The 230,686-nt window shown below is 75.0% G+C and carries 204 protein-coding genes, 3 tRNA genes, 2 pseudogenes and 1 riboswitch (2 of these 210 running past the window's edge); of the genes and pseudogenes, 76 read left to right on the top strand and 133 right to left on the bottom strand.

From position 1 onward, the window contains the following. On the top strand, positions 1-750 hold the 3' portion of the coding sequence (locus KG103_RS04610; protein WP_207342302.1) for a hypothetical protein. The gene continues 489 nt to the left of window position 1, outside the view; 750 of the gene's 1,239 nt are visible here — the last part of the coding sequence; its start codon lies off the left edge, out of view; its stop codon occupies positions 748-750. After that, complete coding sequence (locus KG103_RS04605; RefSeq protein ID WP_207342303.1) at positions 747-1,454, top strand: acyltransferase; 708 nt, start codon at positions 747-749, stop codon at positions 1,452-1,454. Before KG103_RS04610 ends, KG103_RS04605 begins: the two co-directional genes overlap by 4 nt. Positions 1,455-1,533: 79 nt before the next feature. Here KG103_RS04605 and KG103_RS04600 read toward each other — a convergent pair whose 3' ends face one another. The 6 genes from KG103_RS04600 to glmU form a co-directional block, all read right to left on the bottom strand. Next, the gene (locus KG103_RS04600) at positions 1,534-3,672 is read right to left on the bottom strand and encodes an endo-1,3-alpha-glucanase family glycosylhydrolase (RefSeq protein WP_207342304.1); all 2,139 of its coding nucleotides are present in this window, start codon (positions 3,670-3,672) and stop codon (positions 1,534-1,536) included. Positions 3,673-3,873: 201 nt separating this feature from the next. After that, positions 3,874-5,400, bottom strand: a complete 1,527-nt coding sequence (locus KG103_RS04595) for a sugar transferase (protein WP_207342305.1) — start codon at positions 5,398-5,400, stop codon at positions 3,874-3,876. 170 nt (positions 5,401-5,570) lie between these two features. Further along, positions 5,571-6,191 (bottom strand): aminoacyl-tRNA hydrolase, encoded by a 621-nt coding sequence (gene pth / locus KG103_RS04590; protein ID WP_207342306.1) that lies wholly within the window; start codon positions 6,189-6,191, stop codon positions 5,571-5,573. Positions 6,192-6,280: 89 nt separating this feature from the next. Beyond that, the gene (locus KG103_RS04585; protein WP_207342307.1) at positions 6,281-6,904 is read right to left on the bottom strand and encodes a 50S ribosomal protein L25/general stress protein Ctc; all 624 of its coding nucleotides are present in this window, start codon (positions 6,902-6,904) and stop codon (positions 6,281-6,283) included. A 283-nt stretch (positions 6,905-7,187) separates the two neighbouring features. Then, on the bottom strand, positions 7,188-8,171 hold the full coding sequence (locus KG103_RS04580) for a ribose-phosphate diphosphokinase (RefSeq protein ID WP_207342308.1): 984 nt from the start codon (positions 8,169-8,171) through the stop codon (positions 7,188-7,190). Next, the gene (gene glmU / locus KG103_RS04575; RefSeq protein WP_207342309.1) at positions 8,168-9,838 is read right to left on the bottom strand and encodes a bifunctional UDP-N-acetylglucosamine diphosphorylase/glucosamine-1-phosphate N-acetyltransferase GlmU; all 1,671 of its coding nucleotides are present in this window, start codon (positions 9,836-9,838) and stop codon (positions 8,168-8,170) included. The genes KG103_RS04580 and glmU overlap by 4 nt, the downstream gene beginning before the upstream one ends. A 245-nt stretch (positions 9,839-10,083) precedes the next feature. Between glmU and KG103_RS04570 the strand changes: the two genes are divergently transcribed. From KG103_RS04570 to KG103_RS04555, 4 genes are all read left to right on the top strand, one after another. Continuing rightward, positions 10,084-10,710 (top strand): TIGR00645 family protein, encoded by a 627-nt coding sequence (locus KG103_RS04570; protein WP_207342310.1) that lies wholly within the window; start codon positions 10,084-10,086, stop codon positions 10,708-10,710. Between the two features lie 82 nt (positions 10,711-10,792). Beyond that, a complete protein-coding gene (locus tag KG103_RS04565; RefSeq protein ID WP_207342311.1) occupies positions 10,793-12,034 on the top strand; it encodes an MFS transporter in 1,242 nt (413 codons plus the stop codon). 161 nt (positions 12,035-12,195) lie between these two features. Further along, on the top strand, positions 12,196-13,824 hold the full coding sequence (locus tag KG103_RS04560; protein ID WP_207342312.1) for a hypothetical protein: 1,629 nt from the start codon (positions 12,196-12,198) through the stop codon (positions 13,822-13,824). A gap of 214 nt (positions 13,825-14,038) precedes the next feature. Beyond that, positions 14,039-16,996, top strand: a complete 2,958-nt coding sequence (locus KG103_RS04555) for a glycoside hydrolase family 2 TIM barrel-domain containing protein (protein ID WP_207342313.1) — start codon at positions 14,039-14,041, stop codon at positions 16,994-16,996. A gap of 85 nt (positions 16,997-17,081) precedes the next feature. On the opposite strand, the gene KG103_RS04550 is transcribed toward KG103_RS04555, so the two are convergent. The 6 genes from KG103_RS04550 to KG103_RS04525 form a co-directional block, all read right to left on the bottom strand. Beyond that, positions 17,082-18,320 carry an ROK family transcriptional regulator gene (locus KG103_RS04550; protein WP_207342314.1) on the bottom strand — a complete coding sequence of 413 codons (1,239 nt, stop codon included), beginning with the start codon at positions 18,318-18,320 and terminating at the stop codon, positions 17,082-17,084. Further along, complete coding sequence (locus KG103_RS04545; RefSeq protein ID WP_207342315.1) at positions 18,311-20,950, bottom strand: beta-galactosidase; 2,640 nt, start codon at positions 20,948-20,950, stop codon at positions 18,311-18,313. Before KG103_RS04545 ends, KG103_RS04550 begins: the two co-directional genes overlap by 10 nt. After that, positions 20,947-21,873 carry a carbohydrate ABC transporter permease gene (locus tag KG103_RS04540; RefSeq protein ID WP_207342316.1) on the bottom strand — a complete coding sequence of 309 codons (927 nt, stop codon included), beginning with the start codon at positions 21,871-21,873 and terminating at the stop codon, positions 20,947-20,949. The genes KG103_RS04545 and KG103_RS04540 overlap by 4 nt, the downstream gene beginning before the upstream one ends. After that, positions 21,873-22,847: a carbohydrate ABC transporter permease gene (locus tag KG103_RS04535; RefSeq protein ID WP_207342317.1), complete on the bottom strand. Its 975-nt coding sequence runs from the start codon at positions 22,845-22,847 to the stop codon at positions 21,873-21,875. The genes KG103_RS04540 and KG103_RS04535 overlap by 1 nt, the downstream gene beginning before the upstream one ends. Continuing rightward, entirely contained in the window at positions 22,847-24,118 is a 1,272-nt protein-coding gene (locus tag KG103_RS04530; protein WP_249670804.1) for an ABC transporter substrate-binding protein, read from the bottom strand. Before KG103_RS04530 ends, KG103_RS04535 begins: the two co-directional genes overlap by 1 nt. Before the next feature lie 203 nt (positions 24,119-24,321). Further along, positions 24,322-24,393: transfer RNA gene (locus KG103_RS04525), tRNA-Gln, on the bottom strand. A 93-nt stretch (positions 24,394-24,486) separates the two neighbouring features. Here KG103_RS04525 and KG103_RS04520 point away from each other — a divergent pair. Further along, positions 24,487-25,125, top strand: a complete 639-nt coding sequence (locus KG103_RS04520; protein ID WP_372434923.1) for a TetR/AcrR family transcriptional regulator — start codon at positions 24,487-24,489, stop codon at positions 25,123-25,125. A gap of 44 nt (positions 25,126-25,169) precedes the next feature. Then, positions 25,170-25,688 (top strand): MarR family winged helix-turn-helix transcriptional regulator, encoded by a 519-nt coding sequence (locus KG103_RS04515; RefSeq protein WP_207342319.1) that lies wholly within the window; start codon positions 25,170-25,172, stop codon positions 25,686-25,688. Between the two features lie 30 nt (positions 25,689-25,718). On the opposite strand, the gene KG103_RS04510 is transcribed toward KG103_RS04515, so the two are convergent. The 16 genes and pseudogenes from KG103_RS04510 to KG103_RS04440 all read right to left on the bottom strand — a co-directional run bounded on the left by KG103_RS04510 (position 25,719) and on the right by KG103_RS04440 (position 42,844). Next, positions 25,719-26,114, bottom strand: a complete 396-nt coding sequence (locus tag KG103_RS04510; RefSeq protein WP_242635791.1) for an ArsR/SmtB family transcription factor — start codon at positions 26,112-26,114, stop codon at positions 25,719-25,721. Positions 26,115-26,182: 68 nt separating this feature from the next. Next, positions 26,183-27,562 carry an ABC-F family ATP-binding cassette domain-containing protein gene (locus KG103_RS04505; RefSeq protein WP_372434924.1) on the bottom strand — a complete coding sequence of 460 codons (1,380 nt, stop codon included), beginning with the start codon at positions 27,560-27,562 and terminating at the stop codon, positions 26,183-26,185. A gap of 9 nt (positions 27,563-27,571) precedes the next feature. Continuing rightward, positions 27,572-28,054: pseudogene (locus KG103_RS19160) on the bottom strand (ATP-binding cassette domain-containing protein); the annotation flags it as partial. 105 nt (positions 28,055-28,159) lie between these two features. Continuing rightward, on the bottom strand, positions 28,160-29,275 hold the full coding sequence (locus KG103_RS04500) for an ABC transporter permease (RefSeq protein ID WP_207342321.1): 1,116 nt from the start codon (positions 29,273-29,275) through the stop codon (positions 28,160-28,162). Continuing rightward, positions 29,272-30,183: an ABC transporter ATP-binding protein gene (locus KG103_RS04495; protein ID WP_207342322.1), complete on the bottom strand. Its 912-nt coding sequence runs from the start codon at positions 30,181-30,183 to the stop codon at positions 29,272-29,274. The genes KG103_RS04500 and KG103_RS04495 overlap by 4 nt, the downstream gene beginning before the upstream one ends. A 125-nt stretch (positions 30,184-30,308) precedes the next feature. Beyond that, positions 30,309-30,968: a response regulator gene (locus tag KG103_RS04490; RefSeq protein WP_207342323.1), complete on the bottom strand. Its 660-nt coding sequence runs from the start codon at positions 30,966-30,968 to the stop codon at positions 30,309-30,311. 42 nt (positions 30,969-31,010) lie between these two features. Next, the gene (locus KG103_RS04485) at positions 31,011-32,426 is read right to left on the bottom strand and encodes a sensor histidine kinase (protein WP_249670803.1); all 1,416 of its coding nucleotides are present in this window, start codon (positions 32,424-32,426) and stop codon (positions 31,011-31,013) included. 2 nt (positions 32,427-32,428) lie between these two features. Continuing rightward, positions 32,429-33,364, bottom strand: a complete 936-nt coding sequence (locus tag KG103_RS04480) for a 4-(cytidine 5'-diphospho)-2-C-methyl-D-erythritol kinase (protein ID WP_207342383.1) — start codon at positions 33,362-33,364, stop codon at positions 32,429-32,431. Then, entirely contained in the window at positions 33,364-34,323 is a 960-nt protein-coding gene (gene rsmA / locus KG103_RS04475; RefSeq protein ID WP_207342324.1) for a 16S rRNA (adenine(1518)-N(6)/adenine(1519)-N(6))-dimethyltransferase RsmA, read from the bottom strand. The genes KG103_RS04480 and rsmA overlap by 1 nt, the downstream gene beginning before the upstream one ends. 117 nt (positions 34,324-34,440) lie before the next feature. Then, positions 34,441-35,706: a resuscitation-promoting factor gene (locus KG103_RS04470; protein ID WP_249670802.1), complete on the bottom strand. Its 1,266-nt coding sequence runs from the start codon at positions 35,704-35,706 to the stop codon at positions 34,441-34,443. A gap of 253 nt (positions 35,707-35,959) precedes the next feature. Further along, the gene (locus KG103_RS04465) at positions 35,960-37,156 is read right to left on the bottom strand and encodes an aggregation-promoting factor C-terminal-like domain-containing protein (RefSeq protein ID WP_207342325.1); all 1,197 of its coding nucleotides are present in this window, start codon (positions 37,154-37,156) and stop codon (positions 35,960-35,962) included. Between the two features lie 148 nt (positions 37,157-37,304). Then, positions 37,305-38,255, bottom strand: a complete 951-nt coding sequence (locus KG103_RS04460; RefSeq protein WP_207342326.1) for a TatD family hydrolase — start codon at positions 38,253-38,255, stop codon at positions 37,305-37,307. 3 nt (positions 38,256-38,258) lie between these two features. Further along, positions 38,259-40,046 carry a methionine--tRNA ligase gene (metG, locus tag KG103_RS04455; protein ID WP_207342327.1) on the bottom strand — a complete coding sequence of 596 codons (1,788 nt, stop codon included), beginning with the start codon at positions 40,044-40,046 and terminating at the stop codon, positions 38,259-38,261. A 10-nt stretch (positions 40,047-40,056) separates the two neighbouring features. Further along, positions 40,057-41,217 (bottom strand): PH domain-containing protein, encoded by a 1,161-nt coding sequence (locus KG103_RS04450; RefSeq protein WP_207342328.1) that lies wholly within the window; start codon positions 41,215-41,217, stop codon positions 40,057-40,059. A 19-nt stretch (positions 41,218-41,236) separates the two neighbouring features. Beyond that, positions 41,237-41,404, bottom strand: a complete 168-nt coding sequence (locus tag KG103_RS04445) for a hypothetical protein (protein WP_207342329.1) — start codon at positions 41,402-41,404, stop codon at positions 41,237-41,239. A gap of 177 nt (positions 41,405-41,581) precedes the next feature. Beyond that, on the bottom strand, positions 41,582-42,844 hold the full coding sequence (locus tag KG103_RS04440; protein WP_207342330.1) for a PQQ-dependent sugar dehydrogenase: 1,263 nt from the start codon (positions 42,842-42,844) through the stop codon (positions 41,582-41,584). A 69-nt stretch (positions 42,845-42,913) separates the two neighbouring features. Between KG103_RS04440 and KG103_RS04435 the strand changes: the two genes are divergently transcribed. Then, positions 42,914-43,507: an isochorismatase family protein gene (locus tag KG103_RS04435; RefSeq protein WP_207342331.1), complete on the top strand. Its 594-nt coding sequence runs from the start codon at positions 42,914-42,916 to the stop codon at positions 43,505-43,507. A gap of 57 nt (positions 43,508-43,564) precedes the next feature. On the opposite strand, the gene rsmI is transcribed toward KG103_RS04435, so the two are convergent. Beyond that, positions 43,565-44,413 carry a 16S rRNA (cytidine(1402)-2'-O)-methyltransferase gene (rsmI, locus tag KG103_RS04430; protein ID WP_207800822.1) on the bottom strand — a complete coding sequence of 283 codons (849 nt, stop codon included), beginning with the start codon at positions 44,411-44,413 and terminating at the stop codon, positions 43,565-43,567. A 193-nt stretch (positions 44,414-44,606) separates the two neighbouring features. Between rsmI and KG103_RS04425 the strand changes: the two genes are divergently transcribed. Then, positions 44,607-46,466, top strand: a complete 1,860-nt coding sequence (locus tag KG103_RS04425) for a phospholipid carrier-dependent glycosyltransferase (RefSeq protein ID WP_207342333.1) — start codon at positions 44,607-44,609, stop codon at positions 46,464-46,466. A gap of 6 nt (positions 46,467-46,472) precedes the next feature. Here the strand turns inward: KG103_RS04425 and KG103_RS04420 are convergent, their stop codons facing one another. Further along, positions 46,473-47,942, bottom strand: a complete 1,470-nt coding sequence (locus KG103_RS04420) for a family 20 glycosylhydrolase (RefSeq protein WP_207342334.1) — start codon at positions 47,940-47,942, stop codon at positions 46,473-46,475. Positions 47,943-48,140: 198 nt separating this feature from the next. Between KG103_RS04420 and KG103_RS04415 the strand changes: the two genes are divergently transcribed. Continuing rightward, on the top strand, positions 48,141-48,407 hold the full coding sequence (locus KG103_RS04415; protein ID WP_207342335.1) for a GlsB/YeaQ/YmgE family stress response membrane protein: 267 nt from the start codon (positions 48,141-48,143) through the stop codon (positions 48,405-48,407). Between the two features lie 104 nt (positions 48,408-48,511). On the opposite strand, the gene KG103_RS04410 is transcribed toward KG103_RS04415, so the two are convergent. After that, on the bottom strand, positions 48,512-49,903 hold the full coding sequence (locus KG103_RS04410) for a UTP--glucose-1-phosphate uridylyltransferase (protein ID WP_207342336.1): 1,392 nt from the start codon (positions 49,901-49,903) through the stop codon (positions 48,512-48,514). 73 nt (positions 49,904-49,976) lie between these two features. Continuing rightward, complete coding sequence (locus KG103_RS04405; RefSeq protein WP_207342337.1) at positions 49,977-50,255, bottom strand: hypothetical protein; 279 nt, start codon at positions 50,253-50,255, stop codon at positions 49,977-49,979. Between the two features lie 166 nt (positions 50,256-50,421). On the opposite strand from KG103_RS04405, the gene KG103_RS04400 reads away from it, so the two are divergent. Next, positions 50,422-51,507 (top strand): glycoside hydrolase family 6 protein, encoded by a 1,086-nt coding sequence (locus KG103_RS04400; RefSeq protein ID WP_207342338.1) that lies wholly within the window; start codon positions 50,422-50,424, stop codon positions 51,505-51,507. Positions 51,508-51,564: 57 nt separating this feature from the next. Here KG103_RS04400 and KG103_RS04395 read toward each other — a convergent pair. The 4 genes from KG103_RS04395 to KG103_RS04380 form a co-directional block, all read right to left on the bottom strand. Further along, positions 51,565-51,637 (bottom strand) — tRNA-Ala (locus KG103_RS04395). Between the two features lie 121 nt (positions 51,638-51,758). Next, positions 51,759-52,898 carry a hypothetical protein gene (locus KG103_RS04390; protein WP_207342339.1) on the bottom strand — a complete coding sequence of 380 codons (1,140 nt, stop codon included), beginning with the start codon at positions 52,896-52,898 and terminating at the stop codon, positions 51,759-51,761. Between the two features lie 80 nt (positions 52,899-52,978). After that, a complete protein-coding gene (locus KG103_RS04385; protein WP_207342340.1) occupies positions 52,979-53,590 on the bottom strand; it encodes a GNAT family N-acetyltransferase in 612 nt (203 codons plus the stop codon). Between the two features lie 4 nt (positions 53,591-53,594). After that, a complete protein-coding gene (locus KG103_RS04380) occupies positions 53,595-54,839 on the bottom strand; it encodes a molybdopterin molybdotransferase MoeA (protein WP_207342341.1) in 1,245 nt (414 codons plus the stop codon). A 122-nt stretch (positions 54,840-54,961) separates the two neighbouring features. On the opposite strand from KG103_RS04380, the gene KG103_RS04375 reads away from it, so the two are divergent. Next, the gene (locus KG103_RS04375; protein ID WP_207342342.1) at positions 54,962-55,654 is read left to right on the top strand and encodes a 5-formyltetrahydrofolate cyclo-ligase; all 693 of its coding nucleotides are present in this window, start codon (positions 54,962-54,964) and stop codon (positions 55,652-55,654) included. Positions 55,655-55,684: 30 nt separating this feature from the next. Here the strand turns inward: KG103_RS04375 and KG103_RS04370 are convergent, their stop codons facing one another. Further along, on the bottom strand, positions 55,685-58,270 hold the full coding sequence (locus KG103_RS04370) for a penicillin acylase family protein (RefSeq protein ID WP_207342343.1): 2,586 nt from the start codon (positions 58,268-58,270) through the stop codon (positions 55,685-55,687). A 111-nt stretch (positions 58,271-58,381) separates the two neighbouring features. On the opposite strand from KG103_RS04370, the pseudogene KG103_RS19115 reads away from it, so the two are divergent. After that, positions 58,382-58,654, top strand: a pseudogene (locus KG103_RS19115) (FmdB family zinc ribbon protein); the annotation flags it as partial. 14 nt (positions 58,655-58,668) lie between these two features. Here KG103_RS19115 and KG103_RS19110 read toward each other — a convergent pair. Continuing rightward, entirely contained in the window at positions 58,669-58,968 is a 300-nt protein-coding gene (locus KG103_RS19110) for a hypothetical protein (RefSeq protein WP_307860979.1), read from the bottom strand. Positions 58,969-59,085: 117 nt separating this feature from the next. Here KG103_RS19110 and KG103_RS04360 point away from each other — a divergent pair, with 117 nt between their 5' ends. Together KG103_RS04360 and mscL are read left to right on the top strand one after the other, a co-directional pair. Further along, the gene (locus KG103_RS04360; RefSeq protein WP_207342345.1) at positions 59,086-59,772 is read left to right on the top strand and encodes an SAF domain-containing protein; all 687 of its coding nucleotides are present in this window, start codon (positions 59,086-59,088) and stop codon (positions 59,770-59,772) included. 45 nt (positions 59,773-59,817) lie between these two features. After that, entirely contained in the window at positions 59,818-60,429 is a 612-nt protein-coding gene (mscL, locus tag KG103_RS04355) for a large conductance mechanosensitive channel protein MscL (protein WP_207342346.1), read from the top strand. 176 nt (positions 60,430-60,605) lie between these two features. Here mscL and KG103_RS04350 read toward each other — a convergent pair whose 3' ends face one another. Both KG103_RS04350 and KG103_RS04345 read right to left on the bottom strand, forming a co-directional pair. Continuing rightward, positions 60,606-60,944 (bottom strand): hypothetical protein, encoded by a 339-nt coding sequence (locus KG103_RS04350; protein ID WP_207342347.1) that lies wholly within the window; start codon positions 60,942-60,944, stop codon positions 60,606-60,608. A gap of 83 nt (positions 60,945-61,027) precedes the next feature. Further along, the gene (locus tag KG103_RS04345; RefSeq protein WP_207342348.1) at positions 61,028-65,479 is read right to left on the bottom strand and encodes a hypothetical protein; all 4,452 of its coding nucleotides are present in this window, start codon (positions 65,477-65,479) and stop codon (positions 61,028-61,030) included. A 411-nt stretch (positions 65,480-65,890) separates the two neighbouring features. Here KG103_RS04345 and KG103_RS04340 point away from each other — a divergent pair, with 411 nt between their 5' ends. After that, positions 65,891-67,192 (top strand): MFS transporter, encoded by a 1,302-nt coding sequence (locus KG103_RS04340; protein WP_207342349.1) that lies wholly within the window; start codon positions 65,891-65,893, stop codon positions 67,190-67,192. Between the two features lie 116 nt (positions 67,193-67,308). After that, complete coding sequence (locus KG103_RS04335) at positions 67,309-67,533, top strand: hypothetical protein (RefSeq protein WP_089800740.1); 225 nt, start codon at positions 67,309-67,311, stop codon at positions 67,531-67,533. An 85-nt stretch (positions 67,534-67,618) separates the two neighbouring features. On the opposite strand, the gene KG103_RS19010 is transcribed toward KG103_RS04335, so the two are convergent. The 3 genes from KG103_RS19010 to KG103_RS04325 all read right to left on the bottom strand — a co-directional run bounded on the left by KG103_RS19010 (position 67,619) and on the right by KG103_RS04325 (position 70,197). Further along, positions 67,619-67,741 (bottom strand): hypothetical protein, encoded by a 123-nt coding sequence (locus KG103_RS19010; RefSeq protein ID WP_256439603.1) that lies wholly within the window; start codon positions 67,739-67,741, stop codon positions 67,619-67,621. A 165-nt stretch (positions 67,742-67,906) separates the two neighbouring features. After that, entirely contained in the window at positions 67,907-69,202 is a 1,296-nt protein-coding gene (locus tag KG103_RS04330; protein WP_207342350.1) for a helix-turn-helix domain-containing protein, read from the bottom strand. A gap of 53 nt (positions 69,203-69,255) precedes the next feature. Further along, positions 69,256-70,197, bottom strand: a complete 942-nt coding sequence (locus tag KG103_RS04325; RefSeq protein ID WP_207342351.1) for a CPBP family intramembrane glutamic endopeptidase — start codon at positions 70,195-70,197, stop codon at positions 69,256-69,258. A 148-nt stretch (positions 70,198-70,345) separates the two neighbouring features. Between KG103_RS04325 and KG103_RS04320 the strand changes: the two genes are divergently transcribed. From KG103_RS04320 to KG103_RS04305, 4 genes are all read left to right on the top strand, one after another. Next, entirely contained in the window at positions 70,346-70,735 is a 390-nt protein-coding gene (locus tag KG103_RS04320; RefSeq protein WP_207342352.1) for a hypothetical protein, read from the top strand. Between the two features lie 73 nt (positions 70,736-70,808). Next, the gene (locus KG103_RS04315; protein WP_249670801.1) at positions 70,809-72,083 is read left to right on the top strand and encodes a sensor histidine kinase; all 1,275 of its coding nucleotides are present in this window, start codon (positions 70,809-70,811) and stop codon (positions 72,081-72,083) included. A 106-nt stretch (positions 72,084-72,189) separates the two neighbouring features. Beyond that, the gene (locus KG103_RS04310) at positions 72,190-72,885 is read left to right on the top strand and encodes a response regulator (RefSeq protein WP_207342353.1); all 696 of its coding nucleotides are present in this window, start codon (positions 72,190-72,192) and stop codon (positions 72,883-72,885) included. A gap of 2 nt (positions 72,886-72,887) precedes the next feature. Then, entirely contained in the window at positions 72,888-74,171 is a 1,284-nt protein-coding gene (locus KG103_RS04305) for a sensor histidine kinase (RefSeq protein ID WP_249670800.1), read from the top strand. 75 nt (positions 74,172-74,246) lie between these two features. On the opposite strand, the gene KG103_RS04300 is transcribed toward KG103_RS04305, so the two are convergent. Continuing rightward, the gene (locus KG103_RS04300; protein WP_207342354.1) at positions 74,247-75,911 is read right to left on the bottom strand and encodes a GH39 family glycosyl hydrolase; all 1,665 of its coding nucleotides are present in this window, start codon (positions 75,909-75,911) and stop codon (positions 74,247-74,249) included. A gap of 218 nt (positions 75,912-76,129) precedes the next feature. Between KG103_RS04300 and KG103_RS04295 the strand changes: the two genes are divergently transcribed. Continuing rightward, on the top strand, positions 76,130-77,287 hold the full coding sequence (locus tag KG103_RS04295; protein WP_207342355.1) for a YihY/virulence factor BrkB family protein: 1,158 nt from the start codon (positions 76,130-76,132) through the stop codon (positions 77,285-77,287). A gap of 75 nt (positions 77,288-77,362) precedes the next feature. Here the strand turns inward: KG103_RS04295 and ligD are convergent, their stop codons facing one another. Together ligD and KG103_RS19005 are read right to left on the bottom strand one after the other, a co-directional pair. Then, entirely contained in the window at positions 77,363-78,952 is a 1,590-nt protein-coding gene (gene ligD / locus KG103_RS04290; RefSeq protein WP_256439608.1) for a non-homologous end-joining DNA ligase LigD, read from the bottom strand. Between the two features lie 34 nt (positions 78,953-78,986). Beyond that, a complete protein-coding gene (locus KG103_RS19005) occupies positions 78,987-79,118 on the bottom strand; it encodes a hypothetical protein (RefSeq protein ID WP_256439602.1) in 132 nt (43 codons plus the stop codon). A 211-nt stretch (positions 79,119-79,329) separates the two neighbouring features. On the opposite strand from KG103_RS19005, the gene KG103_RS04285 reads away from it, so the two are divergent. The 3 genes from KG103_RS04285 (at position 79,330) to KG103_RS04275 (ending at position 83,462) form a co-directional block, all read left to right on the top strand. Then, the gene (locus KG103_RS04285; protein ID WP_207342357.1) at positions 79,330-79,494 is read left to right on the top strand and encodes a hypothetical protein; all 165 of its coding nucleotides are present in this window, start codon (positions 79,330-79,332) and stop codon (positions 79,492-79,494) included. Positions 79,495-79,612: 118 nt separating this feature from the next. Next, entirely contained in the window at positions 79,613-81,481 is a 1,869-nt protein-coding gene (locus KG103_RS04280; RefSeq protein ID WP_207342358.1) for a glycoside hydrolase family 15 protein, read from the top strand. Between the two features lie 130 nt (positions 81,482-81,611). Further along, positions 81,612-83,462 carry a glycoside hydrolase family 15 protein gene (locus KG103_RS04275; RefSeq protein ID WP_207342359.1) on the top strand — a complete coding sequence of 617 codons (1,851 nt, stop codon included), beginning with the start codon at positions 81,612-81,614 and terminating at the stop codon, positions 83,460-83,462. Here KG103_RS04275 and KG103_RS04270 read toward each other — a convergent pair. Continuing rightward, the gene (locus KG103_RS04270; protein WP_207342360.1) at positions 83,459-85,159 is read right to left on the bottom strand and encodes a CocE/NonD family hydrolase; all 1,701 of its coding nucleotides are present in this window, start codon (positions 85,157-85,159) and stop codon (positions 83,459-83,461) included. The genes KG103_RS04275 and KG103_RS04270 overlap by 4 nt on opposite strands. A 139-nt stretch (positions 85,160-85,298) precedes the next feature. Between KG103_RS04270 and KG103_RS04265 the strand changes: the two genes are divergently transcribed. The 5 genes from KG103_RS04265 (at position 85,299) to KG103_RS04245 (ending at position 90,335) form a co-directional block, all read left to right on the top strand. Next, entirely contained in the window at positions 85,299-86,213 is a 915-nt protein-coding gene (locus tag KG103_RS04265; RefSeq protein ID WP_249670799.1) for a nuclease-related domain-containing protein, read from the top strand. Between the two features lie 364 nt (positions 86,214-86,577). Then, a complete protein-coding gene (locus tag KG103_RS04260) occupies positions 86,578-88,008 on the top strand; it encodes an FAD-dependent monooxygenase (RefSeq protein ID WP_207342388.1) in 1,431 nt (476 codons plus the stop codon). 118 nt (positions 88,009-88,126) lie between these two features. Next, entirely contained in the window at positions 88,127-88,504 is a 378-nt protein-coding gene (locus KG103_RS04255) for a YciI family protein (protein ID WP_207342389.1), read from the top strand. Further along, positions 88,501-89,715 (top strand): RNA polymerase sigma factor, encoded by a 1,215-nt coding sequence (locus KG103_RS04250; RefSeq protein ID WP_207342361.1) that lies wholly within the window; start codon positions 88,501-88,503, stop codon positions 89,713-89,715. The genes KG103_RS04255 and KG103_RS04250 overlap by 4 nt, the downstream gene beginning before the upstream one ends. A gap of 62 nt (positions 89,716-89,777) precedes the next feature. After that, complete coding sequence (locus KG103_RS04245; protein WP_207342362.1) at positions 89,778-90,335, top strand: DUF427 domain-containing protein; 558 nt, start codon at positions 89,778-89,780, stop codon at positions 90,333-90,335. Between the two features lie 42 nt (positions 90,336-90,377). On the opposite strand, the gene KG103_RS04240 is transcribed toward KG103_RS04245, so the two are convergent. Continuing rightward, positions 90,378-91,253 carry a L,D-transpeptidase gene (locus KG103_RS04240; protein WP_207342363.1) on the bottom strand — a complete coding sequence of 292 codons (876 nt, stop codon included), beginning with the start codon at positions 91,251-91,253 and terminating at the stop codon, positions 90,378-90,380. Between the two features lie 131 nt (positions 91,254-91,384). On the opposite strand from KG103_RS04240, the gene KG103_RS04235 reads away from it, so the two are divergent. Further along, complete coding sequence (locus KG103_RS04235; RefSeq protein ID WP_207342364.1) at positions 91,385-93,187, top strand: thiamine pyrophosphate-requiring protein; 1,803 nt, start codon at positions 91,385-91,387, stop codon at positions 93,185-93,187. Positions 93,188-93,259: 72 nt separating this feature from the next. Here KG103_RS04235 and KG103_RS04230 read toward each other — a convergent pair whose 3' ends face one another. Continuing rightward, entirely contained in the window at positions 93,260-93,679 is a 420-nt protein-coding gene (locus KG103_RS04230) for a PIN domain-containing protein (RefSeq protein WP_207342365.1), read from the bottom strand. A 39-nt stretch (positions 93,680-93,718) separates the two neighbouring features. On the opposite strand from KG103_RS04230, the gene KG103_RS04225 reads away from it, so the two are divergent. Continuing rightward, complete coding sequence (locus tag KG103_RS04225) at positions 93,719-93,916, top strand: hypothetical protein (protein WP_207342366.1); 198 nt, start codon at positions 93,719-93,721, stop codon at positions 93,914-93,916. A 41-nt stretch (positions 93,917-93,957) separates the two neighbouring features. Here the strand turns inward: KG103_RS04225 and KG103_RS04220 are convergent, their stop codons facing one another. From KG103_RS04220 to KG103_RS04195, 6 genes are all read right to left on the bottom strand, one after another. Next, positions 93,958-95,073 (bottom strand): fatty acid desaturase family protein, encoded by a 1,116-nt coding sequence (locus KG103_RS04220; RefSeq protein WP_242635793.1) that lies wholly within the window; start codon positions 95,071-95,073, stop codon positions 93,958-93,960. A 194-nt stretch (positions 95,074-95,267) separates the two neighbouring features. After that, on the bottom strand, positions 95,268-95,825 hold the full coding sequence (locus KG103_RS04215) for a DUF4334 domain-containing protein (protein ID WP_207342367.1): 558 nt from the start codon (positions 95,823-95,825) through the stop codon (positions 95,268-95,270). Between the two features lie 21 nt (positions 95,826-95,846). After that, on the bottom strand, positions 95,847-96,389 hold the full coding sequence (locus KG103_RS04210) for a MarR family winged helix-turn-helix transcriptional regulator (RefSeq protein ID WP_207342368.1): 543 nt from the start codon (positions 96,387-96,389) through the stop codon (positions 95,847-95,849). A 206-nt stretch (positions 96,390-96,595) separates the two neighbouring features. After that, a complete protein-coding gene (locus tag KG103_RS04205) occupies positions 96,596-98,764 on the bottom strand; it encodes a DEAD/DEAH box helicase (protein WP_207342369.1) in 2,169 nt (722 codons plus the stop codon). 507 nt (positions 98,765-99,271) lie between these two features. Next, positions 99,272-101,209: an endo-1,4-beta-xylanase gene (locus KG103_RS04200; protein ID WP_207342370.1), complete on the bottom strand. Its 1,938-nt coding sequence runs from the start codon at positions 101,207-101,209 to the stop codon at positions 99,272-99,274. A gap of 308 nt (positions 101,210-101,517) precedes the next feature. After that, on the bottom strand, positions 101,518-102,837 hold the full coding sequence (locus KG103_RS04195; RefSeq protein WP_249670798.1) for a GmrSD restriction endonuclease domain-containing protein: 1,320 nt from the start codon (positions 102,835-102,837) through the stop codon (positions 101,518-101,520). Positions 102,838-102,997: 160 nt separating this feature from the next. On the opposite strand from KG103_RS04195, the gene KG103_RS04190 reads away from it, so the two are divergent. After that, positions 102,998-103,528 carry a barstar family protein gene (locus KG103_RS04190; protein WP_207342372.1) on the top strand — a complete coding sequence of 177 codons (531 nt, stop codon included), beginning with the start codon at positions 102,998-103,000 and terminating at the stop codon, positions 103,526-103,528. A gap of 239 nt (positions 103,529-103,767) precedes the next feature. Here KG103_RS04190 and KG103_RS04185 read toward each other — a convergent pair whose 3' ends face one another. From KG103_RS04185 to KG103_RS04160, 6 genes are all read right to left on the bottom strand, one after another. After that, on the bottom strand, positions 103,768-104,040 hold the full coding sequence (locus KG103_RS04185) for a hypothetical protein (protein ID WP_207342373.1): 273 nt from the start codon (positions 104,038-104,040) through the stop codon (positions 103,768-103,770). Positions 104,041-104,210: 170 nt separating this feature from the next. Beyond that, positions 104,211-104,283: transfer RNA gene (locus KG103_RS04180), tRNA-Arg, on the bottom strand. Between the two features lie 186 nt (positions 104,284-104,469). Beyond that, entirely contained in the window at positions 104,470-105,555 is a 1,086-nt protein-coding gene (locus KG103_RS04175) for a hypothetical protein (RefSeq protein ID WP_207342374.1), read from the bottom strand. A gap of 27 nt (positions 105,556-105,582) precedes the next feature. Then, the gene (locus KG103_RS04170; protein WP_207342375.1) at positions 105,583-108,465 is read right to left on the bottom strand and encodes a hypothetical protein; all 2,883 of its coding nucleotides are present in this window, start codon (positions 108,463-108,465) and stop codon (positions 105,583-105,585) included. A 265-nt stretch (positions 108,466-108,730) separates the two neighbouring features. Continuing rightward, positions 108,731-108,994 carry a hypothetical protein gene (locus tag KG103_RS04165; protein WP_207342376.1) on the bottom strand — a complete coding sequence of 88 codons (264 nt, stop codon included), beginning with the start codon at positions 108,992-108,994 and terminating at the stop codon, positions 108,731-108,733. An 86-nt stretch (positions 108,995-109,080) separates the two neighbouring features. Beyond that, positions 109,081-110,322, bottom strand: a complete 1,242-nt coding sequence (locus KG103_RS04160) for an alpha-amylase family protein (protein WP_249670797.1) — start codon at positions 110,320-110,322, stop codon at positions 109,081-109,083. 301 nt (positions 110,323-110,623) lie between these two features. On the opposite strand from KG103_RS04160, the gene KG103_RS04155 reads away from it, so the two are divergent. After that, on the top strand, positions 110,624-112,450 hold the full coding sequence (locus tag KG103_RS04155; RefSeq protein WP_249670796.1) for a BCCT family transporter: 1,827 nt from the start codon (positions 110,624-110,626) through the stop codon (positions 112,448-112,450). Positions 112,451-112,574: 124 nt separating this feature from the next. Beyond that, positions 112,575-112,958: a DivIVA domain-containing protein gene (locus tag KG103_RS04150; protein ID WP_207342378.1), complete on the top strand. Its 384-nt coding sequence runs from the start codon at positions 112,575-112,577 to the stop codon at positions 112,956-112,958. 83 nt (positions 112,959-113,041) lie between these two features. Here the strand turns inward: KG103_RS04150 and KG103_RS04145 are convergent, their stop codons facing one another. Together KG103_RS04145 and KG103_RS04140 are read right to left on the bottom strand one after the other, a co-directional pair. Further along, positions 113,042-113,713: an AIM24 family protein gene (locus KG103_RS04145; protein WP_207340589.1), complete on the bottom strand. Its 672-nt coding sequence runs from the start codon at positions 113,711-113,713 to the stop codon at positions 113,042-113,044. A gap of 134 nt (positions 113,714-113,847) precedes the next feature. Then, on the bottom strand, positions 113,848-114,255 hold the full coding sequence (locus tag KG103_RS04140) for a transferase (RefSeq protein ID WP_242635795.1): 408 nt from the start codon (positions 114,253-114,255) through the stop codon (positions 113,848-113,850). 213 nt (positions 114,256-114,468) lie between these two features. Here KG103_RS04140 and KG103_RS04135 point away from each other — a divergent pair, with 213 nt between their 5' ends. Then, positions 114,469-115,008 carry an OsmC family protein gene (locus tag KG103_RS04135; protein WP_243656362.1) on the top strand — a complete coding sequence of 180 codons (540 nt, stop codon included), beginning with the start codon at positions 114,469-114,471 and terminating at the stop codon, positions 115,006-115,008. A 3-nt stretch (positions 115,009-115,011) separates the two neighbouring features. Next, positions 115,012-115,830: a hypothetical protein gene (locus tag KG103_RS04130; RefSeq protein WP_207340587.1), complete on the top strand. Its 819-nt coding sequence runs from the start codon at positions 115,012-115,014 to the stop codon at positions 115,828-115,830. A gap of 106 nt (positions 115,831-115,936) precedes the next feature. Here KG103_RS04130 and KG103_RS04125 read toward each other — a convergent pair whose 3' ends face one another. Then, complete coding sequence (locus tag KG103_RS04125; protein WP_207340586.1) at positions 115,937-116,929, bottom strand: aldo/keto reductase; 993 nt, start codon at positions 116,927-116,929, stop codon at positions 115,937-115,939. 33 nt (positions 116,930-116,962) lie between these two features. On the opposite strand from KG103_RS04125, the gene KG103_RS04120 reads away from it, so the two are divergent. The 3 genes from KG103_RS04120 to rocD all read left to right on the top strand — a co-directional run bounded on the left by KG103_RS04120 (position 116,963) and on the right by rocD (position 119,633). Further along, positions 116,963-117,451: an SRPBCC family protein gene (locus KG103_RS04120; RefSeq protein WP_207340585.1), complete on the top strand. Its 489-nt coding sequence runs from the start codon at positions 116,963-116,965 to the stop codon at positions 117,449-117,451. Positions 117,452-117,582: 131 nt separating this feature from the next. Next, the gene (gene ddaH / locus KG103_RS04115) at positions 117,583-118,410 is read left to right on the top strand and encodes a dimethylargininase (protein ID WP_207340584.1); all 828 of its coding nucleotides are present in this window, start codon (positions 117,583-117,585) and stop codon (positions 118,408-118,410) included. Then, entirely contained in the window at positions 118,407-119,633 is a 1,227-nt protein-coding gene (gene rocD, locus KG103_RS04110) for an ornithine--oxo-acid transaminase (protein ID WP_207340583.1), read from the top strand. The genes ddaH and rocD overlap by 4 nt, the downstream gene beginning before the upstream one ends. Positions 119,634-119,655: 22 nt before the next feature. Here the strand turns inward: rocD and KG103_RS04105 are convergent, their stop codons facing one another. From KG103_RS04105 to KG103_RS04085, 5 genes are all read right to left on the bottom strand, one after another. Next, positions 119,656-121,116, bottom strand: coding sequence for a CAP domain-containing protein (locus KG103_RS04105; protein ID WP_207340582.1), 1,461 nt, complete (start codon positions 121,114-121,116; stop codon positions 119,656-119,658). Positions 121,117-121,278: 162 nt separating this feature from the next. Further along, a complete protein-coding gene (locus tag KG103_RS04100) occupies positions 121,279-122,211 on the bottom strand; it encodes a universal stress protein (RefSeq protein WP_207340581.1) in 933 nt (310 codons plus the stop codon). A 189-nt stretch (positions 122,212-122,400) separates the two neighbouring features. Then, positions 122,401-122,940, bottom strand: coding sequence for an HNH endonuclease (locus KG103_RS04095; protein ID WP_207800810.1), 540 nt, complete (start codon positions 122,938-122,940; stop codon positions 122,401-122,403). A 205-nt stretch (positions 122,941-123,145) separates the two neighbouring features. Further along, positions 123,146-123,928 (bottom strand): C40 family peptidase, encoded by a 783-nt coding sequence (locus KG103_RS04090; RefSeq protein ID WP_207340579.1) that lies wholly within the window; start codon positions 123,926-123,928, stop codon positions 123,146-123,148. 3 nt (positions 123,929-123,931) lie between these two features. After that, a riboswitch (cyclic di-AMP (ydaO/yuaA leader) is annotated at positions 123,932-124,156 on the bottom strand. A gap of 298 nt (positions 124,157-124,454) precedes the next feature. Then, the gene (locus tag KG103_RS04085) at positions 124,455-125,144 is read right to left on the bottom strand and encodes a metal-dependent transcriptional regulator (protein WP_207340578.1); all 690 of its coding nucleotides are present in this window, start codon (positions 125,142-125,144) and stop codon (positions 124,455-124,457) included. A 126-nt stretch (positions 125,145-125,270) separates the two neighbouring features. On the opposite strand from KG103_RS04085, the gene serC reads away from it, so the two are divergent. After that, positions 125,271-126,407, top strand: coding sequence for a phosphoserine transaminase (gene serC / locus KG103_RS04080; protein ID WP_249670795.1), 1,137 nt, complete (start codon positions 125,271-125,273; stop codon positions 126,405-126,407). A 95-nt stretch (positions 126,408-126,502) separates the two neighbouring features. Here serC and KG103_RS04075 read toward each other — a convergent pair whose 3' ends face one another. The 6 genes from KG103_RS04075 to KG103_RS04050 all read right to left on the bottom strand — a co-directional run bounded on the left by KG103_RS04075 (position 126,503) and on the right by KG103_RS04050 (position 132,172). Further along, entirely contained in the window at positions 126,503-127,207 is a 705-nt protein-coding gene (locus tag KG103_RS04075) for an LPXTG cell wall anchor domain-containing protein (protein WP_207340577.1), read from the bottom strand. 151 nt (positions 127,208-127,358) lie between these two features. Next, positions 127,359-127,694, bottom strand: a complete 336-nt coding sequence (locus tag KG103_RS04070) for an ArsR/SmtB family transcription factor (RefSeq protein WP_207340576.1) — start codon at positions 127,692-127,694, stop codon at positions 127,359-127,361. Further along, positions 127,691-128,161, bottom strand: coding sequence for an SRPBCC domain-containing protein (locus KG103_RS04065; protein ID WP_207340575.1), 471 nt, complete (start codon positions 128,159-128,161; stop codon positions 127,691-127,693). The genes KG103_RS04070 and KG103_RS04065 overlap by 4 nt, the downstream gene beginning before the upstream one ends. 161 nt (positions 128,162-128,322) lie before the next feature. Then, on the bottom strand, positions 128,323-130,203 hold the full coding sequence (locus KG103_RS04060; protein WP_207340574.1) for a DUF4012 domain-containing protein: 1,881 nt from the start codon (positions 130,201-130,203) through the stop codon (positions 128,323-128,325). A 95-nt stretch (positions 130,204-130,298) separates the two neighbouring features. Further along, positions 130,299-131,699, bottom strand: a complete 1,401-nt coding sequence (locus KG103_RS04055) for an MFS transporter (protein ID WP_207340573.1) — start codon at positions 131,697-131,699, stop codon at positions 130,299-130,301. Continuing rightward, positions 131,696-132,172 (bottom strand): MarR family winged helix-turn-helix transcriptional regulator, encoded by a 477-nt coding sequence (locus KG103_RS04050; protein ID WP_249670794.1) that lies wholly within the window; start codon positions 132,170-132,172, stop codon positions 131,696-131,698. Before KG103_RS04050 ends, KG103_RS04055 begins: the two co-directional genes overlap by 4 nt. Before the next feature lie 102 nt (positions 132,173-132,274). Between KG103_RS04050 and KG103_RS04045 the strand changes: the two genes are divergently transcribed. Beyond that, positions 132,275-133,573: an EAL domain-containing protein gene (locus KG103_RS04045; protein ID WP_207340572.1), complete on the top strand. Its 1,299-nt coding sequence runs from the start codon at positions 132,275-132,277 to the stop codon at positions 133,571-133,573. Then, positions 133,570-134,073, top strand: coding sequence for a VanZ family protein (locus tag KG103_RS04040; RefSeq protein WP_249670793.1), 504 nt, complete (start codon positions 133,570-133,572; stop codon positions 134,071-134,073). Before KG103_RS04045 ends, KG103_RS04040 begins: the two co-directional genes overlap by 4 nt. Before the next feature lie 5 nt (positions 134,074-134,078). Here the strand turns inward: KG103_RS04040 and KG103_RS04035 are convergent, their stop codons facing one another. Further along, a complete protein-coding gene (locus KG103_RS04035; protein ID WP_207340571.1) occupies positions 134,079-135,569 on the bottom strand; it encodes an NCS2 family permease in 1,491 nt (496 codons plus the stop codon). A gap of 237 nt (positions 135,570-135,806) precedes the next feature. Between KG103_RS04035 and KG103_RS04030 the strand changes: the two genes are divergently transcribed. The 9 genes from KG103_RS04030 (at position 135,807) to KG103_RS03990 (ending at position 149,171) form a co-directional block, all read left to right on the top strand. Then, on the top strand, positions 135,807-137,036 hold the full coding sequence (locus KG103_RS04030; protein ID WP_207340570.1) for a glycosyltransferase family 4 protein: 1,230 nt from the start codon (positions 135,807-135,809) through the stop codon (positions 137,034-137,036). Then, positions 137,033-138,742 carry a glycosyltransferase family 4 protein gene (locus KG103_RS04025; protein WP_207340569.1) on the top strand — a complete coding sequence of 570 codons (1,710 nt, stop codon included), beginning with the start codon at positions 137,033-137,035 and terminating at the stop codon, positions 138,740-138,742. Before KG103_RS04030 ends, KG103_RS04025 begins: the two co-directional genes overlap by 4 nt. Then, positions 138,739-139,728: an ABC transporter permease gene (locus tag KG103_RS04020; protein WP_249670792.1), complete on the top strand. Its 990-nt coding sequence runs from the start codon at positions 138,739-138,741 to the stop codon at positions 139,726-139,728. Before KG103_RS04025 ends, KG103_RS04020 begins: the two co-directional genes overlap by 4 nt. A 55-nt stretch (positions 139,729-139,783) precedes the next feature. Beyond that, positions 139,784-140,650 (top strand): ABC transporter ATP-binding protein, encoded by an 867-nt coding sequence (locus KG103_RS04015; RefSeq protein WP_249670785.1) that lies wholly within the window; start codon positions 139,784-139,786, stop codon positions 140,648-140,650. 26 nt (positions 140,651-140,676) lie between these two features. Beyond that, on the top strand, positions 140,677-141,822 hold the full coding sequence (wecB, locus tag KG103_RS04010) for a non-hydrolyzing UDP-N-acetylglucosamine 2-epimerase (protein WP_207340567.1): 1,146 nt from the start codon (positions 140,677-140,679) through the stop codon (positions 141,820-141,822). Continuing rightward, positions 141,819-142,601: a DUF6270 domain-containing protein gene (locus KG103_RS04005; protein ID WP_243656361.1), complete on the top strand. Its 783-nt coding sequence runs from the start codon at positions 141,819-141,821 to the stop codon at positions 142,599-142,601. The genes wecB and KG103_RS04005 overlap by 4 nt, the downstream gene beginning before the upstream one ends. Positions 142,602-142,609: 8 nt before the next feature. Next, the gene (locus tag KG103_RS04000) at positions 142,610-144,559 is read left to right on the top strand and encodes a glycosyltransferase (RefSeq protein ID WP_213319984.1); all 1,950 of its coding nucleotides are present in this window, start codon (positions 142,610-142,612) and stop codon (positions 144,557-144,559) included. 10 nt (positions 144,560-144,569) lie between these two features. After that, positions 144,570-147,365 carry a heparinase II/III domain-containing protein gene (locus KG103_RS03995; RefSeq protein WP_213319981.1) on the top strand — a complete coding sequence of 932 codons (2,796 nt, stop codon included), beginning with the start codon at positions 144,570-144,572 and terminating at the stop codon, positions 147,363-147,365. Positions 147,366-147,488: 123 nt separating this feature from the next. Beyond that, positions 147,489-149,171 (top strand): hypothetical protein, encoded by a 1,683-nt coding sequence (locus tag KG103_RS03990; RefSeq protein ID WP_207340563.1) that lies wholly within the window; start codon positions 147,489-147,491, stop codon positions 149,169-149,171. Here KG103_RS03990 and KG103_RS03985 read toward each other — a convergent pair. From KG103_RS03985 to KG103_RS18780, 6 genes are all read right to left on the bottom strand, one after another. Next, the gene (locus KG103_RS03985) at positions 149,149-150,369 is read right to left on the bottom strand and encodes a phenylacetate--CoA ligase family protein (RefSeq protein WP_207340562.1); all 1,221 of its coding nucleotides are present in this window, start codon (positions 150,367-150,369) and stop codon (positions 149,149-149,151) included. The two genes, KG103_RS03990 and KG103_RS03985, sit on opposite strands and share 23 nt — an antisense overlap. Continuing rightward, positions 150,366-152,039, bottom strand: a complete 1,674-nt coding sequence (locus tag KG103_RS03980; RefSeq protein ID WP_207340561.1) for a heparinase II/III domain-containing protein — start codon at positions 152,037-152,039, stop codon at positions 150,366-150,368. Before KG103_RS03980 ends, KG103_RS03985 begins: the two co-directional genes overlap by 4 nt. Before the next feature lie 151 nt (positions 152,040-152,190). After that, a complete protein-coding gene (wecC, locus tag KG103_RS03975) occupies positions 152,191-153,462 on the bottom strand; it encodes a UDP-N-acetyl-D-mannosamine dehydrogenase (protein ID WP_207340560.1) in 1,272 nt (423 codons plus the stop codon). A gap of 11 nt (positions 153,463-153,473) precedes the next feature. Continuing rightward, positions 153,474-155,360 carry a CgeB family protein gene (locus KG103_RS03970; RefSeq protein ID WP_249670783.1) on the bottom strand — a complete coding sequence of 629 codons (1,887 nt, stop codon included), beginning with the start codon at positions 155,358-155,360 and terminating at the stop codon, positions 153,474-153,476. 153 nt (positions 155,361-155,513) lie between these two features. Beyond that, on the bottom strand, positions 155,514-156,494 hold the full coding sequence (locus KG103_RS03965; protein WP_207340559.1) for an LCP family protein: 981 nt from the start codon (positions 156,492-156,494) through the stop codon (positions 155,514-155,516). Beyond that, positions 156,491-157,561 carry an LCP family protein gene (locus tag KG103_RS18780; RefSeq protein WP_249670781.1) on the bottom strand — a complete coding sequence of 357 codons (1,071 nt, stop codon included), beginning with the start codon at positions 157,559-157,561 and terminating at the stop codon, positions 156,491-156,493. Before KG103_RS18780 ends, KG103_RS03965 begins: the two co-directional genes overlap by 4 nt. A gap of 141 nt (positions 157,562-157,702) precedes the next feature. On the opposite strand from KG103_RS18780, the gene KG103_RS18775 reads away from it, so the two are divergent. The 3 genes from KG103_RS18775 (at position 157,703) to KG103_RS03950 (ending at position 159,631) form a co-directional block, all read left to right on the top strand. Next, complete coding sequence (locus KG103_RS18775; RefSeq protein WP_243656360.1) at positions 157,703-158,656, top strand: hypothetical protein; 954 nt, start codon at positions 157,703-157,705, stop codon at positions 158,654-158,656. 107 nt (positions 158,657-158,763) lie between these two features. Next, the gene (locus KG103_RS03955; protein ID WP_207340827.1) at positions 158,764-159,255 is read left to right on the top strand and encodes a YdcF family protein; all 492 of its coding nucleotides are present in this window, start codon (positions 158,764-158,766) and stop codon (positions 159,253-159,255) included. 58 nt (positions 159,256-159,313) lie between these two features. Then, complete coding sequence (locus KG103_RS03950; protein ID WP_207340557.1) at positions 159,314-159,631, top strand: DUF2530 domain-containing protein; 318 nt, start codon at positions 159,314-159,316, stop codon at positions 159,629-159,631. 62 nt (positions 159,632-159,693) lie between these two features. Here the strand turns inward: KG103_RS03950 and KG103_RS03945 are convergent, their stop codons facing one another. The 4 genes from KG103_RS03945 to KG103_RS03930 are packed head-to-tail and all read right to left on the bottom strand — an operon-like array spanning position 159,694 to position 165,042. Continuing rightward, positions 159,694-160,458 carry a CAP domain-containing protein gene (locus KG103_RS03945; protein WP_207340556.1) on the bottom strand — a complete coding sequence of 255 codons (765 nt, stop codon included), beginning with the start codon at positions 160,456-160,458 and terminating at the stop codon, positions 159,694-159,696. Between the two features lie 56 nt (positions 160,459-160,514). Further along, on the bottom strand, positions 160,515-163,562 hold the full coding sequence (locus tag KG103_RS03940; RefSeq protein WP_207340555.1) for a sacsin N-terminal ATP-binding-like domain-containing protein: 3,048 nt from the start codon (positions 163,560-163,562) through the stop codon (positions 160,515-160,517). Further along, positions 163,559-164,656 (bottom strand): DUF3027 domain-containing protein, encoded by a 1,098-nt coding sequence (locus KG103_RS03935; RefSeq protein ID WP_207340554.1) that lies wholly within the window; start codon positions 164,654-164,656, stop codon positions 163,559-163,561. The genes KG103_RS03940 and KG103_RS03935 overlap by 4 nt, the downstream gene beginning before the upstream one ends. Positions 164,657-164,658: 2 nt before the next feature. After that, positions 164,659-165,042, bottom strand: a complete 384-nt coding sequence (locus KG103_RS03930) for a cold-shock protein (protein ID WP_207340553.1) — start codon at positions 165,040-165,042, stop codon at positions 164,659-164,661. 189 nt (positions 165,043-165,231) lie between these two features. Between KG103_RS03930 and KG103_RS03925 the strand changes: the two genes are divergently transcribed. Beyond that, the gene (locus KG103_RS03925) at positions 165,232-166,971 is read left to right on the top strand and encodes a hypothetical protein (protein ID WP_207340552.1); all 1,740 of its coding nucleotides are present in this window, start codon (positions 165,232-165,234) and stop codon (positions 166,969-166,971) included. 34 nt (positions 166,972-167,005) lie between these two features. Next, the gene (locus KG103_RS03920) at positions 167,006-167,344 is read left to right on the top strand and encodes a TraR/DksA family transcriptional regulator (protein ID WP_207340551.1); all 339 of its coding nucleotides are present in this window, start codon (positions 167,006-167,008) and stop codon (positions 167,342-167,344) included. A 4-nt stretch (positions 167,345-167,348) separates the two neighbouring features. On the opposite strand, the gene KG103_RS03915 is transcribed toward KG103_RS03920, so the two are convergent. Further along, positions 167,349-168,596 carry a M20 metallopeptidase family protein gene (locus KG103_RS03915; RefSeq protein WP_207340550.1) on the bottom strand — a complete coding sequence of 416 codons (1,248 nt, stop codon included), beginning with the start codon at positions 168,594-168,596 and terminating at the stop codon, positions 167,349-167,351. Between the two features lie 129 nt (positions 168,597-168,725). On the opposite strand from KG103_RS03915, the gene KG103_RS03910 reads away from it, so the two are divergent. The 5 genes from KG103_RS03910 to KG103_RS03890 all read left to right on the top strand — a co-directional run bounded on the left by KG103_RS03910 (position 168,726) and on the right by KG103_RS03890 (position 177,048). Further along, positions 168,726-171,059 (top strand): helicase-associated domain-containing protein, encoded by a 2,334-nt coding sequence (locus KG103_RS03910; protein WP_207340549.1) that lies wholly within the window; start codon positions 168,726-168,728, stop codon positions 171,057-171,059. A 35-nt stretch (positions 171,060-171,094) separates the two neighbouring features. After that, entirely contained in the window at positions 171,095-172,741 is a 1,647-nt protein-coding gene (locus KG103_RS03905) for a DNA repair helicase XPB (RefSeq protein ID WP_207340548.1), read from the top strand. A 244-nt stretch (positions 172,742-172,985) separates the two neighbouring features. Next, the gene (locus KG103_RS03900) at positions 172,986-174,026 is read left to right on the top strand and encodes a GNAT family N-acetyltransferase (protein WP_207340547.1); all 1,041 of its coding nucleotides are present in this window, start codon (positions 172,986-172,988) and stop codon (positions 174,024-174,026) included. Between the two features lie 78 nt (positions 174,027-174,104). Then, positions 174,105-176,171, top strand: coding sequence for a TPM domain-containing protein (locus KG103_RS03895; protein ID WP_207340546.1), 2,067 nt, complete (start codon positions 174,105-174,107; stop codon positions 176,169-176,171). A 97-nt stretch (positions 176,172-176,268) separates the two neighbouring features. Then, positions 176,269-177,048: a PspA/IM30 family protein gene (locus tag KG103_RS03890; protein WP_207340545.1), complete on the top strand. Its 780-nt coding sequence runs from the start codon at positions 176,269-176,271 to the stop codon at positions 177,046-177,048. An 84-nt stretch (positions 177,049-177,132) separates the two neighbouring features. Here KG103_RS03890 and KG103_RS03885 read toward each other — a convergent pair whose 3' ends face one another. Further along, positions 177,133-177,915 carry a type 1 glutamine amidotransferase gene (locus tag KG103_RS03885; protein ID WP_249670779.1) on the bottom strand — a complete coding sequence of 261 codons (783 nt, stop codon included), beginning with the start codon at positions 177,913-177,915 and terminating at the stop codon, positions 177,133-177,135. Positions 177,916-178,105: 190 nt separating this feature from the next. Between KG103_RS03885 and KG103_RS03880 the strand changes: the two genes are divergently transcribed. The 3 genes from KG103_RS03880 (at position 178,106) to KG103_RS03870 (ending at position 181,389) form a co-directional block, all read left to right on the top strand. Next, positions 178,106-178,834, top strand: a complete 729-nt coding sequence (locus KG103_RS03880) for a response regulator transcription factor (RefSeq protein WP_207340544.1) — start codon at positions 178,106-178,108, stop codon at positions 178,832-178,834. After that, positions 178,831-180,510: a sensor histidine kinase gene (locus tag KG103_RS03875; RefSeq protein ID WP_249670770.1), complete on the top strand. Its 1,680-nt coding sequence runs from the start codon at positions 178,831-178,833 to the stop codon at positions 180,508-180,510. Before KG103_RS03880 ends, KG103_RS03875 begins: the two co-directional genes overlap by 4 nt. 84 nt (positions 180,511-180,594) lie before the next feature. After that, on the top strand, positions 180,595-181,389 hold the full coding sequence (locus KG103_RS03870; protein ID WP_207340543.1) for an HD domain-containing protein: 795 nt from the start codon (positions 180,595-180,597) through the stop codon (positions 181,387-181,389). Between the two features lie 76 nt (positions 181,390-181,465). Here KG103_RS03870 and KG103_RS03865 read toward each other — a convergent pair whose 3' ends face one another. Further along, positions 181,466-181,756: a WXG100 family type VII secretion target gene (locus tag KG103_RS03865; RefSeq protein WP_207340542.1), complete on the bottom strand. Its 291-nt coding sequence runs from the start codon at positions 181,754-181,756 to the stop codon at positions 181,466-181,468. Between the two features lie 165 nt (positions 181,757-181,921). On the opposite strand from KG103_RS03865, the gene KG103_RS03860 reads away from it, so the two are divergent. After that, complete coding sequence (locus tag KG103_RS03860; protein WP_207340541.1) at positions 181,922-182,191, top strand: DUF4031 domain-containing protein; 270 nt, start codon at positions 181,922-181,924, stop codon at positions 182,189-182,191. Between the two features lie 88 nt (positions 182,192-182,279). On the opposite strand, the gene KG103_RS03855 is transcribed toward KG103_RS03860, so the two are convergent. Continuing rightward, complete coding sequence (locus KG103_RS03855; protein ID WP_207340540.1) at positions 182,280-183,257, bottom strand: energy-coupling factor ABC transporter permease; 978 nt, start codon at positions 183,255-183,257, stop codon at positions 182,280-182,282. Positions 183,258-183,317: 60 nt separating this feature from the next. Beyond that, entirely contained in the window at positions 183,318-187,025 is a 3,708-nt protein-coding gene (gene uca / locus KG103_RS03850) for an urea carboxylase (RefSeq protein WP_207340539.1), read from the bottom strand. Between the two features lie 279 nt (positions 187,026-187,304). Between uca and KG103_RS03845 the strand changes: the two genes are divergently transcribed. After that, positions 187,305-187,763 carry a hypothetical protein gene (locus tag KG103_RS03845; RefSeq protein WP_207340538.1) on the top strand — a complete coding sequence of 153 codons (459 nt, stop codon included), beginning with the start codon at positions 187,305-187,307 and terminating at the stop codon, positions 187,761-187,763. A gap of 10 nt (positions 187,764-187,773) precedes the next feature. Here the strand turns inward: KG103_RS03845 and KG103_RS03840 are convergent, their stop codons facing one another. The 6 genes from KG103_RS03840 to urtA all read right to left on the bottom strand — a co-directional run bounded on the left by KG103_RS03840 (position 187,774) and on the right by urtA (position 193,652). Continuing rightward, complete coding sequence (locus tag KG103_RS03840; protein ID WP_207340537.1) at positions 187,774-188,496, bottom strand: GntR family transcriptional regulator; 723 nt, start codon at positions 188,494-188,496, stop codon at positions 187,774-187,776. 84 nt (positions 188,497-188,580) lie between these two features. Beyond that, positions 188,581-189,273, bottom strand: a complete 693-nt coding sequence (gene urtE, locus KG103_RS03835; RefSeq protein WP_207340536.1) for an urea ABC transporter ATP-binding subunit UrtE — start codon at positions 189,271-189,273, stop codon at positions 188,581-188,583. Continuing rightward, the gene (gene urtD, locus KG103_RS03830) at positions 189,273-190,172 is read right to left on the bottom strand and encodes an urea ABC transporter ATP-binding protein UrtD (protein WP_207340535.1); all 900 of its coding nucleotides are present in this window, start codon (positions 190,170-190,172) and stop codon (positions 189,273-189,275) included. Before urtD ends, urtE begins: the two co-directional genes overlap by 1 nt. Next, complete coding sequence (gene urtC, locus KG103_RS03825; protein WP_207340534.1) at positions 190,169-191,371, bottom strand: urea ABC transporter permease subunit UrtC; 1,203 nt, start codon at positions 191,369-191,371, stop codon at positions 190,169-190,171. The genes urtD and urtC overlap by 4 nt, the downstream gene beginning before the upstream one ends. Then, a complete protein-coding gene (gene urtB / locus KG103_RS03820) occupies positions 191,368-192,252 on the bottom strand; it encodes an urea ABC transporter permease subunit UrtB (RefSeq protein WP_207340533.1) in 885 nt (294 codons plus the stop codon). The genes urtC and urtB overlap by 4 nt, the downstream gene beginning before the upstream one ends. A 113-nt stretch (positions 192,253-192,365) precedes the next feature. After that, the gene (gene urtA, locus KG103_RS03815; protein ID WP_207340532.1) at positions 192,366-193,652 is read right to left on the bottom strand and encodes an urea ABC transporter substrate-binding protein; all 1,287 of its coding nucleotides are present in this window, start codon (positions 193,650-193,652) and stop codon (positions 192,366-192,368) included. A gap of 381 nt (positions 193,653-194,033) precedes the next feature. Here urtA and KG103_RS03810 point away from each other — a divergent pair, with 381 nt between their 5' ends. From KG103_RS03810 to KG103_RS03780, 8 genes are all read left to right on the top strand, one after another. Continuing rightward, the gene (locus KG103_RS03810) at positions 194,034-194,336 is read left to right on the top strand and encodes an urease subunit gamma (protein WP_207340531.1); all 303 of its coding nucleotides are present in this window, start codon (positions 194,034-194,036) and stop codon (positions 194,334-194,336) included. Positions 194,337-194,370: 34 nt separating this feature from the next. Continuing rightward, complete coding sequence (gene ureB / locus KG103_RS18770; protein WP_207378751.1) at positions 194,371-194,709, top strand: urease subunit beta; 339 nt, start codon at positions 194,371-194,373, stop codon at positions 194,707-194,709. After that, on the top strand, positions 194,710-196,413 hold the full coding sequence (locus tag KG103_RS03805; RefSeq protein WP_207378752.1) for an urease subunit alpha: 1,704 nt from the start codon (positions 194,710-194,712) through the stop codon (positions 196,411-196,413). 11 nt (positions 196,414-196,424) lie between these two features. Next, positions 196,425-197,177: an urease accessory protein UreF gene (locus KG103_RS03800; RefSeq protein ID WP_249670768.1), complete on the top strand. Its 753-nt coding sequence runs from the start codon at positions 196,425-196,427 to the stop codon at positions 197,175-197,177. After that, positions 197,170-197,949, top strand: a complete 780-nt coding sequence (gene ureG / locus KG103_RS03795; protein ID WP_207340530.1) for an urease accessory protein UreG — start codon at positions 197,170-197,172, stop codon at positions 197,947-197,949. The genes KG103_RS03800 and ureG overlap by 8 nt, the downstream gene beginning before the upstream one ends. Positions 197,950-197,954: 5 nt before the next feature. Then, complete coding sequence (locus KG103_RS03790) at positions 197,955-198,761, top strand: urease accessory protein UreD (protein ID WP_207340529.1); 807 nt, start codon at positions 197,955-197,957, stop codon at positions 198,759-198,761. A gap of 103 nt (positions 198,762-198,864) precedes the next feature. Next, positions 198,865-199,665: an urease accessory protein UreD gene (locus tag KG103_RS03785; RefSeq protein WP_207340528.1), complete on the top strand. Its 801-nt coding sequence runs from the start codon at positions 198,865-198,867 to the stop codon at positions 199,663-199,665. Between the two features lie 116 nt (positions 199,666-199,781). Then, positions 199,782-201,014: a pyridoxal phosphate-dependent aminotransferase gene (locus KG103_RS03780; RefSeq protein ID WP_207340527.1), complete on the top strand. Its 1,233-nt coding sequence runs from the start codon at positions 199,782-199,784 to the stop codon at positions 201,012-201,014. A gap of 39 nt (positions 201,015-201,053) precedes the next feature. Here the strand turns inward: KG103_RS03780 and KG103_RS03775 are convergent, their stop codons facing one another. The 36 genes from KG103_RS03775 to KG103_RS03600 form a co-directional block, all read right to left on the bottom strand. Beyond that, entirely contained in the window at positions 201,054-201,545 is a 492-nt protein-coding gene (locus tag KG103_RS03775) for a hypothetical protein (RefSeq protein ID WP_207340526.1), read from the bottom strand. After that, a complete protein-coding gene (locus KG103_RS03770; RefSeq protein ID WP_207340525.1) occupies positions 201,542-201,904 on the bottom strand; it encodes a response regulator in 363 nt (120 codons plus the stop codon). The genes KG103_RS03775 and KG103_RS03770 overlap by 4 nt, the downstream gene beginning before the upstream one ends. A 43-nt stretch (positions 201,905-201,947) precedes the next feature. Next, complete coding sequence (locus KG103_RS03765; RefSeq protein ID WP_249670766.1) at positions 201,948-202,400, bottom strand: chemotaxis protein CheX; 453 nt, start codon at positions 202,398-202,400, stop codon at positions 201,948-201,950. After that, positions 202,397-202,780: a response regulator gene (locus KG103_RS03760; RefSeq protein WP_207340524.1), complete on the bottom strand. Its 384-nt coding sequence runs from the start codon at positions 202,778-202,780 to the stop codon at positions 202,397-202,399. The genes KG103_RS03765 and KG103_RS03760 overlap by 4 nt, the downstream gene beginning before the upstream one ends. Beyond that, positions 202,777-203,616, bottom strand: a complete 840-nt coding sequence (locus KG103_RS03755) for a CheR family methyltransferase (RefSeq protein WP_207340523.1) — start codon at positions 203,614-203,616, stop codon at positions 202,777-202,779. Before KG103_RS03755 ends, KG103_RS03760 begins: the two co-directional genes overlap by 4 nt. Then, entirely contained in the window at positions 203,613-204,713 is a 1,101-nt protein-coding gene (gene cheB / locus KG103_RS03750) for a chemotaxis-specific protein-glutamate methyltransferase CheB (RefSeq protein ID WP_207340522.1), read from the bottom strand. The genes KG103_RS03755 and cheB overlap by 4 nt, the downstream gene beginning before the upstream one ends. A 51-nt stretch (positions 204,714-204,764) precedes the next feature. Next, positions 204,765-206,390 (bottom strand): methyl-accepting chemotaxis protein, encoded by a 1,626-nt coding sequence (locus tag KG103_RS03745; RefSeq protein WP_207340521.1) that lies wholly within the window; start codon positions 206,388-206,390, stop codon positions 204,765-204,767. Beyond that, positions 206,390-206,836, bottom strand: coding sequence for a chemotaxis protein CheW (locus KG103_RS03740; protein WP_207340520.1), 447 nt, complete (start codon positions 206,834-206,836; stop codon positions 206,390-206,392). The genes KG103_RS03745 and KG103_RS03740 overlap by 1 nt, the downstream gene beginning before the upstream one ends. Continuing rightward, entirely contained in the window at positions 206,833-209,127 is a 2,295-nt protein-coding gene (locus KG103_RS03735; protein ID WP_207340519.1) for a chemotaxis protein CheW, read from the bottom strand. Before KG103_RS03735 ends, KG103_RS03740 begins: the two co-directional genes overlap by 4 nt. 124 nt (positions 209,128-209,251) lie before the next feature. Beyond that, positions 209,252-209,512 (bottom strand): carbon storage regulator CsrA, encoded by a 261-nt coding sequence (gene csrA / locus KG103_RS03730; RefSeq protein WP_207340518.1) that lies wholly within the window; start codon positions 209,510-209,512, stop codon positions 209,252-209,254. Between the two features lie 45 nt (positions 209,513-209,557). Further along, a complete protein-coding gene (locus tag KG103_RS03725; RefSeq protein WP_207340517.1) occupies positions 209,558-210,622 on the bottom strand; it encodes a hypothetical protein in 1,065 nt (354 codons plus the stop codon). Then, on the bottom strand, positions 210,600-212,660 hold the full coding sequence (locus tag KG103_RS03720; RefSeq protein WP_207340516.1) for a flagellar biosynthesis protein FlhA: 2,061 nt from the start codon (positions 212,658-212,660) through the stop codon (positions 210,600-210,602). Before KG103_RS03720 ends, KG103_RS03725 begins: the two co-directional genes overlap by 23 nt. A 2-nt stretch (positions 212,661-212,662) precedes the next feature. Beyond that, positions 212,663-213,802, bottom strand: a complete 1,140-nt coding sequence (locus KG103_RS03715) for an EscU/YscU/HrcU family type III secretion system export apparatus switch protein (RefSeq protein WP_207340515.1) — start codon at positions 213,800-213,802, stop codon at positions 212,663-212,665. Continuing rightward, entirely contained in the window at positions 213,799-214,566 is a 768-nt protein-coding gene (locus tag KG103_RS03710) for a flagellar biosynthetic protein FliR (protein WP_207340514.1), read from the bottom strand. The genes KG103_RS03715 and KG103_RS03710 overlap by 4 nt, the downstream gene beginning before the upstream one ends. Before the next feature lie 7 nt (positions 214,567-214,573). Then, positions 214,574-214,846 (bottom strand): flagellar biosynthesis protein FliQ, encoded by a 273-nt coding sequence (fliQ, locus tag KG103_RS03705; protein WP_207340513.1) that lies wholly within the window; start codon positions 214,844-214,846, stop codon positions 214,574-214,576. Then, positions 214,846-215,691 (bottom strand): flagellar type III secretion system pore protein FliP, encoded by an 846-nt coding sequence (fliP, locus tag KG103_RS03700; protein ID WP_207340512.1) that lies wholly within the window; start codon positions 215,689-215,691, stop codon positions 214,846-214,848. Before fliP ends, fliQ begins: the two co-directional genes overlap by 1 nt. Continuing rightward, positions 215,688-216,098, bottom strand: coding sequence for a flagellar biosynthetic protein FliO (locus KG103_RS03695; RefSeq protein WP_207340511.1), 411 nt, complete (start codon positions 216,096-216,098; stop codon positions 215,688-215,690). Before KG103_RS03695 ends, fliP begins: the two co-directional genes overlap by 4 nt. Then, a complete protein-coding gene (gene fliN / locus KG103_RS03690; protein WP_207340510.1) occupies positions 216,098-216,796 on the bottom strand; it encodes a flagellar motor switch protein FliN in 699 nt (232 codons plus the stop codon). Before fliN ends, KG103_RS03695 begins: the two co-directional genes overlap by 1 nt. Continuing rightward, on the bottom strand, positions 216,793-217,749 hold the full coding sequence (locus KG103_RS03685) for a flagellar motor switch protein FliM (protein ID WP_249670764.1): 957 nt from the start codon (positions 217,747-217,749) through the stop codon (positions 216,793-216,795). The genes fliN and KG103_RS03685 overlap by 4 nt, the downstream gene beginning before the upstream one ends. Positions 217,750-217,948: 199 nt before the next feature. Further along, the gene (locus KG103_RS03680) at positions 217,949-218,461 is read right to left on the bottom strand and encodes a flagellar basal body-associated FliL family protein (protein ID WP_207340509.1); all 513 of its coding nucleotides are present in this window, start codon (positions 218,459-218,461) and stop codon (positions 217,949-217,951) included. Positions 218,462-218,494: 33 nt separating this feature from the next. Further along, the gene (locus KG103_RS03675; protein WP_207340508.1) at positions 218,495-219,385 is read right to left on the bottom strand and encodes a flagellar motor protein MotB; all 891 of its coding nucleotides are present in this window, start codon (positions 219,383-219,385) and stop codon (positions 218,495-218,497) included. After that, a complete protein-coding gene (locus KG103_RS03670; RefSeq protein ID WP_207340507.1) occupies positions 219,382-220,161 on the bottom strand; it encodes a motility protein A in 780 nt (259 codons plus the stop codon). Before KG103_RS03670 ends, KG103_RS03675 begins: the two co-directional genes overlap by 4 nt. Continuing rightward, on the bottom strand, positions 220,161-220,445 hold the full coding sequence (locus tag KG103_RS03665) for a flagellar FlbD family protein (protein ID WP_249670762.1): 285 nt from the start codon (positions 220,443-220,445) through the stop codon (positions 220,161-220,163). Before KG103_RS03665 ends, KG103_RS03670 begins: the two co-directional genes overlap by 1 nt. 155 nt (positions 220,446-220,600) lie before the next feature. Beyond that, on the bottom strand, positions 220,601-221,212 hold the full coding sequence (locus KG103_RS03660; RefSeq protein ID WP_207340505.1) for a M15 family metallopeptidase: 612 nt from the start codon (positions 221,210-221,212) through the stop codon (positions 220,601-220,603). After that, positions 221,212-222,390 (bottom strand): flagellar hook protein FlgE, encoded by a 1,179-nt coding sequence (locus KG103_RS03655; RefSeq protein ID WP_207340504.1) that lies wholly within the window; start codon positions 222,388-222,390, stop codon positions 221,212-221,214. Before KG103_RS03655 ends, KG103_RS03660 begins: the two co-directional genes overlap by 1 nt. A gap of 26 nt (positions 222,391-222,416) precedes the next feature. Beyond that, positions 222,417-222,947 (bottom strand): flagellar hook assembly protein FlgD, encoded by a 531-nt coding sequence (locus KG103_RS03650; RefSeq protein ID WP_207340503.1) that lies wholly within the window; start codon positions 222,945-222,947, stop codon positions 222,417-222,419. Positions 222,948-222,960: 13 nt separating this feature from the next. Further along, entirely contained in the window at positions 222,961-224,286 is a 1,326-nt protein-coding gene (locus tag KG103_RS03645) for a flagellar hook-length control protein FliK (protein WP_207340502.1), read from the bottom strand. After that, positions 224,283-224,720 (bottom strand): flagellar export protein FliJ, encoded by a 438-nt coding sequence (locus tag KG103_RS03640; protein ID WP_207340501.1) that lies wholly within the window; start codon positions 224,718-224,720, stop codon positions 224,283-224,285. Before KG103_RS03640 ends, KG103_RS03645 begins: the two co-directional genes overlap by 4 nt. After that, complete coding sequence (locus tag KG103_RS03635; RefSeq protein WP_207340500.1) at positions 224,717-226,054, bottom strand: FliI/YscN family ATPase; 1,338 nt, start codon at positions 226,052-226,054, stop codon at positions 224,717-224,719. Before KG103_RS03635 ends, KG103_RS03640 begins: the two co-directional genes overlap by 4 nt. Next, a complete protein-coding gene (locus KG103_RS03630) occupies positions 226,051-226,689 on the bottom strand; it encodes a FliH/SctL family protein (RefSeq protein WP_207340499.1) in 639 nt (212 codons plus the stop codon). Before KG103_RS03630 ends, KG103_RS03635 begins: the two co-directional genes overlap by 4 nt. Then, a complete protein-coding gene (fliG, locus tag KG103_RS03625) occupies positions 226,682-227,680 on the bottom strand; it encodes a flagellar motor switch protein FliG (RefSeq protein WP_207340498.1) in 999 nt (332 codons plus the stop codon). The genes KG103_RS03630 and fliG overlap by 8 nt, the downstream gene beginning before the upstream one ends. Then, the gene (gene fliF / locus KG103_RS03620; RefSeq protein ID WP_207340497.1) at positions 227,677-229,263 is read right to left on the bottom strand and encodes a flagellar basal-body MS-ring/collar protein FliF; all 1,587 of its coding nucleotides are present in this window, start codon (positions 229,261-229,263) and stop codon (positions 227,677-227,679) included. Before fliF ends, fliG begins: the two co-directional genes overlap by 4 nt. Then, positions 229,263-229,571 carry a flagellar hook-basal body complex protein FliE gene (gene fliE / locus KG103_RS03615; RefSeq protein WP_207340496.1) on the bottom strand — a complete coding sequence of 103 codons (309 nt, stop codon included), beginning with the start codon at positions 229,569-229,571 and terminating at the stop codon, positions 229,263-229,265. The genes fliF and fliE overlap by 1 nt, the downstream gene beginning before the upstream one ends. After that, positions 229,571-229,963 (bottom strand): flagellar basal body rod protein FlgC, encoded by a 393-nt coding sequence (locus KG103_RS03610; protein ID WP_207340495.1) that lies wholly within the window; start codon positions 229,961-229,963, stop codon positions 229,571-229,573. The genes fliE and KG103_RS03610 overlap by 1 nt, the downstream gene beginning before the upstream one ends. Then, entirely contained in the window at positions 229,963-230,304 is a 342-nt protein-coding gene (locus KG103_RS03605) for a flagellar basal body rod protein FlgB (RefSeq protein WP_207340793.1), read from the bottom strand. Before KG103_RS03605 ends, KG103_RS03610 begins: the two co-directional genes overlap by 1 nt. A gap of 216 nt (positions 230,305-230,520) precedes the next feature. Next, on the bottom strand, positions 230,521-230,686 hold the final stretch of the coding sequence (locus KG103_RS03600; protein ID WP_207340494.1) for a hypothetical protein. 173 nt of this gene lie beyond the right edge of the window; only the last 166 of its 339 coding nucleotides appear in the window; the start codon falls outside the window, past its right edge; its stop codon occupies positions 230,521-230,523.

Here is a 230,686-nt window from a genome sequence, read left to right as displayed (position 1 = left end):
ATCGGCGCGCAGGCCGGCGGGATCCTCGTCGGCGTGCTCACCTCGACGCTCTACGTCACCGTGCGCACACGGTCCGCCGGGCCGACGCCGCCGCGGCGCCCGGTCCGCCGGGTGGTCGCCGGTCAGCGGCACGGCGTCGCGACCACCGTCCTCAGCGCGGCGTACGGCGCGGCCCCGGTGCTGCTGGTCAGCCTCGTCAGCCCGGCGGCGCTGCCGGTCTACGCGCTCGTCGACAAGCTGCAGCGCCAGGTGTACGTCGCCGCGACGCCCGTGATCGTCGTGCTGCAGGGGTGGGTGGCCCGCGCGTCCGGCCGCGCGGTGCGCACGCGGATCCGACGCTCCCACGTGCTCGTGCTGGCGGCCACGACGACCGGCGGCGCACTGGTGACCCTGCTGCACGAGCAGGTGTTCGGCTGGTTCGGCGCGGGCGAGGTCGAGGTCCCGGTCGAGGTGGTGGCGCTCGGCGCCCTGTGGCTCCTGCTCAACCTGCAGGAGTCCGTCGCCGCACGGGTGGCCCTCGTCCCGCTCGGGCGCATCGACCTCGTCGCGCGGGCCACCGCGATCGGGACGGCCGTCGGGCTCACGGCCGTCGCGGTCCTGGCCCTCGTCTGGGGTGCGGTCGGTGCGCTCGTCGGCATCTGCCTGGGGCTCGTCCTGCGCCTCGCCCTCTGCCTGCACGGGGCCCGCGCGGGCGCCGCACCCTCGGACCGGCCCGCGCCGGTCGCCGTCCACCAGGAGGTCACCACATGAGCCGGCTCCTGCACCTCGCCCGGGCTGTCGTGTGGCTGGCGCCCGCGGGCCGTGCCAAGAACGGCCTGCTGCGCACCCTGGGGCACCGGGTCCACCCGGACGCCGTCGCCCGCGCGAGCCTGGTGTGGAAGGTCGACGCGCTGACGCTCGGCGCCGGTGCCCGCCTGGGTCGCCACAACCTGCTGCGCGACCTGCGCGAGGTCGTGGTCGAGGAGGGCGCGTCGATCGGCCGGATGAACGTCATCACGGCGCACCCGGCGTTCGCGCGGAACCCGGGCAGCGGGCGGCTGCACGTGGCCCCCCACGGCAAGATCACCAGCCGCCACAGCATCGACTGCTCCGCCGCGGTGACCATCGGGGCCTACTCCTCGATCGCGGGACGGTCCTCCACGCTCATGACCCACTCCGTGGACCTCGCGATCGACGCGCAGCGCGCGCTGCCGATCACGATCGGCGAGCGGTCGTTCGTCGGGACGCACGCGGTGGTGCTGGGCGGTGCGTCCCTGCCCGCGCGCTCGGTGCTCGGCGCGGGCGGCCTGCTGCTGCCCGGTCTGCCGGACGACAAGCCGGGCGGCCTCTTCGCCGGCGTCCCGGCGCGGCGCCGCGCCGACGTGACCGGCCGCTGGTTCGAGCGCACCGGCACGCACACCCGGCGGATCGTGCGGGTGGACGAGCGGGGCGACGAGACGGTCGAGGAGTTCTGACGCGGCGGTCCGCGCGTCCCGGGACGCGCGGACCGCCGTGCGTCACCGCCGGACCGGACAGCCGGGGCGCTCGGTCGCGTCAGCCACGGCTCGAGGCCGCGACGTACTGCAGATCCTGCACGAGCGGTGACGAGACCACCGTGAACGGCGACGTGACCCGCGCGATGGTGGCTCCGCTGCGCGTCGCGGAGGCCGACACGGACCCGAGCGCGAGCGGGAAGGTGCGGGCGTCGACCCCGGCGGGTGCGGTGTACGTGTGCGTCGCGCTGCCGATCCGCACGGTCACGGCCGCCGGCGCCGTGAGGAACGTCTGGACCTCCACGGTGTCGCGCGGCTTGGTCGACGTGGTGCCGCCGGACATGAGCTCCATGAGGTCGTGGCTCAGCTGCGGCTTCGCGTCGACGGGCTGCATGCGGTGGGTGAGATACACCGCGTCCCCCGTGACCGCCGGAGCGCGACCCTGCTTGAACTGGGTTCCGTAGTACCCGCTCACGTCCAGGAAGACGTTGCCGTGGTGCACCGAGGGCGCGAACACCGTGTTCTCGCTGTAGTCGTTCCACGCGACGAGCTGCACCATGTCCGCGCCGTCCTCGATGGCCCGCTGCCAGCTGGCACGCAGCGTCTCGAGGTTCGCCGCCTCCTGGAACACCCCCTGCATGGGCCGCGAGTCCTGCACGGAGATCGGCGCGAGCCACTGGTCGCCCAGCGCATGGGCCTGCGCGGCGAAGTTGCGCCCGGCCAGGATGTTGCCGGGGTTGCGGGTGCCCCAGACGCCCTGCGCGTAGGTGATCGGCGCGAACGCCTCCATGTTGTCCACGGCGTTGAGGAACGTCGGCATGAACGCCGCGTCCACCCCGTGGTCGGTGCGCAGCTTCGTGAGCACCTCGCGCCACCAGTCGGCCGACTTCGCCTCCGCCTTGAACGCGGAGATCACGGGACGACCGTCGGGCAGGCGGTACGCCGCCGGCTTGGCGACGTACTCGGCGAACTTGGCGGTGATGAGGTCGATGTCGGCCTTGCCGGCGGACGTCGTCATGTCGAGCTGCGGGATGACCACGAACCCGCGACCGTCGGCGTGGGCGGCGTCGGCCATGCGCACGGCCCGCTCCCAGTGGAAGTTCTCCAGGTTGAGCAGGTCGACGATGAACCCGTCGATGCCGGCGTCGGCCGCCTGGTCGATCTCGGTGCGGGCGTCCTTCATCTTCCAGTCACCGGACAGCGGTGACCGCTCGACGGGCCGGTCGCGCAGCAGGCCGCCGTACTCGCGGTGCGCGCCGCCCTCGCCGTCGGGCGCGAGGTAGTTGCGGGCGTAGTAGTCGCGGGACGGGTCGTCGTTGTCCAGCGAGATCGGGTACGGCGTGAAGTAGTGGGCGAACACCTTCGCCTGTCCGGTGCCGGCCACCTCGTACGGCAGCCGGGTGCTCTGCGGCGGTGTGACCGGGGCGGCCGTGGGCGACGGCGCCGCGGACGCCGTGGGCGTCGGGCGCACGGTCGGGGTGGTCGTGGGGCGGGGCGTGCTGCTGGGCCGGGGCGTCGCGCTCGCGGACGGGCGGGGCGTCGCGGAGGTGCGCGTCGGCGTGGGTACGGGGGTGGCCGTGGAGCCGCCCGTCGTCCACGTGAGGACGAGCCGGGGCCCCTTGCTCCCCAGCTTGTCGAGCCGGACGCCCGAGGCCCGCACCTCGTACAGCACCTCGAACGACGTCGCGCCCCCGGCGACGATGCCGGAGGGGTCCAGGCGTGCCGACATCGTCGCCCCGGGGACGGCCGTCACAGGGGTGTTGAGCGCTGCGCCGCGGGCCGCGGGCCGGTTGGCGGACGTCACGGCCGAGGCCCGCCAGCCGGACGGCACGCTGCGCACGGCGAGACCGGGGGTCCGGGTGGCGCTGGTGCGGACCGACAGCCGCAGCTCGGCGTTCGTCACGGTGGCCCCGGCCGGCACCGCCGACGTGTCGAACGTGAGGTACGTCCGGTAGACCGACGACGTCGAGACGAGGAGGTCGTACGCCGCGTAGCTGGTGCGGGGGGACGCCGACGACGTGAACGTCGCCTGGGTCGGCGCCAGGGTGACGGAACCGGAGTCGGCAGCGGACGCGTCGTCCGCCCGCGAGAACGAGACCAGGACCACCATCGCCGCCAGCAGCATGGCCGCCCAGCGGCGGAGCGGGGAGCCGGCGACGGGGGCGGCGTGCCGCCCTGCCCGTGAACTCGTTTCACCCATACGACGACATGATGGTCCAATTCACCCGGTCGCTCCCCCTCGCGGGTGAAGTGTGACGTACGTCACGATGAACGTTCGACCGCTTTCCGCGCGCTGACCGGCACCGATCTCCGGGGGTTGCCCGTCGACCCGCCGTCCGGCATCTGGACAGACGACCGCACCGGCACCCTCGTCCCCGAGTGCCGGTGCGGTGGGGCGCCGTCAGTACGCGCCGGAGCTGCGCAGGACCGCCCGGGCGGTCTTCCACAGGATCATGAGGTCCATGGCGACCGACCAGTTGTCGACGTAGCGCAGGTCCAGCCGCACGGACTCGTCCCAGTCCAGGTCGGAGCGCCCGCTCACCTGCCAGAGCCCGGTCAGCCCGGGCTTGACGTGCAGCCGGCGGTGGACCTGGTCCTGGTAGGCCTGCACCTCGTGCTCGAGCGGCGGGCGCGGGCCGACCATCGACATGTCGCCGCACACGACGTTCCAGAGCTGGGGCAGCTCGTCCAGGGAGTACCGGCGCAGCCAGCGGCCCACCGGTGTCACCCGCGGGTCGTGCCGCATCTTGAAGAGCACGCCCGCGCCCTCGTTGCGCGAGCGCAGCTCACCCAGGCGGGCGTCGGCGTCGACGTACATCGTCCGCAGCTTCCACATGGTGAAGTGGCGCCCGTCGATCCCCACGCGTGTCTGGTGGAAGAACGCGGGCCCCGGGGAGGTGAGCCGCACGACCGCCGCCGCCACCAGGACGACCGGGAGCGCGACCAGGCCTGCGAGCAGCGCCAGCGTGACGTCCAGCACGGTCTTGGCGACCGTCCGCCTGCGGGGCGCCCCGACCTCCACCTCGAGCAGCGAGAGCCCCGCCGTCGCACGGACCGCGAGCCGCGGGCCGGCGACCTCGACGAGGTCCGGCACCACGACGAGGTGGGCCCCGGCACGACCGAGCGCCCAGCTCAGCCGACGCAGCGCCTCGCCCCGCAGGTGACCGGCGCCCACCACGACGACGTCCGCGGCGTGGTCCACCACGACCTGCACGACGTCGGCCGTGGCGCCGAGCACCGGGACGTCGGCGGCCGGGGCGGAGTCGAGGTCGGACACGCAGACCCCGATCACCTCGTAGCCGTGGTGCGGGGCGGCGTGCAGGTCGGCCGCGACGCGCCGCGCCGTCGCGACGTCCCCGATGACGACCGTGCGCATCATCGCCTGACCCGCGAACCGCCACCGGTGCACCCGCCGCCGGCCCGCGTGCCTCACGACCGCGACCACGCCGACGGTCAGCGGGACACCCAGCAGGACGGTCTCGCGCGGCACGGGGAGGTCCAGCAGCCACGACAGCGCCACGAGGGTGGCCGCGACACCGGCACCCGCACGCAGCACGGCCTGGAACTCGGTGGGTCCGTCCCCGACACGGTCACGGTCGTACCCGCGGAACGCGCCCACGAGGGCGACGAACAGCAGCGCCCCGAGCAGGCTGGCCAGCACCGCCCGCGGCCCGTCGGCCGACCGCGCCAGCAGGGCGTAGGCCACCCCCGCGGCGACGATGGCGTCGAGCGCGCACATGAACCGCACGTAGTGGGCACCCACCGCGCGCCAGCTCTCGGCCAGCAGGCCGCCGTCGGAGTTGACCGGCGTCACCCGCCGCTCGAACGGCTGCGCGGAGGCCCAGGACCGGCGGGGCTCGCGGGCCGTCCCGCGCCGGTCACGTTCGTCGGTGGTCCGCCACGCGTGCTCGTCAGCCGTCAGTGTCATGGCGTCCCCCGGGCTCAGCGCGTGTCTGCAGTACCCAGGAGGTTATATGCCGGGTTCGCGCTGTTACGGGTGATGCGTCCGATTTCACCCGTTTCACATGCGGTTGTCACCCACCGGCGGACGGCGGTCCGGTGAACATCCGGTGAACGCGCCCGCACCCGGCGACACCCTCAGGAGCGGGTGTGGAACCGCAGCTGGGCGGCCTCCAGACCGTCGAGGACGACAGCCTCCACGGCGTCCGCGGCGCGGTCGACCAGCCACGGCAGGTCCTTCTTCTCGGCCCCCGAGAAGTCCTTGAGCACGAAGTCGGCGGGGTCCTGCCGGCCGGGCGGGCGGCCGACGCCGACCCGCACCCGCACGTACTCCTTGGAGCCCAGCGCCTTGGTGGTGTCGCGGAGCCCGTTGTGGCCGCCCTCGCCCCCGCCACGCTTGAGACGCACGTCCGCGAACGGGATGTCGAGCTCGTCGTGCACCATGACCACCCGCTCGACGGGTACGTCGTGGTACCGCGCGAGCGCCGCCACCGGGCCGCCGGAGACGTTCATGTAGGTCGTGGGCTTGGCCAGCACCACCCGGGGCCCCGGGGCCCCACCCGGCAGCGTGCCCAGGCGGACGTCCGCCGTCACGGCCTGCGGCCGGCGGCCGAGCAGACCGGCGCTGCGGGACCCGAACGACGCACCCGTGCGCCGCGCGAGCTCGTCCAGCACCATCTGGCCGACGTTGTGCCGGTTGCCGGCGTACTGCGGGCCGGGGTTGCCGAGGCCGACGACGAGCCAGGGTCCGTCGCTCACGGGGAGGTCTCCTCCGGGGTCGGGGGTGCGGGGGCACGGCGACGCCCGGCACCGTGGACGGTACCGGGCGTCGCGGGGAGCGTGGTCGCTCAGCCCTCGTTGTCGGCGGCCGAGGCGGCCGACTGCTGCGCGGCGAGGTCGGCGACGGCCGCGTCGGCGGCGACGTCGGCGGCGGACGCCTGCGGGGTGCTGATGGTGACGACCGTGATCTCGGGGTCGGTGACGAGCGTGGCACCCTCGGGCAGGACGACGTCGCCCGCGGTGACCGTGGCGCCGTCGGCGAGGCCCTCGATGGAGACCTCGATGCCCTGCGGCAGGTGCGTGGCCTCGGCCTCGAGCGACAGGTTCTGCGTCTCGACGACGTGGATGGTGCCGGGGGCCGACTCGCCGACCACGTGGACCGGGACGTCGACGGCGACCTTCTCGCCCTTCTTCACGATGAGGAGGTCGACGTGCTCGATGACCTGGCGCACGACGTCCCGCTGGACGTCCTTGACGATCGCGAGCGTGGTCTTGCCGTCGAGCTCGATCGAGTACAGGGCGTTCGAGTGCTTGAGCGCGAGCATCGTGTCGTGGCCCGGCAGGGCGACGTGCATCGGCTGCGTGCCGTGGCCGTAGAGCACCGCGGGGACCTGGTTGGCGCGGCGCAGACGGCGCGCGGCGCCCTTGCCGAACTCGGTGCGGGGGGTGGCGGCGAGCTTGATCTCGGACACGTGTGCTCCTCAGCGTGGGGTGGCGCCGCGGTGGTGCGCGGGCGCGGGTCTTCGTGGTTCGGCCCCGGGGGGAAGCCCCTCGGGTGGTTCGGGCGCGGGGCCCGGTGGCCTCGACGCGGGACGCAGGACGGGCACGCGGAGGCGACCACCCAGTCGATCACGGAGCCGGATGGGCCCGCGGGGATGGTGCTTCCCGCTCGACCGTCCGTCGTCCCTCGCCGAGGCAACCTGACGATCCTACCGGACGACCGTGCGTGCCGGTCGACCGTCGGCGCCGGACGTCTCAGGCGTTGCCGTCGAACAGCGACGTCACCGAGCCGTCGTCGAACACCTCACGGATCGCGCGGGCGAGCAGCGGGGCGATCGACAGCACGGTGAGCTGCGGGAACCGGCGCTCCTCGGCGACGGGCAGCGTGTCCGTGATGATGACCTCACGGGCACCGCACCGCTGGAGCCGCTCGACCGCGGGGTCGGACAGCACGCCGTGCGTCGCCGCGACGATGACGTCCTTGGCGCCGGCCTCGAGGACGACCCGCACGGCGCCGGCGATCGTGCCGGCGGTGTCGATGAGGTCGTCGACGATGACGCAGCTCTTGCCCTCGACGTCACCGACGACACGGTTGGCGACGGCCTTGTTGGGGCTGCGGATGTCGCGCGTCTTGTGGACGAAGGCCAGCGGTCCGCCACCGAGCTTCGCCGCCCACTGCTCGGCGACGCGGATGCGGCCGGCGTCGGGCGACACGACCGTGACGTTCGACGTGTCGACGCGCGTGCGCACGTACTCGACGAGGATCGGCTGGGCCCACAGGTGGTCGACCGGGCCGTCGAAGAAGCCCTGCGTCTGCGCCGCGTGCAGGTCGACGCTCATGATGCGGTCGGCCCCGGCCGTGCGGAACAGGTCGGCCATGAGGCGGGCCGAGATCGGCTCGCGCCCGCGGTGCTTCTTGTCCTGACGGGCGTACGGGTAGAACGGCGCGATGACGGTGATGGTCTTGGCCGACGCGCGCTTCATCGCGTCGATCATGAGCAGCTGCTCCATGACCCACTGGTTGATGGGCGAGCAGTGCGACTGCAGGATGAACGCGTCCGCGCCGCGCACGGACTCGCCGAACCGCACGTAGATCTCACCGTTGGCGAAGTCGTACGCGGTGGTCGGCAGCAGCTCGATCCCCAGCGCGTCCGCCACGTCCTGCGCGAGCTCGGGGTGGGCCCGGCCGGAGGCCAGGACCAGTCGCTTCTCCCCGTCGTGGCTGATGATGCCGGTCATCGCTGCTGCCCGTCCTCGGTCGTGGTGCTGCCCGCGGGGGTGTCCGCGGGGTCGTCGAGCTGCGCCGGCTGGCCGGGCAGATGAGGCGGCGGCGTCACGGGGATCGACGCGGTGGCCGCGCGTTCCAGCTCCGCGCGCGCCTGGGGCGAGAGCCCGGCGACGTCGCGCGTGCCGCGGGCCCGCGCGGCGGCCTCGGCGGCGGGCGTGCCGGCGCGCGAGCGGGCGACCCAGCCCTCGATGTTGCGCTGGGAGCCGGCGCTGACGGCCAGCGCGCCGGGCGGCACGTCGCGGCGCACCACGGTGCCCGCGCCGGTGTACGCGCCGTCGCCGACGACGACGGGCGCGACGAACATGTTGTCCGAGCCGGTGCGCGCGAACGAGCCGATGACGGTCCGGTGCTTGTTGACGCCGTCGTAGTTGACGGTGACGGACGCGGCGCCGATGTTCGAGTGCTCACCGATCGTCGCGTCGCCCACGTAGGACAGGTGCGGGATCTTGGACCCCGTGCCGATCTGCGCGTTCTTCGTCTCGACGAACGTGCCGATCTTGCCCTCGGCGCCCAGCTCGGTGCCCGGGCGCAGGTAGGCGAACGGGCCGACGGTCGCGCCCTCGCCGATCACGGACAGGGACCCGTGCGTGCGCACCACCGTCGCGCGGGGTCCGACCTCGCAGTCGGTCAGCGTGGTGTCGGGCCCGACGGTGGCGCCCTCGCCGACCGTCGTCGCGCCGTGCAGCTGGGTGCCCGGCAGCAGCGTGACGTCCCGCGCGAGGTCGACGTCGACGTCGACCCACGTCGTCATCGGGTCGACGACCGTGACACCCTCGCGCATCCAGTCCTCGAGGATGCGGCGGTTGAGCTCGGCCCGCAGGGCGGCGAGCTGCACGCGGTCGTTGACGCCCTCGACGCTCAGCGGGTCGTCGGTGCGCAGCGCGCGCACGTGGCCGCCGGCGGCCCGCGCGATCGCGAGCACGTCCGTCAGGTACACCTCGCCCTGGGCGTTGTCCCGTCCCAGGCGGGCCAGCGCGGAGCGCAGCACCGCGGCGTCGAACACGTAGACCGACGTGTTGATCTCGGTGATCGCCCGCTGGGCGTCGTCCGCGTCCTTCTCCTCGACGATCCCCAGCACGTCGCCCGTGCCCGGCTCGCGCAGGATCCGTCCGTAGCCCGTCGGGTCCGGGACCTCGGTGGTGAGCACGGTCACCGCGTTGTCGTCGGCGGCGTGCGCGGCGAGCAGCTCGCGCAGCGTGCCGGCGTCCAGCAGCGGCACGTCCCCGGCGATCACGACGACGGCGCCGGTGAGCACGGTGTCGGCGGCGGCGCCACCGATGTCGTGACCCGCCGCGGCAGCGGCGGCCGCGGCGGCCTGCGCGGCGGCGTCGAGCGCGGTCATGGCGACCTGGACGGCGCGGCCGGTGCCGGGGATGTCGTCCTGGTCGACGAGCAGCGCGTCGGGGTCCACGTCGAGGACGTGCGCGGCGACGCGCTCGCGCTCGTGCCGGACGACGACGGCCACCCGGTCGGGCTCGAGGGCCCGCGCCGCGGCGAGCGCGTGGCCGACCATGCTCCGACCTGCGATGGGGTGCAGCACCTTCGGCGTCGAGGAGCGCATGCGGGTGCCCTCACCCGCTGCGAGGACGACGACGGCGGCTGGACGGGGGACGGTCACCAGTGGGTGCTCCTCGCGGGTCTGCCCGGGTGGGCGGGAACGTCTGCCGTGACAGGACTCTACCGCCGACCCACCGGCGCCCGGCACGGTCCGGGGTCCCCCCCCCGGGGCCGTCGCGGGCCCACCACCTGCGACGTCCGGCCACCCCGTGTGGGAGAGGTCACCCGGTCGCGCGGGAACGGGGTGCCACGCCCACGCGTTCAGTGCGCGCCGGGACCCCGGCCCCCGTACCGACAAGGAGCACCGTGACGTCGTCGCAGCCGGCCGTCGAGACCGTCCCGCCCACCGACCCCACCCAGCCCGTCGAGGTGGTCGAGCCGACCCGGCCGTACGCGCGGTCGGTCTCGTCGCTGATCTTCTTCTCGCGCTGGCTGCAGCTGCCGCTGTACCTCGGGCTGATCGCGGCGCAGGTCGTGTACGTGTGGCAGTTCCTCAAGGAGCTGTGGCACCTCGTCGACTTCGCGGTCTTCGGTCACAAGATCGAGGCGATGGCGGACTTCGGCACCGAGGCCACGACGATGCTCATCGTCCTGGGGCTGGTCGACGTCGTGATGATCTCGAACCTGCTGATCATGGTGATCATCGGCGGGTACGAGACGTTCGTGTCCCGCATGCGCCTCGACGGGCACCCGGACCAGCCGGAGTGGCTCAGCCACGTCAACGCCAACGTGCTGAAGACGAAGCTCGCCATGTCGATCATCGGCATCTCCTCGATCCACCTGCTGCGCACGTTCATCGAGTCGTCGGTGGGGCACGTGACGGGCGAGACGATGATGTGGCAGACCCTCATCCACCTCGCGTTCGTCGCCTCCGCGCTCGCGCTCGCGTGGATCGACCGGATGTCGCAGGGCACGACGCGCCCCGCACACTGACCCCGCACGGCGCGGGGCCCGGCCCCGGGGCGCGTGCCACAGTGACCGCGCCCCGCCCGCCCCGCGCCACCGAGGACGCCCCTTGTCGACGACGACGCCCAGCTACACGACCACCCGCCACTCCGCGCACGTCGCGTACGTGGTGCAGGCCGTCGTCAACAACCTCGCGCCGCTGCTGTTCGTCGTCTTCCACACCGCGCTCGACGTGCCGGTCGCGCAGCTCGGGGCGCTCGCGGCCCTGAACTTCGGTGTGCAGCTGCTGACGGACCTCGTCGCGGTGCGGGTCGTCGACCGCATCGGGTACCGCCGTCCGATGGTCGCCGCGCACGCGCTGGCGGCGCTCGGGCTCGTCCTGCTCGCGGTGCTGCCGTTCGTGCTGCCCGCGCCGTTCGTGGGGCTGTGCGTCGCGGTCGTCGTCTACGGGATCGGCGGCGGACTGCTCGAGGTGCTGGTGTCGCCGGTGGTCGAGCACCTGCCGCAGCCGGAGGAGGCCAAGGCCGCGGGCATGGCGTTCGCGCACTCCTTCTACTGCTGGGGGCAGCTCGCCGTCGTCGTGCTGAGCACGGCGCTGCTCGCCGTCGTCGGCTCGGACCTGTGGCCGCTGCTGCCCGTGCTGTGGGCCGTGGTGCCGCTGGTCAACCTGGTCGTGCTGCTGCGGGTGCCCATGCCGCCGACCGTGCCCGACGAGCACCGCACGAGCCTGCGCTCGCTGTTCGGCACGCCGCTGTTCCTCGCGGCCCTCGTGCTCATGGCCACGGGCGGCGCCGCCGAGCTGACCATGGCGCAGTGGTCGTCGTTCTTCGCCGAGCAGGGCACCGGGGTGCCCAAGGAGGTCGGGGACCTGCTGGGGCCCGGCCTGTTCGCGCTGCTCATGGGTCTGGGTCGCGTCGCGTACGGGCTGTGGGGGCAGGGCGTGCCGCTGCGTCCGCTGCTGGCGGCGTCGGGCGTCGCGACGGCGGTCTGCTACGTGGTCGCGGCCACCGCCGCCGTGCCGGTCGTGAGCCTGGTGGCGTGCGCCCTGTGCGGGCTGACCACGGCCCTGCTGTGGCCGGGCACGTTCTCGCTGACGTCCGCCCGGTTCCCGCTCGGGGGCGCCGCGATGTTCGCGGTGCTCGCGCTCGCCGGGGACGCCGGCGGCACGTTCGGCCCGCTGGGCGTCGGGCTGTTCGCGGACCTCGCCGCCGGGCCCCTGGCGGGGATCGCCGCGGCGCTGCCGCCGGACACGGGCACGGGCCTGCGGGTCGGCATGCTGCTGAGCGCGGCGGTGCCGGCGGTGTTCGCCCTGACGGTCCTCGCCTCGGGGCGCGAGCGCACCGCGGCCTGATCCCGACCGGCTCGTCCGGAATGCTTGACCCTGGGCGAAGCGCCTGGTTACGGTCGTGCTAAATCGGTTCAGCACGCTGAACCGGTGCACGGGGGGCCGCGCAGCCGACGAGGGCTGCCGCCGGGGGCGGTCGCCTCGACCAGGTCGAAGGAGACACCGGTATGAGGAGACCTCTGCGCACGGGCACGGCGCGCGCCAGGACCCGGGCCGCGGCTGCGGCCGCCGTGGCGGCGCTCGTCGCGGCCACCGTCGCCGTGGCGGCGCCCGCGAGCGCCGTCCCCGCCACCCCCGCCGCGCCCGGGGCCGGCGTCCTGTCCGTCACACCCGTCACCGAGGTCGGGTCCTACGGGCAGCAGGTCACGCACGTGGTGGTCGAGTACGGCGACGCGGTCGACGCCGCGCGCCTGACCCCCGGGGACTTCGCGGTCGCGGACTCGGTGTACAACTTCCGGTTCCACGGCGTCGAGCGCCTGCCGGAGCTCGTGGACCGGCCGGTCGCCGACGTGTGGACGACGGACGACCCGGCGCGCCTGCTCGACGAGGACCGGCCGGCGGCGCCGGGCCGGTTCGTCGTGCTGGAGCTCGTGGACTCCCCCGACGGCGGCTGGACGGTCGTCGTCTCGCTGTGCCCGACATTCCTGTGCTCCGTGCGCGTCAACCCCGACCAGCTCACCCAGGTGACCCAGCTCGGCGACGTGCACGCCACCGACGGCACGCTGCTGGCCGGCGGGGACCCCGCGACGGCCCACCGGACCACGGCGGAGCCGATCGACCGCGAGGTGGACCAGTTCGTGCTGCGGACGTTCGCGTCGAGCACCGGTGACGTCGAGTACGCCTACCGCCTGCCCGACGGCTACGACCCGGCACGTGCCTACCCGCTGGTCGTCGCGCTGCCCGGTCACGGCATGGGCTTCGACGGGCAGAACCTGGGCGTGCAGCTCGCCTCCGACATGCTCACGACCGCGTGGTTCCAGGAGTCGTGGACCGGCACCGACGAGGACGTCATCGTGCTGGCGCCGCAGAACCGCCGGGTCGACAAGGTGACCGAGGGCGCCCAGGCGGTCGAGCTGGTCGAGGCGTTCCTGGCGGAGCACGCCGTGGACCGGGACCGCGTGTACGCCACGTCGGTCTCCTACGGCTCGCAGCTGCTGTGGGAGATGTTCTCCGAGCGTCCCGACCTCTTCGCCGGCGGGCTGCTGACGGGCGGGTTCCCCGCGGACGCGGACGAGCTGCCCCGCATCGCGCAGGCCGAGGTCCCGCTGTGGATCACCCACGGCACGAACGACCACCTGCTGCCGGTGGCGAACGCGCGGGCGTCGTACGACGGGCTGGTGGCCGCCCACCGTGCGCTGGGCCGCACCGAGACCCGGATCACCGAGCTGGTGCGCTGGACGGAGTACGGCGACGAGGCGTTCACGCTGCCGGACCACCACCTGGCGTCGGCGCCCACGTACGAGGACGCCACGATCCTGCAGTGGCTGCTGGCGCAGGAGAAGCGGCCGCAGGCGGCGTTCCGCCTCGAGGTGGCCACGCAGTGCCACGCCCACCGCGCGGTGCCCACGGTCACCGTCACCAACGACGGTGACCAGCGGCTGCGCGCCGCCGTGAGCGCCGGGGACTCGCGCCACACGCTGACGGTCCCCGCGGGCAAGGACCGGTTCCACCGGTTCACGCACCGCGCCGCGCAGCTGCCGGCCGGGACCGTGACGGTGACGGTGGAGACCGTGGTGGACGGGGTGGACGTCACGGACACCCGCACGGTGGCGCACGACGCGCTGACCTGCCGGTGAGGTCCGCGGTGGCGGCCCCGGGCGGGGTCGCCACCGCGCCGCCGCCGCAGGGCGGTGCCGTCGCGGTGCGGCGGCACGTCACCCGGCGGCGACACGCGCCGTTCGGGGGTCGCCACAGCCGGTCCGCGGCGCCCGTCCTTTAATCTGACCGTCGATGGAACTACCGTCGACCTCCCGCCCGGCACGGGAGGTCCGCACGTCGACGAGGACAGGCATGACGACCCATCCCACGCACGAGTCCCTGCTGCCCCCCACCGGCGTGCGCGCCCCACGGTTCGCGGCACCGACCACCGACGCCCCGCACGTCCCCCTCGACGGCGACTGGCGCTTCCGCCTGTTCCCCACGGCGGACACCGGGGTCGACCCCGGCGACCCCGGCGAGGACTGGGGCACCGTGCCCGTGCCCGGCCACTGGCAGCTGGCCGGCGCCCCCGACGCCTGGCCGCACGGCCGGCCCGCCTACACCAACGTCCTGTACCCCATCCCGGTCGACCCCCCGCGGGTCCCGCGCGACAACCCCACCGGTGAGTACCGGCGCACGGTGACCGTGCCGGACGCCTGGCGCGACGGCGGGCGGGTCGTGCTGCGCTTCGAGGGCGTCGACTCCTGGTTCGAGGTCGCCGTGAACGGGCGGGTGCTGGCGCAGTCGCACGGCTCGCGCCTGCCCACCGAGGTGGACGTGACCGACGCGGTGCACGCGGGCGAGAACCTGCTCGCCGTGCGGGTGACCCAGTGGTCGGCGCAGACCTACGTCGAGGACCAGGACCAGTGGTGGCTCTCGGGGATCTTCCGCGACGTCACGCTGCTGCACCGCCCGGACGACGGCATCGAGCACGTGACCCTGCACGCCGCGTACGACCACACCACCGGCGAGGGCGTGCTGCGGGTCGACGTCGAGCCGGCGCGTCCCGACGCGCTCGTCGAGGTGCCCGCCCTGGGGCTGCGCGCGCGTCCCGGCGAGGAGACCCGCGCCCCCGTCGAGCCCTGGAGCGCCGAGTCGCCGCGCCTGTACGACGTCGTCGTCCGCACGCCGGGCGAGACGGTGACCCTGCGCGCCGGCTTCCGGACGGTCGCCGTCGTCGACGGGGTGCTCACGCTCAACGGCGCCCCGCTCGTGCTGCGCGGGGTCAACCGGCACGAGTTCGCGCCCACCGACGGCCGCGCCGTGACGCGGGAGACCATGCTCGCCGACGTGCTGGCCATGAAGCGGCACCACGTCAACGCCGTGCGGACCAGCCACTACCCGCCGCACCCGCACTTCCTCGACCTGTGCGACGAGCACGGCCTGTACGTCGTCGACGAGAACGACCTCGAGACGCACGGGTTCGAGCTGCTCGGCTGGCGCGACAACCCCACGGACGACCCGCGCTGGGAGCCGCTGCTGGTGGACCGCGTGACGCGGATGGTGCGCCGCGACGCCCACCACCCCGCCGTCGTCATGTGGTCGCTGGGCAACGAGGCGGGGGTCGGGTGCAACGTCGCCGCCATGGCCGCGGCCGTGCGCACCCTCGACCCGACGCGCCCCGTGCACTACGAGGGCGACCGGACCTGCGAGCACGCCGACGTGTACTCGCGGATGTACCCGACCAGCCAGGAGGTCGCCCTCATCGCCCGGGGCCTGGAGGACCCCCTGCCCGACGCCGCGCTCGACACCCGGCGCCGGGCCATGCCGTTCGTGCTGTGCGAGTACGCGCACGCGATGGGCAACGGCCCCGGCGGCCTGACCGGGTACCTCGACCTCGTCGACGACCACCCGCGCCTGGCCGGTGGGTTCGTGTGGGAGTGGTTCGACCACGGCATCGCCACGCGCACCCCCGACGGCGAGCCCTACTACGGCTACGGCGGCGACTTCGGTGAGGAGCTGCACGACGGCACCTTCATCGCCGACGGACTGCTGCTGCCGGACCGCACGCCGTCGCCCGGGCTGCTCGAGCTGGCCGCCGCGTACGCACCCGTGCGGGTCCGCGCGGGTGCGCAGCCCGGGACGCTCGAGCTGCGCAACCGGTACGCGTTCACGTCGACCGCGCACGCACGCCTGGTGTGGACGCTCGTCGCGGACGGCGACGTCGTCGCCGAGGGTGAGGTCGACCGCGTCCTGGCCCCCGACGAGCGGGTCGAGGTCCGCCTCGCCGACGTGCTCGGCGACCGCCTCGACGACCTGCTGGCCGCGACCGACCCGACCACCGCCGTGTGGTGGGTCCTGCGCGCCGTCCCGCGGGACGCCGGCGCGGACGTCCCCGCCCACCTGGGCCTCGGCGCGGGCCAGGTGCTGGTGCGGCCGCCTGCCGCACCGCCGCGCGCGACGGGGTCCGTGGTGACCGTGGGCGGCGTCCGCCGCGTGGGCCCGGTCGAGCTCGACGCGACGGGCCGGCCGGTGCGCATCGGCGGGACCGCGGTGCGGCTCGCACGCGTCGACGCGTGGCGCGCCCCGACCGACAACGACCGCATCCGCTCCTGGTACGACCCGGTCGGCGACGCGGAGGCCTGGGAGCGGGCGGGCCTGTCCCGCCTGCACGAGCGTGTCGACGACGTGGCCGACGTGGCCGGTGCCGTCGTCGTGACGTCGCGGGTCGCGGGTGCCGCGACCGACTGCGGGCTGCGCGTGCGCACGACGTGGCGCACGGTGGACGAGCGCACCGCGGACCTGGTGGTCGAGCTGACGCCCGAGGGCCGCTGGCCTGGCACGGTGGCGCGGCTGGGGTGGCTGCTGGCCCTGGAGCAGCCGGACGCCGGCGACGTCCGGGTCGACTGGACCGGGCTCGGCCCGGACGAGTCGTACGCCGACTCGCGGCTGGCGGCGCTCGCCGGCCGGTGGCAGCACACGGTCGACGCGCTGCAGACGCGCTACACGCACCCGCAGGAGAACGGTGCACGCCGCGGCGTCACGCGCGCGGTGCTGCACCTGGCCGGTGGTCCGCTCACGCTCACCGCTGGCGAGGTGCGCGTCGCCGACCGCGCGGTGCCCGGGCTCGAGCTCACCGCACGTCCCTGGTCGGACCGGGCCCTGGCCGACGCCCGCCACCCGCACGAGCTGGTGCCCGACGGTGCGCTGTGGCTGCACCTGGACGCGGTGCAGCACGGCCTCGGCTCGGCGGCGTGCGGTCCCGGCGTGGAGCCGGACGCGGCGGCCCGGCCCACCACCGCGACGCTGCAGGTGCGCCTGCAGGTCTGAGGCCCGGTACGGCCGCGGGTCGACGCAGCGGGCGCACCGGCGCACACGCGCCGGTGCGCCCGCGCGGTCGGGTCGTCCGCCCGCGTCAGAGGGCGATCGGCACGCGGGTGGTGAGCAGACCGACGTCCCCGAGGAACCGCTCCAGCGCGAGGGTCGCCATGCCGATGGCCGCCGAGTTGCCGCGGACGGTGGAGATGCCGACGGTGTGGTCGGTCGTGGTGCCGCGCGGCGCCTGCGCACGTACCTGCGCCACGGTGCCCGGCAGCAGGTGCTCACCCAGGGCCCACGCGGTCCACCCCGTGAGCATGACGAGCTCGGGGTTGATGACCGCCACCAGGTCCGCGATCGCGGAGCCCAGGTAGTCGGCCGTCCGTTCCACCGTGCGCACGGCCGCCGGGTCCGGGTCGGCGGCGTCGAGCGCCGCGGCCAGGCCGGCGATGAAGTCGCTCTGCTGCTGCGTCCCGGTCAGCGGGTGGTCCGGGGCGGTCTCGCGCAGCGTCTGCTGGATCCCCGGCGCCCCCACGTACGCCTCGACGCACCCGCGGCGTCCGCACCGGCAGCCGCGCCCCTCGTGCACCAGCAGGGTGTGACCCCACTCCCCGGCGGAGTTGGTGGCGCCCCGCAGCACGGCACCGTCGAGCACGATGCCGGCACCCACGCCGGTCCCGAGGTTGACGGTCACCAGGCTGTCGACGCCGCGCCCGGCGCCGAGCCACAGCTCGGCGGTCGCGATCGCCTTGAGGGGGTTCTCCACGACGATCGGGGCGTCGAGACGGCCGCGCAGCAGGTCCAGGACGCCGACGCCGCGCCAGTGCCACGCGGGCACGACCACGGACATCGCCCCGTCGCGCCCCTGCACCAGCCCCGGCAGCGCGACGCCCACACCCAGCAGGTCGGACCTGTCGCGGCCGGCCTCGCGCAGCGCCGCGTCGAGCGAGCGGAGCACGCCGCCCACGACGTGCTCGGGCGACTCCACGCGCTCGTCGAGCGGGACGTCGGCGCGCGCGAGCTCGGTGAGGGCGGCATCGAACACGTGCGTCGAGACGTACGTCTCGGCGACGTCGACGCCCGCGAGGATGCCCCGCGCGCCGCGGATCGCCAGCGTGGTCGTGGGCCGGCCCACACCGCTCGCCGAGACCCCGGTCTCCGCGACCAGCCCCTCCGCCAGCAGCTCGGACACGACCGTGGCGACCGTGGCGAGGCTCAGCCCCGTGGTCCGCGCCAGCCCGTTGCGGGTCGCGCCGCCCTCGGCGAGCAGCGCGTGCAGCACGTCGAGGCGCGACTCGCTGCGGATGTCACGCGACGAGCGCTTCCTCACGGCCATGCGGTCCCCCCGGTCGGCTGCACGAGCACCGCACCCAGCTCGGGCGCCTCGGCTCCGACGGTCCCGCGGACCATCAGCCGGATGATCCCAGAGTTCCAGGCACCGGGCAGCCAGAGCCGACCAGGATCACCCCCGGTGAACCGCGGGCTCGCCGGGTCCCCGAGCCACACGCGGCCCAGCAGCTCACCGTGCGCGTACGCCGCGACGCGCACGTGCGTGCCGGCGAACCGCAGCGAGCAGCCACCGGGCGGCACGTCCACGTCGAGCCACAGCTCCTCGCCGGGCGCCGGGCGCAGCGGCAGGTCCACAGGCTCCGCGGGCGCCGTCCGGCCCGCGAGCGCGACCAGGTCGCGGTCCGGCTGCGGCTCGACCTGCCACCCCTCGACCGGGGCCAGCCGCAGCAGGGTCGCACCGCCCAGGACGCCGGGCACGTGGGGCACGGTGACCGCCACGTCGCGGCCCGCCCCGGGTGCCAGGTGCAGCCACGGGTCGTGCGGCGTCACCAGGTGGTCGGCGCCGTCCACGGTGACCGTGACCGGCGCCCCGAGCCCGGGCAGGTGCAGCGCGTGGTGGTGCGTGCCGTCGACGTCCAGCCCGCGCCGGTACGTGACGGGCGCGCCCACCCGCGTGCTGCTCCACCCGCCGAGCGGGCGCAACGGCGCGGGGGTGCCGGCCCACTGGGCACCGGGCTCGACGGTCCACAGCGCGTGCACGTCGGACCGCCCCGTCACGGACCACACCCGGCCCAGCCCGCGCAGCGAGCCCATGGCCAGGCCCGGCAGCCGGGCGTCGTCGAAGTTGGGGTGGCCCCACGTCTCCGCGGTCGCGGTCAGGGTGCTCGCCCCGGCCACGGGGACGACGACGGTGGCGCCGAACCCGGCGATCGTGGGCAGCGGGCGGCCGTCCACGGCGAGGTCGACGAGGTCGCCGGCACCCTCGAGGAGCAGCTCGTCGGCGCCCGTCACGTCGGCCGCGTAGTGCGTGCGGCCGCGGTGCACGCCGACCTCCTCGGAGGCCGGTGCCGTGCGGTGCTCCCGGGTCGTCCCGTCCCGCGTCGGCAGCGCGGGCCGCCGCGCCGCGGTCAGCCGGACGGGCTCCGCCGCGGGGGTGCCGGCGGGGGCCGTGACCGGGCCGTCCGGGCCCGGGACGTCGACGGGGTGGTGCACGACCACCTGCCACCGCAGGTGCTCGCCGGGCGGGACGCCGTCATCGGACGGCGGTGCGTCGACGACGACGCGCACGGGCGACCCCGGGCGCGGTGCGGGCAGGTCGACGAGCGTGGGGGCGCCGCCGGGTGCCGCCAGCGCCACGGTCCCGGGCACGGCGGCGGCGAGCTCCACGCCGTCGGGGCCGGCACCGACCAGGTCGCCGGTGGCCAGCACGAGCGTGCCGTGCCCGCCGAAGCCCTCGAGCGGCAGGTCACGCAGGACCAGCGCGCAGGCGTGCCCCGGCACCGTGAGCGGCACGGCGGGCAGGGCGTCCGTCGCCGCGAGCTCGAACGTCGCGTCCTCGTCACCGAGGTTGGGCACGCCCAGCAGCGTGCCGCCGCCGTCGAGCACGACGCGCGACGGCGACGCAGCGGTCGGCGCCGTGCCGGTGTACGCGCCGTCGGCCGCACCCGGCACCCCGCGCGCCAGGCGCGGGCCGAGGGTGCGGGTCACCGCGGTGAGGACGCGCGCCTCGACGGTCTGCGGGCGGGGCTCCCCGGTCGGCGACAGGTACCCGCCGAAGTCGTAGTCGTGGGTCATGAACCCGCCGGGGTCGCCCCAGTTGCCCACCGACGGCGTGAACCCGAAGTCGTACCCCGAGGCCTGCAGGTACGGGGCCAGCACCTTGGCGCCGCTGACCAGCAGCCGGCGCAGCGTCACGTGCGCGCGGTTGGTCTCCGTGACCAGCAGCGGCTCGTCCCGGGCAGCGAGGAGGTCGGCGTAGCGCCGCACCTCCGGCTCGACGAACGGCGAGCGGTCGTCCGGGTAGAAGTTGAACGCCGGGGTCACCCCGGGCACCCCGCCGGTGGCCCCGACGAGGTCGCCCTGGCCCGCGCACGCCACGAGCGGGACCTCGACGCCGTGCCGCACCGCCATGTCCCGCAGCGCGCCGACGTAGGCCGCGCGGTCCGCGGTGTCGAAGAAGTCGAGCTCGTTCTCGAGCTGGACCGCCACGACGGGTCCACCCCGGCCGTGCTGCCGCTGCACCAGCAGCGGCAGCACGCGGTCGAACCAGCGCTCGACGTGCGCCAGGTACCGGGGCTCGGCCTGGCGCAGCGCCAGGCCGTCCTCGAGCGGCAGCCACGCGGGCAGCGCACCGCCGTCCCACTCCGAGCAGATGTACGGCCCCGGCCGGGCCAGCACGCCGAGGCCCGCGGCGTGCGCGAGGTCGAGGAACTCCCCGACGTCGCGACGCCCGGTGAAGTCCCACTCGCCCGGCGCGAGCTCGTGGAAGTTCCACGGCACGTACACGTCGACGAGCGTGTAGCCGGTCGCGCGCACCGCGGCCAGGCGTGCCGCCCACTCCTCCCGCGGGATGCGGAAGTAGAACAGCGACGCGCACGCGAGCACCTGCTCCCGGCCGTCGAGCACCAGCCCGCCGGGCCCGAGCCGCACCGTGCCGTCCTGGAGGGTCGTCGTCACTTCACACCCGCGCTTCCGCCGGAGAGGTTCATCTCGTACAGGTACTTCTGGCCGGCGTAGTAGACGGCGATCATCGGCACGGTCAGCAGGATCGAGCCGACCATCACCAGGTTCCACGGCGGCAGCTGCATCGCGTTGCTCGTCGAGGTCATGAACTGCAGGCCGAGGGCCAGCGGCATCATGTCCTCCTGGTTGAGGTAGATGAGCGGGCCCATGAAGTCGCCCCAGGCCGCGGTCAGCGTGAAGATCGCGATCGCGGTGAGGATCGGCCACATCATCGGCAGGACGATCCGGCGGTAGATGCCGAAGTAGCCCAGACCGTCGACCTGCGCGGCCTCGTCGAGCTCGCCCGACACCCGGGAGACGAACTGCCGCACCAGGAACACGTTGAACGCGTTGGAGAAGAAGTTCGGCACGATGAGCGGCAGGAACGTGTTGACCCAGCCGAGCTCCTTGAACAGCAGGAACTGCGGGATCATCGTGATCTGCGCGGGGATCATCATCGTGGCGAGCACGACCATGAACATGACGTTCTTGCCCGGGGCACGCAGCCGCGCGAAGGCGTAGCCCACGAGCGAGGACGACAGCACCTGCCCCACGGCGGCCAGCGTCGCGATGATGACGGAGTTGAGCACGAACCGGCCCACGGGCAGGCCCGTCGCGGTGAACACCGACGCGAAGTTCGACCACTCGAACTCCGTCGGGATGATCGTGAACATGTTCGTCGCGCTCGTCGCGTCGCTGGCCAGCGCGATCGAGACCATGAGCACGAACGGCACGAAGAACATGGCGGAGACGACGAGCAGCACCGCGTACGTCGCGGGTGAGGCCCGGAACGCCTTGAGGGTGCGCGCGTTCGTCTGCTCGCTGCGCGGTCCGGCGGCCAGCGGCGGTGCCTGCGTGATCGGCGTGGCGACAGCCATCACCGCACCTCCGTCTCGTAGAAGACCCATCGTCGGGACGTGCGGAACGCGACGACCGTGAACGCGATGATGACGAGGAACAGCAGCCAGGCGATGGCCGACGCGTAGCCGAACCGGTAGAACCCGAAGGCCTCGCGGAAGAGCAGCGGCACCATCATCATGCTGGCGTTGTCCGGCCCCCCCGAGGTCAGGATGTACACCTGCCCGAAGATCTGGAACGCCCCGATCAGGCCCATGACCAGGTTGAAGAAGATGATCGGCGTGATCTGCGGGAAGGTGATCGACCAGAACTGGCGCACCGACCCGGCGCCGTCGATCTCCGCGGCCTCGTAGAACTCCCGCGGGACCCCGTTCATCGCCGACAGCAGCAGGACGGTGGCCCCGCCCGCACCCCACGCGGAGAGCACGACGAGCGCCGGCTTCACCCAGGTCGGGTCCAGCAGCCAGCTCGGGCCGGTCAGCCCGAGCACCCCGAGCAGGTCGTTCAGCGGCCCGGACGGCGCGAGCACCATCTTGAAGACCATCGCGGTGGCGACCAGCGGCACCAGCGTGGGCAGGTAGATGAGCGTGCGGAAGAGCTTGCGACCGCGGATCCGCTTGTTGAGCAGGTTGGCCAGCCACACCCCGATCGCCAGGCCCAGCGGCACCGAGACGAGCGCGTAGAAGAACGTGTTGCCCAGGGCCTTCCAGAAGACCGGGTCACCGGTCAGCGCCGTCGTGTAGTTCTCGAACCCGACGAACGTCGGCGGGGTGAAGGAGTCCCACTCGGTGAGCGAGATGGCGATCGAGGCGACCATCGGGCCCAGCAGGAACCCGACGAACCCGATGAGCCACGGGGAGATGAACAGCCAGAACCAGCGCGCCTCGACCTTGCGCCGCCGGGTGAGCTTCTGGCGAGGCGCCCTGCGCCCCTCGGCACGGTGCGGGCGGGTCGCCCGCACCGTGCCGAGGGCCTCGCCGAGGTCGACGGCCATCAGCGCGCCGGCTTGATGACGGTCTCGAGCTTCTTCTGGATCACGTCGAGCTGGGCCTTGGCGTCGCCACCCTCGTTCCAGAACGTCCCGAGGTTGTCGTCGAAGGCGGCCTGCATCTGGTTCCACTCGGGGATGAGCGGGGAGGTGAAGACGAAGGCGGAGGACGCGCCGAACGCGGACATGTCGACCTCGCGGGTGGCCCACTCCGGCTTGAGGAACTCCTCCGAACCCTGCACCTCGAGGTTGGCGGGCACGTCCTGGGCGTTCTTGATGATGACCTGCTGCGCCTCGGCGTCCGTGAGGAAGTCGATGGCCGCGAACGCCTGCTCGGCGTGCTTGCTGTCGCGGGAGATCGCCAGGCCGGAGCCGAACGCGGACACGGCCTGCTCGTCGCCCTGCCACAGGGGCGCGATGTCCCACTCGAAGTCGGCCTCGAGCAGGGAGTTGATCGCCCAGAAGCCGGTCGTGTTCATCGCGACCTTCTGGGCCGCGAACGCCGGGTCGCCGCCCATGTCGGGGCCCATGTCCGCGTACTCGGCGGCGGTGGGCACGACGTGGTGCACGTGCGTGAGGTCGTTGGCCCACTGCAGGGCCTCGACGACCTCGGGCGAGTTGGCGGCGGGCAGGCCGTCCTCGTCGATGATCCGGCCGCCGTTCTGGTAGGCGAAGGACCACCACTGCGCCCACCAGCCCGCCCCGGCGTAGCCCCACTGCTCGCCGGGGATCGTGAGCTGCTCCATCGCCGCCTGCGCGTCCTCCCACGTCCACTCGGCGCTGGGGTACTCGACGCCCGCGGCGTCGAACATGTCCTTGTTGTAGTAGACGATCATGGCGCCGGAACGGTCGGGCACGGCGTAGACGCTGCCGTCGTAGGAGTACAGCGTGCCGACGGGGCCGAACCGCTCCTCGAGGTCGAGCCCCGCGTCCGCCGCCAGGTCGTCGAGCGGGAGGATCTGCTTCTTCGAGGAGTAGACGTTCACGCCCTCGGCGACCTGCATGATGTCGGGTCCGTCGCCGCCGGCGATCATCGTCTGGACCTTCTGCTCGTACTGCTCGCCGGGGATCAGCTGGAGCTTGATGGAGATCTCGTCCTGCGAGGCCTCGAACAGGTCGATGCGCTCCTGGTACGACTTCTTGTCGACGTCGCCGCCCCACACCGTCATCGTGAGGGTCACAGGCCCGTCCGCCGCCGCGTCGCCCCCGCCGCTGCCGCACGCCGCCAGCGCGAGAGTGCTCAGTGCGGCGATGGCCGCCGTCCCGGTGCGCCTCACGCGTGATCCCGTGGTGCCCATGAGTGTCCGCCTCTCTGCGGTCGCCCGGTGCGGACCCCGTCGTCCGAGCACCGTCGCGAAACTGTGGCGGTAAATATAACCATTGGAGTAATGCCCTGGCGATCACCCTCACGGGGGGATCCGGGAGGGTCGGGGCCGGCCGAGGTCGCCGGGGCCGGCAGCCGCAGCCGCCGACGAGCGTGCTCCGCCCCCAGGATTCGAACCTGGACCGCAAGGCTCCAAAGGCCTGCATGCTGCCGTTACACCAGGGCGGACCGGCGTCCCAGTCTGCCAGCCCGCGGGAGCGGCGCCGCGCAGGCGGCGGGCACCTCGGCCGTCCCGGCGCCCCGCACGGCACAATGGGGCCCATGGCCTCCGACCCCAAGCGGTCCCGCGCGCGCATGACCGGCGTCGAACGGCGCGCGCAGCTGCTGGACGTGTCGCGCACCCTGTTCGCGGAGAAGGGCTTCGACAACACGTCGGTGGAGGAGATCGCGGCCCGCGCCGGGGTGTCCAAGCCGGTCGTCTACGAGCACTTCGGGGGCAAGGAAGGCGTGTACGCGGTCGTCGTCGACCGCGAGATCCAGGCCCTGACCGGTGCGCTCACCGGGGCGCTCGAGGGCGGCGGCCACCCGCGTGCCCTGCTCGAGCGGACGACCCTGGCCCTGCTGTCGTACATCGAGACGTCGGAGGCGGGGTTCCGCATCCTCGTCCGCGACTCCCCCGTCGCGCAGGCCACCGGCACGTTCTCCTCGCTCATCGGCGACGTCGCCACGCAGGTGGAGCACCTGCTGGCCAACGAGTTCCGCAAGCGCGGGCTCGACGCGCGCACCGCGCCCATCTACGCGCAGATGCTGGTGGGGATGGTCGCGCTCACCGGCCAGTGGTGGCTCGACGCGCGCAGCCCGCGCAAGGCCGAGGTCGCGGCGCACCTGGTCAACCTGGCGTGGAACGGCCTGGAGGCGCTCGAGCGGCACCCGCAGCTCGACAAGCCGCCCGCCCCGTAGCCCGTCCGCACGCCCGGTGTCTTGACGTCGACTAATCTCGGACCATGGCCGACAGCGACACCGCAGGGCCGCCCCGCGACGAGGTCGACCGCATCGTCCTCGCGTGGCAGCGCGAGCGACCCGACCTGGACGTCCGGCCCCTGACCGTGCTGTCCCGGGTGAGCCGCCTCGCGCGGCACCTCGACCTCGCGCGACGCGGCGCGTTCGCGCGGCACGGCCTGGAGACGTGGGAGTTCGACGTGCTCGCGGCGCTGCGCCGCGCCGGCGAGCCGTACCGGCTGTCCCCCGGCGCGCTGCTGACGCAGACCCTCGTGACCAGCGGGACCATGACCAACCGCATCGACCGGCTCGCGGAGCAGGGTCTGGTCGAGCGCCAGCCGTCCCCCGACGACCGGCGCGGGGTCCTGGTCACCCTCACCCCGGCGGGCCTGCAGCGCGTCGACGAGGCGTTCGCGGACCTGCTGGACGTCGAGCGGGGCCTCATCGGGGAGCTCCCGGAGGAGGACCGCGAGCGCCTCGCCGCGCTGCTGCGCGACGTCCTCACCCTGTTCGACGCGTCCTGAGCCCGCCGCGCACCGACGGCCTCCGCGCGGTCAGTCGCGGTGCCCGCGCTGGGACAGGCGGTCGAGGGCACGCTCGGCGTGCAGCCGGTGCCGGTCGAGCCAGGTGCGCGCCGTGAGCGTGCCGTCCGGGGTCAGCCGGTACGTGCGCACGCGGCCGACCTTCCGGGACACCACCACGCCCGCCCGCTCCAGGACCGCGAGGTGCTGGACCACGGCCGGCATCGACATCGCGAACGGCTCGGCGAGCGCGGACACCGACGCCGCCTCCCGCGCGAGCCGCTCGACGATGGCCCGGCGGGTCGCGTCGGACAACGCGTGGAACAGCCTGTCCAGCTCGGCGTCGGGCGAGGGCTGCGGCATCTCGATCGGCCGCATGTAGGAGCGCTCCGTCGCCGTCCCGTTCGTCAGCTCACCGTTCGTCGACATGTCACCACCCGTCCTCGCTCCGGCCCGGTCGTCTCCATCCTGCGGAGGAACGCCGCGCCGCGCCACGGCTAGCCCGCAGTCTCGGCGGCGTCGAGCCATGCGGCCTCGAGCTCGTCGCGCTCCGCGGCCAGCGTCCGCAGCTCCGCGTCGAGCGCCAGCACGGCCGTGTGGTCGGTCGCCTGCTCGGCCATGCGGCGGTGCAGGTCCGCCTCCAGCGCGGAGATGCGCTCCAGCCGGCGCTCGATGCGCTGCACCTCCTTGCGGGCGGCCCGCACCTCCGCCGCGGACGGGGCCGGCGGCCCGTCGACGGCGCCGGCCGACGGGGCCGCGGCACCACCGGCGCCGGACGCGCCGGGGGCGACCCCGGCCGCCGCGCGCGCCATCGCCCCGCCGACGCCACCGGTCGCCCGGGCGTCGGCGGCGCCGGCGGCGAGCGCCACCCCGCGCAGCTGCAGGTACTCCTCGACGCCGCCGGGCAGGTCCCGCAGGTGCCCGTCACCGAGCAGCGCCACCTGCCGGTCGCAGACCCGCTCGAGCAGGTAGCGGTCGTGCGAGACGACGACCAGCGTGCCGGGCCAGCCGTCGAGCAGGTCCTCGACCGCGGCCAGCGTGTCGGTGTCGAGGTCGTTGGTGGGCTCGTCGAGCAGCAGCACGTTGGGCTCGGCCACCAGCAGCCGCAGCAGCTGCAGCCGGCGGCGCTCCCCGCCCGACAGCTCCCGCACGAGGGTGCGGGCGCGCTCGCGCGTGAACCCGAGCTTCTCGACCAGCTGGGCCGCGGTCAGCTCCTTGCCACCGACGACGACGGTGCGCTTCTCGCGCTCGACGGCCTCGACGACGGTCAGGTCCGCGACCTCGTCGAGGTCCTCGACGTCCTGGCGCAGCTCGGCCACGCGCACGGTCTTGCCCCGGCGCACCCGTCCCGCGGTGGGGACGACCTGCCCCGTGAGCAGCCGCAGCATGGTCGTCTTGCCGGCCCCGTTGACGCCGACGACCCCGTACCGGTCCCCCGGGCCGAGCCGCCACGTGACGTCGTCGAGCAGCACGCGCCCGTCGGGCAGCGTGTAGGTGACGTCCTCGAGGTCGAGCACGTCCTTGCCGAGCCGGGCGGTGGCGGTGCGCGCCAGCGCGAGGGAGTCGCGCGGCGGCGGCTCGTCGGCGATGAGCGCGGTGGCGGCGTCGATCCGGAACTTCGGCTTGGACGTCCGTGCGGGGGCGCCGCGGCGCAGCCACGCCAGCTCCTTGCGCAGCAGGTTCTGCCGCTTCGACTCGACCGTCGCGGCCTGCTGCGCGCGCTCGGCGCGCGCCAGCACGTAGGCGGCGTACCCGCCCTCGTACTGGTCGACGACCCCGTCGTGCACCTCCCAGGTCCGGGTGCAGACCGCATCGAGGAACCACCGGTCGTGGGTCACGACGACCAGGGCACCGCCGCCGCGCGCGTACCGGTCCACGAGGTACCCCGCCAGCCACGCGACGCCCTCGACGTCGAGGTGGTTGGTGGGCTCGTCGAGCACGAGCACCTCGTCGTCGCGGACCAGCAGCGCCGCGAGCGCGACGCGGCGCCGCTGGCCGCCGGACAGCTTCGCCAGCGGGGCGTCGAGGTCGACGTCCGCGAGCAGGCCGCTGTGGACGGCGCGGACGCGGGCGTCGGACGCCCACTCGTGCGCGTCGGCGGAGCCGTGGACGGCGTCGAGCACCGTGCCGGGGCCCAGGTCGTCGCGCTGGTCGAGCAGGGCGACCCGGGTGCCGCCGGCGCGGGTGACGCGGCCGGTGTCGGGCTCCTGACGACCGGCGAGCACGCGCAGGAGCGTGGACTTGCCGGCGCCGTTGGGTCCGACGACGCCGATGCGCTGGCCGTCGTCGACCCCGAGGCTGACGCCGTCGAGGAGGGTGCGGGTACCGAGGGTGAGGTGGACGCGATCGGCGCCGAGAAGGTGGGGCATGAGGATCTCAGCGTGCCAGGTACCCCGCCGACCTGTCGAAGAGACCGCGGGTGCCCCCCTCGCGTCCCTCCGGGAGGTCGAGGCCGCGCCGCGCCGTCACGACCGTCAGTCCGAGCCCGACCCGGCCAGCACCTCGCGGACCCGCACGCGCCCGCCCATCCGCAGCACCGACCGCTCGTAGATCCGCGCGGCGACCGCGATCACGGCGAGGCACGACACCACCAGCACCGCCAGCGACAGCAGCGGCTCCCACCACGCCGCCTCGCCGAGGAACAGCCGCACCGGCATCCCCACCGGCGCGCTGAACGGGACGTACGACATCACGGTCATCACCGTGGCGTTGTCGTTGAAGAACACCACGAGGAGGTACGGCAGCATCGTCAGCCACATGGCCGGCTGCAGCACCACACCCGTGTCCTCGACGCGCGACACCAGCGACGCGCTCGCCGCGTAGACCGCCGCCAGCAGCACGAACCCGATCGCGAAGAACACCACGAACCACACCAGCGGCGTGCCGAGCATGGTGAGCAGGTCGTCCTGGCCGGTCACGACGAGGGCGAGGACCGAGACCGCCGCGATCGCCGCCGTCTGCCCCAGCGCGAGCACCGAGTTGCCGAGGATCTTCCCGGCCAGCAGCGCGCGGGCCGGGACCGCCGACAGCAGGAGCTCGACCGTGCGCGTCTGCTTCTCCGTCACGGTGTTCTGCGCGATCGTCGAGCCGAAGCCGATCGCCGACATCATGAACACCAGACCGAACGCGAAGGTCACGATGTACCGGACGCCGCCCTCGGCCGCGGCCGGGTCGAGCAGCTCGACGTCCGGCTCGACCGTCAGGGCGCCCAGGAGCACCTGTGGCGCCGAGCTCATCGCGACCACGTCGACGCCCAGCGGGCCGTCGCCCGGGACCACGGCGGCGTCCACGTCACCGGCGCGCACCGCCTCGACGGCGGCGGCGCGGTCCGCGACGTCGCGCACCTCCAGGCCCTCCGTCGTCGGCACCTGCCCCGCGACGGACGAGACGACGGCCACCGGCACGTCGTCCCCCGTCCGCCCCGAGAACACCGAGCTCAGGATGATCGCCGCGAGCACCCCCACCAGCAGGATCGCCGTGGAGATGAGGAACGACTTGGTCCGGACCTGCGACGTGATCTCCCGCTCGGCGACCAGCAGCGTGGCCCGACCCAGGGACGGCGGGGTCGGCGCGGGGGGACGGGTGCTCATCGGGCCACCTCTTCCAGCTCGGGCTCGTCGGCCACGACGTCGCGGAAGATCTCCGAGAGCGTCGGCCGCAGGGGGGTGAACGCGCGCACCGGACCGCGCGCCAGGGCGGACGTCAGCACCTGCTGGGCGACGTCCTCCGGGGCCTCGAAGACGGCCGAGCCGCCCGCGAGCTCGTCGACGCGCACCTGCGGCACGTCGCGCAGCCAGCCCATGTCGCCCTCGGCGACGATCTCGTGACGCGCCGTGCCGAACCGCCGCCGCAGGTCGTCGCGCGTGCCGGCGGCACGCACCCGGCCGCCGGCGATGATGACGAGGTCGTCGCACAGCCGCTCGACCACGTCGAGCTGGTGCGAGGAGAACAGCACGGGCACGCCCTGCGCGGCCCGCTCGGCGAGGACGCCCTGCACGACCTCCACGGCCATGGGGTCCAGGCCGGAGAACGGCTCGTCCAGCACCAGCACGTCGGGGTCGTGCACGAGCGCCGCGGCGACCTGCGCCCGCTGCTGGTTGCCCAGCGACAGGCTCTCGACCGGGTCCTTGGCCCGGGCCGACAGGCCCAGCCGCTCGACGAGGGCCTCGGCACGCTGGGTGGCACCCGACCTGTCGAACCCGTGCAGCCGCGCCAGGTAGGTGAGGTGCTCGACGAGCTGCATCTTGGGGTACAGGCCGCGCTCCTCGGGCATGTAGCCGAACCGGGCGCGCTGCGCACCGGCCACCGGCGTGCCGTCGATCGTCACGGTCCCCGCGTGCGGCGCCAGGACCCCGAGGATGATGCGCATCGTCGTCGTCTTGCCCGCACCGTTGCCGCCGACGAACCCGGTGAGCCGCCCTTGCCCGACCGTGAAGCTCACGTCGTCGAGCACGAGCCGGTCACCGAACGACCGGCTGATCCCGCGCAGCTCGAGCATCGTCCCTCCCTGCCGTTGCCGCGTCCGGGCCTCCCGGACGTCTGCCACCACGGTAGGCAGGGCACCGCCCCCGGCGGATCGGGCGCTGGGCCGATCCTGCGTCTCCGTCCCGGGACGGAGACGGCTCAGCCGGTCAGGCCGTGCTCGTGGGCGTAGACGACCGCCTGGACGCGGTCGCGCAGGCCCAGCTTGGCCAGCAGGTTGGACACGTGGGTCTTGACCGTGGCGCGGCTGACCACGAGGTCGGCGGCGATCTCGTCGTTGTTGAGCCCTCGGGCGACGAGCGCGAGGACCTCCTGCTCCCGTTCCGTGAGGGGCACGACGGGCTGCGCGGCGGGGCGCGTCGGAGCACGCTCGCTCACCGCGCGGGCGATGACCGCGCGCGTGACCTCGGGCGACAGCAGACCCTCACCGGCGGCCGCGCTGAGCACGGCCTCCGTGAGCTGCTCCGGGCGGGACGTCTTGAGCAGGTAGCCCACCGCACCGGCGTGCAGCGCCTCGACCAGGTAGTCGTCACGGTTGAAGGTCGTGAGGACCACCACCGCCGCCGTCAGCGCCTCGTCCGCGACGATGCGCCGCGTGGCCTCCAGCCCGTCCATGTCCGGCATCTGCACGTCCATGCACACGACGTCCGGCCGCGTCGCGCGCACGACGTCCAGGGCCTGCGCACCGGTGCTCGCCTCGCCGACGACCTCGATGGCGGGGTGCGCCGACAGGATCGTGCCGATCCCGGCACGCAGCAGGGCCTGGTCGTCCACGAGCACCACACGCACGGGCGTCGTCATCGCTGTCCTCCGTCGTCCGTGCCGCGACGCGCGCCGCGGTCCTCAGTCATCGTCCCGGGCCCGCGCCACGGCGACCGCCGCCAGCGGCAGGCGCACCCGCACCACGAACCCGCCGGACCGTCGCCGGCTCGCCTCGAACGTCCCGCCGTCGGCGACCGCGCGCTCCCGCATCCCGATCAGGCCCAGCCCCGTCGACGGCGCGGACGCGGCACGGCCACCCCCGCCGTCGTCGGACACCTCCAGCTCGACCTCCTCGGCCAGCCACCGCAGACGGACCTCCGCCCGGACGTCCGGTCCGGCGTGCTTGCGCACGTTGGTCAGGGCCTCCTGCGCGATGCGGTAGAGGTTGAGCGAGGCCAGCGGTGTGAGGCGTCGAGGCTCCCCGACCACCTGGTAGCCGACGTGCGTGCCGGCGGCCCGCACGCGCTCCACCAGGTCGGGCAGGGCGTCGACGTCCAGCGACCCGGTGGGCTCGTCGGGCGCCGGGGTCGCGGGCGCGCGCGTCACCGCCGTCGCCGCCACCCCGCCGTCGCGCAGCATGCCGAGGATGCCGTGCAGCTCGCGCACCGCGTCCCGCGCGGACTCCTCGACGTGCCCCAGGGCCACCGCTGCCCGGTCGGGGTCGCCGCCGAGCAGCATGCGGGCAGCGGCGGCCTGCACGCCCATGAGGGACACGTGGTGGGCGACGGCGTCGTGCAGCTCGCGCGCCAGCCGCAACCGCTCCAGCGTGACCGCCTGCTCCTCGGCACGGCGGCGCTCGAGCACCAGCAGGTGCGTGCGCCACGCGGTGCGCGCCCGTTCGCGCGCCGAGCGCCAGGCGTGCTCACCGAAGAACCAGGCCCCCGCGAAGTACAGGACGTTGGTCAGCAGCTGCAGCAGGGTGAAGGCCACGAACGGCGAGAACGCCCCGGCCTGGTCCGGCAGGTCGTCGGCCATCGACGGGTCCGTGGCCGCCATGAACAGGGCCACGAGCAGCCAGACGATCATCGCGACCACGACGACGGCGCGGACCAGGGCGGCGCGTCGGCGGTCCGCCTCCCACGCACCCACGGTGTACATGGCGCAGAACAGCGCGATGTTCGAGATCAGCGTCTCGGGCACCGACAGCGACTGCGCCGTGATGAACGCGGTGGCGACCACCAGCAGCACCGCCGCGGGCCACCGGCGGCGCACGGCGAGCGGCACCGTGGTGGCCGCGAGCAGCAGCGCCGACACCCAGCCGGGCGCGGGCTCGGTGAACATGCCGGAGACCTGCACGAGCACCATGGCGAGCAGCGCCCCGAGGTAGAGGCCGCCGGCGAGCATCACGTCCCAGCGCAGCGCGTCGGCGTCCGGCGCCGGGCGCACCCACCCGCGCTCGTCGGGGTCGACCGCCGGCCGCGCCGCCAGACCCGTCGACGGGTCGGTCGGCACGCGCGCCGGCTCGGTGGTCGCGCGCGTCGGCAGGTCGTGCGCCACGGTCACTCCCCCGGCACCACCCGGGCGCCGGCCACGGGGCCGGTCGCGGTGAGCACACGGTCGGCCACGCCCGACGCGGTGAACGCGGCCGCGACCGCCAGCGCGTGCTGCCGGTTGCGGGCCAGCGCCGCCACCGTGGGCCCGGACCCGGAGACCACCACACCGAGGGCACCGGCGTCGGTCGCGACCGCCAGCGGCTCGGTGAGGCCCGGGTCGAGCTCGATCGCGGCACTCTCCAGGTCGTTGTGCAGCGCAGCACCGAGCGCCGCCGCGTCGCCCGCGCGCAGCGCCTGCATGAGCGGCACGTCCTGCTCGTCGTCCGGGGGGACGGCGGTCTCGCCGTGCAGGTCGTCGAAGGCGTCGTAGACGGCGGCGGTCGACAGGCCACGGTCCTGCACCGCGAACGCCCAGTGGAACTCCCCGCGGCTGAGCGCGGGCGTCAGCAGGTGTCCCCGCCCCTGGCCGACCGCGGTGTGGCCCAGCAGCGAGAAGGGCACGTCGGACCCCAGCCCGGCCGCGAGCTCGAGCAGGTCGTCACGGGACAGCCCCGCGTTCCACAGCGCGTCGCACGCCACGAGCGCGGCCGCCGCGTCGGCGGAGCCGCCCGCCATGCCGCCGGCCACGGGCACGCCCTTGACCAGGTGCAGGTGGACGGCCTCGTCGATGCCGGCGCGCTCGGCCACCGCACGGGCCGCGCGCAGGGCCAGGTTGGACGCGTCGGTGGGCACGGCCTCGGCCTGCGCCCCGCTGACGCTCAGCCCGAAGGCGTCGGCGGGCGTCGCGACGACCTCCTCGTACAGGGAGACCGCCTGGAACACCGTGGACACGGGGTGGTAGCCGTCGGCGGCGAGGGGGCCCACGCGCAGCGAGAGGTTGACCTTGCCGGGGGCGCGCACGCGCACGGCACGCTCGGGCAGGTCGTCCCGGGGGGTCGGCATCACGGTGCCACTGTGCCAGGTCGGGGCTGCGCGGGCTGCGCGGATGCCAGCGCCTCGGCGATCCGGGCGAAGCCCACGACGTCCACCTGCTCGCCGCGCGCCTGCGGGTCCAGACCCGCGGCCCGCACGGCCGCCTCCGCCGCGGCCGACGACCCCGCGAGCCCCGCGAGCGCGGAGCGCAGCATCTTGCGCCGCTGCGCGAAGGCCGCGTCGACGACCGCGAACACGTCCTGGCGCGCGACGGTGGCGGGCGGCGGCTCGCGCCGGTCGAGGCGCACCAGCGCCGAGTCCACGTGCGGCGCCGGCCAGAAGACGGCACGCCCCACGGTCGCGGTGCGTCGTGCGGACGCGTACCAGGCGACCTTGGCCGACGGCACGCCGTAGGTGCGGCTGCCCGGCGGGGCGGCGAGCCGGTCGGCGACCTCGGCCTGCACCATGACCAGACCCCGCTGCAGCGAGTCGAACCGCTCGAGGAACGTCAGCAGCACGGGCACCGACACGTTGTACGGCAGGTTGGCGACCAGCGCGGTGGGCGGCGGCCCGGGCAGCGCGGTCACGGTCAGCGCGTCCTGCGTGACGACGGTCAGGCGCGCCCGCCCGTCGGGGTCGCGGAGCACGACCGTCCGGGCGTCGGGCGTCTCGTCGGCCGCCGCCGGGTCGACGGCGAGGCCGGGGACGTGGGCGGCCACCGTCTGCGGCAGCAGCGCCGCGAGCACGGGGTCGATCTCGACGGCCACGACGTCGGCGCCGGCCTCGAGCAGCCCGAGCGTGAGGGAGCCCAGGCCCGGGCCGATCTCCACGACGCGCTCGCCCGCGGCCACGTCGGCCTGGCGCACGATCTTGCGGACCGTGCCCGCGTCGAGGACGAAGTTCTGCCCGAGGGTCTTGGTGGGCCGCACACCGGCACGCTGCGCGAGCGCCCGGATCTCCGCAGGCCCGAGCAGGGTGATCGCCGACATGGCCCCCGAGCCTACGTGGCGCGGCCCTGCCGACGGACCGCCGACCGGTCCGGCGGTGCAGACGGCGACGGACCGCCACCCGCGGTCACGGGGTGGCGGTCCGTCGTCAGGCGACCGTCAGCTGAACAGGTTCTTGCCGCAGTGCGGCCACTGCCCGGCGCCGGCACGGTTGTAGAGCATCTTGGCGCGGGCGGTCTGCTCCTCGGCCGAGGCCTGCGAGGGCAGCCCGGAGCCGCCGACGGCCTGCCACGTGGCGACCGAGAACTGGTACAGCCCGTGGTACTTGCCGGTCGGCGAGACCGCGTCGACCCGGCCACCCGACTCGCAGCGGGCGAGCGCCGCCCAGTTGAGCGAGTCGGCGCTGCCGCCGGCCGTGATGGGGCCGGGCGCCGGGGACGAGCCCGACGACGACGGGGCGGACGGACGCGGGGCCGGGGGCGCGACCGGGCGCGCCTTGGTGCCGACGCGGACGACCTCCTCGACGGGCGGCTGCGTGACGTCGCTCAGCGCGACGCGCCCCGACTCCACGCCGTCGACCGTCGTGACGCGCTCGACGATCGAGCGGACGCCCGGCACACCGGCCTGGGCGACGACCTTCTCGCCCGTGTAGCGCGTCGGGTCCTCCTCCGTGCGCGAGGTGAAGGGCACCTCGGACTGCGTGGTGACGTCCTGCTCCGCGACGCGCTGCACGACGACCTGGACGACGTCCTGCTCGCCCTGCTGCACGGTGACGCGGTCGAGCGGCTGCAGGCTCACGTCCAGGTCCGTCAGCGCATCGTTGACCGTGGCGTCCGCGTCCGGCACGGGGTGCACGGCCCCGTCGACCAGGACCTCGGCCTCGTCCCCGAGCGCCAGCTCCATCGGCAGGTCGGTGCGCTGGGCGGACCGGGAGGCGAGCAGCGCCACCGAGTCGGCCCGCGCCGCGAGCGTGTCGAGCGCCTCGTCGGCGGTGAGCGCGGTGGTCCAGACGACCTCCGGCGTGCCGTTGAGGGCGACGAGGATCGCGGACGCCGTCCGCACGACGATCTCCGTGCCGTCCGTCAGGGCGCCGCTGTGCGAGACGGTGTCACGCTGACCGAGCTCGATGCCGTGGTCCTCGAGCAGCCCTTCCACCGAGCCGGCGAACGTCGAGACGCGGGTGACCTCGCCGTCGACGTCGAGCGCGACGGTCTTGTGCGCCTGCGCGTACGCGGTGCCACCTGCGGCGACGACGAGAGCGGCGGTGCCGGCGGCCACGAGGGGCCAGCGACGGCGGCGGCGGTGGTTCTCGGGTGCGGCGTCCTGCGGGGCGTCGGGGGTCGCGGCGTGGGCCGCGGGCGGGGTGTTACCGGTGGGGCGGGCGAAGAACTGCACGAGGCTCCAGGCGTCGTCGATCCCGGGCACGGGGAGAGGCGCAGCGCTCGGCGACGGCGGGCGTCGGGAGCGGCCGCACGACGGAGGGTCCCCGATCCGGCGGTCACGGCGACCTCGGTGGGCCACCGTCGTCACGTCCGGACGGGGGTCACCCGTCCGAGCAATAGCGACACGCGACCGTAACGGAATTGTGACCCCGGGTCCAACCCGCAGCGACGGTGACGCGGGTCACACCGCCCGCGCGCAGGGGTGCGCGCAAGGGTGCCCGGCGTGCGGCAGAAGGTCAGTACCAGCCCTTGGCCTGCGAGTGCGCCCACGCGCCGCAGGGGTTGCCGTACCGCCCGGCGATGTACCCCAGACCCCACGAGATCTGCGTCGCCGGGTTGGTCCGCCAGTCCGCGCCGGCGGAGGCCATCTTGGACCCCGGCAGCGACTGCGGGATGCCGTACGCCCCGGACGACCGGTTCTCGGCGTTCCAGCGCCAGCCGCTCTCCTTGTTCCACAGCGACAGCAGGCAGGCGAACTGGTCGTCGCCCCAGCCGCGCGCGGCGGCCATCTCCTTGCCCATCGCCTGGGCCGTGCCCGGCTCGACCGCCACGGTCGCGGGGTCGGGCAGCTCGGCGGTACCCACCCGGACCACCTGGTGCACCGGCGCGACCGTCTCGACCGACGCGAGCACGGAGCGCCCCACGACCACGCCGCCGACCACGTCGAGCGAGTACGTCGTCGTGCGCTGCCCCGCCCGACCGGCGTTCTTGACGACCTTGTTGCCCTTGACGAGCGTCGGGTCCTCGATCTCCTGGACCTCGAACGGCACCGCCTCGGTCACGGTCTCCCCCGAGGTGACGGCACGCGTCACCAGCACGACGAGCCCGTCGACGGCGGCCGCGTCGAGCGGGACCGACACCTGGTCGGCCTCCTCGAGCACGAGGCCGATCTCGCGGAGCGCGTCGCGCACCGTGGACCCGCTCGTCACCCCGTCGATCACCTGCCCGTCGACCACCAGGTGCACGGTCTTCTGCGTGGAGACCCGCAGCACGTCCCGGCCGACCGTGGCGGAGCGGGACGCCGACAGCCGCACGCCCTCGCGCAGCCCGAGCTCCTCGACCGCCTCGCCGACCGTCAGGGCGGTGGTCCACACGCTCTGCGGACGCCCGTCGACCTCGACGTCGATCTCGCGCCCGTGCCGCACCACGACCTGGCCGGTGCGCCCGACCGCCTGGTCGAGGCCCGGGGCGACGAGGTCGCCGTCGGCCACCTCGATGTCGCCCGCGGCCAGCACGTCGGCGACCGTCCGGCCGAACGTCCGCACGTTCACCTCGGTGCCGTCCACGTCGACCGTGACGTCCTTGTGCATCGCCGCGAACGCGCTGGTGCCGCCCGCGACGAGCGCGAGCACGACGGCCTGCGCGGCGGTGCGTGCGGCCCGGTCGCGCGCACGGGCGGCGCGGCGGCCCGGCACCTGCGGGTGACCGGTCACGGTGTCCTTCGGGTCGGCGGGAGGGACGCTGCCCTGAAGTTCTTCGGCACCTCGCCGTGCGACCTTGACGGGTCGCACCCGGGGCGCCGCACAGACCGTAACCGATCCGTGACCCCCGCGACCAGCGGTGGCGCGCTGCCCGCGCGGGTCACCACTCCCCGTAGACCGCCGTCGCCACCGCGCTGACCTGCGCACACACGTCCGTGACGGGGCGTCCGGTCACCTCCGCGACCGTCCGGACAGTGCCCGGCAGCAGGTACGGCGCGTTGGGACGCCCCCGGTAGGGGTGAACGGTGAGGTACGGCGCGTCCGTCTCGACCAGCACCAGGGAGGCGGGCAGCACCCGCAGGGCCGCGCGCAGGTCCTCGTTCGCCGGGAACGACACCGGACCCGCGAACGAGCAGAACCAGCCCTCCTGCGCGCACACCCGCGCCAGGTCGGGACCGCCGGAGAAGCAGTGGAACACCGTGCGCTCCGGGGCGCCGTCGCGGCGCAGTACGTCGACCACCTCGTCGTGCGCGTCCCGGTCGTGGATCTGCAGCGCCAGCCCCAGCTCCTTGGCCAGCGCGACGTGCGCCCGGAACGCGTCGCGCTGCACCGCCCGCCCGCGGTCGCCGGCCCGGAAGAAGTCCAGGCCCGTCTCGCCGATCGCGCGGACACGCGAGTTGTCCCGCGCCACGGCGGCGACCGCCGCGAGCGCGTCGTCCAGCGGCACGTCGTGCCGGGGCTGCGGGTCGGGGTCCAGCCCGTCCGGCGCGACCTCGCGGACCCCGGCGTGCAGGACCGCCTCGTTGGGGTGGATCGCGACGGCGCCCAGCAGCGCCGGGTGCTCCCGCACCACCGCGTCGGTCCAGGCGACGGCCTCCAGGTCGCACCCGACCTGCACCATGCGCGTGACCCCGACCTCCGCCGCGCGCGCGAGGTGCGCGGCGAGGTCCGGGTGCTCCGCGGCGCCGGGACGTGCGACGGCGTCCGCGGGGTGCCAGCCCTCGGCCCGCCACCCGACGACCGACTCCAGGTGCGTGTGGTCGTCGACGACGGGTGACGGCAGCGGCTCCGGCGACGGGGGCCAGCCCGTCTCCCGCTTCCTGCGTGCCATGCCTCAGCCCTGCCGCAGGCGCTCGAGCTCCTCCTCGACGATCGCGTCGTCGAGCTTGGTGAAGACCGGCGTCGGCTTGTCGACCTTGGTCCCGGGCACGATCGCCTTCGGCTGCCACGTCCCGCGGACCGCCGTGTAGTCGCCCGTGATGACCGGGTAGTGCCGGGCGTCGTCGTCGAGGTCGGTGACCTCCTCGATGCGCGGCTGCGGCGAGAACGTGCCCGTGCCGCCCAGCGCCTCGTGCACCGCCTGCGCGCTGTGCGGCAGGAAGGGTGCGAGCAGCGTGTTGAGGTCGCTGACCGCCTGGGTCGTGGTGTGCAGCACCGTGGCGAGGCGGTCCGGGTCCGTCTTGAGCTTCCACGGCTCAGTCTCCGAGACGTACCGGTTGGCCTCGCCGACCACGCGCATGACCTCCTGCAGCGCCTGCCGCTGGCGGTGCGCGCCGACGAGCTCGCCGACGCGGCCGAAGGCGGTGGTGACCTCGGCGACGAGGGCCTCGTCCACCGGCTGCCGGTGCCCGGGCGTCGGGATCTCGCCGAAGTTCTTGTGGACCATGCTCGCGGTGCGGTTGACCAGGTTGCCCCAGCCCGCGACGAGCTCGTCGTTGGTGCGGCGCTTGAACTCCGCCCACGTGAAGTCGACGTCCTGCGTCTCCGGCCCGGCGACCGAGATGTAGTAGCGCAGCGCGTCCGGCTGGTAGCGCGCGAGCATGTCGCGGACCAGGATGACGCGGCCGCGCGACGTCGAGAACTGCTTGCCCTCGACGTTGAGGAACTCGCTCGACACGACCTCGGTCGGGAGGTTCAGCGAGCCGTAGGCGCCGGGCGCACCGCCGCGCGCGCCCTTGCCGTCGTAGCCCAGCAGCTCGGCCGGCCAGATCTGGGAGTGGAACGTGATGTTGTCCTTGCCCATGAAGTAGTACGACAGGGCCTCGGGGTCGTTCCACCACTGCCGCCACGCGTCCGGGTCGCCGCTGCGGCGCGCCCACTCGATCGACGCCGACAGGTACCCGATGACGGCGTCGAACCACACGTACAGGCGCTTGGTCGGGTTGTCCTCCCAGCCCTCCAGCGGCACGGGGATGCCCCAGTCGATGTCACGCGTCATGGCGCGCGGGCGCACGTCGTCGAGCAGGTTCAGCGAGAACTTCAGGACGTTGGGACGCCACGCGGTGCGCGTGCGCAGCCAGTCGCCCAGCGCGTCGACGAACGCCGGCAGGTCGAGGAAGAAGTGGTTCGACTCGACGAACCTCGGCGTCTCCCCGTTGATCTTGCTCGTCGGGTTGATCAGCTCGATCGCGTCGAGCTGGTTGCCGCAGTTGTCGCACTGGTCGCCGCGCGCGCCGTCGTACCCGCAGATGGGGCAGGTGCCCTCGATGTAGCGGTCGGGCAGCGTGCGGCCCGTCGACGGGCTGACCGCACCCATCGTGGTCCGCTCGACCATGTAGCCGTTCTTGTGGACGGTGCGGAACATCTCCTGCACCACGGCGTAGTGGTTGCGCGTCGTGGTGCGCGTGAACAGGTCGTACGACAGACCGAGCTGCGTGAGGTCCTCGACGATGACGCGGTTGTAGCGGTCCGCGAGCTCCTGGGCGCTGACGCCCTCCTTGTCGGCCTGCACGAGGATCGGCGTGCCGTGCTCGTCGGTGCCCGAGACCATCAGCACGTCGTGCCCCGCCATGCGCATGTACCGGCTGAAGACGTCCGAGGGGATGCCGAAGCCGGCGACGTGACCGATGTGGCGGGGGCCGTTCGCGTAGGGCCACGCGACGGCCGACAGGATGCGGGACATGGCCACGATCCTAGGTGCGACCGCCCTCGGGGTTGCCCTCGATATCCGGTGCGGGTCCCGCCGCGGGCGGCTGCGGGGTCGGTGAGGGGTGCGCGCCGGCGTCGTCGGACCACTCACGCCGGCCGAGGTCGACGAACGTCCCCGTGGGCTCGGACACGTCCCAGGCCCGCTGCTGGGCCTCCTCCTCGTCCAGCCGCAGCGCCTCCTCGCCGGCGATCGCCTCGGCCTCGATCGAGGTGCCGTCCGCGGCGGCCTCCGCGAGCGTCGGCGGCAGGCGACGGGCCGGCTCCGCGTCCTCCGGCGACGTGACGTCCGGGTCGTCCGTCTCGTCGGGCGTGCGCAGGCGCAGCGGCTGGGTGTCGTCGGGCTCGAACAGGGCCTCCCGCGACGGCCACACGACGACCGGCTCGACCCAGCGCTCCGGCGCTCCCGCCTCCCGGCCGCCCGCCGGCGGGACGTGCGGTGCGGCGGGCCGCGCCCCGGGACGCGGCCCGGGACCCGACCGTGCCTCCGCGGAGGCGTCCGCCAGGGCGACCCCGCCCTCGGCAGCCGGCACGCGGCGCGCCGGCGGCACGGCGGGAGGTCTGCCCACGGGGCGCCGGCGGGCGGGCGGGACCGGTCCCCCGTCGTCCTCACCGTCGGACGCGGGCGCCGTCACGGGGGTGAAGATCAGCGCGCACAGGTCGCGGTAGGTCGCGTCCGGGCGCGCCACCCACCCGATCTGCCGCAGCGCCTGGTCCTGCCCCGCGGACTCGAGCAGGAACTGCCCGTACCCCAGCATCTGGCCCAGCACGGACCGCGAGTAGCGCATGTCCGTGACCTTCATCAACGGCATCATGCCGATCTGGTGGGTGACCAGGCCGGTCAGCAGCAGCATCCGCTTGTCGGTGGCGACGAACCACTCCACGCGCCACACCAGCAGGTACCAGCCGAACCGCACCAGGGCCGCCAGCCACAGCCACCACACCACGAGGGCGCCGTCACCGAACGAGGACTGCAGCACCGCGGTCAGCCAGCCGCACACCGCGAACACCGCCAGCGTCGTCGCCGCCGGCTCGAGCAGCTTGGCCCAGTGCCGTCGCGTCGCGAGCACGACCCGCTCCCCCGGCAGCACGTAGCGCCGCAGCAGGCGGTGCGACATGACGATGCGCGTCGCGTGGTCGGCCGTCACGTCGTCACCCCCCGGGCCGTCAGGACGACAGGTTGTCGAAGAACCGGGCGAACCCGGAGAACGCGCTGTACACGAAGTCCCAGATCGAGCGCACCACGTCCGCCGCCTGCTCGGGGTTCGTCACCACCGCGTAGAGCAGGAAGATCACGACGATCCAGATGAGGATGCTCTTGGCCCTCGCCGGCATGGTGGGCTCCTCCGTGTCGCTCGTCGCTGGGGGTCACCGCCGCCGTCGTCGTCCGGTCGGTCGCCGGCGACGCGGGTGCAGCCACCGGACGGCGCACACAGTACCGATCGGGACGTTCCGCCCGAACAGCACACGCCGGGACACGCCGGACTCTTCGCCGTCTCTCATGTGCGGACGTCAGCCGACCGTGACGCGCAGGACCCGGTCGTCGCCGGCGGCGGGGTCCCCGCGGCCGTCCGTGTTGCCGGTCAGCACCCACAGCGAGCCGTCCGGCGCGACCTCGACGGCGCGCAGCCGGCCGTGCTCGTCGGCCAGCAGCGGCTGCGGGTCCCCCACACCCGCCGCGTCCGCCGCCGGGTCGGCGAGGGACGCGGCGTCGAGGGGGCGCAGCGGCACCCGCCAGAGCGTGCGTCCGCGCAGGCCGGCGACGTACACACCCTCGTCGGTCACCGCGATCCCGGACGGTGAGGCGTCCGCCGTCGCCCACACCGCCACCGGGTCGGCGAACCCTCGCGCCGCACCGCCGCGACCCTCCACGGTCGGCCAGCCGTGGTCGGCTCCCGCGCGCAGCACGTTGAGCTCGTCCCAGGTGTCCTGACCGAGCTCGGAGGCGAACGCGCGCCCGTCCGGCGCCCACGCGATGCCCTGGACGTTGCGGTGCCCGCGCGTCCACACCGGCGAGGACGGGTCCGGGTTGCCCGGGGCCGGTGCGCCGTCGGCGGTCACCCGCAGCACCTTGCCGCCCAGGCTGTCCGGGTCCGGGGCGAGCCCGGTCTCGTACGTGTCCCCGGTCGTGACGTACAGGTGCCCGTCCGGCCCGAAGGCCAGCCGCCCACCGTTGTGGTTGCGCCCGCGGGGGATCCCCTCGACCACCACGCGCGCCGGCCCGAGCACCGTGCCGTCGAGCGTCGCCCGCAGGACCCGGTTGTCCTGCGAGGACGTCAGGTACACGACCACGTCGACGGGTCCGCCCGCCGACCCCGGGACGACCGCGACACCCAGCAGGCCGCCCTCCCCCTGCGCCACGGTCGCGTCCGCGATCGCGTCGGCCCCCGGGCCCGTCACGTCCGTGACCGTCCCGTCCGCCCCCACAAGGACGAGGCGCGCCGCGTCCCGCAGCGTCACCAGTCCCCGGCCGTCGGGGAGGAACGCCAGGCCCCACGGCACGTCCAGGCCCGTGGCGACGTCCTGGACCGACGTGACCGCGACCGTCGGGACGTCACGGACCAGGGCGGACGCCTCCGGGGGCGCCGCGGACGGCGAGGCGGGCGACGACGGCGACGCGGCGGCGGACGGGACGGTGGCCGGGACGGTGGGTGCGGGCGGCGGCCCCCCGGTGCAGCCCGCGAGCGCGAGGGCGAGGGGCAGCGCCGCGGCGACGGCCGGGCCCGCAGCGGGTCGCCCCGGGCCGCGTCGCCGCACCGCACCGCCCGCGTCCATCGCCCCACTGTGCCGGGCGGCGCCGCGTCGTGCAGCGCGTCGGGCCCGTCAGGGGTGAGGATGGCGCCCATGAGTGACGTGACAGGGGCCCCGCGACGCGCACTGGTCGTCGTCGACGTGCAGCCGACCTTCTGCGAGGGCGGGGCGCTGGCGGTGGCCGGTGGCGACGCCGTCGCCCGGGCGATCGCCGACTACGCGGCCGCGCACCGGGACCGGTACGACCTGGTCGTGACGACGCAGGACTGGCACGTCGACCCGGGCACGCACTTCTCGGCGACGCCCGACTACGTCGACACCTGGCCGCCGCACGCCGTGGCCGGCACCCCCGAGGCCGAGCTGCACCCCGCACTGGCGGACCTGCGCCCCGACGTCAGCGTGCGCAAGGGCGAGTACGCGGCGGCGTACTCCGGGTTCGAGGGCGTCGACGCCGACGGCCGCCTGCTGGCCACCGTGCTGCAGGAGGCGGGGGTGGGCGACGTCGACGTGGTGGGCATCGCCGAGTCGCACTGCGTGCGGGCGACCGCGCTCGACGCGCTGGGCCTCGGCCTGCGCACCCGCGTGCTGACGGACCTCACCGTCCCGGTGACCCCGGAGCAGGGTGCGGCCGCGCGCGCGGCGATGGCGGCCGCGGGTGCCGAGCTCGTGGAGTCCGGCCTCCTCTGACGTCGGCGGGCCGCGGCACCGGGGTCCGGCGTCGCGCTCGGGCGCCCGGATCCCGCGTCAGGGGGTCCGGGAGGCGAGTGCCGCCGCGTAGAGGTCCCGCTTGGGCACGCCCGTCGCCTCGGCGACCTCCGCGACGACGGTCTTGAGCCGCTCCCCGCCGTCCACGCGCGCCAGCACCTCCGGCACCAGCTCCTCGACGCCACGGGGACCACCCTGCGGCGCGCCCCCGACGACCAGCACGACCTCGCCGCGCACGTCGCCGGCGTGCGCCCAGGCCGCGAGCTCGGCCAGCGGACCGCGACGCACCTCCTCGTACGTCTTGGTCAGCTCGCGGCACACGGCGCCCGGCCGCTCGGGACCGAACGCCTCGACCAGCGCGTCGAGCGCCTCGGCCACCCGGTGGGGCGCCTCGAAGAGCACGATCGTGCGGCGCTCGCCGGCCAGGGCCGCCAGGGCGCGCGCCCTGTCCCCGGCGCGACGCGGCAGGAAGCCCTCGAAGCAGAACCGGTCGGTCGGCAGGCCGGACAGCGCGAGCGCCGCGAGGACGGCGCTGGGCCCGGGTGCCACCGTGACCGGCAGCCCGGCGGCGACCGCGGCCTGCACGGCCCGGAAGCCCGGGTCCGACACCGTCGGCATGCCCGCGTCCGTGACGACCAGGACGGTGCCGCCCGCCGCGACGACGTCGAGCAGCTCGTCGGACCGCCCCGACTCGTTGTGCTCGTGGTGGCTGACGACCCGCCCGCCGATGCTCACCCCGAGGCGCGCGGCCAGCGCACGGGTGCGGCGCGTGTCCTCCGCGGCCACGACGTCGGCCTCGGCCAGCAGGCGCCGCAGCCGCACCGACGCGTCCTCGGCGTCCCCGATGGGCGTGGCCGCGAGGACGAGCGCGCCCTGCCCGGGTCGCAGCGAGCGGGCGGGGGCGACGGGCGGGCCGTCGGTGGTCGGCTCGTCCGCGGTCGGCTCGTCCGCGGTCGGCTCGTCCGCGGCGGCGGGGTGGGGCGTGGGTGCGGCGGCGGGCGACGGGGTCACCGGACCAGCCTGCCACCACGGCCGGGGGACGCCCGGAACGCCCCGGTCCGGGTACCTCTACGATGGCCCGGTGCCGACCGACGACGACGACACCGCACGCGCGCCCCGGGCCCGGGCAGCGGCCCCGCACGCCGCCGCCGCGGACACGCTGCCCCCCGCGTCGGTGACCGACCCGGACCCCGACGCGCCGGACGGCACACCCGCACCGACCACCGGGCACGAGCCGGGGACGACGACCGCGGCCGAGCCCGCGACCGTCCCCGACCCGACCGGTACCGACCCCACCGGCGACGACCCCGGGACGGCGGCGCCCGCGGACGTCGAGCCGAACGAGCCGCGGCTGCTGCGTCGCCTGCTCGGGGCGGACACGCTCGCCCTGGACGCGACTCCCCGTGCGCGCCTGCACGGCTGGCTGTGGGCGCTGGGCGTCACCGCCCTCGCCGGCTTCCTGCGGCTGTGGGACCTGGGCCGCCCCCACCGCCTCGTCTTCGACGAGACGTACTACGTCAAGGACGCGTACTCGCTGCTCGTCCACGGCTACGAGGCCACGTGGGTCGCGGACTCCAACCCGCAGTTCGAGGCCGGCGACACGAGCGTGCTCAACGCCGACCCGGCGTACGTCGTCCACCCGCCCGTCGGCAAGTGGATGATCGCGCTCGGCATCCAGCTGGGCGGCGGCGTCGAGAGCTCCGTGGCATGGCGGCTGGCGGCGGCGGTCTGCGGGACGCTCGCGGTGCTGATGATCGCCCGCATCGCGCGGCGCCTGTTCGCGTCGACCGCGCTGGGCACGGTCGCCGGCCTCTTCCTCGCGCTCGACGGCCAGGCGATCGTCCAGTCACGCATCAGCCTGCTGGACCCGTTCCTCATGTTCTTCGCGCTCGCCGCGTTCGGCTGCCTGCTGCTGGACCGGGAGCAGGCCCGTCGGCGCCTGGCCGTGCGCACGGCCGCGATCCTCGACGGCGGCGGCCCGCTGCGCTGGGGACCCGGTCTCGGCTGGCGCTGGTGGCGCCTGGCGGCCGGCGTGCTGCTGGGCCTGGCGATCGGCACCAAGTGGTCCGGGCTGTACTTCCTCGCCGTGTTCGGCCTGCTCACCGTCCTGTGGGACGCCACGGCACGCCGCAGCGCGGGGGTGCGGCCCTGGGTGCGCGCGACGCTGGTCAAGGACGCCGTCGTCGCGTTCCTCGTCATGGTCCCCACGGCCGCCGCGACGTACCTCGCGTCGTGGGCGGGCTGGTTCGCCACCGACAACGGGTGGAACCGCCACTGGGCGGAGGCGAACCCGGGCCAGGGGGTGCAGTGGCTGCCCCCGGCGCTGCGCTCGCTGCTCGCCTACCACCAGGACATGTGGCGGTACCACACCACCCTGGAGACCCCCCACGGCTACGCGGCCGGACCGCTGGGCTGGATCGTGCAGTGGCGGCCCACGTCGTTCTGGTACCCCACCGAGGTGTCCGGCCTGACCGGTGAGGCCGCGGAGCAGGCGTGCGGTGCGGCGACCTGCTCGCAGGCGATCGTGTCCGTCGGCAACCCGGTCATCTGGTGGGCCGGGGCGGCCGCGGTCCTCGTCGCGCTGTTCTGGCTGGTGCGCTACCGCGACTGGCGCGCCGGGGCGGTGCTGTCCGGGCTGGTCGCCGGCTGGCTGCCGTGGTTCGCCTACATGCACCGCACGATCTTCACGTTCTACAGCGTCGCGTTCGTGCCGTGGGTGGTGCTCACGCTCGTGTACGTCCTGGGGCTCCTGGTCGGCCCTCAGGTCGAGCCCGACGGCAGCGCGCGGGAGGTCCGCGCACGGCGCTGGACGATCGCCGCCGTCGGGGTGTTCGTCGCGGTGGTCGTGGGCGTCGGGCTCTTCTTCTACCCGGTCTGGTCGGCCTGGGTCATCCCGTGGGAGCAGTGGCACATGCGGATGTGGCTGCCCACCTGGATCTGACGGGCGTCAGTCGTCCCAGGTGCCCTGCGGGGTGCGGTGCCACGCCAGGCCGGTGCGGTCCCAGTGCCGGCCGTGCGCCCGCAGCCGCCGCACCAGGTCGTCGTGGTCGCGGTGCTCGGGCGCGCTCCACGCGACCTCGGCGACGGCAGCGAGCCGCGGCAGCAGCATCGTCGTCAGGTCGTCCAGGGTCCGCAGCGTCTCGGTCCAGAGCGCGGCCTCGACGCCGACCACCGCCTCGGGCGGCAGCCCTTCCACCAGCTCCGCGGGCTCCCACTCGTAGGCGTCACGCAGCTCGACGAACCCGGCCCACTCCTGACCGAGCGGGAACCCGGGCCCGTACCGCATGTCCAGGTAGACCCGCGGCGCCGGTGAGAGCAGGATCCGCGCCCCGGCACGCGCGGCCGCGACGAACGGCTCGGCGTCACCCCGGGTGTCCCAGTACTGCACGACCGTCCCGGCCGGCAGGTCCGGCACGTGCGCCACCTCCTGCCACCCGACCACGCGCTTGCCGTGGGCGGTCACCGCCGCGGACGCCGCGCGCACCAGGCGCGCGTACTCGTCCGGTTCCATCGTCAGGACCTCGTCGCCGCCGATGTGCACGTGGCTGCCGGGGGTCATCTCCGCCAGGTCACCGAAGACGTCGACGAGGAACTCGTGCGTGGCCGGCAGGTCGTCGTGCAGCCGGGAGAAGCCGACGTCGGTGCCCAGGTACTCCGCGGCGGGCTGCCCGTCCGGGTTGAGCTCGCCGTACGCGTGCAGCGCGGCGTTGACGTGACCGGGCACGTCGATCTCGGGGACCACGCGGATGGCACGCGCCCGGGCGTACGCCAGGATCTCGTCCCAGTCCGCCGCCGAGTAGTGACCGCCCGGGTCGCCGCCCACCGAGTGCGCGCTGGAGCGCCGGACCAGCTCGGGTCGCGACGGCATGTCCAGGCGCCACGCCTGGTCGTCGGTCAGGTGCAGGTGCAGCACGTTGAGCTTGTAGTGGCCCATGAGCCCCATGACGACCTTGAGGTCCGCCACGCTCACGAAGTGCCGCGCCACGTCCAACGACAGGCCGCGCCACGGGTAGCGCGGCGCGTCCTCGATGTGGACGGCCCCGACCTCGACACCCCCGTCGGGACGCTCGCGCAGCAGCTGGCGCAGCGTCACCACCGCGTGCACGAGGCCGTCGGTGGTCCGCGCCTCCAGCCGCACCCGCCCGTCGCCCACGACGACGCGGTAGGTCTCCGGCCCCGGCGGCAGGTCCGTCACGAGCCGCATGCGCACGACCCCCGGCGCGTCGGGCCCGGCGTGGCGGATCTCCACGGCCCGGCCGCTGACGCGGCCCAGCAGGTCCGCGGTCAGCACGGCGACGGGCACCAGCTGCTCGTCGGCGTCGACGACGACGGTCGTGGAACCCGTGATGACGTACGGCCGGCGGGCCGAGGGCCGGACGACGAGCGGTGCGGGCACCACCGTGATCGGGTCGGACACGGCACTCCTCCGGGACGGCGGACGGGACCCCCGCTCGAACCTACCCGTCACGACGGCGTCGGTGCCCGTTTCGCGCCGGATGCGACCGGACCGGGCGGACCCGGCGCGACGGAACGCCCGTTCGGGAGGCGGATTCGTCCCGGTTGCCCTAGGTTCCTCGCAGACCGGGCAACGGTCCTGACACACCGAGGAGTGGACATGGGCATCAGCGGAATCATCAGCGCCATCGTCGTCGGCGCCATCATCGGCGCGCTCGGCCGCCTCGTGGTGCGCGGCAAGCAGAACATCTCGATCCTGGTGACGATCATCATCGGGATCGTGGCCGCGCTCATCGGCACGTGGCTCGCGCAGGTCATCGGCGTCGAGGTCACCGATGGCATCGACTGGATCGAGATCCTGCTGCAGGTCGTGCTCGCGGCGGTCTTCGTCATCATCTACGCGAGCTGGGCCGGCAAGCGCCGCTGACCAGCGGCCGACCAGCACGGACGCGAGGGCCGGCACCCACGGCGCAGGACGCCGGGTGCCGGCCCTCGTGCGTGCAGGCTGTGCGCGCAGGGTCCCCGTGCCGGTCAGGCGCGGACCGCGTCCGCGGAGACGTCCGCGACCAGCGTGGCGCCGTCGGGGACCGTGCCGCCCTCGCCCGTCAGCTCCGCGTCACCGACGACCGCCACGCCGCGACCCAGGGACCAGTCCCCCCGGACCCGCAGGGACGTGGCACCCCGCAGCGACGGCACGTGCGGCACGCGGGTGTCGAACTCGCCCACGAGCGCGTAGTGCGCCGGGTCCAGGTCGACGAACGGTGCGTCGACGACGGCGACCAGGCGATGGGCGTCGTCCTCCGCGTAGACGTCGGAGCGCAGGACGAGCAGGTCGTTCGTCGTCTTCACCGGCAGGAAGCGCTCACGGCCGACCTCCAGGACGGCGGCGCCGTCGAAGACCTCGATGGCCGCCCCCATCGCGGACTCCACCTGCACGACCTTCGGGGACGTGCGGTCGGTGGGGTCGACGTGCTTCTCGTTGCGGATCAGCGGCAGGTCCAGGACGCCGCCGGTGCGCTCCAGCTCCGCGGACAGCGCCTCGAGGTCGAGCCACAGGTTGTTCGTGTTGAAGTAGGCATGCGTCGCGATGTCGGCCGCGGCGTCGGCGTCCTCGGGCGCGGTCTGCGCGGACTCCCGCAGCACGATCCGCCCGTCGGAGCGGCGCACCACCAGGTGACCCCCCTTGCGGTCCGCGGGCGTACGCCGCGCGACCTCGGCCGCGAACGGAGCACCCGACGCGGCGAACCAGCCGGCGACCCGGGCGTCGGGCGTCGCCCCGAGGTTGTCGGAGTTGGAGACGGACGCGTACCGGAAGCCGGCGGCGAGCAGGGCGTCCAGCACGCCGGACGCGTACAGCGCCGGGTAGAGGTCGCCGTGCCCGGGCGGGCACCACTCCAGCGTCGGGTCGGCGTCCCACGCCACGGGCGTCAGGCCGTCGACCAGCAGCTTGGGCTCACGGTTCTGCAGGAAGTCCAGCGGGACGCCGTCGACGGCGAGCTGCGGGTACGCCGCCAGCGCCGCCAGGCTGTCGTCCCGGGTGCGGAACGAGTTCATCAGCACCAGCGGGAGCCGCGCACCCGTCGCCTCGCGCGCCGCGAGCACCTGGTCGGCGGTCACGTCGAGGAACGTGCGGCTGCCGCGCACGGGCAGCAGCGACTTGGCGCGGTCCATGCCCATCGACGTGCCGAGCCCGCCGTTGAGCTTGATGACGGCGGTGCGTGCGAGGGCGTCCGCGGCCGCCGCGTCGTCGACCTCGAGGTCGTCGAGGTGCGGGACGTCCGCGAGGGGGTCGACGTCCGACTCGCGGACGATCCCCGTGCTCCCCGACTCCAGGAGTCCGTAGAACCGGGTGAACACGTCGACGGCGGCGGCGGGGACGCCCGCGTCACGCATCTTCTGCTGGGCGAGATCGAGTCCGGTCATGGCCCGACGTTAGCGGCGAACCGGTCGTCGGCCGCGGTGAGACCGCTCACACCGGACAGACGTCGACGAACCGTCAGGCGCCCGTCGACCCTCGCTCACCCGTGCGTCGCCGGGCGTGCGACGCCCCTCGGCGCCGTCCGCGGCGGGCCTGGGGACGGCCCCCGCCCGACGCGCTGCCCTCGGTCGCGGGGGCGGGGCCGGGGTGCCCCCGCAGCGCCCGTGCGGCGGCCAGGGCGACGAGCACGGTGACGACCGCGAGGCCCACGAAGGACGCAGAGGCCACCGGCACGATCCCGCTGCCGAGCACGAGCGCCGCGACGAGCCACGTGCCGACGGCCGGGCCGAACGACACAGGATGGTACGCGCGGACGCACCGCGGTGTGAGCACCGTCACCGTCCGCCGTCGCCGGGAACGCCACGCTTGGCACGGAACGCCCGGGGATCGGTCACCCGCACCGGGCCGCGAGGACCCGCCGTGCGCGAACCGATGGAGAGGGGACCCCGACGAGGAGCCCCTCATGCCTGTGCCTGCCACCGCCTCCCCCACCACCGCCCCCGCCCCCGCCACCACCCCTGCCACCGTCCGCCGGCTCCCGCGTGCCGTCGCCGCCGCCGGCGCCGTCCTGGCGACCGTGTGCGTCCTGCTGCCCCTGCCCGCGAGCGCGACCGGCGGCCCCGCCGCGGTGCCGGCCACCGTCGAACGCTCGCAGGCCCACCGCACCGTCCTGCAGGTGCGCCCGGCCTACGTCGACCCCGCGTCCGACGCCGCGACGGCGGCCCGCACGGCCCGGGCGGAGGGGCGCCCGGGCGACGCACGGCTCCTCGAGAAGGTGGCGGCGCAGAGCACCGCACGCTGGCTGGGCCCCGCCGACGGCACGGCGCGCGTCCGTGCGTACGCCCAGGCCGCCGTCGCGGCGGGCACGACGCCGGTCGTCGTGACCTACGCGATCCCCGACCGCGACTGCGGCAGCCACTCGGGCGGGGGCATCGCCACGCCTGCGGAGTACCGCGCGTGGGTCGACGCCGTCGCGGCGGGCCTGGCGGGTGCGCGCGCCGTCGTCGTGGTCGAGCCCGACGCACTGCTGCACCTCGACCGCTGCGGCGACCGTGGGGCCCGCCTGGCGATGCTGCGGTACTCGGTGGACGCGTACGCGGCCGTGGGCGCCGAGGTCTACCTCGACGGCGCGTCGAGCAACAGCTTCGGCTGGAGCGCCCGCCACCTGGCGGACATCGCCCAGCGGCTGCGCGACGCCGGGGTCGACCGGGCGGCCGGGTTCGCCGTCAACACGTCGAACTTCCAGACCGGCGCGCAGGAGGTGGCGTACGGCGAGCGGCTGTCCGCGCTGGTCGGCGGCGCCGGCTTCGTCGTGGACACGTCCCGCAACGGCAACGGCCCGCTGGCGGGGCCGAACGGCACGGTGTGGTGCAACCCCGAGGGCCGGGCCCTCGGCAACCCGCCGCGCGCCACGGGCACCGGCCCGCACGTCGCCGACCTGTGGCTGAAGACCCCTGGCCGGTCCGACGGCACCTGCAACGGCGGCCCCGCCGCCGGACGGTTCTGGGAGGCGTACCTGCTGGGGCTGGCCGCCCGCGCCGCCTGGTAGCCCCGGACACGAAGAAGGCCGGACCCACCGGGTCCGGCCTTCTTCGACGCTGTCGGGTGGAGCTGAGGGGATTCGAACCCCTGACCTTCTCATTGCGAACGAGACGCGCTACCAACTGCGCCACAGCCCCTTGAAGCGGGGACCACAGTAGCATCACCGCGGCCCCGGGACGAAACCCGCGGTACGCGTCCCCGCGCACCGCCCGGGAGGTCCCCGCGCACGTCACCCGGTGCGCCGGGTGCGGGCACCGGCTACTGGCCGGCGGCGCGGCGGCGCGCGAGCACCGCGTTCAGGTCGATGCTGCCCGTCGTCAGGGCTGCCGGCTCGTCGGCCGCCACGACCGCGCCCGGCGCCGCCTCCTCGGCCGCCGCCGGCGCGTCCGCCGGACGTCGCACGGTCGACGCCTCGGCGTCGGACTCCTCGAGCGGGGCGGGCGTCCGGCGCGGGGCCGGGGCCTTCATGGCGTACGTCGGGCGCGGCACCCGGACGGGCGACCACTCCGCGTCGCGCTCCTCCTCGACCGACGCGTCGGCGGCGCCCTCGGCCGGTGCCGTCGACGCCCGCCGGACCACCGGGGTCTGGCCGGTCGCGTGCCGCGCCGGACCCGCGGACTCGCCGCGGTCGGCGACGATGGCCTCGAACACCTCGGTGTGCGCGTCGGAGGGGCGCACGGCGTGACCGGTGACCAGCGGCACCGGCACACCGGGCTCCGCGTCACGCCGCACGACCGGCGTGGCCCCGCTGCGCGGACGGACCGCGGGCGTGGCGCCCGTGCGCGGCCGCGCGGCGAGCCGCTCCTCGCGCTCGATCGTCTCGGCCCACTGCGCGTCCGACGCCTGCCCCGCGAGGACCGCGCGGCGACCCAGCACGACCACCGACGCGAGCAGTGCCGACGGAACCGCCCCGGCCACCCACGTGACGGCGGGCGCGGCGGCGGCCAGGACCCAGCCGACGACGACGGTCAGCGCGAGGACGCCCGCGAGCAGCCCGCGACGGCGCGCGGCGGCGCCACGGCGCGCGGCAGCGGCGGCCCGTGCGGCGCGCGCCTGGGCGAGCCGGCGCGCGGCCTCGGCGGAGATGCGCTCGGGTGTGGCGTGCGGTCGGTCCACGGTGGTGCCTCCTGTCAGCGTGCCGACGTACGCCGCCGGCACCCCCGTCCCCGGGGTCAGCAGTGCCGACGTGCTCGGTCCCCACATCCCGGCCGCCGCGGCCCCGCGTCCCAGCCGGCGGCGCGTGCTGCTCGCCACCGCGACCACGCGCAGCCCCGCGGAGAACCGGTCGTCGGCCCGGGCCTCCAGCAACCGTTGACGGTGCCGCAGGTGGTGCGGCACCAGATACGCCGCCCACAGACCCACGAGCGCGAGCGCCACGGGGCCTGCGAGATCGTTCACGTCACGACGGTAGGGGTCACGGCGCCCCTCGCGCCGCACCGGTGCGGCGTGTCGCGCCGACCTCCCGCCACGCAGCGGTGCTAGGGGCTGCCGATGCCGCGCTGCCGGCGGTGCCAGCGTGCGAGCAGACCGTCGGGCACGTCCTCGACCGTCAGCGCGAACGTCCGGTGGTCGCACCACCGGCCCTGGATGTGCAGGTACCGCTCCCGCAGCCCCTCGTCGCGGAACCCCAGCTTCTCGACGACGCGCAGCGACGGTACGTTCTCCGGCCGGATGTTCACCTCGACCCGGTGCAGCCCGACCGGACCGAAGCAGTGGTCGGTCGCGAGCGCCACCGCCGTCGGCGTGATCCCCTGCCCCGCGACGTGCTGCGACACCCAGTACCCGATCGCCGCGGAGCGCAACGAGCCCCACTGGATCGACGACACCGTCAGCTGCCCGACGAGCTCACCGCCGCGGTCCACGGCGAACGGCAGCGCGGACCCCTCCCTCGCCTGGGCCGACAGCGCACGCACGAACTGCCCGAACGTGGGCCGCGGCCCGCGCACCGGCTCCGGGCTCGTCGCGTCCCACGGCTCCAGCCAGCCGACGTTGCGCGCCCGCATCGTCATCCACGCGTCCGCGTCGCGCCGGCGCAGCGGACGCAGGCGCACGTCACCGTCGACCAGCTGGACGGGCCACCCCGTCGCCACGCCGTCAGCCCTCCAGCACCAGGCAGTGCACGACCGTCCCGGCCTCCACCCCGAGGTCGCCCTCGCCCACCACCGCCAGCGCGTTGGCGTGCGCCAGCGCGGTGACCGACGGGGCCGCGGGGTCACCGACGGGGGTGACGCGGTACCCCTCGTCCGGGGAGCCGAGCACCATGGCGGGCACGAACTGGCGCAGTCCCGGCGGGGAGGCCCATCCGTGCGTGGCAGCCGCCGCGACGGACGGGCGGAACAGCTCGGTGTGCCCCGCCATGGCCCGCAGCGCCGGACGTACGAACACCTCGAACGACACCTGCGCGGCCACCGGGTGCCCCTGCAGCGCGAACAGGGGGACCGTCCGTCCGCCCGGCTCCGCGACGTCCAGCCCCAGCGCCCCGACGGTGCCGAAGCCGTGCCGCGTGCCCGGGGTCATCGCCACCTGGTCGAGCCGCACCGTGCCCAGCGGCGCCAGGACGTCCTTGACCGTGTCGTGGGCCAGCTCGGACAGCCCGCCGGTGAGGACCACGAGGTCGGCTCGGACCAGCTGGTCCTCGAGGGCCTCGCGCAGGGCGGCGTGCTCGTCGGGGACGGCCCCGACGCGCACGGGCGTGGCGCCCGCGTCCCGCACGGCCGTCTCGAGCGCGTGGCCGTCGACCTCGAACACCGTGCCGGGCCGGGCCGCCGTCGTCGGCTCCACGAGCTCGTCGCCCACCGACATCAGCACGACGCGCGGCGTCGGGTGCACGGGGAGCCGACCGCGGCCGATCGCGGCGGCCAGCGCGATCTGGCGCGCCCCCAGGCGGGTGCCGGCGGTGAGCACGACCTCCCCCGCGCGCACGTCGGCCCCCGCGTACCGGACGTGCTGACCGGGCCGGGCGGCGCGCTGGAACGCCACGCGCGCCTGCCCGCGGTCCGTCTCCTCGACCGGCACCACGGCGTCCGCGCCCCGGGGCAGCGGCGCACCCGACGCGACCCGCACGGCGGTGCCCGGCACGTGCCGCAGACCGGCCGCGCTGCCCGCGTGCAGGTCGTGCGCCACCGGCAGCTCCGGCCCGCGCGCCCCGGCCGAGTACGTGTCGTCCGCCGCGACGGCGTAGCCGTCGCGGGTCGCCACCGGGACGGCCGGCACGTCGACGGGCGCGAGGACGTCGGCGGCGAGGATGCACCCCGCGGCGTCGTGCAGGACGACGTCGAGCGGCGGCACCGGACCCGCGGCGGCGAGCACGGTGGCGAGGTGGTCCTGGACCGATCTCATGCGCGCATTGTGCCCGCACGAGTGCGCAGCGGCGGGTGCGCCGCGCCCCGACGGCCCACGTCAGCAGGCCGTCGGGGCGGACGAGGCTCCCGCTGCACGTCCGGATTTGCCACACTGGTCCCATGAGCGCCGTCGCCCAGCCCCCCTGGCACGCCGAGGAGGAGGCGACCGGCCGCCGCTCGCGGCCCCGTGACGCGTCCGAGGAGAAGGACGTCCTGCGCCGCCGGGTGCGTGCCCACCGCGCGCAGCGCTCGACCCGGCGCCGCACCGAGTCCGCACAGCGGCTCGCGCAGGTGGTCCTCACCATCCCCGAGGTGGCGGCGGCCCGCTGCGTCAGCATCTACGCGTCGCGCCCCACCGAACCCGGGACCGGTCCGCTCATCGACGCCCTGGCGGCGCGCGGCGTGCGGCTGCTGCTGCCCGTGCTCGGGACGGGCCTGCAGCGCGACTGGGCGGAGTACGCGGGCCCGGACGATCTGCACGAGCGTGCCCCGGGCCGGCCGCCGGAGCCGAGCGGGCCCGCGCTCGGCGCGGCCGCACTGGGTGACGCGGACGTCGTGCTGGTGCCGGCGCTCGCGGTCGACACCGCGGGCGGCCGGCTCGGCCAGGGCGGCGGCTGGTACGACCGCGTGCTGGCGCACGTGCGCCCCGACGCCCCCGTCGTGGCCCTGGTGCACGAGGACGAGATCCTCGACCGGGTCCCCCGTGAGCCCCACGACCGGACCGTCGGCACGGTCGCGACGCCCGACGGCTGGCGCCGCGTCGGCCCGGCGACGTCCGAGACCGCCGGGCCCGCCGCCGACGCGCCCGGCTGAGCGCCGGCCGTCGCCGCGGCGCCCGGCCCGTCAGCCCTCGGGCGGGACGAGCGTCTGGCGGTCGACCGCGTCGGCCTGCACCGCGGCCGCCGAGAACGGCCACGGGAACTGCCGCCCCTGCGCCCACGCCTCCAGCTGGTCGTCGTAGTGCACGCTCGCCGGGTGGCCCGACGTGCCCGTGAGGTTCACCCAGGTCGAGGAGTCGAGGTCGCCCAGGTCGACGACCATGCGCATGGCCGGTGCGGACGTCACCGCGTACGAGCCGCTCGAGGCGTCCCAGCCCGTGGCGTCCACGAGCGACGCCCCACCGCCCACCCCCTGCGGGGCCGGGTTGACCAGCCGGCGCACCGCCGCGGAGGACCCGGCACCGCCGAGCACAGGGTGCTCCGGCGCGGCCACGTGCAGCAGCCCCCACGCCCAGTCGTCGGTGCGGCCGCCGATCTGGGCCGTCAGCGCGTGGCGTGCGGAGACCATGGCCCGGGCCAGGACGTCGTCGCGGCCCTCGATCACCCCGGGGGTCGTCCGGTCGTCCCACCACGGCGACGTCGGGTTCTGCAGCATCGTGCGGACGACCTCGAGCCACCGGGAGTCGCCCGTCGGCGCGTGACCCTCGGGCAGGTCGTCCGCGAACGTCAGCTCGAGGACCTCCGCCCACACCGCGGCGAAGTACATCGCGGCGGACGAGTCGGCCTCCATCGTCAGGTCCCACTCGCGCAGCAGGTCCTGGCCCGCGCGGTCGAACGCGTCCGGCACCTCGACCTCCAGGAGCGCGGGCAGGAGCGCCTCGGCGTACGGGCTGTACCGGTCGGTCTGCAGGTCCGCCGTGCTCGCCACGTCCACGGGCTGCCCCGCCGCGATGCGCGCGGCCAGCACGTCGCGGATCCGCTGGCTGCGGTAGCCGTAGTCCGCGTCGTCCATGAGGAACGGCCCCACGCCCGCCGGGGCCACCGCCTGGTTGGCGGCCACGACGAAACCCTCCGCCGGGTCCAGGACGCGCGGCAGCTCGGCGGGGTCGACCCACCCCTGCCAGTCGTAACGGGAGTCCCAGCCCGGGCGCGGCCACGTGCCGTCGGACGGGAACGGTCCCTCCACGGTCGCGCGCACGGGGATGCGCCCCGGCGCCTGGTAGCCGATGTGCCCGTCGGTGGTGGCGAAGACGATGTTCTGCGCCGGGACGTCGAACTTGGCGGCGGCCGCCGAGACGTCGTCGGCGTCCCGCGCCGTCATGAGCTCGAAGAACGCCTCGACGGTGCGGCCTGGCTCCAGGGCCGTCCACGCCAGGGACACGGCGAACCGGTTGCCCGGCGCGTCCTGCGGCAGCGGTCCGCGCGTGGCGTCGTCGACCGGCAGCACGTCGGAGATGATCGGGCCGTGCCGGGTGCTGCGGACCGCGTGCTCGACGTCGTCGCCACCGGCGACCTCGATCGTCTCCATCCGCACCTCGAGCGGCTCGTGCGTGCCGTCGACGCGGACGTCGTTGCGGTCGATCCGCTCCAGGAAGAAGTCGGTGACGTCGGCACCCATGTTGGTCAGGCCCCAGGCGAGCTCGCCGTTGTGCCCGATCACGACGCCCGGCAGCCCGGCGAAGGCGAAGCCCGTGACGTCGAACGGGCAGGCGTCGTCGACCTCCGCGCAGCGCAGGCCCACCTGCGACAGGGTGCCCGGTGCCGAGAGCCCGAGGTGGGGGTCGTTGGCCAGGATCGGCTTGCCGGACGTGGTGTGCGCCCCGCCCACGACCCACGAGTTGGAGCCGACACCCTCGCCCTCGCCGACCAGGCGCGGCACCGCAGCCAGCGCACGGTCGGCGGACGCCAGGGCGGCCTGCAGGTCCGTACCGGTCAGGTCCGGGCCCAGGTCGACCCCGGCCGAGACCGTCGCCGCGTCGGCCGGCGCTGCCGCGTCGGCGGCACTGACGATCGGCAGGTTGCGGTCCTGCGGGTACGGGGGGAACAGCTCCTCGACGCGGGCCACGTCCGGCACGAACTGGTAGGTGCTCGCCCGCGACAGCTCACGGTCGTAGTTGGAGCGCAGGTCCCAGGCCAACGCCTTGAGCCACGCCAGCGAGTCGACCGGCTCCCACGGCTCGGGGGCCTGCTGCGGCACGCGCAGGCCCAGCACCGTGTACTCCATCGCGATCGAGCCCGGGTCCCGGTCCTGCAGGTAGGCGTTGACGCCGTCCGCGTAGGCCTGCAGGTGGTCCCGCGCCTCCTGCGAGAGCAGCCCCCACTCCTGCTCGGCCACGCGGCGCCACCCGAGCGTGCGCACCATCCGGTCGGCCGCCAGCGCGTCCTCGTCCTGACCCACCAGCTCCGACAGGCGCCCGGCCGTGACGTGCCGCCGGTAGTCCATCTCGAAGAACCGGTCCTGCGCGGACACGTAGCCCTGCGCCATGAACAGGTCGGCCGGTGTCTCGGCGACGATCGTGGGGACGCCGCGGGCGTCGCGCGTCACCTCGACCTCCGCACCCAGCCCGGGCAGCGTCTGCGAGCCCTGCGCGTCCGGCAGCGGACGCCGCAGGACGAGCGCGGTCACGAGCAGCGAGACGAGCAGCGCGAGCACGACGAGGACGGCGACGACGACCAGCGCGGTACGTCGGGGGCGGCGAGGGCGGGGCACGCTGGCAGGGTACCCGCGGCGGCGCTTGACGGTGGGTTACAGTTGGCACTCGGATCCTGAGAGTGCCAGCCGCCCCGGCGGCACGCGGCGGCATCCGGCGACACCCGCGTCGTGACCCGCGCGCCCACCCGGCGCCGTGACGTCCCCGCCCGTGCACCGGCGCGCCCGTGCCCACCCGGCCACCGCAGGACCCGTGTCCGAGCACCGCCGGGGACGCCCGGCCGACGACCATCGGGAGCCACGTTGCCCACCTATGCCTACCGCTGCACGGCCTGCGACCACGCGTTCGAGGTCCAGCAGTCGTTCACCGACGACGCCCTGACGGTCTGCCCCGCGTGCGAGGGGCGCCTGCGCAAGGTCTTCTCCGCCGTCGGCGTGGTGTTCAAGGGGTCGGGCTTCTACCGCAACGACGCCCGCTCGTCGTCGTCCTCGTCCTCCTCGGGGCGGTCCTCGTCCTCGTCGACGACCACGTCGGACACGTCGTCCACGGCGGGCAGCACCCCCGCCGCGTCCGGCGACGCGTCGAGCACGTCGACCTCGGCCTCGTCGTCGGGGTCCTCGTCCCCGAAGCCTGCGGCCGCACCGGCCGCGTCGGCCTGACGGACCCGGTTCCGGGGCGCGTCGGGGCGGTACGCCTCGTCGCACCGCCGGGCCGCGCCGGCTGCACCGCCGGGGGCGCGCTCCCCAGCCCGCAGCACCGGGCTGTGCCCCCAGCCGGACCGCCCAGCCGACCCCAGCCCGGCGACCGTCGACGGCGTCCACCGCCGCGGCGCCGGCAGCCCGAGAGCGACGGCGCCCGCTCCTAGCGTCGCGGCATGACCACCCTCCCCACGACGACCGGCGCGACACCACGGCCCCTGCCGAGCGCGCGGGCACCTGCCCCGCTGCGGGTCCGTGCGGTGCTCTGGCGGCTGCGCCTCCTGTGCGCGGCAGTCCTGCTCGGTGCGGCCGCGGGTGTGGTGGTCCACGCGCTACGTCCACCGCCCCCGGCGACGGTGCCGGTGGTCACGCTCGCGCACGACGTCCCGGCCGGCACGGTGCTCGCGCCGGGTGACCTCGTCGTCAGCGCGCTCCCGCCCGCCGCCGCACCCGTGAGCGCCCTGAGCAGCACCTCCGCGGCGGAGGGCAGGTCCACGGCCGTGGACCTGCCGGCCCGCACCCCGCTGGTGGCCACGATGCTCGTGGACGCCACCCTCACGGGGCCGACGGGCACCGTCGTGGTCGCGGTGCGGCTGGACGACCCCGCCGTGGCCGCCCTGCTCGAGCCCGGCCTGCGCCTCGACCTCGTCGCCGCCCGGCACGAGGGCGGCCCGGGCGAGACGGTCGCGCGGCGCGCACTGGTGCGCCCCGCGCCCCCGGGCGCGGACCTGCCCGACGGGCTGCTGGGGGGCGGGTCGGCGGACACCGGGCCGCCCGTCCTGGTCGCCGTCACCCCGGACGAGGCGGTCCGCATCGCGGAGACGTCCCTCTCGGCGCGGCTCGTGGCGGTGGTCGTGCCATGATCGATCGAGGACGTCAGGTCGGCTGTCGTCGGGCGGGGGGCTCGGATGTCGAACAACAGGCGTGACCGCGTGCGCGGAGCCGGTGACCGCATCAAGGCCGTGGGCGACAGACCGCAGGTCAAGGGCGTGGCGAAGGTGCTCGAGGGGTTCAAGGACTTCATCGCCCGCGGCAACGCGGTCGAGCTGGCCGTCGGCGTCGTGGTCGGCGCGGCCTTCACCGCCGTGGTGGCTGCCGTGCAGGACGCCCTCATCAGCCCGCTCATCGGGTGGATCTTCGGCAAGCCGAACCTCGAGAACCTCTGGAACATCGGGCCGTACACCTGGCGCACCCCGGACCCCGGCGAGGACCCGATCGCGGCGGTCCAGGTCGGCGTCATCCTCAACGCCCTGATCCAGTTCCTCATCACCGCGGCAGCGATCTACTTCCTCATCGTCCTGCCGCTCAACGCGCTCGCCGCACGCCGCAAGAAGGGTCAGGAGGACGAGCCTGCCGCCCCGGCGGAGGACATCCTGCTGCTCCAGGAGATCCGGGACCTGCTCTCGCAGCGACTCACCCCCGCGATCGCCAACGACCTCTCGCCCTCACCGGGCGACCCCGGGTCGACGACCCCGCCCCCGCCGGGCGCCGCGCCCCCGGGCGTCCCGCCCGCACCGTGAGCCGCGCCGCCGGCTGACGTGGTCCGGCCGGTCGGGCATCAGCGCCGGCGGGGCGGTCACCATCGGCAGGTGAGTCACCAGCGCGGGCAGGTCGGCCGCGAGCGGGCAGGTGGGTCACCAGCGCAGGCAGGTCGGTCGCCGGCGCCGGCAGGTCGGCCGCCGACGCCGGCAGCCGGTCACCAGTGCGGCGGCTTGTCGCGCTGCAGCCGGTCGTCGTTCGACGACGGCTCCTCGCGACCCCAGCCGCGGTCGCTGTCGTCGGCGGAGCGCGTCGCGCGCCACAGGTCGTCGGCACCGTCCGCCGGGATACCGGCGGACGCCGACGTCCGACGCGCGCCCGCCCCTTCCCCAGGCCCGTCGGGCGCCGCCGCCCCCGGAAGCGCGGCGGGTCGTCCTGCGGGGAGCGGCGGGTCGGGCGGTGCGGCCGGCAGCGTGGAACGCAGCACGGACTCGTCGGAGCCGACGGTCCCGGACGGCCGCACGGCGCGTCGGGGACGACGACGGGCGGTGCTCATCCCCCGATCCTCCCACCGCCGGTCGGCACCCCACCCGCCCGGGCGCGCCGGGCCGGCCTCTCGCGGGAGGGGTGCGGGGTCCCTCAGCCGGTGAACGCGCGGGTGACCGCGGACCGCACGGCCGAGTCCACGCGATGGCTCCGGCGCGTGATGCCGAGCTCGGCGCGCAAGGCGTCCGCGAGCTGCTCGCGGGTGCGCTCGACGCCGTCCGACCGCAGCCAGCGCACCAGGTCGTCGAGCTGGTCGTCGCTGTACGCGTTGATCGGCAGGCCCGCGCGCACGTCCGGGCGCGGTGCGGTCCGCACCGGCAGCGCGAGCTGCTCACCACCCGCCGGCGCGCCGCCGTCCCGCGCGACGGGCGCGGGCGCGGCGGGGACGGGGACGGGCACCGCGGCGACGGGCGCGGACCCGACGACCGGCATCACACCGGTCGGCGTGCGCACCACGGGCACCGCACCGGTCGCCGGCGGCACCACCGGCAGCGCACCGGTCGGCTCGCGCACCACGGGCACCGCACCCGTGGGGGTCCGCACCATCGGCACGGCACCGGTGGCCGGGTGGGTCACGTACGGGCGCACGGGGCGGCTCTCCTCGCCCTCACCTGCGCCGTCGTCGTCCCCGACGCGCTCGGGCACCCGGGCCGTCGGCGTGGACGCCGGGGCGGCGGACTCCGGGCGGCGGGCGACGAGCGCGGCGTGCACGGCGCGGCGGATCCGGTCGACCTCGCCCTGGGGGTCAAGGAACGCGGCGGCCGACCACACACGGACCACCGACCACCCGAGGCGCTCCAGCCGGTCCGCGACCAGGCGGTCGCGCACCCGCACGCTCGGCTCGCCGACGTACGCGTCGTCGTCCGTCAGCACCGCGACGAGCATCTCGTCGGGCAGGTCGGGGTGGCCGACAACGAGCGGGATCCGGGACCCTCCGGGCACGCCGTGGTCCACGTCCACGAGCAGCCCGTGGCGCCACAGCCGCTCGGCGAGGTCGAGCACCAGACGGTCGGGGTCGGCACCACCGACGGGCCGCTCCCCCGCACCGTGCGCGGCGCCCTGCGCGCCCCGCTCGGCGGCGAACCGCAGAAGGTCGGCCAGCAGCTGCGGCCCTGCGCCGCGCAGCCGGTCCGGGTCGAGGTCGTCGCCGCGGAAGCACGCCACCACGGTCAGCCGGTGACGGGTGGACCCCAGGGCGTCGAGCAGCAGACCCTCGCCGCCCGGCCGGCTGACCGGCCCGAACGTGTGCAGCACGCGGCGGTGCGGCGTGCGCCCCAGCCCGAGGGAGAGGATCACCGCGTCCCGGCGCAGGCCACCGACGTTGGCGACGTCGACGACGACGAACGGGTCCGCGCGGCCGGCGTCGAAGAACGCCGCGAGCGCGGGGTTGTCGCGGACCTCGCCCATGACGGTCTCCCGCACGGCGTCGGCGTGACGGGGCGTGAGCGTGACGACGGCCAGCGACTCGTCGGGGTGCTGCAGGACGTGCTCGACGACGAGCTCGAGGACGCGCTCGACCTCGGCCGAGGTCGAGTCCACCATGCTGGTGGCCGGGTCCGGCATGCCGGTGCCGTCGACGACCTCCAGCCCGACCAGCGGACGTGCGTCGGGCAGCGGCGTGGGCACCAGGACCCCCTCGTAGCCGTGCTCCACGAGGAACCGCGTGAGGTACGGGTCCCGGCGCGACGCGTCGGCGTGCAGCGCGACCGTCGGCAGGACCCCGGCCAGCTCGCGCACGGCGCTGCCGGACGCGCAGCGGGCGTCACCCACGACGACGACCTGACGGCCCCGCGCGATCGCGGGCAGCGCCGCCTCGACCGGCAGGTGCGCCGCCGCGTCCACGACGACGAGGTCGACCGTGCGGGACGCGGGCAGCACCTGCGAGACGAGCATCGGCCCGGCGACCAGCACCGGCCGCAGGCGTCGCGCCAGGTCGGGGTACCGCGTGACGGTGTCGCGCAGCGACGTCATGCGCTCCTCGACGAGCTCGGCGAACAGCCCCTCGGCCTGGTCGCGGTGCACCCGTACCGCCGACGCGATGCGGCCGAGCGCGGCGGCCAGCACGGGCGCCGTGCGGCTGACGACGTGCCGGCGGTCCAGCTGCGCGTAACGCGCGGACAGCGCGCCGAGCGCCGCACCGTCGTACCCGGCCAGGGCGGGGTCGGCGGCCAGCACGTGCTCGAAGACGGTGCTCCACCACGCCAGGTCGAGCTCGGCGGGGGCCTGGGTGGGCTCGACGCGGCGGGCGGCGAGGTCGTCGACCAGGTCGCCCAGGCCGGCGGCCCGCAGCCCGTGCAGCAGGTGGGTGCGCTCGGGCAGGGTCTCCAGCGCGGCGACACCGGACCGCAGCCGGTTGAGGCGCTCGCGCAGCGCGTCGAACGGTGTGCCGGCCAGGTCGCCGCCCAGCGGGGTCGTGGCGAGGACCTCCGCGAGTCCCTCGACGTCCTGCCGCACCGCACCGTGCTCGTCCTCGATGACCGCCAGGCTCTCCGGCAGGCGCGGCCAGCCGCCGGCCGGGCAGTGCGCCTGCCACACCTCGCGGCGCTCCTGGACCTCGATGAGGGCACCGTGCAGGTCGGCGACCGGCCGACCGGGGCGCACCATGTCCTTGGCCTGCTTGCGCAGGCGTCGGCGCAGCCAGAAGCCCATCGGCACGCCGTGCTCCTCGCGCCACTCCTTGGTGGCGGTCGCCGCGACGAGGTCGGCGGCGGTGCGCTCGAAGACCATCGGCTGGAAGACGTCGAGCGAGGCCCGCACGCCGTCGAGCATGCGCAGCTGCTCGGCCCACTGCTCCAGCGTGGTCGCACGGGTCAGACCGGTCTCGGCGGCCACCTGCGCGACGCGCCCGACCAGCAGCGGGAGCGTGACGTCGAGCAGCCTGTCGAGGCGGCGTCGCACCACCTGCGCGTCGGCCGCCGTGCGCACGTCCGCACCGAACCAGGGGGTGTCCTGCGGGCGCAGCGTGAACGCGCCGAGCTCACCGGCGCGCACCAGGTCCTGCGCGAGCCGGGTGCGTCGCTCGGGGTCCAGGGCGCGCGCGACGTCGGGGTGCAGGCGGACGGTCGTGGCGGGCGTGGGCCGGGTCGCCGTGAGCCGTGCCAGCTCCTGCAGGGCGTCGTACGCGGACGCCCCCCACGGGTCGCGCGGCGCGTGCAGCGCGTCGACGTACCCGCGCAGGCGCTCGCGGTGCTCGACCAGCGGGACCCGGACGGCCTGCACGGCGTCGGTGTCGACGACGGGCGGCTCGAGGGTCATGGCACCCAGCAGGCGGCGTGCGGCGGCGGTGCGCCACCCGGCGTGCGGCTCGACGTCGAGGGCGATCTCCCCCAGCCCGAGGCGACGCAGCCGGTCCACCAGGGCGACGGCGGCGCGACGGTGGCCCGGCACGTACAGGACGGTGCGCCCCTCGGCGGCGGCGTCGGCGACGACGGCGGCCAGGGTGCCGGTCACGTCGGAGCCCGTGGGTGCGTCGACGAAGACGTGCGCGCCGGTGGCGACGACGTCCAGCACGTGCTGCTGCGCGGGGTCCAGGTCCCCGACGCCGCGCTCGAGCGCGGGGTCCGGGTCCCCCACGACGGGCGCCGGCAGCGGCACGTCCAGCGCCTCGCGCGCCTCGGCGATCCCCGCCATCGCCCGCACGACGTCGTGCCGCTCGAGGGTCCCTGCCAGCTGGTCCAGGTCGTCGACGATGACCTGGCCCGGGTGGACGAAGGTGCCGACCACGACCCGCTCGACCAGCGAGAAGTCCTCCAGCACCGCCTCACCGAGGGAGGCGAGCCGCTGCAGCGCGCCGCGCGGGTCGAACCCGGAGCTGCTGAACGTGCCCCGGGCGACGGCGGCGGGGTCGAGCAGGGCGCCGTGGCCGCGCAGCGCGCGGGCCAGGACGGGGTTCACCTCGATGGACGGCTCGAGCTCGAGCTCGTAGTCGCCCTCACCGCTGCCGCGGGCGCGCAGCCCGACCGGACGCAGCAGCACCGGTGCGCGCACCGTACGGACGGCCGGGTCGCGGGTCTCGCCGCCGCCCCGCGCGCCCTCCGGCCGGGGGTGGCGGGTGACGTGCGCGAGCGCGCCGACGTCGTCGGACCCGAGGTCGGCGCTGGAGCGGTCGGTCCAGGTGGCGACGCCGATGGCCAGGGACGTCGAGGCGATCCCGTAGCGCTGCGTGTACCCGGCGGCGCGCGCGCTGACGGCACGCGCCCGCCGGCGGGCGCTGGACAGGGCACCGGGCTCGCGCACGAGGTTGGACAGGCGTGTGGGGCGTCCGGCGAAGAGCTGGGCCATGCCGGAGGGGTGGGCGGACGACAGGTCGAGGGCGGCGTCGCCGAGCTGGTCGACGTCGGCCAGCGTCGAGGCGCCGGCGGCCTCGACGAGCGCGGCACGCCACGTCGCGACGGCGCCCTCGAGCACCTCGGCGGGCGACGGCGGCTCCACGAGCGCCACCGGCGGGGCCTCGACCGCGTCGGTGCGCTCGGCCGTGGCGGCGTCACCCTCGGCGGGCACCGAGGTGCCGGCGGGGGTGCCGGGGGTACGGGCGGGAGCGGTCACCCTGGCACGGTAACCGCGGGGCGGCCCGATCCTCCGGCGGCCACGCCGGAACCGTCAGGGTTGCGCGGGGTTGCACCCGCACGGGTGGCGCGACCCCGCCGGGCCCCGCGCGCCGGCCCTGCGCGCGACAGCCCGGAACGAGCGACGGGACGGGCCGCTGGGCCCGTCCCGTCACATCGAAGCTGAAGACGGTGCGCACCGCGCAGGGGGCAGGCGATACGCACCGTCGGGTTCAATGATGCGCCCTGGCGACCTCTTGGTCAACTGTCCAGGCCGGTGCCCGCGCGGGTGGGATCATCGAGGGGCAGGACGGCACGGGCGGGCCCGGCACGACCGAGTCAACGCCGGCAGCACACCCGACCAGGGGCGACATCACTCCTCCCCCGGTCGGTGACCACGATCGGGGGATGCATGACGAGGCAGCGGGGGCCTGCCGGGGCCACGGCCGTGTGGGCGGTCGCCGCGGTGGCCTACCTCGTCGCCGTTGTGCACCGCACGGCGCTGGGCGTGGCAGGGGTCGAGGCCATCGACCGGTTCGACCTCGGGGCCACCGGGCTGGCCCTGTTCTCGGTGCTCCAGCTCGCCGTGTACGCCGGCCTGCAGATCCCCGCCGGGCGGCTGGTCGACCGGCTCGGCGCCCGCACCCTCATCACGGTGGGGTCCGCCGTCATGGCCGTCGGCCAGGGCGTGCTGGCGGTGGCCGACGACGTGCCCACGGCGCTGCTCGCCCGTGCCCTGATCGGCGGGGGCGACGCGGCCATCTTCATCAGTGCGTGCCGGCTCATCGCCGAACGCTTCGAGCCCCGCCGTGTCCCGGTGATGGTGCAGGTCACCGGCCTGGTCGGCCAGTCGGGGCAGATCGTGTCCGCCCTCGCCGTGGCGTGGGTCCTGCACACGTCCGGCTGGACGACGACCTTCGGCGTGCTCGCGGTCGCCGGCGCCGCCGTCACCGTGGCCGCGGCCGTGGGGATCGGCGCGCCGCCCCTGCGGCCGCCGGCACCCGCCGCCCGGGAGCGCTTCGTCCCCGCCGTGCGGCTCGCCGCCCAGCCCGCCGGTACCCGGCTGGGTTTCTGGTCCCACTTCCTCACGCCGTTCTCGTTCAGCGTCGTGGCGATGCTGTGGGGCGTGCCGTTCTTCGTCACCGCCCAGGGCCGCACCCCGGCCGAGGCGAGCCTGCTGCTCACCGCGATGACGCTGTCCGCGATGGTGACGGGCCCGGTCGTCGGCCTGTTCACCGGGCGGCACCCGCTGCGGCGGTCGTGGGTGGTGCTGATGTCGGCGGGGGCCACGCTCGTCGCCTGGGTCACCGTGCTCGTCCCCGACACCCCCCGGCCGCTCGCCCAGCTGGTGGTCTTCGCGATCGTCCTCGGGGCCGGGGGCCCGGTGTCCCTCGTCGGCATCGACTACGCCCGCACGTTCACCCCTCCCGACCGGCTGGGCACGGCCACGGGGTTCGTCAACACCGGCGGCTTCGCCTCCACGATCATCGGGGTCCTGGCCGTCGGGGTCGTCCTCGAGCTCGTGTCACCCCCCGGGGTGAGCACGTACACGCTCGACGCGTACCGGGTGGCGTTCGCCGTGCTCGTCGTGCCGTGGGTCGCGGGCGTGCTCGGGGTGGTGCGCAGCCGGCGCCGCACCCGCGTCGCGCTCGCTCGGGCTGGCACGGTCGTCCCGCCGCTGCGCGAGGCGCTGCGCCGGCGCCGCCCCCGCTGACACGCAGCGCTCCTCACGCCCGGCACTCCTCACCCCGACGCCGCTGCGGGCGTGACGGTGACGCACCACCGGGACGGGCGACGCGCGGGAGCCGTCGCGAGGGATAGGTTCGGCCGATGGACCCGGTGGATCCCGCGCTCGCCGGCGTGCGCGCCTACCTCAGCCACCTCGACGGGTGCGAGGTCGTCGTCCGGACGCTCTCCGGCCGCGAGTACACCGGTCCGCTGTCCTGCCTGCTGTCGGGGAACGTGGTGTTCGTCGGACCGTCCGGCGCCGCACCGTGCATCCGCATCGACGCGGTCGAGTCCGTGCTCCTGCTGCGCGGGCAGCCGGGTCGGTGACGCAGCGGGGCACCCGCGCCGCCGGCCCGGGGCACGGGAGGCCCCGGAGCCGGCGGCGCGAGCGCATCGGGTGGGATCGCTCCCGTCAGAACGCGATCTTGCAGCAGGGCGCCTGCACCTGCGACGAGGCGGTCGCCGCGGCCGGCACGCCGACCAGCCCGGCGAGGGCGACGACGGCGGTCAGGGTGGCGACGGTGAGCTTCTTCATGTGGAACTCCTTCGGGCTGGTGCGCCGGACCGTCCGGCACCCAGGCATCGTCCCGAGGAGGTGTCGCCGGTGCAATGACTCCGGGCATACCGTGGTAGACACGCCCAAGTCGCCCGTCACCCGGGCGTGTCGCAGCCGTGCGTGGCCCGCTGCGGCGGACGTGCGTCAGGGGCGGGGCGTCCCCACACCGGCGGCGTCGAGCGCCCGCCGGTAGGCCTCCGCGACGCGGACGCGGTCGTCGCCGGCCGCGCGCAGCCGGTCCCCCAGGCGCCGCCACGCGACCGCCGACGAGCGGCCCGCGGGCACGAGGTCCAGCCGGTCCTCCACCTGGCGGTACGTCTTGACGGCCGCGCTGCGGTCGCCCGACGCCAGCAGCGCGTCCCCCAACGCCTCCAGCGCGGGCGCGGCGTCGCGCCGCTGCCCGGAACCGAGCAGGTCGACCGCCCGCTGGGCCTGCTCGAGCGCCGCACCGTACCGACCCAGCAGGAGCAGGGCCCGGCAGCGGGTGGTGGCCGCACGCGCCAGCTCGACGGCCGACTCCGCGACCTCGAGCGCCGTCCCCGCCGCGTCCAGCTCCGCCAGCGCCTCGTGCGGCCGGGCGGGGGTCACGGCCAGGAGCAGGTCCGCCAGGTCGAGCCGCAGCCGCGGCACGTCCCGGTCGGCCTCGGCACCGCCGGCCAGTGCCAGCGCCGCGCCCAGGTGCCCGAGCGCGTCCTGCGCGTCACCGAGAGCGTCGTCGACGAACGCGAGGTTCCAGTGCACCGACCAGACGGCGCGCGCGGACCCGTGCACCAGGGCGCGCGCGAGCAGCTCGTTGCCCCGCACCCGCGCGTAGGTCGCGTCCCCCCGGGCGACGTACGCCCACACCAGCGTCGTCTCGAGCCGGAACAGCTCGTCGGTGCCGGCCGCCGTCCCGGCGAGCACGGCCAGCCGCTCCTCGCCCGCCCGCACGGCCCCGTGCACGTCACCCGCCTCGATGAGGGTCATCACCAGCCGCGTCGTCGCGTACGCGGCACGGCGGGGGCGGTGCCCGTCCATGAGCAGCCGCGCGGTGTCCACCAGGACCCGCGAGGCCCCCTCCAGGTCACCGAACAGGTCGAGGGCCTCGGCACGGGCCAGCAGCACGCGGGCCCCCTGGTCGACGTCGAGGGAGTCGAGGTCCACGTCCTGCAGCTCGGTGACGGCCTCCGCCGCGCGGCCGGCGCGCAGCAGCTGACGGGCGCGGACGACGGCCGCCTCGGACGCGCGGTACGCGGGTGAGCGCTCACCCTGCTCGAGGTACGTGGTGGTGACCCCCAGGGCGCGGGCCAGCCGCTCGAGGGCGCCGTCACCGGGCCCCCGGACGCCGCGCTCCAGGTGCGAGACGTAGCTGGGGTGCATCCTGGCCGCGCGGGCGAGGTCGGCCTGGGACAGGCCGGAGCGCTCACGGGCGTCGCGGATGCGTTCGCTGACTGGGTGCACGCCCTCACGATAGGGACCTGCCCCGCCGCACGGAAGGGGCGGGTGGACTCCCGTCACGACACCGGTGACACCCCCGGCGCGACGACGCGGACGCGGGCGGGACCGGTGCGGCGCAGCAGCACCTCGACCGCGCCCGCGTAGGCCAGGGTCGAGGCGGTCGACACGGCCAGCGCGAGCGGTCCGATGTCGACGACGTCCAGGTCCGCCAGCCCGAAGGCCCCGAGGGTGAACACCACGACGTTGTTGACCACGTGCGCCGCGGCCGCGGCCTCCAGGCCGCCGGTCCGCCAGACCAGCCAGCCCATCGTCAGCGCCCACACCGCGGTGTCCACCATGGCGAGCCCGACGTACGTGTGACCGAGGACGAACAGCGGGACCGGCAGCACCACCGCGAACGCGGGGTGCCGCAGCCACGTGCCGATCGTCTGCGCGAGGTACCCGCGGAACACGACCTCCTCCGCGACGCACTGCGCCGGCACCAGCAGCAGCACCAGCCCGGTCATCAGCCAGGACGACGCGTCGACGCGGGGCTGCCAGGTCACGCCCTGCGCCGCGTCCAGGAGCGCGGCACCGCCCTGCACGACCACCGTCAGCACGGCCGACGCGGCCAGGCACCGTCCCGCCCACCCCCAGCGCACACGACCTGCGACCGAGACGAGGAGCCCGACGGGGCGCGCCCCGAGCAGGCGCGTGGCCACGAGCACCGCGGGGAGCATCGCGATGATGGAGAGCATCGCGAGCGTGAACGGCAGCGGCTGGGCCAGGTCGGCCACGTCCAGCTGCTCGAGCGCCTCGAGGCCGCCGGGGCCGGACGTCACCGCGGTCACCATCGTCAGGACACCGCCGGCCACGAGGATCCCGACGTACAGGCCGAGGCCGAGCAGCCCGACGAGCAGGGGCCGCCACCAGCGGGAGTCCGGGCTCGTCCGCTGCAGCCGGTGGTACGGGTAGGTGCCGGGGACCTCGTGGACGTCGTGGACGGTGTGGCTGCTCACCGGTCCATCGTCCGGCTCGCGGGCCGCGTCCGCGTCCGCCACGCGGTCGACGCCGGCGGCGCGCGGCTCCGTCCCGCGGCCGACGGCGGGCACGGCCGTGCCGGAAATGCCCTGCCCCGTCCCGGGCCGCGCGGCCTACGCTCCGGGGATGCTGGACGAGACGTGGGTCGAGCACCGCCGCAGCGGTGACCGTGAGGTGCTGGGCTGGGTGCGCCCGCAGGGCGACGGGTACGTGGCCGTCGACCGCCTGGGCCGCGACGTCACGGGACCGGTCGACTGGCTGGAGGCCGAGGCCGCGCTCGAGGAGCGCGGCCTGCACTGGCTGGGCGACCTGTGGCAGCTCACCCGCGCGGACGGCAGCGTCCGGCGCGTGCGCCTGGTCGAGGTCGGGGCGCACCGCGTCGTCGTCAAGGACGACGACATGAACGCCGTCGGCGAGGGCGTCGTCACGACCTACGAGCTGCCGTTCCCGGCGCCGTCGTCGCTGGCACCCTTCGTGGGCGACCGGCACACCCTCGACCCCGGCGACCTGCCGTGAGACGCGGGGTCAGGGGCGCGGGTCGTCCGCGCGACCGATCCGGACGACGACCCGGTCCGCCTAGCATCGCTGCGTGACCAGGACCGCCACACCCGACCCCGCGCCCGACGCGGGGCGGCGGGGCCGGGTGTGGGCGCGCACGTGGCGCCTCGTGCTCGGGGTGGGCATGGGCGTGGGCGCGGGCCTCCTCACCTACGCCGCGGCCTACATCACCTCCCTGGACGGTGCGTTCGGGCCCGTCGAGTACCGGCCGGGCACCGTCTTCTGGATGGTGCTGGACGCGGTCTGCCTGCTCGCCTGCGTCCCCTTGTACCTGCGCCGGTACCGGTCCCCGCTGCTGGTCACCGGCCTGCTCGTGATCGTCGGCTCGTTCTCGGTCCTCGCCTCGGGCCTCGTGCTCCTGGCGGTGGTGTCGCTCGCCACGCGGCGGCGCTGGTCGGAGATCCTGCCGGTGTACGCCCTGTGGCTCGGGGCGATGCTCGTCGGCGAGCGCGCGTTCAGCGCGTGGGTGGTCGTCGACGATGGCACCGCGGGAACCGACGAGCTGTGGACCGTCATCATGACCGCGGCGTTCGCCGCGCTCGTCGTCGTGACGGGCATGTTCATCGGGGGGCGGCGCGCGCTGGTGACGTCCCTGCGCGAGCAGGCGGCGATCGCGCGCCGTGAGGCGGACGCCCTCGACGACTCCGCCCGGGCGAGCGAGCGCAACCGCATCGCCCGCGAGATGCACGACGTGCTGGCGCACCGCCTGTCCCTGGTCGCGCTGCACTCGGGCGCCCTGGAGTACCGCACCGGCCTGGACCCGGAGCAGGTCCGGCAGACCGCTGCCGTCGTCCGGGAGAACGCGCACGAGGCCCTCGGTGAGCTGCGCGAGGTGCTCGGCCTGCTGCGCGAGCCGTCGCCCGCGGACGAGCAGTCACGGCCGCAGCCGACGTTCGCGCAGGTCCAGGAGCTCGTCGACGACGCACGCGCGGCGGGCTCACCCGTGACCGTCGAGCTGGACCGCGTCGCGCACGACGACCTGGCGCGACTGCCGGCGTCCACCAGCCGTCACCTGTACCGCGTCGTGCAGGAGACGCTGACCAACGCCCGCAAGCACGCGCCGGGCGCGCCGGTCCACGTCCGCGTCCACGGGGCGCCGGGCGAGCGCGTGGCGCTCGAGGTGAGCAACCCCGTGCCGCCCACGGCGCCCGCCACGCGGCTGCCGTCGTCCGGCTGGGGGCTGACGGGGCTGGCCGAGCGGCTGCGACTCACCGGGGGCGAGCTCGACGCGGGGGCACGCGCCGACGGCACGTTCACGGTCCGGGCGTGGCTGCCCTGGGCCGCGGCACCGGAGGAGGCCGCGTGACCGCGGCGCCACCGGACGTGGCACCACCCGAGGTGGCGCCGCTCCACGCGGCACCACGAGACGCACGCCCGCGGCACCTCGCGACGGGCTCGACGGAAGGACGGACGTGACGGCGACGGCGGAGCAGGCGGGGACCCGGTCGGAGCGGCAGACGGTGCGGGTCGTGCTCGTCGACGACGAGACGCTCGTGCGGGTGGGCCTGCGCCTCATCCTCGGGGCGGACCCCGCGATCGACGTGGTCGGCGAGGCCGGTGACGGCCTCGAGGCGATCGACGTGGTGCGACGCACGGCGCCCGACGTCGTGCTCATGGACATCCGGATGCCGCGGCTCGACGGGCTCGGCGCGACCGAGCGGCTGCTCACGGAGCAGCCGGACTCCCGGGTCGTCATCCTCACCACGTTCGACACGGACGAGATGGTGCTCGGCGCGCTGCGGCTGGGAGCCGCCGGGTTCCTGCTGAAGGACACCCCGCCGGCCGAGATCGTGCGGCACGTGCTCGACGCGGGTGCGGGGCGCACGACCCTGTCGCCGTCGGTCACCGACCGGCTCATCGCGTCGGTGACGCAGCGGCCGCGCGACGAGCGCCGCACCGCCGCCCGCGCGCGGCTCGACGCGCTGACCGAGCGCGAGCGGGACGTCGCGCGCGCGATCGGGCGAGGGCTGTCGAACGCGGAGATCGCCTCCGAGCTGTTCATCACGGTCGCGACCGTGAAGACCCACATCAGCCGCATCCTGGAGAAGATGCCGGCGGACAACCGCACGCACATCGCGATCTGTGTGCACGAGGCGGGCGACGTCTGACCGTGGACTCGCCGAGCACGGCCCGACGCGTCTGGGCCCACGCGTGGCGGCTGCTCGTCGCGATCGCCGTGAGCAGCCTCAACGGGCTGGTCGTCTACGGCCTCGTCCTGACGACCGGGCCGTACCCCGGCGGGCCGCTCGGGGAGATGTGGATGCTCGTCGACCTGGCGTGCCTGCTGCTGTGCGCCGTGGCGTACGTGGCCCGGCACCGTGCCCCGCGCCTGGTCACGAGCATCATCGTGGTCGCCGGGTCGTTCTCGCTGTTCTCGTCGTTCCTGGTGCTGTTCGCCGTGGTGTCCCTCGCCGCGCGACGCCGACGCCTGGAGACCGCGGCGGTCTGCGCGCTGTGGTTCGTCGCGTCGCTCGTCGGCCAGCGGGTCTTCCTCGCGTGGGTGCTGCCGGCCGGCGTCCTGCCCGACGACCTGCGCATCCTGGCGGCCGGGCAGGTGCTGAACACGGCCCTCGCCGTCGTGACCGGCATGTTCATCGGTGGCCGCCGCGCCCTGCTCGCGTCGCTGCGCGAGCAGGCCGCGATCGCCCGGCGCGAGGCCGACGCGCGCGGCGACGGGGCACGCGCCGCCGAGCGCAACCGCATCGCCCACGAGATGCACGACGTGCTCGCCCACCGGCTGTCCCTCGTGGCGCTGCACGCCGGCGCGCTGGAGTACCGCGCGGAGCTCGACCCCGAGCAGGTGCGCGAGACCGCTGCCGTCGTCCGCCAGAGCGCGCACGAGGCGCTCGGGGAGCTGCGCGAGGTCCTGGGGCTGCTGCGCGACACCTCCGCCACCGACGAGCAGTCCCGGCCCCAACCGACGTTCGCGCAGGTCGACGAGCTGATCGAGGGTGTCCGCGCGGCGGGGTCCCCCGTGACGTCCACGCTGGACCGCCTCGACGCGGACACGCTGGCGGAGCTGCCGGTGGCGACCAGCCGTCACCTCTACCGCGTCGCGCAGCAGGCCCTGGCGAACGCCCGCGCGCACGCGCCGGGCGCACCCGTGCACGTGCGGGTGCACGGCGCACCGGGCGGACGCGTCGTCCTGGAGGTCACCCACCCCGTGCCCGGGCCGGTGCCGACGACGCTGCCAGGCTCCGGCTGGGGGCTGACCGGGCTGGCCGAGCGGCTGCGCCTCGCCGGCGGGGAGCTCGACGCCGGGGTGCGGCCCGACGGCACCGTCCGCGTGCACGCCTGGCTGCCCTGGTCGGGGCCGACGGACGAGCGCGAGCCGTCGGGCGCCGCGGGCGACGGCGTGGACGGCACCCTCGACGTGGTGGCGTCACGCGCCTGACCGCGGGCGAGCGGGCGGGCCGGCACCGGCGCACGGACGGTCGCGCCCGTCGCGGACGACGGGCGCGACCGCGTGTCAGGACGTGGCGGGCGGCACCGTCTGGACGATGCCCACGACGGCCCACGCCGGCAGCTCGAGGTCGATCTCCAGGACGCCGTCGTCCGACGCGGTGAGCGTGCTGCGCAGCAGGTCGTCGGCCGCCGCCCGCAGCTGCGCGGTCTGCGGCAGGGTGAGGTTGATCGGCTCGCCCATCGCGTGCCACGCCTCGGCGACGTTGCCGTGCTCCCAGTCGAGCTGGACGACGTCGAACGTCGCACCCGCGGGCAGCCCTGCGACGGTGTGCGTCACCCGGCGGCTCGTGCCCACCTCCGCCAGGCCGCGCGCAGCCGCGTAGCTGTTCTGCGCACGGACGGACCGGCCGCCCATCTCGTCGGGGTAGTGGAACAGGACGCCGGAGACGCGCCCGGTCGCGCCGTCCCGCGTCACGACGCCGTGCGGCAGCTCGGCCACGACCTCGTCGCCCAGCTGCGCGAGCATCCGGAACGCGTGGAACGTCGGCTTGTGCAGACCCTGCTCGTTGACGAGGCCGAACCCGCCGTGGAACGGGCCCAGACCGGCCCCGCCCTCCTCGAAGACGTCCGTGAACGTCCAGTACGAGATGGAGTCGGCGAGCGCCGCGCAGCGCAGGTAGGCGCGCGTGATGTACGTGGCGGCGAACAGGGCGTCGTGGCTGCGGTCACGGCTCGACGGCGAGGTCGACCACTCGGTGATGTGGATCTCGGCACCCGCGTAGGGGCTGTCGGCGACGATGCGCTGCAGCAGCGTCAGGTCGTCGTAGGTGGCGTCGACGTACCGGCTGATCTCCTTGGCACCGCCGCTGGGCGTGGCCGCGTAGTCGGTCGGGTACAGGTGCGCGGTGAAGAAGTCCACGGGCAGGTCGCGCTCGTGGCACCAGGCGATGAACTCCTCGACCCACACGGGGCGCCAGTCGAGGGCGTCGGGGTCCTCCGCCAGGCCGGTGGCGATCGACTTGCTGCCGTCCTCGTACTCGCCGGCGTACCGGTCGTCGGGGACGAAGACGCTGGTGGACGGCCCGCCGACGAGCAGCCGCTCGTCGATCGCCTTGATGGCGCGCACGCTCGCCTCGTAGAGCTCGAAGTACTGCGTGCGGGTCCCGGTCCAGAACTTCGGGACGAGGTTGGGCTCGTTCCACACCTCGAACCGCCACTGCAGCACCTCGTCGATGCCGTAGCGCTCGATCCAGTGCCGCACCGTGGCGGCGACCAGGTCGGCCCACCGCCCCATGTCGGTCGGCGGGCTGCAGTGCGCCTTCCACCAGAACAGGGTCTCGGTCTGCGTGGCCAGGTCGCGCGGCATGAAGCCGAGCTCGACGAAGGGCCTGGCGCCGGTCTCCAGGATGAAGTCGAAGACCTTGTCGACGTAGCTGAACGTGTGGACCGGCTCCGCGAGCGGCGTCGGCGGGCCGAAGCCGCCACCCCCGCCGTCGTTGCCGCGGTACACGAACATGTCGTCGTGGAAGAGCCCGTGGAAGCGCACGTAGCGGGCGCCGAGCACGTCGACCGCCTCACGGAAGTGCGCCTGCCAGTCGGCCCGCAGCGCCTCGTTGGCACGGCCCGCGCCGACGCACTGGTTCCACACGTGGTGCATCGGGCGGCCGCTGGGCGGGGCGCCGTCCACGGTGAGCGGGCGGGTGGTGTCGGACTGCGTCGGCGCGGCCATGCCGGCTCCTCGTCGAGATCGAAACAGTTTCGCCACCGGTCTGGTCGCGGCTGCGACTGTACGGGCGCAGTCCGACCAGGTCAATATCGCGTGGCCTGCGGAATCGCTGCGCCCGACGGAGCGGGCGGACTGCCGAAACATTTTCGCCCAGGTGCGCCGACGACCCGCGTCACCCATGCTGACGGATGTTCCTGCCATGACCCGCACCGGGAGTGCCCATGACCTCCGCGACCCCCGCGCCGGCCGACGACGCCACCGGTGCCGCCGCCCACAAGGCTGACGCACCGAGCCCCGACGACCCCCGCAAGCCCGACTCCCCCACCGACCTGCACAAGCCGTCGTGGCTGTACGTGCTGCGGACCACGGTGCGGGAGTTCCTCGGTGACCAGTGCACGGACCTGGCCGCGGCGCTGACCTACTACGCCGTGCTGGCGATCGCCCCGGCCCTGCTGGCCGTCGTGTCCGTGCTGTCGCTGGTGGACGACCCCGACCAGGCGGTCCAGGGCATCGTCGACCTGGCGACCGACGCCGGGGCGGGCGAGCAGGTCGAAGGGCTGCGCCCGGTGCTCGAGCGCCTGACCGACGTGCCCGCGGCCGGGCTCGCTCTGCTCCTGGGCCTCGTCGTCGCGCTGTGGTCCGCGTCCGGGTACGTCGCCGCGTTCAGCCGCGGCATGAACCGCATCTACGAGGTCGACGAGGGTCGACCGGTCTGGAAGCTGCGCCCGGCCCTGCTGCTGCTCACCGCCGTCCTCGTCGTCATCGCGGTGCTGGTGGTCGCGCTGCTCGTGCTGTCCGGTCCGGTCGCGGAGGCCGTCGGCGAGGCCGTGGGCCTCAGCTCGACGGTCGTCACGGTGTGGCAGGTCGTCAAGTGGCCGATCGTGCTGCTCCTCGTGGTCCTGGCCGTCGGGCTGCTGTACCACCGGACGCCCAACGTGCGGCAGCCGCGCTTCCGCTGGATCACCGTCGGGGCGTTCATCGCGATCGTCGTGTGGGTGCTCGCGACCGCCGGCCTGGGCCTGTACGTCGCGAACTTCTCGAGCTACGACCAGACGTACGGCTCGCTCGCCGGCGTGATCGTGCTGCTGCTGTGGCTCTGGCTGACCAACCTGGCCCTGCTGTTCGGTGCCGAGCTGGACGCCGAGCTCGAGCGCGGCCGCGAGTTGCAGGCCGGCATCGCGGCCGAGCGCACCCTCCAGCTGCCCCCGCGCGACACCCGCGCCAGCGAGAAGCGTCAGGCGCGCCTCGAGAAGGACGTCGAGCGCGGGCGGGCACTCCGGGAGGCCGCGGCACGGCGCACGGGGACCTCGCCGGCGGACGACGCGGGCACCGAGAGGCGCGGGCGCGACGGCGACCGGCGGACGGAGCACGGGTCCTGACGAGCCGCCGGGCGCGCGGACCGGCAGCGCGGACCGGCGGCGCACGCCGTCAGCGCGGACCGGCAGCGCACGCCGTCAGCGCAGCGGGGGCAGCACCTGGTCACCCGCGAGCGCACCCCGGAACGGGTCACCGCGCTCCGCGACGCGCTCCAGGACGGTGCGGACGGTGAACGCGTCGGGGCGCAGCCACTCGGCGTCGAGCTCGTCCCACGTGATCGGCGCGGACACCGGCGCACCCGCCGCAGCCCGCGGGCTGTACGGCGCGACGAGCGTCTTGTTCACCGCGTTCTGGGTGTAGTCGAGCCGCGCCTGCCCACCGCGCTCACGCACCTCCCAGCGCCAGCTCACCAGGTCGGGCACGACCTTGCCGACGGTGCGCGAGAGCCGCTCGACCCAGGCACGCGTCTCGTCGAACGACGGGCCGACGGTGACCGGCACCCACACCTGGATGCCGCGGCGCCCGGTGAGCTTGGGGAACGCCCGCACGCCGACGTGCTCGAACGCGTCGCGGTGCAGCCGGGCGAGCAGCACCAGGTCGTCCCAGGCGGTCGACGGGCCGGGATCCAGGTCCACCAGCGCGTACGTCGGCAGGTCGGGGGCCGACGTGCGCGACGTCCACGCGTGCCACTCCAGCGCCCCGAAGTTGGCGGGCCACACGAGCGCCGCGGCCTCGTCCACCACGAGGTAGGTGGTGGACTCCCCCGGGTCGACGTCGGGCCGGTCCCAGCGCGGCACCCAGTCCGGTGCGTGGTCCGGCAGCTGCTTGTGCCAGAACCCGGCGGTGGCGGCGCCCTGCGGGAAGCGGTGCATGTTGAGCGCGCGGCCCGCCAGGTACGGCAGGGCGACGGGCGCGATCCGCGCCGCGTAGCGCAGCAGCTCGCGCTTGGTCACCGGCGGCTCGTCGTCCCGGCCGGGGAACAGCTCCTTGTCGAGGTTCGTGACGCGCAGCCGCCGCCCGAAGACCTCCCACGTGCCCGACGCGCCGAGGTCGTCCAGCGCGGCGAGCTCGTCGTCGGACGGCCCGTCGACCTGCGGCGCCGCGGGATGCGTCTCGACCTCCGCCTCGGACGCCGGGACGCCCGAGCGCCACAGCCGGTCCGGGGCGGCGGCGACCTCGTCGTTGGTGCGTCCCGACACCACGGACGTCGGGTGGTCCTCCGCGTCCCAGCCGTCGACGGCGTGCTCGTCCTTCTTGTGGAGCATGAGCCACTGCTCCTTGCCGTCGCGGGCGCCGCCGTCGCGCCGGACCAGCAGGAACTTGCCGCGCAGCCGCTCGCCGTACAGCTCGGCGTGCAGCAGACCCCCGGCCACCTCCGCGGCCGGGTCGTCGCTCTTGTACGGCTCCCACGTGCCGCGGTCCCACACGATGACGTCGCCGCCGCCGTACTGCCCGTGCGGGATCACGCCCTCGAAGTCCTCGTACTCCAGGGGATGGTCCTCGACGTGCACGGCCATGCGACGCGCCGCCGGGTCGAGCGTCGGCCCCTTGGGCACGGCCCAGCTGACGAGGACGCCGTCGATCTCGAACCGCACGTCGTAGTGCAGCCGGCGCGCGCGGTGCCGTTGCACGACGAAGCGGCGCCCGGTGCCCTCCACTCCCGCCGGGGGCGCGCCCGCGGGCTCGGCCGTGCGCGTGAAGTCACGCATCGACCGGTAGGTGCCCAGCGCGTCGGGCGGCTCCGGCGGCTCCGTGGTGGCGTCAGCCTTCCGTGGCGTCGGGGTCCTCCTCCGGCTCGAACGTGCTGGGCTCGTCGGTCGCGGTGCCGCCGACGCCGTCGTCGGACAGCTCGTCGGCGTCCGTGACGGGTCGGCCGTCGTCTGTCTCGCTCATGGGAGCCTCCTGCGTCGTCGGGCCTGCGTCCGCCCAGCGTGCGTCGGTGCCCGCCCACCCGCAACCAGAGCGGCCCGCGCTCCGGGCCCGGCCGACCGGTCGGGTGACGGCCCGCCCGGCACCGCTCGCCGACGTGCGCGACGCGCTCCCGACGGCGATGCTCGGTAGGCGCGGCGCCGGTGCCGCGCCACGTGACGCGAAGGAGCGACGCATGAGCGAGAACCCCGGACCCGCCTCCCCCGGCGCGCCGGCGCACGGCGACGAGCACCGCCGGACGCCCGCCGACACCGGTCCCGGCCCGGACCCGGCGGACGTCGACGGACCGTCGCGCCCCGCCGGTGCCGACGAGGCGGAGGACGCACCGGACGAGGGCTGACTCCCGCACCTGCGTGCGGGCGAGTGACCCGGCACGGCCCGGCGGGGGCGGGTCGGCGCGCGCGTCGTCCACCCCGCTCGGCGAGCGGGACGCGCGTCCAGCACGTACAAAGGACGAGGTGAGCACCCCCCTCGAGGACTACGCCCTGCTGTCCGACCTGCGCACGGGTCCCCTCGTGTCACGTGACGGCAGCATCGACTGGCTGTGCCTGCCGCGGTTCGACTCCCCCGCGGTGTTCTCCGCCGTCCTCGGCGGTCCCGACGACGGGCGCTGGAAGATGTCGGTGGTCGACGGGGAGGTCGTGGGGCGCCGCTACCTGCCGCAGACGTTCGTGCTCGAGACGACGTGGCGCAGCCCCACGGGCACGGCCCGCGTCACCGACTTCCTGCCCGTGTCGACGCAGCGGGACGACCTGGTGCGACGCGTCGAGTGCCTCGACGGCACGGTGGAGGTCGAGCACGACCTGCGGCTGCGCTTCGACTACGCGCGGGCCACCCCCTGGGTGCGGGTCGTGGACCACCACGGGCAGCCGGCGCTGACCTCCCTGGCGGGACCCGACGGCGTGCTGGTGACCGGCCCGCTGCTGGGGTGGAGCGACGACCACGGGGACGGGGTCGCGGACCCCGAGGCCGCGGTCGACCAGCCGGGGGCCTTCACCGCCGGCGACCAGCCCGGCGGGCTCCGGGCTCCCCGCCTCACCGGCCGGTTCCGCCTCGACGCGGGCGACGTGCGCGACTGGGACCTGGCCTGGTTCCCGTCGTACCACGAGCCCCCGGAGCCGATCGACGTGGACCGGGCCCTCGCCGAGACGCTGAGGTTCTGGACGGACTGGTCCTCCAAGGTGACGATCCGCACCAGCCGGGACCCCCTGGTGCTGCGCTCGATGCTCGTGCTGCGCGCCCTCACCCACGGGGACACCGGCGGGATGGTCGCCGCGCCCACCGCCTCGCTGCCGGAGGAGATCGGGGGTGAGCGCAACTGGGACTACCGCTACGTGTGGCTGCGCGACGCGGCGCTGACCATCGAGGTCGCCGTCGCGCACGGCCTCACGGAGGGCGCGTGCCTGTGGCGCGACTGGCTCCTGCGCGCGGTGGCGGGCGACGCGCACGACGTGCGGATCATGTACGGCGTCGGCGGGGAGCGTGAGCTCGACGAGAAGGTGCTCGACCACCTCGACGGCTACGAGGGGTCGCGCCCCGTGCGCATCGGCAACGGCGCCGCCGACCAGTACCAGGCGGACGTGGTGGGCGAGGTGATGATCGCGCTCGGGATGCTGCGCGACGCCGGCGTCGCGGACGACGAGTACACGTGGGGCCTGCAGAAGAGCCTCCTGCGGTTCGCCGAGGAGCACCTCGACCGCAAGGACCACGGCATCTGGGAGATGCGCGGCGAGCTGCACCACTTCACCCACGGCCGGGCGATGATGTGGGCCGCGTTCGACCAGGGCGTGCGGGCGGTGGAGCAGCACGGCCTCGACGGGCCGGTCGAGCGGTGGCGCGAGCTGCGCGAGCACCTGCGCGAGGAGATCGAGACCCGGGGCTTCGACGCGGAGCTCGACAGCTTCACGCAGACGTACGAGAACAGCGAGGTGGACGCCTCGCTGCTGCAGCTGCCCCACACCGGGTTCCTCGCGTACGACGACCCGCGCATGCTCGGGACCGTCGCCCGGATCGAGCGGGACCTGGTCGACGGGCACGGCCTGGTGCGTCGGTACCGCACGGACACCGGGATGGACGGGCTCGCGGGCGACGAGCACCCGTTCCTCATCTGCTGCTTCTGGCTGGTGGAGCAGTACGCCCGCAGCGGGCGGGTCGAGGACGCCCGGGTGCTGATGAAGCAGCTCGTCGGGTACGCGAACGACCTGGGCCTGCTCAGCGAGGAGTACGACCCGGGGGCGGGGCGGCTCGTCGGCAACTTCCCGCAGGCCTTCAGCCACATCGGGCTGATCCGCGCGGCCGACGCGCTCGCGGACGTGACCGACGACTGACGGCTGACGACCGACGGCTGACGACCGACGCCGTCGCAGGTCGGCCCCGCCCCGACGTGCGTGAGGCCCGCCGGGTCGGGATGCTCGACGGGAGCGACGGACGTGCCGTCGCCGGTGCGCAGGAGCCGCGATGAGCACGCCCCTGGAGGACTACGCGCTGCTGTCCGACCTGTGCACCGGTCCGCTGGTGTCCCGCCAGGGCAGCATCGACTGGCTGTGCCTGCCGCGCTACGACTCCCCGGCCGTCTTCTCGGCCCTGCTGGGTGGCCCCGACGACGGCCGCTGGCAGCTCTCCGTGGTCGACGGCGAGGTGGTCGAGCGTCGCTACATCCCGCACACCTTCGTCCTGGAGACGACGTGGCGGACCCCCACGGGCCGCGCGCGCGTCACGGACTTCCTGCCGCTGGTCACCGAGCGCGCCGACCTGGTGCGGCGCGTGCAGTGCCTGGAAGGGACCGTCGAGGTGGAGCACGACCTGCGTCTGCGGTTCGACTACGCGCGGGCCACGCCGTGGGTGCGTGTGGTCGACCGCGAGGGCTCACGTGCGCTGCTGTCGCTCGCCGGCCCGGACGGTCTGGTGCTCAACGGGCCGCTGCTGACCTGGGCGGACGACCACGCGACGGGCGCGTTCGACGCGCACGCCGAGGGCGGTGCCGGCGCACCCGCCCCGCGGCTGACGGGCCGGTTCCGCCTGGAGGCCAGGCAGAGCCTCGACTGGGACCTCACGATGTTCTCCTCGTACGAGGACGAGCCCCCGCCCGTGGCCGTCGACAACGCGCTCGCCGCGACCATCGAGTACTGGACCCAGTGGTCGGCGGCACGCCACGTGGACACCGGCTACAACCCCCAGGTGCTGCGCTCGATGCTCGTGCTGCGGGCCCTGACCCACGCGCGGACCGGTGGCGTCGTCGCGGCGCCCACCGCGTCGCTGCCCGAGAGCCTGGGCGGCAGCCGCAACTGGGACTACCGGTACGTGTGGCTGCGGGACGCGGCGCTCACCATCGAGGTCGCCGTCGCGCACGGTCGCGCGCACGCCGCGGTGCCGTGGCGCGACTGGCTGCTGCGCGCCGTCGCCGGCGACGCCGACCACATCCAGATCATGTACGGCGTGGGGGGTGAGCGGGAGCTCACCGAGAAGGTGCTCGGCCACCTCACCGGGTACGAGGGGTCGCGCCCGGTGCGGATCGGCAACGGCGCCGCGGACCAGTACCAGGCCGACGTGGTGGGCGAGGTGATGATCGCGCTGGCGCGGCTGCGTGACGCGGGCGTCGAGGAGGACGAGTGGTCCTGGGGGCTGCAGAAGGGCCTGCTGCGGTTCTGCGAGCGCAACCTCGACCGCAAGGACAACGGCATCTGGGAGATGCGCGGCGAGCTGCACCACTTCACGCACGGGCGCGTGATGATGTGGGCCGCGTTCGACCGGGGCATCCGGGCCGTCGAGCACCCGCACGGTCTGGACGGCCCCCTGGAGCGCTGGCGCGAGCTGCGTGACCGGCTGCGCGTCGAGATCGAGGAGCGCGGGTTCGACGCCGGGCTCGACAGCTTCACGCAGGTCTACGGCGGCACCCGCGTGGACGCGGCACTGCTGCAGCTGCCGCACACCGGGTTCGTCGCGCACGACGACCCGCGCATGCTCGGCACCGTCGCCCGCATCGAGTCCCAGCTGGTCGACGCGCACGGGCTGGTGCACCGCTACCGCACCGACAACGGCATGGACGGGCTCGCCGGGGACGAGCACCCGTTCCTCATCTGCAACTTCTGGCTCGTCGAGCAGTACGCGCTCTCCGGGCGGCTCGGCGAGGCGCGGGCGCTCATGGACCGGCTCGTCGGCTTCGCGAACGACGTCGGCCTGCTCAGCGAGGAGTACGACCCGGTCGAGGGGCGGCTCATCGGCAACTTCCCGCAGGCGTTCAGCCACATCGGGCTGATCCGCGCGGCGGACGCGATCGCCGCCGCGTCGCGCGGTCCGTCGGCGGGCTAGTTGTCGGCGGGCTGGTCGTCGGCGGCGACCACCGGGAGCGTCAGCCGGGACGGGTGCGCGGCGTCGTGCAGCACCCGCTGGTGCGCCGTCACGAAGTCCGCCTCGGCGACGCTCGCGGCCGGTGCGCCCGTGCCGGGGTTGCGGTCGAACCGCGGGAAGCTCGAGCTCGACACGTCCAGGCGGACCCGGTGCCCGGCGGCGAACTCGTGGCCCACGGCACCCAGCTCGACGACCAGCTCGTGCGGCTCGTCGGGGGTCAGCAGCGTGGGGTTCGTGGGGTCCTGCCGGCTGGCGCGCAGGATGCCGTCAACGAGGTTGAGCGCCGTGCCGTCGGGGTGGACGTCGACCAGCTTGGCCGTCCAGTCGGTGTCCGCCGCGCTGGTCGCCGCGTGCAGGGTGAGCCGCACCGTCCCGATCACGCGCAGCGGCGCCGGCAGCGGGTCGCCCACGAACCGCAGCACGTCGGTGCGCCCGTCGAGCGGACGCTGGTCCACCGACCCGCACGTGCCGGCCGCGTCGCCCTGCGGCAGCAGGGTGTTGCCGCCGAGGGTGGGGACGGGGTCGCGCGGGTCGAACACGTAGCGGCTGGGCGGCGTCCCGGCGGGAGCGGCCTCGGCGGCCAGCGCACCCGGGTGCAGGTGCAGGTCGAGGTCGCGGGCCGGCGGGGGCCACGTCGTGTGGTGCGTCCACACGTTCGCCCCGGTCACGAAGACCTGCACGGGGGCGTCGGGGACGGGGACGTCGTCGGAGGCGAGGTGCGCGGCGAGGAAGTCCAGGAGCCGGGCGTCGAGGCCGATCGCACCACCGGCCGCCGACGGCCCGTGGTCGACGTCGCCCAGCGAGCGTCCCGCGGCGCCGTGGCTCCACGGCCCGATCACCAGCCGCGACCCGGGGTGCCGCGGCTCGCGGGCGAACTCCCGCAGCGAGAGGTCGCGGAACACGTCGTGCCAGCCGGCGACCACGAACGTCGGCAGGGCGGGGCGGTCCGGCAGCGCGTGCTGCTGCCAGTAGTCGTCGACGTGCGCGTGCTCGACCCAGTCCCGCCAGGCGGGGAACAGCTCGTCCAGCACCGGGATCCGTGTCAGCGGCGTCGTCGCGAACCCGGCGGGGAAGCTGCCCAGCAGCGCACCCCACGCCTCCTGCAGCGCGGTCACGTCCTCGCCCGCCGCCGCACGCCGTGCCAGCGGGACGCCCGCCATGGCCGCCGCCCAGCCGAGGGCCGACCCCAGGTTGAGCGCACCGCCGGTGTAGGTCAGCGACCACGGGTCGCTCGGCACGACACCGGTGACCATCGCGCGCAGCGCCGGCGGCGCCCCGCCCGCGGCGTACAGCTGCGTCTGCGCGACGTAGCTGCGGCCCGTCGTCGCGACGCGCCCGTTCGACCACTCCTGGTCCGCGCACCACGCGATCGTGTCGACACCGTCGCGCTCGTCGTCCACCCAGGGGTAGAACACACCGTCGGACGCACCGGTGCCGCGCAGGGCGACCATCACCAGGGCAAGCCCCCGCTCCGCGAGCCCCATGAGGTCCGTCTCGAAGCGCGCGTCCGCCAGCGGGTACGGGCTGCGCAGCAGCACCACGGGGACGGGCTCGTCGACCAGCGGCCGCACCACCACGGCCCGCAGCACCGTCCCGTCCCGCATCGGCACCGGGACGTCGTGGTCGGTCCGGGTGGACGGGCGCGAGGGCGTGCTCATGCCGGGCTCCTTCGGTGGCGGGGACGCCATCCTCCCGCGGCCGGAGCCCGGTGACGTGGGACGGCACGCCGGGTGCGCCGTTCACGACGGGTACGCCGTGCGCCTCGCGTGCGGGTCCCGCGGTGCCGATGTCATCCACATGACGGACGGTTCGAGCGGTTCCCAGTCGGTGGCTCACAAGGTCATGTCGCTGCGCTACGCGGGAACGTGCGACACGTGTGCGGTAAACCTCCCCGGTCGAACACGGGCCGCCTACGTCGCAGCGAGCCGTACGGTGCGCTGCCTCGACTGCCTGGGACAGGCTGCGGTGGCGGCTGCGGTTCGCGCGTCTCCGGCAGCGGGCAGCCCGAAGACACCCGGACACGGACCCGTGCAGGCTGCCGGGATGGCGCCTGTGGACCCGGGCACAGCGGGTTCGTCCGCCCGTCGCGAGTACGAGCGCCGAGCGGCCGGGCGCGAAGCACGCATCCGCGAGGCGCACCCTCGTCTCGGCGGGCTCATCCTGGCGCTCAGCGAGGAGCCGCAGAGCACGACGGCGTGGGCCCGAGGCGCTCGAGGGGAGGAGCTGCTGGGGGCACGGCTCGACACGTTGGCTGCTCAGCAGGTCAGGGTGCTTCACGACCGCCGCATCCCCCGGACGCGCGCCAACATCGACCACGTCGCGGTGGGGCCGACCGGTGTGCACGTGATCGATGCCAAGCGCTACACCGGGCGGCCCTCGCGGGAGGTGGAGGGTGGCCTGTTCCGGCCACGGGTCGAGAAGCTGGTCGTCGGTCGCCGCGACTGCACCCGCCTCGTCGACGGCGTTCTCCGCCAGGTCGACCTCGTGGTGTCAGCTCTCCGTGACCGCGGCCTCACCGAGGTCCCGGTGACCGGGACCCTCTGCTTCATCGAGGCGGACTGGCCGCTCGTCGGCGGAAGCTTCGTCATCAGGGACGTCGCGGTGGTGTGGCCGAAGAAGCTCGCCGAGCGACTGACGGCGCCCGGTTCGCTGGGCGAGACCGAGGTCGTCGCGGTGCACGAGGCGCTGGCGAAGGAGTTCCCACCGGCCTGACGACCCGATCCTCCCGCCCGGGCAACCCCACCCGGCCTCCCCCAGGCACACGAAAGGCAGGGGACCTGAGTCTCCCCTGCCGTACTCAGACTATGGCGCGGGCATGGGCTTGCCGCAAGACCCCCGTCGTCGCCCAGGATGGTCGACCGCAGCCCGGTGCGACCGTGAGCAGCCGGTGGGCCGAGCCGGGTGACCACTGGTCAGTTGGGGGCAGTGGCAGAGGGTTGAGGTGCTCCCACGTGACCACTGGTCGGTCGGGGACGGTGGCAGAGGGGCGACGTCCTCCCATGTGACCAGTGGCGGAGGGACGGTGGCAGCCGGCGACCGCACGGACGGGCGGGTCGCGGACATCCGAGGGGGACGTATGACGGACGTCGTCATCAGCGGCGGTGGGCCGACCGGCATGATGCTGGCCGCCGAGCTGCGCCTGCACGGTGCGGACGTGCTGGTGCTCGAGCGGGACGCCGAGCCGAGCCCGGCGGTGCGGTCGCTGGGCCTGCACCCACGGAGCATCGAGGTGCTGGACCAGCGCGGCCTGCTGGACCGGTTCCTGGCGCACGGGCAGCCGTACCCGCAGGCGGTGGGGCACCTGGCGGGGATCGACCGGCCGGCGCCGGCGGACCTCGACACCGCGCACCGCTACGTGCTCGGCATCCCCCAGCCGGTGACCGACCGGCTGCTGACGGAGCGGGCCCTCGAGCTCGGCGCCCGGGTGCGTCGCGGGTGCGAGGTCACGGGCGTCGAGCAGGACGACGAGGGCGTGACGGTCGCGCTCGCCGACGGGACACGGGAGCGCGCGGCGTGGCTGGTCGGGTGCGACGGCGGGCACAGCCTGGTGCGCCGGGCCGTCGGCATCGGGTTCCCGGGCGAGGCGGCGACCACCGAGTGGATCCTCGCCGAGGTGCAGGTGACCGCGCCGCCCGACGAGCTCGCCCGCGTCGTCGCCGCCGTCCGCGAGCGCCACCAGGGGTTCGGGGTCGGGCCCGCGGGTGACGGGCTGCACCGCGCGGTCGTCCCCGCGGCGGCGGTCGCCGAGGACCGCACCGTCCCGCCCACGCTCGACGAGCTGCGCACGCGGCTGCGGGCGTACGCGGGCACCGACTTCGGGGTGCACTCCCCCCGGTCGCTCACGCGGTTCGGTGACGCGACCCGCCTGGCCGACCGGTACCGGGTGGGCCGGGTCCTGATCGCCGGGGACGCGGCGCACGTGCACCCGCCGCTGGGCGGGCAGGGCCTCAACCTCGGCATCCAGGACGCGGTCAACCTGGGCTGGAAGCTCGCGGGGCAGGTCGCCGGCTGGGCACCGGACCGGCTCCTGGACACGTACGGCGACGAGCGGCGCCCGGTGGCCCAGGACGTCCTGACGCTGACGCGCGCCCAGAGCGAGCTGCTGCGCACCGAGCCCGGGCCGCAGGCGGTGCGCCGCCTGCTCACCGAGCTCATGGCACTGCCGGACGTGGGCCGCCTGCTGGCCGGGCGGGTCAGCGGGACCGGCATCCGGTACGACCTGGGCGACGGGCCACCGCTGCTGGGCCGTCGGCTGCGGGACGTCGCCCTGGGCCGCGGACGGCTGTACTCCCTCCTGCACGCGGGGCGCGGCCTGGTCCTGGACCCCGGCGGGACGCTGTCGGTGGGCGGGTGGGCGGACCGGGTCGACCACGTCGTCGACGCGACGGACGAGCTCGACCTGCCCGCCGTCCTGCTGCGCCCCGACGGCTACGTGGCCTGGCTCGGGGAGGACCAGGTGGGGCTCGTCGAGCACCTGGCGCGGTGGTTCGGCACGCCGACGCCCTGACTGCGCACCGACGGACACGCCCCGGGTGTCTGCCGGCCGTCCCCGAGATCGTCATGAGGGTGTGCGGCCACCCCGGCCCACGACGAGGATGACGACCAGACCGTCCGAGGAGGACGCCATGCGCTACACGATCCTGCTGCACTACCCCGAGATGACGGCCGAGCAGATGGGCGAGGACGCGTGGGCGGAGGGTGAGCGCGAGTTCAGCGCGTACGCGGCCACGCTGCAGGCCGCCGGGGCCCTGATCGGCGCGGAGGTGCTGCAGCCGTCGTCGAGCACGACCACGCTGCGCACCGTCGACGGCGTCCTGCAGGTGCAGGACGGACCGTTCGCGGACACCAAGGACCAGCTCGGCGGCACGTTCGTCGTCGACGTCCCCGACCTCGACGCGGCGATCGAGCTGGCCCGGCGTGCGCCGGGCGTCTCGTGGGGCGCGGTCGAGGTGCGCCCCGGCGCGCTGTACACGGTGGACGGCGTCTGGACGCCGAACGCGTGAGCGCCGCACGGGCGCGGGCGGCCGCCGAGCGTGCCGCCCGCGACTCGTACGGCCGGCTGGTCGCGCTGCTCGCGGCGCAGTCCGGGGACGTCGCCCTGGCGCAGGACGCCCTGGCCGACGCCTTCGAGCAGGCGCTCACGCGCTGGCCGGACGACGGCGTACCGCGCACCCCCGACGCCTGGCTGCTGACCGTGGCCCGCAACCGCATCCGTGACGTGTGGCGCTCCGCGGCGCACCGTCGCACCGCGCCGCTGCCCGACGACGCCCTCGCCGACCTGCCGGCGGACGACCCGCTCGCCGACGTCGACCCGGCCGCGATCCCCGACCGCCGCCTCGCGCTGCTGTTCGTCTGCGCGCACCCCGCCATCGCCGCCGACGTCCGCACACCGTTGATGCTGCAGACCGTGCTCGGGCTCGACTCGGCGCAGGTCGCCAGGGCGTTCGCCGTGACACCGGCCGCCATGCAGCAGCGCCTGGTGCGCGCCAAGCGCCGCATCACCCGGGCGCGCATCCCCTTCGTCGTCCCCGACCGGTCGGCCATGGCCGAGCGCCTGCCGCCGGTGCTGGAGGCCGTCTACGCGTGCGCTGCGGTCACCTGGCGGCAGGACGCCCGCGACCTCGCCGGCGAGGCCCAGCACCTGGCCGTGGTCCTGGCCGCGCTGCTCGACGACGAGCCCGAGGCGTGGGCGCTCGCGGCGCTGGTCACGCTGTCGCTCGCCCGGCGGCAGCCGCCGGGCGTCTTCGTCCCGCTCGACGAGCAGGACCCCACGACGTGGGACGCGGACCTGCTCACCGAGGGCGAGGCGCTGCTGCGGCGGGCGCAGCGGCCCGGTGTGCCCGGGCGGTTCCGCCTGGAGGCGGCGATCCAGGCGGTGCACGCCGACCGCCGTCGCACGGGCCGCACCGACTGGGCCGCGCTGCGCACCCTCTACACGGCCCTGGACGCGGTCGCGCCGAGCCTGGGCGGGCGGGTCGCGCTCGCGGCGGTCGTCGGGCGCGTCGACGGCCCGGACGCCGGGCTCACGGCGCTGCCGCCCGAGCCGTCGCCGGCGTTCCAGCCGTGGTGGGCGGCGCGCGCGGACCTGCTGGCCCGTGCCGGGCGCGAGGCGCAGGCCGCGGAGGCGTTCCGCCGGGCCGCCGAGCTCACCGACGACGCGGCGGTGCGTGCGTACCTCCTGGCGCGCGCCGGCGCAGGGTCGGGCGACGGCTGAGCCTCGGGCGTCGAGGGCCGTCCCGGCGCGCCGGGAACGCGCGCGTCGAGGATCGTGAGGGCATGGCACCCGACACCGCCCGCACCTGGCACCCGCGCACGTCCCCGCCCGGCGGTCGCACCGCCGAGGTGCCCGGCCCGGGGCAGGAGTCCGTCTGGGACTACCCGCGCCCGCCCGCGGTCGTGCCGAGCACGGAGCACGTCGTGGTGAGGCTCGGGACGACGGTCGTCGCGGACACCCGCCGCGCGCTGCGCGTGCTGGAGACCTCCCACCCGCCGACGTACTACCTGCCGCTGGCCGACGTGACGGCCGGCGCGCTGGAGCCCGTGCCGGGCGCGCAGTCGTTCTGCGAGTTCAAGGGCCGCGCCGGGTACGACGACGTCGTCGGCACGGACGCCGACGGGCGGCGCCTGGTCCGGCCGCGCGGCGCCTGGGGCTACCCGCACCCGGCGCGCGGCTACGAGGCGCTGGCCGACCACGTCGCGCTGTACCCCGCGGGGCTGGTCTGCACCGTCGACGGGGAGACCGTGCAGGCCCAGGAGGGGGACTTCTACGGCGGGTGGCGGACGAGCCGGGTGGTGGGTCCTTTCAAGGGCGGTGCGGGCACGCACGGGTGGTGAGCGTCGGCGGACGGCGCATCGGGCCCCGGACGAGGCCCCGGCTCAGGACACGGTGAGGACGGTGCCCGCCGGGACCTGGTCCCACAGCATGTCGAGGACCTCCTCGCTCACCCGGACGCAGCCGTTGGAGATGGCCCCCGTGCGGTCGAACGGGGTGGTGTGGATGGCGGTCGCCGAGGTCCCGGTCGCCGTGTCGTAGACGTCGATGGTCTCGCTCTGGCTGGACAGCAGCAGCACGCGCGGCGTGGAGGTGCCGGGCTGCTCCCACTGCGACCCGACGACGAACTGCGGGATCGCAGGCGTCGGCGTCGCCGGTGCACCCACCGCCGTCACGGGCACGGTGCGGGTCGTCGCGCCGTCGTCGATCGTCAGGGTCAGCGCCGCGAGGTCGAGGTGCAGGCGCCAGTCGGTGCCGGACGGCGTCGTGTCCTGCGCGCGGATCCAGGCGGTGCGCCCGTTGACCTGCGCGACGTCCTGGCTGGGCAGGGCGCTGCGCGTGGCGAGCATGACGCGCAGCCACCCGCCGCGCTGCTCGACCACGGGCAGCACCGTGGGCACGTCGAGCGTCACCGCGGGCACCGTCGCCACGGGGCTGCCGTTGATCGCGTCGTACCCGGCGGTGTCCCGCACGACCGTCGCGGTCTGCCAGGCGCCGAGCGCGGGGTCGTCGTTCCGCCGCTGCTCGAGGCCGTCCGTCCCGGGCAGGCCGGGCACGAGGTTGCGGGGCTCGGCGACGGGCAGCGTGGACAGGTCGGCTGCCGGGACGACCGGGGGCGGGGGGACCGCGGCCTTCACGACGTCGACGGGCGCGCGGACGACCACGGGCTCGGGTGCGGGCGGCTCGCTCGCGCAGCCCGCCGCCACAGCCGCTCCCAGCAGCGCGACCGCCACCGGTCGTGCCCATCCGCTCGCTCGCATGCCCCCATGGTGCGGGACGTCGGGCGGTCCGGACGACCCCGCCGCACCGCGCGGCGGACCGGGCTCCCGGATGCGGCATCTCCCCCGGGCGCCCAGCATCGGTGGAGGGCGACGAGACGGGGGACGGTCGGATGACGACGGTGGCGGACGCGATCGTGCGGCGGCTCGGCGAGTGGGGCGTGGAACGGATCTTCGGGTACGCCGGCGACGGCATCGACCCGTTGCTCGCCGCGCTGGCGCGGGCCGGTGGTGACATCGAGCTCGTCACGGCGCGGCACGAGGAGATGGCCGCGTTCATGGCGACCGGCCACGCCAAGTACTCGGGCGGCGTGGGCGTGTGCCTGGCGACGCAGGGACCCGGCGCGATCCACCTGCTCACCGGGCTCTACGACGCCAAGCTGGACCGCACGCCCGTGGTGGCGGTCGTGGGGCAGGTGGCGACCACCGCGCTGGGCACGGGGTACCTGCAGGAGGTCGACCTGCCGGTGCTGCTCAAGGACGTGTGCGCGCAGTACCTGCAGACCGTGACGACGCCCGAGCAGCTGCCCGCCGTGCTGGACGCCGCCCTGCGCACCGCGATCGCGACGTCGAGCCCGACGTGCGTGATCGTCCCGCACGACGTGCAGCAGGCCGTGGCCGCCGAGCCGGAGCAGTCGCACGGGGTGGTGCAGACGTCGCGCGCGGTCTCGCGGACCGTCGGTGTGCCCCCCGGCGACGACCTGGACCGCGCCGCGCAGGTGCTCGGCGCCGGCGAGCGGGTCGTGGTCCTCGCGGGCCGTGGCGCCCGCGGCGCGACCGACCAGGTGCTGGAGGTCGTCGAGCGCCTGGGTGCCGGCCTGGTCACGTCGCTGCTCGGCAAGCCCCTGTTCGACGAGGGCCTGCCGATGCACGCCGGGGTCATGGGGCACCTCGGGACCACCGCGTCCGCCGACCTGCTCGCCCGCTGCGACACCCTGCTGATCGTCGGCAGCAGCGACCCGTGGACGGAGTTCTACCCGCCGCTCGGGCAGGCGCGGACGGTCCAGGTCGACGTGGCCGCGCGCAACCTCGGCGCCAAGTACCCGGTCGAGGCACCGCTGGCGGGGGATGCCGCCGCGACGCTCGACGCGCTCCTCCCCCGGCTGCCGCAGCGCTCGGGTCCGTGGCGCGACGAGGTCACCGCGGCCGTCGCGTCGTGGCGGCGCATCGCCGCCGAGCGCGTCGCCGCACCCGCCGAGCCGCTCAACCCCCAGCTGCTGCTGCACGAGCTGTCCGCGCACCTCCCCGCCGACGCCCAGGTGTCCGTCGACGTCGGGTCGATCACCTACTGGTACGCCCGTCACCTGCGGCTGCCGCCCGGCGTGCCGGCGCACCTGTCGAGCACCCTGGCCTCGATGGGCTCGGCCCTGCCGTACGGGATCGCCGCCAAGCTGCTGCACCCCGAACGGCCCGTCGTCGCGCTGGCCGGGGACGGCGCCATGCTGATGAACGGCATCAACGAGCTGGTCACCGTCGCCGCCCGCTGGCGCGACTGGGCCGACCCGCGGTTCGTCGTGCTCGTGCTGGACAACGGGGACCTGGCGGAGGTCACGTGGGAGCAGCGCGAGATGGAGGGCGACCCGCGCTTCGACGTCTCGCAGGACGTGCCGTCGTTCCCGTACGCGGACTACGCCGAGCTGCTCGGGCTGGCCGCCGTCCGGGTGGACGACCCGGCGGACGTCGCCGACGCGTGGCGCACGGCGCTGGCGGCGGACCGGCCGTGCGTCGTGCAGGCCGTGGTCGACCGGGACACCCCGCTGCTGCCGCCACGCGCGCCCGCCGCGCAGGTCGAGCGGATGCGGCGCGGCCTGAGCCAGGAGCCGGTGCCGGACAACGCGCTGCGGCAGCTGCAGGCGCAGCGGTCCGGCGAGCGCGCCGACGACCCGGCGGGCCTGTCCGCGGAGCACGAGGGCTGACGACAGTGCCGGGCGGGCCGGGCGGGCCGGGCCACGGGACCCGCGACCGACGGGCCGTGCGGAAGGAGCGCGCTACCGCCGTCGGGCGCCCGGGACGCCGACCGTCCCGACCCCCGGCAGGTCACCGAAGCGCGCCCGGAGGTCGTACGCGGCGACCGCCCGCCCGTCCTCGGCGGCGTGCGCGGCGATGATCAGGTCGTGCGCACCGCGCGGCTCCCCTGTCCGCCGCACGTGCGCGATGAGGCGGGCGTGCTGGACCGCCGTGCGCTCGGTGTAGTCGAGGACCGTGACCGCCGACGTGATAGCGGCCAGGACGCGGGCGCGATCGGCGGCGCGTGCGGCCGTGTCGGTGAGCTCGATGCCGGTCCGGAACGCGGCCACCGTGACCGCGGCGATCGCGAGGTCGTCGTCGTCGTCGAGGGACGCCCGGTCGACCGTCCCGCGCTCGTAGGCGATGAGGGTGCTCGTGTCGAAGATCAGTCGGCGCGCCACGGGTCGCTCTCGTCCGGCACGAGCAGCGTGGTCGCCGCGGTGACGTCGCTCTCGAAGTCGTCGTCCAGGCGCGGCTCCGACCGCGGAGCCCGCAACGCGATCGAGTTCCTGGAGGCCGCGGGCGTCCTGCAGGCGCCGTCGCCCGGTCGGCGCGGCCGCGTGTGGCAGGCGACCGAGGTGCTGGCGGCGATGGACGCGTTCGCGGAACGCGCGGGCCGACGGCGCGCAGCGCGCTGAGGCCCCGCCGGTCGCGGTGTCGCTAAACGCGACGGGCGCCGTCAGCGGGCCATGCGGTACTCCGCCACCAGCGGGCACTGGAACGGGTCGCGCGCGGCCAGGCCCACCTCGTTGAGGTACCGCACGACGATCCGGTAGGACTCGCCCAGGGTGGTCTGCGTGTAGGTGATGCCGCGCGACTCGCAGAACTCCTGCACGATCGGGCGCGCCTCGCGCAGCGCCGGGCTGGGCATGCTGGGGAAGAGGTGGTGCTCGACCTGGTGGTTCAGGCCGCCCATGAACCAGTCGACCAGCCGCCCGCCGGTGATGTTGCGGCTGAGCAGCACCTGGCGGCGCAGGAAGTCCATCTTGGCCGACGCCGGCACCACGGGCATGCCCTTGTGGTTGGGCGCGAACGACGCCCCCATGTAGACGCCGAACAGGCCGAGCTGCACGCCGAGGAAGGCCAGCGCCATGCCGACCGGCAGGACCCAGAACACCAGGGCGAGGTAGCCACCCAGGCGGATCGTGACGAACGCGATCTCCACGGCCCGGCGCTTGACGGGGCCGCGCCCGAAGATCGTCTTGATCCCCGACGCGTGCAGGTTGATGCCCTCCAGCAGCAGCAGCGGGAAGAAGAACCACCCCTGGCGCTGCGCGAACCACCCCTTGAACCCGGTGCGGGTCTGCTCGAGGTTCTCGGTGGTGAAGACGAGGACGCCGGGCTGGATGTCGCCGTCCGCGCCGACGGTGTTGGGCTTGGCGTGGTGCCGGCCGTGCTTGTGGTTCCACCAGCCGTAGCTCATGCCCGCGTAGAGGTTCGCCAGGACGAGGCTGGCCCAGTCGTTCCAGCGGCTCGAGGCGAAGATCTGCTTGTGGGCGGCGTCGTGCCCCAGGAACATCACCTGGCCCAGCACCACCGCCAGGACCGCGGCGGTCACCATCTGCCACCACGACGGGCCGATCAGCACGAACGCCACGCCGATGCCGACCAGCGCGAGGGTGAGAACGGCGAACCGGGTCCAGTAGTACGCGTGCCGCCGCCGCATCAGGCCCATCTCCCGGATCACGCGGGCGAGTTCGGTGAAGTCGCTGACGTGCCGCTCACGAGGTGACGCGGGCCCCGTCACCTCCGCCGGTCGGTCGTCGGACGGAGAGCTGTGGGTGGCGGTGGTCAACGGGGCACCTCGGCTTCGGGGGGCGTGACACAAAAGACGCGCAGGGGACGCGTGCGGTAGCCCAGCACAACCTGCTGCCCGTTTCCAGTCGAACCGGAAAAGTTCGGGCGCGTGTTGCGGAAGCGGCACCACATTTGGGTGACGTCGAAGGGGCGTCGGCGGCGATGCCGCGGGCCATCCTGCGCCTGTTCGCGCTACCGGTCGCGCCGCAGCACGAAGACGTACGGGAGCGCCGATCCGCGCAGGTCCATGACCCCCAGCACGGTGCGGTCGTCGACGCGCCGGAACGCGTCGATGATCGGCAGCCGGTCGTAGACCATCGCCGCCGACGGCACCCCGCGGTAGGCGACGGTGCGCAGGCGTGCCTGCGGGCGGGTGGTCGTCAGCAGCGGGCGCAGGACGGCGAACGCCCGCGCGGCGACAGCGGGCGGCACGACGGGCGCCAGACGCAGGGCGGGGCCCAGCGGAAGGAGCGTGGGCGTGATCGCGACGAGTCGGCCGCGCGCGCCGCGGAACACCAGCGGGTGGACGTCGTCGGGCGCGTCCATGCGCTTGCCGTACCAGCCGAGCGCCTCCAGCAGCCCGTCGAACGGGTGCGCCGTGGGGATGCCGCGCCCGGCCCAGCGGCCCAGCGTCTCGTCGACGTCGAGCGGGGGCAGGGCGTCGAAGAGCGCGAGGGCGGCGACGGTGGTCGTGCCGGGCTCGAGCGCGGCGAGCCGGGCCGCGGACGTCCCGCCGTCGCTGCTCGTCATCGAACCTCCAGTGCCGGCGGGCTACCGGGAGCCCGCGGCGAGCGAGGGGTCCGTCAGGGCGTCGCGCACGGCCAGGCAGGGGTCGAGCGCCGGCTGCGCGCCGTGGACGGTCGCGGCGAGCTCGCCGGCGCGCTGCGTGAACTCGCGTCGCGCGTCGTCGGGCACACCGTCGAACACCGCGTCCTCGGCCGCGCGGACCTTGCCCTCGAGGTCGGCGAGCGTGGCCCGGCCGTGCGGGGTCAGCGCGATGCGCCGGACCCGGCGGTCGGTGGGGTCCATGCGCCGCTCGACCAGGCCGGCCTGCTCGAGCGCGTCGATGACGTACGGCATCACGGTCTTGTCGATGCGCAGGTGCTTGGCCAGCCCGCTCTGGGTCGGCGGCTCGTGGTGCCCGACCACCGAGAGGATCTGGTAGCCGCGCGTGCCGTGGGGCACACCGGCGACCGCCTCCTCGACCAGCTCGGTCCACCGGCGCAGGATCACGCCGAGGCACCACCCGAGGTCCGCGCCGGGCGCCACCGCCGCGAGGGCGTCCGGGCCCTCGTCGCGCCGTGGGTCGTCCATCCGTCGATCGTACGCGTCCGCGGGGCGATCTCGCGGTCCCTCATACAGATGGTCGAACATCTAGTCTGTTGAGCAATCTGCTTGGTAGACATGTGGAACGGCCGATCCGCGCCGACCCACATCCCCGACACCCCGGCGTCCTCAAGAACGCCCGCCCTCGACCGGGCGGTGCGCCCCTTCAGCGCGGGGACGGCACGACGGCACCGTCACACGGTGCCGTCGGCCGCCCACGCGTCGGTGAGCAGCGAGACCAGCGCGTCGAGCTGCACGTCGGTCGACGACTCCGTGTCCTCGCCCGCACCGTCCAGCGCCCGGGCGGCCAGACCGGACTTGGAGTCGATGAGCTCGGCGATCTTGGCGTCGATGGTCTGGGCGGCGATGATCCGCCAGGCCGTCACCGGGTCGCCCTGGCCGATGCGGTGGACCCGGTCGATCGCCTGCGTCTGCTCGGCGTCCGTCCAGGACAGCTCGGCCAGCACCAGGTTCGACGCGACCTGCAGGTTCAGGCCCACGCCCGCGGCCATGAGGGAGCACACGGCGATCTGCACGTCGGGGTCCTCGACGAACGCGGTGACGTTCTTCTCGCGCACCCGCGGGGTCTGGTCGCCCCGGATCGAGGCGAACCGGATGCCGCGCTCGGCGAACGTCTGCTCGGCGGCGTCCATGACGTCGACGTGCTTGGCGAAGAAGACGACCTTGCCGACGTTGCGGGCCAGCTGCGCGGCGTAGTCCGCGGCGGGTCCGGCCTTGGCCTGGCCGATGCGCCGCACCATCGTGAAGACGTTCTCGCCCTTGGCCTTCGAGCTGGAGTCCTTGAGCTCGGCCGCGGCGACGCGGCGCGCCAGGTCCAGGTCCAGCCCGTCGACGGACGGGTCGCCGGTGCGAGCCTCCAGCGCGGCCCGGTACCGGCTGAGGAGCCGCTGCGCCAGCGCCGCCTCGGCCGCGCGGATCGAGCGCCCCGTGGCGCCGTCGAGCTCGACCGGCAGGTCGGCCACGCGGCGGGCGGGGATGTCGGCGGCGACGTCGACCTTGCGGCGGCGCACGATGCCCATGTCGATGACGGCGTTGCGCGCGGCGGTGTAGAAGCCGGGGTCGGCGGGTGTCAGGCCCGTCTCCTCCAGCGCGGTCATGAGCCGGCCGAGCGGCTTGGTGTCGTCGATCCAGCCGAGGAACTGCCAGATCGCGCGGAAGTCCTCGATGTCGTTGATCAGCGGCGTGCCGGTCAGCGCCATGAGCAGCGGGCGCCCCGCGCGGGTGCGGATGCGCTCGGAGAGCGCGAGCACGTGCTGCGAGCGCTGCGACGTCTTGTTCTTGATGAAGTGCGCCTCGTCGACGACCATCCCGCGGAAGCCGAAGTCGCCGAGCCAGCCGGCGTGCCGGTCGAGGATGTCGTAGTTGACGATCACGACGTCCGCGAACGCGTCGACCTGCTCACCGTCGCCGTGCACGACCGTGGCCTGCCGGAACGGCGTCCACAGCCCGACCTCGCGCGCCCAGTTGGTCTTGACGACGTTGGGCGCCACGACGAGCAGCGGGTAGGCGTCCGCGGCCTGCGCGGCCAGCAGCGCCTGGGCGGTCTTGCCCAGGCCGGGCTCGTCGGCGAGCAGGAACGTGCGGTGGCCGGCGGCCGTCGCCGCGACGACCTGCGCCTGGTGCGGCATGAGCTCGCGCCCGGCGGGCACGGGCACCACCCGGGGCGTCGGCAGCGGCATGCAGGCGGGCGCCCCCGTGGCGGCGTACTCGAAGGACCGGAACAGCGGCTCGAGCAGCTCCCAGCCGGCCAGCCGCCGGGGCTGCGCGGCCCGGCGCTCGGCGGCGGCCTCGAAGTCCGGTGCGAGGAACGGGTTGGCGAGCTGACGCGAGCGCACCGACTGCGGCACCACGCGGTTCTCGGGGACGACGACGGGCGTCGTCGGGGCGGCGGGGGTGGGCTCCTCGGCGGGCGGCTCCATGCCGGCCTCGCGCATCACGGTCGCCTTGTAGGCGTGCGCGGCGTCGGACAGCCGGGCGTCGTCGGCGAGCAGCGCGAGCAGGGACGTGTCGCGGGCGGCGGTGCGGGCGAGCATCGTCGCGATGTCGTCGAGCCGCTTGAGCTGCTGGGTGCGGCGGGACTGGCCGAGCTGGTCGTCCGCCATGAGGCGTGCGCGCTCCTCGCGGACCAGCAGCGCGACGACCTGGAACTTGGTCCGGACGGACGGGCGGATGGGTGTGCGCTGCACGGCGCGGTCGACCTCGCGGGCGACCTCGGCGAGCACCGGGACGAGCCCGCGCTCGACGGCGCGCGGCGCCTTGCGGCGCTGGACCCCGGTGCCCGCTCGCGAGCCTGCGGTGCCCGCGCGCGAGCCTCCGGACCGACGTCGGCCTGCTCCTGCCACATCTCCTCCTTCGCACGTCCGCACCCGCGACCACGGCACAGCACCGGCGACCACGCCGCGACGGGTCGTGCGCCGGTGACCGGTCCGGCACGCGGCAGCCCGGGCCGGGGCACCCACCTCGGGCGCCGGGTCGCCGGACACCTGCGTGGAGCACCGGGGCGGGGTGGGGCCCCGCGTCATCGCCGTTCCGAGGATCGCTCGCCGACGTCGCCGTGCGGTGACCGAGGGGCTCGCCGTGCACCTGGCGGTGTCCGGTCGGGGCGGCGGCTCACGGGGACCGGAGCCGCGCCTCCTCCTCAGGGTACGCGCACGGCGACCGCCGGGACGGGACCACCGGCCGGTGACGCAGAGCACGGTTGGGTCACGATCCGGGCGGCGGGGCGGTCCGACACCGGGCGGCGGGACGGGTGGGACGCACGGCGGGAGCCGGTCGCGGCGGCGGCGGACACGGCGAGGCCCCCGCAGGCGTCCCGGCTGCCGCCGGTGACCTGCGGGGGCCTCGTCGGCTCAGCGGTGCGGGCGGTGCGGCGGCTTCGGCGCCTTCGGCGGCTTCGGTCCCTTCGGCCCGTTCGGCTCGAGCGCCGCGATCGCGTCGAGCAGCGCGGCGGTCGCCTCGTCGACCTTGGCCTGCGGGGCGCCCTTGGCGAGGACGGACGTGGCCTTGCCCAGCGCCTTGCGCACGGCACCGACGCTCTTGCCGGTGTACGTGTGGCCGCGCAGGTCGAGCGCCTCGGCCTGGTCGACCGCCTCCTGCAGCTTCGAGGTGTCGCTGAGGTGCCCGCGGATCCCGAGCCACCGCTCCGGGTCGGCCACGGCGACCGCGGCGAGCTTCTCGGAGAAGTCGCTGTTGAGGATCAGCGGGTTGTGGGTGGAGCGCCAGCTCAGCTGGTCGTTCAGCCCCCAGAACGTCACGCGGTCGATGTCCGTGGCGTAGGTCTTGTAGACCGCGAAGTACTCGGCGAACCGCTGCGCCTGGATCCGCTCCAGCTCGGCCCGGTTCTCGATCTTGCCGACCCAGTACGTGAAGCCCTCGCGCGAGATGCGGTCGGCGACGGACGGGTCGGTCAGGTCGCGGTACGCGGCACGGTCGTCACCCTCGGGCTGGCCGTTCCACGCCTCCCACACCTGCAGGTCGAGCTCGCTGATGCTCACCTCGAACCCGGCCTCGGTGATGAGCTGGATCGACCGCTCGACGGACGCCTCGTCCGAGCACGCGCCGGGCTGCCACTCCGCGGCGGCGTCGTCCACGAGCTGCGGCAGGCGGGTGTTCGACGAGCACGCGAACGCCGGGGTCTGGTTGATGTAGTTGTGCGACTGCATGCCGATCGCCTCGACGAGCGGGCGCGGGTCCTCGGGGTGCTCGGCCGCGTAGCGGGCGTTGAGGTCGGTCGCCATCGCGATGATCGCCTGCGCCTTGCCCTCGGACTGGAAGACGTTGAAGTCGTTGTACTCCAGCCGCATGTCCGGGTCGGCGGTGCGGGCGAACACGAACGCGTCGTACAGGAAGTCCGCCGGGTGCTCCCCCGCCGCCGTGTCCGCGCCGTTGGCGTACGCGGTGTACCAGCGGGAGAACCCGCCGTTGGGCCCGCCGCGCAGGAAGTCGCGCCAGTCCTGCGTGGCCGGGTCGAACTCCGCGAGCCCGTCGACGAAGGCCTCGTTGACGACGTCCCAGGAGACGGCGCGACCGTCGAAGTGCGTGAGCACCTCGGTGATGTACCGCTCCATGTTGGCGCGGGCCTGCGCGCGGGTGCCGCCGGTGGTGCCGCTGTTGAGCCGCGCCGGGGACTGCCCGTGCCAGACCAGCACGTGCCCGTGCACCTTCATGCCGCGGGCGAGCGTCTCGTCGACGAACGCGTCCGCCTGGGCGAAGTTGAACGTGAAGGCGCCGGTCTCCGGGTCGATGTTGTCGTTGGGCAGCAGCTGGTCGGGCTTCATGGCGTTCTCGGCCGTCATGACGCTGTAGTGCTTGGCGATCGTCTCCGACGCCGGCGACCCCTGCTCGTACGTGCCGGGGTGGGACCAGATGTTCCCGACGTCGAAGTAGTCGCGGTACACGTCCTTCAGCGGCTTGATCGCCTTGCGGAACGACGTCTCCAGGACGACGTCCTGCTCCGGCATGGTGAAGGAGCCGACGCGGGCGCCGATCCACCCGAGCTCGGGCGACGTCCAGCCGCCCCACACGTGGCCCCTGCCGGGCGTGGCGGTCAGGTCGACGGTCTCACCGGCCTCGTAGCTGCCGGCGCCCGTGACGGTGCCCCCGCGGCCCTCCACGCGGATCTCGACGTCGTACGTGCCGTCCGTGCCGGCGGCCTGCACCGGCGCGGCGACACCCACCGCCACCAGCGTCACCGCGGCGGCCGTCCCCACCCAGCGCGCAGCCAGGCGGCGCGCAGCGCCCGTCCTCGTCCCGGGCGCCCCGCCAGGTCGTCGTGTGGTCGTCCTCATGGTCGCTTCCTCCCCCGGGACCCCGCCGCTCCGTTGCCGCGGGCCCCTGATCCGGTCGACATGACCGTGCGCCACCCGGCGCCCCACCGGTCCTCGCTGACCGGCGCGCGGGCCGAGGCAGCCCACTTCCTCCTGCCCCGTCGTTTTTAACGTTAGACGCGGCAGATGGGTGACAACGTAAGGAGCCGTTCGGGTGACGTCAAGGGTGGTCGTGACGGGGGCGCCGTCGGCGTGCGGATCGCGCTGCGGCGACGGCACGTGGGTGCGTCGGGCGGGCGACCCGGGCGGGCCGACCGGCCCGCACCACGTCAGCTCTCGCAGCCGATCCCGTCGCCGTCGCGGTCGAGGTGGGTGCCGTAGCCGGGCTCCCCGACGCGCACCGGTGCGGCGCCTGCTGCACGGGCCGCCGCACAGTTCTTGTAGTGGACCGCGGCCGGAGCCGGTGCCGGTGCCGGCGGGTCCGCGGGGGCGGGCGCCGGGGCCGGTGCGGCAGGCTCTGCCGGCGCGGGGGCCGGGGCGGGCACGGCGGCGGGGGCAGGTGCCGGAGCAGGCGCGGCGGCCGGGGCAGGCGCCGGAGCGGGCGCAGGCACCTCCTTCGCACCGGCGGGCAGAGGCTCCTCGGCGCAGGTGGACAGGACGCTCACCATGGCGTTGCGCTCGGCCTCGGTGACCCACAGCCCGTACGTGTGCTTCACGCCGACCTGCCGGGCCACGTACGCGCAGCGGTACGGCTTGTGCGGCGGCAGCCAGGTCGCCGTGTCCCCGTCGCGCTTCTGCATGTTGAGCGGCCCGTCGACGGCGAGGAGGTTGAGCGGGTCGTTGGCGAAGGCCACGCGCGTGGGCTCGTCCCACCCCTGGGCACCCTTCTGCCACGCGTCCGACAGCGCGACGACGTGGTCGATCTGCACGGCGTTGCTCGTCTCCTGGCCGCGGGTGAACGCGATCGACGTGCCGCTGTACGGGTCCGCGAGGGTGCCGGTGAGCACCACGCAGTCGCGCGTGCCGGGCTTGAAGGTCTCGTTCTCCAGGTCCCGGGCGAGCATGTCGTTGCGGGTGTCGCAGCCGTTGCGGTCGGTGTCGACCCACCCGCTGCCGAACAGGTCGCGGTCGTACCCGGTCTTCGGCGCCCGTCCCTTGACCTCGAGCAGGGCGACGACGGCGAGGGCCGTCTGCGGTGCCGCCGACTGCTGGGCCGCGACGACGTCGACCTCGGCAGCGAGCTCGGGAGCGGGCAGCGCGGCGGCCTGCTGCTCGAGGGTCGGCGGCGTGGGCGTCGGCGCCGGGGTGGGCGTCCGCACGGGGTCCGGCGTGGCCGTGGCGGCGACGAGGGCCCTCGCGCCGGGGTCCTCCGTGGCCGAAGGTGCCGCGATCGCCCCTCCGACCACGACGAGCACGAGCCCGCCGGCGAGGACCGCACTGGCCGCCCCGCGGCTGTGGCGCCCGAGCCAGGAGCGACGCCGCCGCACCGCCCACGCGCCGGTGGCCGCGAGGTAGAGGCCCGCGAGGACGACGACCCCACTGATCCCGCTGGTGGCGCCCAGGCTGGCCACGAGGACCAGACCGGCCAGGCCGACCTTCGTCGTCAGCGGGATCGGGGTCGAGGGTCGGGGCGATGCGGACGAGGGCACGGTACTGACATCGGCCACCGCCGACCGCCCCTTGACGTGAGTCGGGCCTCCCCGGCCGACCACCGACCCGCACGGCAGTGCGTGCGCAGCTGCGGCGAACTGTGACGACGCCCGGCCGGGTGTCCGCCGTCCGGGTCGGCCAAGCACTAGCGTGCGCGTCGTGGCGGCCTTCGATCGTGATGCGGACATCACGCACGCGGTCGACTTCCGGATCGCCCGCGCCGGTGGCGTCGTGCTGTGCCGCCGGCCGCAGGTGCTCGAGGACGCGGTGCGGAGCCTCGTCGACCTCGGCTATGACGTCGTGTACCTGAACGCCGCGGACTGGCGAGCGGCCCCCACCATGTACGGCGACCTCGCGAGCGCGCTGCAGTTCCCTGAGCACTTCGGCCGCAACCTCGATGCGTTGCGCGACTGCCTCGACGACGTGGCCCACGGCGACTACGGCTGGCGCGTCGGGTCGACGGGTCTCGCGCTGGTGGTCGCCGGGTTCGACGTCTACCGGCAGCGGCTTCCCGAGGAGGCGCTGGCCCTCGCGGACGTCCTGGCGGCGACAAGCCGAACAGCACTTCTCTACGGGCACCGCATTCTCTCGCTGCTCCGCGTCGACGACCCCGGCTTCCGGATCGGACCCGTCGGTGGCGTGGGGGTCCCGTGGCACGACGCCGAGTGGCTCGACCGCGACCGCAGGTAGCCACGGTCACCCCAGACCCTGGTCAGGCCCGAGCGGCCCGGCAGAGCAGCCCGCCGGCCGGGACGGCGGTACCGGTGACCTGCCAGACGTCGGCATGGTCGAGCGCCGGTTCAACGTCGCGCAGGCCGGCTGGAACCGACGCGGTTGAGCACGCTGGCGAGTGCGACGAGCCGCAGCAGGCGTAGCGGACGCAGAAGCGCCAGGGCGACGATGACAGCGAGATCGAACGGGTTTGCGCTTCACGAACTTCCGGCGGTGTTCGGAAAGGAACAACCTGGCGAGGTAGTCGGCCGCGAACGCTCGCCACGGGAGTACTCGCCGAGTCGGGCGGCGCAGACCACGTCCGCGGCGGCAATGCCTGCGTGGACGCCCAGCGTGACGTAGGCGTCGGCGACGTCCGAAGCCTGGTCGGCGAGCATCTCGACCGCAACCGCCGCGTCCGCGAACTGCTCCGCCTTCACCAGCCGTCCTCGACGCATCACCTCATCGGCCTTGACGGTGCGCGGGGTCATCGCCGCGCACCTGCCACCGCACGACGCAGCCAGACCGGGTCCCCGCTGATCGTCAGCGCCTCATCGAGCAACGACTGCAGAATGGGGTCTCGCGTGACCGCACTCGCCCGGCCGCCGCAGCCCCCGCGCCCACTTCGCCGAAACCGCCCCTAACCTGCAACAACACTCTGTGCGCCTGGGCAGATTCGAACTGCCGACACCCGCTTTAGGAGAGCGGTGCTCTATCCCCTGAGCTACAGGCGCATGGGATCCGACCGCCCCGTGACCGAGAACCCGGACGAACCTGCGTCCCTGCACCCGCCCACGAGTCGCGGAAGACCCCGTGCGGCGTCGGCGCGCGCGGAAGCACGACGTCGACGCCGGTCCAGGGTAGCGGGCGCGGTGCGCCAGCAGCACCACCGCGCGCCACCGCCGCACACGAAGCGGCCCTCACGGCGCCGGCGCCGGCGCGCACACCAGCGCCGGCGGGTACACCCCGTACCGCCGCCCCTCGGGGTCCAGCGGCAGCCCCAGGTAGTTCTTGTAGAACGCGAAGTGCGCACCGAACTTCGCCGGCACGTTCATGAGCATGTCGCCGGTCGTGTCGTACTCGGCGTACGTGCCGAGCAGCGCGGCGCGCACCGGGCGCTGGGTCGCCGCCGCGAGCGCAACGGCGTACGACGACTGGTTCTTGGCGCAGAACGCCCACCGCAGGAAGCCGAACTTCAGCGTGATCGTCTGCCGGGAGGGGAAGGTGCCGAGCAGCGGGTGCAGCACGTCCTCGAGCGAGGCGACGTCGTCCGGCGTCACGTCGTCGAGGCGCAGCACCGTGTCCTCCGCGAGCCCGGACGACCTGTACGTCGGCGCGTGCTGCATCGCCCACAGCGAGTGGTTGACGACCTTGGGGAACGCGCACCCCCACAGCCAGGAGATGCCGTCGGTGTGGAACGCCTTGCGGAAGCTGTCCAGGTCGGCCGTGTCCATCGTGGGCGCCCGGAAGTCGAGCCCGGACCGGCCGTCCTTGTCGTCGGGGTCGCGGCTGGTCCCCGCGACGGGCACCAGGGTCACGACCGGCGGTCCGATCGGCATGGGGACGGCGACCTCGTGCATCCGGTCGTCGGTGCTGTTGACGAGGATCGGGCCGCCCATCCACCCGTGGCTGAAGATCGACAGCTCCATCACCGTCCCCGGCGAGATCGCGCCGATGGTGACGACCCGGTGGAACACGTCGGTGATCCCCATGACCCCGGGCTGGTTCGGCTTGAACCGCGTGTGCCCGCCGGAGGTGGCGTAGCTCGCGCGCGTCACCGGCGTGAAGGCCTTCGTCGCGGTGACGGCCTCCGTGCGCCTGCCCCCCGCGAACGTCACCGTCCGCACCTGGACCTCCCCGCTGCGCACGTCCATCGTGACGAACCGCAGGTCCTCCTTCTTCGTGTTCCGCCGCTCCAGCCACGCGCGACGGCGGTCGGCGATGACACGGAAGTCGACGCCCTTGAACTCGTAGTCGACCCCGGCGACGAGGACGTACTGCTTCATGGCCCGCTCCTGCCCGCCCCGCCGGTGCTACTCGACCGGCTGCCAGTCCTCGTCGACCTTGTGCCACGAGGGCAGCTCGTCGTCGGGCCGCAGCTTGACCAGGGTCGTCGGCAGGCGGACGAGCCACGGTTCGCCCACGGGCCGTTCGTCGCCCGGTGCGCCCTGCGCGGCCTGGATCTCCTTGACGATCGGCAGGTACGTGGAGTCGTTGACGGTCGGTGCCGGGCCCCCGTTCCAGATCTTCCCGCGCTCCAGGTAGTGCGACACCGCGGCCTCGAAGCCCGGGCGCACGGGGACGACGACGCGCGCGGCCCCGGCGCGCAGGAAGTCGGCGAACTGCGGGTCGACGTCGTCGAGCAGCATCCGCTGCTTCCAGGCGGGCTTCCAGCCCCAGAAGTACGGGTAGCAGAAGTGGACGAGGTGCTCCCACTCGAAGGCCTGCTCGAGGAAGCGGACGTACGGCATCTGCTGCGCGGTCCGCACGAGGTCCGGCTGCGCGTACCCCTGCGACGACAGCTCGAGCGCCCCGAAGGCGTCGAAGTGCTGCGCGGTGAGCACCGTCAGCGCCTGCTTGCGCAGCTCCGTGGCGACCAGGCGCTGGTTCCACAGCGGGTTGCGCCCGGCGATGACCACGCCGGCCTGGGCCTCCGCCTCGGCGAGCCGGCTCTCGTACTGCTGCAGCTTGGCCAGGTACCCCTGGGTGAGGGCCGCGTGCGTCTTGAGCTGCCACGCCTTCGTGGCGCGTGCGGTGCGCTCGCAGAAGATCTCGACCGTCGCCGCCATCGAGCGGACCTGCCGGGCGTGGTACGCGTACGCCACGGAGCCCACCTCGGAGGCCATGTCGACGTAGCCGGTGGCGGAGAAGGCGTCGATCCAGTTGCTGCCGACCATGACGCGCCACACGTGGTCGTCGTAGAACGACATGGAACGCTGGAAGAGCGCGTACCGCGCCTCGTACCCCTCGTCGACGACCAGCTCGCCGGACGCCGAGCTCTCGTGGTCGCCCTCGGCGAAGACCCCGGCGAACGCCTTGCTGAGGGTCTTGACGGGTGGCGGCGGGGCCTCCAGCCCGCCGACGTCGTACCGGCGCGCCCAGACCGGGTACTCGGCCTCCGTCACCTGGTCGGACGTGATCGTGAACGGCACCGGCGGCTGCGGCGCGGTGCCGTCGTCCGGGGCGCTCTGCGTGAGGAGGAACGCGGTGGCCGGCTCGGGGACGGTGATGTCGAACAGCATGCGCTTGCCGTAGGAGTACACCTGCGCCTGCACGACCTTGTCGACCCACTGGTAGACGCCGCTGATGTTGCCGGACCCCGCCGTGTTGTCGAACCCGTGGCCGTACTTCTCCTCGAACTCGGTGACCGTGGTGGTCGAGCGCCGCTCCAGCACCCGGTCGACGACCTTGCTCGCCGCGCGGGTCACGACGTCCTTGCCGAACTCGGTCGACTGCTTCGCCGTCTCCTCGCTCGAGCTCGCGGTCCCCAGCTCGGCACTGGCCTCGACCTCGACGAACGGCCCGTACTTGGCGGTGACCTGGACGCCGGCGGTGAACGTCGACTCCTCGGCGAGGGTGGCGGTCGTCTCCCGCTTGAGGGAGAACCGGTCGGTGGTCTGGGTGTCCCGCTCGTCCTCCTGGGTGTGCTCGGACTCGGTGAGGATCGTCGTCTCCGTGCGGTCCAGCCGCCGGGTCTCGCGCGAGAGGTGCTCGGAGCGCAGCACGTTCTCGACGTGCGCCAGCTCACCGCCCTCGTACCGCAGCACGTGCTGCTTGATGAGGAGCAGCTCGCCGATGCCGACGGACTTCACGTCGCCGTGCCCCGTCGGCATCCCCGTCGTCGGGGTGCCGACCCAGTCGTCGTCGTGCGGCTCGGTCAGCCAGCCTGCGCCGACGTGGACGAGCCCGCGCACGCGCGGCCCGGCCGACAGGTCGCGGACGACGGCCGCCTCGGCGAGCCGCAGCGCCTCGACCTGCTCGACGAGCTGCGGCAGCGGCACGGCAGCGGGGTCGATCCCGGCGTCGGCGAGCGTGCCGCGCACGTCCGTCGGCAGGTCGGCGACGGCCTCGCGGCGCAGCAGCCACGGGGACCGGACGGAGAGGTCGGTGTCATGCGGCACCGCGGGACCCGCCGCCGCCCGCGACGTGCTGCCGGCTGGGACGGCCGCAGGCTGTCCGGTCCGGTGATCGTCCGCGCCCGCCCCTGCGGCGAAGGCGTCGGCGCGCAGCCCGCGCAGCGCACGCAGCGCCGTGCCGAGCCGCGCCTCCTGCACCCGCGCCTCACGCAGGTGCGGGTCCTCGCGGCCGGGCCGGTCGTCGCCACGGGAGTCCGTGCCGCCATCCGGTCGAGGGCCGTCACCGCCGCCTGGCCGGGGCTCGTCGCCCCCGCCCGGTCGAGGGTCCCCACCGTGCGGCTCCTCCCCCCGCGGGCTCACGGGCCCGGGCATCTGCAGCGGGCGCAGACCCACGGGGTCCTCGCCCTGCGACGCGCGCCGCAGCGCGTCGTAGCCCTGCGCGGCGGCGGCGAGCCCGGCGGCGTCGACGTCCGGCCACCCGGACAGGATCTTCGTGGCGACCAGGGTGTCGGCGAGAGCGCCCTCCTCCGTGCCGAACGTCTCGTCGGCCACCACCGTGGCGACGTCCCGTCCGCCGACCGCCTCCACGGCGTCCGCGAGCGCGGCGAGGGGCACGTGGCCGGCGGACAGCACGTGCTGCACGCGGACGGCGACGGACCCCGCACGCAGGTCCTCCACGCGGCGGACCGCGTGCTCGGAGCGCAGCACGTCGCGCGCCTGCTCCGCCGCCGGTCGGCGGCCCGCGGTGGTGTCGATCGACGGGGGTTCGAGCACCTTCACCTCACCGCGGGTCGGCAGGTCCGGAGGGCGCATGACGATGAAGCGGGCGAGGTCGTCCATGACGGGCTCCTGGGTCAGTGGTCGTGTGCTGGGAGGAGCCTGCTCGCAGCCGCGCTGATACGGCGGTCGCCGAGCACTGCCCTGCCGACCCGGGTGAGCGCTGCAGGCTCGGACCCCGGCCGGCCCGTGGCCGCTCGCGCGTCTCAGTGACCTCGTCGCCGCCCGGTTCGCGGCCCCCTCGGGTCAGCCCTCGTGGCCGGATCCGCCGCCACTACCGACGCCCCCGGGACCCCGGGTGGGTGAACCGGAGCGACGAGCCCGCAGGTCACGCGGCCGACGGCCGGTTCAGCACCCGGTGCGCCCGGCGCACCGCGATCTCCTCCTCGCACGCGCAGGCCCACTCGCGGCGCGGGCCCCGCAGCGTCGGGGCCGGGGCGAGGACCAGCGCGACCACGGTCGCCAGGGCGTACGCCCGCTGCGGCGGGACCGCCCGCCTGCGTGCTTTGGCGTACGTCTTCCCGAACGCGTCCAGGTGCGCCTCGACGAGCCCGCCCAGCACCCGGCGGACGGGCTGCAGCAGCGTCGGCATGGTGACGACCTCCTCCGTTCCGTCGGCGTCGACGCCCCATCGGTGGGTCGCACGAGTGTCGTGCGTGAACCTGTGAACGCCTCGGGTCAGCCGTGCTGGAAGAGCACCGTCCCGGCGGGGTCGCGGACGACGGCCCGGGTCGCGTCGAGGTCGAGCTCGACGGTGAGGGACTGCTCGCCGTCCGCCGACCGCGCCGTGTACACGTAGCGGGTGTTGGTGAGCTCGACCTTCTCGGTGCGGGCGTGCACGAGCCACGGGTGCCGGCGCCGCAGGCCGATGAGCTGCTGGTGCACGCGGTACATCCACCAGCCCTCGGGGTCCAGGCCGCTCGGGTCGTCGGGCAGCGCGGGGCGGACCGCGTCGTCGCCGCCGAGCCGTTCCTCCTTGACGCCGGTGAACGCCTGCTCGTCGCCGTAGTACACCGACGGCACACCGCCGGTGGTCATGAGGACGACGACGGCGAGGACGGCCCGCTCGGGGCCGACCCTGCTGGCGATGCGGGTGACGTCGTGGTTGCCGACGCTGGTCTGCGGGCTGAAGTGCTCGAGGAACCCGTCGTGCCGGGTCAGGCACCAGTCGAGCTCGAAGAGGTTACGGTCGAGCAGCGAGCTCCACAGCGCCTTCCACAGCTCGTACTGGGTGACCGAGTCCATGCCGGACTCCGCGACGATCGCCGCGTAGTCGCCGTGGATCACCTCGCCGACGAACCACGCGTCGGGGTGGTCGGCGCGGACGGCGGGCAGCACCCGCGCCCAGAACTCCGGCGGCACCGCGTAGGCGGCGTCGAGCCGCCAGCCGTCGGCGCCCCGGGCGAGCCAGTGCCGCATGACACCCGCGACGTACTCGGCGACCTCGGGCTGGGTGTGGTCCAGGGCGACCAGGGAGCTGTGCCCCTCGAAGTTCGCGGCCCGGGGTCCCCCGGGTGCGTCCCAGTCGATGCGGAACCAGGACGCGTAGCGACTGCCGGGCCCCTCCCGCAGCGCCTGCTGGAAGTACGGGTGACCTGCGCCGACGTGGTTGAACACACCGTCGAGCACGATCCGCAGGCCGCGTTCGCGGCACGCGGCCACCAGCGCGTCGAAGTCCTGGTCGTCGCCGAGCCGACGGTCGATCGCGAGCTGGTCGGTGCTGTCGTACCCGTGGGTCTGTGACTCGAAGACCGGCCCCAGCGACAGGCCGGACGCCCCGAGCTCGACGGCGTAGTCCAGCCAGGGCTCCAGACGCCGCAGGCGGTGGCCGGCGTCGTCGGCGACGCGGTCCCGGATCGGGGCGCCGGTCATGCCCAGCGGGTACACCTGCCACAGGACGGCATGCTCGACCCAGGTCACACGGGACTCCTCACCCAGACGGCTTCACGACCGCACGAGGCTACGCCCGCCACCTCCCGCGCCCGACGCGCGCGTTCTACCCACCGCGGCGCGACGGGCCAAACCCGCGCGGTCCCCCGTGCAGGGTCCGCAACTTTCGGTCCGATCGCTCGCGCTCCCACCGCTGAGCCGTGACCCTCTTCCGTGGCCCGGCCACCGACGAGAGGCAGCTGTGAACGACCATCGCACGGAACCCCCGCCTACCGAGGACGGTCAGCGCACCGCCGCGCAGCGGGCACGCGCCACGCGCATCCTGCAGGAGGTGACCTCACCGAGCACCGTCGGGACCCCGCACCCCGCGCTCCTGCCGGGGATCGGCGTCGAGCAGACGCACCGTCGGTTCAGCGTCGACACGGTCGTGTTCGCGGTCGCCGCCGCGCTCGTCGCCGGCGTCATCGTGTGGGGCGTCGCCAACCCGTCGGGGCTCGCGGCCTTCGCGGGCGCCGGCTTCGACGTCGTCACGCAGGACTTCGGCTGGTTCTTCAGCGTGCTGACCGTGGTCGTGTTCGGCTTCATGATGTGGGTCGGGTTCGGGCGGCACCGCGCGGTGCGGCTGGGACAGGACGACGAGGGCCCGGAGTTCTCGACCGTCTCGTGGATCACCATGCTGTTCTCCGCCGGCATGGGCATCGGTCTGCTGTTCTACGGCCCGCTGGAGCCGATGACGTTCTTCACGGACCTGCCGCCGGCGTTCGCCGCGTCGACCGAGGCGGGCAGCAACGCCGCCATGCACGTGGCGCTCGCGCAGACGACGTTCCACTGGGGCCCCATCGCGTGGGCCTACTACGCGCTGATCGGCGGTGCCGTCGCGTACGCGGCGTACCGCAAGGGCCGCGTCCCGCTGATGTCGGCGCTGCTCGAGCCGATCTTCGGTGCCCGCTCCCACGGCCTGCTCGGCAAGGTCGTCGACGTCTTCGCGATCGTCGTCACGCTGTTCGGCACCGCGGTGTCCCTGGGCATCGGCGCGCTGCAGATCGGCCGCGGCGTGGAGGTCGTCGGTGGCATCGGCGCCCTGGGCAACGCGGCGCTGGTCGGCATCATCGCGGTGCTCGCCGTGGCGTTCATCCTCTCGGCCGTGTCGGGCCTCAAGCGCGGCATCCGCGCGCTGTCCAACATCAACATGGCGCTCGCCGGTGCGCTCGGCCTCTTCGTCCTGGTGACGGGGCCGACCGTCCTGCTCCTCAACCTGATCCCCGGCGCCCTCATGACGTTCGTCGGTGAGCTGCCGACGCTGATGGCCCAGTCGGCCGCGACGGCCCCCGACGCGCAGGAGTTCATGAGCGCGTGGACCACCTACTACTGGGCGTGGTGGGTGTCGTGGACGCCCTTCGTCGGGCTGTTCATCGCCAAGATCAGCCGCGGCCGCACGCTGCGCGAGTTCGTCACCGCCGTCATCGTGGTGCCCAGTGCCGTGTGCCTGGTGTGGTTCACGGTGGTCGGCGGCACCACCATGTGGTTCGAGCAGACGGGGGCCGGCATCAGCCAGGCGGAGTCCGGCCAGGACATGCTGTTCCTGCTGCTCGACGAGCTGCCGTTCGGCGCCCTGACGTCGGTGGCCGCGGTGATCTCGATCGTCATCTTCTTCGTCACCAGCGCCGACTCGGCCTCCATCGTCATGGCCAGCCTCTCGGAGCGGGGCAACCCCGAGCCGCGCCGCTGGACCACCGTCCTGTGGGGTGTCGCGCTCGCGACGATCGCCGCCGTCCTGCTGGTCGGCGGCGGGCAGGTCGCGCTGACGGGCCTGCAGAGCCTCATGATCGTCGCGGCGCTGCCGTTCGCCGTCGTCATCATCTTCGTGATGGTCGCGTGGGCCAAGGACCTGGCGCGCGACCCGCTGACCCTGCGGCGCCGGTACGCCCGCGAGGCCCTGGAGCAGGGCGTCCGCGCCGGCATCGAGGAGCACGGCGACGACTTCGTCGTGGGCGTCGTGGCCACCGAGCCCGACGAGGGCGCGGGCGCGTGGCTGGACACCGACGACCCGGTGCTGACCGACTGGTACCAGCCGGAGGGGGAGGACGGCCAGGGCACGGACGACCGGGACTCCGACGACGAGGGCTCCGACGACCGCAAGGACCCCGTGCTCGCCTGAGCTCGGCACGGTGCCGCGACCGACCGCCCGGTCGCGGCACCGGCCGTCCCACGGCGGGTGACGTCGCCGACACGCCTCGGCACGTCCGGGCGACGCCTGGCGGTCCCGGTGGCACGATCTGCGCATGCTCACCGCCGACGACGTCCAGCAGGCCCGCCTGCCCCTCACCAAGCTCACCGAGGGGTACGACAAGGACGAGGTCGACGACCTGCTCGCCAAGGTCGTCGCGACGCTGCGCGCGGTGGAGAGCGGGACCGCGATCGACGACCCCGTCACCGCGGACGGGGTGCTGCAGGCGAGGTTCCAGGCCACGAAGTTCCGCGAGGGCTACGCGCAGGACGCGGTCGACGACCTGCTCGACCGGGTCATGACGACGCTCCGGGAGCGCCCCGCCGTCCCCGTCCCCCCGCCGGCGTCCGCCGCGCAGGTGGCCGGCGCACCCGACGGCGCCGTGCCCGGTCTGCTGGCACCGCGGCGCTCCTGGTGGCAGCGCGTCCTCGGCGGCTGAGCCGCGGGGGCCCCTGGTGCGAGGCGTTGCTGCCGGTCTCCGGCAGCAACGCCTCCACAGCCAGGTCGGGGACCCGGCGCCCGTCAGCTCGTCTGGACGACGCCCGCGAAGCCCTCGGACGGCTGCACGACCACGAACCCCGGACCGTGGAACTTGTACTGGAACGCCTCGCCGGACCCGCCGCGCAGCATCGAGGTCATGTTCAGGCTGGACACGACCTCGGGCGCGAGGTTGGCCGACCAGCACACCGCGGCGTTGGGGTCGACGTACGTCGGCTGCTGCGAGCAGTCGAGGATGACGGGCTTGCCGTCGGACGTCAGCGCGACGGAGCCGTGCCCGTGCACGACCGTGTTGAAGAACCCGCCGGTCATCACCCCGGCGCCGCGGGTGCGGTGCAGGTCCCACTGCAGGGACGCGTCGAACGCGAGCAGCGACGTGCCGCCGACGCTGATGGCGTCACCCTCGAGCTGGATGATGAAGACGTCCTCGGCGTAGCGCGCGAAGAACACGTCACCCTGCCCGGACACGGTCATGAGCGACTGGTCGTCGCTGCTGATGGCCCGCTTGACGAACTTGGCGAGGGAGTCCGAGCCCTTGTGGTGGAACTGCACGGCACCCTGGTAGGCCACCATGACGCCCTTGGCGGCCAGCACGGGCTCACCGAGCGTGACCTTGAGCATCTTGGGGCTCTGCAGGACGAACCGCTGCCCGTTCTCCACCTCGAGGTTGGACTGGTCGAAGATGTCGCTGCGCATGGCGCACATCCTGCCTCGCGCCACCGGCGCCGCACGCCAGCCCAACGGGTGACGTCCGGCGGTCCGCGCCGGCACGCGGGCAGGGCCACGCGCGACCGGGCTGACCTGCGCGGTCGTGGGCCGTGCGGTGGGTCTCAGGCGGCCAGGACGTGCGGCGGGAAGCCGCTGCGCTCGACGTGCGCCCCCTCGGCGACCTTCGCCTCGGGCTCGACGACGAGGCCGGCGTCCAGCCGGGCCCGTGCCCCGACGTCGACGCGCACCCCGAGCCGACAGCCGCGCCCGACGAGCGCCTCACGGCCGACGTGCACGTGCGACCCGAGCCGCGCGCGCTCCTGCACGACGGCTCCGGGCTCGACCCAGACGTACCTGCCCACGGACGCACCGGCCTCGACCACGGCACCGGGGTCGATCCACGCGGAGTCGGCCACGTAGGCGGTCGGGTCGACCTTCGCGCCCCTGGCGACGAGGCCGCCGCCGTTCTCGTGTCGCTGGTAGCGGACGACCTTGCCGTCCTCGGTCTCGAGTTCCTCGTATCTCTTCATCCTGGCCATCAGAACGATCCGACACGACGGGGTGTTCCCGACGGAACCCCGTGCACAGGACCTTCACGCGAGCCACCCGCGTCACCCCCGCGTTCCTCGTCCTCGGCCCCGCCGGACGTCGCCGCGCCGTGCCGGTGCGGGGCCCGCAGCCGGCCGGTGCGGGGTGCCGCGTCCGCCCGGCGCACGTCGCACCTGCGTGCGAGGATCGGCCCCATGACGACCGACCAGGACGCACGCGACCTCGCCGGGGACCCGGCACCGGCCGGGTCCGGCACGGCACCGGGCGACCCGTCCGACGTGCCCGCGGTGAGCGGCGCGCAGGACCCGCTCGCCAACGCGGACGACACGGCGCTGTGGCTGGAGCGCACCGGCACGCGGCAGTACGTGGGGCGCAGCTCCCGCGGCGGGGAGGTGCGCATCGGGTCGCTGGGCGACCCCGACACCTTCACGCCCGGCGAGCTGCTGAAGATCGCGCTGGGTGCGTGCACGGGCCTGTCCTCGGACGCGGCGCTGGCGCGGCGTCTGGGCGACGACGTGCAGGTGACCATCCGCGTCGGCGGCATGTCACACCCCACCGAGGACCGCTACCCCGCGCTGGCGGAGGTGCTCGAGGTCGACCTGTCCGGGCTCGACGACGCCGCCCGTGACCGGTTGCTGACCGTGGTGCACCGCGCGGTCGAGCAGCACTGCACGGTCGGGCGCACGCTCGAGCACGGCGCCACCACCACCCTCACCGTCACCGGGGAGCGCTGAGGCATGCCGCACCTGCTGCAGTCCGCCCTCGAGAAGGCGGTGACGATCCCGTCGGCGACGATCCACGCGCACGTCGAGAACCTGCGACGTCGTAACCCCGGCGCCGGGCCGGACCAGGTCGTCAGGCTCCTGGAGAAGGAGTACCTGATGGTCGTCGCCGGCACCGGCGGCGCCGTGGGGGCCGCCGCGGCCGCACCGATCGTCGGCACCGGCCTTGCCACCGCGCTGACCGTCAGCGACGTCGCGACGTTCTTCGGGGCGTCGGCCGCGTTCTCCCTGGCCGTCGCGTCGGTGCACGGCATCGAGGTGGCGGACACCGAGCGCCGCAAGGCCCTGCTGCTGGCCACGCTGCTGGGCGAGTCCGGCGCGAAGGCCGTCAGCGACGCCACGGAGATCGCGACGCTGCGCGTCGGGCGGGTGCTGCTGACCCGCATGCCGATGAGCACCGTCAAGAAGGTCAACAACCAGCTCACCCGCCGCCTGGTGCGCACGCAGGCCGCGCGGTTCGGCGGCCTCGCCCTGGGCCGGCTGGCCCCCTACGGCATCGGCGCCGCGATCGGCGTGGCCGGCGGCCGCGCCCTGGGTCAGACGGTCGTCAAGGGCGCCCGCACGGCCTTCGGGCCGCCGCCCCAGACGTTCCCGCAGGTCATCGTCGCGGCGGCCGTGTCCGCACCGGGCTGGGGACTGCCGCCGGGCACCCCGCCGGAGCTGTGGCCGGCCCCGACCAGCGCCGCGCACCCGGTCGACCCGACCGGGCCTGCGGACGCACCGGCTGCGACCACCCGCCGGGGGCGGCGGCGAGGACTGCCGCGCTCCAGCTGAGGGCACCGTCGGACGATGCGTCGCCACACCGCGCACCTGGTGGAGTCGCTGCCGCCCGTCCGACCGTGACCGTCACGCACGGGGCGCGACGGTCACGCCCTGCCGCCTACCAGCGGTCGTGGACGTGGGGGCGGACGCTGTCGTCGTAGACCCGCTCCAGGGCTGCCATCGTGCTGTCGTCCAGGTCCGGGAACGCGTCGGTGGCGGCGTTGGCCTGCGCCTGCCCGGGCGTGCGCGCGCCGGGGATGACGACGGAGACGCCGGGCTGCTGCGTGATCCACTTGAGCGCCAGCTGGGCCGTCGTCATGCCGGACGGCGTGATCGCGGCGACCTCGCGCGCGGCGGCGACACCCACCTCGTAGGGGACGCCCGCGAACGTCTCGCCGACGTCGAACGCCTCGCCGTTGCGGTTGTACGTGCGGTGGTCGTCGGCCGCGAACTGCGTGCTCTCGTCGTACCGGCCCGTCAGCAGGCCGGACGCCAGCGGGACGCGGGCGATGATGCCGATGCCCGCCTCGACGGCCGCGGGCAGCACCTGCTCCAGCGGCTTGCGACGGAAGACGTTGAGGATGATCTGCACGCTCGCGACGTGGGGCCGCTCGATGGCCGCGAGCGCCTCGTCGACCGTCTCCACCGAGACGCCGTAGGCGGCGGCGCGGCCGTCCTCGACGATCCGGTCGAGCGCGTCGTACACGGCCTCGGTGCGGAACACCGGCGTGGGCGGGCAGTGCAGCTGCACCAGGTCGAGGGTGTCGGTGCGCAGGTTCTGGCGGCTGCGGTCCGTCCAGCGGCAGAAGTTCTCGTACGTGTACGCGGCAGGCTCGTGCGGGTCGGCGCGCCGGCCCATCTTGGTCGCGACGGTGACGCGCTCGGCCACGTCCGGCCGCGACGCGAGGAACTGGCCGATGGCCCGCTCCGAGCGGCCGTCGCCGTACACGTCGGCGGTGTCGAGGAACGTCACGCCCGCGTCCACGGCCGCCTCCAGGACGCTCAGGGCCGTGTCGTCGGCGACGACGCCCCAGTCCCCGCCGAGCTGCCAGCAGCCCAGCCCCACGACCCCGACCTCACGACCCGTCCGTCCGAGCACTCGCGTCTGCATGCGCCAGACGCTACCCCGCGGGAGGATCGGCGGATGACGTCCCGCATGCACGCCGCAACGGCCGTCGTGACCCGTGCGCTGCCGGTCCCGGCGGACGTCGCGTGGCGGGCGCTGACGGACGCCCGCCGGCACGGCCGGTGGATCCCGATGACGCGCGTGCTCACCGACGGACCGCCGCGCCTCGGGTCGCACGTGGTCGGCATCTCCGGACCCGGAGCGGCACGCGGCGCGCCCGGCCTGGTCGACCGGATGGTCATCACGCGGTACGTCCCGCCGGGCGACGCGGCGGGGGATGCCGCGGGCGAGGCCGTGTTCACCAAGCACGGTCCGCTGCTGCGCGGGACGGCGTCGATCGTCGTGCTCCCCACGTCGCCCACGACGTGCCGGGTGACGTGGTCGGAGCACGTCCCGCTCGCCGGCCCGCTGCCCGCGGCGTGGACGGCACGGCTGACCGCTCCCCCGCTGCGGGCGATGCTGCGGCTGGTGCTGCGGCGGGCCGCGGCGGACCTGACGACGGCCTGAGCCGCGGCCGGGGCGGGACGGCTCCGGCGCGGTGCCGCGCCGGAGCGCGCAGCGGCCCCACCGGCCCCGGGACTCGTACGCTTCGTCACGGGCCGCCCACCCCCTGCGGTCCCCGTCCCGCGAGGAGACCCATGACCGCGCACGCGCCCGGCGCCACCCCCCGCCACTACCTGATGTGCGAGCCCACGCACTACACGGTGGCGTACGAGATCAACCCGTGGATGGACCGCACGCGGGCCACCGACACGGACCTGGCGGTGCGGCAGTGGCGCACGCTGCGTGACACGTACCTGGACCTCGGCCACACGGTCGACACCATCGAGCCGCTCCCTGGGCTCCCGGACATGGTGTACGCGGCCAACGGGGCGACCGTCGTCGGCGGCGTCGTGTACTCCGCGCGGTTCCGGTACCCCGAGCGGCAGGCCGAGGGCCCCGCGTACGAGAAGTGGTTCGCCGACCGCGGCTACCTCACCCACACCGCGGCGCAGGTCAACGAGGGCGAGGGCGACATGCTCGTCGCCGGTGACATGGTGCTGGCCGGCACCGGGTTCCGCACCGAGCGCGCCGCGCACGCCGAGGCGCAGGAGCTGTTCGGTCGCCCGGTGATCTCCCTGGAGCTGGTCGACGCGCGCTACTACCACCTGGACACCGCGCTGGCCGTGCTGTCGTCGGACCCGGCGGACCCGCAGATCGCGTACTACCCGCCGGCGTTCTCCCCCGGCTCCCGCGAGGTGCTGCGCTCGCTGTTCCCCGACGCCGTCGTCGCCACGGACGAGGACGCCGCCGCGCTGGGCCTCAACGCGGTGTCCGACGGCCTGCACGTGGTGGTGGCGCCGCGCGCCACGCACCTGGCCGACGCGCTGCGCGAGCGCGGGTACACGCCCGTGCCCGTCGACACCTCCGAGCTGCTCAAGGGCGGCGGCGGGGCCAAGTGCTGCACCCTGGAGATCCGGCGGTGACCGCGCGGCCCGTCGGGACGTCCGCGCTCGCGCCGAACTACCACCCGCTGCCGGTCACGCTGACGACGGGCGAGGGGGCGTGGGTCACGGACACCGGCGGGCGGCGGTACCTCGACCTGCTGGCGGGGTACTCGGCCCTCAGCTTCGGGCACCGGCACCCGGCGCTGGTGGCCGCGGCGCACGCGCAGCTCGACCGGCTGACGCTCACGTCACGGGCTTTCGACCACGAGCTGCTCGAGCCGTTCGCCCAGGCGCTCGTCGGGCTGGTCGGGCCGCTGCTGACCGGCCGCTCGCACCTGGTGCTGCCCATGAACACCGGCGCCGAGGCGGTCGAGACCGCGATCAAGGCGTCCCGCAAGTGGGGGTACGAGGTGCGCGGCGTGCCCGCGGACCGCGCGACGGTCGTCGTCGCCGACGGCAACTTCCACGGGCGGACGACCACGATCGTGTCGTTCTCCTCCGACCCGGACGCGCGTCGCGGGTTCGGGCCGTTCACGCCCGGGTTCGTCAGCGTGCCGTACGGCGACGCGCGGGCGCTGGCCGCGGCGGTCGACGAGACGACGGTCGCGGTGCTGCTCGAGCCGGTGCAGGGCGAGCAGGGCGTCGTCGTGCCGCCGGTGGACTACCTGCCGGCGGTGCGCCGGGTGTGCGACGAGGCCGGTGTCCTGCTCGTCGCCGACGAGATCCAGTCCGGGCTGGGGCGGGCGGGTGCGACGCTCGCGTGCGAGCGGTTCGACGTGCGGCCCGACCTGGTGACGCTCGGCAAGGCGCTCGGCGGCGGGATCGTGCCCGTCTCCGCGGTCGTGGGCCGGTCCGACGTGCTCGAGGTGCTGACCGCCGGGACGCACGGGTCGACGTTCGGCGGCAACCCGCTGGCCTGCGCGGTGGCGCTGGCCGTCGTGGACCTGCTGACGCCCGGCACGCTGCAGGCGCGCGCCCGCACCCTCGGTGAGCACGTGGGCGACCGGCTCGCCGGCCTCATGGACGACGGGCTGCTCACCGGAGTCCGGACGATCGGGCTGTGGGCGGGCATCGACATCGCCCCGTCCGTGCCGGGCGCCCCTGCCAGCGGACGCGAGCTGTGCGAACGCCTGCTGGCTCGCGGCGTGCTGGCCAAGGACACGCACGGCGGCACCATCCGGCTCGCCCCGCCGCTGACGGTCGACCCGGCGGACCTCGACGCGGCGCTCGACCACCTGGAGACGGCGCTCACCACGCCGTGACGGCCGGTGGTGCCGTGGCCGGTCAGCCGAACGTGATCGAGGTGTAGAGCCAGCCGTCGTACGACACCGCGCCGATGTACGCGGTTGAGTAGCCGCCCAGCATCTGCTGGTTGTGCCCGCTGGACCCGGCGTACGCCGCGATCATGCGCGTGGCGTTGCCCGGGCTGACGCGCCCGACGATCTCCGGGCGCGCCTTGGGCGAGCCCGCGCGGGTGCCGGAGTGCCAGATGCTGTTCGAGGCGGCCATCTGCATCGCGTGCTCGACGCGGGCGCCGGAGCGCACGATCGACAGCGCACCCAGGCCGTTGGCGGCGCGGTGGGCGTTGAGGGCCTCGCCGACCGCCCCGGCCGAGGCCTCCGAGCCGGCGGTGGGCAGGCCGACCGCGGCGGGTGCCTCCGCCGCGGCGGCGGGGGCGCCACCGGACGTCCCGCCGCTCGGCGCCGTGCCGGTCGAGCGCCGGGTGCTGCCGGCGCTGCTCCCCTTGGCGGTGGTGGTCCGGCTGCCGGCGCGGGCGGCGGCCGCCTGCGCGGCGGCGGCCTCGGCCGCGGCCCGCTCGGCGGCGATGCGGGCGTCCTCGGCGGCCTGCCACGCGGCCTGCGCGTCGACGACGGCCTGCTGCGGCGCGGCGAGCGCGGCGGTGGTGGTCCGCAGCGTCGTGAGGGAGACGGCGGGGGCGTCGAGGGCGGCGGCGGCCCCGCCGACGGCGGTCTGCAGGGCGCCCCGCGGGCCGTCACCGGCCTGCGCCGACACCGCCAGGGTGGCGTTCGCGCGCTCGACCGCGGCACGGCCGACGGCGCCCGCGTCGGCGCGCAGCGCCCCGGCGACCGCGGTCCCGGCGACGAGACCCTCCGGGCGCGGCGCTGTGAGCTCCGGCGCGAGCGCGACACGGACGGCCTCGACGCGGCTCTGTGCGGCGCGGTGCGCGTCCGCGCGCGCCGCGCGGTCCTGCTGCACGGCCCACACCCCGCCGGCGGAGACGAGGACCCCGGCGGCGGTCAGCAGCGCGACGATCCGACGCCCGTGCGGACGCGCCGCGGCCCGCGGCTGCGGCGCGGGCTCGGCGGCGACGGGCTCCGGGGCGGCGTGGTCGGGGACGGCGTGGTCGGGGACGGTCGGCGCGGCGACGACGGACGCGGCGTCGACGGACGTAGGCACGACCGGCACGCTCGCGGAGTGCGTCGGCACGCCCGGCTGCGTCGGGACGACGGTGAGGCGGTCCGGGCTCGTCGGCACCGCCGCAGGCCCGGGCGTGGGCGTCTCGCCGCGCCCCCCTGCCGACGTCGGACCACCCGGCGCCGGCACGACCGGGACGGGCCCGGAGACCGCGTGCCCGCCCTGGGTGGGGAGCCCACCGGCGGGCGCGTCCGCGACGTCCGTCCGGGCGGCGGCGGACGTGTCCTTCGCCGCCGCGGCACGCGCGGACGCGGACGTCCGCGCTCCGGCGTCGTCCGGGCGCGCGCCGTTCTCCTGCCGTCCGCTCATCGGTCCCCCCCGTAGGCGTGGTCGCTCCAACACGACTCCATCGGCATGTGCAGCGTCCGACCTGAGGGTTTCCGTCGCAAATGGTGGCACCAAATGCCCCGCCTCGTGCACATCCGTGCACGCCCCCCTCGCGAGGTGCCCGCCGTGCGCGGTGCGGAGGGGTCAGGGGCGGGTGACGTCGTCGCCGCGGGTGGTGACGACCATGACGGGGCAGCGGGCGTGGTGCAGGACCGCCTGGCTCGTGGAGCCGAGGAGAAGGCCGGCGAAGCCGCCGCGGCCGCGGGACCCGACGACCACCAGGTCCGTGGCCGCCGAGAACTCGGTGAGCAGCTCGGCGCCGGTGCCGTCGAGCACCCGCCGGTGCACGCGCGCGCCGGGGATCTCGGCCACCGCACGGTCGACGACGACGTCGAGCCCCTCGGCCACGTCCTTGAGGACCTGCTCGTGGTCCACCGCGGAGGGCAGCCACGCCAGCGCGCCGGTCATGGAGGCGATCGGGACGCCGGAGACCGCGAAGACGTCCGCGTCCCAGACCACCGCCTCACGCAGCGCGGCGCGCAGCGCGCGCTCGGCCGGGGGTGATCCGTCGACCCCCACCACGATGCGGCGCACGGGCCGCAGGGGCGCGGTCTCGCCCTCCGCCAGCGGGTGGCCGTCCTCGCCGCGCAGGGGCACGACGACCGTGGGGCACCAGCCGTGCGCCGGCAGGGCCGAGGAGACCGTGCCGAGCAGCCGGTCGGCGAACCCGCCGCGGCCGCGCGTGCCGACGACGGCGAGCTCGACGTCGCGCGACTCCTCGACCAGCACCCCGGCGGCGTCCCCCGTCAGGACGCGGCCCTGCACCAGCACGCCCGGGTCGTGCAGCCGTCCGACCGCCTCGTCGAGCACCGCCTGCGCGCCGGCGCGGATCGTCTCGTCGTCGAGCGCGGCGTACCCGCCGTCGAGGGAGGCGGCCGTGAACGTCGGCAGCGAGTAGGCCACGACCACCTGGAGCCCGGCCCCGCGGGTCCGGGCCTCCGCCGCGGCCCAGTCCAGGGCGTGCAGGCTGGCGCTGGACCCGTCCACCCCCACGAGGATCTCGTGCTCGCGTGCCATGCCGACCTCCGCATCGCGTGCCGCGCACCGTCGCGCCGCAGTCCGGTTGTCAGCCATCGTGGCACAGCAGCGCGCGGGGACCGCAGAGAACCGCCTGGTGGGCGGCCCGCAACCACCTGGCGGTACGCGACGACACGCCGTGCGCACCGCGGGCGCCCTCGGCGCCCCTCCCGCGTCGGCGCCCGGGCGTCAGGCCACGAGGTACGGGGACCACGCCGGGTCGGCCCGGCCGGCGGCACCGCCGACCGTGACCGACCAGCGCGGCGCACGGGGCCGGAACGGCAGCTCCCAGCCGAGCTCGTGGAGCGTGCGGTCCGCCTTGCGGTGGTTGCAGCGCACGCACGCCGCCACGACGTTGGTCCACTCGTGCCGCCCGCCGCGCGAGCGCGGGTGGACGTGGTCGACCGTGTCGGCGCCGCCGCCGCAGTACGCGCACCGGTGGTCGTCACGCTGCAGCACGGTGCGCCGGGTCGGCGGCACGGGCCGGCGGACGGGGACGTGGACGTACCGCGTGAGGACCAGCACCACGGGCACCGGCATCTGCAGATGGCTGGAGTGCAGCACACGGCCGTCGGACTCCAGCACCGTCGCCTTGCCGCTCATGACCAGCAGGACCGCGCGGTGGAGGCTGACGATGCACAGCGGTTCACCGCTGGCGTTGAGCAGGAGCGCGCGCGCCGGCACCGGGGCGCGTCCGGCATCGGGGTGGGTGGCCTGGTCGCTCGTCAGCACGGTGCACTCCTGACCTCGAGGGTCGGACCGGCTGGCTGCCGGCCCGGGACGAGAGGGAACAGCGTGGATGCGCGACCAGGGTACGCGCACGTCCAATTCCCGCAGCGGTGCGGGCGGTCGTGCAGGCGACCGGGGTGTCACGCAGAGACGACGAGGCCCCGACGACGTGGACGTCGTCGGGGCCTCGCGGCATCGGAGCGGCTCAGCCGACCCGGATGAAGGTGGGGTTGCTCTGCCAGATGTTGCGGAACTGGACCGTCTTGCCGGGGCGCGGCGCGTCGATCATCTGGTTGCCGCCGGCGTAGATGCCGATGTGCCCGGGGCTCCAGATCAGGTCACCCGGCTGGGCGTCCGCACGGGACACGACGGTGCCCGCGTTGCGCTGGGCCGACGACGTGCGCGGCAGCGAGATGCCGAGCTGGGCGTAGACGTACGACGTGAACCCGGAGCAGTCGAACCCGTCGGGCGTCGACCCGCCGGAGACGTAGGGGACGCCCACGTAGCGGGCGGCGATCTCGAGGACCGCGTTGCCGGACACCGACTGCGGGACCGGGTTGCTGGCGGGCGCCTGCGTGGTCTCCGTCGTCGCGGCGCGCTCGGCGGTGCGAGCGGTGGAGCGGGTCCGCACGGGCTCCGGCTCGGGCTCCGGCGGCGGCGCGGGCTTCTCGGCCACGATCACCGGGGCGTCGACCGTGAAGACGGCCTCGGCGGGCGAGGCGACCACGGGCGAGGTGTTGAGGACGGCGCGCGCCGACGCCGTGAGGGCGGCGGTGTCGACCGCGGCCAGCGCCGGGGTGTCGGCACGGTCCGTCGCGTAGGACGGCACAGCGATCATGGAGACCATGAGCCCGGACGACGCGGCGACGACGGCCGTCCGTCGACCGACGGTGCCCATCTGCTCGGACGCGGCGTTCGCCAGCTCGGTCAGCGGCGTCGAGGGGCGCCGTGCGGCGCGGTGACGCGCCTGGTTGATGCAATCGGACAAGGTCGTGCCTCTCCTGGCGCCTACGAGGTGAGCTGTCGGGTTCGGGTGGGAGATCACCCGGCCGGTCTTCCGTCACGACCTGCTGCGCACCGTGGTGCCCTGCTGTCGTGCCGTCGTCCCGGCTTCACCCCAAGGACACCGTGACCGGTGCCCAGAAGTGGTTCCCCCGCCCCTGCCGGCGAGTCGTACGGACCTGCGAGCGGCGGCAGGGTTCGGCGTTCCGCTCGAGGGCTCCCACGGAGGAGGGTTCCGAGAAGCAGGACGAACGTACATGACGCTCTGCGGGATTGTCACGCTCTGGTCACGAAGATCTCGAAGAGATCTTGGACGGGCGTCCGGGGATGTCCGGCGGACATCGCGACACGCCGTCGACACGCCGTTGGCGACCGGACGAACCGGGCCGCCGACCGGAGACCGGACACGTTCGGACAACCGCGGCCGCGGTCACGGACGCCCGTCGACCGGGCGCCACGACCGGGACCTCGGTCCCGGGCGCCGCCCGTCCCGGCGGTCCGGGCGGGTCCGCTCAGGCCCCGACGAAGATGTGCCGCGCCACGTCGTACGGCAGGTCGAGCACGGTCCCGGAGCCCGCCACGCCGACGGTGACCACCCCGGTGGTCCGCTCGACGCTCACCTCGGCCCCCGGCACGACGCCGGCCTCGGCCAGCCGGACCAGCAGCTCGACGTCGACCTGCAGGGGCTCGGCGATGCGCGCGATCACCGCGGTGCCGTCGGCGGCCGCGCCGAGGGCGGTCAGCGGCACCACGCCGTCGAGGAACCGCACGGGCGTGCGCTCCTCGCCGATCTCGTCCAGGCCGGGGATGGGGTTGCCGTACGGGTCGAAGTGCGGGTGGTCCAGCAGGGCGGCCAGGCGCTTCTCGACCCGCTCGCTCATGACGTGCTCCCAGCGGCACGCCTCCTCGTGGACGTGCGGCCAGTCCAGGCCGATGACGTCGGTGAGCAGACGCTCGGCCAGGCGGTGCTTGCGCATGACCCGCACGGCCTTGGCCAGCCCGTCGGGGGTCAGCTCCAGGTGCCGGTCGCCGGTGACGACGACCAGGCCGTCGCGCTCCATGCGGGCGACGGTCTGCGACACGGTGGGACCCGAGTGCCCGAGGCGCTCGGCGATCCGGGCGCGCAGGGGGGTGATGCCTTCCTCGGTGAGCTCGTAGATCGTCTTGAGATACATCTCGGTCGTGTCGATCAGGTCGCTCACCGCTCGGCCTCCCACGTCGCGTCCGGCGGCCCGGGACCCCGTGCCGCGTGCTGCGGTCCAGGGTAGTCGGCGCCTCGCGCACGGACGGGCCTGCCCGTGCGCAGCGCGCGTCGATATCCTCGACGGGTGCCCGACGCCGACGCCCTGAGCCACCTGACGATCCCCGCCGACCTGCTGCCCCGGGACGGGCGGTTCGGCTCCGGCCCGTCCAAGGTGCGACGCGAGCAGGTCGACGCACTGGCCGCCGTGGGCACCACGCTGCTGGGCACGTCGCACCGGCAGGCGCCGGTGCGCAGCCTGGTGGGTCGGGTGCGCGCCGGCCTGGCCGCCCTGTTCGACGCGCCCGACGGCTACGAGGTCGTGCTGGGCAACGGCGGGTCGACCACCTTCTGGGACGTCGCGACGCTGTGCCTGGTGCAGGAGCGCGCCGCGCACGCGCGGTTCGGGGAGTTCGGTGCCAAGTTCGCCGCGGCCACCACGCGTGCGCCGTTCCTGGCGCCGTCGCACGTGGTGAGCGCGCCCGCGGGGCAGGTCGCGGTGCCGGAGCACGTCGACGGCGTCGACGCGTACGCGTGGCCCCACAACGAGACCTCGACGGGCGTGATCGCGCCGGTGCGCCGCGTCGCGGGCTCGCGCGACGCGCTGATGCTCGTCGACGGCACGTCGGCAGCGGGTGGCACGACCCTCGACGTGTCCCAGACCGACGTCTACTACTTCGCCCCGCAGAAGTCGTTCGCCTCGGACGGCGGGCTGTGGCTCGCGCTGGCGTCCCCGGCCGCGGTCGAGCGGGCCGCCCGCGTCGAGGGCGGCGACCGCTGGGTGCCGGAGTCCCTGTCGTTCACGACGGCGGTCACGAACTCGCGCGCCGACCAGACCCTCAACACCCCGGCCGTGGCGACCCTGGTGCTGCTGGCCGAGCAGATCGACTGGATGCTCGAGCAGGGCGGCCTGGCGTGGGCCGCGCAGCGCACCGCGACGTCGGCCGGGCACCTGTACTCCTGGGCGGAGAGCCGCGACTGGGCCGCGCCGTTCGTCGCGGACCCGGCGCTGCGCTCCCCCGTGGTCGGCACGGTCGACCTGGCCCCGGAGGTCGAGGCGTCGACCGTGACGGCGGTGCTGCGCCGCCACGGGGTGGTCGACATCGAGCCCTACCGCAAGCTGGGCCGCAACCAGCTGCGGGTGGGCATGTACCCGGCGGTCGAGCCCGACGACGTCCTGGCGCTCACCGCGTGCATCGACCACGTGGTCGAGCAGCTGGTCTGACGACGCCCGCACGCACGCAGCAGGGCCCGGCACCTCGCGGTGCCGGGCCCTGCGTGCGTCGGGCCGTCGGACGTCGCGCGGCCTGCGGTACGGCGTCAGGCGCGGCGGCGACGTGCGGCGAGCACCCCGGCGACCCCGGCCAGCACGAGCCCGGCGCCGATCAGCGCGATCGGCCCGGCGGACGAGCCGGTCGCGGACAGCACCTCGGCCCGCTCGGCGGGCGCGGCCTGCGTGCCGACGGCCGCGGGCTCGACCCCGGCGGACAGCACGTCGGCACGCTCGGGCTGCGTGAGGCAGACGGGGCTGGACGGCGGGTAGGCCACGACGGCGGACGCGGTCGGGTTGACCGAGAACTGGACCTCGACCGACGGGCGGACCCAGTCGTACTCGTCGCCGACGACCCACGTGCCGTTCTCGAGGCGCCAGCCGGGCCAGTCGAGGCCGGTGCCGTCGGCGCCGACGACGGCGCCGGGCCACAGCACGCTGCCGGACAGCGGCTGGTCGGCCAGGACGACGTCGGGACCGGTGGGGTTGACGAAGGTGACGGTGACGGTGGTCTGGTCCGTGCCCACGGGCCGCACGACGTACTGCAGCCGCGGCACGCCGCCGTCGCACACGGGCGACAGGACGGCGACCTCGACCTCGCACGGCAGCTCGGCGCCGTAGCCGTCGGTGCCGCGCGTGCAGTCGTCCTGGGCGGCGGCGGGCGGCGCGGGCGTCGCGGCAGTGGCCGACGGGGCCAGCGCCGTCAGGGCCAGGACGAGGCCTGCGGCGGCACAGACCCGGATGAACGCGCGCATGGTGGCTCCTGTGTCGAAACGGACATTTCGTCTCATCCTCGCCCCGCGCGCCGCGGATTCCCATCCTCGTTCGGGTGAAACGGACAGAACGGGCATTATTCACCCGGACGATCGTCCAGGGAGGTGGGCCGAGGTCGGCCCGCTGACCCGCTCACCCCGGCGGCGCCTCCGCGAGGCGTGCGATCGCGGCCAGACGCTCGTCCCAGCGGGCGCCGACGGCGTCGAGCGTGCGCGCGAGCAGCCCGAGGCGGGCGCCGACCGCCCGGTACCGCACCTCGCGCCCCGCCCGCACGGGCTCGACCAGCCCCACCTCGGCCAGCACGGCGAGGTGCTTGGCGATGGCCTGGCGGCTCACCGGGAGCCGCTCGGCCAGTGCGGACGCCGACGCCTCGCCACGCCCGACCTCGGTGAGGACCCGCCACCGGGTCTCGTCGCCCAGCGCGGCGCAGACCGCGACGACGTCCGTCGTGCCGCTCGCGGACGTCACACCGCCACCCCGCCGGCGACGAGCGCCACGAGCTCGTCGAGCTCCTCGGTCCAGCCGTCCCGGTGGTCCGCGAGCTGGCGCAGCCGCTCGTCGCCGAGCCTGTCGAAGCCCGTCTCCACGACCGTGAGCAACGTGCCGTCGCCGTCGGGTGCGAGCGTGAAGGTCACGGTCAGCTCGGTGGCGGGGTCGAGATCGCCCCCGCAGCCGGGCCACGCGAAGGCGAAGCGGCGCGGCGGGTCGTAGGCCTCGATCCGCACCGGGCTGTCGCCCTCACCGTCCCACCCGAGGGTGCCGGTACCGCCGACGCGCAGGTCCGGCAGCGAGGCGCGCTGCCCGAACCAGCGGGCGACGAGGTCCTCGCGTGTGAGGACCTCGAACACGCGGGCGGGCGTGGCCTCGACACGGACCGTGCGGGAGACGGTCGACGTGGTGTCGTCGACGAGTGCGGTGGTCTGGTGAGCGGTCATGGCAGCCTCCTTGGTGCAACTCTCCTGTTGCACGACAGCCTGCACCCTGCTCGACCACGAAGCAACCCCGTGGTTGCATCTGCTGGGCGGCGGCGGGCCAGCCGCCCTCCCCGCGCCGGGACGGCGGTGGCCGTCGTCGGGCTCGGGTGCGGACGGCCGGCTCAGCGGCAGCGGTAGGCGGCGACGCCGGGCTGGGTGAGGGTCGGGGTCGTCCAGAGCGTCACGGCGCCGTCGCGCAGCGGGACGTCGACGGCGACCTCCTGGACCTGCCCGGGCGCCAGCCGTGAGGCGAGGCGCTGCACGTGACGCCCGTCGGCGGTGGCGGTGCTGCCGGTGGCCGGTGCGCCGTCGCGCGTGACGACCAGCGGCGGGCCGCCCTGCGCGGACCACACGGACACGGCCGTGAGCAGCGTCCCGACGGGCACGTCGGGCCCCGGTGACCCGGTGACGTAGCGCGGGAAGCCCTCGATGCCGGCGGGCGGGCGGTACTCCAGGCGCAGCACGGCGGTCACGGCGGGGTCGGGCCCGGTGCACCGCGCGTCGCGGAACGTCACGCCGGTGGCGAGGTAGGCGCCGAGCTTGGCCTGCGTGGCGTCGTCGAGGAAGATCCCCGGCTGGTCGGCGAACGGGCCGGAGGTGAACGCGCCGCCGGCGACGGTCGCGACCAGCCGCTCCTGCTCGTCGGGGTGCGCGGACCACACCCGCAGGCGGCGCTCGTCGACCGCGTCGCGGCCCGCTGCCAGCAGGTCGCGCGGGTCCCCGGCACCGGCGCCGACGGCGTCGAGGATGCCGGCGACGACGGCACCGAAGTAGTCGTCGGAGTCCGCGGGCTCCGGGTGGGCCACGTAGGCGTCGCGCAGCAGAGCCGCGGCGAGGCGGTCGGCCCCGAGGTCACCGCCGTCGGGGTCGGGCACGGGCCCGGTCGCCCCGACCAGCCCCGCGACGGCGACGGGGTCGGTGGCGAGCACGCCGTCCACGGGTCCTCCGCCGGCGCGCGCCCAGTGCGCCACCACCAGCTCGGCGGTGCGCGGGAAGTCGGGGGTGGACACGGCGTTCTGCGCCCACCGCCCCAGGTCGTCGCCCCACAGGGCGGACTCCTCGGCGGTCAGCGGCAGCACGAGCCGCCCGGCGCCGGCGAGGTCGCGCGCGCCACGGCGGTCGGCCAGGGTGACCCGCCCGTCCTCGACCCGCACCGCGACGAGCGTGCCGACGATGCCGCCGGCGGCGCGCAGCTCGGCGGTGTTGAGCGCGAGCACCAGGTAGGTGCGCGGACCGTCGACCCCGAGCATGGCCGGCAGCACACCGGCGGTGCGTCCGGCCGGGCCCAGCTCCTCGTCGACGCGGGCGAGGGCGTCCTGGGTGGTGCGCACCGGCTCGGCGAGCGGGCCGACCAGGCGGTCGGGGTCCAGCGCGGCGACGTCGGCGCGCGCGGCGGACGCGGTCGCGGCGGCCTCCTCGACGCGGGCGACCAGCGGCACCAGGGCCTCGACGTCGACGCGCCCGTCCGGGCCGCGCACGCCACCGCCCAGCAGGGCACGCAGGTCCTCGACCGCGGGCAGGACCTGGCCGGCGACGGCGTCGAGGGAGCCGGCGACCACGCGGACGGCCGCGAGCTGCTCCCCCGCCCACGGCAGGTGCTCGGCGGTGCGCCACACGGGGTCGGTGCTCGCGGCGGCGGCGCGCGAGGTGGCGGCGCGCACGGCGGCGAGGTCGTCGGTGAGCGCGGGGTCCAGCGCGGCGTCGACGGCCGTCCCGAGCGCGACGTCGCCGAGCAGGTCGCGGGCGTCCTGCAGCGCCGTGACCGCCTGCCACACGCGGGACGCGAGCCACGCCCCAAGCAGCAGCAGGACGACGGCGAGCAGGGCGAGGACCCGCGCGACGGTGCGGCGGTGGCGGCGCGGGCCTGCACCCGGCCCGGCGGTCGCGGGCTCGCTCACCGCCGCGTCGGCCGTCCGGTCCGCGGCAGCGTCGGCTGCGCCTGCGCCCGGCCCCGGTGCGGCGGCGTCCGCCGCGCCACCCGGCTCCGCCCTGGTCGTGCTCACGCGCCGATCGTCACATAGGGGGCGTACCGGGCATCGCCCGCGGGGTGCCTTTCACCCGAGGATCCACCCGTGCGGGTTCGCGGCCGCGTGGGACCTCAGGCGGCGTGCTGCGCGTCCGCGGCGTCCTGGACGGCGACCCGTGCGGGCGCGTCCGTGGCCCGGCGCCCGCCGGGGGTGGTCGGGGACGTCGGCGGGGTGGGGCCGGTGCCGTCGGGGTCGGGGCCCCGCCCGGTCCGGTCGTCCGGGTACAGCACCTCGAGGTGGGGGCGGGAGGCGACGTGGTACCGCACCTGCACGCCCCACCGGTTGCGGGCCCACAGGGCCGCGCCGACGGACACGAGGATCGCGGAGACGGACCCGACGCCGATGGACCACCGGGCCCCGAACGTCTCGCCGATCCACCCGACGATGGGCGACCCCACGGGCGTGGCACCGAGGAACACGACCATGTAGAGGGACATGACGCGCCCGCGCATCCGCGGGTCGGTGGACATCTGGATGCTGGTGTTGGCGGCGGTCATCATCGTCAGCGACGCGAACCCGACGGGGATGCAGGCGATCGCGTAGGACGTGTAGGTGGGCATCAGCGCCATGACGCCCGTCGTGACACCGAACGCGAACGCGGAGCCGATGACCAGGCGCACGCGAGGGCGGTCCCGGCGGGCGGCCAGCAGCGCACCGGTGAGCGACCCGATGGCCAGGACGGACCCGAGGATGCCGTACTCCTGCGCGCCGCGGCCGAACTCGGTGCGGGCCATCAGGGCGCTGGTGAGCTGGAAGTTCAGGCCGAACGTCGACACGACGCCGACGACCACCATGATGACGAGGATGTCGGAGCGGTTGCGGACGTAGGCGATGCCCTCGCGGATCTGCCCCTTGGCGCGCGGGGCCTGCGGCATGGGGTAGAGCTCGCTGCGGCGCATGAGCGTCAGCGACACGATGGTGGCGGCGAACGTGGCGGCGTTGATGACGAACACCCAGCCGCTGCCGACGGCGGCGATGAGCAGGCCGGCCAGGCCGGGGCCGATCAGGCGGGCGGCGTTGAACGACGCGCTGTTGAGGCCCACCGCGTTGGACAGGCGCTTGGCCGGCACCAGCTCGGCGACGAACGTCTGGCGCACGGGGCCGTCGATGGCGGTGACGACGCCGAGCATGCCGGCGAACGCGTAGACCTGCCACAGCTGGGCGTGGCCGGACAGTACGAGGGCACCGAGCCCGGCGGCGAGGACGCCCTGGGCGACCTGCGTGAGGACCAGCAGCTTGCGCCGGTCGAACCGGTCGGCGAGCAGCCCGGCCCAGGCGGAGAGCACCAGGGTGGGGGCGAACTGCAGGGCGGTCGTGATGCCGACGGCCACCCCCGACTCGTCCGAGAGCTCGGTGAGGACGAGCCAGTCCTGCGCGACGCGCTGCATCCAGGTGCCGACGTTGGCGACGAGGGCACCGGCGAACCACAGGCGGTAGTTGGGGAACGAGAGCGAGGAGAAGGTGGCACTCACGACGAGGTGATCCTCCGGAGGATCTCGGCAGCCTGGACGAGGACGGCGCGCTCGTCCGCCTCGAGGCCCGCGAGCCGGGCGGACAGCCAGGCGTCGCGGCGACGGCGGGTCTCCGCCACCTCGGCCTCACCCTCGGGGGTGAGGCTGACGACGACCTGGCGGCCGTCGGTGGGGTGCTCCTGCTTGCGCACGAGCCCGCGGTCGGCGAGGCAGCCGACCGTGCGGGTCATGGCGGGGGCGGCGATGCGCTCGTGCTCGGCGAGCCGGCCAGGGCTGGTGGGGCCCTCGCGCAGCAGGATCGCGAGCACGTTGAACTGGGGGTCGGACAGGCCCGCGTCACCGCGCTCGGCCTTGAGGCGCCGGGTGGCGCGGCCGAGCGTGACGCGGAGCTCGGCGGCGAGCGCGAGGTCCGCGGTGCCCGCCGCGGGCGGCACGGACGGCGCGGGGGCGGGCGGGGCGGGGGCGACGGTCACGGATGGTTACCTTACATCATGACCTCGGGTAAGGACATGTGGACATGCTCTTGCGCAGGTCACCGCGGTGGTGAACAGTCAGACCCGGGGAGGGATGCTGTCATGAAAGGTTCCAACTGGGACGTGTCGAACGATGCGCTCGTCGCCGAGCACGTCCTGGCGTCGACGATCGACCCGGTGACGAACCGTCCCGCCGCCACCGCGCTGAACACCGGGTGCACGCATCCCGCACCCGACGACGCCGTCGTCAGCGTGGTCGCGCTGGCCTACGACACCCCCAGCACGCGCAGCCTGCCGGGCCGCGCCCGGGGCGTCGACGTGGCCGAGCGCGCGCTGTGCCGGGACCTCGACCTGTGGGCCGACGCCCCGGGCAGCGTGGTGGCCATCGGCGAGGCCGCCGCGGCGTACGTCGCCCTGCACTCCCCCGACGAGTCGCGCGAGCTGCGGTCCCGGCTCGACGAGCTGCGCGCCCGCACCCGCCGTGCGGTGGGCCCACGGCCGCTGGTCGCCGCCGCGCAGGGCCCCGCCACGACGTCCGCCGACGTGGCCGCGCGGGCCATCGAGCGGCTGGTGCTGCCGGCCGGGACCGTGCCCGCCCAGGACCACTGGGTCGCCGGCCAGGTCTCGCGACGCCCCCTGTGGGACGCGGTGACCGGCGAGCGGTTCGGCACGCAGGTGCGGCTGCACGCCGCGGGCCTCGACGGCGTCCACGCCGAGCGCGCCGAGGGCCTGCTGTCCCTGACGCGCTCCACCCGGTACGTCGACGTCGCCCGGGCCGCGCACAGCGCGATCCCCCGCATCGTGGCGGCGTCGCCCACGGAGGGGCCGGTGCTGTGGGACGCCTCCGCCGCGCTGTCCGGCACGGGACCCGCGCGCGGCAGCCTCGCGCAGCTGCTGACCGAGCAGTGCCCGCCGGGGGTGTGGATCGGGGTCTCGGCGTGGCTCGCGGACGTCGACGAGGTGATGGAGGCGCTACGCACCCTGCGGGCGCAGGGGCGGCGGATCGTCCTGACGTCCTACGGCTCGGGGCGGGAGCCGCTGGCCGCGTTCGACGAGCTGCCGGTCAACGCCGTGCTGATCGACCCGTACCTGGAGCGCGGCGCCGCGCTGGGGATCGAGGACCGCACGGTGCACGCCGCGATCCTCGAGCACGCGACGCGCAACGGGATCCCCGCCCTGACGGGCACCCGCACGGCCCTGCAGCTGAACCGCCGGCCCGTGCCGTCCCCCCGGCCGCGCACCCCGCACCCCGGCGGGCAGCTGCTGGAGCGCGCCCGGCTGGTGGGCCTGACGCTGCGGCAGACCGCGCTGCTGGTCAACGCGACCCACGGGCAGGACCCGCTGGCACCGCGCTGGGACCGGTACGACGTGGCCATGCACTGGGCCGCGGACGCGACGTGAGCGACCCCCACCCGGGCGCCGCGGCACCGGGCGGCACCGGCGCGACGCTGCGCCGGCCCGTCCTGGTCCTGCTCCTGGTGGCCTACCTGGCAGCCGTGGCAGCCGTCACGCTGACGCCGGGACGCAGCCACGCGGGGTCGCTGGGCGTGGTCCGCACGGTGCTGCGGTGGCTGGACGAGCGCGGGATCCCGCTGCGGTTCGAGGTGGTGGAGCCCGCGGCGAACGTGGTGATGTTCGTGCCGTTCGGGGTGCTGGTGGGGCTGCTGCTGGGGCTGCGCCGGTGGTGGGCGGTGGTGCTGCTGGGGCTGGCGACGTCGGCGACGATCGAGACGGTGCAGCGGGTGCTGCCGGACCGGTTCTCGACCGTGCAGGACGTCGTGATGAACACGCTGGGTGCGGCGGTGGGTGTGGCAGTGATCGCGTGGGTCGCGCCCCGCGCCGGACGCACGCGGCCCGGGTCCGCGAGTGCGGACCCGGGCCGGGTGATGTCAGAGGGCTGAGGCCGTTACAGGCCGATGAGCTCCTGGATGGGGCCGAGGGCGAAGTACACGACGAACGCGACGGCCGCGAACCACATGAGCGGGTGCACCTGCCGGGCCTTGCCGACCGCCACCTTGATGAGCACGAACGCGATGAACCCCGCGCCGATGCCCGTGGTGATCGAGTACGTGAACGGCATGAGCACGAGCGTGAGGAACGCGGGGATCGCGATCTCGGGGGACTTCCAGTCCAGGCCGGTGATCTGCGTGACCATGAGGAAGCCGACGACGACGAGGACGGGCGCGGCCGCCTCGGACGGGACCATCGCGACCAGCGGCGACAGGAACGTCGCGAGCAGGAACGCGATACCGGTGACGACGGAGGCGAGGCCCGTGCGGGCGCCCTCGGCGACACCGGACGTCGACTCGACGTACGCGGTGTTGGACGAGACGGACCCGACACCACCGGCGACGGCCCCGAGGGAGTCGACGAGCAGGATCTGCTTGCTGCGCGGGGGGTTGCCACCCTCGTCGAGCAGCTTGGCCTCGGACCCGACGGCGACCATGGTGCCCATCGTGTCGAAGAAGTCGGCGAGCAGGATCGAGAAGACGAGCAGCGCGACCGCGAGGACGCCGACCTGGCCGACGGCCCCGAACAGCGAGAACTGACCGAGCAGCGACAGGTCCGGCACGGACGCGATCGCGTCCGGCACGGCCGGCACGTTCTGGTGCCAGCCGGCAGGGTTCTCGCCACCGGCCTGGTCGCCGATCTTCGCGACGGCCTCGACGATCACCGCGATCACGGTGGTGCCGATGACGGCGATGAGGAGGCCGCCGCGCACGCGCTTGACCATGAGGACGATCGCCAGGATCAGCCCGAAGACGAACACGAGCGACGGCCAGCCCACGAGGGACCCGCCGATGCCCAGCTCGAGCGGCGTGCCGCCGCCCTGGCGGACGAACCCGCCGTTGACGAAGCCGATGAGCGTGATGAACAGGCCGATGCCGACGCCGATCGCGACCTTGAGCTCACGCGGGACGGCCCGGAACACGGCCGTGCGGAACCCGGTGAGCACCAGGACGGTGATGATCAGACCCTCGAGGACGACGATGCCCATCGCGTCCGCCCAGGACACGCCGGGGATCGCCGCGATGGTGAAGGCCACGACCGCGTTGAGGCCGAGGCCCGCGGCCAGCGCCATCGGGAAGTTGGCGACGAGGCCCATGAGGATCGACAGGACGCCGGCGACCAGTGCGGTCGCCGCGGCGATGAGCGGCAGGTTGCTGCCGTCACCGGTGCCGCCACCCAGGAACTCGCCCGTGCCGTCCGGCACGAAGCCCAGGATGAGGGGGTTGAGCACGATGATGTAGCTCATCGTGAAGAAGGTGACGAGACCGCCGCGGATCTCGGCCCCGATGGTGGAGCCACGCTCGGTGATCTTGAAGAAGCGGTCGACGGCGCTGCGGGGGGGCGCGGACGCGTCGTCGAGCTTCTCCTCCGGGGAAGTTGTCGACATGGGCGGCAGTGTGGCAGAAGTGCGCGGCCCGGACGCGCACCGTCCGCATGGCCGGCAGGCGGCGTCCGCGCGGTGAGCGCGGGCGCGGGTTCACCCGCCGTGCGGGCGATAAATGGAGGGCGCGCGCGTGTGCCGGGAATGCCCTTCCCCGAGGTCGCAAGATATGGTCGCGCGGTGAGATGGAACGTTGAACCGGCAAATACCACCACACGTGCGCGAAAGGGTCGATAAAGACCTGTGCACGTCGCTCTGCTGACCCACCACTACGCACCCGAGACCGGCGCTCCGCAGCGCCGGTGGTCGGCGTTCGTGGAGCGCTTCGTGGCCGCAGGGCACCGCGTGACCGTCCTGACCCCGCCTCCGCACTACCCGTCCGGGCTGCTGGATCCGCAGGGTGCGCACCTGCGGCCCGGCACCGTCGCCCGGGGCGCCCACGGCGAGACCGTGGTGCGCGTGCACTTCCGCGAGCACGGGCCGTCCCTGGTGAGCCGCACGGCCGACCAGCTCGTCGCCGCCGGTGACTCCCTGCGCCGGACGCTGCCCCTCATCGGCTCCCGGCAGCGGCCCGACGTGGTCGTGGCGACCGCCCCCGGGCTGCCCACCATCCCCGCCGGCATGCTGCTGGGCCGCCTGCTGCGCCGGCCCGCCGTCGTCGAGATGCGGGACGCGTGGCCCGACCTGATCGCGTCCAGCGGCATGTGGGGGCCGGGTGAGGGCGGCGGTGTGCGGGCGCGCGCGACGACGGTCGCGCACCGGTCGCTGACGTCGCTGCAGCGGCACGCCGACTCCGTGGTGACGACCACCGTGTCGTTCGCCGACGTCCTGTCCGCGCGCGGCGTCCCCCGCGTGAGCGTCATCCGCAACGGCGCGCACCTGCCGGACCTTCCGCTGCTGCCGACCCCGGCCCGGACGTCCGACGCGCTGCACGTGCTCTACCTGGGCACCATGGGGCGCAGCCAGGGCCTGGGCGCCGTCGTCCGGGCCGCCGACGTCGCCCACCGGCGCGGCGTCGCCCTGCGGCTGCGGTTCGTCGGGTCGGGTGCCGACGAACCGTACCTGCGGGACCTGGCGCGGATGCTCGGCGACCGGGTGGAGTTCGTCGGTCGGGTGCCCGCGGACGAGGTCATGGCCCACTACGCCTGGGCCGACACGGTCGTCGTCTCGCTGCGCGACTGGGGGCCGTTCGAGTGGACCGTGCCCTCCAAGCTCTACGAGATCCTGTCGGTCGGCCGCCACGTGACGGCCGCCGTGGCCGGCGAGGCGGCCCGGGTGGTCGCGGAGTCCGCCGCGGGGTCCGTGGTGCCGCCGCAGTCGCCGGCCGCGCTGGCGGACCTGTGGGGCGCCCTCGCGGACGACCGCACGCGCCTCGACGTGCGGACGTCGGGACGGGCCTGGGTCCGGCAGAACGCCGACCACGACCAGCTGGCCGCCTCGTACCTCGACCTGCTCGAGCAGGTGCGCTCGTGAGGGGCTTCGCCCGCCAGGTGGCGCTCGGGGTCACCACGGCCACCGGCATGGCGGCCGAGGACCCGGCGCTGCTGGCCGTGCAGGCGAGCAGGCGCGCGCCACGGCGCGCGACGCTCGCGGTGGCCGGGCTGCTCGACAACGGCACGGGAGGGCGGCATGCCGACGCCCGCCGTGGCCTGGCCGCGTGGCTGCGCGGGCACCGGGACGACGCGCGGGCCGGCGTGGCCGCCGCGCTCGCCGGACGCCCGGCGTCCCCGGTGCGCCGGGTGCTCGGGGAGGTCGCCGTCGAGCTCGACGTCCCCCTGCCGCCGGACGCCCCGCGCGTCACGCGCGCCCGCGCCGCATGGCGGGCGGGCGACGTCTCCGGGGCCGTCACGCTCGCCCAGGGCACCCCGCTGGGCCGTCGCCTCGCGTCCGAGCAGCGCGCCATGACGCCCGGGACGGTGCTGGCCGGCGATCGGCGTGCGCGCTCCACTCCGGCCGGCCCGCCCGTCGCGCTGCACCTGCTGACCAACTCCCTGCCGCACACCTCCAGCGGGTACACGCTGCGCAGCCACGAGGTGCTGCGCGCCCAGGCCGCCGCGGGCATCGAGGTGGCCGCGGCCACCCGGCTCGGCTACCCCGTCGTCGTCGGGCGCGTGACGGGCCGCGACGTCGACGTGGTGGACGGCATCGCGTACCACCGCCTGCTGCCGTGGTCCGCCGCGCGCACCCCCGGCGCGCGCCTGCGGCAGAACGTGGCGCTCGCGCGACCCCTGGTGCGTGCCCTGCGCCCCACCGTGCTGCACACCACCACCGCGTGGAGCAACGCCGTGGTGACCCGCGCCCTCGCCGACGAGCACGGCCTGCCGTGGGTGTACGAGGTGCGCGGCGTCCTGGAGGACACGTGGGCGGCGTCGTTCCCCACCGCCGAGGCGCAGCACGCGGCGCGCGCGAGCGAGCGGCACGCCCTGCTGCGGGCGCGGGAGACCGAGCTGGCCCGGGCAGCGGACCACGTGGTGACCCTCGGCGAGACCGTGCGGCGCGACCTCGTCACGCGCGGCGTCGACCCCGCACGGATCACCGTCGTGCCCAACGCGGTGCCGGGCGAGCTGCTTGACCTGCACGTATCCTCGACGGCGGCCCGTGCACGGCTGGGCCTGTCCGGGGAGGGCTTCTGGGTCGGCACGGTGAGCAGCCTGGTCGACTACGAGGGGATCGAGACGTTGGTCGAGGCGGTGGCCGTGCTGCGCCGGCGCGGTGCGGACGTGCGTTGCGCCGTGGTCGGGGACGGCACCGCGCGCGCGTCCATCGCCCGGCGCGCGCAGTCCCTCGGCATCGCGGACCACGTCGTGCTGCCCGGCCGGGTGGCCCCCGACGAGGCGGTCGGCTGGCACCTCGCGCTCGACGCCTTCGCCGTCCCCCGCCGGGACACGGCCGTGACCCGGGCCGTCGTGCCGCTCAAGCCGATGCAGGCGATGGCGCTCGGGCGGCCCGTGGTGGCCAGCGACCTGCCCGCCCTGGCGGAGATCGTCGGGGAGCCAGGCACGGGCCTGCTCGCGGCGCCCGACGACGCGCAGGCGCTGGCCGACGCCATCGAGCGGCTGGCCGACGACCCCGCGCTCGCCGGCTCGCTCGGGGAGGCCGGACGGGCCTTCGCCGCCACGCGCACGTGGGCAGCCGCCGGGGCGGCGTACCGGCGGCTGTACGAGGAGGTGGCGGCGTGAGCGGGCGGTCCACCGGCGCCGCGACCGACACGGCGACGAGCGCGCCGGCCACCGGCGCGACGCCGAACGTCTTCACGCGCCCGCTGCTGCTGCGCGACGGCCGTCGGCCCCTGCACGTGGAACCCGTGGACGGGACCGTGCTGCGGCCCGTCGCGAGCCGGCCGGCCTTCGGGGAGTACCTGCGGCTGCTGTGGCTGCGGCGGCACTTCATCGTGGCCGACGCGCGGGCGAAGGTGTCGACGAGCAACAGCGGGACCCTGCTGGGGCGGGTCTGGCTGGTGCTGTCGCCGCTGCTCGACGCCGCCGTGTACCTCGTGATCTTCGGGCTGCTGCTGCGCTCGAGCAGAGGGATCGACAACTTCATCGGGTACCTGCTGATCGGTGTCTTCCTGTTCCGGCTGACCTCGCGGACGGTGAGCACCGGCGCACGCTCGTTGGTCGCGGGCCGGTCGCTCGTCCGGTCCTTCGCATTCCCTCGCGCGGCGCTGCCGCTGGCGTCCGTGGCACGCGAGGCCCTCGCGTTCGTGCCGACCCTCGTGCTGCTGGTCGTGCTCATCCTGTTCACGCGACCGGCAGCCGCCGACACATGGGCGGCACCGGCTGAGCTGATCGGCTGGCGTTGGCTCCTGGTCCCGCTCGTCCTTGCGCTGCAGCTCGCCATGAACCTGGGCCTCACGCTCATCGCCGCCCGTGCCACGGCGCGCGTGCCCGACCTCGGCCAGGTCATCGGCGTGCTCATGCGGTTCTGGCTGTACGGGTCAGCCGTCTTCTTCTCCTTCGATCGGTTCATCGACCACCCCACGCTGTTGCGCGTTGTGGAGATGAACCCGATGTTCCTCGTGCTGGACATCGTTCGGGACTGCCTGCTGTACGGCCAGACCCCTGCGTGGGAGTCCTGGGCCGTACTCAGCGCATGGTCGGTCGGTCTCCTTGTCGCGGGCGCCGTCTTCTTCTGGCGCGGGGAGGAGAGCTATGGCTCCGTCTAGCCCCACGCAGGCCGTCATGACCGTGACCGGGGTCGCCGCAATGCGCTCGGTTCAGGTGGCGGTTGACGACGTCCACGTGCGCTACCGCACGCCTTCCACGGACGCGGCCGCGCGGGCCGAGGTGCCCCGCGCGATGCGCGCGGTCAACCGCCTCATCGGGCGCCAGCCCACGGTGCTCAACCGTGCACTCGCCGGGGTGTCGTTCGTCGCCCGCTCCGGCGAGGCCGTCGGCGTCGTCGGGCTCAACGGGTCGGGCAAGAGCACGCTCCTGCGGGTCATCGCGGGCCTCGAGCGTCCGGCCCGGGGCATGGTGCTGGCCCGCACGACGCCGGTGCTGCTGGGCGTGAACGCCGCGATGCTGCCGGAGCTCACCGGTCAGCAGAACGTGCGCCTCGGCTGCCTCGCCATGGGCATGACGCCGGAGGAGGTGAGCGCCGCCTACAAGGACATCGTCGAGCTGTCCGGGCTGGGGCCGGCGATCCACCACCCCATGAAGACGTACTCGTCCGGCATGGGGGCGCGCCTGAAGTTCGCGATCGCGGCCGCCGCGAACCCGCAGATCCTGCTGATCGACGAGGCGCTGGCCACCGGCGACGCCGCGTTCCGGGAGCGGTCGGAGGACCGGATGAACCAGCTGCGCGGCAACGCAGGCTGCACGTTCCTCGTCTCCCACGCCGCCAAGACGGTCGAGGAGACGTGCACCCGCGCCATCTGGCTGCACAAGGGCCGCCTCGTCATGGACGGCAGCGCCTACGACGTGGCCCAGAAGTACCGCTGGTGGGCGTGGAACCTGGCCAAGGGCGAGACCGAGAAGGCCGCCGGCCTGCTCGATGACGCCTTCGGCGAGGGGCACGACACCGCCGTGCGCGTGACCGAGCTGTACGACCCGTCCGCCCCGCCCCGGCACGTCCGGGGCGGTTGAGAACCGAACGACCCAGGAGACCGACGATGCGCCCCCGGATCATGACCGTGTACGGCACCCGCCCCGAGGCGATCAAGTGCGCGCCCGTCGTCAAGGCGATCGAGGCGAGCGACGACCTCGACAGCGTCGTGGTGGTCACCGGCCAGCACCGGGAGATGCTCGACCAGGTCAACGAGCTGTTCGGGATCACGCCGGACCACGACCTCGACATCATGAGCCACGGGCAGACGCTCGCGCAGATCTTCAGCCGCGTGCTCGACGGGCTCGACCCGATCCTCGAGAAGGAGCAGCCGGCCGCCGTGGTGGTCCAGGGCGACACCACGACGTCCACCGCCGCCGCGCTGGCGGCGTTCTACCGGCAGATCCCCGTGGTGCACGTGGAGGCAGGGTTGCGGTCCGGTGATCTGTACTCCCCGTTCCCGGAGGAGGCGAACCGAAAGATCACGTCCCAGATCGCCGCGCTGCACCTGGCGCCGACCCGAACGAGCCGGGAGAACCTGCTGCGGGAGGGCGTGGCGGACGAGGACATCGTCGTCACGGGCAACACGGTCATCGACGCGCTGCTGGCGACGGTCGGCAAGCAAGTCCCCTTCGACGACCCGGCACTCGAGCAGTTGGGGTCCGAGGGGCGGGACATCCTGCTCGTCACGACGCACCGGCGCGAGAACTGGGGAGAAGCCATGGCCGGTGTCGGCCGGGCCGTCGCGCGCGTGGCGAAGGACGAGCCCGAGCTGATGGTCGTGCTGCCGATCCACCGCAACCCCGTCGTGCGAGAGGCTGTTCTCCCCCACGTCGAAGGCCTGGCCAACGTCATCGTGATCGAACCGCTCGCGTACGGGCAGTTCACGCGCATGCTGTCGCTCGCGACGGTCGTGCTGACCGACTCTGGCGGGGTGCAGGAGGAGGCGCCGAGCCTCGGCAAGCCGGTCCTCGTGATGCGCGACAACACCGAGCGACCCGAGGCCGTGGACGCCGGCACCGTGAAGCTGATCGGCACCGACGAAGAGCGGATCGTCGACGAGGTCGTGCGCCTGCTGCGCGACCCGCAGGCGTACGAGGCCATGGCGACCGCCGTGAACCCGTACGGGGACGGGCATGCATCGGGCCGGACCGTCGCCGCGATCGCGCACCTCCTCGACATCGGCGCACGGCAGGAGGAGTTCGCCGGATGAGCCCCGCGGGGGCACCGGCCGGAGACACCACAACGCGAGTCTTCGTCTACGGCAGCTGCGTGGCACGGGACACGTTCGAGCATGTCTCCGGCTCCGGCCAGTTCGTGTTAGTCCGGTACGTGGCGCGCCAGTCGCTCATCAGTGCCTATGCCGGCGCCGCGACCGTCCCCGGCACCGAAGTTCTGGAGTCGCCCTTCCAGCGCCGCATGGTCGAGGGAGACGCCCAGGGCGACCTCCCCTCCTTGCTCGTCGCGCACGCAGCGGAGACGGACCTGCTCGTCTGGGACCTCACAGACGAGCGCCTGGGTGTGTGGACCTGGCCGGAAGGTCAGGTCGCGACGCGCTCGGTCGAACTCGTAGCGTCCGGCATCGAGGAGCACCTCCGAGGTCGACGACTTGTCACCTTCGGGACGAATGAGCACTTCGCGCTCTGGTGCCGCGCCCTCGCATGGTTCCACGACACCGTGCGCGGCCTGAGCTTGCTCCCTAAAACCGTCCTGCTCGCCGTCCCCTGGGCGGAGACCTCGGACGACGGCAGCGCGGTGCCCCGGAGCTTCGGCGTCGCGCCGGCCGAGGCAAACGCCGCCTTCGAGCGGTACTACTCGGCGGCCCGGGACGCCGGCATCCGCGTCGTGGCGCCGCCTATCAAGGACGTCGTCGCGGACTCCCAGCACCGCTGGGGACCTGCGCCCTTCCACTACTCCCGCTGCACCTACGAAACCATCGCGTCGCTGCTCGAAGAGGTCGCGCCGCGCGCGTCCGGCAGCACCGAGAATTAAGGACCCCCATGAGCTCGAGCAGTCTCCAGCTGGCGTGCGTCGGCGCGCTGACAGTCGGTCTCGGCGGCGCCGGGGTCGGCCTCGTCACGGGAACGCTGGACGCCGTCGCCGCCGTCACGACCCTGGCCCTCCTCGCCGCACTCGCGTGCACGGCCCTTGCGCTGCGCAGCCTCCGCGCGCGCGTCGCCGTCGGTGAGCGCCGCTGGAGGGAGGCGGACAGTCGCCTGGCGGCGCTCGCGCAGGACATGCATGCGCTGCGCGACCGCACCGACCAGCTCATGCAGCAGTCGGACGGCGACCTTGACCGGTCCACGCTCCGGCGGCTGTCCACGGCGGTCGCCGTGCTTGACTCGGAGCTGCGCACCCAGGACCTGCCCGGCGCCCGCCTGCGACCGGCCGTGCTCGCGGGTCCGGACACGCTGCGCGTGGTCCAGCAGCTGCTTACGGACGGCGACCTGCTCGAGGCGGACCGGCTCGTTTCTGTGCAAGTAGCAGCCCTCACGGACCTCCGTCTGCAGGAGCTGCGCACCCTCGCCCGAGGGCTGCGGGACCGTGGCTATCTTCGACGTGCGCACGACTACTTTGCCGCGGCGGCGGCGCACGGCGACCCCCGTGACCAACGCACGCTCGCGCTGCGTGACAGCGAAAGGGCCGTGATGGAGGGGTCGTTTGTCCCGTCGCTCACCGTCCCCGTCAAAGTCGAGCGTGTAGCTGGCAGGGTCCTCCACGTCGTCGGCCGCGCGGTGCCGACCACGCAGTCCGGGTACACGCTCCGCACCCAGAGCACGGGACGCGCGCAGGCGGCGGAAGGGCTTGACCCCCACGTCTTTGTGCAACTCGGCATCACCGCGACGACGTCACGCGGAGGCGAAGTCGACGAGGTCGACGGCGTGACGTACCACCGATCTGTCGGCGACTCGATCTTCGATGTAGGTCACGCCGCGTGGTTGCAGGCCAATGCCGAGGCGCTGCTCGAGGTCGCCCGACGGGTACGCCCCTCGGTGCTGCACGCGCACTCCGATTTCTTCAACGCACTGATCGCCCGCGCCGTCGGAGACGCGACCGGCATTCCGGTGGTGTACGAGGCGCGAGGCTTCTGGGAGGAATCCTGGCTCTCGCGAACAGCGGACAAGTACGGCTGGACGGACACCGCCGCGGTCTTCGCGCGCTATGGCACGCCTGAGGCGTACGAATGGCGTCGTGAGCGCGAGGCCGACGCGCGTGCCGCAGCAGACCATGTGGTGACGCTCGCGCGCGTGATGTCCCGCCGCATCCTCGCTGCCGGCCTACCGGCGGACCGCCTCACCATCGTGCCGAACGCCGTGGACGGCGAGCTCTTCGCCGTCCCGTCCCGTGACGAGGCGCTGGCGGCGCAACTCGGCATCCCAGCGGGGGCGGTCGTCGTCGGTTGCGTCACCTCCGTGGTCGAGTACGAGGGGATCGAGGTGCTCCTCGAGGCTTTCGCACGCCTGGAGCAGTGCGGGCATCCAACCTGGCTCCTCGTCGTGGGCGACGGACCCGTCCTCGGGCATCTGCAGAAGCGCGCCGAGAGCCTGGCCCTGACCAACGTCACCTTCACCGGACGCGTGCCGCACGCCGACGTCCTGCGGTACTACAGCGTCATCGACGTCTTCGCGGTCCCCCGGCGTCCGGCCGACGTGTGCCGGCTCGTCACGCCGCTCAAGCCATTCGAGGCGTTCGCCACCGGTCGTGTCGTCGTCCTCTCCGACGTCGAAGCGCTGCAGGAGATCGCCGAGGACAGCGGGGCAGCAGCGCTGTTCCGCGCGGGCGACCCCGACGCGCTCGCGGAAACCCTGCGCGAGCTGGTCGAGGACCCGGACCGGCGTGAGGCACTGGCCCGCGCCGGTGCCAACTGGGTCCGTGCGGAACGATCGTGGACGGCTAACGCGCAGACCTACGCGGCCCTGTACAAGCAGCTGGAGAGCACTCGTGCCTGACCTTCGACCCATGCCCACGCTGGCGCACGCTCGTAGCGTGGCCGCGCGTCAGTCCTTCGGCCCGCACTTCGAGCGCCGGGCGACGGATGCCCGCGCCGTCGAGCTGCTCGCCCACCGCCGCATCCAACTCCACCCGCACGCGGAGTGGCAGCTTCCGACCGTTATGACGTGGACGGAGGACCCGTTCACCAGCCGGAACTGGGCCGCGCAACTGCACATGCTGCGGTGGCTCGAGCCCGCACGGCGTGCCGCACTAGCCGGTGACGAGACGGCCCGTGACCTCTGGGTGGAGCACGCACGGTCCTGGGTGGAGCACAACCCACCCGGCGGCTCCCCCTCCGCCTGGGCGTGGTCCGACATGGTCGACGCCGTGCGGGGGTTCGTGCTCGTCGCGGGACTCCTCGTCGTGGACGACCCGGGGTGGGTGTTCGACTCCCTCCACCAGCACGGGGAGTGGCTCGAAGACGAACGGCACCTCGGCCGCGCCAACCACGCGCTGCACCAACACGAGGCCCTGTTCGTCATCGGCACCGTGCTCGGCCAGGGCCAGTGGGTCGCGCTCGGACGCACGCGGCTGGAGGGACTGCTCGAGGAGAGCTACGACGAGCAGGGTGTGAACGCCGAAGGCAGTCCCGTTTACCACGACCTAAATTACCGGTGGTGGTCGCGAGCCCTCCGCCGGCTCGAGCTCGAGGGCGAACCCCCGCTCCCGCATTCCGAGCGCCTGGCCGCTGCCCCGCTCGCACTCGCGCACGCCACCCGGCCTGACGGGGAGTACGAAAGCATCGGCGACGGCGACGGCGGCCGACCCCGCGGCATCGACCACCCGGCGACGAAGTACGTGGCGTCCAACGGCGCTGACGGCGAGCCGCCCGCCGACCTCGTCGCGGTCTTCGACCGCGGCTACGTCTTCGGCCGCAGCGGCTGGGGCGAGACGGACCGCCGGTGCGTCGACGAGACCTTCTACTCGCTTTCGTTCGGGTCCGCGCGCCGGGTGCATGGACACCCGGACGGCGGGTCGCTGACGTACTTCGCCGGTGGGCGCCCGTGGCTCGTCGACCCCGGCAAGTACATCTACGGCGAGCACGCCATCCGTGACCTCGTGCTCAGCCGGGCATCGCACAACGTCGTGCACGTGCCGGGGCGCCGGTACGACCGGTCGAGCGTCGTGGCGCTCGTCGCGCGTGCAACCACGGCCGACACCGACCACTTCGTGCTCGAGGACCGCGGGTACACCGGCGTCCTCCTCCGCCGTAGTGTGACTTTCGACCGGCGCACCGAGGCGCTCGTCGTCGTGGACCACGTCGAAGCCGACGACGAGGTCGAGGCGCAGCAGCGCTGGCTCCTCGCTCCCGACGTCGACGTGACGCAGGAGGACGACGACTGTCTCGCGCTGACGTCTGCGCACAAGTCCACCCGCATGCATCTGCTGCCCGGGGGAGACGTCCTGCTCGTCCGCGGCCGGACGGACCCGCACGAGGGGTGGAAGGCCACGGGGTGGGGCAAAGCCGAGCCGGCGACGCAAGTGTCCGTGTCACGGCGTGGCCGACGTCTCGCGTTCGCCGCTGTCCTCGTGCCGCCGGCTCTCGCCTCGGCCGCGATCGAAGGCCTCGACGAGGCCACGCTCGACGCGCCGGGAGGCCTGCGCCTGGACCTGGGCGGCCGCGCGGTAGTGACGACACCGCCGTCGCGGCCAGAGCGCGATGCCGGTGCGGGCGCCGGGCGTGCTGACCCGGATGTGACACCTGGCGCCTCCGAACGCCTTGCGCTGGGCTCCGAGGTGTGGCCGGCAATGGCGGAGGCGAAGGGACGGGCGTGGTCGGCGACGGCTGACCAGTCCGTGCGCCTGCACGCCGCGGACGACCTCCGGCGACGCTTCGGCTCGCTCCTGCTCCACGATCGTGACCTGGGCATGCGCGCGGTGATCGCCGATCTCACGACGGCACCGCCGGACGACGAGAGCTGGGGGCGTCCGCCGTTGGTGGCGTGGTCCAGCGGCGAGGCTCGCCGTGTGCGCGACATGCCGCTGTCCTCGTACAAGGGGGTCCCACACTCGTTCGTACCTCCGCAGGAGCCGACGATCGTGACGCTCGACCTCGGTGCGCTCACGCTGCCGACCCTCTACTCTCCCGGGGATTCCCCGGTGCTGACGGTCCTCCTACACGGTGCGCTCGACCGCGCGAAGACGGCACTCCCCCGGTTCGAGCGGGTCCGCACCCACACGGCCTCCGGCGGACCGTTGCTCGCGATCGGCGACCCGACGCTCGACCTAGACCGCACGCTGCGACTCGGGTGGTACCTCGGGACAGAGTCGCTCGACCTGCCGATCACTCTCGCGGCGTGGGTGCGCAACGTGGCGGAAGGCTGCGGCGCGCGCGACATCGTGCTCGCCGGCGGCTCGGGTGGGGGGTTCGCGGCGATACACGTGGCCAGCCTGCTCGAGGGGTCCACGGTGTTCGCCGTGAACCCGCAGACCGACCTGAACGGCTACTTCCCCCGCCTCGTGCGGCCGGCTCTCGACGCGGTCTTCGGAACACGCTCCGCGCCCCGGCAGCGAACCGCCGTCCTCGAACGGATGCGGGCGAACGACGCGTCCTTCCGCCTCTTCTACGTCCAGAACACCGGGGACCGCGTGCACGTCGAGCGGCACCGTGACCCGTTCCTGCGCGGCCTGCGCGAGCACAGCCCGTCGGTCGACGTGCGCTCCGTCGAGATCGACTGCGGGCCGGGACACGTCGGGCCGAAGCCGGCCGAGTACGCCCGGCTCTGGCGCGAGTGCCTTGACATGCTCGACAGCAGCCTGTGAAGCCACCAAGTCTGTGAAGGAAGGCGACCTATGTCGAGCTCCCTAGGCCTGTTGGCCTACGTCCTTCGACGTCCCGAGTCATCGCACGTCACGCAGCAGCGCCTAAAGCACGCGGACGCGCACATGGACCGGATCGGGTTGTCCGAGCGTGCGCTCACGACGGGCGACACCATCAGCGGCCTCGTCACCTGGCGTACTCCGGGCACAGCCGTCGACTGGCGTAGCGGTGTCCAGCGCGCAACCGACGCGGTGGCCTGGGTGCACGTTCCCAGCTTGCAGGCAGGCGTCACCGACGCGGACGAAGGGGAACTCGCCGATGCGGTGCTCGACGGCGCGCTCGACGTGGCGCGTGTGGCGCCGCCCTTCGCCGCTGTGCGCTGGCGCCCTCGTTCCGTCGAGCTGCGGAACGACCTCTTCGGCCTCGTGCGCCTCTTCCACTTCTCAATGGCTGACGGTGACGTGTGGTCGACCCGGATGGGACTCGCTCACGTGTTCATGGGCGAGCGCCCTCACCGGAACCCGCAGGCGTGGGCCGGGATGGCAACAATCGGCTGGGCGCCCGGGGGCTCCACTCAGATCGGTGCCGGCCGACACCTACGAGGCGGCACACACGTCCGCGCCACGGCCGGCGACGGGGGCATCCGGGTGGACGAGCGCGCGCACTTCGCCGAGTGGCTGCAGGGCGTGCGTGGCGTTCCTGTGCCCCCCGACGAATCCGTCGTTGCCGACATGCGCACCGTCATGGCGTCCGCCCTCCGTTGGCCGGAGCCGCCACGAGCCGACCTGAGCGGAGGTAAGGACTCCCGCCTCATCGCGGCCGTGGGGGTGTCCAGTGGCGCGGTGCGCACGGTCAGGACCGTCAACAGCGACCACGGCGAGGTCGAGACGGCCCGGCGCCTCGTGTCGGCGTCGCCGTTCGCTGTCACGCACCTCGTCACCGAGAAACGGCCAGTGGAGACGACAGACGACAGGTGGCTCACACTGGTGTCGCAGCATGCTGCCTGGGAGGGCCGGTACCTGGCGAGCGCCGCCTATGGCGCGCGGCCGTTCACCGGCTTCCGCCCGTCTGCGCGGGCGTCGTTCAACGGGCTGGGAGGGGAGGTCCTGTCGGGTGGTGCCCTCTGGACGGGCGGATGGCGGGAGCGCATGCTCGAGGCCCCGGCGGCCCGGGCGTCTGAACGGCTGAAGCGCCTCGTGGGTGCGTCGCCGAGTACCACTCGGGATGCGCAGGAGCTCACGGTCGACCTCCTCAGCGGCGTAGCCGAGCAAGCGGCGAGCGCTGGCATCACCACAGCGGGCGGCGTACTCGACCTGGTGTACCTCCGGGACCGGATGCCGCACTGGGTGAACACTTTCGCTACCGGAGCAGTGATCTGTCCGCTCTTCGCGCCCTCCCTCCTCCCGCGCGGGGCGCACTCCGTCGGAGCCCCCATACCCGACGGCAGCCTGCACAGCCGATTCATCGCCGCAGCGGTGCCGTCCTGGGCCGGAATCCCCTTCTACAAGCCAACGGGACACCAACGCCTGTCCCGGCGCCGCGCTTGGGAGGAACCCGACTGGCCTGTCATGCGCGCCCGCCTCGCGGAGGCGACGGAGGAGTCGGCAGACGTCACGACCGCCCTCCTCGATGACGTCGACCGCGCGATCGACGAAGGGACCGCGGGCAAGGTCGTGGAGACGGCCGCCCATCGGGTCCTGTTCAGCTACGCGTTCGACGAGTATGTGCATCGTCTCGCACGGGAGTCCCATCGTGCCGCCGAGGCGATCGCCGAAGCCCGGCGGGTCACACCGCCGCGGGTGGGGTGACCAGGAGCGGCCCCTTGCCGACGGACGTGCGAGCAACGTCGGGGACGCGGCGGACACGGGTCGCGAACCCCTCAAGGTGCGACACCGCGCTCTCAACATCGGTCACGTGGACTGCCACCGCCGGCGCGAGCACGACGTCGACGTCCAACTCACCCGGACCGCGCTGAACAAACTGGAAGGCCCGCACACCTGGAAGGCCCGCCAACTTCTCGTAGAACCACGGTCCGAAGATCCGGGAAGTGCCCTCCGCGTCGATGACGACGTCACGCACCCGTCCCTCGACGCGGTCGAGCCGTGGACCTGCGCGGCCGCACGCGCACACGCCGGGCGCCCACCGCCCACGATCACCGGTGCGGTAGCGCAGCAGTGGGGCCGCCAGGTTCCCCAGGCCCGTGCCGACGATCTCACCAACAACTTCGGCCTCGGTGATGACGTGACCGTCGTCGTCGACGAGCTCGACGTAGCCGTACGTCTCGTCCACGTGGAGGCCCTCCTCCGCCGGGCACGTGACCGCGAGAGCCACGTGCTCCGTCTGGCCGTAGAGGTTCGCGTGCGGGACGCCGAAAGCACTGCGCAGAATCTCACGCTGGTAGGGAAGTAGGACTTCCGAGGAGGTCCCTGTGGCGCGCAACCCTGCCGGGGCGGGACGCCCTTCTCTCAGCATGAGCTCAGCGAGGAGCGCCAACGCCGACGGGTACCCACGCAGTAGTGCCGGCCTGTAGGCAACGAGCCGCTCGTGGTGCCGCCGGAGCACGTCGTCCGACAACTGCACGCCTCCCAGCCACAGGTCTCCGGTCGAATGAGGGACGTGCTCCTCACCCTCCGCACCCACCGGTCGGGCCACGAGCACGGCCACGGGATCGTCGACCGCAACCCCGAACTGCTGCCATGCGTTGCGGACGTGCGTGAGTTCCCTCCGGCCGTCCTCCCGGTCCCGAAGGAACGTCGCTGGCCGTCCCGTCGTACCTCCCGTGCGGACGGCCCGCAGCGACGTCGCGTCCACTCCGTCAGCGACGAGACGGGTGCCCGCCGCGTCCGCCTCCTCCCGGGTGAGGAGTGGCACGAGGTCCCAGCGTGGCGTCCCGTGCGACGAGATCGGTCCGAGTCGCTCGCGGTAATGCGGGACCTGCCGGACCGCGTGCGACAGCACTGCTGCCCGCCTCTCCTCGCTGTCCGGCGCACGCTCAGGGAACGTCACGGGGTGGGACCGCCCGGACGTGATGCGCCGGGTGATCGGCCCGTCTCCCGGAACGGGTGGTCGGGCACCCGTTGTGGAGGCACGGGCCCGAGCTGGAGCAGAACGACGAACGTGTGCCGACGCGTTGGCGCCGTCCGTCGGCCCAGCGACCACGCGGGCGTCAGTTCACGGTCATGGCGCGAACGCCATCCCTGGAGCTCCGGCTCCGTCTGGGCCGTCACGGGCACGATCCCACCATCGTCGGCGAAGGAGCGGATCCACAACCGTTCTCCGGTGGCCGGGTGCACGGCACGCACCGTCCCGGTGTTCGGGGCAGTGCGCACGACGAGCTCCCCCGGCAGCGTGAGCCATGACCGAAACACGTGCTCGGCGCCGTCCATGGCCTCGACGTCGTCGACGAGGAGCAGCCAGTGGCCGGGACGGGTGACCACGACGCGACGGTGCGCCCACCCCCCATGGTCCACCGTGGCCTCGAGCCGAGCATGGCCGTCGAGCACCTGGGCGCCGACGTCGCCCGCGCCGTACGGCGTTCGGCCGCGACGTACGTGGTCGCGACCGTCACAGTCGACCGTCGTGTGCGCACGGGTGGACTCGACGTACTGGCGTTCGGGCGTGCCGTAGTAGAAGCCCTGAAGTCGCAGCGGTGAGTCCCCCGCCAGTAAGTCCGCGTAACCGTAGCGGCCGGCGTCGACGAGCCACTCATGGCCACGGTCATGCCACACCACGACCGCGTCGTCCGCGTGCTTGTGCGCCCGCGAGTGGAACGCCGCCATGAGCGCGACGTACGCGCCGCCGTGGCCGGGCGCACCCGTGCGCGCGAACGCGTAGCCGCTCGCTGGGAACGCCGCCGCCACGAGCTGCTCGGAAGAGGCCCCACGGTCGGGCGCGCTCGCGTCCGCCAAACCCGCGCCGAGCTCGGCCGCGTCGACCTCGATCAGGGAGGTGTCGCCAAACTGGACGAGATGACCGTCGGGCTGCACCATCCACGTGAGCAGTGCGTCTGAGCGCGCGAGGCGGGCACGCAGCGTCGGGTCCGCGACCAGCCCGGACCGCTCCGCGCGCCGGAAGTCGCGGACCAACATTCGGTGGTACTCCGGGGAGTGCTCCGAGTGCCCACCGTCGTCAAGGAACTGCGTAGCCGCGACCTCCGCAAGCCGGTGACGTCCCTGGCGCTCCAGCGCGGCCATGCCGGGGAGCGGCCGCAACTCGCGGGCCAGTGAGAGTTGCCCGACCGCGGTATAGAAGCCGTGATTGTTGCGGGCATTGAACGCCTTCGCCTCGCCGAGCGCTTGCTGGTGCGCGAGCACGCCGCGGTAGAGGAGCTCCAGGCGCTCGTCGACGGGATCCCGACGCAGTGCCTCCCGCAGCAGCCACGCCAGTCGCGGCGCCCGCAGTGAGAGGGCCATGTCATACCACGCCATGGGCGCGCAGCCCGCGCGGGGAACGTGCCCGTCGACGTGCGCGGCAACCCAAGACGCCGCGCGGTCGAGGCACCACCCGATTAGTCCATCGTCCCGCGAGGTCGTCCACCCGCGGACCACCGGGTCGAGGAACGACCACGTGTGCAGGTAGAAGCCCCAACTGCGGTCCTGCATCGCGGCCGTGGCCCAGTTGATCGGAAGCGCCAGGTCGACCGGGGGAAATTCCGCGTGCTTCCATCCCTCCCTCATGACCGCGGAGGCGGAGGTCTCAGGGTGCTCGGCGAAGGTCTCCGGCCCTACAACGCGGGTCCGGCGGTCCTCGGTCTTCAGCAGACGGGCCCTCGCCACCGGCCACGTCAGGGGGCGCGGCGGTAGCAGCGTGCCGGCCGTCGGCGACGGGCTAGCCACGCCAGACACCACGCGTGTCGATCACCACCTTCTCGGCCAGCCCGAGCACCCGCTCGTCCGCCTCCTTGAACTGCGTGTGATCCACCAGTAGCAGCACGATGTCCGCCGCGTCGACCGCGTCGCGCAGCGACACAAGGTCCACGCGGTCCCGGGCCGACAGCTCGCGCGGAAGCGCCTCGATGTGCGGCTCGACCACGTCGATCTGCGCCTCCGGCAGCCGCTTGGCCAGTTCGGCCACGATCCGGCGCGCAGGCGACTCACGCAGGTCATCGATGTCGGGCTTGAACGCCAGACCGAGTGCAGCGATGCGCGGGGCGCGGAACCGCCTGGCCTTCTCGACGACCTTGCTGATCACGCGCTCCGGCTTGTCGTCGTTGACCTCCCGTGCGGTCCGGATGAGGCGGGCCTCGTCGGGCGCGGAGGACACGATGAACCACGGGTCGACGGCGATGCAGTGGCCGCCGACGCCGGGGCCGGGCTGCAGGATGTTGACGCGAGGGTGGTGGTTGGCCAGCTCGATGAGCTCCCACACGTCGATCGCGAGCTTGTCGGAGATCATCGACAGCTCGTTGGCGAAGGCGATGTTGACGTCGCGGAACGAGTTCTCGACCAGCTTGGCCATCTCCGCCGTCTTGGCGTCGGTCAGCATGATCTCGCCCTTGCAGAAGGTCGCGTAGAGGTCTCGCGCCTTCTCCGCCGCGACGCGCGTCAGGCCGCCGACGATGCGGTCATTGGTCACCAGCTCGACCATGACCCGGCCGGGAAGCACGCGCTCGGGGCAGTGTGCGAAGTGCACGACCGGCCGGCCGGCGCGGCCGTGCAGGCTGAGGTCGGGGCGGGCGGCGAGGATGCGGTCCGCCATGTGCTGCGTGGCGCCCGGGGGCGACGTGGACTCGAGGATCACGAGCTCGCCGCCCTGCAGCTGCGGGGCCAGCGCGTCGGCGGCGGCCTCGATGTAGGACAGGTCGGCGGCGTGGTCGTCCGCGAACGGCGTGGGCACGGCGACGACGAAGACGTCGGCCGGCGGCGTCTTCACGTCCGCGCGGAGCCGGCCCTGGGAGACGGCACCGGCGACGGAGATCTCCAGGTCGGGCTCGACGAACGGCACCTCACCGCGGTTCACCGCGTCGACGGTCGCCTGGTTCACGTCGACACCGATGACCTCGGCACCGTGCGTCGCCAGGATCGCCGCCGTCGGCAGCCCGATGTACCCCAGGCCGATGACCGCGACCACCGGACTCGTGCTGCTCCCGATCGGAGACATGCCCCCACCCCTCACACCATCGCGTGGTCGAGCGCCTGCCCGACCACCTGAACGTCGGCGCCGGCCAGGAGCTCGGCGTCGCTGACCGCCCACGTGTGCGCGGCGGGGTCGCCGCTGCGCACCTGGACGAAGTTGAAGCGGTCCGTGGCGTACACGGACGTGCCGGCGTCGACGACGCCGGCCAGGAACCCGGTGTCCTCGCCCCGCGGCACGGCGGGGAAGGGCACGGCGCGTGCCACGTCACGGCGGGCGACGATCGTCGGCCCCATGACGAAGTCGGTGAACGTGTGCTCGCGCTCGGGGAACCGCAGGGCGAGCAGCCCGGCGCCGCGCAGCTGCACGTAGTGCGCCTGCTTGCCGACGACGCCGGCACCGCTGTACTCCAGCGCGTGCACCTGGTCGGCCAGGTAGTGCGGACCGTAGACGTCGTCGTCGTCGACCTTGGCGACCACGGGGGCGTCCGCCACGGCGACGAGCCGGTTGAGGCACTCCCCCAGCGGCACGTCGTCGTCCGCCCGCAGCACCACGCTCGAGGCGATCCCTGCCTCCGCCGCCGCGCGGGCCAGCCCGTCGGCGTCCACGTCCCACCCGTGCGCCAGGAACGCGAGCTGCACGTCGACGTCCACCTGCGCACCGAGCGTCGCCAGGACGTGCGCGAGCTGCCCGGGGCGGTTGGACGAGACGAGCGCCGTCACCGTCGGCCGCGCGCCCGTCACCGTGTGCTCCCCCAGCCCCGCGGCGCGCAGCACGTCGTCGACGCGGTGCGCGTACGTGTGCCCGGCCCAGATGCGCCGCTGCCCGCGGTGCACCATGCGGTCGCGCACCTCGGCGTTGCGCACCAGCGCGCGCAGCATCACCTCGGCCTCGTCCCCGTCGGCGACCTGCACCACCTCGTCGCGCGGGAAGAGCGCGTCGATGGCCGGGCTCGGCGTCGACACCACCGGGGTGCCCGAGGCCGTGATCTCGAAGATCCGGCGCGCGCACATGCTCGGCGACGTGACGACGGTGTTGACGTTGAGGAAGACCTTGTACGCCCGGTACGCGCTGAGCATCGCCGGGTAGTCCAGGGAGCCGACGACGCGGGCGTCGAACGGCGCGGGGAACTGGTAGCGCTCGTCGCCGCCCAGCTGGCGGGAGAAGATCTCCAGCCCGGTGTCCATGCGGTCGGACGCGCGCAGCGCGGCACCCAGCAGCATCTGCAGCTGCTCGCGACGCTCGGCGTGCCGGTGGGCGAACCACATGCCGGCGAACGCGACGTCCCGCTCGTGGCGGCCGGGCCCCGGCCGCACCGGGTTGTGGATCGCGCTCTGCGCGGCGAACGGCAGCACGCCGACGCGGTCGTGGCCCAGCGCCGCGCGGTACCGGTCGACGGTCGCGACGTCGGTCGTCCAGACGTGGTCGAACAGCCGCGCGGCCTCGAGGAAGTCCTCGTGGTGGACCGGGTCCTCCTTGTTCCAGAAGACCGTCGCGATGCCCTGCTCACGGCACCAGGCCACCAGCTCGACGAACGCCCGCCGCGGGCCGTGGGGGCCGGTGAGGTGGTAGCGCCACGCCCCGCCGTTGCCCGCCCACGCCGACTCGACGAACAGCAGGTCGACCGGCTCGGCCTGCAGGCGCCGACGCCAGTCGTCCGGCGTCACCTCGACCTGCTGCCACTCGTAGCGCAGGGCCAGCCGCGAGAAGTCGTCGAGGACGACCGCCACCCGCAGGGCGTCGCGGCGCACGGGCGCCGGCGGCAGGTGCCACGCGGGGAACGTCAGGCGGCCGTCGGGCCGCGCGACCGCCCGCACACCGGGCCGGGCTCCCCCGGCGCGGACACGTCGGCGGTGCGTGCGCAGGGCGGTGGGTCCGCCGTGCCGCAGGTGCCACACGGCACGGCGCCACGCGTCGACGTCCACCTGGTCTCCCTGCTGAGGTCCTCGCGTGTGAGTCGTTTCACTCCGCCAGACCGGCCGACTGTAATCACAGATCCGCGGAGGTCACGACTGCTGGCAGCGGCGCCGTCCGGGCGTATCCGGGCACATCCGGCGATACCGCCCGGGGGATTTTGCTCAGGGCGCGTAGTCCGTCCCGTGCCGCGCAACGTAGCCACCCACGTCGTCGGCGCGCACCGCCGCCCCGAGCTCGGCCATCCGCGCGTCGTCGACCACGTTGACCGACGCCCCACCCCGGTTGCCGAACCCCGTGATGGGGGCCATGAGCCCGACCACGTCGTCGCGGCCGAACGTGCGCGCCAACGGGACCAGCCCTGCCACGTCCTGCGCCTCCAGCACCCCGGTGACCTTCACGTTGCCCACGACGTGCGGCAGGAGGGTGGCCAGGGCGACCGGGTCGTCGGCCAGCTCGCCGACCCTGGCGAGCATGCCCACCAGCGCCGCCCGCTGGCGTTCGGTGCGGTCGAGGTCGCCCAGCGGCAGCCGCTTGCGCTCGCGCACGTAGATCAGCCCGTCGGTGCCGCTCAGGGTGATCCGCCCCTCGGGGAAGTCGACGACGCGACCCGTGCTCTGCACGGTCACGGTGGAGTGGTGGCGGTTGTCGACCTCGAACCCGCCCAGCGCACGCGTCAGCGCGATGAAGCCCGCGAAGTTGGTCTGGACCGTGGCGTCGATCGGCGCCCCGCCCAGCAGACCCGACACCGTCTCCACGAGCGTCGGGGTGCCGCCCCGCGCGAAGGCGGCGTTGAGCTTGCCCTCGCCGACACCCGGGATGGGGACCCACATGTCCCGCGTGAACGAGATGAGGTACACCTGCGCACGGTCCGCCGGCAGGTGCACGAGCAGCACCGTGTCGGCGTTGCCGCCCAGGGACGCCGGGTCCCGGGAGTCCGTCCCGATGAGCAGCACGTTCAGCGGACCGGCCGGCAGCGGGTCCGCTGGCGTCGGACTCGGCGTCGGCGTCGGCGTCGGCGTCGGCGCGGGGGTGCTGCGCGCCGCCACCGTCGGCGCGGGCGTCGTCGGCTCCGGTGCCGGGCCGGTGCACGCCACCAGGCCCAGCGACACCACCACCGCCACCAGCGCGCGCAGGCGCCTCACTCGACGACCGGCGGCAGCACGTCGAGGGACCCCGCGTTGCCCTCGAGGTAGGCGCCGAGGGTGTCGGAGGCCACCGCGGCCATCAGCGGGTCGAGCGCCTCGCGGTCGAGCACGACGATGCTCTGCGCACCGTCGGGGCTGCGCCCCGTCCCCTCGAACGGCACCGTGAAGAACGTCATGTCGGTCGAGCCGAGGTTCTTGGCGCGGTCCTGCAGGTCCCGCATGACCCGCTCGTCCAGGCCGTCGTCCGTCGCCACGGACCGGCTGACCACGTCCAGGAACCGGGCCGACGTGACCGGGTTGTGCAGCGTCCCGTCGTTGCGCATCTTCGCCACGATGGCCCGCATCCACGCCTGCTGCCGCTGCACGCGGTCGAAGTCGCCGCGGGCCAGGGTCTTGCGCTCCCGGACGAACCGCAGCGCCTGCTCACCGGTGAGCAGCTGCTGCTTGCCGGCCGGCACCACCGTGCCGCCGACCTTCAGGTCGTTCGTGAGCGTCATCCGCACCCCACCGAGCGCGTCGGTGATCCGCACGAACGACTCGAAGTCCGTCACGACGAAGTGGTCGATACGCACGTTCGTCAGCTGCTCGATCGTCTGGATGAGGAGAGCGGGCCCGCCGTACGAGAAGGCGGCGTTGATCTTCGCCTGCCCACGGCCGGGGACGTCCACCCACGAGTCGCGCGGGAACGACATCAGGTACGCCGCGTCACGGGACGCCGGCAGGTGGACGAGCATGATCGTGTCCGTGCGCTGGGCTCCCGCCTGCCACTGGCCGGGGTCCCCGGCCGAGATCCGCGAGTCCGAGCCGAGCACCAGGATGTTCATCGCACCGTCGAGCGTCTCGGCCTCCCCCTCGTCGGGCGCGGCCGCCGCGGGCGCGGGGCGCGCGGGGAGCTCCGCGAACGGGTCGCCCACGCGCTCGACCTGCCCGGCGAGCCACTTCTGCACCCCCCAGGTGGCCGCGAAGGCACCCCCACCGAGCGCGAGCACGAGGACGAGGACGAGCACGAGCGCCCGGCGGTTGCGAGGACGGTCGGCAGCACGCGCGTGCGAGGAGGGGGACACGGTGACCGAGGATAGGTCGGTCGTCCGGGGACGTCTCGGCCGGTCAGGGCCGCACGGACCGGGAATCACCCGCCTCCGGGCCCGCCGGTTCACCCGCTCGTCGCGTGGCCGCCCGAGGGTCCGCTTGTAGCGTGAGCGGCTATGGAGACGCCCCCCGACGCCGGCGCCCGACCGCCGGGCACGACGGACGGGACCCCGCGGACCACCCCGTCGGTCGGCGTCCCCGTCGGTGACTACCGGTTCGCCTGGCCCGGGGTCACCCAACGGTCCACGCGTGACGCGGACGCCGCGCAGACGCAGACCGGCCGTGCCTCCACCGGGGGTCCGGGCCGCTCCGTGCGACGCCTGCCGGGACGCCGCTCCGCCGCCGTGGTCGGCGCGCTGGCCTGCAGCCTCGCCATCGCCGGGGTCACCGCCGCCTGGTCCGCGAACCGCACCCAGCAGTCCCCCGCGGCGCCCACGCCGGCCTCGACGACCGCGGACGCACCGGGCACCTCCGCCGCGGTCCTGGCCGCCGTCGAGAGCCTCGCGCAGGAGCGGGAGGCGACGTCCGCCGCGGTCGTGGAGGCCGAGCAGGTGTGGGCGTCGTCCGAGGGCCTGGTGGACGAGGCGCAGCGCGGGCGCCTGCGGACCGCGATCGACGCCGCCACCCGCGCGACGGGCGAGGCGGCGGGCACGCCACGCGAGCGCGCGGGCTCGATGACCCGGTCGTTGCGCACTGCACGTCTCGCGCTGGTCGCCGTCACGGCCACCGTCCGTAGCGCCCAGACCGCGACACCCACCGAACCGGCGCAGGAGCCCCCGGCACCCGACGTCGCCACCGGCGGCGGGCGGCCGGCGTCCGGCCCCGAGGGCGCGCCGACCGTCGAGGGCGGTTCGGACCCCGCTGCGGGCACGCCGGGTGCTCCGCAGCCCCCGGCGACACACAGCCCGGAGCCGAGCGCTCCGGTCGAGCCGCCCCCGCAGACCCCGGGCCCCGAGACTCCGTCCGAGCCCACCCCGGGGACCGACCCGGGGACCGGCGGCCAGGACCCGGGGACCGGCGGCCAGGACCCCGGCACCGGCGATCCGGGCGTCCCGTCCGCCGGCGAGTGACCACCCACCCCAGCGCGGCACCACCGCGGACGCCCGACGCGCCGAGCACCGACGGACCCCGGCGGGCGACCGCTCTGCGACGGCTCCGCCGGGCCGCGACGACGGTCGTGACGGCCGCGCTCGGTGTCGCCCTGGCCGGCGTGCCGGTGCTCGTCGCCCCGCCCCAGGACCCCCCGGGCACCGCCGACGTCGTGGTCGTCCTCGGGCCGCCGCAGGCATGGCGGGTGGACTGGGCGCGCGAGCTCGTGGCCGACGGCCGGGCGGGCGCGATCCTGCTCTTCGCCGACGACCCGGCGGCCGTTCCCCTCTGCTCGCAGACGGCACCGGTCGCCGTCGTGTGCCACCGCCCCGACCCGTACACGACGCGCGGCGAGGCCAGGACGCTGCGCGCCGAGATGTCCGCGCGCGGCTGGCGGACCGCCACCGTCATCACCGCCGCACCGAACGTCCTGCGCGCCCGGTGGGTGGTGGGACGGTGCGTCGAGGACGGCGTGCAGGTGGTCGGCCGACGGGAGGACATCGGGCTGGACCGGTGGGTCATGCGCTACGCCTGGCAGGCGGGCGGGTTCGTCAAGGCCGCACTGCAGCGGGGGTGCTGACCAGCGCGCCGACCGCCGGGTCGCCGGCCACGGACCTGCCGCGGTCTACCATCGAACGGTGCCCCCGATCGTCAAGACGCTGCTGCGCCCGCAGCGCACACCCCCGCCGCCGATCGACGTCGATCTGGCCCGGGTGATGGGGGCGGGCACGGTCGTATGGGCCGGCGCCCTGGTCATCACCGGTGTGCTGTCGCTGCTGGACGTGGTGCCCACCTCGTGGGTGTTCGTGTGCGCCGCCGGAGTGCTGCTGGGGATCGTCGGGGTGCAGTGGGCACGGCGCAACGGGCGGCTGTCCGCCGACGGCACCGGCGCGATGATCCGCCCGGGCGACGAGGCGACCGCGCCGCCCACGGACGGCGCACCCACCGACCGCTGACGCAGGAACTCCGACGCAGCGCTCCTGACGCAGCTGTCCTGACGCAGCACCCTGACGTGACCTCAGCCCAGGAACACCTGGGCGCACAGCCACCCGCGCGCCCCCGCCGCGCACCCCACGCCGATCTGCGTGTACGCGGGGCGCAGGATGTTCTCGCGGTGCCCCGGCGACGCCATCCACCCCGCGACCGCGCCCTGCGCCGTCGGGTAGCCGAGCGACAGGTTCTCCCCCACCGTGCCCGCCGCGCACGCCTCGAGCACCGGGCCCAGCGGGTCGTGCTCGAACCGCCCCTGCGCCACCAGCAGCGCGGCACGGGCGGCGGCCTGCTCGGTGGCGCACGCCGAGGTGGCCAGTGCCGGCAGCCCGGCGGCGGTCCGCTCGGCCGAGGTGAGCGTGACGATCTCCGCCGCGAGGGCACCCGCGGCGTCGGCGGGTGCCGCGGGTGGCTGTGCGGCGGCCTGCGGCTGCGGGGAGGGTGAGGCGGGCGGTGCGGGCGGCGCCGGTGGCACGTCCGCGGCCCCGTCCGCGGGTGCGGGCGCCGTCTGCGGCACGGCGGAGCTGGTCAGGGGCGACGGCTCGGCGGGGGCGGGGTCGGCCGTCCGCTCACCGCCGCGCGACGCGACGTCCTGCACCCGGGAGGCGAGCCCGTCGCCCGGCGGCGCCGTGACGACCTCGCGGGTGGGGGCGTTCGCGCCGGGTGCGGCGGACAGGAGCACGGCCATCGCGACGACGAGGGTCCCCGCACTCCCGACCAGACGCACCCGGCGACGTCGGCGCGCCCGGCGGTCCTGCCAGCGGCGGATGTCGCGGCGGTGGACGGCGGGCACACCCGGACGTTACCCGCTAGTGACCTGAATCGGTAGTTGCTCCTGCTTCGGGCGTTTCACCCGATCACGAGGTCGAGGGCCGCGTCGCCGTCGTCCGGGTCCCCCAGCAGCGCCGCCACGGCACCACGGGACGCCCACCGGCCCGTCGCCCACGCCAGCGCGGCCGCCAGGCCCGCCACGTGCACGGCGTGCATCCGGGCGTCGGCGCCCGCACCCTGCACCCACCAGTCCACGGGCTCGCCGCCGATGCGCAGGTCGTCGTGCCGCCACCACACCGTGGGGGCGTCGGGCAGCAGCGCGAGCAACGCGTCCGGCACCTCCTCCGGGTCGCCGCCGCCGACGTCGGCGTCCGTGCCGTCCGACGCGAGCGGCAGGTCCAGCAGGTCCGCGACCGTCCGGGCGGCACCGGCGTCACTCCCGTCGGCTCCCGGCACGGGCACCACGGGGACGTCGGACGTCGCGCGCTGCCACCACCGGGGATCGTCGGCCACCGCGGCGTCGTCCACCACCTGCGCGACGCCCGGCCCCACCAGCGCGACGACCGTCGCCGGGGGCTCCTGCGGCCCCGCACCGCGGGCCCACGCCCGCCACACGTGCCCCGCGACGTCCAGCGGCACCCGCGTGCCCACCGGCCCCAGCCGCTCCAGCAGCACCGCCCACCGGTCCGGCGGCACCTCGGCCAGCGACCCGATCCCGCCCAGGGCCCGCAGCACCGTCGCGTCCAGCCCGTGCAGCAGGTCAGGCGCCGGCGGCACCAGCGCCGCGGGCAGGCCGCGCGCACCCGGCAGGGCGAACACCTCCGGCACCGGCAGGTCGGCCCGCGTGCGCAACCACCACGCCGTGTACGACGGGCCGGTGGCCGCCGCACCCTCGCCGCGCACCGGCGTCACCAGCGCCGCCCGCAGCGCCGGGGTGCCGGCCACGTGGGCCAGCAGCGCCGGCCAGCACGCGTCGTCCACGGCGTCCAGGTCGGCGACGGCCGCCACGTCGCCGCAGTACGTGCCCGGCCCCAGCACGTCGGCCAGGTCGGCCACGTACTGCTCCCAGCCGTCCAGCGAGGCCGCAGCCAGCGCCGCCGGGTCGTCGCCGTCGTCGTCCGCCACGCCCGCGACGACGTCCGGCACGGTCGTCACCACCAGGTCGTCCCGCACGCCCACGGCCGCCAGGACGTCCCGGCCCCACCGCTCCACCGCGTCCGCGGCCACGGGCGCGAGCACCCGGTCGTCCAGCAGCCGCGCCGCCGCGCCGCCCGGCAGCACCAGGCCGTGCGCGGGCGCCGGCTCGCCGTCCGCCGCGTCGAGCGTCAGCAGCCCCAGCCACACCGCCGCGTCCGGCGGCACCGCCCCGGCCGCCGCCACCACGTCCAGCACCGCGGCGGTCACCTCGTCCGCGTGCTCCAGGTCGTCGTCGTCCGCCTGCCCCAGCACCGCCGCTCTCAGCGCCGGGTGCGCCAGCAGCCCGGCCGCGTCGAGGCGCTGCGCACCCAGCCGCGCCAGCAGCGGACGCACCACCGCCGGGTCCGCGACGCGCAGGCCCCACGACCGCAGCGCGTCGAGCGTCGCCGGCGCCAGCCCCGCCACGTCGTCGTCCAACAGCACGACGCCCCGCGGCCCGCGCACCACGCGCCCGTCGACCAGCGGCACCGGCAGCGCCGCCAGACCCTCGCGCGCGGTCGCGTCCTGCGCCGCCGCGTCGAGCGCGTCGTACAGGGCGATCCAGTCGACGTCACCGCCGGTCGGCAGCTCGTCGACCACCTCGGCCAGCGTGCGCTCCTCGACGCCCAGCGCGCGCAGCGCCGCCGTCCCGGACGGCGGCACCCGCACCAGCCCTGCGACCACGGCACCGAGCGCCGTGACGGCAGGGCCGTCCGACAGGTCCCGCACCACCGTCGCCCGCAGCGGCGGCACCAGGTCGTCGTCCGGCGACGCGGGCACCAGCAGCGGCGTGCGGACCAGCGCCGCCAGCGCGTGCTCGCGCAGCGCCGCGTCGATCGCACCCGCGGCCAGGCCCGTGGGCACCAGCGCCGCCGCGTCCTGCCCGGCGGCCGCCAGCCGGCCCACCAGCTCGGCGTACGCCTCGCCCGCGCGGGCCAGCACCTCGTCCGTCAGCGGCCCGGGCACCACGTGGCGGCGCGACGGGTCCAGCGGCAGCGTCGCCACCAGCACCGCCGGCAGGGAGCACGGCTCGTCGGTGGGCGTGGGCGCGTGCACCACCCGCGGCACCGTGCCGCCCGGCGCGTCCTCGGGGACGCGGGGCAGCGCCCACGTCACCCGCCACGCGCGTGCCGTGCGCTGCTCGACCGGACGGTCCGCGACGACGCCCAGCGGCACCTCGCCCCCCGCCGTCAGGACGTCCCAGCGGTCGTGCACGTCGGCCAGGCGGCGTGGCCACTCCCCCTCGACGTCGACCAGGACCTCCACGAGCCCCGGCAGCGCCAGCAGCAGCAGGTCGTCCACGTCGGACAGCAGGGACCGCACCTCGTCCAGGGCGGGCGCGTCCCGCAGCTCGAGGACCACCGCGGTGTCGTACCCCGACGGCGGGCGGCCCTCGGTCGGCCACGGCAGGCGCAGCGCCGGCAGGGACCCGTCACGGCGACGCACCTCGTCCGCCAGCGCGGCCCGGCCCTGCGCGGCCTCCTGCGCGGCCGTCCGCCCGACGGCCTCCCGCGTGTCCGCGAGCGAGAACCGCACCGCACCGGACGTCGAGCAGACCGTCACCTCGTCCGCGACGGCCCGCACCGCCGCGAAGCCGACACCGAAGCGCCCGACCGTGCCCGCGCCGGCGTCCCGCTTGGCCGACGCCCGCAACGACGCCATCGACGCGACCCCCGCCGCGTCCAGGGGTGAGCCGGTGTTCGCGGCCACCAGCACGGCCGTGCCCTCGTCCGTCGTCGCCACGCGCAGCAGCAGCCGCCCCGCGACGCCCGCCCGCGTCGCTGCGTCCGCGGCGTTCTGCGCGAGCTCGACCAGCACCCGGTCGCGGTAGTACCCGCGGGCGTGGTCCTCCTCGGTGTTCGCGTCCTCCCGCAACCGCGTCGGGGACGCCCGCCACGCCTCCAGCACCGCGCCGCGCAGGGCGTCGGTTCCGAAGACGTCGACGGTCACGACCCGTCGGCGGGTCGCGCGTCGGCGTCCGTGTCCGGGGCGACCTCGGTGTCGGGGACGACCTCGGTGTCGGGGACGACCTCGGTGTCCGGGGCGACCTCGGTGTCGGGGAGGACCTCGGTGACGACGACCTCGTCGAGGACGGCGACAGGCTCGGCCTCGGCAGCACCGTCGTTCCCGGCGACCGGGTCGCTCTCCGCTGCCGGCTCGGCCTCGATCACCGGCTCGGCCTCCGCGACCGGCTCGGCCTCCGCGACCGGCTCGGCCTCGGCGACGGGCTCGGCCTCGGCGACGGGCTCGGGCGCGTCCGCGGCGGTGTCGACGGCCGCGGACGGCCGCCGGCGGGCGGGCAGCTCGAGCACGTCGACCGCGTTCTCGTCGAGCAGCGGGTCCGCCGCGGGCCACTCGGTGGGCGCGGGGTCCACGTCGGTCTGCGAGTGGGCGCCGCAGCCGTGGTCCAGGCTGACGACCTTGCCGTCGTCCGGCGACCACTCGTTGGCGCACACCGCGAACAGCGTGCCCAGCGACCCCTGCAGCGGGACGAGGAACCCGCACGACCCGCACGCGCCGGCCGACGCGACCGACCCGGGCGTCGCCGGGCCGCGCGACCCGCGGTACCAGCGCTCGGCGGCCTCGGAGATGCCCAGCGGCGACAGCACCCGCACGCGGGCCAGCGCCAGCTCGTCGATCGCGACCTCGTCGACCTCGGGGTCGCCCGTGGGCGTGAAGCCAGGCTCCAGACGCGGGTCGTCGGGACGGAAGGGCAGCACGTCGCCCGGGCCGATGTCACCCGGGCGCAGCCGCTCGGACCACGGCAGCCACGGGCGCGCCAGGACCGCGTCGTCGCCGGGCAGCAGCTCCGCCTCGCAGACCGTGGCCGTCCGCCCGCGCGGCACCCGCGCGACCGTGACGGTCCAGGCCCAGCCGCGGTACCCGCGCGCGGTGCAGGCGAACCGGTGGGACACCAGCCGCTCCGCCTCCCGCACGGCACCGAGGTACTCGCCGACGTCCTGGGGCTCCTCCGCGATCTCGACCGCGACCTGGCGCGCGAGGTCGACGGCGCGCTCCAGCACGGCGTCCTTGACGGCTGCCACGCTCAGGCCTCGAGCTTGTCGGCCACGCCACGCAGCAGCGTGGCGAACTGCGCGGCACGCTGACCCTCGGGGTAGCGGCCGCGGCGCAGGTCGTTGCCGACCTTGTCGAGCACCTTGATGAGGTCCTCGACCACCACGGCCATCTCGTCCGCCGGGGGGCGCTTCGCCTTGACCACCGAGGGCACCGGGTCCAGGACGGTCACGGACAGGGCCTGCGGTCCGCGACGGCCGTCGGCCACGCCGAACTCGACCTTGGTGCCCGGCTTGGGGGCCGTGACCCCCACGGGCAGCGCGGAGGCGTGCAGGAAGACCTCACCGCCGTCGTCGCCTGCGATGAAGCCGAATCCACGCTCGGTGTCGAACCACTTGACCTTGCCGGTGGGCACTTCCGCTCCTTCAGCGCCGGACACATCCGCGAGCACTCCCGCAGACCGTCACCAGGCTACCGGGCCGGGCCCGGGTTCACGCTCCGCGGACCGCCCCGGACCCCCCGTGACGTGCGCTCGTGCGGGTGAACCCGCAGCACGGGCACGCCCGCGGTCGCTAGGGTCACCGCCGAACGGGAGGAGCACGACATGACGGACAGCCCCTTCGGCCTCTGGACCCAGGAGTCCGACCACGCCCAGTCCCGCCGGATCAGCGAGCTCACGGGCGAGCTCGAGAGTCTCCACCGCTCGCTGCAGGTGCAGAACCGCACGGCGTCGGCCCTGCGCAGCGACCTGGCGTCGCTGCGCGGGTCGATCGAGACGCGGCTGACCAGGCTGTCCGAGGCCTTCGACGCGTTCGTCGAGCTGAGCTCGCTGCGCGACCAGCTCTCGTTGGTGGCCGGCCCGGCGCTGGTGCGGCAGGCGGCGCGCGCCCGACTCGTCGCGCTCGGCACCCCGGCCGGCGGCGACGGACCCGTCCTGGACGTCAGCGGCGCGCCCGCCGCGCCGGGCTACTGGCTCGCGGACGCGGTGGCCGCCCTCGGCCCCGACGACGAGGGCGCCGCTCAGCGCGCCGCCGCGATCGACCTGCGCCGCACCGCCACGTTCCTCACGGTGGCCGGCGCCGCCTGCGGGCGCGCCGACCTGGTGGCCCGGTGGGCACCCGACGCCCTGGGCACCCTCGACGCCACCCGCCCGGTGACCCGGGCCCAGCGCGTGCTGTGGCTGGCCGCCGCCGAGGGCCGGCTGGGGCCCGCCGCCCGGACCGCGCTGGTCGAGCGGCTGACGGCTGCCGTCGCGGACGTCCCGGACGCGACGGCCGAGGAGGCGGTCGCGGCGTGGACCGAGCAGCTCAAGGGCGCGCCCTACCGCGGGTCGAGCGTCGCCGGCGCCCCCGAGGTCGCGGAGGTGCGGCGGGGGGCCGACGGGCTGGGCCGGCTGCAGGAGCTCATGACCCCGCCGCCCGCCGCCGGCACGGACGCCGCCGGGGACGCCCCCGCGGACGACTCGGGACCCGACCCCCTCGTGACCGAGCTGGTCGACGTGCTGCGCGCGCTGATCGACGAGGGCGCGGAGCAGGAGTCGCACCTCATGGCCCGGGTGGCCGAGCTGGAGGCCGTCGTGACCGGGCGGGAGGCCCCCGGCCCGCCGTGGGACGCCGCCGCCGACGACCTGCTCGCGCTGCTGCGCGCCGACGCGCTCGAGCGTCGGGACCCGGTGGGCGACGTGGCCCGGGCCGCGTGCGCGCCGTGGGTCCTGCGGGCCGCCGACCGGCTGCTCGCCACCGCCGAGGTCCCCGCGCCGGAGGTGCTCGAGGCGACGGCCGCCGGCCTGACGCTGCGCGCCCGCGCGGGCCGGGCCGAGGTCGAGGGCACCGCGCAGGCCCTGGCCCGCGCGTCCACCCCGCCGCAGCCGGTCACGCCCCGCAGCACCCGGCTGACGGCCGGCCTGGCGGCCGGTACGGCGCTGCTGTGGGTCATGACCGCAGTGACCCGCGGCGACGCGCAGTGGCTGCTGGTCGTGAGCGCGTTCGCGCTCACGATCACCGTCGGTGCGCGCGGCATGCTTCACGCCGTCGGCCGGCGGAACGAGGCGGAGCGTGCCGCGCGCGCCGTCGCCGCCGTCCGGCGGGAGGCCGACCGCCTGCTGGCCCGCGTCGAGAGCGTCGCGGCCGAGATCGCGCGCCACCGGCACAGCGCCCAGGAGTCGCACGCACAGGTGCGTGCCGGGCTCACCACCACCCCGGGCGGCACGGCGACGACGCCCGGTCCGGCGCCCTACGGCGACCCGGACGGCGCACCCGTCGCCGGCCCCGGGGATGCCCTGCCGCCGGCCACCGCCGTCGGTGTGCGCGTCGGTGAGGCGTCGGACGTCGTGGACGGCGCCTGACGTGCGTGTCAGGACCGGCTGGTAGACCGGGGGCGTGGACCACGACCGGGCGCGCGCGCTGCTGCTGGAGCTGCGGCGCGACGCCGTCGCACGACTGTCGGGGCTGGGTGACGCCCACCAGGACGTCGTCGACGCCGCCCGCGGCGCCAACGTGGACGACGAGCACGACCCGGAGGGCGCGACGATCGCGTTCGAGCGCGCCCAGCTGGAGGCGCTCGCCGACGGTGCGCACCGCCGCCTCGCGGAGGTCGACGCAGCCCTGGGCCGGCTGGCCGACGGCACGTACGGGACGTGCGCGGTGGGCGGGGAGCCCATCGACGACGCCCGCCTCGAGGCGCGGCCCACGGCGACGACCTGCGTCGCGCACACCTGACGGGTCAGCTGCCCTCGGCCAGCCGGTCGAGGGCGAGCGCGGCCAGCACGGCGGACCCCGCCACCAGGGCCTCGTCGTCGAAGCGGGCGCGCGGCGAGTGGTTGTACGGCGCGGTGCGGAAGTCCTCGCCCGGGGGCGTCGCGCCCACGAACACGAACGCGCCCGGCACCTGCTGCAGCACGTACGAGAAGTCCTCGGCGCCGGGCACCGGCGCGGGTGCGTCCTGCCAGGCGTCCGCACCGAGCACGTCGTGCGTGACCCGGCGGGCGCGCGCCACCTCGTCCGCGTCGTTGGCGGTCACCGGGTAGCCCCGCTCGTACTCGACGGTCGCACGCATGCCGTGCGCCGCCGCGACGTGCTCGCACAGCCGCGCGACGCGCTCCGGCACCGCCGCGTGCGTCGCCGCGCTGAACGTGCGGACCGTCGCCTCGAGGTGGGCCACGTCCGGGATGATGTTGTCCTTGGTGCCCGCCTCGACCCGGCCGACCGTCAGCACCACCGGGTCGAACACGTCGAACTGCCGCGTGACCATGGTCTGCAGGGCCAGCACCATCTCGGCTGCGACCGGCACCGGGTCCGCCGCCAGGTACGGCTTGGAGCCGTGCCCGCCGCGCCCCTGCACCGTGACGCGCACCGTGTCCGACGCCGCCATGAACGTCCCGGGCCGCGACGCGACCACGCCCAGCGGCAGCGTCGAGGCCATGACGTGCACGCCGTACGCCGCGACGACGGGCGTACCCGCCGCGTCCAGCACGCCCTCCTCGAGCATGAGGCGCGCCCCGTGCTCACCCTCCTCGCCCGGCTGGAACATCAGGACGACCGACCCGGCGATCTGCTCCCGCCGCGCCGCGAGCAGCCGCGCGGCGCCGACCAGGCCCGCGACGTGCAGGTCGTGCCCGCACGCGTGCATCACGCCCGGGTGCTGGGAGGTGAACGGCTCCCCCGACTCCTCGGTGACCGGCAGCGCGTCCATGTCGCCCCGCAGCAGCACCGCCGGGCCCGGCCGCGCCCCGCGCAGCACCGCGGTGACGGAGGACAGGGCCCGCCCGGTCGACACCTCGAGGTCCAGGTCGGCGAGCGCGTCGAGGACCAGACCCTGCGTGAGCGGCAGGTCGAGCCCGCGCTCCGGCACCCGGTGCAGCGCGTGCCGCAGCGCGGCGGTGCGCGGCAGCTCACGGCGCGCGTCGTCGCGCAGGGCCGCAAGGGCGACGGCGGGGTGCTCGTCCGGGGTCGTGGTCTCGTCCAGCGCCATGCGGTCACCCTGCCACAGGCAGGCCGCTGCCCTCCCGGGGTCGCGCACCGTCCGCCCGACGGCCGGACCGGGGTCACCATGGCCGGCCGACGCCTCACCCGACCCGCCGCCCCACGTATCGTGGTGCGGATGGCCACGTTCACCGGGTACCTGCGCGCACGCAGCGACGACGAGCTCGTCGCGCTGCTCGTGCGTCGGCCCGACCTGGCCACCCCGCACCCCGCGACCCTCGCGTCGCTGGCCGCGCGGGCCACCAGCCGGTCCAGCCTGGACCGGGCGCTGACCTGGGTGGACGCGCTGGTCCTGCAGGTCCTCGAGTCCGTCGTCGTGCTGACCTCGACGGTCGGGCCGCCCACGCCCGCGCAGGTGCAGGCGGCGGTCGGCGCGGGAGTGGACGACGCACCCCATGTGGCACGTGCGGTCCAGGACGCGGTCGCGCTCGCGCTGCTGTGGCCCGACGACGACGGCACCCTGCACGCCACGCCCGGTGTGACCGACGCGCTGGGCGCGGCCGTCGCGGGCCTCGCACCGCCGGGCGCCGGTGACGACGACGAGACGGGCGACTCCCTGCCCGACCTCGTCGACGCCCCGCCCGGTGCGGCGTCCGTGCTGGACGCGCTGACGTGGGGCCCGGCCGTGGGACTGGTCCCGCCGCCGGGCACCGCAGCCGCGGACGCCGTGTCGTGGCTGGTCGGGCACGGGCTGCTGACCCGCGCCGACGAGCGTCACGTGCTGCTGCCGCGCCGGGTCGCGCTCGCGCTGCGCGCCGGGCGGACCCACCGCGCACCGGCCCTGGCCCCCGCGTTCGTCGACGCCCCGGTCCGCGACGCCGGCGTGGTGGCCGCCGAGTCCGCGCGCGCCGCGGAGCAGACCGTGCGCCTGGTGCGTCAGCTGCTGACCCGGTGGGAGCAGTCCCCGCCCGGCGTGCTGCGCGCCGGCGGCCTGGGGGCCCGCGACCTGCGCCGCACGGCCCAGGCGCTCGACGTCGACGACGCGCACGCCGCGTGGCTCGTCGAGACCGCGGCGACCGCGGGCCTGCTGGCCGACGACGGCGAGGAGAGCCCGTCGTTCGTCCCGACCCTGGAGGCCGACGTGTGGGCCGCGCAGGACGTCGCGCCCCGCTGGGCGACGCTCGCGCGGGCGTGGCTGACGTCGGCGCGCACCCCGTGGCTGGTCGGCGAGCGGGACGACCGCGGCACCCGGCGCGCCGCCCTCGACCCCGAGCTGACGCGGCCGTGGGTGCCGCGGCTGCGGCGCGCCGTGCTGGACGTGCTCGCGTCGGCGCCGCGCGGTGCGGCCCTGACCGCGGACGACGTCCACGAGGCGCTGCGCTGGCGCTCGCCGCGGTCGGTGCCGCCGCTGTCCGCGATCGAGGCAGTGCTGGTCGAGGCCGGGCGGCTCGGCGTGCTGGGCGCCGGTGCGCTCGCGTCGGCCGGCCGCGCGCTCCTGGCCGACGACGACGCGGGCGCGGCCCTCGCGGCGGACCTGCCCGCCCCGGTCGACGAGATCCTGCTGCAGGGCGACCTCACGGGCGTGGTGCCCGGGCGGCCGGGGCCCGACCTGGAGGACCTGCTGGAGCTCGCCGCCGAGGTGGAGTCGCGGGGTGGTGCCGTGACCGTGCGGTTCACCGCCGACTCCGTGCTGCGCGCGCTCGACGCGGGCACCACGGCCGACGACCTGCTGACGCGGCTCGGGGCCGCCGCGCGCGGCCGCGTGCCGCAGCCCCTGGAGTACCTGGTGCGGGACGTGGCCCGCCGCCACGGGCGGCTGCGGGCCGGTGCGGCGTCGTCGTACGTGCGGGCCGACGACCCCGCGCTGCTGGCGGGCCTGGTCGACGACCCGCGCCTGGCGTCCTTGCGGCCGCGTCTGCTGGCCCCGACGGTGCTGGTGGCCGACGCGTCACCGGCCGAGCTGCTGGACGCCCTGCGGGCGCGCGGCCTGGCGCCCGTCGCCGAGGACGCCCGCGGTGCCGTGGTCCACGCCGTCGCCCCCGAACGGCGGGTGCGGGCACGCCCCCGCCGGACCGCGCCGGTGCACGAGCGACCGCTGCCGGAGCGCGCCGCGTCGGTCGTCGCGACCCTGCGCCGCGGTGACCCCCCGGCGCCGGTCACCGCCGGGCGGGCGACGGACCCGTCGGGGGTGCCCGTGGGTGCCGCTGACGGGGCCGTCGCCCTCAGCAGCGGTCGCCGCGGTCCGTCGTCCGACCCGACCGCACCCTCCGCACGGCGCCCCGCCGGCGGAACACCGGAGCCCGGTGACGCGTTGGTGGTGCTCCGTGAGGCCGCGCAGGCGCGGACGGCCGTGTGGGTCGAGATCGTCGGCCCCGACGGGCGCGCCGACCGGCGGCTCGTGCGGCCGCTGAAGGTCGAGGGCGGCCGGCTGCGCGCGCTGGACCCGCGCCGCGAGGCCGAGCTGACCGTCGCCGTCCACCGCATCGCCGACGTCACCCACGCGACCGACTGACCCGCACGCCTGCCCCCGACCCCCCGGAGAAGCCAGTGCCCGACGGCCCGCTCATCGTCCAGTCCGACAAGACCCTCCTGCTGGAGGTCGACCACGACCAGGCCGACGCGTGCCGCCGCGCCATCGCCCCGTTCGCCGAGCTCGAGCGCGCGCCCGAGCACGTCCACACCTACCGGCTGACGCCGCTGGGCCTGTGGAACGCACGCGCCGCCGGGCACGACGCCGAGCAGGTCGTCGACACGCTGCTGGAATACAGCCGGTACCCGGTGCCGCACGCGCTGCTGGTCGACGTCGCCGAGACCATGTCCCGGTACGGGCGGCTGCAGCTGGTCCAGGACCCGGTGCACGGGCTGGTGCTGCACGCGCTCGACGCGGCCGTCCTCGCCGAGGTCATGAAGTCGCGGCGCACCGCCGGACTGCTCGGCGAGCGGATCGACAGCACCGACGTGATCGTGCACCCGTCCGAACGGGGCAACATCAAGCAGGTGCTGGTCAAGCTCGGCTGGCCCGCGGAGGACCTCGCCGGGTACGTGAACGGCGAGGCCCACGAGATCGACCTCCTGGAGGACGGCTGGTCGCTGCGGCCGTACCAGAAGCAGGCCGTCGACGGCTTCTTCCACGGCGGGTCGGGCGTCGTGGTGCTGCCCTGCGGCGCCGGCAAGACGCTGGTCGGCGCGGGCGCGATGGCACGGTCGTCGACCACCACGCTGATCCTGGTGACCAACACCGTGTCCGCGCGGCAGTGGCGCGACGAGCTGGTGAAGCGCACGACGCTCACCGAGGACGAGATCGGCGAGTACTCCGGCACACGCAAGGAGGTCCGCCCCGTCACCATCGCGACGTACCAGGTGCTGACGACGAAGCGGAAGGGCGTGTACACGCACCTCGAGCTGCTCGACGCCCGCGACTGGGGCCTCATCGTCTACGACGAGGTGCACCTGCTGCCCGCGCCGATCTTCCGCATGACCGCGAACCTGCAGGCGCGCCGCCGCCTGGGGCTGACCGCGACGCTCGTGCGCGAGGACGGCCGCGAGGACGAGGTGTTCTCCCTGATCGGCCCCAAGCGGTTCGACGCACCGTGGAAGGACATCGAGTCGCAGGGGTACATCGCGCCCGCCGAGTGCGTCGAGGTGCGTCTGACGCTGCCCGACCACGAGCGCATGGCGTACGCGACGTCGGAGCCGGAGGACCGGTACCGCCTGGCGGCGACCGCGTCCGGCAAGAACCGCGTCGTGGACTCCCTGGTGGCGAAGCACGCGGGCGAGCAGACCCTGGTGATCGGCCAGTACCTCGACCAGCTCCACGAGCTGGCGGAGCACCTGGGCGCGGACCTCATCACCGGCGAGACGACCGTGCGCGAGCGGCAGCGGCTGTTCGACGCGTTCCGCACCGGGGAGATCACCACGCTCGTGGTCTCGAAGGTCGCGAACTTCTCCATCGACCTGCCGGAGGCGTCCGTCGCCATCCAGGTCTCCGGGTCGTTCGGGTCCCGCCAGGAGGAGGCCCAGCGCCTGGGCCGCATCATGCGCCCGAAGGCCGACGGCAAGACCGCGCACTTCTACACGGTCGTGGCCCGCGACACCGTCGACCAGGAGTTCGCCGCCCACCGGCAGCGGTTCCTGGCGGAGCAGGGGTACGCCTACACGATCGTCGACGCCGAGGACCTGGGCGTAGCCCGGTGAACCGTGGGGGCGCGCGCAGCCGCACCCGCGGGGCACCGGGCGCAGCCCGGGGCCGACCACAAGCACCGGGACCTGGGCGTAGCCCGGTGAACCGTGGGGGCGCGCGCAGCCGCACCCGCGGGGCACCGGGCGCAGCCCAGGGCCGACCACAGGCACCGGGACCTGGGCGTAGCCCGGTGAACCGTGGGGGCGCGCGCAGCCGCACCCTGTCCGCATGACCGCACGTCCGCACGAACAGGAACCGATGACCCTCCTCCAGCTGACCCCCGACCTGCTCCCGACCGCGCTGCCGAGCGGCTGGCGCGCGCACGTCCCCGGGCCCGACGACGTCCCCGACCTGCACGCGCTGCGGGCCCGGCACGAGGTCGTGGCACGGGGTGCGCGGACGGCCGGGGCGGACGCGACGCAGGCCGAGGTCACGGGCGACGGCGCCGGGACGCGGGTGCACGTGGTGGTGCGCGACACCACGGGTGCCGCCCGCGGGTGGGCGACGGTGACCGACCGTGCGGCCGGGCGCGTGCTGGTCGCGGTCGTGGTCGACCCGGACCTCGACGACGCCACGGGTGACGAGGTGGCGGCGGCCCTCTTCGCCTGGGCGGAGGCCGCCGGGCTCGCGCTGGCCCGCGCACGCGGGCTCACCCGCACCCAGCTGGACAGCGGTGCCTTCGACGCGGACCCCCGCCAGCAGCGTCGCCTCGTGGCCGCGGGGTACGCCCGGGTCCGCCGGTGGTGGCAGATGCGCCGGCCCGTGGGCGACGACGACCGCGGGCTCCGTCCGACGGGACCCGGTGTGGTCGTGCGGCGACTGCGACGAGCCGCGGACGGGGCGCCGGACGAGCGTGACCTCGTCGCGTCGCACGACGTGCTGGAGCAGGCGTTCGCCGACCACTTCAACCACCACGAGGAGACGTTCGACGAGTTCCTGGCCCGGCTGCGCGCCGACCCGGGTCACCGCTGGGACCACTGGTGGATCGCTGAGCTCGTGGACGGTGCCGAGCCCGCACCGGTCGGTGTGCTGATCGCGAGCGCGTCGGTCGACGAGCAGGGCCGCGCCGTCGGCAGCTACGTCGAGTACCTGGGGGTGCTGCGCACGGCGCGCGGGCGCGGTGTGGCGCGCTCCCTGCTGGACGCGGTGGTCACGGACGCCGCCGAGCGGGGGCGGACGCGGGTGGCCCTCGAGGTCGACGCGGACTCCCCCACGGGTGCCGCCGACCTGTACGTGCGGTGCGGGTTCAGCACGTCGTACGTGACGCAGTCCTGGCACCGGTACGTCGACGTCACCTGAGGCCGGACACCGGCCCGGCGGAACCCGAGCGCGGCCGGGCGCGTTGCCACAGGTGCAGGCCTGAGAAAGGATCGAGACGTGCATCTTGCTCGTCGTGCCCTCCACCCGTTCGCCGCCGTCGCCGTCGGGGCGGTGGTGCTCGTCGCCGGCGCGGGCGGTGCCGCCGCGGAGGCGCCGTTCGACCTGCGCGGGGAGACCGTCGTCGACCCCGCGGGGGTGCTCGACGACGTGCCGGCCGTGCAGGACGCGGTCGACGAGGTGCGCACCGAGACGCCCTACCGGCTGACGGTCGTGTACGTCGACACGTTCGACGGGTTGTCGCCCGACACCTGGGTGCAGCGCACCGCGGAGGCCTCCGGGCTCGGGTCGTCCGATGCCGTGCTGGCGGTCGCCGTGGACGACCGGGAGTACAGGCTGGCTCCCCGGAGCCTGGGGTCCCTCTCGTCCTCCCAGCTCGACCGCGTCGCCGACGACGTCAAGTCCGACCTGGCGAGCGAGGACTGGGACGGGGCCGCGATCGCGGCCGCGGAAGGCATCGTCGCGGCGGCGAACGGCGAACCCGTCGGGTCGGGGTCGGGCGCGTCGGGCGGGTCGTCGGGCGGCGGGTTCACCGTGGTGCTGCTGCTCGGGTTCATCGCCATCGGGGCGGTCCTGCTGTTCACGTTCCTGCGGCGCCGACCGCAGCCGACGGGCACGCTGCGCGACACCGCGGGCGCCACGCGGGTGGCGGGTGCCGCCGACGAGTTCACCGCGCTGCCCACGGCCGAGCTGGACCGCCGCTCCGCCTCGGCGCTGGTGGCGCTCGACGACGCCCTGCGCTCGTCGGAGGAGGAGCTCGGGTTCGCCCAGGCGCAGTTCGGTGAGGACCAGACGCGCGGCTTCGAGACCGCGCTGGTGCAGGGCAAGCAGACGCTCACCGAGGCGTTCCGCCTGCGGCAGACGCTCGACGACGACGTGCCCGACACCGAGGAGCAGGTGCGGGCCACGTCCGCGCAGATCCTGCGGCTGTGCGGGCAGGTCGAGCAGCAGCTCGACGAGCAGAAGGACGCGTTCGACCGGCTGCGCGCCATCGAGGCCCGCGTCGACGACGCGCTCGCGGCCCACGACCGCGAGGCGCAGCGCCTGCGGGGCCGCGTGGAGCCGGCGCGCGCCACGATCGTGACGCTGACCGCGCGCTACTCCCCCGACACGCTCGGCTCGGTCGCGGGCAACGCGGACCAGGCGGCCCGGCTGCTGGACGACGTCGAGACGACCATCGGGCAGGGCCGGGAGCGTTCGGGCTCCGGCGACCGGGCCGCGGCCGTCGGCTTCGCACGTGCCGCCGAGGAGGCTCTCGCGCAGGCCAGGACGCTGCTGGACGCCGTCGACTCGGCCGACGCGGACCTCGCGACGGCCGGCGCGCGCCTCGACGCCGGCATCCGCTCGATCACGTCCGACCTGGCCGACGCCGAGCGGCTGGCGCCCGGCGACCCGCAGGTCGTGCCGCACGCGCAGGAGGCGCGCGCGGCCGTCGAGGCGGCCACCGCCGCACGGGCGGGGACCGGTGACCCGCTCGCGGCGCTGCGCCGCCTCACCGACGCCGAGGCCGCGATCGACGCGGCCCTCGCGCCCCGGCGCGACGCCGAGGAGCGCGGCCGGCGGGCGCGGGCGCTGCTCGACGACACGCTCGGCCGCCTGGACTCCGCGGTCCGCGCCACCACCGACTACGTCAGCACGCGGCGCGGCGCGGTCGGCCCGCAGGCCCGGACCCGGCTCGCCGAGGCGGACCGGCTGCGGCTGCGCGCGCTCGACCAGCGCACCACCGACCCCGAGACCGCGCTGGCCACCGCCCAGCAGGGTGAGCGGCTGGCCGCGGAGGCGCAGCGCCTGGCGCAGATCGACGTCGAGAACGCCCGGTACGACGACCACGACCGCCACGGCGGCACCGGGGGCGGCAACGACATCGGCGGCATGATCCTCGGCGGCATCCTCATCGACTCGATCCTGCGCGGCGGCGGACGCGGCGGCGGCGGCTGGGGCGGCGGAGGCGGAGGCTTCGGCGGAGGGTTCGGCGGCGGCGGACGCGGGGGCGGCTTCGGCGGCGGGTTCGGCGGCGGGGGGCGCGGCGGCGGCTTCGGCGGCGGCGGACGCGGCGGCGGGTTCTGACGCCGCAGCAAGCTCACGCGGCCGCCGAGAGCGGCGGACGCGGCTCGTGACACCGGACGGACGGTCCGGGTCGGCACCACAGGGAGGGCACGACACGATGACCGAGAAGCAGTCGATCTTCGGACGGATCGCGCAGCTGGGGCGCGCGAACATCAACGCGCTCATCGACCAGGCCGAGGACCCGCAGAAGATGCTCGACCAGCTGGTGCGTGACTACACCAGCTCGATCGCGGACGCCGAGAAGGCGATCGCGCAGTCGATCGGCAACCTGCGGCTCGCCGAGCAGGACTACAACGAGGACGTCGCCGCGGCCCGCGACTGGGGCCAGAAGGCGCTCGCCGCGTCGTCGCGTGCCGACCAGTTCCGGGCGGCGGGCGACACCGCCAACGCGGACAAGTTCGACAACCTCGCCAAGATCGCGATCGGCAAGCAGCTCACCGCGGAGCAGGAGGTCCGCGACGCGGAGCCCGTGATCGCCTCGCAGCGCGAGACGGTCGAGAAGCTCAAGTCCGGCCTGGCGCAGATGAAGGACAAGCTCGGCCAGCTGAAGTCGCGGCGCGACACGCTCGTCGCCCGGCAGAAGTCCGCGCAGGCGCAGCGCCAGGTGCAGGAGGCGATCGGCTCGATCAACGTCCTGGACCCGACGAGCGAGATCGCGCGCTTCGAGGAGAAGGTGCGCCGCGAGGAGGCGTACGCGATGGGCCAGGCCGAGCTGGCCGCGTCGACGCTCGACTCGCAGTTCGCCGAGCTCGAGTCGGCCGGTGCGGAGATCGAGATCGAGGCGCGGCTCGCCGCGCTCAAGCAGGGCAGCTCGCCGCGGCAGATCGAGGCGACCACGGTCACCCCCGCCGTGGGCACCCGCACCGACGACGCCTGACCCGCACCCCGTCCGACGGTGACGGCCCGGCCCCCGCGGGGACCGGGCCGTCGTCCGTACGAGGGATCGACGAGGCGGTGAGGGTCAGGGGCGCGTGCGGCGCGCGAACGCGCGGTCGTGCACGACGTTGACGAACGCCTGGGCGACGGCGCGCCCGGCCGCCTCGACCTCGGCGGCCCGCTCGGTCATCTGGGCGACCACCGCATCGGTGTCGACCCGGTCGTCTCCCTCGGCCCAGCCGCGCAAGGTCGTCAGGCCCGCCTCGGGGTGGAACTGCACGCCCCACGCACTGCCGATGCGGAACGCCTGGAACGGGTAGGTGGCGGACGCCGCGAGCCACACGGCGCCGCGCGGCAGGTCGACCACCGCGTCGGAGTGCATGCTGGGCAGGGGGGTGCTGCGCGCCGCCCCGGCGAGCGGGACCAGCGGCGCGACGAGCGAGTCCGTCGCCGCCTCGGGCCGCCACCGCACGTCGATCACGCCGGCCTCGCACCCGGGGGGCGCGGCGACCTGGACGCGTCCGCCGCGGGCGACGGCCAGCAGCTGGGCACCCAGGCAGATGCCCAGGGCCGGGACGTCGGTGGCGCTGACGACGGCCAGGAGGTCACGCAACGGGCGCAGCCACGGGGCGGCGTGGTCGTCGTAGGCGGACATCTGCCCACCGAGCACGAGCAGACCGTCGCCGACCTCCGTCGGGCCGGGCAGCGCGTCCCCGAGGTCGGCGCGGACGAGCTGGACGTCGACGCCCGGCAGCCACTCGGTGAACCGGTCGAGGCCCACGTCAGGGGAGCTCTGGACGACGGTCACGCGGGGTGCGGTGCCGGCGGCGGAGGTGTCGAGCGTGCGGTCGCTGAAGTCAACGGTCACCCGTCCACGGTAGTCGCCGGGGCGTCACGGGCCGACCGTCCAGGTCACGTGTCCATCACGATCGTCGTGGTGCCGGCGTGCCCCGGGACGTCCGTTCCGGCTGTGGTGCCCGGTCGCGGGGGCCCTGCCCGCGTGCACGCGTCCTGCGCGTACTCAGGCAGCTCCCAGGATCCGACCCCAGACTGGGAGGATGACCAGCACGCCCAGTGCGCCGGAGGCCCGGCTGCTCGTCGTGGACGACGAGCCGAACATCCGCGAGCTGCTCGCGACGTCGCTGCGGTTCGCTGGGTTCGAGGTGCACGCCGCGGCGGACGGCCTTTCCGCGCTGCGGCTGGCGCGGGACACGGACCCCGACCTGGTGGTGCTGGACGTGATGCTGCCCGACATGGACGGCTTCACCGTGACGCGGCGCCTGCGGGAGAAGGGCCAGCACGTGCCCGTGCTGTTCCTCACGGCGCGCGACGACACGGCGGACAAGGTGCAGGGCCTGACGGTCGGCGGCGACGACTACGTCACCAAGCCGTTCAGCCTCGAGGAGGTCGTGGCCCGGATCCGCGCGATCCTGCGCCGCACCCAGCCGGACGACGGCCTGGGTTCCCACGTGCTGCGCTACGCGGACCTCGAGCTCGACGACGACACGCACGAGGTGCGCCGGGCGGGGCACGAGGTGGAGCTGTCCCCCACCGAGTTCAAGCTGCTGCGGTACCTCATGCTCAACCCGCAGCGGGTGCTGTCCAAGACGCAGATCCTCGACCACGTGTGGCAGTACGACTGGGGCGGCGACGCGAACATCGTGGAGTCGTACATCTCCTACCTGCGCCGCAAGATCGACCACCTCACGGACGCCGACGGCAACCGCCTGCCGCCGCTCATCCACACCCGCCGGGGTGTGGGGTACCTGCTGCGCGAGCAGCCGTGAGCGGGACGACCGGCGCGGCGTCCGACGAGCACGTGCACGCCGCTGCTGGTGACACCGGTGCCGCCGGGCCGGGCGCGACGGCCGCCGCGTCGGACGCCGCGGCCGGGGCCCCGCCGCACCGTGGCCCGCTGGCGTCGTTGCGGGACGCCTGGCGGGCCGCGTCGCTGCAGCGCCGGCTGGTCACGATCACTGCGGTGCTGCTGGGTGCGGGCCTGGTCGTCGCCGCCGTGACGGCCACGACGTTGCTGCAGCGCAGCCTGCTTGCGCCGGTCGACGACAAGCTCGACGCCGAGGCCCAGGTGGTCGCGGAGGACGCCCTGGCCTTCCTCACCAGCGGCGGCGGGCAGATCGGCCCCACGGACTACTACGTGCGGGTGCAGACCTCGGGGCAGCAGGCGCAGCTGGCCGGCCACGCCTCGCAGCGGTCGTACGGCACGCCGCGCGTGGCCGACCTCACCGCGGACGAGGCCGCGGCGACCCGGGGGGAGCCGTTCACGGTGTCGTCGACGCGCGCCGGGTCGCGCTGGCGCGTGGTCGCGTACCCCTTCTCGGCACCGGACGGCACCACCGGGTCCGTGGTCGTCGGTCTGCCCCTGAAGGACATCCACAGCACCCTGGTGCAGATGAGCCGGACGCTGGTCGCCTCGGGCGTGCTCATCGTCGTCGCGGGGGTGCTGGTCGGCGGCCTGGCCGTGCGCCGGTCCCTGCGCCCGCTGGGCGAGATCGAGCGCACGGCGGCGAAGATCGCGGCGGGTGACCTCTCCCAGCGCGTGCCCGTCGCACCGCAGACCACCGAGGTGGGACGCCTGGGGATCGCGCTCAACGGCATGCTCACGCAGATCGAGGAGGCGTTCACCGCGCGCACGGCGTCCGAGGCGCGGATGCGCCGGTTCGTCGCGGACGCGTCGCACGAGCTGCGCACGCCGCTCGCGGCCGTGCGCGGGTACGCCGAGCTGTACCGGATGGGCGCCCTGACGACACCCGAGCAGGTCAGCGACACCATGCACCGCATCGAGGAGTCGGCGCGGCGCATGGGATCGCTGGTGGAGGACCTGTTGGCTCTGGCCCGGCTCGACGAGGGTCGTCACGGCCGGCTGGGCCCGGTCGACCTGACCGTCCTGGCGGCCGACGCGGTCAGCGACCTGCGGGCGCTGGACCCGCAGCGCCCGGCGCGCCTCGAGGCGCTGGGCGGTGTCAGCGGTCCGCGCGTGGTCCGCGGGGACGAGGTGCGGCTGCGGCAGGTGCTGGCCAACCTGGTGGGCAACGCGGCGCGCCACACCCCGCCGGGCACACCGGTCGAGGTGGTCGTCGGTGCGGGGCAGGACGGCCGCACGGCCGTGCTCGAGGTGCGCGACCACGGCCCGGGCATCCCGCCCGAGCACGTCGAGCGCGTCTTCGAGCGCTTCTACCGCGTCGACCCCTCGCGCACGCGGGACTCCGGCGGCTCCGGGCTCGGCCTGGCGATCGTCGCCGCGATCGTCGCGTCGCACGACGGCCGCGTGACCGTGCACGAGACGCCCGGGGGCGGCACGACGGTCCGCGTCGAGCTGCCCGTCGCCGGCCCCCGCGGGGTGGCCGACGGACCGACGGACGCTCCCGGCGTGGACACGGGCGCAGGTGCGCCCACCGACGGGGCGACGGAGCCCGGTGACGGCGTCCCGCCCGGTACGCGCTGACTGCCCGACCCGCGGTCCACCACTCCCCCGGGCGGGGGAGTGGCTACGATGGCGCTTCCTTCGCCATCGTCGTGAGGCTGATCCATGGGCGTCCAAGACGCACCCGCCTGGCTCGTCCCGGCGTTCACCAGGAACGTCGTCGAAGCCGGCGGCACCGCACCCGCACCTGACATCCGGCGTACCGCCGAGGGTCTGCTCGACCGCTGGACCCGGCCGGAGCGCCACTTCCACAACCTGCGGCACCTGGTCGACGTGCTCGCGCGCGTCGACGAGCTGGACGAGGAGGCGCACCACCCCGAGCTCGTCCGGCTGGCCGCCTGGTACCACGGCGCCGTGTTCGACTCCGCCGACGGCAAGGCGTACGCCAACCGCGGCGGCGAGGACGAGGCCGCCAGCGCTGTCCTCGCCCGCGAGGAGCTCACGGGCCTCGGGGTCCCGGAGGGCAACGTGCGGAAGGTCGCCGCGCTGGTCTCGGCGCTCGTCCGCCACGCGCCGGACCCCACCGACTCCGACTGCGCGGTGCTCTGCGACGCGGACCTCGCGATGCTCGCGACCGAGCCCCAGCGGTACAAGGCCTACCTGCAGGACGTGCGGGCCGAGTACGCCCACCTGCCCACCGAGGACTACGTCCGCGCCCGTATCCGCATCCTCCACAAGCTGCTGGCCCGCCCCTCGCTGTTCGTGAGCCCGCTCGCCCAGCCCTGGGAGGAGCCCGCCCGCCAGAACGTGTCGGCCGAGCTCCAGCGGCTGGAGAAGGAGATCGCCCGGCTCGAGGCCGCCGACGCGGCGGCTGCCGCGCCGGCCGCGGACGGCGCCGCCGCGCCGGACGCGGCACCGTCCGTCCCGACGCCGCACACCTCGGGGACCGGACGGCCCTGACTCCGGCCACGTCGCGCGGCGTCCTGGCCGCCGGGCGGGCGCCCCGAACCGGTGCGCCCGCCTGCCGGGGCGGCTCTCAGTGCGTGAAGAGCCGCGAGGCATGGGCCTCGGCCTCGGCGTAGGTCCGGGCCGCGGCCTGCATGGCCGTCGCGATCTGCGCCAGCGACTGCTCGACGCGCGCCTGCGTGACGTTCCACTCCCCCACCACGGCGCCGAACGCGCCCGCGGCCCCGCCGCGCCACGTGGCCTGCAGCTCGGTCAGCTGACGCTGCATCGCGGCGACCTCGGACTGGATGCTCGCGGACCGTGCGAGCACGCCCGCCGCCGACCCGTCGAGCTGTGCGCTGTCGACCTCGTACCTGCTCATGGACGTCCTCCCGTGCACCGTCGCTGCCGCGGGCCGCGGCACCGTGACGACGGCACGTCCCCGACGCTAGGTGCGCCGCGACCGCGGGCCCGGGCGCGCCGGCAGGGCTGTGGACGCCGGGTCCCGCGGTGGGGCTGTGGTGCGTTGACGCCGTACCCTCGCCCGGTGACCGTGCTCGTCGACCCGCCGCTGTGGCCCCGTCACGGCACCGTGTGGGGTCACCTCGTGAGCGACACCTCGTACGGCGAGCTGCACGCGTTCGCGGCCCGGGCCGGCCTGCCGCGCCGGGCCTTCGACCTCGACCACTACGACGTCCCCGTCGAGCGCTGGGACGACCTGGTCACCCTGGGCGCGCAGCCGGTCAGCACCCGCGAGCTGGTGCGCCGGCTGCGGGCGTCGGGCCTGCGGGTCCCGGCCCGCGACCGCCGCGGCTGACGCCCCGGTCCGACGCCGCGTCTGACGCGCCACCCGCGGACGCCGTGGCGGTGGACCGGGCGCGGCGTGCGCCCGGTCCACCGCCGGGTCAGCGACCGACGGCGACCACTCGCGGCCGCGCGACGGCGCCCGCGAGCGCGACCGCGACGACCAGGCAGACCACCACCCCGATCGCCCCCGCGACTCCGACGGCGAGCCCGCCGGCCTCGCCGTAGTCCGCCAGCGGGAGCCCGGCCAGCGCGTGGTCGCGTGCGGCACCGGCGAACCCGGTGCGCGCAGCGGTGGCCTCGAGCCCGTCGGGTGCCGCCGAGGCGACCGCGGACAGCGCCACCGCCGCCAGCCCGGCCACGCCGGTCAGCAGCCCGGCGGGCAGCAGCGCACCGGTCCGCGCGGGCCGGCCGCCCCGCGCCGTCAGCGCCGCGACCTGCGGCCGGACCGCGACGACGACCGCGACGACCGCGCCGGTCAGCACGGCCTCCCCCAGCCCGATCAGCAGGTGGACGCCCAGCATCTGCCCCGCGAGCACGCCCAGCGGCACCGCGACCGTCCCGCCGACCGCGTACAGCCCGACGAAGGCCGCGGCCGCGGCGACGACGCCGGCCGCACCGCCGGCAGCGGCCGCGACCGGTCCCAGCACGCGCACGTCGGGGTCGTGGGCGCGCCGGCGGGCCACGCCCACGACACCGCGCGCGACCGCCCAGCCCACCAGCGTCCCGACGACCGCCATGAGCAGCGTGCTGGTCCCCAGCGCCGTCAGACCGCCGTCGGCGAAGGCCACGGCCTGCACGACCAGCACGACGCTCACCGCCAGCAGGCCCCACGCGGGGCCCAGCAGCGCGGCGGCCAGCGCACCGCCCATGAGGTGCCCGCTGGTGCCGGCGCCCACCGGGTAGTTGAGCATCTGCAGGCCGAACACGGCGGCGGTGGTGGCGCCGACGAGAGCCGGGTGGGGGCCGCCCGCGCGGTCGCGGCGCGCGCGCAGGGCCGCCGCCACGACGGCGGTGCCGGCGACGGCGGCGGTGGTGGCCGAGGTCGGGTCGGTCAGGAACTGGTCGGGGACGTGCATCGTCGTGCTCCTTCGGGTGCGGGGTCCACGGGTGGGACGGGTTCCACGGGTGGGACGGGCTCACGGGCTCGTGGGGAAACCAGGGGTCGGCTGGAGGTCCCCCGCGGTCGGGCCCGGTCCGTCCCGGCAGGACGTCCGGACGGTGTCGTCGGGGCGCGGGCTCACCGCCAGCACGGCGAGCGGGGCGCCCGGCGCCACCTGCTGACCTGGCTCCACGAGCACCCGCACCACCCGGCCGGCGGCCGGTGCCGGCACCACGAGCTCGAGCTTCATCGCCTCGAGGGCCACGAGCGGGTCACCCTCCCGCACGTCCTGCCCCGGTGCCGCCGCCACCCGCCACACGGACCCGACCATGGGCGCCGCGACGAGCAGGTGGCCGTCGGGCAGGTCGGACGGCGAGGCAGGGGACGGGTCCGCGACCGTCGCGGGCACCGGCGCGCGGTCCGCGTCGAGCTCCCCTGCGGCCGCCCACCCGGCGCGCTCGGCGGCGAAGGCGGTGGCCCGCCGCGCCTCGACCTCGGCGATCTGCACGGCGTGCTCGTCGAGCATCCGCAGGTGGTCGCGGTACGCGAAGGTGCCCTGCTCGACGCGCACGTCCAGGCGCCCGGCCGCGAACGCGGCCCGCTGCGCGGCCAGCTCGGCGGCGTCGACGGGCTCCCAGACGACCCGGTCGAAGAACCGCAGCAGCCACGGCACGCCGGGCTCCGGGCCGCGTCCCGGGCCGTGCGTCGCCCAGACCGGCAGCGTCCGCCCCACCAGCTGGTACCCGCCGGGCGAGTCCATGCCGTACACGCACAGGTACTGCCCGCCCAGCCCCACGGTGCCGGGGGCGGTCCACGTGCGGGCGGGGTTGTACTTGGTCGTCATCAGGCGGTGCCGCGGGTCGAGGGGCACGGCCAGCGGTGCGCCCAGGTACACGTCGCCCAGGCCCAGGACCAGGTACTCGGCGGCGAGCATCGTCGCCAGGACGTCGTCCGCGTCCGCCAGGCCGTTCATGCGGCGCACGAGCTCGATGTTGGACGGCAGCCACGGCGCGTGCGCCCGCACCCCCAGGGTGTAGCGGTCGACGGCCTGCGCCACGGCGGGGTCCTCGAACGACAGCGGCAGGTGCACCCGCCGGGAGGGCACCACCATGTCGGTGGTCGGGGGCAGGGTCGCGTCCACCTCGACGAGCAGGTCGACGAGGCGCGCCGGCGGCAGCCGCTCGGGGTCGACGTGCACGTGCAGGCTCCGCACCCCGGGGGTGACGTCGACGACGCCGGGCACCGCCCGCGCCCGCAGCGCCCGGCCCAGCGCGTGCACGCGCAGGCGCAGCCCCAGGTCGAGGACCGGCGGGCCGTACTCGACGAGCACGTTGTCGTCCCCGCCGCGCAGGCACACCAGACCGGGACGCGCGACGGGGTCCGTCGGGTCCTGCGGCACGCGCGCGAGCACACCGTCGTCGCCGTCGTCCTGCCCGGCGCGCAGGTCCACGGGCACGGACGCGGCCACCCGCGCCGCGGGGGCGCGCAGCGCGGCGGGTGCCGCGGCCGTCACGGGGACCAGGCGCACGGTGTCCCCGGGGCGCAGCTGCCCGATCCGCCAGCGGTGCCCCGAGACGACCGTGACCGGGCACACGAACCCGCCGAGCGAGGGCCCGTCCGGCCCCAGCAGCACGGGGGTGTCGCCGGAGAGGTTGAGCGCCCCCACCGAGTACGGGTTGTCGTGCAGGTTCGAGGGGTGCAGACCGGCCCCGCCGCCGTCGGGCCGTGCCCAGCGCAGCCGCGGGCCGGTCAGCCGGACCCCCGCCCGGTCGGCGTGCGCCTGCACGCGCCAGGTCGCGTCGTGCAGCGTGCGGACGTCCGCGCGCATCAGGTACGTCGGCGCGGGCTGCGGGCCCTCCTGGACGGCCAGCTCCCAGGCGTGCGTGAACCGTGGCCGCAGGTCCGGCGGCACGGCGGCCGTCGGCCCCGCGGGACCGTCCGCGGGCGTCAGCACGTCCCCGGTGACCAGCGCACGCCCCGTCGTCCCGCCGAACCCCCCGGGCACGAACGTCGCCGCCGAGCCCAGGTACCGCGGGGCGTCGAGACCCCCGCGCACCAGCACGTACGTCCGCAGGCCCGGGCCGGGCGGCGTCCCGACGTCGAGCACACCGCCGGCCGGCACGGCGACCGGCTCCCACTGCGGCACGGCCGCGCCGTCCACGCTCACGGGTGCGGGCGCGCCGGTGACGCACACGACGGCCCCGTGGCTGAACCGCAGCCGCGGCCCCTGCAGCGTGCACTCCAGGCCCACGGCACCCTCCGGGTTGCCGACCGCGGCGTTGCCCAGCCGGAACGACAGGTCGTCCACCGGCCCGGACGGCGGCACCCCGACGTCCCAGTGCCCCACGCGGCCCGGCCAGTCCTGCACGGTCGTCAGCAGGCCGGGTCGTTCGACCTCGACCCACGGCTCGTCGTCGACGACCTCGGCCAGGGTCCCGGTGGTGTGCCGGGCGGCGCGGACGTCGTCGCGCCGGAGGGCCGCCCGCAGCTGCGGCAGGTTCGTGGCCACCCCGTGCACGGCGGTGCCCGCGAGCGCGGCACCGGCGGCGTCGAGCGCGGCCACCCGGTCGGCGCCGTGCACGACGACCTTGGCGAGCAGCGGGTCGTAGTGCGTCGTGACCTCCTGCCCGGCCTCCGCCCAGGTGTCGACCCGCACCCCCGCCGGGAACGTCACGGCCGTGAGCCGCCCGGCGCCGGGCCGGTGCCCGCGGCGTGGGTCCTCGGCGTAGACCCGCGCCTGCACGGCGTGCCCGCGCAGCGGCGGGCCGGTGTCGGGCAGCGCCGCGAGCTCGGCCCGCAGGTCCGCGTCGCCCCGGGCCAGGCGCAGCATCCAGCCGACGAGGTCGACACCCGTGACCTCCTCGGTGACGGTGTGCTCCACCTGGAGCCGCGCGTTCACCTCGAGGAAGGCCGCCCGGCCCCGCTCGACGTCGACGACGTACTCGACGGTGCCGGCCGACCGGTACCCGACCGACGCGGTCAGGGCGCGCGCCCACGTGGCGAGCCGCTCGCGCAGGTCGTCGGCGAGCGCCGGCGCCGGGGCCTCCTCGACCACCTTCTGGTGCCGGCGCTGCAGCGAGCAGTCGCGGTCCCCCAGGCTCACGACGCGGCCGGCGCCGTCGCCGAACACCTGCACCTCGACGTGCCGTGCCCGGCGCACCAGCCGCTCGACGAGCACGCCGCCGCGCGCCGCCGGCAGGCGGGCGAGACCGTCCCAGGCGGTCCGCACGTCCGCCGGCGTCGCGCACGCCCGCATCCCGGTGCCGCCGCCCCCGCCGACGGCCTTGACCATCACCGGGTAGCCGAGCCGCTCCGCCGCAGCCAGCGCCTCGTCGACGTCGCTCAGCAGACCGCTGCCGGGGAGCAGCGGGACCCCGGCCGCGCGCGCCGCCCGACGCGCGCGGTGCTTGTCGCCGAAGACCGCCAGGTGCTCGGGTGCCGGGCCGACGAGCACCAGCCCGGCCGCCTCGACCGCCGCGGCGAAGCCCGCGTCCTCGGACAGGAACCCGTACCCGGGGTGGACCGCCCCGGCACCGGCGGCCCTCGCCGCCGTGATGATCGCGTCGGCGTGCCGGTAGGCGTCGGCGGGGCCGAGGGGTACGGCGACGTCGGCGTGGCGCACGTGCGGCGCGGCGGCGTCGACGTCGGTGTGCACCGCCACCGTGCGCAGGCCCAGCCGGGCCGCCGTGCGCAGGACGCGCACGGCGATCTCGCCGCGGTCGGCCACGAGCAGGGTGTCGAACACGGCGTCCTTCGGGTCGGCGGCCGCGTGCACACGGGCCGTGTGTCGACGTGCCGGTGTATACGTGCCGGTATCCGGACCGTAGGAAGCCCCTGTTTCCCCGGAGGCGCACAGGTGTGAACGGGGGGTTACGCACGTGGGCGAGGGCTGCGGGACCCGACGCGGGGCGCGGAGCCGGAGGCCCGCTTCACCCGTGCGCGCAGGGTGTCGCCGGCGCACCTGCGCGCGGCCCCCGTCTACGTTGGGCGATCCCACCACCCGACCCGGAGGACCCGCACACCCATGGCACGACACCCCGTGGCCGCACTCGCCGCAGCCCTCACGCTGACCGTCGTGCTCGGCGGTTGCAGCGCCATGCGCGACCAGGCTTTCGGGCCACCGGTCGACGAGAACGGCGTCGCGATCACCCAGGTCGTCCGGGAAGCCGTGGCCGAGGTGCTGCCGGACGCCGACGAGACGCACGTCGGCGCGCACCTCGACGGGTTCGCCAACACGATGACGGTGACCGTCAGGTGGCCCGACGAGGTGCCGCTCGACGTGACCGTCGTGCGGGACGGCGCGCGCGCGATCTGCGAGAACGTCAAGGGCTACGACGTGGTGAACTTCGGGTTCTACCTGATCGGCGCCGAGCGCCGCGCCGACATCCAGGACACGTGGTCGCAGGCGTTCCCCGACCTCCCCCCGGCCCGCGACACCGCGGCGCGGATCTGGGAGGACGACTGTCCGGTGGTCCTCGCCTGACGCACCCGCCTCAGCCCGTGATGGCCATCCGCGCCATCGCGTGCGAGGCGCGCTCCATGACGACCTCCAACGACTCCCCCACGTGCTGGTGCAGTGCCGTCAGCGCCTCGCCGAGGCGCTCGGCGAGCACGAGCTCGAGGATCTCCAGGTGCTCGTCGATGGTGGCGGTGATGCGCTCGTCCTCGACGAAGTCGTGCATGCGCACCGCGCGGATCTTCTGGTTCACGGTCACGAGCGCATCGGTGAGCTGGGCGTTGCCGGACGCCTGCGACAGCGCCCGGTGGAAGCCCTCGTCGAGCACCACGAAGCTGGGGTCCGGGTCGGGGACCACGTCCCGCAGCTCCTGCCAGCGTCCGAGCTCGGCGCCCAGCAGCGCCCGGTCGTGGCGCACCTGCGGGTTCTCGATGGCCCGGGCGATGCCGCGCAGCTCCAGGGTGATCCGCAGCTCGTACAGGTCGCGCAGCGACGCGAGCGAGGGCACGACCACCGCGTACCCGAAGTCGGTGCGCTCGACGAGCCCGTCGGACAGCAGCCGTGACAGCGCCTCCCGCACCGGGGTCCGGGACACCTCGAACGCCCGGGACAGCTTGGGCTCGGTGAGCCGGTCCCGCGGGGAGACCCTGCCGTTGAGGATCTCGTCGCGCAGCCGCTGGTAGACGTGCTCGCGCAGCGAGCCGCCGGCAGGGACCACCGCGGCGGCACCCGGCGCGACCGGACCCGTGGACGTGCTCATGACTCCCACCCCCTGGCTCGTGGTCGGCGGCGGCCCCGCACGACCGTCGCCCCGCCCGGTCGACCCGGGCCGGGACCGGCGCGCTCAGAGCGCCATCGCGGCACGCACGTCGCCCTCCTGCGCCACGCCGCCGGCACCGTGCGCGGTGACCCGCCCCGACTCCAGCACGTAGTAGTGCGACGACGCGGCGAGGGCGAACCCGACGTGCTGCTCGACGAGCAGCACCGACAGACCGCCCGAGGCGAGCTGCACGATCGCGTCCTCGATCTCGGCGACGACCGACGGCTGGATCCCCTCGGTCGGCTCGTCGAGCACGATGAGCCGCGGACCGGTGATGAGCGCCCGGGCGATCGCGAGCTGCTGCCGCTGGCCACCGGACAGCAGACCGGCGCGCCGCGTCAGCAGCCCGCGCAGCGCCGGGAAGAGGTCGAGCGCCTCGTCGAGCCGCCGGGTCCCCTGCGCACCGGCGACGTCGGCGACCAGCTGCAGGTTCTCGCGCGCCGTGAGCTGCCCGAACGACTGCTGCCCCTGGGGCACGTACGCCAGGCCGGCGCGCACCCGCTGGTGCGGTCGCGTCCGCGTCACGTCCTCGCCGCCCAGCAGGACCGTGCCGGAGCGGGCGGGCAGCAGCCCGACCGCCGCCCGCAGGAGCGTCGTCTTGCCCGCGCCGTTGTGCCCCATCACGGCCACGACGGCGCCGTCCGGGACCTCGATGTCGACGCCGTGGACGACCGCCGTGCGGCCGTACCCCACGTGCAGCCCGCGCAGCTCCAGCATCACTCCACCTCCGTGCTCGCGGCGGGTGCGGCCGCCGCGGCGGCCGTCCCCCGCCCCCGGCCGTGCGTGCCCGACCCCAGGTACACCTCGACCACGCGGGGGTCGGCCTGCACCTGCGCGACCGTGCCCTCGGACAGGACCTTGCCCTGGTGCAGCACGGTGACCGAGGCGGCGAAGGCCCGCAGGAACTCCATGTCGTGCTCGACGACGACGACCGTGCGCTGCTCGCCGATGCGCTGCAGCAGCAGCCCGGTCTCCTCGCGCTCGGCCTGGCTCATGCCGGCCACCGGCTCGTCGAGCAGCAGCAGGCGGGCGTCCTGGACCAGGAGCATGCCGATCTCGAGCCACTGCTTCTGCCCGTGCGCGAGCACCCCGGCGGGCAGGTCGCGGACCTTCGTCAGGCCGACCGTCTCCAGCGCGGCCTCGACCTCCGGCGGGATGCCGCGCCGGCGGCGCAGCATCGTCAGGGGCTGGCGGCCCGCGCCCGCGGCGATGTCGAGGTTCTGCAGCACCGTGAGCTCGTCGAAGACGCTCGCGGTCTGGAAGGTGCGCCCCACACCGGCGCGCACGATCCGGTGCGACGGCTTGCCCAGCAGGTCGACGCGGCCGAACTGCACGGACCCGGTGGCGGGTGCGAGCCCGGTGATCGCGTCGACGATCGTCGTCTTGCCGGCGCCGTTGGGGCCGATGAGGAACCGCAGGTCGCCGCGGGTGACCGTGAGGTCCACGCCGTCGACGGCCACGAACCCGTCGAACACCACGCGCAGGTCGCGGATCTCCAGGTAGTCGTGCCGGAACCGCTCGCCCGGCGCCGCGAGGACCTGCTCGAGGGCCTCGGGGTCCAGTCCGCCGACGTCCTCGGGGACGACCGGGTCGACGCTCTCGGGGTGCGGGCTCATGCGTTCCTCCCTGCGGTGGGCGCGGCGTCGGCCGGTGTCGCGTCGGCGCCGTCGTCCCCGGTCGTGCGGTCCGGCGCGGCGTCGGTCGGTCCGGGGTGCGTCGGCGGCTCGCCGGGCGCCGCGTCACCGACGGCCCGGCGCCGGCGCCACAGCCCGCCCAGGGACGCGAAGCCCTGCGGCAGGAACGCGACGACGAGGATGAACAGCGCCCCCTGGAAGTAGGTCCAGAAGGACGGGAACTGCTCGGACAGCCCGGTCTCGGCCCAGGACACCGCGACCGCGCCGAGCACCGGGCCCAGCAGCGTCGCCCGGCCGCCGATCGCGACGCCGACGAGGAACCCGATGGACGGGATCACGCCCACGTCGGCCGGCGAGATGATGCCCACGACCGGCGCGAACAGCGCCCCGCCGATGCCGGCGAAGCACGCGGCGATCGCGTAGGCGACGACCTTGACGTTCGCGGGGTCGTAGCCGAGGAACCGGACCCGGTTCTCCTGGTCGCGCACCGCGACCAGCAGCTCGCCGTAGCGGGACACCATGAGCAGCCGCACGACGACGACCATGGCGATGAGCACGCCCGCGGCGATGAAGTACAGCATCCGCTTGTTGATCGGGTCGGCCAGGTCGTAGCCGAAGAACGACCGGAAGCCGTTGAGCCCGTTGGTCCCACCGGTGACCTTCTGCTGGCCGACCAGCAGGATCGCGAACGCCGCCGCGAGCGCCTGGGACAGGATCGCGAAGTACGCGCCGCGCACCCGCCGGCGGAAGACCGCCAGACCGAGCAGCGTGGCGACCGCGGCGGGCAGCAGCAGGATCGCCAGGACGGTGACCAGCGGGCTGCGGAACGGCTCCCACCAGCCGGGCACGACCCCGTCGCCGTACAGGAGCATGAAGTCCGGGACCCCGCCCGGGCCGGCGTCCGACAGCTTCATGTGCATCGCCATGAGGTAGCCGCCGATGCCGAAGAACACGCCCTGACCGAGCACGAGCATGCCGCCGCGCCCCCACGCCAGGCCGATGCCGACCGCGACCATCGCCAGGCACAGGAACTTGGCGAGCAGGTTGAGGCGGAAGTCCGACAGCACCGCGGGGGCCAGGCCGAACAGGACGACCGCGGCGACGGCGACGCCGATCCACACGCGCAGGGCGGGCCGGCGCCACAGGGCGGCCGGGGAGGTCGTGGACCGCGGGGCGCTCACGCCAGGCTCCTCGTCCGGACCGAGACCAGGCCCTGCGGCCGGACCTGCAGGAACGCGACGATGACGACGAACAGCAGCACCTTGGCCAGGCTCGCGGTCGTGGAGTACTCGAAGGTCGCCTGCAGGATGCCCAGCGAGAACGCCGCGATGACGGCCCCCTTGAGCTGCCCGATGCCGCCGACGACGACCACGAGGAACGCGTCGACGATGTAGTTGGTGCCCAGCGTCGGGCCGATCGACCCGAGCAGGGTCAGCGCGACGCCCGCGACCCCGGCGACCCCGGAGCCGACGAAGAAGGTGAGCCGGTCGGTGGCGCGCGTCGAGACGCCGGACGTCTCGGCCAGGTCGCGGTTCTGGACCGTCGCGCGGATCCGCCGGCCGAGCGACGTCATCTTGAGCACCAGCGAGAGGGCGATGACGCAGGCGATCGCCAGCGCGAGGATGAACAGCCGGGTCTTCGGCAGGTTCATGCCGAGGAACGGCACCGCGCCGGACAGCCACGCCGGGGCACGCACGTCGACGTTCGGGGCGCCGAAGACATCACGCGCGAGCTGCTGCAGCACCAGCGCGACACCGAACGTGACCAGGAGCGTGTCCAGTGGTCGGCGGTACATCCGGGAGATCAGCGTGACCTCCAGCAGCAGGCCGAGCAGGCCGCCGACGACGAAGCCGACGGGCAGGGCCACCAGCAGCGACACCCCCGCGTCGGGGATGAACGCCTGCAGGACGAACGCCGTGTACGCGCCGGCCATCATGAACTCGCCGTGCGCCATGTTGATGACGCCCATCTGACCGAACGTCAGGGCCAGGCCGAGCGCCGCGAGCAGCAGCACCGAGCCGAGGCTCAGGCCCGCGAAGAGCTGGGAGAACAGGGCGTCCATGCGGCGCCGCCTTCCGTGGGGTGGTTCGACGTCCCCCGCGGGTGGCCCGGTCGGCCGTGGGCCCGGACCGGGCCACCCGCGTCAGGGATGCGTCCTGGCGTGCAGGACGAGGGTCAGGACAGGCCCTCGGCCCAGTCGTAGCCCTCGAGGAACGGGTCCGGCTCGATCGGGCCGTCGGACTCCCACACGGGGTAGATCAGGCCGTCGGCGTCGATCTTGCCGATGTACGCCGTCTTGGCGATGTGGTGGTTGTCGCCGTTCACGGTGACGGTGCCCTCGGGGGCGTCGAACGTCACGCCGTCGGCCGCCTCCTGGATGTCCGCGACCTCGAAGGACTCGGCCTTCTCGACCATGCCCTTCCACAGGTACAGCGACGTGTACGCGGCCTCCATCGGGTCGGACGTCGGACGGTCCTCGCCGTACTTCTCCTTGAACGCGGCGACGAAGGTCTCGTTCGTGGGCGACTCGACCGTCTGGTAGTAGTTCCAGGCCGTGAGCTGTCCGACGATGTTGTCGACGCCGATGCCGCCGACCTCCTCCTCGGCGATCGACACCGAGACGACCGGGACGGCGTCCGCGGTCAGGCCGACGTTCTTGTACTCCTTGAAGAACGCGACGTTGGAGTCACCGTTGAGGGTGTTGAACACCGCGTCCGCGCCGGACGCCTTCAGCTTGTTGACGATCGTCGCGAAGTCGGTGTGCCCGAGCGGCGCGTACTCCTCGCCGACGATCTCGATGCCGTTGGCCTCGGCGTAGGCGTTGATGATCTTGTTCGCCGTGCGGGGGAAGACGTAGTCCGACCCGACGAGGAAGACCTTCTTCTTGCCCTGCTCGGCCAGGTAGTCCATGCCGGGGATGATCTGCTGGTTCGTCGTCGCGCCGGTGTAGAAGATGTTCGGCGACGCCTCGAGGCCCTCGTACTGGACCGGGTAGAACAGCAGCGAGTTCTTCGACTCGAAGACCGGCAGCATCGCCTTGCGCGACGACGACGTCCAGCCGCCGAAGACCGCGGCGACGCAGTCGGACGAGATGAGCTTCTCGGCCTTCTCGGCGAAGACGGTGGGCTCGGACGCGCCGTCCTCGGCGACGATCTCGAGCTGCTTGCCGAGCACGCCGCCGGCCTCGTTGATCTCCTCCGCGGCGAGGTCGAGGGAGTCGCGGACCGTCTGCTCGGAGATGGCCATGGTGCCGGACAGCGAGTTGAGGAACCCGATCTTCACGGTGTCGCCGGACGTGTCGACGCACGACGCGCCACCGGAGGCCGACGCCGTGCCGGTCGCACCCTCGGCGGTGCGGGCGCCGCCGCAGGCCGAGAGGGTCAGGGCGGCCGCGAGCGCGGCCGCCGAGACGACGAGCGCGCGCTTCCGGGCCGTCCGCGGGGGGAGGGGGTGAGTGGTCAACGGGGTGCCTTTCGATCAGGACGAGCTGACGGACGATGCCGGGCCCGGGCGCCGACCCGCCGCGCGCCACCGCGCTGTGTCCCGCGGCGTATACAGGCCGGTGCCCATGGCCGAGGACGCTAGAGAGGCCGTGTTTCTCGGATCGGGCCCGGGGCGTAAACAGTTGGTTTCGCGCTGCTGAGGGCGCGGTCAACCGTTCGTCGGCCGGTCGAGGAGGCTGCCCGTCGGTCGGGTCGACGCGGCCAGGACCGGGGAGGCCGGTCCCGCGCCCGAGCCCGCCGGCGCCGAGGACGCACCCTCGGCGACCGGTCCTGTAAACATCGCGTTTCATGCGTATACCGGGGCGCATACAGGCCGGTGCACCGCCCTAGGGTGCTCGCCATGAGGCTCACCCCCGCCGACTCCGAGAAGCTGCTGCTGGCCGTCGCCGGCATGGTCGCGCGCGACCGGCTGGCGCGTGGCGTCCTGCTGAACCACCCCGAGGCGGTCGCGCTGCTGAGCACGTGGGTGATCGAGCGGGCGCGCGACGGCGTCGGCGTCCCGCAGCTGATGGCGGACGGCCGGTCGGTGCTGAGCCGCGACCAGGTGATGCCCGGGGTCCCGGAGATGCTGCGCGACGTCCAGGTCGAGGCGACCTTCCCCGACGGTCGCAAGCTCGTCACGCTGCACGACCCCATCGCCTGACCCTCACCTGCCCGCACCACACGACGGAGGACCCATGTCAGGCACGTCCGCCGACGGCCCCGGCGCCGTCCGCACGCGCGAGGGCACGGTCGTGCTCAACGGCGACCGCACCCCCGCCGAGCGGCTCACGCTCGTCGTCGAGAACACCGGCGACCGTCCCGTGCAGATCGGGTCGCACCTGCACCTGCCGGACGCCAACGCGGCGCTCGCGTTCGACCGTGCCGCCGCCCACGGTTTCCGGCTTGACGTCCCGTCGGGGACGTCGCAACGGTTCGAGCCGGGCGCGTCGCGGAGCGTCGACGCCGTGGCGATCCGCGGGGCGCGGCGCGTGCCCGGCCTGCAGCGCGGCAAGACCGACGGGGGTGCGCTGTAGATGGTCGCCATCTCGCGCGCCCGCTACGCGGCGCTGTACGGCCCGACGACCGGTGACCAGGTGCGCCTGGGCGACACCGACCTGTGGATCGAGGTCGAGGACGACCTGACGGTCGGCGGCGAGGAGGCCGTGTTCGGCGGCGGCAAGTCGATCCGCGAGTCCATGGCGCAGGGCTCGACGACCCGCGCCGAGGGCGCGCCGGACACGGTGATCACCAACGCGCTCGTCCTGGACTGGTGGGGCGTGGTCAAGGCCGACGTCGGCATCCGCGACGGGCGCATCGTGGCGCTGGGCCGGGCGGGCAACCCGGACGTCGCCGACGGTGTGCACCCGGACCTGCGCATCGGCCCGTCCACCGACGTCATCAGCGGTGAGGGACGCATCCTCACCGCCGGGGGCATCGACGTGCACGTGCACTTCCTGTCCCCGTCGCAGGTGCACGAGGCCCTGGCGACGGGTCTGACGACGCTCGCGGGTGGCGGCACCGGGCCGTCGGAGGGGTCGAAGGCCACCACCGTCACCCCCGGCGCGTGGCACCTGCGGGCACTGCACCGCGCGCTCGACACCGTGCCGGTCAACCTGCTGCTGCTGGGCAAGGGCAACACCGTCAGCGCGGACGGCCTGGCCGAGCAGGCCCTGGCGGGCGCCGGCGGGTACAAGGTGCACGAGGACTGGGGCTCGACGCCCGCCGCGATCGACGCCGCGCTGCGCGCCGCCGACGACTGGGGCCTGCAGGTCGCGCTGCACTCGGACTCGCTCAACGAGGCGGGGTTCGTCGAGTCGACGATCGGCGCGATCGCGGGCCGGTCGATCCACGCGTTCCACGCGGAGGGCGCCGGCGGCGGGCACGCGCCGGACATCCTCACGGTCGCGTCCCTGCCGCACGTCATCCCCGGGTCGACCAACCCGACGCTCCCCCACACCGTCAACACCGTGGCCGAGCACCTCGACATGCTGATGGTCTGCCACCACCTCAACCCGTCGGTGCCCGAGGACCTCGCGTTCGCCGAGTCCCGCATCCGCGCCACGACGATCGCCGCCGAGGACGTCCTGCACGACATGGGCGCGCTGTCGATCACGTCGTCGGACGCGCAGGCGATGGGCCGCATCGGCGAGGTCATCACCCGCACGTGGCAGGTCGCGCACGTCATGAAGCACCGGCGCGGCCCGCTGTCCGCCGCGCTGCCCGCGGACAACGAGCGCGCCCGCCGCTACGTCGCGAAGTACACGATCAACCCGGCCGTCGCGCACGGCATCGACCACGTGGTCGGGTCCGTCGAGGTCGGCAAGCTGGCGGACCTCGTGCTGTGGGACCCGCGGTTCTTCGGTGTCCGGCCCGACGTCGTCGTCAAGGGCGGGTCGATCGCGTGGGCCGCCCTGGGCGACCCCAACGCGTCCATCCCGACGCCGCAGCCGGTGCTCATGCGCCCGTCCTTCGCGGACGCGACGGGGGCGGACGTGTCGGTGTCGTTCGTTGCGCCGGCCGCGCTCGACGACGGGCTGGCGGGCCGTCTGGGCCTGCGCCGCCGTCTCGAGGCGATCCGCCCGACGCGCGACGTCGGCAAGGCGCAGATGGTCAACAACGACGCGTTGCCCCGCATCGAGGTCGACCCGGAGACGTTCACCATCCGCATCGACGGCGACGTCGTCGAGCCGGCGCCCGCCGACGTCCTGCCCCTCGCCCAGCTCTACTCGATGTTCTGAGCGACCCCGACGTGAGCACACCCCCGCACGCACCCGCACGCCCCGCGCGGGACGTCGATCCGGCCACGGGCCCGGCGGCGCTCCTGGTGCTCGCGATGCTCGCGGACGCCCGCCTGCCGACGGGCGCCCACGCCCACTCGGCGGGCCTCGAACCCGCCGTCCAGGCCGGCCTCCTGACGACGCCCCGGGGAGGCTCCGGCCCCGAGGACCTCACCCGCGTCCCGGCGCTGGCGCGGACCCGCCTGCTGACCGTGACCGCGACCGAGGCGGGGGCCGCGGTCGTCGCGCGGCACGTGTGGCTCGACCGTGGTGACCTGGGTCCGGTCGAGGACGCGTGGGCCGCGCGCACACCCAGCCCGGCGGTGCGGGACGCCGCCCGGCGGCTCGGCCGCGGGTACCTGCGGCTCGCGCTCGCGCTGTGGCCGGACGCCCTGGCCGGCGCGTTCGCACCGCGCGCGGCTCCCCCGCGCCCGCTCGTCGCCGGCGCGATCGGCGCCGTGACCGGCCTCGACGCGCTGCAGGTGGCGCTGCTCGTCGGGTACGACGACGTGCAGACCATCGCGTCGGCCGCGCTCAAGCTCGCCCCGCTGGACCCCGCGACGACGACCCGGTGGGTGCTCGACCTGCACCCCGACGTCGCGGCCATGGCCCAGGGCGTCGCCCACCTGACCGACCCGGACGACATCCCGTCGGCCGGGGCACCGATGACCGACGCGTGGGCGCAGGCCCACGCCCGCACCACCCGGAGGCTGTTCCATGGCTGAGCCCGTCACCCCCACCACCCCGGCCCGCGCGTTCCGGCTGGGCGTCGCGGGGCCCGTCGGCACCGGCAAGACGTCGCTCATCGCGCTGCTGTGCCGCGAGCTCGCCGACGAGATCGAGATGGGCGTGGTGACCAACGACATCTACACCGACGAGGACGCGCAGATCCTGCGCGCGGCGGGCGTGCTGGAGATCGACCGGATCCGCGCCGTCGAGACCGGGGCCTGCCCGCACACCGCGATCCGCGACGACGTCACCCCCAACCTCATCGCGGTCGAGGACCTCGAGCACGACCACGGCCCGCTCGACCTCGTCCTGGTCGAGTCCGGCGGCGACAACCTCACCGCGACGTTCTCCCCCGCGCTGGTCGACGCGCAGATCTTCGTGCTCGACGTGGCCGGCGGCGGCGACGTCGCCCGCAAGGGCGGCCCCGGCATCGCACGCGCCGACCTGCTGGTGGTCAACAAGACGGACCTCGCCCCGTACGTCGAGGTCGACGTCGAGCGGATGCTGCGCGACGCGTCGGCGGCGCGCGACGGCGGGCCCGTGATCGGGCTGTCCCGCCACGACGCGACCTCCGTGGGGGCGCTCACCGACTGGGTGCGCCACATGACGGCGGCCGTCCGCGAGGGCCGGCACACCCCCGTCGACCCCGGCCCGATGGCCCCGCACAGCCACGCGGACGAGGACGGCCACGTCACCGTCCACAGCCACGAGCACGAGCACGACCACGGCCACGCGCACCCGCTCGGCGACGAGCAGCCGGTCCGCTGACCGGCGTGGGCACGGGTGCGCGGGGCGCCGGCGGCCGCACGGGCGGCACCCGGGTCGCCGCCGCGCGCACGGTCGACGGTCGGGTGCGCGTCGACACCGCGGGCGGGCTGCTCGCCTGCCGGCGGCTGCCCGACGAGGACGGCACGGTCCGCGTCGCCCTGGTCGCGACCGAGGCGCTGCTGCTGGCCGGTGACGACGTGCGGATCACGGTCGACGTGGGGGCGGACGTGGCCCTCGAGGTCGTCGAGGTCACCGGCACCGTCGCCTACGACATGCAGGGCGGGTCGGCGGCGTGGGCGGTGGACGTGCGGGTCGGCGCCGGGGGCCGGCTGGTGTGGGACGCCCTGCCGTTCGTCGTCGCGACGGGCGCCCGGGTGCACCGGACGGCGACGCTCGACCTGGCCGAGGGGGCGTGCGCGGTGCTCCGCGAGACGTTCGTGCTGGGCCGCACCCACGAGGCCGGCGGGCACCTGACGACCATGACGCGGGCGCACCTGGCGGACCGGCCGCTGCTGGTCGAGACGCTGGTGGTGGACCCGGCCGCGTGGGCCGACCCGGCGGTGATGGGCGGCAACCGGTGCCTCGACACGGTGACGGTGCTGGGCGCCCGGCTGGACGGCGACGACCTGCCCGTAGCCGACGACCCCGGCCGCGACGTCCTGCAGCTCGGCCGCCCGGGCACCCTGGTGCGTTCCGTCGGCACCGACGCCCACGCGGGTGACCTCGCCGACGTGGTGACCCACGCCCGCCGGGCGTGCGGCCTGCGCACCGGCGCCCTCCCTGCGATGGCGGGCCACCGCGGACCTCGGTGACGATGGCGCGAGCCCGACGCCCGCGGAGGCGTCGGCACCGGCACCCGGGGGTGGACGTCCTGCAGGCCCTGACACGCGCGCACGCCCGCCCGCGGAGCCCGCGGTGACGCGCACCCGGGTCGTCGTCACGGCCGACGGCGACGTCGAGGTGGGTGGCGACGTCGCCCGCGCGCGCCGGCTCGCCGACGAGCACGGCCGGGTGCGCGTGGCGCTCCTCGGCCCCACCGGGCCGCTCGACGCCCGGGACGACGTCCGCATCGAGGTCGACGTCGCGCCCGGCAGGTCCCTCGAGCTCGTCGAGCTCACGGGCGCGGCGGCGCACGACATGGCCGGCGGCCGGGCCACGTGGCTGGTCGACGTGCGCCTCGGCGCCGACGCGGTCCTGCTGTGGCCGAGCCTGCCGTTCCTCGTCGCCGACGGTGCCGACGTCCTGCGGCTCACGCACGTGGACCTGGCGCCCGGCGCCCGGGTGGTGCTGCGCGAGACCCTCGTGCTCGGCCGGCCCGGGGAGCGGGCGGGCCGGGTGCGCAGCACCGTGCGGGCACGGCTGGCGGAGCAGCCGCTCCTGGCGGAGACGGTCGTGCTGGAGCCGGCGCCGGCGCTGGACCCCCTGCTCGCGGACGGCGGACGCCGTCTGGACACCCTGCTGCTGCTGGGCGCCCGGCTCGACCTGCCGGGCGCGCTGCAGCTGGAGGGTGAGGGCACGATGCTCCGCGCGGTGGGACCGCCGTCGTCCGACGCGCGCCTGGCGGGCGCGCTGACGGCGGCCGTGGGCGTCGCCTCGTCGGTGCCCGGCCATGGGTCGTGGGCCGGGACCCGGCAGGTCCGCCCGCGACCCGCGACGCCGGGACGCACCCGGCCGTCGGAGCCGGACCGGCACGAGGTGGCGCACCGCCGCGGGTGAACGGCCCGCGCGGGTGAACGGCCCGCGCGGCCCACGGCCGGCGGCCGGCACGACCAGGCCACCTCCCCCCAGGTGGCCGCTCCGGTCACCCAGCGGCCGGGGTTACGCTGCAGGGCATGACGCTGCGCCCCCTCGACCAGTCCGCCAAGCTCAAGGGTGTCCTCTACGAGATCCGCGGCAAGGCACTGGACGAGGCAGCACGCATGGAGGCCGAGGGCCGCCGCGTCCTCAAGCTCAACACCGGCAACCCCGCGGCGTTCGGGTTCGACGCGCCGCACCAGATCGTCGCCGACGTCATCGCGGCCGTGCCGTACGCGCACGGGTACACCGAGTCCCGCGGCATCCTGCCGGCGCGTCGCGCGATCGTGACGCGCTACGAGACCGTCGAGGACTTCCCGACGTTCGACGTCGACGACGTGTACCTCGGCAACGGCGTCTCCGAGCTCATCACCATGACGCTGCAGGCGCTGCTCGACGAGGGCGACGAGGTGCTCATCCCGTCCCCCGACTACCCGCTGTGGACGGCGATGACGAGCCTGTCCGACGGTCAGCCGGTGCACTACCGCTGCGACGAGTCCAACGGCTGGGAGCCGGACGTCGAGCACATCCGCGAGCAGATCACGCCGCGGACCAAGGCGATCGTCGTCATCAACCCAAACAACCCGACGGGTGCCGTGTACCGGCGCGAGGTGCTGGAGCAGATCGCGGACATCGCCCGCGAGCACAGCCTGCTGGTCCTCGCCGACGAGATCTACGACCGGATCCTCTACGACGGTGCGCAGCACATCCCCATGGCGAGCGTCGCCCCGGACCTGCTGTGCCTGACGTTCAACGGGCTGTCGAAGACGTACCGGGTCGCGGGCTACCGCGCCGGCTGGGTCGTCGTCACCGGGCCGCAGGCGCACGCCCGGGGGTTCCTCGAGGGCATGACGCTGCTCGCGTCGACCCGGCTCTGCCCCAACGTGCCCGCGCAGCACGCGATCCAGGCGGCGCTCGGCGGCGTGCAGTCCATCGACGCGCTCATCGCGCCCGGCGGACGCCTGCACGAGCAGCGGCAGGTCGCGTGGGAAGGGCTCAACGCCATCCCCGGCGTCTCGTGCACCAAGCCCGACGGCGCCCTGTACCTGTTCCCGCGCCTCGACCCCGAGGTGTTCGGGATCGTCGACGACGCCCAGCTGGTCTACGACCTGCTGGTCAGCGAGCAGATCCTGCTGGTGCAGGGCACCGGGTTCAACTGGCCCACCCCCGACCACCTGCGCATCGTCACGCTCCCGGAGGCGCGGGTGCTGGCCGAGGCGGTCGAGCGCATGGGCAACTTCCTGTCGTCCTACCGGCAGACGCCGCGCTGAGACCGCCCCCGGCGTCGCCGCGGCGGCGCCGGGACCAGGTCACAGCACGAGCAGGGAGAACCCACCCCGCCCGTACCCGACGACGTCGATCTCCAGGTCCGTTCGCCGCACGTACGCCCGCACCCACGGCGCGACGTCGTGCGGCAGCGCCTCGCGCGGGGCGTGGACCGCGTCCAGCCGCACGTGCGGCGCGCCCTCGGCGTTGAGGAGCGAGGCCAGGACGTTGAGCACCTCGCGGGCGTTCTCCTCGAGCCCCGGACCGAGCAGCTCGCACTCCACGCTCTCCTGCGCGACGCGCGCCGGCACCAGACCGATCGCCGCCCCCACGTACGCCGCCGCGGGCAGGTCCATCAGGCACAGCGCCCGCAGGGACAGCAGCCGGTCCACGTACACCCCGACCAGCGCGCCCCCGTCCTGCGTGGGGTCGACCATCGCGGCACCCGTGCGCACCTCGACCTCCCGCCCGAGCAGGTCGGCCAGCAGGTCGCGGACCTCCTTGGCGGGAGGCAGGGGCGTCTGCGGGCCCGTCACGCGAGCACCGGGTCGATGACGGCGCGGAAGCCCTCGGGCGTGAAGGGCTTGGCGATGAGGAACAGGGCGCCCTCCCGCTCCGCGAGCGCCCGCATCTCCGGCGATCCCTCGGACGTGACGAAGCCGAGCGGTGTGTCGAACCCCTCCGCCCGCAGGCGCCGCAGCAGGTCGAGGCCGGTCATCTCGGGCATGTTCCAGTCCGAGAGGATCACGTCGGGCTCGTCGGCGCGGACGGCCTCCAGCGCCTCGGCGCCGTCGGCCGCCTCGCGCACCTCCCAGTCGTACCCCGCCTGCCGCAGCGTGCGGATCACGATCTGGCGCATCACGCGGCTGTCGTCGGCCACCAGGACCCGGATCATCTCGTTCCTCCTCGTTCTCGTCCCCCGACCCGCCGCGCGGCCGTCACGACGCCGCTCGCACGGTGAGCTCCAGCGCACGACCGCCCCAGTCGAGCAGGACGTGCGCGACGACCACGGAGCCCGCCGGTGCGGGCTCCGTCGCCCCCACCTGCGGCAGCCCCATGGACCCCGTGGTCGGCAGCAGCGACTTCACGTTGCCCCCGACGACGTTCGCGACCTCGCCGAACGCGTCGCGCAGGTCGTCGTCGCCGACGGGCGCGTCGTCGGGCAGGTCCAGCAGCGCGCGGGCGACCCCGTCGGCGGTGCGCCGCTCGGTGGTGACGACCGCCCGCCCCGACCAGTCGCCGTGCAGGTCCACCCACGCGGCCACGGGCTCCACCCACACGGGTGCCGGGGCGTCCCAGGCGCGCAGCGTGCCGGGGACCCCGTCGACCATGACCGCGAACAGGTCCCGGGCGATCGCCCCGACGGCGTCACCGGTGACGGCCGCGCTCACGAGGTCGCCTCGACCGGCAGGAGACCGAGCAGCTCGAGCTTGTCCCGCAGGTCGTCCGGGCCGAACGGCTTGACCAGGTACTCGTGCGCGCCCGCCGCGAGCGCCCGCACGATCTGCGCGTGCTCGCTCTCGGTGGTCACCATCATCAACGTCATCCCGCGCAGGGACCGGTCCGCCCGGGCGTGCACCACGAACGTCAGACCGTCCATGACCGGCATGTTCCAGTCGACGCACGCGAGGTCCGGCACCGGTCCCTCGGCGAGCAGGTCGAGCGCCTGACGGCCGTCCTCGGCCTCGACGGTCTCGAAGCCCAGGCCGTGCAGGATGCGCACGATGATGCGCCGCATCGTCCGGGAGTCGTCGATCACGAGTGCTCTCATCGCAGGGTTGCTCCTCCGGTGACGGCCGGGGCGACGGCCGCCGCCCGGTACAGGTGCGCACCGCCGAGCACGACCGGCTCGAACCCACCGTGCACACCGGCGGTGGTCTCGGCGGCGCCCAGGACGAGCCAGCCACCGCGCCGCAGGACGCCGTGCACCCGCGCGAGCACGCCACGACGGGCCTCGGCGTCGAGGTAGATGAGGACGTTGCGCAGCAGGACCACGTCGAACGGACCCGCGGGGGCGAGGTCGAGCAGGTTGTGCCGGCGGAACGTCACCCGTCGGCGCAGGTCCTCGCTCACCTGCCAGCCCCGGCCGGCGCGGGTGAGGTGGCGCGCGCGCATCGGCTCCGGCAGGCCGCGGTCGACCTCGAGCTGGGTGTAGTGGCCGCGCCGGGCGCGCTCCAGGACCGGCTCGGACAGGTCCGTCGCCAGCACGTCGACCCCCGGCTCCAGGTCGGCGACGGCCATGACCACCGAGTAGGGCTCCTGACCCGTGGAGCAGGCGGCCGACCACACGCGCAGCCGGGCGCCGGCAGGCGCGTCGGCACGCCACGCCGGCACGACGTGCTCCCGCAGCGCCCGGAACGGGACGACGTCACGGAACCACGACGTCTCGTGGGTGGTCAGCGCCTCGACCACGGTGTCGTGCGTCCGCTCGTCGGGGTGGTGCCGCAGAGCGGTGACGTACGCCTCGACGCCGCTGTGGCCGGCGGCCCGGGCGAGCGGCAGCAGCCTGCTCTCGACGAGGTACTGCTTGTGCGGCTCGAGCGCGATCCCGCTGCGCCGACGCACCAGGTCCGCCACGAACCCGAATGAGCGCGGTGTGACGGTCACGAGGCGACCTCGCCGGCCGGTGCGCGCAGGCCCTCGTCCACCGTCGCGGCGATCCGCTGGGCGATCTCCCCCAGGGGCAGGACGCCGTGCGCCCAGCCGGCCGCGGCCACCGCACCGGGCATGCCCCAGACCACGCTCGTCCGCTCGTCCTGCACGACCACACGGCCGCCCGCCGTGACGACCCGCTCGGCGCCCGTCCTGCCGTCGGCACCCATGCCGGTCAGGACGACCGCGAGCACACCGGCCCCCGCGGCCTGCGCCGCGGAGGACAGCAGCACGTCGACCGCCGGCCGGCAGAAGTTCACCGGCGGCGCCTGGGTCAGGGCCGTGACCAGCCCGCCGCCGGCCCGGTGCACCTCGAGGTGGTGGTCGCCGGGCGCGACGTGGACGTGCCCCGGCAGCAGCGTCACACCGTGCGCGGCCTCCGCGACCCGGTGCGGGCCGAGCCGGTCGAGGCGCGCGGCGAGCTGCCGCGTGAACACGGGAGGCATGTGCTGCACGACGGCGACCGGCACGGGCAGCACCGGCAGCGCCGCCAGCACGCGCGACAGGGCCTCCGGCCCGCCGGTGGACGCCCCGACGACCACCACCTCGACGCGGTGCGGCGGGCGCGGCGGCGCCAGGACGGCGGGTGCCCCGCCGCGCGTGGTGACCGGTGCGCCGGTCCCGAGGCCCGCACCCCCGGCCGGGCGCGGGGCGAGCGCCAGGATCCGCGGGACCAGCTCGCGCACCACCTGGTCCAGCGACTCGCGCAGGCTGCCGAGGTTGGACGGCTTGGTGACGTAGTCGCTGGCGCCCGCCGCGAGGGCGTCGAGCGTGGCGATCGCACCGCGCTCGGTGGCGGTCGAGAACATGATCACCGGCTGCCGGTGCCCGGCGGCACGCAGCGCCCGGACCGCCTCGATGCCGTCCATCTGCGGCATCTCGACGTCCATCGTGATGACGTCCGGCGCCAGCTGCGCGACCTTGGCCTGGGCGATGCGCCCGTCCGCGGCGACGCCGACGACCTCGATGGCGGGCTCGCGCGACAGGGCGTCCGTCACGAGGCGGCGCACGACGACGGAGTCGTCCACCACCAGCACGCGGGTGCGGGTCACGGGTCCTCCGGGCGGGTCGTCGGGGCGGGCACAGGGCTGGGCACGGGCGCGTCAGTACGTGAACGCCGCCATGCGGCCGCGCAGGTCCTCGGACAGCCGGGCCAGCTCGTTGACCGAGGCGCCCATCTGCGCGAGCACCTGCGAGGCGGTCTGCGACGCCGTGGCGACACCGGTGATGCCGGACGCGATCTCGCCGGACCCGGTGGCCGCCTCCGAGACGCCGCGCGACATCTCGTTCGTCGTCGCCGTCTGCTCCTCCACCGCGGACGCGATGGTCAGCTGGTAGTCGTTGATGCTGGCGATGATCGAGCCGATCTGCCCGATGGACTGGACGGCGCCGGTGGTGTCCGCCTGGATCGCCTCGACGCGCCGCGCGATGTCCTCGGTCGCCCGTGCCGTCTCCTGGGCCAGCTCCTTGACCTCGGACGCGACCACCGCGAAGCCCTTGCCGGCCTCACCGGCGCGGGCGGCCTCGATGGTCGCGTTGAGGGCCAGCAGGTTGGTCTGCTCCGCGATCTGCGTGATGAGCTTGACGACGTTGCCGATCTGGGCGCTGGACGACCCGAGCCGGGAGACCGTGTCGTTCGCCGTGGCCGCCGCACCGGTGGCCGCCTGGGCGACCTTGGCCGCCTCGGACGCGTTCTGCGCGATCTCCCGGATGGAGGCCCCCATCTGCTCCGCACCGGCGGCGACGGCCTGCACGTTGCGGGACACCTGCTCGGCCGCCGAGGCGACCATCCCGGCCTGCACGCTCGTCTCCTCCGACCCGGAGGCCACCTGTCCGGACGCGGCCGCGAGCTCCTCGGCCGCCGCGGCGACCGCCCCGGCCGACTCGACCACACCGCCGAGCGTCTGCCGCACGGCGTCCTGCGCGGCGGCGAGCTGGATCGCCATCCGGCCCACCTCGTCGTGGTGCGTCACGTGGGGACGGCGCGTGAAGTCGCCGCCGGACATGGCGACGACCGACCGCTGCACCTCCCGGACCGAGGTGCGGACGGACCGGGCGACCCACGCACCCACCAGGACCGCCAGCAGCACCGCCAGGCCGCAGGCCCCGACCACCAGCAGACCGGACCACTTGGCCCGGGCGGTCGCGCCCGCGGCCGTCTCGTCCATGAACGCGGACAGCTCGGCCCCGAAGGTGTCCAGGTAGGAGAGGTAGGACTCCACCATGGGCTGGCTGATGCCGGCCTCGGCGATCTCGAACGCGGGCAGGTCGTCGGCGACGGCCAGCGGGACCAGGCGGGCGTCCCGGACCGCGAGCCAGTCGTCGTAACCGGACCGGAACCGCTGCCAGCTTGCGGACTCCGCGGTGTCCGGGGTGGCCTCGATCACGGCGAACGCCTCGGCGACTGCCGCGTCGTTCTCCCCCTGCCGCGCCAGCAGCCGCTCCACGTCGTCCTCGTCGCTGGTCGCCGCCAGCTGCGCGACGATGAGCCGGGCCGTGAGCTGACCCTCGTAGACGCGGTCCCGGGCCGCCGCCGCCGACTTCTCGACCGTCACGACCAGGGCGGTGTCGGCCGCGGTCGCCCCCAGCTGCAGGTAGGAGAAGGCGGCCGAGCCCAGCGAGACCACGGCCATGAACCCGATCACCGCGAGGATCTTGGTCTGCACCGAGCGGTTGACGAACCAGCGGGTGAGACGGCGCTGCCGCCCGGACGCGGTGAAGGTGCTCATCAGGACTCCTGGGTGAGGGACGGGAGGGGTCGCTGCGCCGCGACGGCAGCGTCGACGTCGAGGACGAGCAGCAGGCGGTGCTCGAGCTTGTGGGCGCCGCGGATGACGTCCGCGAGGCGGGGGTCGAGCGTGGGCGGCGGCGGCTCGAACGAGTCGGGGCCGCACTCGAGGACGTCGCCGACCTCGTCGACCAGCAGGCTGACCGGCTCGTCGCCGACCTCGACGACCACGGTCATCACCGGTGGCGTCACCGGCGGCGGCAGGCCCAGGCGGGTGCGCAGGTCGATGGTGAGGACCACCTGGCCCCGCAGGTTGACCAGCCCCGCCACCTCGGGCGGCGCCAGGGGCACGCGGGTGCGGACCGGTGCCCGCAGCACCTCCTGGACGCGCAGCACGTCCACCCCGTACAGGTGGTCGGCGAGCACGAACGTCACGTACTCGGTCATCGGCCCGCTCCCACCGGCTCGGGGGCGGTCCCGTAGAATGCGGGGTCGGCGGCGAGCACGGCGGCCCGCACGTCGAGCAGCTCGGTGACGCGCCCGCCCAGGACGGTCGCGCCGAGCAGCCCGTGGTCGACGACGTCCGCGTGCTGGTCGGCACGGTCCTCGGTGATGTCGACGATCGACGTCACGACGAGCCCCGCGGTGCGCCCGGCCCGCTCGAGCACGACGACGAGGAGACCGGCGCCGGCCGCAGCCCGGGGCACCCCGAGCAGGGCGTCGAGGCGTGCGAGCGGCAGCACGCCGCCGCGGTAGCGCACGACCTCCCGGCCACCGACGCGCTCCACCTGGTCGGGGCGCAGCTGCTCGAGCCGGGCGACCTCCTCCAGCGGCATGGCGACGCGCCGGTCCTCCCCGACACCCACGACGAGCATCTGCCGCGTGACGACCTCATCGGTCACGGCTGCTGCGTCGTCCGAGCCGCCCTCGACGGCGGTGACCCGCGCGCGGCGGGCCAGGCCCTGCACGTCGAGGATCAGCGCCACGCGCCCGTCACCGAGCACGGTGGCCCCCGCGTACACGCCGAGGCTCTTGAGCCGGCCCGACAGCGCCTTGACGACGATCTCCTCGGTGTTGAGCACCCGGTCCACCAGCAGGCCGAAGCGCTGCTCGGCCTGCACGACGGCGACGACCCGGCCCTCGGCGGCCCCGGCGGCCGGCGTCACGCCGAGCACCTCGGTGAGCGGCACCAGCGGCAGCAGGTCGCCCCGCAGCCGGTGGACGCGCGCACCGTGGACCTCCTCCACACCCGCGGTGCCGCGCCGGTCGTCGAGCGCGACCAGCTCGAGCAGGTCGACCTGCGGGAGGGCGAACACGTCCCCGGCGCACTCCACGGTGAGCGCGGGCATGATCGCGAGCGTCAGCGGGACCCGCAGCCGCCAGACGGTCCCGGCCCCCACCGTCGACTCGACGTCGACGGTCCCGCCGACCGCCTCGATCTTGGTCCTCACCACGTCCATGCCGACGCCACGACCGGACACGGCGGTGACCGCCGGCGCCGTGGAGAACCCGGGCAGGAAGAGCAGACGCAGCAGGTCGGCCTCCGAGGCCTGCGCGACCTGGGCGGGAGTACGCAGGCCACGCTCGACGGCCTTGGCCCCCACGACGAGCGGGTCGATGCCCCGGCCGTCGTCGGCCACCTCGACGACGACCTGACCCCCGGTGTGGTACGCCCGCAGCGACACGACCCCGCGTGCGGGCTTGCCCGCCGCGACCCGCACGTCGGGCGGCTCGATGCCGTGGTCCACCGCGTTGCGCACCAGGTGGGTGAGCGGGTCCTTGACCGCCTCGAGCAGCCCGCGGTCCAGCTCGGTGTCACCGCCGGAGACCTCCAGGTGCACCTCGCGGCCGCACGCCGTGGCGAGGTCGCGCACCACGCGCGGCATCTTGGACCACACGTGCTCGATGGGCTGCATGCGCGTCCTCATGACGCCCTCCTGCAGCTCCCCGGCGATGAGGTCGAGCTGTTGCGCGCTGCGCACCAGCGCCGTGTCGTGCGTGCCCGCCGCCAGCAGGCTGATGCGGTTGCGCGCGAGGACCAGCTCCCCGACCTGCCGGACCAGCGCGTCGAGCAGGTGGACGTCGACCCGGATCGCGGACTCGCCCACGCCGCGCTGGTGCGCGTGGTCCTCCGCGCCGGCGGCGGGCGGCGTGACGGCGTCGGCGACGGGCGCGGCGGGCGGTGCGGCGGGCGCGGCGGGCGGTGCGGCGTGCGCAACGGCGGCGGCGACGAGGGCGGCGGGGGCCGCGACGGTCTCGGCACCGGGGGCGACGGGGGGTGCCACGGCGGCGGTGACGAGCGCGTCGGGCGCACGGTGCGGGGCCGGGACGACGGGCGCCGGCACCGGCGCCGTGGCGCGCACGGCCTCGACGGCGGCCACCACGTCCTCGACCGCGACGGCGCCCTCGGTGCCGTCCACCTCGACGGCTGCCAGGAGCTCCCGGACCTTGTCGACCATGGCGAGCAGGACGTCGGTGGTGGCCTGGTCCATCACGCGCCGGCCGTCGCGCAGCTCCACGAGCAGGCTCTCGCCGACGTGCGTGACGCGCTCGAGCCGACCCAGCGCGAGGAACCCGCTGGTGCCCTTGATCGTGTGGATGGTGCGGAACACGCTGCTCAGCAGCGGGCGTGACCCCGGGTGCTCCTCGAGCTCGACCAGGTCACGGTCGAGCTGGTCGAGGTTCTCGTACGACTCGACGAGGAACTCGCGGACGATGTCGTCGACGTCGTCGTCCATCCGCCCCTCCTGACCGGGAGGGCGCGCACCGCACCCCACGGCGGACCCATCGGCCGGGGGCGGGCGGGCCTGAGCGGTCGGCGCGACCTGTCACCCGGGTGCGCGCAGCCCGGGCGGGCGGGCGTCAGTCGCGTGCGGTGCCGTCGGCCGGTGCCGCGGGCCGCGGCAGCAGACCGCGCAGCGCCGCCGCGGCGGCGTCGTCGGCCTCGACGGCGCGCGCGTTCTCCTGCCGGACGGCGTCGAGGACCTCGGCACGGTGCACCCGCACGTGCCGCGGGGCGTCGATCCCCAGACGGACGCCGTCGGACCGGACCTCGAGGACGGTGACGACGACGTCGTCCCCGATGACGAGGCTCTCGCCGACGCGGCGGGTGAGCACGAGCATGCTGCGACACTACCCCGGCTCGCGGCGGGGTCCCCAGACGTCGGCTCAGGTCAGCGCGGCGTCCAGGTCCTGACCGAGCGCCGCCGCCCACACGAGGCGGGAGGCCGGCACGCCGTCGACCCAGGCCACCGGCAGCCCCGGCTCGAGCACCGTGCCCGGTGCCGTCGTGTCGAGCAGGCCGTGCACGGCCAGCGCGTCGACACGCCGCTCCGCGCCGACGGCCGTGACCCAGGCCGTGACGTCGGCAGGCTTCGTCCGCGCGTCGGTGACCGCCCACACCTGGTCGGGCGCGATCGCGGCGAGGGCGCGGGCGGCCAGCGCCCGGTCGTGGTGGTCCGGCCCGACGCGCACGGCCACGACCTGCGGCGACGTGGGCTCACGTGCCGGCACGACGACCGGTCCGGCGACGTCCGGCTCGTGCACGCAGCCGTCCGGCAGGCCCCAGCGCACCGCGAGCGTGCGCGCCACCGCCCGGGGGCCGTCGCCCTCGCCGACGACGACCAGCAGCTGCCCGGGCCCGCGCGGCGGTACCGGCGGCCGGGGCAGCCGGCCCAGGACGCCGCCCAGCGTCACCGGCCCGGTGCCGAGCAGGTGCGCGGGGACGCCGAGCCGCTCCAGCTCGGCCCGCAGCGCCGAGCCCGTCGAGCCCACCGAGGGCGCGGCCGGTGGAGCGGGCGCGGCGTGGGCCCGGGCGGGCGGGACGGCCAGGGCGGCGGCACGCTCGGGCGCGGCCACCTCCGGCACCGGCAGGCCGACCAGGGTGCGGACCTGGTCGAGCACCGCGGCGAACTCCTCGGTGGCGCGGGCCGCGTCGGTACCGGACGCGCCGTCCGCACCGTCGTCACCGTCCGCGGCGTCGGCCGCCGCCAGCAGGCCCTCCAGCCCGGACCCCACCGGCACGACCGCGTGGCGCCGCGGGCGACCGGGCGGCGCCGGCTCGTCCGGCACGTCCACCGTCACCTCGAACCGCTCGCGGGCGAAGAAGCCGGCGAACCCGCCGCTGCGCACGCGTTCCGCGCGCACGATGCGCGCGCGGCTGCCGAGCTCCTCCCGGACCTGCTCGACCAGCTCCTCGAGGTCGGGGCCCTCAAGCAGCAATCGCGTGGTCACTGTTCACCACCCCGACGGTGTCGACCTGGACACCCGCGGCCGTGACCTCGGTGTAGGACAGCACCGGGAGGCGGGCGTCCGCGAGCGCCACCAGCCGGCGCAGCGCCGGCCGGATCGCGGGTGAGCACGCCAGCACGACGCCCCGTCCCTCCGCCTCGGCCCGGCCCACCGCGGCCCGCAGCTGCTGCAGCACCGTGTCGAGGCGCTGCGGGTCGACCAGCAGCTGGCTGCCCTGCTCGCCGTGCCGCAGGCTCTCCGCCAGCTGGTGCTCCAGCAGCGGCTCCAGGGTGAGCACCCGCAGCACGCCCTCCTGCACGTACGGCGCCGCCAGCGCCGGGCCCAGGGCGGCGCGTGCCGCCTCGACCAGGCCCTCGGCCTCGGTGGAGACGCGGGCCCGCAGGGTCAGCGCCTCGTAGATGCGACCGAGGTCGCGGATCGCGACCTCCTCCGTGAGCAGCCCCTGCAGCACCCGCTGCACCTCCCCCAGCGACAGCAGCGAGGGCACGAGCTCCTCCACGACGGACGGGTTGACCTGCTTGACGCCCTCCGTGAGCAGCCGCACGTCCTCGCGTCCCAGGAGCCGTGCGGCGTGCTGCTGCACGAGCGCGGACAGGTGCGTGACCAGCACCGACACCCGGTCGACGACGGTCGCGCCGCTGATCTCCGCGGTGTGCCGCAGCTCGGCGGGGACCCACTTGCCGGGCAGCCCGAAGACGGGCTCGGACACGGCGGTACCGGGCAGCGCCGCCAGGTCGTCCCCCAGCGCCAGGACCCGTCCGGGGGGCGCCTGCCCGCGGCCCACCTCGACGCCGGCGACCCGCACCACGTACGTCGACGGCGGCAGGTCGACGCTGTCGCGGGTGCGGACGGGCGGCACCACGATGCCCAGGTCGAGCGCGACCTTGCGGCGCAACGCGCGAACCCGGGCCAGCAGGTCGCGGTCCGGTCCGGCCCCGACCAGGTCGACGAGGTCCGGCGCGAGCAGGATCTCCAGGGTGTGCACGCGCATCTGCTCGATGAGCTGCTCGGGGCCCTCCGCGGGCGGAGCCGTCGGGTCGGCCGCCGCCTCGGGGGCCTGCTCGGCGGCCGCCTCGGCCTGCTGACGCGCACCGACGCGCTGGGCGGCCACCAGCAGCAGCCCTCCGACCAGCAGGAAGGGCAGCTTGGGCATGCCCGGCAGCAGCGCGAGCGCCACCCCCGCGCCACCGGCCACGGTCAGCGCGGTGCGGGACTGCATGAGCTGCGCCGCCGCGACGGTGCCCATGTCCCCCTCGGCCGTGGCCCGCGTGACGACGATGCCGGTGGCCACGGCCAGCAGCAGGGCGGGGATCTGCGTGACCAGGCCGTCGCCGACGGTCAGCAGGCTGAACCGCTCGATCGACTCGCCCGCGGACATGCCCATCTGCAGCATGCCGACGGCGAACCCGGCGACGAGGTTGATGATCGTGATGACGATGCCCGCGATGGCGTCGCCCTTGACGAACTTGGACCCGCCGTCCATGGCGCCGTAGAAGTCGGCCTCGGCGGAGATCTCCGCCCGGCGCCGGCGCGCCTCGTCCTCGTCGATCAGCCCCGAGTTGAGGTCGGCGTCGATCGCCATCTGCTTGCCCGGCATCGCGTCGAGCGTGAAGCGGGCGCCGACCTCGGCCACGCGGCCCGCGCCGCTGGTGATCACCACGAACTGGATGACGACGAGGATGAGGAAGATCACCAGGCCGATGACGAGCGACCCGCCCACGACGAAGTGGCCGAACGCCTCGATGACCTCACCGGCGAACCCGTCGCGCAGCACCAGGCGCGTGCTGGCCACGTTGATGCCCAGGCGGAACAGGGTCAGCACGAGGATCAACGACGGGAACACCGAGAAGTCGAGCGGCTTGCGCACGTACATGCTGGTCAGCAGCACCACGAGGGAACCGGTGATGTTGACGACGATGAGCACGTCGAGCAGCGGCGCGGGCAGCGGCACGACGAGCATCAGCACGATGCCGACGATGCCGACGGGCACCGCCAGGCGGGCGACGGAACGGTTCTGCACGGTCAGCTCCTGGGGGCGGGACCGGCGCGGCGCCGGCCTCGGGGTGGGACGGGGGTGCCGGCCGGCAGCGCGGAGCCGGTGGGCAGACGGTGGTGCCCGGCGCCGGCGCCGCGGCGCCGCAGCGCCATGACGAACGCGAGCACCCGGGCGACGGCGGTGAACAGCTGCTCGGGGATCTCCTGGTCGACCTCGCAGGCACCGTGCAGGGCGCGCGCGAGGGGCACGTCCTCCACGAGCGGGACGCGGTGCTCCGTGGCGAGCTCGCGGATCCGGGTGGCGACGTTCCCGGCGCCCTTGGCCACGACGCGCGGTGCACCCGTGCCCGGCTCGTAGCGCAGGGCGACGGCCACGTGGGTGGGGTTGACCAGGACCACGTCGGCCTGCGCGACCTGCGCCATCATGCGGTTGCGGCTCATGCGCGCCTGCTTCGCGCGGATGGCGCCCTTGACGTGCGGGTCGCCCTCCGTGCGCTTGTTCTCCTCCTTGAGCTCCTGCTTGGTCATGCGCGTCGACTTGCGGTTGCGGCGCACGACGACGGCGAGGTCGACCGCGGCCAGCGCGATGCCGGCGGCGATCCCGCCGCGCAGCAGGTCGGCGGCCCCGGTACCGGCCGCGCCGAGGATCGCGGACAGCGGGAGCGTGCCCGACGCCATGAGCGTCGGCACCATCGCCTGCACGCCCATGACGAGCACGCCCGCGACGGCGAGCGTCTTGAGCAGGGTCTTGACCCCCTGCCACAGCGCCTGCGGGCCGACGAAGCGCTTGGCCGCGGCCGCGGGCTTGAGGTGGTCGAACCGCGGCTTCATGCTGCGGAACGTGATGCCGCCCTGCGCGGCGGCGACGACGATCGTCACGACCACGAGGACCACGAACATGGGCGCGAGCGTGGTGCCCAGGCTCGTCAGCGCGGCGCGCAGCACCTCGACCGCCTGCAGGGGGTCGGCGGTGACCGCGACGGCGCGCACCTGCGCCATCTGCTCGAGGCCGGCGTCCTGCGCACGGGTGAGCACGCCGGGCAGCATGACGGCGGCCGCGCCCAGCCCCACCCACGCCGACAGGTCCTGCGAGCGGCCGAGCTGCCCCTTGCGCCGCACGTCCTTCATCCGCTGCGGTGTGGCCTTCTCGCTGCGCTCCCCGCTCATCGCAGCACCGCCGGGACGGTCGTGGCCGCGTCCTCGGCGAGCGTGCCGAGGATGTCGGGCAGCGCGAGCAGCGCGAACCCGGACAGGGTGAGCGTCAGCAGGATCTTCAGCGGGAACCCGAGGGCGAACGCGTTGAGCGCGGGCGAGACGCGGGTCAGCAGCCCCAGGCCCACGTCGGCCAGGAACAGCACGACGAGCAGCGGCCCGGCGATCTGCAGCGCCGCGACGAACATGTCGGTCAGCCCGTCGGCGAGGCTCTGCCCGTACGCGGCGGTGGAGAACATGACACCCAGGGGCAGGGCGTCGAAGGTGCGGACGAGCCCGGCGACGACGAGCTGGTACCCGTCGGACGCGAACAGCAGCACCACGGCGAGCAGCTGGTACAGCCGCGAGAACTGCGCGCCGCTCGTCATGCTCATCGGGTCGAACGCCGCGGCGATCTGGAACCCGCCGAACAGGTCGACCAGGGCACCGGCGGACTGGACCGCGGCGAACAGCAGGTACACGAGGAACCCGGTCGCGGCCCCCACGACCGCCTGCAGCGCGAGGTCGCCGAAGAACACGGCCGTGCTCGCGGACGGCACCTGCGGCAGGCGCGGGGCGACCGCCAGCGCGAGCCCGGTGCCCAGCGCGACCTTGACGGACCCGGGCACGCCCCGCTGCGCGAACGGCGGCGCGACCACGAGGAACGCGATCATCCGCACGGACGCGAGCAGGGTGGTCTGGACCGCGGCGAGCGGCAGGGTGACGGCGACGGGATCCATCCGGTGCTCACCCGCCCACGAGCGCCGGGATCCGGCCGTAGAGCTCGTGGGTGAAGGTCACGAGCTCGGTGATCATCCAGTGCCCGCAGATGAGCAGCGCCGCACCCGCGGCCACCGCCTTGGGCACGAACGAGAGCGTGACCTCCTGGATCTGCGTCACGGACTGCACGAGCGAGACCGTGAACCCGACGACGAGCGCGGTGACGAGCACGGGAGCGGCGAGCTTGGCCGTCAGCACCAGGGCGTCGAGGGCGATGTCGAGGACCGCGTTGGTGTCCACTAGCCGGCACCCGCGTACGAGCCGACGAGGGCGGTGACGACCAGCCCCCAGCCGTCGACCAGCACGAACAGCAGCAGCTTGAACGGCAGCGACACCATGATGGGCGGCAGCATCATCATGCCCATCGCCATCAGCGCCGCGGACACGACCAGGTCGATGACGAGGAACGGCACGAAGATGACGAAGCCCATGATGAACGCGGCGCGCAGCTCGGAGAGCAGGAAGGCCGGCGCCAGCACGGTGAAAGGCACGTCGGCGGGCGTCTGCGGGTTGGGCTGCTCGGCTGCTCGCGTGAGCAGCGCGACGTCCTCCTCGCGCGTGTGGGCGAGCATGAACTCGCGCAGCGGCTGCTGCCCGGACTCCACCGCCTGCGTGAACGTCAGGCTGCCGTCGAGGTAGGGCTGCACGCCGAGCTCGTTGACGCCGCTGAGGACGGGCGCCATGACGAACAGCGACAGGAACAGCGCGATGCCCGCGAGCACCTGGTTGGGCGGCACGCCCTGCAGCCCGAGGGCGTTGCGGGTCAGCGAGAGCACCACGAGGATCTTGGTGAAGCTCGTGGTGAGCAGGATCAGGGAGGGTGCGACCGACAGCAGCGTGATGCCCAGCAGCACCACGATCGAGCCGCTCGGCGTCCCGTTGATGCCGTTGACCTGCACGGACACCTCACCGTTGCCGGTCGGGTCCGTCGGTTCGGCGGGGGCGGCCGGGGGTGTCGGGCCCACGGTGGCGGACGCCTCGGCCCCCTGCGCGACCTGCAGCACGAGCAGCGCCAGCAGCACCGCACCGACCAGCAGCAGGTACCGGCGGACGGGCGACGTCCGTGCCCCCTGCACGGGCGTCATCGCCGCACCGTGCGGTCCTGCAGCGCCCGCACGGTCGCGCGCCACGTCTGCGGCGACAGCACCGAGCCGGCGAGCGGGCCCGCGGCCGCCGCGGTGTCCGGCGTCCGCGGCGCGGGGACGACCGCGTCGGCGCCCACCGTCGGCGGGCGCTCGACGACCGGGCCCAGCTCGGTGAGCAGCGCGACCTGCTGCTCACCGAAGCCCACGAGCAGCCGGCGGCTGCCCACGGCCACGACGGCGACGCCGGACGTCCGCCCGAGCGCCTGCCGGTCGACGACGCGCACGCGCGGCTCGCGGTCGTCGGCCGCCGGACGCGACGCACCGAACCGGCGCGCCAGGTACCAGATCAGCCCGACGACGCACGCCAGCGACAGCAGCACGCGACCGACCAGCAGGAGCTCGTCCATCAGACGGCGTCCGGCGCGCTGACGATCTCGGTGATGCGCACCGCGAAGTCCTCGTCCACGACCACGACCTCGCCGCGCGCGATCAGACGACCGTTGACGACGACGTCCGCGGGACCGCCGGCCGCGCGGTCCAGCTCCAGCACCGTGCCCGGCGTGAGGTCCAGCACCTGCCGCAGCGGCAGGCGGGCGCGGCCGATCTCCGCCGTGAGGGTGAGCTCGACGTCGTACAGCGCGCGCAACGACGCCCCGCGCTGCGAGGGCAGGCTCGGCGTGGCCGCCTGCGGCGGGACGCCCGGACGCTCGCGCACCACGACCCACGCGTACGTGCCGTCGACGCCCTCGAGCGCGACGACCTGGCTGCCGGGGCCCGTGACGAGCCCGGCCGTGGTCACGCGCGCCGGCTCCAGCACACCGTCGCCGAGGGTGGCGGCGGCGGCCTGCAGCGCCGGGCGCAGCGCGACCGCCGGGTCCAGCGCCGCCCCGCCGGCACCCTCCGCGAGGGCGTGCGCGACCTGCGGGCCGAGCACGACGGCCAGCTCGGCGGAGACCGGGCCGACGACGCCGGCGACGACCGCGAGCGCGTCGGCCGGTGGGGCGCCGGTCGCGGGGACGGCACCGAGCGGGACGGCCGCCGGCACGAGGGGGGCCGCGGCGGCGGCGGCCGCCAGGGCGTCGACGACGGTGGACGTGGTGCTCATGCGGGGATCTCCTCGACGCTGACGACCTGGCAGGCGAGCCGGGACCCGTGCGTGCCCGCCGCGGCGTGCGCGAGCACGACGTCGTCGACCACCACCTCCAGCGGTCGGCTCGCGGGGTGGGACAAGGGCAGGACGTCACCGACGGCGAGGTCGACCACGTCACGGGGGTGCAGCGTGCGCGGGGTGCAGCGCACCGCCACCTCGACCGGGACGTCGAGGGCGGCGCGCTCGAGGTCCGCCCGGGCCCGGTCCTGCGCGTCGTGGCCCTGGACCGGGTCGTCGGGACGCTGGTCGGCGCGCAGCGCGGCGAGCACGGGCTCGGCCGGCAGCATGAGGGTGGCGGACTCGACCCGGTCCTCGCCGACGCGCAGGGTGAACCGCGCCGAGAGGACGGCGTCGGTGGCCGCGACGGCCTGCACGAACTGCGGGTTGTACTGGACCGACCGCACCGTGAGCTCCAGCGGCATGATCGACGCGAAGGTGTACGACAGGTCGGCCAGCGCGTGCCCGACGAGGTCGCGCACCACGGTGGTCTCGATCTCGGTGAGCTCGCGACCCTCCCGGTCGTCACCCAGGCCCGTGCCCCCGAAGAGGTAGTCGACCCAGACGAGCGTGGTGCCGACCGGCATCTGCAGCAGCGCGGTGCCGCGCGGCTTGTCGACCGTGCACACGAACAGCGCGGTGGGGGTGGGCAGGTTCGCCACGTGCTCGTCGTACGTGACGAGCGAGACCTCCTCGAAGGTCACCTGGACGAGCGCGCGCAGGCGCGCCGTGAGCTGCGTGCCCCACTGGCGGGCGAACCGCTGCAGGGCCATCGACAGGTGGCGGGCGTGCTCGCGGGACAGCGTCAGCGGGCGGCGGAAGTCGTACGGCACCGGCGCGGCGGTGCCGGCGCGTCGGCGGGCCGACGCCGCGGGCGCGGGCGCGTCGGTCACGGGTGGGGACGGCGTCACGACCACCCCATCGGCGGAGCGCGCGCGGTCATGAGGAGAACGGTGCACCGGACCCGGACGACGGGACGACGAGGCCCGTCACCGGTGGGCCGACCGTGCGGTGGATCTCCCGCCGCCCGTCGTGGGCGGTCTGTCGCGCGGCACGGTCGCGCGCGGCGGGGAGCGACGACGGCGCCGTCCGTGGCGCCGGTGGATCACGTCACTGCGTGACGTAGTTCGTCAGGTAGACGTCCATCACCTCGCCCTCGTAGGCGTGCGCGAGCTGCTCCGCGAGCTGCGTCTTGAGCGCGTCGCGGGTCGTGGGGTCGGACACCTCGCCGACCGTCCGGCCGGAGTACAGGGAGATCGCCAGGTCGAGCGCGCGGGACGGGTCGGGTGCACCGTGCGCGTCCGCGGTGAGCTGCAGACCCAGACCGAGCCGCAGGTACCGCCCGTCGGCCAGGTTGATGCTGATCGGGTCGACCTGCACCACCTCCCCGGCGACGGGAGCCGGCTCGGCGACCGGGGCCTCGGGGACCTCGGCGTCGCGGCCCAGCAGGAACCACGCCGCGGCACCGGCCACGGCCAGCACCAGGACCAGGACCACCACCAGCAGGAGCCGGCGGCGGGGCCGACCGGCCGGTGCGGGCGGGGCGGTCGGCACCGCCTCGGGCGCCGCGGACCCCCGCGCGCCGATCTTCTGCCGGGACACGACCCGTTGCTCGATGGGCATCTCACACCTCCGTCTCGGGGCGGCGGACGGCGGTCACGGCGTGACCACCGCGGGGACCAGCTCACGCACCCGCTCGGGCGCGTCGCTCAGCACGACCAGGTCCACCCGCCGGTTCACGGCCAGCGAGGTGTCGTCCATCCCGGCCGCGACCGGCCGCGCGTCGCCGTACCCGACCGCCGACACCCGGCCGGGCGCCAGCCCGTCGCGCTCGACCAGGTGCCGCAGCACCTGCGTGGCACGGTCGGCGGACAGCTCCCAGTTGGTGGCGTAGCGGCCGGCGACCGGCAGCACGTTGGCGTGCCCCTCGACCGCGATCTGCTCCGGCAGGGCCACCAGGGTCGGCCCGGCCGCGTCCAGCACCCGCCGCGCGGTGTCCGTGAGCTGCGCGCTCGCGGGGGCGAAGAACACGTCGTCGGCCACGAGACCGAGCACCAGGCCGCGTTCGTCGATGCGGAAGGCGACCACCGACTCGAGGCCCTGACCGGCCAGGCTCGCGCGGATGGTCTCGCGGATCGCGGCCAGGTGCGCGGCCTCCTGCTGCGCGGCGGCCAGCAGCACCGGGTCCACCGACGGGCGCGGGGCCGGCGTGCTCCCCTGCTCCCCCAGCCCGCTGTCGGCGTCCACGAGGCCGGCGGTGCTCGCGGCGACGGCGTCCCGGTCCTGCGGGACCAGCCCGTCGAGGACGCCCGGCCCGCCGTCGAGCTGCGAGGGCGGGACCTCGGGGGTGCCGTCCCCGAACCCGGCGGCCAGGGACTGGCTGAGGGCGATGTACTTCTCCTGGTCGACCTGGCTGATCGCGAAGAGCACGATGAACAGCGCCATGAGCACGGTGATCATGTCGGAGTAGCTCACGAGCCAGCGCTCGTGGTTGACGTGCTCCTCCTCGGGGGCGCGCGACCGGCGACGCCCGGGCCGGCCGCTCACGCGGCCTCCTTGCGCGAGTCCGCGCGGCCCTCCGCCTCGGGCAGCAGGCTGCGCAGCCGCTCGCCGACCAGCCGGGGGTTGGCACCCGACTGCACGGCCAGCAGGCCCTCGAGCGTGATCTCCATCTGCTGGCACTCGAGGTCCGAGATGCGCCGGATCCGCGTGCCCAGCGGCAGCCAGACGACGTTGGCGGACAGGATGCCCCAGAGCGTCGCGACGAACGCCGCCGCGATGGAGTGCCCCAGGGAGGCCGGGTCGGCGAGGTTCTCCAGCACGTGCACCAGCGAGATGACCGTGCCGATGATGCCGATGGTCGGGGCATAGCCGCCCATGTCGACGAAGTACTTGGAGTGCACGCGGTCCGCGGTGCGCTTGGTGGCGATCCGGTCCTCGAGGATCATCCGCAGGTCCTCGGGGTCCGTGCCGTCGATCGCGGCCTGCAGCCCCTCGCGCAGGAACGGGTCCTCGACCTGCCGCGCGTCGTCCTCCAGGGCCAGCAGCCCCTCGCGCCGGGCGCGCTCCGCGAGGGAGATCACGGTCTCGACGTTCGCGCCGGGCTTGGGGGCGCGGGCGCGCAGGGCGCGCGGGACCGCCGCGAACGCGGCCTTGGCGTCCTTGAGCGTGTGCCCGGCCAGGCCCACGCCCAGGGTGCCGCCCCACACCAGGATCAGCGGCGCGGGCAGCAGGATCGACATCGGGTCGGCGCCCTCGAGCGTCAGCGCGGCGAAGATCGCGCCGAACGCGAGGACGATGCCGATGATCCCGGCCGGGTCCATCAGCGGTCCCTCTGCCGCAGCAGCACGGGCGGCGGCGGGTCGTCGCCCTCCGCGTCGTCGACGAGGTCCGGCACGGCGCGCACGGGGCGCAGCCGCTCGATGTCCCGGGCGCGGGCCAGCAGCCCGGCGCGCTGGTCGTGGATCAGGGCGATCACCTCGTCGAGGGACTCCCGCACGATCAGCTTGGTGCCGTCGACCAGCGTGAGGATCGTGTCGGGTGCGCTGTCCACACGTTGGATCAGGTCGGGGTTCACCCCGAACCTGCCCCCGCTCAGTCGCGTCACGACGATCACGGCACGCCCCGTCCCTGGTCCTGCGTCCGCGCGGCGGGCGGCACCGAGCCGCTCCCACCGCGCGCACCCCGTCCGTGGGGTGCACCCGGCCCATCGGCAGGAGGGCACCGGCCCTGAGGGGTCGGGGGGTCCCACGTGCGGGGACGTCAGGTCTGGTACGCCCAGTGCCACGGCTCGCGCGGCGTGTCCTCGGCGAAGCCGTAGCGATCGGCGTTGGCCCGCATCCACGCCTGCGCCGTCGCGTCCAGCCGCAGGTCGGCGGCCAGGCCCCAGCCGTGGTCGGACGTGCCGGGGGCGGCCGCGAGGCCGCCCTGCGAGTACAGGCCCTTGCGACGTACGAGGTCGACCTGCGTGTCGTACGTGCGGTACGAGTCCGTGATGCCGATGGTGACGCCCTGCGCCCGCGCGTCGGCGATCATCCGCGTCAGCTGCTGCGCGGCCGGCTGCCACAGCCGGTGGCCGGTGTCGCCGACCGGGGTGAGGGCGGCGTCCGGGACCCGGCCGTTGGCGTGGCCCGCCAGGCCCTGCGGCAGCATGTCGCCGTTGATCCGCCGCACCGACGACGCCGACGTGTCGACGGTCGTCGTCGGCGCGGGCGGCGCCGCGGGCTCGTACGTCGCGGTGGCCCGGGACAAGGCGTCGGCGAAGGCCGTGCCCGTGGCGGTGGTCGTGGCGGGGGACGCCACGACCGCCGCCGGGGCGACGAGCCCACGGATGTGCGCCATGCGTGCGGCGATCGCCGCGATGCCGTCGACCATCAGCGCTTGAGGTTGACCAGCTCGTTGAGCACCTCGTCGGACGTGGTGATGATGCGGGAGTTCGCCTGGAACCCCCGCTGCGCCACGATGAGGCTGGTGAACTCGCTGGACAGGTCGACGTTCGACATCTCGAGCGCGCCGCCCGCCAGGGACCCGCGCCCGCCCGTCCCGGCGGTGCCGACCTGGGCGTCGCCGGAGTTGACGCTCGTGCGGTACAGCGAGCCGCCGGCCTTCTCCAGGCCCGCCGGGTTGGTGAACGCACCGAGCGCGATGCGCCCGATCACCTGCTTGAGCCCGTTGCTGAAGGCGCCGGTGATGGTGCCGTCCGCGCCCAGCACGAACGACAGCAGCGTGCCGGCGGCCTGCCCGTCCTGGGACACGGCCTGCGCCGTGTCGAGGCCCGCGTAGCCCGTCAGAGCGCCGAGGTCCACGGTGACGCCCCCGACCGCGAGCGACCGCGGCGCCGTGATGGCGCCGTTCGCGTCGAAGGTCACGGCCTGCTGGGCCACGGCCGTGGTGCCGTCGGTGGCCGCGACGTTCCAGCCCGTCGCGTCCTTGGTGAACGTCAGGGCCAGCGTGCGGGCGGTGCCGACCGAGTCGTACAGCGTGGTGGTCAGCGTCTTGGACGTGCCGTCCGCGGCGGCCGCGTCGAGGTTGCCGTCGAACACGGCGCCCCGCGACGCGACGGCACCCATGGTCGTGCCGGCCGGGACGCGCAGGTCGGTGAGCGCCGCGTTGGTGTCGACCACGCCGTTGGTGGCCGCCCAGCCCTGCACCAGGGCGCCCTCGCCCGGCAGCACCATCTGCCCGGTCGCGTCGAAGTCGAACGACCCGGCGCGCGTGTAGTAGGTCTCCGCGCCCTTGCGCACGACGAAGAACCCGTCGCCCTGGATCATCATGTCGGTGCTGCGACCGGTGGTCTGCGAGGCGCCCTGCGTGAAGCTGGTCGTGACGCCGGCGACGCGCACGCCGAGCCCCACCTGGGCGGGGTTGGTGCCGCCGACGCCCTCCTGGGCGCCGCCGGCGTTGGACAGCACCTGGGACAGGGTGTCCTGGAACTGCACCTGCGAGGACTTGAAGCCCGTGGTGTTGACGTTGGCGATGTTGTTGCCGGTGACGTCGAGCATGGTCTGGTGACTGCGCAGACCGCTGATGCCGGAGAAGAGCGAGCGGAGCATGGTCGGTTCCCTTTCGGTGGTCCGCGTCAGGCGGCGGTGGGGGTGGCGCCGGGGGCGCCGGGGGTGAGGTCGGGGTCGGTGCCGGGTGCGTCGGGTGCGGTGGTGCCGGGCTCGGTGGTGCCGGGCGTGGTGGAGGCGCGGCCCGTGACGGCGGCGACCGCGTCGAGCGGCACGTCGACGTCGCCGACGCGCACGGTCGGCACGGACGTCGCGTAGGACACCGCGGACACCAGGCCGCGCGACGTGACGCCGTCGGCGTCGGTCCACTCGACCTGGGTGCCGACGAGCGCGGCGGCGGACGAGCGCATCTGCAGCGCGAAGGCCTCGCGCTGGGTGTCGGACAGCTCGACGAGACGCTCCATGGTCGTCAGCTGCGTGGTCTGCGCCATGAGCTGGGAGGTGTCCATGGGGCTCGTCGGGTCCTGGTAGCGCAGCTGCGCGACCAGGAGCTGGAGGAACGCCTGCTTGTCCAGGGAGTCGTTGGACGTGGCCGTGGTGGCGGCCGCGTCGGGCGTGCGCGTGGTGCCGCTTGCGGCGTACGACGTGTCGATGGTCATGGCTGCTCCGGGGTCAGACGACGAGGTCGATCGCGCCGGGGCGCGTGGGGGCGGGGGCGGCGTCGGCGGGGGCGTCCGCCGGTCCGGCGGGGCGGGGCCCTCCGGTGGTCGCGTCAGGACGTCCCGCGGCGCCGCCGGGCCGGCCCGGGTCGCGGCCGGGCTGCTCGCCGCGGCCACCGAGGTCGAGCTCGGCGTGCAGACCGGCGGTCTGCAGGTCCCGACGCAGGTCGGCCAGGGTGGCGCGCAGCATCTCGCGGGACGCGTCGGTGGCGCCGGCCAGGTCAAGCCGCACGCCCTCGGGGCCGATGTGGGCGACCACCCGGACCGGGCCGAGGTGCTCGGGGTCCAGGGGGACGGTGAGGACGTGCCGGCCGGCGCCCAGCCCGGTCAGGGACCGCAGGCGCGCGCCGAGCTGCTCGGTGAACGCGGCGGGCGTGGCCGCGGACGCGGCGGCGGGGGGCACGGGTGCGGCGGCCGGGGCGGGGCCGGGGGCGGCCGCGGGTGCCGCGACGGGCGCCCAGGCGGGCGGGCGGGCGCCGGTGTCCGACGGGGCGTCGGGAGCGGCCAGGGCGGGGTCGGTGACGGCGGGGGCCGCCGGCGCGACCGCGCCGGCGGGAAGAGCAGCGCCCGCCACGGCGGTCGGGGCCGGTGCACCGGGCGCAGGTGCCGCGGGTCCGGCGGCCGCACCGGCGACGGGCAGGGTCCCCGGCGGGGTACCGGGGTGGCCACCGGACGCCACCTCGGCCGGCGGGGCGCCGGCAGCGGCACCGGTCGCCACCGCGGCCAGTGGCGCGTCGGTCGCGGCAGCGCCGCCGGTCAGCGCGCCGGCGGGTGCGGCGGTGAGGGCGGCGGGTGCGGTGAGGGCGGTGGCTGCGCCGGGGGCGGCACCGGCTGTCGCGCCCGACGCGGCGGACCCGTCGGCGGCCGGCAGGGCGGTGAGGCCGGCGGGTGCGGCGAGGGCCGTGGCCGGCGGGGCGGCGGTCTGGCCGGTGACGGCCACGGCCGCCGCGAGCGCATCCGTGCCGGGCGTCGCGTCGGTCGGCACCGCGGCGTCGCCGGTGCGCGCGTCGACGTCGGACGGCGCACCGTCGCTGCCGCGACCGCCCACCGCACGCACGGGCTGCTCGGGCCGCGGCGTCCGGTCGAGGCCGGCGCGCACGTCGGACCGGCCGTCCGCCGCGGCGCCGCGCGGCGGGCGGGCGTCGCGCCTGCCGTCCGCGGTCCCGACCTGCGCGCGCAGCACGTCGGCGAACGCGTCCGCCCGGGGTCCGGTGCGGGGCGCGCCGCCGGGCAGCGGTGCGCGCGCGGGGGCCGTCGGGCCCGCCACGGTCGTGGTCATGCGTCCTCCCCGGGTGCTGTCGGGTCCGTGCTGCGGGCCGCGACCTCGTCGAGCACGGCCTGCTCGGCGCGCTCCTCCTGCTGCCGCTCGGCGACGTCGTGCTTGTCCCGCAGCCGTTCGACCGCGCGCGTGCGGATGCGGGCGGCGGTCCAGTCCTCCTGGCGCCGCTCCACCGCGTCCTGCGCGCCGCGGACGCGCTCGACGTCCTCGGTCAGCAGCGCGGACAGCGACAACCGGGCGGCGACCGCCGCCTGCCAGGCCGCGACGTCCGCCTCACCGGGCGGCCGTGCGGCACCGAGGACCTCGGCCGTGCGCGCGGCACGCTCGTGCGCGGCACGCTCCTCACGACGCGCACCGGCGAGCTCCGCGGCGGCGGTGTCCTCCGCGAGCGCGCGCACCCGCAGCAGGCCCGCGAGCGGGAAGGGACGGCTCATGACTCCCCCATCTGCGCCACCAGCGCCCGCAGCCGGCCCCAGGACTCACCCGCGGGTGCGCGCTCGTCCATCCCCTGGCGCAGGAACGCGTCGATCGCGGCGGCGTGGGTGACGGCGGTGTCCACCAGCGGGTTGGAGCCGGCCACGTACGCGCCGACGTCGATGAGGTCCTGCGCCTGCCGGCGGGCCGCCATCACGGCGCGCAGCCGCGCCGCGTCGGCCCGCTGCTGCGGCGTGCTCACGCGGCCCGCGACGCGCGAGACCGACCCCAGCGCGTCGACGGACGGGAAGTGCCCGGCGACCGCCAGACGGCGGTCGAGCACGACGTGCCCGTCGAGGATCGAGCGGGCCGCGTCGGCGATGGGCTCGTTGTGGTCGTCGCCGTCCACCAGCACGGTGTACAGGCCGGTGACCGAGCCCGTGGGGCCCGTCCCGGCGCGCTCGAGCAGCCGGGCGAGCAGCGCGAACGTGCTGGGCGGGTAGCCGCGGGTCGCCGGCGGCTCCCCGACGGACAGCCCGATCTCGCGCTGGGCCATGGCCACGCGCGTCAGGGAGTCCATCATCAGCACCGCGTGGCGGCCCTGGTCGCGCAGGTGCTCGGCGATGCGCGTGGCCACGAACGCGGAGCGCAGACGCACCAGCGGCGGCTGGTCGGACGTCGCGACGACGACGACCGACCGCGCGAGACCCTCGGGGCCCAGGTCGTCCTCGAGGAACTCCCGCACCTCGCGGCCGCGCTCCCCGACCAGCGCGATCACCGACACCTCGGCGTCGGTGCCGCGCGCGATCATCGACAGCAGGCTGGACTTGCCGACGCCGGACCCGGCGAACAGACCCAGGCGCTGCCCGCGCCCGGTGGTGACCAGGGTGTCCAGCACGCGCACGCCCAGCGGCACGGGGGCGTCGACGCGGGCGCGCTCCAGGGGGTGCGGTGCGGGGGCGTCCAGCGGGACCATCGCCTCGGCGTCGAGCGGCCCGCGGCCGTCGATGGGCCGGCCGAGCCCGTCCAGCACGCGGCCGAGCAGACCCGCGCCGACGGGCACCAGCAGACCGGTGCCGTGGGCGCGCACGGGCAGGCCGGCGCGCATGCCGTGCGTGGGGCCCAGCGGCATGCACCGGGTGGCGCCGCCCGCGGTGGCCACGACCTCGGCGGTCACCGCGTCGGCCCCCTCGCCGAGGGTGACGAGCTCGCCGACGGCGGCACCCGTGCCCACCGTCTCGACCGACAGGCCGACGACGGCGCGCACCCGGCCGACCGGCACGGGCCGGGCGGCGCGCAGGGCGCGGTCCCACCGGTCCGCGCCGGTCGCCGACGGCGTCGTGGCGGGGGTCATGCGAGGTCCAGGGCGCCGCGGGCGCGGGCGACCGCGGCGGACAGGCGCGCGTCCAGGTGGCCGTCGGCGTGCTCGGCGACGGCGTCGCCGGGTGCCAGGGCGGGGTCCGCGACGAGCACGACGCCGGCGGGGACGTCGGTCGGGACGGCCGCCAGGTCCCGCGGGTGCAGGTGCACGACGAGGTCGTCGGGCAGGTCCGGGGCGGTGAGCACGCGCGCCAGCGCGGCGCGCGCCGCGGCGGACGCGTCGGTGAGCTCGACGCCGAGCAGGGCGACCGCGATCTCGAGCGCCGCGGAGTGCACGGCCTGCAGCGCGCCGGCCAGCACGGGCGTCTCCCGTGCCCGCAGGGCCTGCGCGGCGGCGTCCAGGGCCACCAGGGACGCCGCGTGCGCGTCCGCCCGTGCCGCCTCGGCGCGCTGCTGCTCCGCGTGCGCCGCGTCCAGCCGCGCCGCCGCGTCCTGCGCGGCACGGCGGGCGCCCGCGGCGTACCCCGCGGCCCAGCCCGCCGCGTGCGCGGCGGGGTCCGGCGCCGTGGGCGCGTCGAGGCGCGACAGCGCCATCGCCCGGGGCGCGGCGGCCGGCGGGGCGGGCGGGGCGGGCGTGCGCTGCAGCGGCACGAAGTCGAGGTCAGGCAACGAGCTCGTCCTCGGCGTCGCGGCGGACGACGATCTGGCCGCTCTCCTCCAGGCCACGGATGACCTGGACGATCGCGGCGCGCGCCTCCTCGACCTGCGACAGGCGCACCGGCCCGAGCAGGTCGATCTCCTCGACCAGGTTCTCGCGCGCCCGGTCGGACAGGTTGGTGAGGATCTTGTCGCGCACCTCCGTGGGTGAGCCCTTGAGAGCCTGCGCGAGCGTGCCGGTCTCGACCTGCCGCAGCACGAGCTGCACCGCGCGGTCCTCGAGCAGCACGACGTCACCGAAGACGAACATCAGGCTGCGGACCTGGTCGGCCAGGGCCTCGTCGCGCTCGAACAGGCCCTCGAGGATCGACTTCTCGGTGGTCGGGTCGGCGCGGTTGATGATCTCGACGAGCGGCTGCACGCCTCCGACGGCCGCCAGCTCGCGCGGCTGCAGCACGGCGGACGCCTTGCGCTGCAGCGCCTCGATGACGACGGCCACGACGTCCGGGGACGCCCGCTCCATGAGCGCGATGCGGTGGGCCACGTCGGCGCGGACGTCGACGGGCAGGCCCGCGAGGATCGCCGAGGCGTGGTCGGGTCGCAGGTGAGCCAGGACCAGGGCGACGGTCTGGGGGTGCTCCCCGTCGAGCAGGGACACCACCTGGCGCGCGTCGGCCTTCTGCAGGAACTCGAAGGAGTGCCCGGCCATGGAGGCCTGCAGCCGCTCGATCATCCCGGCGGCCTTCTCCTTGCCGAGCGACGCCTCCAGCAGCTGCTGCGCGAACCCGGGCCCGCCGCCGACGCCGGGGCCGATCTCGGCGACGCCGTAGAACTCGTCGACGATCTCGTCCGCGAGCCTCTGGTCGACCCGGTCCATGCGCATGATCTCGGAGGTCAGGTCCTCGATCTCGGCCACGTCGAGCTGCGCCATGACCCGCGCGGCGCGCTCCTTGCCGAGCTGCAGCAGCAGCAGGGCGGCCTTCTGCCGGCCGGTGACGGTCATCGCGGCGCCCCCGTCGTCATCCAGCCGCGCAGCAGCTCGGCCACCTGCTCGGGCTGCTCGTCGGCCAGCGCGGCGATCTCGGCGCGGCGCACCGCGGTCGGGTCCGGCGCGGGCGGCGCGGGCGGCAGCACGGGCAGGTCGTCCTCCGGCAGCGCCAGCGTCACGGGCGCCTGGCGCGCCGCGGCGAGCTCGCCGAGGTCGAGGGCCTCGCGGCGGGCACGGCGCGAGCGCCGCCCCAGCACGGTGAGCACGACCACGACGAGCAGCACGATCCCGGCGGCCGTCGCGACGTCCCGGACCAGCCCGTTGCGCTCGGCCGCGGCGGTCTGCGCGTCGGCGGCCGCCAGCGCCTCCTGCGCGGCCAGCGCCGACGCGGTGTCGAACGACATGCGCTGCACCGACAGGGTGTCGCCGCGCTCGGTGTCGATGCCCGCGGCGGCGGAGACGGCCGCCGTCAGGTCGGCCATGTCCAGCGCCCCGGCGGCCCGGTCGTCGACCAGCACGGACACGGACTGCTTCTGCAGCGTGCCCGGGGCCGACCGGGTCACCTCGGTGCTCTTGTTGACCGCGTTGGTCACGTCCTCGCTGGTGGAGCTGTAGGTGCCGGCGCCGCCGTCCACGCCACCGGGCACCGCGACGTTGTCGGGTCCCAGCACGCCCGTGGCGTTGCCCCCGCCGGTGCCCGCGTACTCCTCGGTGGTGGTCGAGGCGCCGAGCGGCGGGGTGTCGGGGGTGGCCGAGAACTCCTCGGTGGTGCGCTGCGACTCGGACAGGTCGAGCTGCGCGTTGACCGTCACGGCCGCGGCCCCCGGCCCGACGAGCCGGTCCAGCATGGTCTGCACGGCCCCGCCCACGCGCGCCTCGTAGTCGGCGGCGCGCGAGTCGGCCAGCGCGCCGCCCACGCTCGCGGCGCCGACGGCCGACAGGACCTGGCCGGCGGCGTCGACCACGGCCACGTCGGTGGGCTCCATGCCGTCCACGCCCGCGGACACCAGGTGCGTCACGGCCTGCACCTGGTCGGCCGTGAGCTCGGCACCCGGGCGGGTGCGGACGAACACGGAGGCCGTGGGGTCGGACTTCTCGGCGACGAAGACGGTCTCCTCGGGGATCGCCAGGCGCACCGTGGCCGCCTGCACGCCCTCGATGGCGGCGACGGTGCGGGACAGCTCGCCCTCGAGCGCGCGCCGGTACGTCGTCTCCTGCTGGAACTCCGAGGCGGTCATGGGCATCTGGTCGAGCAGGGAGTAGCCGCTGCCGTCGGTGTCGGCGGGCAGGCCGGCGGCGGCCAGGCGCACCCGCTGCTCGTAGACGGCGGACGCGGGCACCAGCACCGTCGCCCCGCCGTCGCCCAGCTGGTACGCGACGCCGGCCGACGTGAGCTCGTCGACGACCGCGCTGGCGTCGGCGCCGGACAGGCCGGAGAACAGCGGCACCAGCGTGGGCCGCGACATCCAGCTCGTCAGCGCGACGGCGCCCAGCACCACCGCGGCGATGCCGATGAGCGCGAACGTGCGCTGCGCGAGCGTGAGCCGCCCGACCGTGCCGGTGAGCCGGCTCCACGCGTCCTGCACCTGTGCGGGCATCAGACCTGCATCCTCATGATCTCGGTGAACGCCTCGACGGCCTTGTTCCGCACGGCGGCGGTCAGCTCGAGGGCCAGGGACGACTGGGCGGAGGCGACGGTGTAGTCGTGCACGTCGTCGAGGTCGCCGGTCACGGCCTTGACGGCCAGCTCCTGGGACGTCGACTGCAGCTGCTGGAGCTGCTCGACCTGCCCGAGGACGCCGGCGAAGGCGCCGGACGGTGCGGCGACGGACGCGGCACCGCCGAGCTCGACGGCGGGCAGCGTCGACGTGACGCCCGCGACGGGGGTGACACCCAGCGCGCTCATCAGCTGCGCCCGATCTGCAGGGCGGCCTGGTACGACTCGGTGGCCCGCGAGACCACGGCGGCATTCGCCTGGTAGCCGCGCTGGGCCATGATCAGCTGCGTCATCTGCGACGCCATGTCGACGTCGGGGTACCGCACGTACCCGTCCGCGTCGGCGAGCGGGTGGTCCGGCTCGTGCACCAGACGGCCCTCGGCCGCGCCGAGCGCGACGCCCGCCACCTGCACACCGCCGTCGGCCATCTCCTGCGCGACGACGTAGCGGGTGCGGAACGCCTCCTCGGAGGTCGAGGTGACGGTGCTCGCGTTCGCGAGGTTGTCGCTGATGGCGTCCATCCACTTGCGCGTCACGGTCATGCCGGTCCCGGCCATGCCGATGGCCCCGAAGATCGTCATCAGCTGGTCCTCATCGCGGTGCGGACGGACGAGAACGTGCCGGACATCGCCTGCGTCGCCAGCTGGTAGCGCAGGTTCGTGTCGATCTGGAGCAGCGTCTCGGTCTCGAGGTTGACGTTGTTGCCGTCCTGGCGCGTGGGCTCCAGGCTGCGGGCCACGCTCGCGGTGACGGCACCGTCGCCCTGCCGGACGGCCGAGGCGAGCTCGGCCTCGAACGCGACGCGCTGGGCGCGGTAGCCCGGCGTCTGCAGGTTGGCGACGTTGGCGGCGCTGACGCGCTGCCGCATCGCCAGGGCGTCGAGCGCGCTGTCGAGCGCGCGGACGCTCACGGAGTCGAACATGCCCATGCGGGCCCACCTCACCACGGCGTGGTCCTGGTCGGCCGATCCGTGGCCTGCTGCGTGAGCGATCCGTGCTCACCCGCCCATCGGCCCGCGCGGGCCGGACGTGAGGGGTCCGGGGCCGCGGGTCCGCACTTCACCCGTCCGGCGCAGGCGAACCGGGCGGCACTGTCGACGGCACTGTCGACGGCGCCCGCGGACCGGCTCCGGGGCCGCTCAGCCCTCGAGGTCGAGGTACACCGGCTGCGCGGGCGGACGCTCGCGCAGCGCGGTGGCCGCGGCCAGGTGCCGGCGCGAGACGGCGGCCTGCTCGGCCAGCCGGCGGGCGACGTCCAGCTGCCGGGCGTGCAGCGCGCGGGCGCGCGCGACCAGGGACGCGGGC

This window comes from Cellulomonas wangleii, from assembly GCF_018388445.1.
In the GTDB taxonomy this organism is placed as follows: Bacteria; Actinomycetota; Actinomycetes; order Actinomycetales; family Cellulomonadaceae; genus Cellulomonas; species Cellulomonas wangleii.
This window is presented reverse-complemented; position numbering and strand designations above follow the sequence as displayed.

Coding starts and splice junctions, on each gene's coding strand:
- KG103_RS03635 (WP_207340500.1), bottom strand. CDS start 226,054: ATGACCCCCGCCACGACGCCGTCGGCGACCGGCGCGGACCGGTGGGAC.
- KG103_RS03780 (WP_207340527.1), top strand. CDS start 199,782: ATGACGCTGCGCCCCCTCGACCAGTCCGCCAAGCTCAAGGGTGTCCTC.
- wecB (WP_207340567.1), top strand. CDS start 140,677: ATGCGCCCCCGGATCATGACCGTGTACGGCACCCGCCCCGAGGCGATC.
- KG103_RS04235 (WP_207342364.1), top strand. CDS start 91,385: ATGACGACGGTGGCGGACGCGATCGTGCGGCGGCTCGGCGAGTGGGGC.
- KG103_RS04415 (WP_207342335.1), top strand. CDS start 48,141: ATGGGCATCAGCGGAATCATCAGCGCCATCGTCGTCGGCGCCATCATC.
- KG103_RS03680 (WP_207340509.1), bottom strand. CDS start 218,461: ATGCCCATCGAGCAACGGGTCGTGTCCCGGCAGAAGATCGGCGCGCGG.
- KG103_RS04340 (WP_207342349.1), top strand. CDS start 65,891: ATGACGAGGCAGCGGGGGCCTGCCGGGGCCACGGCCGTGTGGGCGGTC.
- KG103_RS04550 (WP_207342314.1), bottom strand. CDS start 18,320: ATGGCCGTGAGGAAGCGCTCGTCGCGTGACATCCGCAGCGAGTCGCGC.
- urtD (WP_207340535.1), bottom strand. CDS start 190,172: ATGAGCCCGCACCCCGAGAGCGTCGACCCGGTCGTCCCCGAGGACGTC.
- KG103_RS04460 (WP_207342326.1), bottom strand. CDS start 38,255: ATGGCACGCAGGAAGCGGGAGACGGGCTGGCCCCCGTCGCCGGAGCCG.
- KG103_RS04500 (WP_207342321.1), bottom strand. CDS start 29,275: ATGAGCACCCGTCCCCCCGCGCCGACCCCGCCGTCCCTGGGTCGGGCC.
- KG103_RS03870 (WP_207340543.1), top strand. CDS start 180,595: ATGGGCGTCCAAGACGCACCCGCCTGGCTCGTCCCGGCGTTCACCAGG.
- KG103_RS04200 (WP_207342370.1), bottom strand. CDS start 101,209: ATGAGGACGACCACACGACGACCTGGCGGGGCGCCCGGGACGAGGACG.
- KG103_RS04120 (WP_207340585.1), top strand. CDS start 116,963: ATGACGTCCCGCATGCACGCCGCAACGGCCGTCGTGACCCGTGCGCTG.
- KG103_RS04360 (WP_207342345.1), top strand. CDS start 59,086: ATGACCACCCTCCCCACGACGACCGGCGCGACACCACGGCCCCTGCCG.
- fliF (WP_207340497.1), bottom strand. CDS start 229,263: ATGCCCGCACAGGTGCAGGACGCGTGGAGCCGGCTCACCGGCACGGTC.
- fliE (WP_207340496.1), bottom strand. CDS start 229,571: ATGAGCGCGCTGGGTGTCACCCCCGTCGCGGGCGTCACGTCGACGCTG.
- KG103_RS04605 (WP_207342303.1), top strand. CDS start 747: ATGAGCCGGCTCCTGCACCTCGCCCGGGCTGTCGTGTGGCTGGCGCCC.
- KG103_RS04165 (WP_207342376.1), bottom strand. CDS start 108,994: ATGCCGACGCTGCTGCAGCCCGTCCGCCGGGTGCTGGGCGGGCTCGTC.
- KG103_RS19005 (WP_256439602.1), bottom strand. CDS start 79,118: ATGAGCGAGACAGACGACGGCCGACCCGTCACGGACGCCGACGAGCTG.
- ureB (WP_207378751.1), top strand. CDS start 194,371: ATGTCAGGCACGTCCGCCGACGGCCCCGGCGCCGTCCGCACGCGCGAG.
- KG103_RS04210 (WP_207342368.1), bottom strand. CDS start 96,389: ATGGACGACCCACGGCGCGACGAGGGCCCGGACGCCCTCGCGGCGGTG.
- KG103_RS03650 (WP_207340503.1), bottom strand. CDS start 222,947: ATGACCATCGACACGTCGTACGCCGCAAGCGGCACCACGCGCACGCCC.
- KG103_RS04295 (WP_207342355.1), top strand. CDS start 76,130: ATGACCTCCGCGACCCCCGCGCCGGCCGACGACGCCACCGGTGCCGCC.
- wecC (WP_207340560.1), bottom strand. CDS start 153,462: ATGTCTCCGATCGGGAGCAGCACGAGTCCGGTGGTCGCGGTCATCGGC.
- urtE (WP_207340536.1), bottom strand. CDS start 189,273: ATGCTGGAGCTGCGCGGGCTGCACGTGGGGTACGGCCGCACGGCGGTC.
- KG103_RS04600 (WP_207342304.1), bottom strand. CDS start 3,672: ATGGGTGAAACGAGTTCACGGGCAGGGCGGCACGCCGCCCCCGTCGCC.
- KG103_RS03880 (WP_207340544.1), top strand. CDS start 178,106: ATGACCAGCACGCCCAGTGCGCCGGAGGCCCGGCTGCTCGTCGTGGAC.
- ureG (WP_207340530.1), top strand. CDS start 197,170: ATGGCTGAGCCCGTCACCCCCACCACCCCGGCCCGCGCGTTCCGGCTG.
- KG103_RS03995 (WP_213319981.1), top strand. CDS start 144,570: ATGCCCACGCTGGCGCACGCTCGTAGCGTGGCCGCGCGTCAGTCCTTC.
- KG103_RS04510 (WP_242635791.1), bottom strand. CDS start 26,114: ATGTCGACGAACGGTGAGCTGACGAACGGGACGGCGACGGAGCGCTCC.
- KG103_RS04075 (WP_207340577.1), bottom strand. CDS start 127,207: ATGCGCGCGTTCATCCGGGTCTGTGCCGCCGCAGGCCTCGTCCTGGCC.
- KG103_RS03670 (WP_207340507.1), bottom strand. CDS start 220,161: ATGGACCCGGCCGGGATCATCGGCATCGTCCTCGCGTTCGGCGCGATC.
- KG103_RS03655 (WP_207340504.1), bottom strand. CDS start 222,390: ATGCTCCGCTCGCTCTTCTCCGGCATCAGCGGTCTGCGCAGTCACCAG.
- KG103_RS03745 (WP_207340521.1), bottom strand. CDS start 206,390: ATGAGCACCTTCACCGCGTCCGGGCGGCAGCGCCGTCTCACCCGCTGG.
- KG103_RS04480 (WP_207342383.1), bottom strand. CDS start 33,364: ATGCCGACCCCCCGGGACGACCTGCCCGAGCGTGCCGTGCGCGTGCGC.
- KG103_RS04445 (WP_207342329.1), bottom strand. CDS start 41,404: ATGCCGGCGAGGGCCAAGAGCATCCTCATCTGGATCGTCGTGATCTTC.
- KG103_RS04125 (WP_207340586.1), bottom strand. CDS start 116,929: ATGCAGACGCGAGTGCTCGGACGGACGGGTCGTGAGGTCGGGGTCGTG.
- KG103_RS04495 (WP_207342322.1), bottom strand. CDS start 30,183: ATGCTCGAGCTGCGCGGGATCAGCCGGTCGTTCGGTGACCGGCTCGTG.
- KG103_RS04065 (WP_207340575.1), bottom strand. CDS start 128,161: ATGACCGCTCACCAGACCACCGCACTCGTCGACGACACCACGTCGACC.
- KG103_RS04375 (WP_207342342.1), top strand. CDS start 54,962: ATGAGCGCCGTCGCCCAGCCCCCCTGGCACGCCGAGGAGGAGGCGACC.
- ddaH (WP_207340584.1), top strand. CDS start 117,583: ATGACCGCGCACGCGCCCGGCGCCACCCCCCGCCACTACCTGATGTGC.
- KG103_RS04005 (WP_243656361.1), top strand. CDS start 141,819: ATGAGCCCCGCGGGGGCACCGGCCGGAGACACCACAACGCGAGTCTTC.
- KG103_RS03605 (WP_207340793.1), bottom strand. CDS start 230,304: ATGTTCGACTCCGTGAGCGTCCGCGCGCTCGACAGCGCGCTCGACGCC.
- KG103_RS04135 (WP_243656362.1), top strand. CDS start 114,469: ATGACGACCGACCAGGACGCACGCGACCTCGCCGGGGACCCGGCACCG.
- KG103_RS03805 (WP_207378752.1), top strand. CDS start 194,710: ATGGTCGCCATCTCGCGCGCCCGCTACGCGGCGCTGTACGGCCCGACG.
- KG103_RS04275 (WP_207342359.1), top strand. CDS start 81,612: ATGAGCACGCCCCTGGAGGACTACGCGCTGCTGTCCGACCTGTGCACC.
- KG103_RS03990 (WP_207340563.1), top strand. CDS start 147,489: ATGGACCGGATCGGGTTGTCCGAGCGTGCGCTCACGACGGGCGACACC.
- rsmA (WP_207342324.1), bottom strand. CDS start 34,323: ATGTCGGCGATCACCCTGCTCGGGCCTGCGGAGATCCGGGCGCTCGCG.
- urtB (WP_207340533.1), bottom strand. CDS start 192,252: ATGGACGCCCTGTTCTCCCAGCTCTTCGCGGGCCTGAGCCTCGGCTCG.
- KG103_RS03810 (WP_207340531.1), top strand. CDS start 194,034: ATGAGGCTCACCCCCGCCGACTCCGAGAAGCTGCTGCTGGCCGTCGCC.
- KG103_RS03890 (WP_207340545.1), top strand. CDS start 176,269: ATGACCGAGAAGCAGTCGATCTTCGGACGGATCGCGCAGCTGGGGCGC.
- KG103_RS03740 (WP_207340520.1), bottom strand. CDS start 206,836: ATGACCGAGTACGTGACGTTCGTGCTCGCCGACCACCTGTACGGGGTG.
- KG103_RS04170 (WP_207342375.1), bottom strand. CDS start 108,465: ATGGACGACCTCGCCCGCTTCATCGTCATGCGCCCTCCGGACCTGCCG.
- KG103_RS04540 (WP_207342316.1), bottom strand. CDS start 21,873: ATGGCTGTCGCCACGCCGATCACGCAGGCACCGCCGCTGGCCGCCGGA.
- KG103_RS03760 (WP_207340524.1), bottom strand. CDS start 202,780: ATGAGAGCACTCGTGATCGACGACTCCCGGACGATGCGGCGCATCATC.
- KG103_RS03710 (WP_207340514.1), bottom strand. CDS start 214,566: ATGGATCCCGTCGCCGTCACCCTGCCGCTCGCCGCGGTCCAGACCACC.
- KG103_RS04185 (WP_207342373.1), bottom strand. CDS start 104,040: ATGACCCCGCGCACCGTCAAGGCCGATGAGGTGATGCGTCGAGGACGG.
- KG103_RS04350 (WP_207342347.1), bottom strand. CDS start 60,944: ATGAGCACCGCCCGTCGTCGTCCCCGACGCGCCGTGCGGCCGTCCGGG.
- KG103_RS03865 (WP_207340542.1), bottom strand. CDS start 181,756: ATGAGCAGGTACGAGGTCGACAGCGCACAGCTCGACGGGTCGGCGGCG.
- KG103_RS04560 (WP_207342312.1), top strand. CDS start 12,196: ATGAGGAGACCTCTGCGCACGGGCACGGCGCGCGCCAGGACCCGGGCC.
- KG103_RS03910 (WP_207340549.1), top strand. CDS start 168,726: ATGGCCACGTTCACCGGGTACCTGCGCGCACGCAGCGACGACGAGCTC.
- KG103_RS04260 (WP_207342388.1), top strand. CDS start 86,578: ATGACGGACGTCGTCATCAGCGGCGGTGGGCCGACCGGCATGATGCTG.
- fliN (WP_207340510.1), bottom strand. CDS start 216,796: ATGAGCACCACGTCCACCGTCGTCGACGCCCTGGCGGCCGCCGCCGCC.
- KG103_RS04140 (WP_242635795.1), bottom strand. CDS start 114,255: ATGAAGAGATACGAGGAACTCGAGACCGAGGACGGCAAGGTCGTCCGC.
- KG103_RS04490 (WP_207342323.1), bottom strand. CDS start 30,968: ATGACGACGCCCGTGCGTGTGGTGCTCGTGGACGACCAGGCCCTGCTG.
- KG103_RS04435 (WP_207342331.1), top strand. CDS start 42,914: ATGAGTGACGTGACAGGGGCCCCGCGACGCGCACTGGTCGTCGTCGAC.
- KG103_RS03660 (WP_207340505.1), bottom strand. CDS start 221,212: ATGGTCGACGGCATCGCGGCGATCGCCGCACGCATGGCGCACATCCGT.
- KG103_RS04240 (WP_207342363.1), bottom strand. CDS start 91,253: ATGCGAGCGAGCGGATGGGCACGACCGGTGGCGGTCGCGCTGCTGGGA.
- KG103_RS03715 (WP_207340515.1), bottom strand. CDS start 213,802: ATGAGCGGGGAGCGCAGCGAGAAGGCCACACCGCAGCGGATGAAGGAC.
- KG103_RS04515 (WP_207342319.1), top strand. CDS start 25,170: ATGGCCGACAGCGACACCGCAGGGCCGCCCCGCGACGAGGTCGACCGC.
- KG103_RS04440 (WP_207342330.1), bottom strand. CDS start 42,844: ATGGACGCGGGCGGTGCGGTGCGGCGACGCGGCCCGGGGCGACCCGCT.
- KG103_RS04265 (WP_249670799.1), top strand. CDS start 85,299: ATGACGGACGGTTCGAGCGGTTCCCAGTCGGTGGCTCACAAGGTCATG.
- fliP (WP_207340512.1), bottom strand. CDS start 215,691: ATGACGCCCGTGCAGGGGGCACGGACGTCGCCCGTCCGCCGGTACCTG.
- fliG (WP_207340498.1), bottom strand. CDS start 227,680: ATGACCGTCACCGGCCGGCAGAAGGCCGCCCTGCTGCTGCTGCAGCTC.
- KG103_RS04555 (WP_207342313.1), top strand. CDS start 14,039: ATGACGACCCATCCCACGCACGAGTCCCTGCTGCCCCCCACCGGCGTG.
- KG103_RS03900 (WP_207340547.1), top strand. CDS start 172,986: ATGACCCTCCTCCAGCTGACCCCCGACCTGCTCCCGACCGCGCTGCCG.
- KG103_RS04300 (WP_207342354.1), bottom strand. CDS start 75,911: ATGGCCGCGCCGACGCAGTCCGACACCACCCGCCCGCTCACCGTGGAC.
- KG103_RS04335 (WP_089800740.1), top strand. CDS start 67,309: ATGGACCCGGTGGATCCCGCGCTCGCCGGCGTGCGCGCCTACCTCAGC.
- KG103_RS04320 (WP_207342352.1), top strand. CDS start 70,346: ATGCTGGACGAGACGTGGGTCGAGCACCGCCGCAGCGGTGACCGTGAG.
- KG103_RS03610 (WP_207340495.1), bottom strand. CDS start 229,963: ATGACGATCTTCGGGGCCATCGGCATGGCCGGGACCGGCATGACCGTG.
- KG103_RS04035 (WP_207340571.1), bottom strand. CDS start 135,569: ATGTCGACAACTTCCCCGGAGGAGAAGCTCGACGACGCGTCCGCGCCC.
- KG103_RS03980 (WP_207340561.1), bottom strand. CDS start 152,039: ATGAGGGAGGGATGGAAGCACGCGGAATTTCCCCCGGTCGACCTGGCG.
- KG103_RS04400 (WP_207342338.1), top strand. CDS start 50,422: ATGCCTGTGCCTGCCACCGCCTCCCCCACCACCGCCCCCGCCCCCGCC.
- KG103_RS04215 (WP_207342367.1), bottom strand. CDS start 95,825: ATGACGAGCAGCGACGGCGGGACGTCCGCGGCCCGGCTCGCCGCGCTC.
- KG103_RS03925 (WP_207340552.1), top strand. CDS start 165,232: ATGACGGACAGCCCCTTCGGCCTCTGGACCCAGGAGTCCGACCACGCC.
- KG103_RS19010 (WP_256439603.1), bottom strand. CDS start 67,741: ATGAAGAAGCTCACCGTCGCCACCCTGACCGCCGTCGTCGCCCTCGCC.
- KG103_RS03735 (WP_207340519.1), bottom strand. CDS start 209,127: ATGGACGACGACGTCGACGACATCGTCCGCGAGTTCCTCGTCGAGTCG.
- KG103_RS03640 (WP_207340501.1), bottom strand. CDS start 224,720: ATGAGCCGTCCCTTCCCGCTCGCGGGCCTGCTGCGGGTGCGCGCGCTC.
- KG103_RS04595 (WP_207342305.1), bottom strand. CDS start 5,400: ATGACACTGACGGCTGACGAGCACGCGTGGCGGACCACCGACGAACGT.
- KG103_RS04270 (WP_207342360.1), bottom strand. CDS start 85,159: ATGAGCACGCCCTCGCGCCCGTCCACCCGGACCGACCACGACGTCCCG.
- KG103_RS03845 (WP_207340538.1), top strand. CDS start 187,305: ATGGCACGACACCCCGTGGCCGCACTCGCCGCAGCCCTCACGCTGACC.
- KG103_RS03645 (WP_207340502.1), bottom strand. CDS start 224,286: ATGACCACGACCGTGGCGGGCCCGACGGCCCCCGCGCGCGCACCGCTG.
- KG103_RS04100 (WP_207340581.1), bottom strand. CDS start 122,211: ATGGCACGCGAGCACGAGATCCTCGTGGGGGTGGACGGGTCCAGCGCC.
- mscL (WP_207342346.1), top strand. CDS start 59,818: ATGTCGAACAACAGGCGTGACCGCGTGCGCGGAGCCGGTGACCGCATC.
- KG103_RS04285 (WP_207342357.1), top strand. CDS start 79,330: ATGAGCGAGAACCCCGGACCCGCCTCCCCCGGCGCGCCGGCGCACGGC.
- KG103_RS04535 (WP_207342317.1), bottom strand. CDS start 22,847: ATGGCCGTCGACCTCGGCGAGGCCCTCGGCACGGTGCGGGCGACCCGC.
- KG103_RS04145 (WP_207340589.1), bottom strand. CDS start 113,713: ATGCGCAGCGACATCTTCGACCAGTCCAACCTCGAGGTGGAGAACGGG.
- KG103_RS04045 (WP_207340572.1), top strand. CDS start 132,275: ATGAAAGGTTCCAACTGGGACGTGTCGAACGATGCGCTCGTCGCCGAG.
- KG103_RS03770 (WP_207340525.1), bottom strand. CDS start 201,904: ATGATCCGGGTCCTGGTGGCCGACGACAGCCGCGTGATGCGCCAGATC.
- KG103_RS04000 (WP_213319984.1), top strand. CDS start 142,610: ATGAGCTCGAGCAGTCTCCAGCTGGCGTGCGTCGGCGCGCTGACAGTC.
- KG103_RS04255 (WP_207342389.1), top strand. CDS start 88,127: ATGCGCTACACGATCCTGCTGCACTACCCCGAGATGACGGCCGAGCAG.
- KG103_RS04520 (WP_372434923.1), top strand. CDS start 24,487: ATGGCCTCCGACCCCAAGCGGTCCCGCGCGCGCATGACCGGCGTCGAA.
- KG103_RS04175 (WP_207342374.1), bottom strand. CDS start 105,555: ATGAAGCAGTACGTCCTCGTCGCCGGGGTCGACTACGAGTTCAAGGGC.
- KG103_RS03840 (WP_207340537.1), bottom strand. CDS start 188,496: ATGAGCACGTCCACGGGTCCGGTCGCGCCGGGTGCCGCCGCGGTGGTC.
- KG103_RS03915 (WP_207340550.1), bottom strand. CDS start 168,596: ATGGCGCTGGACGAGACCACGACCCCGGACGAGCACCCCGCCGTCGCC.
- KG103_RS04410 (WP_207342336.1), bottom strand. CDS start 49,903: ATGACCGGACTCGATCTCGCCCAGCAGAAGATGCGTGACGCGGGCGTC.
- KG103_RS04245 (WP_207342362.1), top strand. CDS start 89,778: ATGGCACCCGACACCGCCCGCACCTGGCACCCGCGCACGTCCCCGCCC.
- metG (WP_207342327.1), bottom strand. CDS start 40,046: ATGTCCCGCATCCTGTCGGCCGTCGCGTGGCCCTACGCGAACGGCCCC.
- KG103_RS04130 (WP_207340587.1), top strand. CDS start 115,012: ATGCCGCACCTGCTGCAGTCCGCCCTCGAGAAGGCGGTGACGATCCCG.
- KG103_RS04105 (WP_207340582.1), bottom strand. CDS start 121,116: ATGAGCGGACGGCAGGAGAACGGCGCGCGCCCGGACGACGCCGGAGCG.
- KG103_RS03695 (WP_207340511.1), bottom strand. CDS start 216,098: ATGGACGAGCTCCTGCTGGTCGGTCGCGTGCTGCTGTCGCTGGCGTGC.
- KG103_RS04380 (WP_207342341.1), bottom strand. CDS start 54,839: ATGAGATCGGTCCAGGACCACCTCGCCACCGTGCTCGCCGCCGCGGGT.
- KG103_RS03855 (WP_207340540.1), bottom strand. CDS start 183,257: ATGCACGTCCCCGACCAGTTCCTGACCGACCCGACCTCGGCCACCACC.
- KG103_RS18775 (WP_243656360.1), top strand. CDS start 157,703: ATGGAGACGCCCCCCGACGCCGGCGCCCGACCGCCGGGCACGACGGAC.
- KG103_RS04580 (WP_207342308.1), bottom strand. CDS start 8,171: ATGACCGGCATCATCAGCCACGACGGGGAGAAGCGACTGGTCCTGGCC.
- csrA (WP_207340518.1), bottom strand. CDS start 209,512: ATGCTCGTGCTCACCCGCCGCGTCGGCGAGAGCCTCGTCATCGGGGAC.
- KG103_RS04150 (WP_207342378.1), top strand. CDS start 112,575: ATGCTCACCGCCGACGACGTCCAGCAGGCCCGCCTGCCCCTCACCAAG.